Origin of the sequence: Proteus sp. CD3 (assembly GCF_008808075.1) — a bacterium.
In the GTDB taxonomy this organism is placed as follows: domain Bacteria; phylum Pseudomonadota; class Gammaproteobacteria; order Enterobacterales; family Enterobacteriaceae; genus Proteus; species Proteus appendicitidis.
In genome coordinates, this window is record NZ_CP019686.1 from 230,686 (window position 1) to 461,371 (window position 230,686).

194 protein-coding genes and 1 other RNA gene (2 of these 195 running past the window's edge) are annotated in these 230,686 nt (G+C 38.5%); 103 read left to right on the forward strand and 92 right to left on the reverse strand.

What is annotated here, in order from left to right; all coding sequences use genetic code 11:
* The 3 genes from ftsX to BTA34_RS01055 all read left to right on the forward strand — a co-directional run.
* A protein-coding gene (gene ftsX / locus BTA34_RS01045; protein ID WP_151434151.1) for a permease-like cell division protein FtsX crosses the window boundary here: on the forward strand, window positions 1-612 show its 3' portion. The gene continues 366 nt to the left of window position 1, outside the view; the window shows 612 of its 978 coding nt (coding positions 367-978); its start codon lies off the left edge, out of view; its stop codon occupies window positions 610-612.
* A 366-nt stretch (window positions 613-978) separates the two neighbouring features.
* On the forward strand, window positions 979-1,833 hold the full coding sequence (rpoH, locus tag BTA34_RS01050; RefSeq protein ID WP_023583733.1) for an RNA polymerase sigma factor RpoH: 855 nt from the start codon (window positions 979-981) through the stop codon (window positions 1,831-1,833).
* Window positions 1,834-1,927: 94 nt separating this feature from the next.
* The gene (locus BTA34_RS01055) at window positions 1,928-3,070 is read left to right on the forward strand and encodes a glycerate kinase (protein WP_151434152.1); all 1,143 of its coding nucleotides are present in this window, start codon (window positions 1,928-1,930) and stop codon (window positions 3,068-3,070) included.
* Between the two features lie 66 nt (window positions 3,071-3,136).
* On the opposite strand, the gene panM is transcribed toward BTA34_RS01055, so the two are convergent.
* Complete coding sequence (gene panM / locus BTA34_RS01060) at window positions 3,137-3,544, reverse strand: aspartate 1-decarboxylase autocleavage activator PanM (RefSeq protein WP_151434153.1); 408 nt, start codon at window positions 3,542-3,544, stop codon at window positions 3,137-3,139.
* A gap of 11 nt (window positions 3,545-3,555) precedes the next feature.
* A complete protein-coding gene (locus tag BTA34_RS01065) occupies window positions 3,556-4,743 on the reverse strand; it encodes an MFS transporter (protein WP_151434154.1) in 1,188 nt (395 codons plus the stop codon).
* Between the two features lie 117 nt (window positions 4,744-4,860).
* On the opposite strand from BTA34_RS01065, the gene BTA34_RS01070 reads away from it, so the two are divergent.
* Entirely contained in the window at window positions 4,861-5,328 is a 468-nt protein-coding gene (locus BTA34_RS01070) for a MarR family transcriptional regulator (RefSeq protein ID WP_151434155.1), read from the forward strand.
* A gap of 55 nt (window positions 5,329-5,383) precedes the next feature.
* On the opposite strand, the gene BTA34_RS01075 is transcribed toward BTA34_RS01070, so the two are convergent.
* The 5 genes from BTA34_RS01075 to ugpB form a co-directional block, all read right to left on the reverse strand.
* Window positions 5,384-6,136, reverse strand: a complete 753-nt coding sequence (locus tag BTA34_RS01075) for a M48 family metallopeptidase (protein WP_151434156.1) — start codon at window positions 6,134-6,136, stop codon at window positions 5,384-5,386.
* 488 nt (window positions 6,137-6,624) lie between these two features.
* Window positions 6,625-7,725, reverse strand: a complete 1,101-nt coding sequence (gene ugpC / locus BTA34_RS01080; protein ID WP_151434157.1) for a sn-glycerol-3-phosphate ABC transporter ATP-binding protein UgpC — start codon at window positions 7,723-7,725, stop codon at window positions 6,625-6,627.
* A 1-nt stretch (window position 7,726) separates the two neighbouring features.
* On the reverse strand, window positions 7,727-8,575 hold the full coding sequence (gene ugpE, locus BTA34_RS01085) for a sn-glycerol-3-phosphate ABC transporter permease UgpE (protein WP_151434158.1): 849 nt from the start codon (window positions 8,573-8,575) through the stop codon (window positions 7,727-7,729).
* Window positions 8,575-9,459, reverse strand: coding sequence for a sn-glycerol-3-phosphate ABC transporter permease UgpA (gene ugpA / locus BTA34_RS01090; protein ID WP_151434159.1), 885 nt, complete (start codon window positions 9,457-9,459; stop codon window positions 8,575-8,577). The genes ugpE and ugpA overlap by 1 nt, the downstream gene beginning before the upstream one ends.
* Before the next feature lie 62 nt (window positions 9,460-9,521).
* Window positions 9,522-10,829 (reverse strand): sn-glycerol-3-phosphate ABC transporter substrate-binding protein UgpB, encoded by a 1,308-nt coding sequence (gene ugpB, locus BTA34_RS01095; protein ID WP_151434160.1) that lies wholly within the window; start codon window positions 10,827-10,829, stop codon window positions 9,522-9,524.
* 174 nt (window positions 10,830-11,003) lie between these two features.
* On the opposite strand from ugpB, the gene BTA34_RS01100 reads away from it, so the two are divergent.
* Window positions 11,004-11,738 (forward strand): glycerophosphodiester phosphodiesterase family protein, encoded by a 735-nt coding sequence (locus BTA34_RS01100; RefSeq protein WP_151434161.1) that lies wholly within the window; start codon window positions 11,004-11,006, stop codon window positions 11,736-11,738.
* A gap of 322 nt (window positions 11,739-12,060) precedes the next feature.
* A complete protein-coding gene (locus tag BTA34_RS01105; RefSeq protein ID WP_151434162.1) occupies window positions 12,061-13,008 on the forward strand; it encodes a carbamate kinase family protein in 948 nt (315 codons plus the stop codon).
* 100 nt (window positions 13,009-13,108) lie between these two features.
* Here BTA34_RS01105 and BTA34_RS01110 read toward each other — a convergent pair whose 3' ends face one another.
* Window positions 13,109-14,299 (reverse strand): cyanate transporter, encoded by a 1,191-nt coding sequence (locus tag BTA34_RS01110; protein WP_151434163.1) that lies wholly within the window; start codon window positions 14,297-14,299, stop codon window positions 13,109-13,111.
* Window positions 14,300-14,418: 119 nt separating this feature from the next.
* On the reverse strand, window positions 14,419-15,165 hold the full coding sequence (locus BTA34_RS01115) for a hypothetical protein (protein WP_151434164.1): 747 nt from the start codon (window positions 15,163-15,165) through the stop codon (window positions 14,419-14,421).
* A 140-nt stretch (window positions 15,166-15,305) separates the two neighbouring features.
* Here BTA34_RS01115 and BTA34_RS01120 point away from each other — a divergent pair, with 140 nt between their 5' ends.
* Window positions 15,306-15,833 (forward strand): SMI1/KNR4 family protein, encoded by a 528-nt coding sequence (locus BTA34_RS01120; RefSeq protein ID WP_265576144.1) that lies wholly within the window; start codon window positions 15,306-15,308, stop codon window positions 15,831-15,833.
* A gap of 4 nt (window positions 15,834-15,837) precedes the next feature.
* On the opposite strand, the gene BTA34_RS01125 is transcribed toward BTA34_RS01120, so the two are convergent.
* From BTA34_RS01125 to BTA34_RS01175, 11 genes are all read right to left on the reverse strand, one after another.
* Window positions 15,838-16,590: a DUF3307 domain-containing protein gene (locus tag BTA34_RS01125; RefSeq protein WP_151434166.1), complete on the reverse strand. Its 753-nt coding sequence runs from the start codon at window positions 16,588-16,590 to the stop codon at window positions 15,838-15,840.
* Between the two features lies 1 nt (window position 16,591).
* On the reverse strand, window positions 16,592-17,224 hold the full coding sequence (locus BTA34_RS01130) for a hypothetical protein (protein WP_151434167.1): 633 nt from the start codon (window positions 17,222-17,224) through the stop codon (window positions 16,592-16,594).
* Window positions 17,225-17,462: 238 nt separating this feature from the next.
* Entirely contained in the window at window positions 17,463-17,759 is a 297-nt protein-coding gene (fis, locus tag BTA34_RS01135) for a DNA-binding transcriptional regulator Fis (RefSeq protein ID WP_004245342.1), read from the reverse strand.
* Between the two features lie 20 nt (window positions 17,760-17,779).
* Window positions 17,780-18,751 (reverse strand): tRNA dihydrouridine synthase DusB, encoded by a 972-nt coding sequence (gene dusB / locus BTA34_RS01140; RefSeq protein ID WP_072063792.1) that lies wholly within the window; start codon window positions 18,749-18,751, stop codon window positions 17,780-17,782.
* Between the two features lie 321 nt (window positions 18,752-19,072).
* Window positions 19,073-19,954, reverse strand: coding sequence for a 50S ribosomal protein L11 methyltransferase (prmA, locus tag BTA34_RS01145; RefSeq protein ID WP_151434168.1), 882 nt, complete (start codon window positions 19,952-19,954; stop codon window positions 19,073-19,075).
* 23 nt (window positions 19,955-19,977) lie between these two features.
* Window positions 19,978-21,423: a sodium/pantothenate symporter gene (gene panF / locus BTA34_RS01150; protein ID WP_151436712.1), complete on the reverse strand. Its 1,446-nt coding sequence runs from the start codon at window positions 21,421-21,423 to the stop codon at window positions 19,978-19,980.
* Entirely contained in the window at window positions 21,413-21,661 is a 249-nt protein-coding gene (locus tag BTA34_RS01155; RefSeq protein ID WP_151434169.1) for a YhdT family protein, read from the reverse strand. The genes panF and BTA34_RS01155 overlap by 11 nt, the downstream gene beginning before the upstream one ends.
* A 272-nt stretch (window positions 21,662-21,933) precedes the next feature.
* Window positions 21,934-23,283 carry an acetyl-CoA carboxylase biotin carboxylase subunit gene (gene accC, locus BTA34_RS01160; protein WP_109371980.1) on the reverse strand — a complete coding sequence of 450 codons (1,350 nt, stop codon included), beginning with the start codon at window positions 23,281-23,283 and terminating at the stop codon, window positions 21,934-21,936.
* A 12-nt stretch (window positions 23,284-23,295) separates the two neighbouring features.
* Entirely contained in the window at window positions 23,296-23,766 is a 471-nt protein-coding gene (gene accB, locus BTA34_RS01165; protein WP_023582895.1) for an acetyl-CoA carboxylase biotin carboxyl carrier protein, read from the reverse strand.
* 33 nt (window positions 23,767-23,799) lie between these two features.
* Window positions 23,800-24,243 carry a type II 3-dehydroquinate dehydratase gene (gene aroQ, locus BTA34_RS01170; RefSeq protein ID WP_006535378.1) on the reverse strand — a complete coding sequence of 148 codons (444 nt, stop codon included), beginning with the start codon at window positions 24,241-24,243 and terminating at the stop codon, window positions 23,800-23,802.
* 430 nt (window positions 24,244-24,673) lie between these two features.
* On the reverse strand, window positions 24,674-25,648 hold the full coding sequence (locus BTA34_RS01175; protein ID WP_151434170.1) for an MDR family oxidoreductase: 975 nt from the start codon (window positions 25,646-25,648) through the stop codon (window positions 24,674-24,676).
* 688 nt (window positions 25,649-26,336) lie between these two features.
* Here BTA34_RS01175 and mreB point away from each other — a divergent pair.
* The 10 genes from mreB (at window position 26,337) to BTA34_RS01225 (ending at window position 38,137) form a co-directional block, all read left to right on the forward strand.
* Window positions 26,337-27,380, forward strand: a complete 1,044-nt coding sequence (mreB, locus tag BTA34_RS01180; protein ID WP_023582893.1) for a rod shape-determining protein MreB — start codon at window positions 26,337-26,339, stop codon at window positions 27,378-27,380.
* A gap of 91 nt (window positions 27,381-27,471) precedes the next feature.
* Complete coding sequence (gene mreC, locus BTA34_RS01185; RefSeq protein ID WP_151434171.1) at window positions 27,472-28,524, forward strand: rod shape-determining protein MreC; 1,053 nt, start codon at window positions 27,472-27,474, stop codon at window positions 28,522-28,524.
* 5 nt (window positions 28,525-28,529) lie between these two features.
* A complete protein-coding gene (gene mreD / locus BTA34_RS01190; protein ID WP_151434172.1) occupies window positions 28,530-29,018 on the forward strand; it encodes a rod shape-determining protein MreD in 489 nt (162 codons plus the stop codon).
* A gap of 52 nt (window positions 29,019-29,070) precedes the next feature.
* Window positions 29,071-29,658: a Maf family protein gene (locus tag BTA34_RS01195; protein ID WP_151434173.1), complete on the forward strand. Its 588-nt coding sequence runs from the start codon at window positions 29,071-29,073 to the stop codon at window positions 29,656-29,658.
* On the forward strand, window positions 29,655-31,124 hold the full coding sequence (gene rng / locus BTA34_RS01200) for a ribonuclease G (protein ID WP_151434174.1): 1,470 nt from the start codon (window positions 29,655-29,657) through the stop codon (window positions 31,122-31,124). Before BTA34_RS01195 ends, rng begins: the two co-directional genes overlap by 4 nt.
* Window positions 31,125-31,169: 45 nt before the next feature.
* A complete protein-coding gene (gene yhdP / locus BTA34_RS01205; RefSeq protein WP_151434175.1) occupies window positions 31,170-34,970 on the forward strand; it encodes an AsmA2 domain-containing protein YhdP in 3,801 nt (1,266 codons plus the stop codon).
* On the forward strand, window positions 34,967-35,827 hold the full coding sequence (gene nit1, locus BTA34_RS01210) for a deaminated glutathione amidase (protein WP_151434176.1): 861 nt from the start codon (window positions 34,967-34,969) through the stop codon (window positions 35,825-35,827). Before yhdP ends, nit1 begins: the two co-directional genes overlap by 4 nt.
* Window positions 35,824-37,269: a metalloprotease TldD gene (gene tldD, locus BTA34_RS01215; RefSeq protein WP_151434177.1), complete on the forward strand. Its 1,446-nt coding sequence runs from the start codon at window positions 35,824-35,826 to the stop codon at window positions 37,267-37,269. Before nit1 ends, tldD begins: the two co-directional genes overlap by 4 nt.
* 86 nt (window positions 37,270-37,355) lie before the next feature.
* A complete protein-coding gene (locus BTA34_RS01220) occupies window positions 37,356-37,856 on the forward strand; it encodes a ribonuclease domain-containing protein (RefSeq protein WP_151434178.1) in 501 nt (166 codons plus the stop codon).
* A complete protein-coding gene (locus tag BTA34_RS01225; protein ID WP_151434179.1) occupies window positions 37,856-38,137 on the forward strand; it encodes a barstar family protein in 282 nt (93 codons plus the stop codon). Before BTA34_RS01220 ends, BTA34_RS01225 begins: the two co-directional genes overlap by 1 nt.
* A gap of 73 nt (window positions 38,138-38,210) precedes the next feature.
* On the opposite strand, the gene yjgA is transcribed toward BTA34_RS01225, so the two are convergent.
* Window positions 38,211-38,771, reverse strand: coding sequence for a ribosome biogenesis factor YjgA (gene yjgA, locus BTA34_RS01230; RefSeq protein ID WP_151436713.1), 561 nt, complete (start codon window positions 38,769-38,771; stop codon window positions 38,211-38,213).
* Between the two features lie 187 nt (window positions 38,772-38,958).
* Here yjgA and pmbA point away from each other — a divergent pair, with 187 nt between their 5' ends.
* On the forward strand, window positions 38,959-40,287 hold the full coding sequence (gene pmbA, locus BTA34_RS01235; RefSeq protein ID WP_151434180.1) for a metalloprotease PmbA: 1,329 nt from the start codon (window positions 38,959-38,961) through the stop codon (window positions 40,285-40,287).
* Window positions 40,288-40,403: 116 nt separating this feature from the next.
* Here pmbA and rnk read toward each other — a convergent pair whose 3' ends face one another.
* The 12 genes from rnk to BTA34_RS01295 all read right to left on the reverse strand — a co-directional run bounded on the left by rnk (window position 40,404) and on the right by BTA34_RS01295 (window position 49,061).
* A complete protein-coding gene (gene rnk, locus BTA34_RS01240) occupies window positions 40,404-40,814 on the reverse strand; it encodes a nucleoside diphosphate kinase regulator (RefSeq protein WP_075671465.1) in 411 nt (136 codons plus the stop codon).
* A gap of 175 nt (window positions 40,815-40,989) precedes the next feature.
* Window positions 40,990-41,262: a PTS phosphocarrier protein NPr gene (npr, locus tag BTA34_RS01245; RefSeq protein WP_006535359.1), complete on the reverse strand. Its 273-nt coding sequence runs from the start codon at window positions 41,260-41,262 to the stop codon at window positions 40,990-40,992.
* A complete protein-coding gene (gene rapZ / locus BTA34_RS01250; RefSeq protein WP_064718868.1) occupies window positions 41,259-42,113 on the reverse strand; it encodes an RNase adapter RapZ in 855 nt (284 codons plus the stop codon). Before rapZ ends, npr begins: the two co-directional genes overlap by 4 nt.
* Before the next feature lie 79 nt (window positions 42,114-42,192).
* Window positions 42,193-42,660 (reverse strand): PTS IIA-like nitrogen regulatory protein PtsN, encoded by a 468-nt coding sequence (gene ptsN / locus BTA34_RS01255; RefSeq protein ID WP_151434181.1) that lies wholly within the window; start codon window positions 42,658-42,660, stop codon window positions 42,193-42,195.
* 149 nt (window positions 42,661-42,809) lie between these two features.
* The gene (hpf, locus tag BTA34_RS01260; protein ID WP_036913954.1) at window positions 42,810-43,097 is read right to left on the reverse strand and encodes a ribosome hibernation promoting factor; all 288 of its coding nucleotides are present in this window, start codon (window positions 43,095-43,097) and stop codon (window positions 42,810-42,812) included.
* Between the two features lie 23 nt (window positions 43,098-43,120).
* Entirely contained in the window at window positions 43,121-44,602 is a 1,482-nt protein-coding gene (rpoN, locus tag BTA34_RS01265; protein WP_151434182.1) for an RNA polymerase factor sigma-54, read from the reverse strand.
* A gap of 59 nt (window positions 44,603-44,661) precedes the next feature.
* Window positions 44,662-45,387, reverse strand: coding sequence for an LPS export ABC transporter ATP-binding protein (gene lptB / locus BTA34_RS01270; protein WP_006535352.1), 726 nt, complete (start codon window positions 45,385-45,387; stop codon window positions 44,662-44,664).
* 6 nt (window positions 45,388-45,393) lie between these two features.
* The gene (gene lptA, locus BTA34_RS01275) at window positions 45,394-45,927 is read right to left on the reverse strand and encodes a lipopolysaccharide ABC transporter substrate-binding protein LptA (protein ID WP_151434183.1); all 534 of its coding nucleotides are present in this window, start codon (window positions 45,925-45,927) and stop codon (window positions 45,394-45,396) included.
* Window positions 45,908-46,486: an LPS export ABC transporter periplasmic protein LptC gene (gene lptC / locus BTA34_RS01280; protein ID WP_151434184.1), complete on the reverse strand. Its 579-nt coding sequence runs from the start codon at window positions 46,484-46,486 to the stop codon at window positions 45,908-45,910. The genes lptA and lptC overlap by 20 nt, the downstream gene beginning before the upstream one ends.
* Before the next feature lie 16 nt (window positions 46,487-46,502).
* On the reverse strand, window positions 46,503-47,060 hold the full coding sequence (gene kdsC / locus BTA34_RS01285) for a 3-deoxy-manno-octulosonate-8-phosphatase KdsC (protein WP_109371956.1): 558 nt from the start codon (window positions 47,058-47,060) through the stop codon (window positions 46,503-46,505).
* Window positions 47,061-47,087: 27 nt separating this feature from the next.
* Window positions 47,088-48,062, reverse strand: coding sequence for an arabinose-5-phosphate isomerase KdsD (kdsD, locus tag BTA34_RS01290; RefSeq protein ID WP_151434185.1), 975 nt, complete (start codon window positions 48,060-48,062; stop codon window positions 47,088-47,090).
* Between the two features lie 18 nt (window positions 48,063-48,080).
* Window positions 48,081-49,061 carry a calcium/sodium antiporter gene (locus BTA34_RS01295; protein ID WP_151434186.1) on the reverse strand — a complete coding sequence of 327 codons (981 nt, stop codon included), beginning with the start codon at window positions 49,059-49,061 and terminating at the stop codon, window positions 48,081-48,083.
* Between the two features lie 245 nt (window positions 49,062-49,306).
* Between BTA34_RS01295 and mlaF the strand changes: the two genes are divergently transcribed.
* From mlaF to BTA34_RS01340, 9 genes are all read left to right on the forward strand, one after another.
* Window positions 49,307-50,119 carry a phospholipid ABC transporter ATP-binding protein MlaF gene (gene mlaF, locus BTA34_RS01300; protein WP_151434187.1) on the forward strand — a complete coding sequence of 271 codons (813 nt, stop codon included), beginning with the start codon at window positions 49,307-49,309 and terminating at the stop codon, window positions 50,117-50,119.
* Between the two features lie 3 nt (window positions 50,120-50,122).
* Window positions 50,123-50,902: a lipid asymmetry maintenance ABC transporter permease subunit MlaE gene (gene mlaE / locus BTA34_RS01305; RefSeq protein WP_151434188.1), complete on the forward strand. Its 780-nt coding sequence runs from the start codon at window positions 50,123-50,125 to the stop codon at window positions 50,900-50,902.
* A gap of 3 nt (window positions 50,903-50,905) precedes the next feature.
* Window positions 50,906-51,442 carry an outer membrane lipid asymmetry maintenance protein MlaD gene (gene mlaD / locus BTA34_RS01310; RefSeq protein WP_151434189.1) on the forward strand — a complete coding sequence of 179 codons (537 nt, stop codon included), beginning with the start codon at window positions 50,906-50,908 and terminating at the stop codon, window positions 51,440-51,442.
* A 96-nt stretch (window positions 51,443-51,538) separates the two neighbouring features.
* Complete coding sequence (gene mlaC / locus BTA34_RS01315; RefSeq protein ID WP_109371945.1) at window positions 51,539-52,168, forward strand: phospholipid-binding protein MlaC; 630 nt, start codon at window positions 51,539-51,541, stop codon at window positions 52,166-52,168.
* Between the two features lies 1 nt (window position 52,169).
* The gene (gene mlaB, locus BTA34_RS01320; RefSeq protein ID WP_151434190.1) at window positions 52,170-52,463 is read left to right on the forward strand and encodes a lipid asymmetry maintenance protein MlaB; all 294 of its coding nucleotides are present in this window, start codon (window positions 52,170-52,172) and stop codon (window positions 52,461-52,463) included.
* Window positions 52,464-52,603: 140 nt separating this feature from the next.
* On the forward strand, window positions 52,604-52,858 hold the full coding sequence (ibaG, locus tag BTA34_RS01325) for a BolA family iron metabolism protein IbaG (RefSeq protein ID WP_006535338.1): 255 nt from the start codon (window positions 52,604-52,606) through the stop codon (window positions 52,856-52,858).
* Window positions 52,859-52,905: 47 nt separating this feature from the next.
* Complete coding sequence (murA, locus tag BTA34_RS01330; RefSeq protein WP_151434191.1) at window positions 52,906-54,168, forward strand: UDP-N-acetylglucosamine 1-carboxyvinyltransferase; 1,263 nt, start codon at window positions 52,906-52,908, stop codon at window positions 54,166-54,168.
* Between the two features lie 231 nt (window positions 54,169-54,399).
* Complete coding sequence (locus BTA34_RS01335) at window positions 54,400-55,017, forward strand: YagU family protein (protein ID WP_151434192.1); 618 nt, start codon at window positions 54,400-54,402, stop codon at window positions 55,015-55,017.
* Between the two features lie 192 nt (window positions 55,018-55,209).
* The gene (locus BTA34_RS01340) at window positions 55,210-56,271 is read left to right on the forward strand and encodes a DUF2157 domain-containing protein (RefSeq protein WP_151434193.1); all 1,062 of its coding nucleotides are present in this window, start codon (window positions 55,210-55,212) and stop codon (window positions 56,269-56,271) included.
* Window positions 56,272-56,345: 74 nt separating this feature from the next.
* Here BTA34_RS01340 and degS read toward each other — a convergent pair whose 3' ends face one another.
* The 3 genes from degS to zapG all read right to left on the reverse strand — a co-directional run bounded on the left by degS (window position 56,346) and on the right by zapG (window position 59,651).
* The gene (gene degS, locus BTA34_RS01345) at window positions 56,346-57,416 is read right to left on the reverse strand and encodes an outer membrane-stress sensor serine endopeptidase DegS (RefSeq protein ID WP_151434194.1); all 1,071 of its coding nucleotides are present in this window, start codon (window positions 57,414-57,416) and stop codon (window positions 56,346-56,348) included.
* A gap of 207 nt (window positions 57,417-57,623) precedes the next feature.
* Window positions 57,624-59,015 (reverse strand): serine endoprotease DegQ, encoded by a 1,392-nt coding sequence (gene degQ / locus BTA34_RS01350; protein WP_151434195.1) that lies wholly within the window; start codon window positions 59,013-59,015, stop codon window positions 57,624-57,626.
* 231 nt (window positions 59,016-59,246) lie between these two features.
* On the reverse strand, window positions 59,247-59,651 hold the full coding sequence (gene zapG, locus BTA34_RS01355) for a Z-ring associated protein ZapG (RefSeq protein ID WP_023582864.1): 405 nt from the start codon (window positions 59,649-59,651) through the stop codon (window positions 59,247-59,249).
* Window positions 59,652-59,854: 203 nt separating this feature from the next.
* Between zapG and zapE the strand changes: the two genes are divergently transcribed.
* From zapE to sspB, 5 genes are all read left to right on the forward strand, one after another.
* Window positions 59,855-60,970 carry a cell division protein ZapE gene (gene zapE / locus BTA34_RS01360; RefSeq protein ID WP_151434196.1) on the forward strand — a complete coding sequence of 372 codons (1,116 nt, stop codon included), beginning with the start codon at window positions 59,855-59,857 and terminating at the stop codon, window positions 60,968-60,970.
* A gap of 434 nt (window positions 60,971-61,404) precedes the next feature.
* Window positions 61,405-61,833 (forward strand): 50S ribosomal protein L13, encoded by a 429-nt coding sequence (rplM, locus tag BTA34_RS01365; RefSeq protein WP_006535327.1) that lies wholly within the window; start codon window positions 61,405-61,407, stop codon window positions 61,831-61,833.
* Window positions 61,834-61,848: 15 nt separating this feature from the next.
* Window positions 61,849-62,241, forward strand: a complete 393-nt coding sequence (gene rpsI / locus BTA34_RS01370) for a 30S ribosomal protein S9 (protein WP_004245284.1) — start codon at window positions 61,849-61,851, stop codon at window positions 62,239-62,241.
* A gap of 655 nt (window positions 62,242-62,896) precedes the next feature.
* Window positions 62,897-63,538: a stringent starvation protein SspA gene (gene sspA / locus BTA34_RS01375; RefSeq protein ID WP_023582862.1), complete on the forward strand. Its 642-nt coding sequence runs from the start codon at window positions 62,897-62,899 to the stop codon at window positions 63,536-63,538.
* 6 nt (window positions 63,539-63,544) lie between these two features.
* The gene (gene sspB, locus BTA34_RS01380; RefSeq protein WP_151434197.1) at window positions 63,545-64,054 is read left to right on the forward strand and encodes a ClpXP protease specificity-enhancing factor; all 510 of its coding nucleotides are present in this window, start codon (window positions 63,545-63,547) and stop codon (window positions 64,052-64,054) included.
* Between the two features lie 111 nt (window positions 64,055-64,165).
* On the opposite strand, the gene BTA34_RS18250 is transcribed toward sspB, so the two are convergent.
* From BTA34_RS18250 to gltB, 6 genes are all read right to left on the reverse strand, one after another.
* On the reverse strand, window positions 64,166-64,327 hold the full coding sequence (locus BTA34_RS18250; protein ID WP_265576145.1) for a hypothetical protein: 162 nt from the start codon (window positions 64,325-64,327) through the stop codon (window positions 64,166-64,168).
* 92 nt (window positions 64,328-64,419) lie between these two features.
* On the reverse strand, window positions 64,420-65,001 hold the full coding sequence (locus tag BTA34_RS01385) for a hypothetical protein (protein WP_151434198.1): 582 nt from the start codon (window positions 64,999-65,001) through the stop codon (window positions 64,420-64,422).
* A 394-nt stretch (window positions 65,002-65,395) separates the two neighbouring features.
* A complete protein-coding gene (locus BTA34_RS01390) occupies window positions 65,396-66,664 on the reverse strand; it encodes an amidohydrolase (protein ID WP_151434199.1) in 1,269 nt (422 codons plus the stop codon).
* A gap of 14 nt (window positions 66,665-66,678) precedes the next feature.
* Window positions 66,679-67,953: a C4-dicarboxylate transporter DcuC gene (dcuC, locus tag BTA34_RS01395; protein ID WP_151434200.1), complete on the reverse strand. Its 1,275-nt coding sequence runs from the start codon at window positions 67,951-67,953 to the stop codon at window positions 66,679-66,681.
* Window positions 67,954-68,462: 509 nt separating this feature from the next.
* Window positions 68,463-69,860: an FAD-dependent oxidoreductase gene (locus BTA34_RS01400; RefSeq protein WP_151434201.1), complete on the reverse strand. Its 1,398-nt coding sequence runs from the start codon at window positions 69,858-69,860 to the stop codon at window positions 68,463-68,465.
* A gap of 9 nt (window positions 69,861-69,869) precedes the next feature.
* Window positions 69,870-74,330: a glutamate synthase large subunit gene (gltB, locus tag BTA34_RS01405; protein WP_151434202.1), complete on the reverse strand. Its 4,461-nt coding sequence runs from the start codon at window positions 74,328-74,330 to the stop codon at window positions 69,870-69,872.
* A gap of 674 nt (window positions 74,331-75,004) precedes the next feature.
* On the opposite strand from gltB, the gene arcB reads away from it, so the two are divergent.
* The 3 genes from arcB to mtgA all read left to right on the forward strand — a co-directional run bounded on the left by arcB (window position 75,005) and on the right by mtgA (window position 78,947).
* Window positions 75,005-77,341: an aerobic respiration two-component sensor histidine kinase ArcB gene (arcB, locus tag BTA34_RS01410; RefSeq protein ID WP_151434203.1), complete on the forward strand. Its 2,337-nt coding sequence runs from the start codon at window positions 75,005-75,007 to the stop codon at window positions 77,339-77,341.
* Between the two features lie 236 nt (window positions 77,342-77,577).
* Entirely contained in the window at window positions 77,578-78,228 is a 651-nt protein-coding gene (gene elbB / locus BTA34_RS01415; protein ID WP_151434204.1) for an isoprenoid biosynthesis glyoxalase ElbB, read from the forward strand.
* Between the two features lie 20 nt (window positions 78,229-78,248).
* The gene (gene mtgA / locus BTA34_RS01420; protein WP_151434205.1) at window positions 78,249-78,947 is read left to right on the forward strand and encodes a monofunctional biosynthetic peptidoglycan transglycosylase; all 699 of its coding nucleotides are present in this window, start codon (window positions 78,249-78,251) and stop codon (window positions 78,945-78,947) included.
* A 5-nt stretch (window positions 78,948-78,952) separates the two neighbouring features.
* Here the strand turns inward: mtgA and BTA34_RS01425 are convergent, their stop codons facing one another.
* Entirely contained in the window at window positions 78,953-79,843 is an 891-nt protein-coding gene (locus BTA34_RS01425) for an AraC family transcriptional regulator (RefSeq protein ID WP_151434206.1), read from the reverse strand.
* 491 nt (window positions 79,844-80,334) lie between these two features.
* On the opposite strand from BTA34_RS01425, the gene BTA34_RS01430 reads away from it, so the two are divergent.
* Genes BTA34_RS01430 through ureG form a run of 7 tightly spaced genes read left to right on the forward strand, consistent with a single transcriptional unit; the run spans window position 80,335 to window position 85,373 of the window.
* On the forward strand, window positions 80,335-81,171 hold the full coding sequence (locus BTA34_RS01430; RefSeq protein WP_151434207.1) for an urease accessory protein UreD: 837 nt from the start codon (window positions 80,335-80,337) through the stop codon (window positions 81,169-81,171).
* Window positions 81,172-81,192: 21 nt separating this feature from the next.
* Window positions 81,193-81,495, forward strand: a complete 303-nt coding sequence (locus BTA34_RS01435; protein ID WP_023582851.1) for an urease subunit gamma — start codon at window positions 81,193-81,195, stop codon at window positions 81,493-81,495.
* Window positions 81,496-81,503: 8 nt separating this feature from the next.
* Window positions 81,504-81,830, forward strand: coding sequence for an urease subunit beta (locus tag BTA34_RS01440; protein WP_069368686.1), 327 nt, complete (start codon window positions 81,504-81,506; stop codon window positions 81,828-81,830).
* On the forward strand, window positions 81,827-83,530 hold the full coding sequence (gene ureC / locus BTA34_RS01445; protein WP_151434208.1) for an urease subunit alpha: 1,704 nt from the start codon (window positions 81,827-81,829) through the stop codon (window positions 83,528-83,530). Before BTA34_RS01440 ends, ureC begins: the two co-directional genes overlap by 4 nt.
* Window positions 83,531-83,556: 26 nt before the next feature.
* Complete coding sequence (gene ureE, locus BTA34_RS01450) at window positions 83,557-84,057, forward strand: urease accessory protein UreE (RefSeq protein WP_151434209.1); 501 nt, start codon at window positions 83,557-83,559, stop codon at window positions 84,055-84,057.
* A gap of 23 nt (window positions 84,058-84,080) precedes the next feature.
* Entirely contained in the window at window positions 84,081-84,746 is a 666-nt protein-coding gene (locus tag BTA34_RS01455; protein WP_265576146.1) for an urease accessory protein UreF, read from the forward strand.
* A gap of 9 nt (window positions 84,747-84,755) precedes the next feature.
* The gene (gene ureG, locus BTA34_RS01460; protein ID WP_023582846.1) at window positions 84,756-85,373 is read left to right on the forward strand and encodes an urease accessory protein UreG; all 618 of its coding nucleotides are present in this window, start codon (window positions 84,756-84,758) and stop codon (window positions 85,371-85,373) included.
* 113 nt (window positions 85,374-85,486) lie between these two features.
* Here ureG and dolP read toward each other — a convergent pair whose 3' ends face one another.
* From dolP to BTA34_RS01480, 4 genes are all read right to left on the reverse strand, one after another.
* Window positions 85,487-86,065 (reverse strand): division/outer membrane stress-associated lipid-binding lipoprotein, encoded by a 579-nt coding sequence (gene dolP, locus BTA34_RS01465; protein ID WP_023582845.1) that lies wholly within the window; start codon window positions 86,063-86,065, stop codon window positions 85,487-85,489.
* 9 nt (window positions 86,066-86,074) lie between these two features.
* The gene (gene diaA, locus BTA34_RS01470; protein ID WP_004245257.1) at window positions 86,075-86,665 is read right to left on the reverse strand and encodes a DnaA initiator-associating protein DiaA; all 591 of its coding nucleotides are present in this window, start codon (window positions 86,663-86,665) and stop codon (window positions 86,075-86,077) included.
* A 22-nt stretch (window positions 86,666-86,687) separates the two neighbouring features.
* Entirely contained in the window at window positions 86,688-87,065 is a 378-nt protein-coding gene (locus tag BTA34_RS01475) for a YraN family protein (protein WP_151434211.1), read from the reverse strand.
* 80 nt (window positions 87,066-87,145) lie between these two features.
* Entirely contained in the window at window positions 87,146-88,900 is a 1,755-nt protein-coding gene (locus tag BTA34_RS01480; protein ID WP_151434212.1) for a penicillin-binding protein activator, read from the reverse strand.
* A gap of 61 nt (window positions 88,901-88,961) precedes the next feature.
* Here BTA34_RS01480 and rsmI point away from each other — a divergent pair, with 61 nt between their 5' ends.
* Window positions 88,962-89,840: a 16S rRNA (cytidine(1402)-2'-O)-methyltransferase gene (rsmI, locus tag BTA34_RS01485; protein WP_151434213.1), complete on the forward strand. Its 879-nt coding sequence runs from the start codon at window positions 88,962-88,964 to the stop codon at window positions 89,838-89,840.
* A 60-nt stretch (window positions 89,841-89,900) separates the two neighbouring features.
* Window positions 89,901-90,276, forward strand: an RNA gene (rnpB, locus tag BTA34_RS01490) — RNase P RNA component class A.
* 67 nt (window positions 90,277-90,343) lie between these two features.
* On the opposite strand, the gene BTA34_RS01495 is transcribed toward rnpB, so the two are convergent.
* Window positions 90,344-91,048 (reverse strand): pirin family protein, encoded by a 705-nt coding sequence (locus tag BTA34_RS01495; RefSeq protein ID WP_151434214.1) that lies wholly within the window; start codon window positions 91,046-91,048, stop codon window positions 90,344-90,346.
* Window positions 91,049-91,161: 113 nt separating this feature from the next.
* Here BTA34_RS01495 and BTA34_RS01500 point away from each other — a divergent pair, with 113 nt between their 5' ends.
* Window positions 91,162-92,064, forward strand: coding sequence for a LysR family transcriptional regulator (locus tag BTA34_RS01500; RefSeq protein WP_023582840.1), 903 nt, complete (start codon window positions 91,162-91,164; stop codon window positions 92,062-92,064).
* An 87-nt stretch (window positions 92,065-92,151) separates the two neighbouring features.
* Here BTA34_RS01500 and BTA34_RS01505 read toward each other — a convergent pair whose 3' ends face one another.
* The 14 genes from BTA34_RS01505 to BTA34_RS01575 all read right to left on the reverse strand — a co-directional run bounded on the left by BTA34_RS01505 (window position 92,152) and on the right by BTA34_RS01575 (window position 104,675).
* Window positions 92,152-92,421 (reverse strand): PAAR domain-containing protein, encoded by a 270-nt coding sequence (locus BTA34_RS01505; protein WP_151434215.1) that lies wholly within the window; start codon window positions 92,419-92,421, stop codon window positions 92,152-92,154.
* Window positions 92,422-92,470: 49 nt separating this feature from the next.
* Complete coding sequence (locus BTA34_RS01510; protein WP_151434216.1) at window positions 92,471-93,424, reverse strand: hypothetical protein; 954 nt, start codon at window positions 93,422-93,424, stop codon at window positions 92,471-92,473.
* 105 nt (window positions 93,425-93,529) lie between these two features.
* Entirely contained in the window at window positions 93,530-94,456 is a 927-nt protein-coding gene (locus BTA34_RS01515; protein WP_151434217.1) for a hypothetical protein, read from the reverse strand.
* Window positions 94,457-94,590: 134 nt separating this feature from the next.
* Window positions 94,591-95,382, reverse strand: coding sequence for a hypothetical protein (locus tag BTA34_RS01520; RefSeq protein ID WP_151434218.1), 792 nt, complete (start codon window positions 95,380-95,382; stop codon window positions 94,591-94,593).
* A gap of 178 nt (window positions 95,383-95,560) precedes the next feature.
* Window positions 95,561-95,830, reverse strand: coding sequence for a PAAR domain-containing protein (locus BTA34_RS01530; RefSeq protein ID WP_151434219.1), 270 nt, complete (start codon window positions 95,828-95,830; stop codon window positions 95,561-95,563).
* An 8-nt stretch (window positions 95,831-95,838) separates the two neighbouring features.
* Window positions 95,839-96,801, reverse strand: coding sequence for a hypothetical protein (locus BTA34_RS01535; RefSeq protein WP_151434220.1), 963 nt, complete (start codon window positions 96,799-96,801; stop codon window positions 95,839-95,841).
* A gap of 62 nt (window positions 96,802-96,863) precedes the next feature.
* Window positions 96,864-98,471, reverse strand: a complete 1,608-nt coding sequence (locus tag BTA34_RS01540; protein ID WP_151434221.1) for a hypothetical protein — start codon at window positions 98,469-98,471, stop codon at window positions 96,864-96,866.
* 13 nt (window positions 98,472-98,484) lie between these two features.
* Window positions 98,485-99,408 (reverse strand): DUF4123 domain-containing protein, encoded by a 924-nt coding sequence (locus BTA34_RS01545; protein ID WP_151434222.1) that lies wholly within the window; start codon window positions 99,406-99,408, stop codon window positions 98,485-98,487.
* Window positions 99,408-101,504 carry a type VI secretion system Vgr family protein gene (locus BTA34_RS01550; protein ID WP_151434223.1) on the reverse strand — a complete coding sequence of 699 codons (2,097 nt, stop codon included), beginning with the start codon at window positions 101,502-101,504 and terminating at the stop codon, window positions 99,408-99,410. The genes BTA34_RS01545 and BTA34_RS01550 overlap by 1 nt, the downstream gene beginning before the upstream one ends.
* Window positions 101,505-102,163: 659 nt before the next feature.
* On the reverse strand, window positions 102,164-102,556 hold the full coding sequence (locus BTA34_RS01555; RefSeq protein ID WP_023580968.1) for a DoxX family protein: 393 nt from the start codon (window positions 102,554-102,556) through the stop codon (window positions 102,164-102,166).
* A 183-nt stretch (window positions 102,557-102,739) separates the two neighbouring features.
* Window positions 102,740-103,045: a YqjK-like family protein gene (locus tag BTA34_RS01560; RefSeq protein ID WP_265576147.1), complete on the reverse strand. Its 306-nt coding sequence runs from the start codon at window positions 103,043-103,045 to the stop codon at window positions 102,740-102,742.
* The gene (locus BTA34_RS01565; protein WP_151434224.1) at window positions 103,026-103,436 is read right to left on the reverse strand and encodes a phage holin family protein; all 411 of its coding nucleotides are present in this window, start codon (window positions 103,434-103,436) and stop codon (window positions 103,026-103,028) included. The genes BTA34_RS01560 and BTA34_RS01565 overlap by 20 nt, the downstream gene beginning before the upstream one ends.
* 8 nt (window positions 103,437-103,444) lie before the next feature.
* Window positions 103,445-103,750, reverse strand: coding sequence for a DUF883 family protein (locus BTA34_RS01570; RefSeq protein WP_151434225.1), 306 nt, complete (start codon window positions 103,748-103,750; stop codon window positions 103,445-103,447).
* A gap of 265 nt (window positions 103,751-104,015) precedes the next feature.
* Window positions 104,016-104,675: a DedA family protein gene (locus BTA34_RS01575; protein WP_151434226.1), complete on the reverse strand. Its 660-nt coding sequence runs from the start codon at window positions 104,673-104,675 to the stop codon at window positions 104,016-104,018.
* A 734-nt stretch (window positions 104,676-105,409) separates the two neighbouring features.
* Between BTA34_RS01575 and sstT the strand changes: the two genes are divergently transcribed.
* Complete coding sequence (gene sstT / locus BTA34_RS01580; protein ID WP_151434227.1) at window positions 105,410-106,663, forward strand: serine/threonine transporter SstT; 1,254 nt, start codon at window positions 105,410-105,412, stop codon at window positions 106,661-106,663.
* 106 nt (window positions 106,664-106,769) lie between these two features.
* On the opposite strand, the gene BTA34_RS01585 is transcribed toward sstT, so the two are convergent.
* A complete protein-coding gene (locus tag BTA34_RS01585; RefSeq protein WP_151434228.1) occupies window positions 106,770-108,788 on the reverse strand; it encodes an NADPH-dependent 2,4-dienoyl-CoA reductase in 2,019 nt (672 codons plus the stop codon).
* Window positions 108,789-109,058: 270 nt separating this feature from the next.
* Between BTA34_RS01585 and BTA34_RS01590 the strand changes: the two genes are divergently transcribed.
* Complete coding sequence (locus tag BTA34_RS01590) at window positions 109,059-109,475, forward strand: DoxX family protein (RefSeq protein ID WP_151434229.1); 417 nt, start codon at window positions 109,059-109,061, stop codon at window positions 109,473-109,475.
* Between the two features lie 139 nt (window positions 109,476-109,614).
* Here the strand turns inward: BTA34_RS01590 and BTA34_RS01595 are convergent, their stop codons facing one another.
* The 5 genes from BTA34_RS01595 to BTA34_RS01615 form a co-directional block, all read right to left on the reverse strand.
* Window positions 109,615-112,413 (reverse strand): M16 family metallopeptidase, encoded by a 2,799-nt coding sequence (locus BTA34_RS01595; RefSeq protein WP_151434230.1) that lies wholly within the window; start codon window positions 112,411-112,413, stop codon window positions 109,615-109,617.
* A complete protein-coding gene (locus tag BTA34_RS01600) occupies window positions 112,403-114,112 on the reverse strand; it encodes an ABC transporter ATP-binding protein/permease (protein WP_151434231.1) in 1,710 nt (569 codons plus the stop codon). Before BTA34_RS01600 ends, BTA34_RS01595 begins: the two co-directional genes overlap by 11 nt.
* Before the next feature lie 63 nt (window positions 114,113-114,175).
* Window positions 114,176-116,923, reverse strand: coding sequence for a TonB-dependent receptor (locus BTA34_RS01605; protein WP_151434232.1), 2,748 nt, complete (start codon window positions 116,921-116,923; stop codon window positions 114,176-114,178).
* Between the two features lie 103 nt (window positions 116,924-117,026).
* Complete coding sequence (locus BTA34_RS01610) at window positions 117,027-118,055, reverse strand: FecR family protein (RefSeq protein ID WP_265576148.1); 1,029 nt, start codon at window positions 118,053-118,055, stop codon at window positions 117,027-117,029.
* Window positions 118,045-118,593 (reverse strand): RNA polymerase sigma factor, encoded by a 549-nt coding sequence (locus BTA34_RS01615; RefSeq protein WP_151434233.1) that lies wholly within the window; start codon window positions 118,591-118,593, stop codon window positions 118,045-118,047. Before BTA34_RS01615 ends, BTA34_RS01610 begins: the two co-directional genes overlap by 11 nt.
* 171 nt (window positions 118,594-118,764) lie before the next feature.
* Here BTA34_RS01615 and BTA34_RS01620 point away from each other — a divergent pair, with 171 nt between their 5' ends.
* Window positions 118,765-119,562 carry an energy transducer TonB gene (locus BTA34_RS01620; RefSeq protein ID WP_151434234.1) on the forward strand — a complete coding sequence of 266 codons (798 nt, stop codon included), beginning with the start codon at window positions 118,765-118,767 and terminating at the stop codon, window positions 119,560-119,562.
* Between the two features lie 207 nt (window positions 119,563-119,769).
* Here BTA34_RS01620 and BTA34_RS01625 read toward each other — a convergent pair whose 3' ends face one another.
* Both BTA34_RS01625 and ettA read right to left on the reverse strand, forming a co-directional pair.
* On the reverse strand, window positions 119,770-120,723 hold the full coding sequence (locus BTA34_RS01625; protein WP_151434235.1) for a type II toxin-antitoxin system PemK/MazF family toxin: 954 nt from the start codon (window positions 120,721-120,723) through the stop codon (window positions 119,770-119,772).
* 182 nt (window positions 120,724-120,905) lie between these two features.
* Window positions 120,906-122,573: an energy-dependent translational throttle protein EttA gene (gene ettA / locus BTA34_RS01630; protein WP_151434236.1), complete on the reverse strand. Its 1,668-nt coding sequence runs from the start codon at window positions 122,571-122,573 to the stop codon at window positions 120,906-120,908.
* A gap of 342 nt (window positions 122,574-122,915) precedes the next feature.
* Between ettA and sltY the strand changes: the two genes are divergently transcribed.
* A complete protein-coding gene (sltY, locus tag BTA34_RS01635; RefSeq protein WP_151434237.1) occupies window positions 122,916-124,835 on the forward strand; it encodes a murein transglycosylase in 1,920 nt (639 codons plus the stop codon).
* A gap of 101 nt (window positions 124,836-124,936) precedes the next feature.
* A complete protein-coding gene (trpR, locus tag BTA34_RS01640; RefSeq protein WP_151434238.1) occupies window positions 124,937-125,248 on the forward strand; it encodes a trp operon repressor in 312 nt (103 codons plus the stop codon).
* Between the two features lie 137 nt (window positions 125,249-125,385).
* Here the strand turns inward: trpR and yjjX are convergent, their stop codons facing one another.
* A complete protein-coding gene (gene yjjX / locus BTA34_RS01645) occupies window positions 125,386-125,922 on the reverse strand; it encodes an inosine/xanthosine triphosphatase (RefSeq protein WP_023580954.1) in 537 nt (178 codons plus the stop codon).
* Window positions 125,923-125,974: 52 nt separating this feature from the next.
* On the opposite strand from yjjX, the gene gpmB reads away from it, so the two are divergent.
* Entirely contained in the window at window positions 125,975-126,622 is a 648-nt protein-coding gene (gene gpmB / locus BTA34_RS01650) for a 2,3-diphosphoglycerate-dependent phosphoglycerate mutase GpmB (protein ID WP_151434239.1), read from the forward strand.
* A 43-nt stretch (window positions 126,623-126,665) separates the two neighbouring features.
* Here gpmB and robA read toward each other — a convergent pair whose 3' ends face one another.
* Complete coding sequence (gene robA / locus BTA34_RS01655; protein ID WP_151434240.1) at window positions 126,666-127,580, reverse strand: MDR efflux pump AcrAB transcriptional activator RobA; 915 nt, start codon at window positions 127,578-127,580, stop codon at window positions 126,666-126,668.
* A gap of 221 nt (window positions 127,581-127,801) precedes the next feature.
* Here robA and creA point away from each other — a divergent pair, with 221 nt between their 5' ends.
* The gene (creA, locus tag BTA34_RS01660; protein WP_171455359.1) at window positions 127,802-128,260 is read left to right on the forward strand and encodes a protein CreA; all 459 of its coding nucleotides are present in this window, start codon (window positions 127,802-127,804) and stop codon (window positions 128,258-128,260) included.
* Window positions 128,261-128,476: 216 nt separating this feature from the next.
* On the opposite strand, the gene arcA is transcribed toward creA, so the two are convergent.
* A complete protein-coding gene (arcA, locus tag BTA34_RS01665) occupies window positions 128,477-129,193 on the reverse strand; it encodes a two-component system response regulator ArcA (protein ID WP_151434241.1) in 717 nt (238 codons plus the stop codon).
* 805 nt (window positions 129,194-129,998) lie between these two features.
* Between arcA and thrA the strand changes: the two genes are divergently transcribed.
* The 4 genes from thrA (at window position 129,999) to BTA34_RS01685 (ending at window position 143,027) form a co-directional block, all read left to right on the forward strand.
* Window positions 129,999-132,458 carry a bifunctional aspartate kinase/homoserine dehydrogenase I gene (thrA, locus tag BTA34_RS01670; RefSeq protein ID WP_151434242.1) on the forward strand — a complete coding sequence of 820 codons (2,460 nt, stop codon included), beginning with the start codon at window positions 129,999-130,001 and terminating at the stop codon, window positions 132,456-132,458.
* Complete coding sequence (gene thrB, locus BTA34_RS01675) at window positions 132,440-133,390, forward strand: homoserine kinase (protein WP_151434243.1); 951 nt, start codon at window positions 132,440-132,442, stop codon at window positions 133,388-133,390. The genes thrA and thrB overlap by 19 nt, the downstream gene beginning before the upstream one ends.
* Window positions 133,391-133,393: 3 nt before the next feature.
* Complete coding sequence (gene thrC, locus BTA34_RS01680) at window positions 133,394-134,686, forward strand: threonine synthase (RefSeq protein WP_151434244.1); 1,293 nt, start codon at window positions 133,394-133,396, stop codon at window positions 134,684-134,686.
* Window positions 134,687-134,846: 160 nt separating this feature from the next.
* Window positions 134,847-143,027: an RTX toxin gene (locus BTA34_RS01685; RefSeq protein ID WP_151434245.1), complete on the forward strand. Its 8,181-nt coding sequence runs from the start codon at window positions 134,847-134,849 to the stop codon at window positions 143,025-143,027.
* Between the two features lie 66 nt (window positions 143,028-143,093).
* Here BTA34_RS01685 and yaaA read toward each other — a convergent pair whose 3' ends face one another.
* Window positions 143,094-143,876 carry a peroxide stress protein YaaA gene (gene yaaA, locus BTA34_RS01690; RefSeq protein WP_151434246.1) on the reverse strand — a complete coding sequence of 261 codons (783 nt, stop codon included), beginning with the start codon at window positions 143,874-143,876 and terminating at the stop codon, window positions 143,094-143,096.
* A 304-nt stretch (window positions 143,877-144,180) separates the two neighbouring features.
* Here yaaA and tal point away from each other — a divergent pair, with 304 nt between their 5' ends.
* From tal to dnaJ, 5 genes are all read left to right on the forward strand, one after another.
* The gene (tal, locus tag BTA34_RS01695) at window positions 144,181-145,134 is read left to right on the forward strand and encodes a transaldolase (protein ID WP_098941163.1); all 954 of its coding nucleotides are present in this window, start codon (window positions 144,181-144,183) and stop codon (window positions 145,132-145,134) included.
* A 183-nt stretch (window positions 145,135-145,317) separates the two neighbouring features.
* Window positions 145,318-146,301: a tetratricopeptide repeat protein gene (locus BTA34_RS01700; RefSeq protein ID WP_151434247.1), complete on the forward strand. Its 984-nt coding sequence runs from the start codon at window positions 145,318-145,320 to the stop codon at window positions 146,299-146,301.
* A gap of 222 nt (window positions 146,302-146,523) precedes the next feature.
* Complete coding sequence (mog, locus tag BTA34_RS01705) at window positions 146,524-147,111, forward strand: molybdopterin adenylyltransferase (protein WP_151434248.1); 588 nt, start codon at window positions 146,524-146,526, stop codon at window positions 147,109-147,111.
* A gap of 484 nt (window positions 147,112-147,595) precedes the next feature.
* On the forward strand, window positions 147,596-149,521 hold the full coding sequence (dnaK, locus tag BTA34_RS01710) for a molecular chaperone DnaK (RefSeq protein ID WP_109371849.1): 1,926 nt from the start codon (window positions 147,596-147,598) through the stop codon (window positions 149,519-149,521).
* Window positions 149,522-149,626: 105 nt separating this feature from the next.
* The gene (gene dnaJ / locus BTA34_RS01715; protein WP_151434249.1) at window positions 149,627-150,766 is read left to right on the forward strand and encodes a molecular chaperone DnaJ; all 1,140 of its coding nucleotides are present in this window, start codon (window positions 149,627-149,629) and stop codon (window positions 150,764-150,766) included.
* Between the two features lie 75 nt (window positions 150,767-150,841).
* On the opposite strand, the gene BTA34_RS01720 is transcribed toward dnaJ, so the two are convergent.
* Entirely contained in the window at window positions 150,842-151,687 is an 846-nt protein-coding gene (locus BTA34_RS01720) for a DMT family transporter (protein ID WP_151434250.1), read from the reverse strand.
* A 462-nt stretch (window positions 151,688-152,149) separates the two neighbouring features.
* On the opposite strand from BTA34_RS01720, the gene nhaA reads away from it, so the two are divergent.
* Together nhaA and nhaR are read left to right on the forward strand one after the other, a co-directional pair.
* Window positions 152,150-153,328 carry a Na+/H+ antiporter NhaA gene (nhaA, locus tag BTA34_RS01725; protein WP_151434251.1) on the forward strand — a complete coding sequence of 393 codons (1,179 nt, stop codon included), beginning with the start codon at window positions 152,150-152,152 and terminating at the stop codon, window positions 153,326-153,328.
* 190 nt (window positions 153,329-153,518) lie between these two features.
* Complete coding sequence (gene nhaR / locus BTA34_RS01730) at window positions 153,519-154,439, forward strand: transcriptional activator NhaR (protein WP_151434252.1); 921 nt, start codon at window positions 153,519-153,521, stop codon at window positions 154,437-154,439.
* A 72-nt stretch (window positions 154,440-154,511) separates the two neighbouring features.
* Here nhaR and rpsT read toward each other — a convergent pair whose 3' ends face one another.
* Complete coding sequence (rpsT, locus tag BTA34_RS01735; RefSeq protein ID WP_004248964.1) at window positions 154,512-154,772, reverse strand: 30S ribosomal protein S20; 261 nt, start codon at window positions 154,770-154,772, stop codon at window positions 154,512-154,514.
* Between the two features lie 431 nt (window positions 154,773-155,203).
* Here rpsT and ribF point away from each other — a divergent pair, with 431 nt between their 5' ends.
* From ribF to BTA34_RS01820, 16 genes are all read left to right on the forward strand, one after another.
* Window positions 155,204-156,145 (forward strand): bifunctional riboflavin kinase/FAD synthetase, encoded by a 942-nt coding sequence (ribF, locus tag BTA34_RS01745; RefSeq protein WP_151434253.1) that lies wholly within the window; start codon window positions 155,204-155,206, stop codon window positions 156,143-156,145.
* A 29-nt stretch (window positions 156,146-156,174) separates the two neighbouring features.
* A complete protein-coding gene (gene ileS, locus BTA34_RS01750) occupies window positions 156,175-158,985 on the forward strand; it encodes an isoleucine--tRNA ligase (RefSeq protein WP_151434254.1) in 2,811 nt (936 codons plus the stop codon).
* 3 nt (window positions 158,986-158,988) lie between these two features.
* Complete coding sequence (gene lspA / locus BTA34_RS01755; RefSeq protein ID WP_151434255.1) at window positions 158,989-159,504, forward strand: signal peptidase II; 516 nt, start codon at window positions 158,989-158,991, stop codon at window positions 159,502-159,504.
* A gap of 69 nt (window positions 159,505-159,573) precedes the next feature.
* On the forward strand, window positions 159,574-160,044 hold the full coding sequence (gene fkpB / locus BTA34_RS01760) for an FKBP-type peptidyl-prolyl cis-trans isomerase (protein WP_151434256.1): 471 nt from the start codon (window positions 159,574-159,576) through the stop codon (window positions 160,042-160,044).
* On the forward strand, window positions 160,025-160,978 hold the full coding sequence (ispH, locus tag BTA34_RS01765; protein WP_098941153.1) for a 4-hydroxy-3-methylbut-2-enyl diphosphate reductase: 954 nt from the start codon (window positions 160,025-160,027) through the stop codon (window positions 160,976-160,978). The genes fkpB and ispH overlap by 20 nt, the downstream gene beginning before the upstream one ends.
* 233 nt (window positions 160,979-161,211) lie before the next feature.
* Window positions 161,212-162,033: a 4-hydroxy-tetrahydrodipicolinate reductase gene (gene dapB / locus BTA34_RS01770; RefSeq protein ID WP_151434257.1), complete on the forward strand. Its 822-nt coding sequence runs from the start codon at window positions 161,212-161,214 to the stop codon at window positions 162,031-162,033.
* A gap of 434 nt (window positions 162,034-162,467) precedes the next feature.
* Window positions 162,468-163,631, forward strand: coding sequence for a glutamine-hydrolyzing carbamoyl-phosphate synthase small subunit (gene carA / locus BTA34_RS01775; RefSeq protein ID WP_151434258.1), 1,164 nt, complete (start codon window positions 162,468-162,470; stop codon window positions 163,629-163,631).
* Between the two features lie 17 nt (window positions 163,632-163,648).
* Window positions 163,649-166,876, forward strand: a complete 3,228-nt coding sequence (carB, locus tag BTA34_RS01780) for a carbamoyl-phosphate synthase large subunit (RefSeq protein ID WP_151434259.1) — start codon at window positions 163,649-163,651, stop codon at window positions 166,874-166,876.
* Window positions 166,877-167,355: 479 nt separating this feature from the next.
* The gene (locus BTA34_RS01785; RefSeq protein WP_409283055.1) at window positions 167,356-167,505 is read left to right on the forward strand and encodes a Hok/Gef family protein; all 150 of its coding nucleotides are present in this window, start codon (window positions 167,356-167,358) and stop codon (window positions 167,503-167,505) included.
* Window positions 167,506-167,684: 179 nt separating this feature from the next.
* Window positions 167,685-168,578, forward strand: a complete 894-nt coding sequence (locus tag BTA34_RS01790) for an AraC family transcriptional regulator (RefSeq protein ID WP_151434260.1) — start codon at window positions 167,685-167,687, stop codon at window positions 168,576-168,578.
* A 212-nt stretch (window positions 168,579-168,790) separates the two neighbouring features.
* Entirely contained in the window at window positions 168,791-170,485 is a 1,695-nt protein-coding gene (locus BTA34_RS01795) for an ABC transporter ATP-binding protein (RefSeq protein ID WP_151434261.1), read from the forward strand.
* Window positions 170,475-172,115, forward strand: a complete 1,641-nt coding sequence (locus BTA34_RS01800; RefSeq protein WP_265576149.1) for an ATP-binding cassette domain-containing protein — start codon at window positions 170,475-170,477, stop codon at window positions 172,113-172,115. The genes BTA34_RS01795 and BTA34_RS01800 overlap by 11 nt, the downstream gene beginning before the upstream one ends.
* A gap of 132 nt (window positions 172,116-172,247) precedes the next feature.
* Window positions 172,248-174,440 carry a TonB-dependent siderophore receptor gene (locus BTA34_RS01805; protein ID WP_151434263.1) on the forward strand — a complete coding sequence of 731 codons (2,193 nt, stop codon included), beginning with the start codon at window positions 172,248-172,250 and terminating at the stop codon, window positions 174,438-174,440.
* A complete protein-coding gene (locus tag BTA34_RS01810) occupies window positions 174,440-174,694 on the forward strand; it encodes a hypothetical protein (protein ID WP_151434264.1) in 255 nt (84 codons plus the stop codon). The genes BTA34_RS01805 and BTA34_RS01810 overlap by 1 nt, the downstream gene beginning before the upstream one ends.
* Entirely contained in the window at window positions 174,691-176,097 is a 1,407-nt protein-coding gene (locus BTA34_RS01815; protein WP_265576150.1) for a PepSY-associated TM helix domain-containing protein, read from the forward strand. The genes BTA34_RS01810 and BTA34_RS01815 overlap by 4 nt, the downstream gene beginning before the upstream one ends.
* Before the next feature lie 12 nt (window positions 176,098-176,109).
* Window positions 176,110-177,336: a RhtX/FptX family siderophore transporter gene (locus BTA34_RS01820; RefSeq protein WP_151434266.1), complete on the forward strand. Its 1,227-nt coding sequence runs from the start codon at window positions 176,110-176,112 to the stop codon at window positions 177,334-177,336.
* Window positions 177,337-177,410: 74 nt separating this feature from the next.
* Here the strand turns inward: BTA34_RS01820 and BTA34_RS01825 are convergent, their stop codons facing one another.
* The 3 genes from BTA34_RS01825 to BTA34_RS01835 form a co-directional block, all read right to left on the reverse strand.
* The gene (locus BTA34_RS01825) at window positions 177,411-184,544 is read right to left on the reverse strand and encodes an Ig-like domain-containing protein (RefSeq protein ID WP_151434267.1); all 7,134 of its coding nucleotides are present in this window, start codon (window positions 184,542-184,544) and stop codon (window positions 177,411-177,413) included.
* A 213-nt stretch (window positions 184,545-184,757) separates the two neighbouring features.
* On the reverse strand, window positions 184,758-185,588 hold the full coding sequence (gene dkgA / locus BTA34_RS01830) for a 2,5-didehydrogluconate reductase DkgA (RefSeq protein WP_151434268.1): 831 nt from the start codon (window positions 185,586-185,588) through the stop codon (window positions 184,758-184,760).
* A gap of 28 nt (window positions 185,589-185,616) precedes the next feature.
* Complete coding sequence (locus tag BTA34_RS01835) at window positions 185,617-186,774, reverse strand: iron-containing alcohol dehydrogenase (protein WP_151434269.1); 1,158 nt, start codon at window positions 186,772-186,774, stop codon at window positions 185,617-185,619.
* A gap of 180 nt (window positions 186,775-186,954) precedes the next feature.
* Between BTA34_RS01835 and BTA34_RS01840 the strand changes: the two genes are divergently transcribed.
* A complete protein-coding gene (locus tag BTA34_RS01840) occupies window positions 186,955-187,737 on the forward strand; it encodes a class I SAM-dependent methyltransferase (protein WP_151434270.1) in 783 nt (260 codons plus the stop codon).
* 162 nt (window positions 187,738-187,899) lie between these two features.
* Here the strand turns inward: BTA34_RS01840 and BTA34_RS01845 are convergent, their stop codons facing one another.
* Both BTA34_RS01845 and metC read right to left on the reverse strand, forming a co-directional pair.
* A complete protein-coding gene (locus BTA34_RS01845) occupies window positions 187,900-188,568 on the reverse strand; it encodes a DedA family protein (RefSeq protein ID WP_151434271.1) in 669 nt (222 codons plus the stop codon).
* A 127-nt stretch (window positions 188,569-188,695) separates the two neighbouring features.
* Window positions 188,696-189,886 (reverse strand): cystathionine beta-lyase, encoded by a 1,191-nt coding sequence (gene metC / locus BTA34_RS01850; protein ID WP_151434272.1) that lies wholly within the window; start codon window positions 189,884-189,886, stop codon window positions 188,696-188,698.
* Window positions 189,887-190,215: 329 nt separating this feature from the next.
* Here metC and exbB point away from each other — a divergent pair, with 329 nt between their 5' ends.
* The 14 genes from exbB to yedF all read left to right on the forward strand — a co-directional run bounded on the left by exbB (window position 190,216) and on the right by yedF (window position 204,912).
* Window positions 190,216-191,241: a tonB-system energizer ExbB gene (gene exbB, locus BTA34_RS01855; protein ID WP_151434273.1), complete on the forward strand. Its 1,026-nt coding sequence runs from the start codon at window positions 190,216-190,218 to the stop codon at window positions 191,239-191,241.
* Between the two features lie 6 nt (window positions 191,242-191,247).
* Window positions 191,248-191,676, forward strand: a complete 429-nt coding sequence (gene exbD / locus BTA34_RS01860) for a TonB system transport protein ExbD (RefSeq protein WP_099074169.1) — start codon at window positions 191,248-191,250, stop codon at window positions 191,674-191,676.
* 1,886 nt (window positions 191,677-193,562) lie between these two features.
* The gene (gene hybO / locus BTA34_RS01865) at window positions 193,563-194,687 is read left to right on the forward strand and encodes a hydrogenase 2 small subunit (protein ID WP_075674248.1); all 1,125 of its coding nucleotides are present in this window, start codon (window positions 193,563-193,565) and stop codon (window positions 194,685-194,687) included.
* Window positions 194,684-195,697, forward strand: coding sequence for a hydrogenase 2 operon protein HybA (gene hybA, locus BTA34_RS01870; RefSeq protein WP_151434274.1), 1,014 nt, complete (start codon window positions 194,684-194,686; stop codon window positions 195,695-195,697). The genes hybO and hybA overlap by 4 nt, the downstream gene beginning before the upstream one ends.
* Window positions 195,684-196,865 carry a Ni/Fe-hydrogenase cytochrome b subunit gene (hybB, locus tag BTA34_RS01875; protein WP_151434275.1) on the forward strand — a complete coding sequence of 394 codons (1,182 nt, stop codon included), beginning with the start codon at window positions 195,684-195,686 and terminating at the stop codon, window positions 196,863-196,865. The genes hybA and hybB overlap by 14 nt, the downstream gene beginning before the upstream one ends.
* Window positions 196,862-198,565 (forward strand): hydrogenase 2 large subunit, encoded by a 1,704-nt coding sequence (hybC, locus tag BTA34_RS01880; RefSeq protein ID WP_064718974.1) that lies wholly within the window; start codon window positions 196,862-196,864, stop codon window positions 198,563-198,565. The genes hybB and hybC overlap by 4 nt, the downstream gene beginning before the upstream one ends.
* On the forward strand, window positions 198,565-199,053 hold the full coding sequence (locus BTA34_RS01885) for a HyaD/HybD family hydrogenase maturation endopeptidase (protein ID WP_023580916.1): 489 nt from the start codon (window positions 198,565-198,567) through the stop codon (window positions 199,051-199,053). The genes hybC and BTA34_RS01885 overlap by 1 nt, the downstream gene beginning before the upstream one ends.
* A complete protein-coding gene (hybE, locus tag BTA34_RS01890) occupies window positions 199,050-199,544 on the forward strand; it encodes a hydrogenase-2 assembly chaperone (RefSeq protein ID WP_151434276.1) in 495 nt (164 codons plus the stop codon). Before BTA34_RS01885 ends, hybE begins: the two co-directional genes overlap by 4 nt.
* Before the next feature lie 62 nt (window positions 199,545-199,606).
* Entirely contained in the window at window positions 199,607-200,842 is a 1,236-nt protein-coding gene (gene hypB, locus BTA34_RS01895) for a hydrogenase nickel incorporation protein HypB (protein WP_151434277.1), read from the forward strand.
* On the forward strand, window positions 200,833-201,099 hold the full coding sequence (gene hybG, locus BTA34_RS01900; RefSeq protein WP_006535180.1) for a hydrogenase maturation factor HybG: 267 nt from the start codon (window positions 200,833-200,835) through the stop codon (window positions 201,097-201,099). Before hypB ends, hybG begins: the two co-directional genes overlap by 10 nt.
* Entirely contained in the window at window positions 201,086-202,222 is a 1,137-nt protein-coding gene (gene hypD, locus BTA34_RS01905; protein WP_151436717.1) for a hydrogenase formation protein HypD, read from the forward strand. Before hybG ends, hypD begins: the two co-directional genes overlap by 14 nt.
* On the forward strand, window positions 202,219-203,238 hold the full coding sequence (gene hypE, locus BTA34_RS01910; protein ID WP_151434278.1) for a hydrogenase expression/formation protein HypE: 1,020 nt from the start codon (window positions 202,219-202,221) through the stop codon (window positions 203,236-203,238). The genes hypD and hypE overlap by 4 nt, the downstream gene beginning before the upstream one ends.
* Before the next feature lie 208 nt (window positions 203,239-203,446).
* Window positions 203,447-204,673 carry a selenium metabolism membrane protein YedE/FdhT gene (gene yedE / locus BTA34_RS01915; RefSeq protein WP_151434279.1) on the forward strand — a complete coding sequence of 409 codons (1,227 nt, stop codon included), beginning with the start codon at window positions 203,447-203,449 and terminating at the stop codon, window positions 204,671-204,673.
* Window positions 204,670-204,912 (forward strand): sulfurtransferase-like selenium metabolism protein YedF, encoded by a 243-nt coding sequence (gene yedF, locus BTA34_RS01920; RefSeq protein WP_006535172.1) that lies wholly within the window; start codon window positions 204,670-204,672, stop codon window positions 204,910-204,912. The genes yedE and yedF overlap by 4 nt, the downstream gene beginning before the upstream one ends.
* A gap of 70 nt (window positions 204,913-204,982) precedes the next feature.
* On the opposite strand, the gene rdgC is transcribed toward yedF, so the two are convergent.
* A complete protein-coding gene (gene rdgC, locus BTA34_RS01925) occupies window positions 204,983-205,891 on the reverse strand; it encodes a recombination-associated protein RdgC (RefSeq protein WP_151434280.1) in 909 nt (302 codons plus the stop codon).
* A 1,328-nt stretch (window positions 205,892-207,219) separates the two neighbouring features.
* Here rdgC and BTA34_RS01930 point away from each other — a divergent pair.
* The 6 genes from BTA34_RS01930 (at window position 207,220) to BTA34_RS01955 (ending at window position 213,810) form a co-directional block, all read left to right on the forward strand.
* The gene (locus BTA34_RS01930; RefSeq protein WP_265576151.1) at window positions 207,220-208,413 is read left to right on the forward strand and encodes a porin; all 1,194 of its coding nucleotides are present in this window, start codon (window positions 207,220-207,222) and stop codon (window positions 208,411-208,413) included.
* An 86-nt stretch (window positions 208,414-208,499) separates the two neighbouring features.
* Window positions 208,500-210,455, forward strand: coding sequence for a bifunctional 2',3'-cyclic-nucleotide 2'-phosphodiesterase/3'-nucleotidase (locus tag BTA34_RS01935; RefSeq protein ID WP_151434282.1), 1,956 nt, complete (start codon window positions 208,500-208,502; stop codon window positions 210,453-210,455).
* A gap of 85 nt (window positions 210,456-210,540) precedes the next feature.
* Entirely contained in the window at window positions 210,541-211,317 is a 777-nt protein-coding gene (locus tag BTA34_RS01940; protein WP_069368615.1) for a ribonuclease T2 family protein, read from the forward strand.
* Between the two features lie 19 nt (window positions 211,318-211,336).
* The gene (locus BTA34_RS01945; protein ID WP_151434283.1) at window positions 211,337-212,959 is read left to right on the forward strand and encodes a bifunctional metallophosphatase/5'-nucleotidase; all 1,623 of its coding nucleotides are present in this window, start codon (window positions 211,337-211,339) and stop codon (window positions 212,957-212,959) included.
* Window positions 212,960-213,281: 322 nt separating this feature from the next.
* Window positions 213,282-213,512 carry a ParD-like family protein gene (locus BTA34_RS01950; protein WP_004245167.1) on the forward strand — a complete coding sequence of 77 codons (231 nt, stop codon included), beginning with the start codon at window positions 213,282-213,284 and terminating at the stop codon, window positions 213,510-213,512.
* Complete coding sequence (locus BTA34_RS01955) at window positions 213,487-213,810, forward strand: type II toxin-antitoxin system RelE/ParE family toxin (protein WP_151434284.1); 324 nt, start codon at window positions 213,487-213,489, stop codon at window positions 213,808-213,810. Before BTA34_RS01950 ends, BTA34_RS01955 begins: the two co-directional genes overlap by 26 nt.
* Before the next feature lie 146 nt (window positions 213,811-213,956).
* Here the strand turns inward: BTA34_RS01955 and BTA34_RS01960 are convergent, their stop codons facing one another.
* The 3 genes from BTA34_RS01960 to sbcD form a co-directional block, all read right to left on the reverse strand.
* Window positions 213,957-214,556 carry a nitroreductase family protein gene (locus tag BTA34_RS01960; protein ID WP_151434285.1) on the reverse strand — a complete coding sequence of 200 codons (600 nt, stop codon included), beginning with the start codon at window positions 214,554-214,556 and terminating at the stop codon, window positions 213,957-213,959.
* A gap of 131 nt (window positions 214,557-214,687) precedes the next feature.
* Window positions 214,688-218,416 carry an AAA family ATPase gene (locus BTA34_RS01965; protein ID WP_151434286.1) on the reverse strand — a complete coding sequence of 1,243 codons (3,729 nt, stop codon included), beginning with the start codon at window positions 218,414-218,416 and terminating at the stop codon, window positions 214,688-214,690.
* Window positions 218,416-219,645 carry an exonuclease subunit SbcD gene (sbcD, locus tag BTA34_RS01970; protein ID WP_151434287.1) on the reverse strand — a complete coding sequence of 410 codons (1,230 nt, stop codon included), beginning with the start codon at window positions 219,643-219,645 and terminating at the stop codon, window positions 218,416-218,418. The genes BTA34_RS01965 and sbcD overlap by 1 nt, the downstream gene beginning before the upstream one ends.
* Before the next feature lie 221 nt (window positions 219,646-219,866).
* On the opposite strand from sbcD, the gene phoB reads away from it, so the two are divergent.
* The 3 genes from phoB (at window position 219,867) to brnQ (ending at window position 223,695) form a co-directional block, all read left to right on the forward strand.
* Window positions 219,867-220,556, forward strand: a complete 690-nt coding sequence (phoB, locus tag BTA34_RS01975; protein WP_023580900.1) for a phosphate regulon transcriptional regulator PhoB — start codon at window positions 219,867-219,869, stop codon at window positions 220,554-220,556.
* 23 nt (window positions 220,557-220,579) lie between these two features.
* Window positions 220,580-221,878, forward strand: a complete 1,299-nt coding sequence (phoR, locus tag BTA34_RS01980) for a phosphate regulon sensor histidine kinase PhoR (RefSeq protein ID WP_151434288.1) — start codon at window positions 220,580-220,582, stop codon at window positions 221,876-221,878.
* A gap of 479 nt (window positions 221,879-222,357) precedes the next feature.
* Complete coding sequence (brnQ, locus tag BTA34_RS01985; RefSeq protein WP_151434289.1) at window positions 222,358-223,695, forward strand: branched-chain amino acid transport system II carrier protein; 1,338 nt, start codon at window positions 222,358-222,360, stop codon at window positions 223,693-223,695.
* A gap of 61 nt (window positions 223,696-223,756) precedes the next feature.
* Here the strand turns inward: brnQ and BTA34_RS01990 are convergent, their stop codons facing one another.
* The 7 genes from BTA34_RS01990 to BTA34_RS02020 form a co-directional block, all read right to left on the reverse strand.
* Entirely contained in the window at window positions 223,757-225,043 is a 1,287-nt protein-coding gene (locus BTA34_RS01990) for a type II toxin-antitoxin system HipA family toxin (protein WP_151434290.1), read from the reverse strand.
* Window positions 225,033-225,326, reverse strand: coding sequence for a helix-turn-helix domain-containing protein (locus BTA34_RS01995; RefSeq protein WP_006535148.1), 294 nt, complete (start codon window positions 225,324-225,326; stop codon window positions 225,033-225,035). The genes BTA34_RS01990 and BTA34_RS01995 overlap by 11 nt, the downstream gene beginning before the upstream one ends.
* Window positions 225,327-225,441: 115 nt before the next feature.
* A complete protein-coding gene (ydhT, locus tag BTA34_RS02000) occupies window positions 225,442-226,410 on the reverse strand; it encodes a protein YdhT (protein WP_151434291.1) in 969 nt (322 codons plus the stop codon).
* Between the two features lie 25 nt (window positions 226,411-226,435).
* Window positions 226,436-227,233, reverse strand: a complete 798-nt coding sequence (phsC, locus tag BTA34_RS02005; RefSeq protein WP_151434292.1) for a thiosulfate reductase cytochrome B subunit — start codon at window positions 227,231-227,233, stop codon at window positions 226,436-226,438.
* Complete coding sequence (locus BTA34_RS02010; protein ID WP_100159217.1) at window positions 227,230-227,901, reverse strand: 4Fe-4S dicluster domain-containing protein; 672 nt, start codon at window positions 227,899-227,901, stop codon at window positions 227,230-227,232. The genes phsC and BTA34_RS02010 overlap by 4 nt, the downstream gene beginning before the upstream one ends.
* Before the next feature lie 66 nt (window positions 227,902-227,967).
* Window positions 227,968-228,681: a YdhW family putative oxidoreductase system protein gene (locus BTA34_RS02015; protein WP_265576152.1), complete on the reverse strand. Its 714-nt coding sequence runs from the start codon at window positions 228,679-228,681 to the stop codon at window positions 227,968-227,970.
* A gap of 22 nt (window positions 228,682-228,703) precedes the next feature.
* Window positions 228,704-230,686 carry the 3' portion of an aldehyde ferredoxin oxidoreductase gene (locus BTA34_RS02020; protein WP_151434294.1) on the reverse strand. 120 nt of this gene lie beyond the right edge of the window, so 1,983 of the gene's 2,103 nt are visible here — the last part of the coding sequence; its start codon lies off the right edge, out of view — the gene reads right to left on this strand; it ends in the stop codon at window positions 228,704-228,706.

Sequence of the window (230,686 nt, forward strand, 5' to 3'; positions counted from 1 at the left end):
GTGGAATTTCGTTCTTGGGCTGGCTTTAGCAGTGCATTAGATATGTTAGAAGAAAATCCATTACCTGCGGTTGCAATTGTGACACCCGTTATGGAGCCTAGCGATCAACAATTAATGGTGAATTTACGTGATACAGTGGCGAAAATACCCGGTGTTGACGAAGTAAGAATGGATGATAGCTGGTTTACTCGGCTTTCAACGTTAACTTCATTAGTCGGGCAAATTGCTTTGGTGATTGGCACATTGATGGTTGTTGCCCTGTTATTGGTCATTGGTAACAGTGTACGCCTCAATATATTCAGTCGTCGTGACACCATTAATGTGATGAAGCTAATTGGTGCAACCGATGGCTTTATTATGCGTCCTTTCCTTAATTGGGGATTGATCCTCGGTTTTATTGGCGCTGTATTTGCCCTGATTTTTTCAGCTTTACTGGTGTGGAAACTCTCTGATGTGGTGACTCAAGCCGCAACGGTGTTTGGAACTTCATTTTCCATTTCAGGGCTTGGCTTTGATGAATCTATCATTCTGATCCTCGTTGCTATGACCATTGGCTGGCTTGCTGCATGGTTGACGACAATGCAGCATTTGCGCCAATTCACACCAGAATAATGAATTAGAGCGTTTTTATCCTTACTCTCTAAATAATGAGAAGATATTCTTTTTATCAGGCTGGGTTACGTTAATATCGTTACCCAGCCATTTTATCGACGCCCTGTCTCTGGCATAATAATGCACACACTCTTTTCTACGATAAGGCAATAGTCATATTGGCTTCAGTGATAGAAAAGTACAAAGATATGTAAACATAGATGCGATATGAACCTTTAGTCTTTATGCTGGTCAAATAGTCGTTATGATAAAAACACATCGTAAAAAACCTTAACTGACTTCCTATTTAAGCTATATTTATAAGGCTCATCTACTTTCCCTTATCGCAATAATTTAATTATTTATTTGATTTTCATGAGGATTTGAATGACAAAAGAAATGCAATCCTTAGCATTGGTTCCGCAAGGCAGCATCGAAGCGTATATACGTGCAGCCAATTCCTATCCGATGTTAACCGCAGAGGAAGAAAAGGAACTCGCTGAACGGCTGCATTACGATGGTGACTTGGATGCAGCAAGAACGCTTATCCTTTCACATCTGCGCTTCGTTATTCATGTTGCTCGCAGCTATTCAGGTTATGGTTTACCGCAAGCTGATCTTATCCAAGAAGGTAATATTGGTTTGATGAAAGCGGTTCGTCGTTTTAACCCAGAAGTGGGTGTTCGACTTGTCTCTTTTGCTGTGCATTGGATCAAAGCTGAAATTCACGAATATGTGCTACGTAACTGGCGTATCGTGAAAGTCGCGACCACAAAATCACAACGTAAACTCTTTTTTAATCTGCGAAAAAATAAAAAGCGTTTAGGTTGGTTTAATCAAGATGAAGTGGAGCTTGTTGCAAGAGAATTAGGTGTATCAGAAAGTGATGTCCGAGAAATGGAATCACGAATGTCAGCACAAGATATGGCATTTGATATGACTGCTGATGATAGTGATGACTCACATCCTATTGCTCCTGTACTCTTCTTAGAAGATAAATCTTCTGACTTTGCCGACGGCATTGAAGAAGATAACTGGGATAATCATGCAACGGATAAACTGACGTCAGCAATTGAAACTCTTGATGAACGTAGCCAAGATATTATTCGCGCTCGTTGGTTAGATGATGATAACAAATCGACATTGCAAGACTTGGCGACAAAATACGGTGTTTCTGCCGAGCGTGTTCGTCAATTAGAAAAAAATGCGATGAAGAAATTGCGTTTAGCGATTGAAGATTAATCACATTTCAGACCAAGCACACGCACTCATAAAGTAGAGTATGTTATAAAAGCGATATGAAAATATCGCTTTTTTATTGCTTGGAGAAAAGAACGTGAAAATAGTTATCGCCCCTGATTCTTTTAAAGAAAGTTTAAGTGCGAAAGACGTTGCGATGGCAATAAAACAGGGCTTTTCACGTTATTTACCTAATGCGCAATATTGTTGTATTCCCATGGCAGATGGTGGCGAAGGAACGGTGACATCGCTGGTGGATGCAACGCAAGGTCGTTTTATCTCTACACAAGTGTGTTCGCCTTTAGGTAAAAAAGTGACTGCAACTTGGGGGCTTTTAGGTGATAACACCACTGCCGTGATTGAAATGGCACAAGCTTCTGGTCTTCATCTTATTCCTTTATCTCAACGTGATCCCAAATTAACGACCAGTTATGGTACGGGTGAATTAATTAATGCCGCACTTGAAATGGGCGTTAAAAAAATTATTTTAGGATTAGGTGGCAGTGCTACAAATGACGCTGGTGCGGGGATGATGCAAGCACTCGGTCTTGACCTTAAAGATAAGTTTGGGGCATCTTTGCCTTTTGGTGGACTATCATTAGCTCAACTTTACTCTGTCGATATCACGAAGCTTAATCCTAAACTAAAACAGGTTGAAATTGAGATTGCTTGCGATGTGACTAATCCATTGTGTGGCGAAAAAGGGGCATCCACTATTTTTGGCCCTCAAAAAGGCGCGACCAAAGACGATATTGCGCAACTTGATAACGCATTACACCATTTTGGTACTTATCTTGAAAAGATGACGCAACGCAGTCTTATCCATATTGCAGGAAGTGGCGCTGCGGGAGGATTGGCTTTGCCGTTACTGGCTTTTACGCAAGCAAGGCTTTCGCAAGGTGTCGAATTGGTTGCTAATACTGTTGAATTAGAAAAACAGTTAATTGATGCAGATTTAGTGATAACGGGTGAAGGGCGAATGGATAGCCAATCCGCACAAGGTAAGACACCGACAGGCGTTGCTAAATTGGCAAAAAAATACCACCTTCCTGTTATTGCGTTAGTCGGTGGCTATTTACCAGATTACGATGTGGTGCATCAGCAGGGTATTGATGCCGTTTTTTCAATTGTACCGGGCGTTTCTACACTTTCTGATGCGTTAAATAATGCGCAAAGGAATCTTAGTGAGACGGCTTATAATGTGGCGAGACTTTATTATTCGTCATATTTCAAGCCGTAGCGTTTACTCGTCATACTATATGTTGCATATATTCAAGTTGTAGAATTATTTAGAGTAAGAACATTGTCAAATATTGAGAACATAAAGATCAGATTGTGGTGATGGACTAAATTGATGATGTGCCAAAAAAGCATGTGCAACATCATATCCATGTTCTTCGGTGGATAAGCTTATTGCTTGCCAATGGGTAATCTCAGGATATGCAGATAAGCATTGTGTCAGTAAATAATGCCCAACACCGCGACGGCGTGTTACTTCTCTGACCATAAAATCGGTGATAACAGCTTTCTTATCCGATAATTTAACCCAGCAAGCGGCTAATAATCGTTCATTAAATCTTGCCACAAAGAGGACATTCTCGTTATTGATCTCGTTTTTTAAGGCTGATTGATAACGAATATCTTGCCAAATTTTGCCTAAATCAATACGGTCTTGTGCTGAAGGCTGTGTGAGCTTTTCAATGGTCAGTTTCATTAAATATCCTGTTAGTTTGCAGTTTGTTTTTTTTCTTTTAATGAAGACATTAAGGTCTTAATGCTGAAACACAATGCCAAACTCGTGAAGATCACACAAGAATAAAAGACATACTCATAGTGATTGTCTGTCACAAAATAGACCGAAATCATAGGACCTGCCGCCATGCCACAATAACGAATAAAATTATAAATCCCCATTGCAGTTGCTCTCATTGTACTGAAATAACTCGCTAATAATGTGGTATGTGTTGGCATGGTTAATCCTAAAGAAAGCCCATATAACACGGTTAAGCCAAGCATTACAGGTAATGAGATTTGCCAAAAGAGTGCAAATAGCGTCAACATGATCAGGTTAATACAAGAGGTAATAATCACACCGTATTCCACATTAAATAGATGGCAGATCCTACGGTAAAGATAACTACCTGAAATCAGAGCAATCGACATAGGGATATATAATCCACCGATTTCGGTACTGTTAAGCTGGTAGAGATGAAAGGCAATTAAAGGTAAGAAAACCAGTAAACAAAAATAGTTATAAAACACCATAAAACTGATGATAAATACGGATTTACCCGCAGGAGCCATAAGCACTTGTTGCATTGCAGACATGCTTTTAAAAGCTTCTTTCTGTTCTGGACGTGTTTCAGGTAAATAAAAGAGATGCGTAATAAGTAATAGGATACCGACAACGGCCAAGAAAATAAAAATGCCTTGATATTGATAATGTTGTGCTAAATATCCACCTAATAAAGGGCCACAGGCAGGAGCTAGCGCTAATAACATTTGATACGATCCCATCGCTTTAGCACGCTCGTTTCCTTGATAAAGATCGCCAAGAATAGTTGCTGCAACCACAGGAATAGCTGCAATACCAATAGCTTGGATCACCCGCCAAAAAATCAATACCCCAATAGAATCAGACCAAACACAACCCAAAGCACCCACAATTGAGATGGCTAACCCACTGAGTAAAATAGGTTTTCTTCCCCATTTATCAATCAAGGAGCCGTAAAACAGTTGCATAACAGCCATAGCAAAAGTAAATGCAGATACCGTTAAATTAACCAATGATAGCGTGGTATTAAATAGCTGTTGGATCAAGGGAAGTACAGGGGTATAGATATTTTGCGCCAAAGAGCCTAGTAGTGCGCTAAAACAAATGAGATAAAACAGACTGCGGATTGATAATTTCATTATATTGCCTCTTGTTGTTTTTGTTTCCATGGAAACAAAACAAATAATAGCGATATTTTGATTGTTGTAAATACTTTTGGTACTATTTTTTAAAAATATTCTTTCCAAGGAAACAAAATGGCAAAAGAGAATGTGACAACAGAAGACTTGTTAAAAGGGTTAAGTGATTTTTTGCATCTTAAAGATGAACAAGCCGATAGTGTTCATAAAAAAGTATTAAAAGAGAATGGGTTAGATAATTATTCGCTTACAGAACTGCATGTGATCCATTGTATTGGTGAAGAGAGCATGAGAAATCTCACAACCATCAGTGAATATATGTCTATGACCCGAGGTGCAGTGTCCAAAATTTGCAGTCGATTACAAAAGAAAGAGGCTATTGAAAAAATAAAATTGGCGGATAATCAAAAAGAAATATTTTTTATCTTAACCACTGAAGGTGAGCGTCTTTTTCATGCGCATGAGGTGTTGCATCAACAGTCTCAAGCAAAATGGTCTGCGTTATTTGAGCAATATGATCAGAGTGAAAAACAAGCGATCAGCCGTTTTTTTGTCGATGTGATAAACTGTTTTCGCCAGTCGTAAAAAGGATAAAACTGAAAAGAAAACCCCCATATTATGGAATATAGGGGCAAGATAATTATTTCTTATCTTCAGCAATGCGATTACGGATATTATCTGCACGCTCTTTTGATGGTGGGTGAGAATCAAACATACTTGAATCACCACCACCTAATTTAGCTAACTTATCAAAACCTGTGACCAAACCTGCGGTGCTTACCCCACGTTTTTTCAGCAGATCATAAGAGAAGTTATCCGCTTCTGATTCTTGGTGTTGAGAGAACTGAGCATTAACCAGTTTTTCTCCCATTTCAGCTAGCTGAGAGCTGCTTAATTGCGCTGCTACACCACCAGCGGATGCTGCCGCTGTACGAGCTGCAACCGTTGCGTGAGCAACTTGAATCGCTTTACGAGTATGACCTAAAGCTACGTGACCCATTTCATGACCTAAAACGCCTTCAACTTCGTTATCAGTCATCATGTCCATTAAGCCGCTATAAACACGTACACAGCCGTTAGCCATTGCCCACGCATTGACATCTTTGGTCATATAAACTTTGTAGTTTACTGGCGTACCATTAACTTCATTACCTAACGCTTTAGCGATATTATTTAAACGTTTAGTGTAGGTGCTATTTGCAGGTGCAACTTTATTTTGCGCATCCATCTCTTTACAAGCATCATTTGTTAGCGCTTTGATATCATCGTCGCTTAATGTCGCGGCTTGAAAAAGTTGGGTTCCTGATTTGGTCAGCATATCTGTATTGAGGTTTTGACAACCAGAGAGTAGTGCTGCTGATACCATCACTGTAGCAAGTAATTTAATTTTCATTTTTTATTAAGTCCTTTTCTGCTTAGCAGTTTATATAATTGCAGATCAAATTCGAGCAGAAGAATAACAGTGCTTATCTGCCTGTGCAATATAGGTATTTTATGTGAGAAATATTATCTCAATATATATTTTTCTCTTTTTTCAGCATGATTGTATTATTTTCTCTTTTCTTAATTGAGGATAATACAAATGGAAAGATAGATTTAACTTCTTTAAATTTAAGAGAATTAATTGATGGTTTGATCTTGAAGGGGTGAATTTTATTGCTATAAATCATTTAATTATACTTGCTTTAGGTGTGACTAAGGCGATTTTGTATTTATTTGGAATAATATCAAAGTAACGCTGTATTTAGATGTGTATTTTATTTGTTTAATTCTGACAAAATTTATATTTTTAATATATATTGCTTATGGTTAAATAAATAGCGACATTTAAAATATCGCTATTCAGATTAAACTGAAAGTGAATAAAATGATATCAAAGCCTTAGGAAACCATTAATTCACTGATGAGCATAAAAGGGCGATTAATACGTTTCCCTGATTGTTCATTAAAGAAATGGAGATTTTCTGGGTGAATGGTAAGACCTATTCTACTACCAATTTTCACACCATGATCATTTGGCGCACGAATAACGAGAGGTTGTTTTTGCTTATCGCAAGTCGTGGCATAAATTAAAACATCGGCACCGAGTGCTTCAATAAATTCAGCATCAACATGAAAAAGAGGATGTTGATGGCTAATGATTAAATGCTCAGGACGTAAGCCCAATTTAATAGCTTGATAAGGAAAATGCTGAGATGAAATGGCAATATGCCCATCAGCAATTTCAATCACACCATGATTAATTGGGACATCTAAGATATTCATTGCTGGCGAACCCATAAAAGTAGCTACAAACACAGAAGCCGGGCTTTGATAAATATCTAACGGTGTGCCTATTTGCTCTATATTTCCTTGATTTAACACCACTAGCTTATCGGCTAATGTCATCGCTTCTACCTGATCGTGCGTCACATAAATAGAGGTTGTGGAGAGCTTTCGCTGTAATTTTTTGATTTCCAGACGCATCTGAACCCGTAATTTAGCATCAAGGTTAGAAAGTGGCTCATCAAATAAAAAGACTTTAGGATCACGAACAATGGCTCTTCCCATTGCGACACGTTGACGTTGTCCACCTGAAAGTTCTTTGGGTTTTCTATCCAGTAAATGGCTGATTTCAAGTAGTTGGGCGGCATTTGTAACAAGTTCTTCAATCTTGGCTTTGGGGGTTTTTCGATTGCGTAAGCCGTATGCCATATTGTTATAAACGGACATATGAGGATAAAGGGCATAGTTTTGAAACACCATGGCAATATCACGTTCACTAGGTTCATGCTCATTAACTCGTAAATTATCAATAAATAAATCACCTTGTGTAATTGTTTCTAACCCCGCAATCATTCGTAGCAATGTTGATTTGCCACAACCGCTTGGACCAACTAATACCACCATTTCACCTTGCTCAATAGAAAGGTTCAATTTCGAAATAGCTTGGTGCCCATTAGGATAGCGTTTTTCTAAATCAGTGAGCGTTACGGTTGTCATATTATTTCTCCGTATCAATAAAGCCTTTAATAAAGGCTCTTTGCATCAAAATGACAATAAGGACGGGAGGCAACATTGCAATTAACGTGGTCGCCATGATCTTATTCCATTCAACGACACCATCAGAAACCGCAACCATCTGTTTAATACCCATTACAATGGTGTAGTAGTGAGTATCTGTTGTGATAAGCATTGGCCAAAGATATTGATTCCACCCATAAATAAAGGTGATAACAAATAGGGCGGCGATATTGGTGCGAGAAAGAGGAAGTAAGATAGTGAAAAAAAACTTAATCGGCCCTGCGCCATCAATTTTAGCGGCTTCAATTAATTCAGGGGTGATGGTCAGAAAAAATTGGCGAAATAAAAAAGTGGCTGTGGCGCTGGCAATTAATGGAATGGTTAAACCTGCATAAGAGTTCAACATATTGAGATTAGTGACCACCTCAAATGTAGGCATAATGCGGACTTCAACAGGTAACATTAACGTAAAAAAGATAGTCCAAAAGGCGAGCATTCTTCCTGGGAAGCGAAAGAAAACGACAGCGTAGGCTGATAAAATCGAGATTGTTAATTTCCCTAGGGTGATCACTAACGCCATAATCAATGAATTCAATAACATACTATTAATAGAGATGGCGCTATTTTGCGTGGTGCCTGCCTGTGAAAATATCGATTTAAAAATATTAATACCTTCAGTACCAAACCAAAGAGGAGAGCCGGTGGCAAATTCGGTGTTTTGATGTGTTGTTGCCACAAGTGCAATCCAGACAGGGAAAGCAACAGAAAGTATGCCGACAATAAGAATAAAGTGGCAGAAAGCATGAAATAAAGGTCTACGTTCAACCATCAGTAAGCCACCTTTTTCTCAACATAACGAAATTGAATAATGGTTAATATCGCGACAATAAACATCAAAATAACGGATTGTGCGGAGGAGGAGCCTAAATCTAATCCCACAAAACCATCGTTATAGACCTTATAAACCAGTGTGGATGTACTACTACCGGGGCCTCCTTGTGTCATCGCATGGATAATGGCAAATGTATCAAAAAAGGCATAAGCAAAATTCACCACGAGTAAGAAAAAAGTGGTAGGAGAAATCAAAGGGAAACTGATGGTGATAAAGCGTTTAATCGGGCCACTGCCGTCGATGGCCGCTGCCTCTAACAAGGATTTAGGTACAGATTGTAAAGCGGCAAGAAAAAATAAGAAGTTATAGCTCACTTGTTTCCATGTTGCCGTTAAAACCACCATCCACATGGCGTGATGTGTATTAAGTACAGGGTCCCAGTTAATACCTATTTTCTTTAATTGTTGGCTTAATACGCCAATCGTCGGATCAAGCATAAATAACCAAAGAAAACCCGCAATAACTGGTGCAATGGCATAGGGTGAAATTAAAATGGTGCGATAAAAAAGTTTACCTCGCAAAATTTGCTCGGCAATGCCTGCCAAAATAAGTGCTGAGAGCATCGATAAAAATACGACACTGGTACTGAAAATAAGCGTTGTGATCAAACTATCAAAGTAATAACTATTGCTAAAAAGGCGCTGAAAATTTTCAAAACCAACAAATTCTCGACTAAGCCCGAATGCATCTTCTAACTGAAATGACTGAAAGAACGCTTGCCCAGCAGGCCAAATGAAAAAGATAATCGTGATAGCTAATTGAGGAAAAATTAGCGCGAGAGGTAACCATTTTTGTTTAAAATAAATGGATTGAGAAGCCATACAATATCCAGTAAATCGATAAAAACAGAAGGCGAGCTACTTTGCTCGCCTAATCTAAGTGACTATTGTTGAGTACGTTCAAAACGGCGTAACTGCTCATTTCCACGCGCAACCGCATTATCTAACGCAACTTGAGCACTCTGTTTTCCTGACCACACTTTTTCTAACTCTTCATCAACGATTTCGCGAGTTTGCAGGAAATTACCAAAACGTAATCCTTTTGAATTAGCTGTTGGTTCAGAGGTTGTCATTTGCAATATTGCCGTATCTGCGCCGGGGTTTTGCTGATAAAAGCCTTGCTGCTGTGTTAACGCATAAGCCGCTTTAGTGACTGGCAAATAACCCGTTGCTTGGTGCCAATCGGCTTGAACTTCAGGGCTTGAAAGATAGGTGAAGAATTTAGCAACACCGTTATATTCTGCATCAGGACGTCCAGACATTACCCATAACGATGCACCACCAATAATGGTATTTGCTGGTTTTTGTACCAGAGTATCGTCGTAAGGCAATTGGCTAACACCAATATCAAGATCTTTCATGTTCTCTTTAATGCCGGCAAAACCCGCAGATGACTCCATCACCATGGCGCATTCTTGAGTGTAAAACAGTGGCATTGCATCAGATTGGCGTCCGCCATATTTGAAAATACCGGATTTCGACCAATCTGCCATTTGTTGGATATGAGCGACGAAAGGCGCTTTGTTAAATAGGAAGGTCGTATCAAAACCATCGAAACCGTTATTTTTTGTCGCAATAGGCAAATTATTACGCGCACCAAAGTTTTCGATTTGTGTCCATGATTGCCATGTGGTGGTAAACCCACATTTAACACCAGAATTGAGCAGTTTTTGAGATACAACTTCCATCTCTTTCCATGTCTTTGGTGGTTGGTCTATCCCTGCTTTTTTAAATAGTGTTTTATTGTAGTAAAGCACTGGTGTTGAACTATTAAATGGTAATGACATCATTTTGCCGTCGCTGGTGGTGTAATAGCCCGTGACGGTTGATAAATAACTATTAGGATCAAAAGGTTCGTGGGTTTTTTCCATTAATTGATAAACCGGAAAAACGGCTTTTTTAGCGCCCATCATACTGGCTGTACCCACTTCAAAGACTTGCACAATAGCAGGTTGGTTTTTAGCGCGAAATGAAGCCACTGCACTGGTCATTGTTTCAGCGTAAGTGCCTTTATAAACAGGCTTTATTTCATATTCAGATTGACTGGCGTTAAAATCAGAGGCGATTTGATTTACTTTCTGACCGAGCGCACCTCCCATTGCATGCCACCATTCAATTTGTGTTTTTGCGTGTGTAGGAGAGGTAAATAACGCCATAGCAACAGCAAGACCTGTTATTGATTTTATCGACATGCAGAATTTCCTTTTTAATCGAAAGTTAAAGGTGCAATCTAATCTGCGAATTACCCTAAATGTTGTTTATGACAAATGGGTGACAATTAAATGAAGATATATTGATGGTATGACTGTCAAATTGCTGTCATAAATGGTTGTCATGATGTCGGCACAAATGAAAAGGAGAGAGAAATGAAGATAGCTGCTCACCGAGGTTTTTCTGGAAAAGCCCCTGAAAATACACTGGCTGCGTTTAAAATGGCGATTGATTTTGGGTGCGAATGGATTGAAACGGATGTGCAATTAACCGCGGATCATGTTCCTGTGCTTATTCATGATAAAACAGTTAATCGTTGCACGAATGGGCAAGGTGCTGTGCGTTTTCATACCTTAGATGATTTACATCGCCTTGATGCGGGAAGTTGGTTTAGTTCGCTCTATCAAGGTGAGAAAATTCCTTCTTTAAGGCAAGGATTGCAGCTCATCAAACGTTCAGGAACAAAACTCAACATTGAACTGAAGACATGGCCTGATGATGATGTTGAGCGTTTATGTTTAGCGGTTTCTGACATGATAAAAAGTGCAGATATTCCGAATGAGCAAATTCTATTTTCTTCTTTTGATACGCATGCACTTATCGTTATGAAACGATACCTTCCTTTGATTCGCAGAGGGCAATTATGGGATGAGATCCCTGATAATGCGTTAGAAACACTAAAAGCGATTGATGGTTTTAGTGTGCATTGTAATTACCAATATCTTACGCAAGAACAAGCACAATTGTTAAAACAAGCCGGCTATGAAATTTATTGCTATACCCCGAATGATCCTGAAGAAGTGAAAGATTTTGAGCAATGGGGCGTTGATATGCTGATCACAGATATGCCTGATGTTTATCTGCCCAATGTTGATCAACTAGCAAAATGAAAAAGCACTAACAATCCTGCTTATTGGTATTGAATAAGGCGTTATTGAGATGTTTGATGACGCCTTTTATCCTTTTCTTTCCGTATCTTAATTGCAGAAATTAAATAAGAGAAACGTTGAGTAATAGATGCTTTCTTTACATTCTCTGCTATTATCCTGCGCAATTAATGAATAGATATTATTCAACACGATAATATTCATCTCATTAAAAATAAAAATGGGAAAATGGTTAGCGAATATGGCGACCTTATCAACCCAACCTCTAAGAGTAGAGGTGCATTATTTCTACTTTAATTGCCAATAATATTATTGAGAGTGAAATATGAAAGAACTCGTTGTTGTTGCCATTGGAGGCAACAGTATTATTAAAGACAATGCTAGCCAGTCTATCGCTCATCAAGAACAAGCAGTACAAGAGGTTGCAGCCCATATTAGTGATATGGTGGCTGAAGGGTATAATATTGTTTTAACTCATGGTAACGGGCCACAAGTAGGGCTTGATTTGCGTCGCGCTGAAGTGGCGCATGTGCAAGAAGGTTTGCCGTTAACACCTTTAGCCAACTGTGTGGCAGATACACAAGGTGGCATTGGTTATTTAATACAACAAGCATTAACGAATAAGCTTCGTGTTCAACAACATAAACAAGCCATTACCCTTATCACACAAGTTGAAGTCGATAAAAACGATCCCAATTTTGTTTCTCCCACAAAACCTATAGGTGCATTTTTCTCTGCACAAGAGATGGTGCAATTAAAGCAAGAAAATCCTCAATGGCATTTTGTTGAAGATTCTGGTCGTGGTTATCGTCGTGTTGTTGCCTCGCCAATTCCTCAACATGTTGTTGAATCTAAAGCAATTAAATCACTATCTGAATGTGGTTATGTCGTGATTGCAGTAGGTGGTGGTGGTATTCCAGTTATTAAAAATGAACAGGGTAATTACCAAAGTGTTGATGCGGTTATTGATAAAGATCTCTCATCAACATTGCTCGCAAAAGAATTACATGCCGATATTCTTATCATCACCACGGGTGTTGAAAAAGTCTGTATTCATTTCGGTCAACCAGAACAAAAAGCATTGGGTGAAACGTCGATTGAAGAAATGACACAATATATGCATGAAGGGCATTTTCCACCGGGCAGTATGCTTCCTAAAATTGAAGCCAGCCTCTCATTTTTAGCTGCGGGTGGAAAAAGAGTGATTATCACAACACCAGAAAAACTGGCTTCAGCGTTAAAAGGCGAAACAGGAACGCATATTATTGCTTAATTTTCGCAATCAAAAATACTCTGTTATTTAATTGATAAGCGCCTTATTTATAAAAGAGTAAGGCGCTTATTTTATGCAGAGCTTCTTAATATATTGATGATTAAATAGTGTGATTAGCCGGATAGGCTTTTGCGTAATGTCGCGGATTTAATCGTGCAAATAATCCTATCGTGATAATCACTAAAACGGCATGAAATGCCCATGCATAAGTAAAGCTTCCGTCTGGTTGACGTAATAGCACAGCAACTAACGGTCCAAACGCAGCAATAATAAAGCCACCACCTTGCATTAAGGCTGATAGAGCGCCCGCTTGTGCAGGATCAGGAATATGATCGAGCGCGACAATCATCATCATGGAAAAACATCCACCTAAGCCACAACCTAAGAAAATACTCCAAAGATAAGGGGCGCTCATTGGAATAGTCATGATTGTGCCAAAACCTATAAATTGGCTGATTAATGTTATCGTAAGCCAAAAACGCCTATCGTGATTTTTAGCCGCTAAGAAAGGAATAATTAAAGCGGCAGAGGCTTGAAAAAGAGAAAGGATAGCGACAAGAGAGCCACTTTGCGCACTTGGCATTCCTAACGATTGGTAAAAAGGTGCCAACCATGTCACAACAGAGGCGTAACCTGCATTAACGCAACCAAAACCTAAAATAAGCAAGCCCGTTCTGGGGCGCCAAATTAAGGTATTTAGTGACATTTTATTGGCAGATGCGGCATTGTTTTGAATTGAAAAAAGAATAGCGACAAATGCCAATCCTGCTGGAAGAGCAAACCACGCTAAAGCACTTTGCCAATGACCATAACTGGCAGTAAGAAGAGGGGATAATTGCGCTCCGAGTGCGCCTCCCCCCATTAGCATTGCGGAATATAACCCCATCATGATAGGTGTTCGATTGCCAAACCACCCTTTAATAATGCCAGGAAATACCGCTTGAATATAGGCAACGCTCAAACCGCAAAAGAGGGCGGTCAGTAATAGCTGATTGCCATCAGAAACATAAGCTCGAGAAAAGGAGCCTATAAGAAGCATCAACATTGCGACTAAAAGCCCTTTACGTACTTGAATATAAGACTGTAAGAAAGGAACGATTAGTGCGCCTATACCCATTAAAAGCATGGGTAATAGCGTGAGTAATGAGACTTGGCTATAGCTCATTCCTGTTGAGGCAATAATATTATCAATAACAGGGCCGGGGCCAGTTAAGAAGGGGCGTAAATTTATCCCGACTAAAATAATCGTCAGGACAATCTGCCATGTTTTTTTTCTTGGTAAGGCAGTCATTATAATTCCCTGATAAACAATAAATATTGCCTGCTTTATGGACAATGTTGATATAAACAGATGAGGGATTTTATATCAACATAAATAACATTAGGTATTTTAATTAATCATCATGCCATTTAAGCGATGTATTTCAATTTCCACTGTTTAATCTGGCTGTTAGGATTAATTAATACAAACTCATAATGTTCAAAATGAGAAAGTACCTTCTTAAATTCGAGGGCTGCTTTATCTAAATCCCACGATTTAGGGAAATAAAAACCATCAAAAGGGATGTTTTCAAGTTGTGCACTAAATTGATGAATAAACTCATCAAACCCTGCATAAAAGAGTGCGATTTTTCCAGACCAATTAATGTGATAAGTATTATCTTGTTGGCGTTGGAAGTAAATTTGATGATTTTTACATGCATCATGACCTAATAAGTAAATACTGAAAGCAGGGACTTCTGCTTTTTCTTCATATTCATCAGTATCACTATCGATTTGAGGGGCAATATCAACATTAAATTGATGAGTAATAAAGTTATCAAAATCGAACAGAGTATTTCCTGTGCTGAGCAAAATACCTTGGTCGTCAAACCAATAAGTTGAGGAGAGTGTACAACAGTGATAATTATCCCAAACAATGGGAGCTTGCCAGTGAGCTAAGCTGGTATATTCTTCTTCGTCATCTGATTCATCTTCGTCGATATCATCCAGATAATCCTCCCCTTCACTTAAATAGTAATCGGCACTTCTAAGATGAAGATCAAACCAAAGTTGACCATGTTTATCTAATCGACCTGACCAGACAATTTCGGTAATTTTATGGGATTTCGGATAGGCGCTATCAATAAAAGTAATGGTACGTACGGGTGTGGTCATGGTTTGTTTTCTTTTAAATATAGGTTTATTTACTAGGGTAATAGAGTGATAACTATCTGCATGATTATGATAAAAGTGATATTCACTCTAAAATACCATACATTACACGGCGTAATAGAACTCAAATAAGTGAGATAGTGATGTTAACGGCATTAAATCAGCAACTACCTATTCCTTCTGTAATATATGAAAATGGAAAAGAAGAGAGATGGCCATTAATTGATAACAAATATGCCTTTCCCAAAGATTATATTGCGTTTATCACACAATATGGTTCAGGTCAGGTAGCTGATTTTATAACGTTATTTAACCCCTTTAGCCAAAATGAGTACCTTAATTTTTTCCAGCAAAAAGAGCAGATCCTTGAAGATTTCAGCTCATTAATCAATGATGATCCTAATTACTATCGTTTTGTTCTATATCCAAAATGTAATGGGCTTTTACCCATTGGTGTTACGGATAATGGTGATACGCTTTTTTGGGTTGTTTTATCAGAAAATAGTGAGCTTTGGACAATGGCAATTATTCCATCTAGAGGATCAGAGGTAGAATTTATTGCAGAGAGTCTGACAGGGTTTTTAGAGGGAGTTTTATCAAAACGAATTCGTTGCCAATCATTCCCCGAGGAATTTCCATCAGAAAAAATGATATTTAGCCCAGAAGTTTGATGAGTTATTTTCCTATGGGGAGTTGAGTCACAAAATAGGAAGTAGCAAGTCCAATAAAGATAGAAATGCTAAAGCTAATCAGTGTGCCTAACATAACATATTCTGTTAGCTTTTTATCTTGATCATTTTGTAATTCACCAAATCTAAATATTGATTTAGCTGCTAATAAAAAGCCAATTGCTGCAAATTGATTTAAAAGAATAAAAGTTAAGATTAGTGTTCTTTCTAAATAACCAATCGATTGACCCGCAGAAACAAGTGTAGAGCCTTCTACTGCAACAGGTGTCCATTTCTTTAGTAACATATAAATAAGGCTAGAAATAGGCTTTAAAATAATGATGTAGGCAAGAATAACAATAAGATATTTGTAGTTAATATTTTTAAAACTAATATCGTGGAATATTTGAGTATTTTGATCAACAAGCATTATCCATAAAAAGGTAATCACGAATAAATGAAGAGCTTGATCAGTAATAAGCCATCTTAAAGAGTTGTCAGTATAAGATTTACCAAGATCAAAAAAATAATGTGTTATTAATATAATTACACTATAAATGAAAATAAGACTAAAACTTATCTCAGACATTAAAACTAGAATAATAAAGGTTATTCCAGCGTGCAGTAGTGAGTGTAAGTAAAGCTCTTTAGATTTGTAATGCAGAGTATTTCGCGCTTCTATCCATGCTTTAGGTTGTAAATAAAAATCAAAAGCAATATGAGCAATATAGAGAGAAATAAGAAGCGTAAAATTATACATATCAATAAGCCTTGTTAATTAAATAATTAAAGTATTGAATATATTCATCTATTAACTGGTAGTGGCTAGCGTTCAATAATCGAGTAATATTACTTCTCGATTTTTTTAATTCACTGGCAATAGCATAATGAGATTTATCTTCATTAACCATATATTTAAGTAAAACTTGCGCTTGTGCTCGAGTTATTTCTTTAAGTTGTATATCTACGTATTTAGTCACTAAAGTAATGTTTTTTTGAAATTCTTTATCTGATGTAGATATTGTTAATATTTCACTTTTCATCTTATCTAATCCTTCGCCCGATAAGATAAAGGCTTCACCCATTGATGTTCTAATATCATTACGCAATGAATTAATTTGGCCGATACCAATACTTTGACGAGCACTGATGTTTAATTCTGACGTTTTCAATGCTAATTGAATAACGATAGCAACTTTAATGGCATCACAAGCGTGTAAGCAAACAAGTTGGAAGGAGTCACCGCGATATCTGTCATATTTAAGTGGTAACTGTTCTGAGAGTAATTGAACCGTCTGCTCCAAGGTATAGAGCATAACATCATAGTTTTCGGGTGTGATGTTTCTAGAGTCTATGATATCACCTGTAATCACACTTACGATGTCTTTATTCATTAGCTTGCTCTTATTATTTTGTGAGAGAAATAGAATGAGTATAGTGATCTTTTACTCAGTTATTTAATTGAAAGACAAAAGAGAATGTTACCATATTTGGTAACTTACTAAAATGTTACCATATTTGGTAACTTAATGATTTATGTTATAGAGCAAGCGTGAAAAATAGGCAACAAAAAAGCCTTTTCTGGAAAAACCAGAAAAGGCTTTTTATAAAAATAGACCTAACTGACTAGGATCAGTTCATGCCGTATTTTTTCAGTTTCTTACGCAGTGTGCCGCGGTTAATGCCCATCATTTGTGCTGCACGCGTTTGGTTGCCACGGGTGTACTGCATTACCATGTCCAACAATGGCTGTTCAACTTCAGCCAATACTAGCTCATATAAGTCATTAACATCTTGACCATTTAATTGAGCAAAATAGTTCTTCAGTGCTTGTTTAACTGAGTCACGTAAAGGTTTTTGGGTCACCTGATCTTGTGAATTTACGGTGGCAACTGTTAGTACGTCTGAATTTACGCGTTGTTCGAACATAGTTCTGTCAGCTCTTTTATTTATTTACGCAAAAAATTTTCGAAATATGCTTCCAACGCCTCCAGCTGTTCGCTGGCATCCTCTATGGCGTTGAAGGAGCGCCGAAACTGGTCATCAGGGGCATGTTCCTTGAGATACCAAGAGACATGCTTGCGTGCAATGCGAGTTCCTTTGCCTTGACCGTAAAAGTCGTGCAACTCACGCACATGCTTTTGCATTATTTGTTGCACCTCTGCAATCGGCAGAGGGGGCAACAGTTCACCTGTGTCCAGATAGTGCTGGATTTCCCGAAAGATCCAGGGTCTTCCCTGAGCAGCGCGACCGATCATCAAAGCATCGGCTCCAGTGTAGTCTAATACTGCTCTGGCTTTTAGCGGGTCTGTTATGTCTCCATTCGCAATAATGGGAATAGAAACATTCTGCTTAACTGTCCGAATACTGTCGTATTCGGCTTCCCCTTTGAACAAACACTCGCGTGTGCGTCCATGAATAGTGAGAGCCTGAATACCACAACGTTCAGCCAATTTGGCAATCTCTACACAGTTACGTTCATCAGGTGACCAGCCAGTACGGATCTTGAGAGTAACAGGAACATCTACCGCGTTAACCACTGCAGAGAGGATCTCTGCGACAAGGTCGGGATGACGAAGTAGTGCTGAACCAGCTAGCTTTTTATTCACCTTTTTTGCAGGGCAACCCATGTTAATGTCGATAATTTGAGCGCCACTATCTGCGTTTATTTTCGCAGCGGCAGCCATATCAACGGGATCACTTCCTGCAATTTGTACGGAGCGGATCCCCAATTCATCACTATGTACCATTCGTAATCGAGACTTGTCTGTCTGCCAAACCTGAGGATTGGAAGAAAGCATTTCAGAAACTGTCATACCCGCACCCATATCATAGCAAAGCGACCGAAAAGGTCGGTCTGTAACGCCAGCCATGGGAGCCGCGATAAGGCAATTTTTTAACTGATACTGTCCGATTCGCATAGATGAAAAGAGGGCCAAACTGTGACTGCAAGGGCGCGTATATTACGCATTTTTTGCCAGATATGAAAGGACAAAGTTTAACCAAATTGCGAAAAAAAGTTACTTTTTTACACTTGATTTTTTGTAAATTGATTATTTAATCAATAAAAACATAATGTTATGTGTTTTTAAAAAATTAAAAATTGATGATAGAGAATTGATAAACAAGTGAAACTAAGTAAAGTTTATCAGGCAAAAATGTGATTAATGCCTGATAAACAATAATTAAGTGAAATTTTAACTCAATGAGACTATCTCATTTTGGTTAATATTTGTTCGGTGTTATTTTTTCACGCCGGTAATACGACACCACTCTTCTTTTTCAGCAACAGGATCTAAGTTAAATAGTCCTTCATAGGCGGCTGCTACACCTTCTGCTTGTGTCGCTAACACACCAGAAAGACCTAGGTGTCCACCTTGACGCGGCAGTGTACTGATAACAGGTGCAAGTTCACGCAATGGACCGGCTAAAATATTAGCGACAACAACATCGGCTTTGAGGTTATCTGGTTGGTCTTTTGCCAGATACAGTGTGAGTGCGTCAGAAACGCCATTACGCTGCGCATTATCACGGCTTGCTTGAATGGCTTGAGGATCGATATCAATACCAATTGCTTTTGCTGCACCCAGTTTTAATGCCGCAATAGCTAGAATGCCAGAACCACAACCGAAGTCGATAACCGTTTTACCCGCTAAATCTAAGCCATCAAGCCACTGAAGGCACAATGAAGTCGTAGGGTGGGTACCTGTACCAAATGCAAGTCCAGGGTCTAGCATGACGTTTACAGCGTTAGGATCGGGCACTTCACGCCAGCTTGGGCAAATCCATAAACGCTCACCGAAACGCATTGGGTGGAAGTTATCCATCCATTCACGTTCCCAATCTTTATCTTCGAGTTGTTCAACTTTGTGCAGGAAGCCTCGACCGAGTAATGGCGTATTTTCTAACATCGCCACAACGATTTTCATGTCAGTTTCTGCATCATATAAACCGATAACATCAGTATCACCCCAAAGACGAGTTTCACCCGGTAAAGGTTCAAAAATAGGGGTGTCGTGACTATCTTGGAAAGTCACTGAAACGGCACCGCTTTCAACCAATTCATCACCAATGGCTTCTGCATTAGCGGCGGTTGCATTAAGTCTTAATTGTATCCAAGGCATAATTAGTCTCTTTAAAAACGAATTCACTGTAATGATGCTGATTGAGGCAGAGTATGCTCTCCAAATCGATTAGCCACAAGAAACGCGATTAAGCTCAATAGCAGTGACGGAACAATGGGGTGGAATCCAGCTATCTGGATATTAAATGTCGCAAGGGTGGCATAGAGCGTGGCACCTATGATCATGCCCGCAATAGCACCATAACGGTTAGCTTTTTCCCAATAAAGACCCAGTACTAAAGGCCATAAGAAAACAGCTTGTAGGCCACCAAAAGCAAGTAAGTTAAGCCAAATAATCATTGAGGGTGGATTCCATGCTGCAAACAGCAGTAATACACCTAAAATCAAGGTTGAAAGGCTCGATAAACGAGAGATGCGTTTCTCATTAGTTATTGCATGCGGCGCGATATTGAGATAGAGATCTTTGACCAACGTTGCTGACGATTGTAACAGTTGCGCATTTATCGTTGACATAATGGCAGCCATAGGTGCTGCAAGGAAAATGCCTGCTGCAATAGGCGGTAATACTTCAACCATTAATGTTGGAATAACTTGATCAGGAACCGTTAGATCAGGAATGATAGCCCGACCTAATGCGCCAGCAAAGTGCATACCAAACATCAATAGTGACATGACAATTGTGCCAATGATGATCCCTTTATGCATGGCTTTGCTATCTTTGTAAGAAATGCAACGCACCGCAGTATGTGGCAAACCAATCACACCAAAACAGACAAGTACCCAAAATGATGCCATAAACGGACCACTTAAAATCCCATCAGCTCCTTGAGGAGAGGTTAATGCAGGATCGATGGTATTGAGTTTTTGTATCGCAACATCTAATCCGCCTGCTTTATAGATAATGGCAAACAGGAGAATAAATGTACCAAGTAGCATCACCAGACCTTGTAAGGCATCGTTTAATACGCTGGCTCTAAATCCACCAATCGCAGTATACAGCGCAATGGAGATCCCAAAGATCAACAAGCCGAATTCATAAGGAATGCCTGCTGCTGTTTCTAATAAGCGCGCTCCACCAATAAATTGCACCGTCATAGCGCCGACAAAAGCGACTAACAGGCTTAAACTGGCAAACCAGACGAGGAAGCGACTTTTGTAACGAGCATACAGCATGTCGTTTAAGGTAACCGCATTATAACGACGCGCTAAAATGGCAAATTTCTTCCCTAAAACACCCAAAGAGAGCCAAATAGCGGGGAGTTGGATCATCGAAAGTAATACCCAACCAATACCGTATTTATAGGCAGCCCCCGGTCCGCCAATAAAGGAACTTGCACTGACATAAGTTGCAGTGATAGTCATGGCTAGTACGAAGCCACCCATTGAGCGGTTACCAAGAAAATATTCGTTAAGAAATTCGCCTTTTTCACGCTTACGATAAGCATAAGCCGACAGCAGAAAGACCAGTAGAAGGTAGCCAATCAGTGGCACTATGACCTCAGTTTGCATCGTCATGCTCATCTCCTAACGGCAGATCTTTGAAAAAGTAGCGCACCATCAGATAGCACAACAGAAAAAACAAAACAGGTAAGAATAAGCATGAAAGCTCAAACCAAAGAGGTAAACCAGTAATGCCTAGTGTGTTATCAGGTAAATAGGCGGTAATTAACCAACCCAACAAATACATAAAAGTTAAAATTAGGGCCAAAAGGGCTTCTTTGTGGGCCTGAACAAAACGTTTGTCCATCTGTTCTCCCAATCTTAATAGGGTTAAAAATGAATGGGAGGATTGTACGGGAAAGTGAGTATTGATTCAGTGAAAATTAATCACAAAGTCATCAGGGAATATTGAAAATAGATTATCTTATTGTTTTTAAATATAAATATGAAAGAAAACAGTACGGGTTTTAATTAAGAAATGCGCTTAATTTGTCCTATATGGATCTGTTTATGGCGGGTTATTAGCAATAAAAAAGGCATAGTACGTAAACTATGCCTTTTCTTGTTAAGCGAGAAATATTATTTCTCAGCTAAACCTAAACGTTTTTCAAGGTAGTGAATGTTTGTACCACCTTTTTGGAAATTCTCATCATTCATAATGAACTGGTGCAGTTCAATATTGGTTTTAATACCATCAATGATAAGTTCCGCCAACGCATTTTTCATACGAGAGATCGCGATTTCGCGTGTTTCACCGTAAGTGATCAATTTACCAATCATTGAATCATAGTGAGGTGGAACAGTATAACCTGCGTAAATATGCGATTCCCAACGTACACCAAATCCACCTGGTGAGTGGAAGCGAGTAATTGTACCCGGGCTTGGCATGAAGGTTTTTGGATCTTCTGCGTTGATACGACATTCAATTGCATGACCATGAACGTTAACTTGATCTTGCGTTACTGATAAAGGTAAGCCAGATGCAATGCGTAACTGTTCTTTGATTAAGTCGATGCCAGTGATCATTTCTGTTACTGGATGTTCAACCTGAATACGGGTGTTCATCTCAATAAAGTAGAATTCACCATTTTCATACAGGAATTCGAATGTACCTGCACCACGATAGCCGATTTCAATACATGCGTTCGCACAGCGTTCGCCGATATTTTTACGGATCTCTGGGGTAATACCCGGTGCTGGTGCCTCTTCAACAACTTTTTGGTGACGACGTTGCATTGAGCAATCACGTTCAGCCAAATAGATTGCATTACCTTGACCATCAGCCATAACTTGAATTTCCACATGGCGCGGATTTTCAAGGTATTTTTCCATGTATACCATGTCGTTGCTAAATGCCGCTTTTGCTTCTGCACGCGTCATTGTAATGGATTGTTCAAGATCTTTTTCAGCACGAACAACACGCATACCGCGTCCACCGCCGCCACCAGAGGCTTTGATGATAACTGGGTAGCCAATACGTTTAGCAATTTCAATATTTTTCGCAGTGTCGTTACCTAAAGGACCGTCTGATCCTGGTACACAAGGAACACCGGCTTTTTTCATCGCTTCGATAGCAGAAACTTTATCACCCATTAGGCGGATGGTTTCAGCTTTAGGGCCGATAAAAATAAAGCCAGAGCGTTCAACTTGCTCTGCGAAATCAGCATTTTCAGACAGGAAACCGTATCCTGGATGAATGGCTTGTGCGCCACTGATCTCAGCCGCTGCAATAATTGCAGGGATATTTAGGTAACTTTTTGCTGAAGCAGCGGGACCAATACAGATAGTCTCGTCTGCCAGCAGAACGTGTTTTAAATCACGGTCTGCCGTGGAGTGAACAGCAACTGCTTTGATCCCAAGCTCTTTACATGCTCTTAGGATACGCAGTGCAATCTCACCACGGTTGGCAATGAGGATTTTTTCTAGCATGGACCTGCCTCGTTATTCGATAACAAAGAGTGGAGCGTCAAACTCAACGTTGTCGCCATCTTGGCAAAGGATAGATTTAACAACACCCGCTTTGTCAGACTCAATCTGGTTCATCATTTTCATTGCTTCAACGATGCACAGAGTATCGCCTACATTGACTTGCTGACCGACTTCAACAAATTTCTTAGCTTCAGGGCTTGGTGAGCGGTAGAACGTTCCGACCATTGGTGAACGAACAACGTGACCGCTAATTTCTTGCGTTGGTGTAGCCGCTGGTGTTTCTGGCGCTACAGGCGCAACTGCATTTGCTAATGCAGGTTGAGGTGCCACTGGTGCCGCAAAATATTGCTGAGGAGCCATTTGACCCTGAAGACCAGAGTTACGACTAATACGTACTGACTCTTCACCTTCAGAGATTTCCAGTTCAGAAATGCCAGACTCTTCGACTAGCTCGATCAGTTTTTTAATTTTACGAATATCCATGAGTTGATTCCGTACTCTTTTTGATGTTTTTTATTAAGACAAGCGGCTGACCGCTGCCTGTAAAGCAAATCGATAACCTTCTGCACCTAATCCACAGATTACGCCTGTTGCGATATCAGAAAGATATGAATGGTGGCGGAAAGGCTCCCGACTGTAGACATTGGACAGGTGAATTTCAATAAATGGAATATTCACCCCTAATAATGCATCACGCAGTGCAACACTGGTATGCGTGAAAGCCGCAGGGTTGATTAATATATAATCGACATTACCCCGAGCCGCATGAATTTTATTTATCAGCTCAAATTCAGCGTTAGACTGAAAATGGCTGAGTTTCACATTTAATGCCTGAGCATCTGCTGACAAACTTTGAACGATATCATCCAGAGTTAAGTGTCCGTAGGTTTCCGGCTCTCTTGTTCCAAGCAGGTTTAGATTCGGACCATTCAGGAGCAAAATATGAAAATTTTCCGACATTATGCTTCTATCTCCGTCAATTCGTCAACGAAATGACAAAATAACCTGTGCTTTTCGTTTTGTCATCTTTTATTGTATCCAATGCTACGATACATATCACAAAGTCCGACATTATAGACATTTCACAGAAGATAACAGCAAAATACTGGTCTAATCAGGGAATGAAGGGTTTATTTTGATGAAAAGTGAAAAGATTTTACAAGATTGTAAACGCGAGAAAGCAAAATAAACAAGTGTCTAAAAAACGATCATAACACCACGTTATTTATTGATGTCACTGGAAATCTGAACTTCTTTGAGATCAATCATCAATATATATCATAAATGTGATCTGTATCACAATTAAATGTCCATTTCACACACAAAGAAGCTTATTCTGGCACTAAATAAAGTGAATTAATGCCAGAAATAAGCAGATAAAAACCGCGAATTAGAGTTTTACTAAGGTTCTTCCTGTCACTTGGTTATCCATAATCATCTGAGCATAACGAGGGACTTCATCAAGTGTAATTTCTGTCATCGCTTGCTGATAGAACGTATCTGGTAGTAATTTTAATAAACGTTGCCAAACTTGAGCGCGTTTTTCTGCGGGGAAATAAACAGAATCGACGCCTTGTAAGCGAACATTACGTAAAATAAAAGGCATAACGGTTGTTGGCAAAGAGAAACCACCCGCTAATCCACAAGCCGCTACTGTGCCGTTATAGTTTGTCTGTGACAGAATATTGGCAAGGATTTGCCCACCTACGGTATCAATTGCACCCGCCCAGCGTTGTTTATCTAAAGCTCTGCCTACAGGCTCCAACTCTTCACGAGTGATAATATTTTTGGCACCGAGTTTGCGTAAATAGTCATGGTTACTCGCTCTGCCACTTAATGCGGTAACTTGATAGCCTAATGTTGTTAGTAAACTAATGGCAGTGCTTCCGACACCACCGCTGGCTCCAGTGACTAAAATATCACCACTTTCAGGTGTAATACCGCCTTGTTCTAATGCCATAACACACAACATGGCAGTAAAACCTGCAGTCCCAATTATCATGGCATTTTTTAAAGATAGCCCTTCTGGTACAACGGTTAACCAATCACCTTTTACACCTGCTTTTTGTGCAAGACCACCCCAGTGATTTTCACCTACTCCCCAGCCAGTTAATAAGACATGTTGACCAATGTGGAAACGAGGATCTTCGGTGTGATGAACAACACCCGAAAAATCGATACCTGGCACCATTGGAAATTGGCGCAGTATTTTTCCCTTGCCTGTGATTGCTAGCCCATCTTTATAGTTAAGCGTTGAGTAATGAATATCGACAATAACATCATGAATAGGCAGTGTTTTTTCATCAATGTTTTGTACGTTGGCACTGAGTTTATTGTCATTTTGTTCTACTAATAATGCTCTCATTTGGACCCCTCATCGATTTCTATTTGTGTCATGATAGGTGATTTTTTAGATCTCGTCGTGATTGTGCACAATATCTATTGTAATAATGAGACAAATAATTCTTTTTTAGTGTATAAACGGGGGTTCTACGTTTATTGGTGCAGAGATTATTCTGAGTTTTATCTCTTGGTAATTAGATAACACCGTTAATGGTTTACGATTGGATAAAAATTAGCATTTCTCTTTATTGCTTGAAATAAAGATAATGTGTTGCCTTATAAGTATTCGAGGTGGGTACTTGGGTTGTTATCTCAGTCAAACTTTGCCAGTGAAACACCATTTAATATCAATAGAGTCATGGTGCTTATTCAAATGAATAAATTTTATTTGAACTTGCAATGAGACTTTTGAGTCACAGTTTGGCAACGAAGTGAGATTTTTCTTTATTGATATGAGCGTTGTTTGTATTGTTACATAAGTCAAATATGAACAGCGTAAGATCGAAATTATGCGTTAATCGTTCTAATTAGCCCATTTTTATGCAGTTTTTTTCTGCTCCAATTGGGAAAAGTAACGTAGAATATTGTGCCTTTAAGATTATTTACGTGTCCACTTTAATCTAAGTAGTGAATCGCGCCTTGTCGCTGCTTATTGTGGTTGATAGAGTAGACGGATTTTTCCGTCCCGGCTTGCAGGATTATCCTTTCGTATGTTTAAAAAATTTCGTGGCATGTTTTCCAACGATTTGTCTATTGACTTGGGTACCGCCAATACCCTTATTTATGTCAAAGGGCAGGGTATTGTTCTCGATGAACCCTCCGTCGTCGCTATTCGTCAAGATCGCGCTGGCACATCAAAAAGTGTTGCCGCTGTAGGGCATGAAGCCAAACAGATGTTAGGGCGTACACCTGGGAATATCGCTGCTATCCGTCCAATGAAAGACGGTGTGATTGCTGATTTTTATGTAACCGAAAAAATGCTTCAGCACTTCATAAAACAGGTTCATAACAATAGCTTTATGCGTCCAAGTCCTCGTGTATTAGTTTGTGTACCAGTAGGAGCCACTCAAGTAGAACGCAGAGCTATTCGTGAATCCGCATTAAGTGCGGGCGCTCGCGAAGTGTTCTTAATTGAAGAGCCTATGTCTGCGGCAATCGGTGCTGGTTTACCTGTTTCTGAAGCAACAGGCTCTATGGTGGTCGATATTGGTGGTGGTACAACAGAAGTTGCCGTGATTTCATTAAACGGTGTCGTTTATTCTTCTTCTGTTCGTATCGGCGGTGACCGCTTTGATGAAGCTATCATTAACTATGTGCGTCGTAACTACGGTTCACTGATTGGTGAAGCAACCGCAGAACGTATCAAACACGATATCGGTTCAGCTTATCCTTCTGATGAAGTCAATGAGATTGAAGTTCGTGGTCGTAACCTTGCAGAAGGTGTACCTCGTAGCTTTACTTTAAACTCTAATGAAATTCTTGAAGCCTTACAGGAGCCATTAACCGGTATCGTTAGCGCTGTTATGGTTGCATTAGAACAATGCCCGCCAGAATTAGCTTCTGATATTTCAGAGCGCGGCATGGTATTAACCGGTGGTGGTGCATTATTACGTAACCTAGACCGTTTATTAATGGAAGAGACAGGTATTCCTGTGATTGTTGCTGAAGATCCACTGACGTGTGTTGCTCGTGGTGGTGGTAAAGCATTAGAAATGATCGATATGCACGGTGGCGATCTGTTTAGCGAAGATTGAGATTAATTCTAACAAGGGAGAATGGATTCCCCCTTGGTTAGAATATTAACACCTGTTCTTTTACTTCTCCGTGTGAGTGATCTTAGAGTTTATGAAGCCAATTTTTAGTCGGGGCCCTTCCCTGCAACTAAGATTAATAATCGCCGTGGTTGTTGCTATCTCTTTATTGATTGCTGATAACCGTATTGGTGCATTTTCTAAAGTCCGCCAGTATCTTGATACTGCTGTTAGTCCCTTCTATTTTCTTGCAAATGGCCCACGCCGTTTCCTTGATCAAATTTCAGAAACATTTGCCACGCGTGAGCGTTTACAATTTGAGAATCAAGCGTTAAGAAAAGAGTTGTTAGTTCGTAGCGGAGAAAGCCAATTACTGGAGCAATTTAAGCAAGAGAATGCCCGTTTACGAGAATTACTTGGTTCACCACTGCGCCAAAATGAACAAATGACAGTAACGCAAGTACTGTCTGGTAATAGTACGCCTTATCGAGATCAAGTTGTGATTGATAAAGGAACCAATGATGGCGTCTATGAAGGGCAACCTGTTATTAGTGATAAAGGTGTTGTAGGACAAGTTATTGCCGTAAGTGAGCTTACGAGTCGTGTGCTATTAATATGTGACACTTCTCATGCATTACCTGTACAAGTTTTACGTAACGATATTCGTGTTATCGCTTCTGGTGCAGGCTGTGCGGATGATTTATTGCTAGAAGCATTACCAGCCAATATTGATATTCGTGTAGGCGATGTTTTAGTGACATCTGGATTGGGCGGTCGTTTCCCAGAAGGGTATCCTGTTGGTGTGGTATCTTCAGTTAAAGTGGATAATCAACGGGCTTATTCCGTGATTAATGTTCGACCTTCAGCAGAGCTACAACGTTTACGCTATTTGCTTTTATTATGGAATTCATCAGATAAAATGGGAGAGCCTCCTCTGCCTTCAGAGGTTTATCACGCGGCTAATGAGCGCTTAATGCAACTGATGCCTCAAGTTTTACCTAATTATGAGCAAGCAGGGCCGCCGCTTCCTCGTTCTATGTCTCAAGAGCCGTTAGACAGTACGGCTGAAGAAACTAACAGAACAACGACACCAGCAACTCCTCCTGCTGCAACAAATACACCTGCTAATACAAATAGAAGTAGGTAGACACGATGAATCCATATCAAAGTCGTGGGCGTTGGGTTGTTTGGCTCTCTTTTCTTGTCGCATTAGTTTTACAAATTATGCCGTGGCCAGAACAGTTAGCCGTGTATCGACCTATTTGGCCGATGCTATTTCTTATTTATTGGATAACAGCAATCCCTCATCGAGTCAGTGTAGGAACCGCATTTGTTTTGGGTATGATTATGGACCTAGTCCAAGGAACTACCTTGGGTGTCAATGCATTGGCCTATACTTTAGTGAGTTATGTCATTGCCTTTAAATATCAGCTTTTTTGTAATTTAGCGTTATGGCAACAAGCCTTAGTGGTAATGTTAAGTGTTGTGGTTGTTGATCTTGCTGTATTTTGGGCAGAATTTTTACTTTCACCTGTGACTTTTCACCCTCAAGTATTCTGGAATAGTCCAGTCAGTGGTATTCTTTGGCCATGGCTTTATTTTTTACTTCGCAAAATCCGTCACCAGTTTTTAGTTCACTAAGTTATTGGATCATGGCGGTCATTTTTGCGTTACCGTCATGAGGACATTATTTGTGACCACACTTTACCTTGCTTCCAGCTCACCAAGAAGACGTGAACTTCTCGCGTTATTAGATGTTGAATTTAGTATTATCACACCAGCAATTGATGAAATTTGGCAACAAGGTGAAAAGCCAGAAGAGTATGTTCTTCGTTTAGCAAAAGAAAAATCACAAGAAGGTGTAAGACAAGCACCTCATGATTATCCCGTTTTGGGGTCTGATACTATTGTGGTTTATGATGGTCATATTCTTGAAAAACCTCGTGATAAAACCCATGCTGCGCAAATTCTACGTTCACTCTCCGGCGCAACACATCAAGTGATGACAGCAATTGCTATCTCTAATAGAACACATACATTGAGTCAATTAGTCGTCACACACGTCACTTTTAGAGAGATGACAGAGAGTGAGATTAGCGCGTATATTGAGTCAGGGGAGCCAATGGATAAAGCTGGCGCTTACGGTATTCAAGGAAAAGGAGGCCGTTTCGTTCAACGGATTGAGGGAAGTTATCATGCTGTTGTCGGATTGCCTCTTGTTGAAACCGAAGCATTGATAGCTCAATTTTCGTCTCTAGCTAATGAGAAGGAGATTTCATGACAGCAGAGTTATTAGTGAATGTGACGCCTTCTGAAACCCGTGTCGCCTATATTCGCGGCGGCATACTTCAAGAAATTCATGTCGAAAGAGAAGCAAAACGAGGTATCGTCGGAAACATCTACAAAGGTCGGGTAAGTCGCGTATTACCCGGGATGCAAGCTGCATTTATTGACATCGGGCTGGATAAAGCCGCTTTTCTACATGCTTCTGATATTATGCCTCACACTGAATGTATTGCAGGTGAAGAGCAGAAAAAATTTAATGTTCGTGATATTGCGCAACTGGTGCATCAAGGACAAGACTTAATTGTACAAGTGGTTAAAGATCCATTAGGAACAAAAGGCGCTCGCCTTACCACCGATATTACATTACCTTCTCGCTATTTAGTGTTTATGCCTGGTGCCTCTCATGTCGGCGTTTCTCAGCGAATTGACAGTGAAGAAGAGCGTGAACGTTTAAAACTACTCGTTGAAGAGTATTGCGATGAAAATGGCGGCTTTATTATTCGTACTGCCGCTGAAGGCGTTGGTGAACATGAAATTAAGCAAGATGCTGCTTTTCTTAAACGCCTGTGGAATAAAATCATTGAGCGTAAAAAAAGAAATAAAACCCGTATTCAAATTTATGGTGAATTAGCGTTAGCGCAGCGTATTTTACGTGATTTTGCAAGTTCTGAATTAGATAGCATACGGGTTGACTCTAAATTAACTTACAATCAACTACAGGAATTTATTGGTGAATACATTCCTGAATTAACCGCTAAACTTGAATTGCATCAAGGGAATCAGCCTATTTTTGATCTCTATGGTGTAGAAAGTGAAATTCAACGGGCTTTAGAGCGTAAAGTTGAATTGAAATCAGGCGGTTATCTGATTATCGATCAAACTGAAGCGATGACCACTATTGATATCAATACAGGGGCATTTGTTGGTCATCGAAATTTAGAAGAAACGATTTTCAATACTAATATAGAAGCAAGCCAAGCCATTGCTCGTCAATTACGGTTACGTAATTTAGGCGGTATCATCATTATTGACTTTATTGATATGAATAATGATGAACATAAACGCAGAGTATTAGCATCACTTGAACAAGCGCTAAGTAAAGATAGAGTGAAAACAACGATTAATGGCTTCTCTCAGCTTGGCTTAGTAGAAATGACACGTAAAAGAACGCGAGAAAGCCTTGAACATGTGCTTTGTGATGACTGCCCAACTTGCCAAGGGCGAGGTACGGTAAAATCAGTTGAAACAGTTTGTTATGAGATTTTACGTGAAATAGTGCGTGTGCATAAAACGATTGATGCAGATCGCTTCTTAGTTTACGCCTCTTCAGCAGTAGCCGAAGCATTAAAAGGCGATGAATCACACGCATTAGCAGAGGTTGAAATTTTTGTCGGTAAACAAGTGAAAGTGCAAACTGAGCTACTCTATAGTCAGGAGCAATTTGACGTGGTGATGATGTAATGGATTCGCCTTCCTAATGAATATGATGGCAGAAAGGAGACAAAAATGAAGCGGCTGCCTAAATACCTGTTAGTGATAACAGTTTTTTGCCTCATCGTTTTTGCCTTGGTATTAAGCGGATTTCGCTACTTTCTGCCACGCTTAGATAGTTATCGTCCTGAAATAGAATCGTATTTAACGAAGCAACTCAATAGCCCTGTCTCAATGACAAAGATCATGGGGGAGTGGCAAAATTTTGGCCCCGATATTCAAGTAGAAGGGCTGAATATTACCAATAAAGATGTGAACGTAACGGCAGAAAAAGTCACTTTTTCTTTTGACGTTTGGCGTTCATTATTCGCTTTCCGTCTTCATTTTCGTGAACTGACCTTTGAACAGTTATATGTTAATTACCATAGCCCTATTTTTACTGGGCAAAGCGGGGATATAACGTTAACTGAACCTGATGATATCTCTTCAATTTTCCTTGAGCAGTTTGACCGTTTTAAACTGATTGAAAGCCGTTTTGTTTTTTTAACCCCTTCAGGAGACACCAGTACATTACATGTGCCTGAATTGATGTGGTTAAATCAGAAAAATCGTCATCGTGCTCAAGGTGAAGTCACTCTCGATACCCCCATTAATCATTATGGGGGATTAAAAGTACGCCTTGATCTCTATACCACAGAGAAGGGGCTTATCGATAACGGTAAAGTATTTCTTACTGCAGATGATGTTGATATCTCACCTTGGCTTAGTCAGTGGGTGAAAAATAATAGTGGCGTAGGTGAAGCCAAAGCCAGTTTGTCTAACTGGATTGACATTACTCAAGGGCGTATTACTGGAAGTCAGTTACAAATTCATCAAGGTGAAATGGACTGGAGTAGTGATGGAACCTCGCACGTACTAAATGTCGAAGACTTAATATTACGTATGAGAAGGCAAGAAAATGGTTGGCTTGCGGATGTTCCTTATACGCGAAAAATTACCATGGATGGTGAAGAGTGGCCTGATGGTTATTTAGCCGTTCTTTATCAACCAAAAGAAAAACAGCATGATGAAGCATGGCGTATTCGTGCCAAAAATATTGAACTCGATAGGCTGTATGCCATATTGCCGTTGTTCTCTTTTTTAACGCCTGATTTTGTTCGTCAATGGCAGTATCGTCAATTTTCTGGTGTGGTTAATGATTTTGCATTAGATCTCACCCCAGAAAACTTCGAGCAGAGCGCCATTAATCTTTCTTGGAAAAATGTGAGTTGGAAGCGTTGGCAAGAGATCCCCTCGGTACAACATTTCAGCGGGCAATTAAAAGGAAGTATGCAAGGCGGTGAACTTAACTTTGCTTTAGCCGATAGTGAAATAGACACGGGCGAATTATTTAAAGCACCGCTGAATATTGAAAAAGGGAAAGGTACAGTTTATTGGACTCATTCTGGAGATGACTTATCTCTTTGGAGTGAAGGATTAGATATTCAAGCCACATCAGCATGGGTAGCCGGTGATTTTCGTTATGAGAAACAAGGTGAAGATCAACAACTTTCTATACTCTCAGGCGTAAGAGTCACAAATGCAGGAGATGCATGGCGTTACCTGCCTGAGGAGTATGTTGGTAAAGGGCTAACACAATATCTCTCAGATGCCATTATTGCCGGTAATATCGATAATGGGACCTTTATTTTCCATGGTAACCCCGCCGATTTTCCTTTTGATAATCACAAAGGGTGGTTCCAAGTTTATGCCCCTGTTAAACACGCAACCTTTAAATTTGATAGTGAATGGCCTGCATTATTCGATCTTGATATTAATCTAGATTTTAAAAATGATGGCTTATGGATGTCTTCTGCACAAGTGAAAGTGGGTAAAGCAACCGCCACGAATTTAAGTGCAGTGATTGAGAGCTATCGACAAGAAAAGATCTTAATTAATGCGGATATTCAAGCCACAGGCGATGAGCTGAAAGAGTATTTCTTAGACTCTCAAATGGCGAGTATTGGTCATACACTTGAAGAGCTTAATGTTGCAGGAAAAATTAACGGTACATTGAAATTAGATATTCCCTTTGGTGGTGAAGATGTGGTTGCTTCGGGGGATATTTATTTAAAAAACAATGATGTCACATTGAATTTTATGGATACCACCTTAAAGGGTGTTAGCGGGCAATTTCGTTATCACAATGACAAACTTGAGAGTGATACATTAACGGCTAATTGGTTTGGGCAGCCTCTCGCTTTCTCATTTACCAGTCATAATAGTACGGATAATTATCAGGTCGATGTTGGCTTAAAAGGTCAATGGGATATTCAAAAAATTCAAGGCTTGTCTAGCGATATTCAGCATAAATTTAGCGGCGCATTTCCTTGGAGTGGCAACGTTAATGTTAAGATCCCCGAAAAAGGGGATGTTGATTATCAAGTCGATTTAACCGGAAATATCAATGCATTAAGTAGTCAATTAACAGCTCCTGAAACAGATGATTTAAAAAACTCACCGCCTATTGTGATTTCTGCAAAGGGTAACAGTGAAACTTTAACGGTGAATGCCAGTGCTGAAAAACAGTGGAAATTTAATAGCCAGTGGGCATTAGGTAAGCAGTTGCGTTTATTGCAAGGTAATTTGGTGTCCTCTGGCGAGAAATTACCTGAATTGACAGCACAGCAACGCTTAACCATTTCTCTTAAAGGGCTAGAAGGTGATAAATGGTTGCCAACATTATTGGCTTTTTCGTCTTTAACACCGTCTGGAAATGATGTGAGCTTTCCTGATAATGTGCATATCAGCTTACCCGAATTAAATTTCGCAGGGCAAAATTGGAATAATCCGCAAACTGAAATCATGCGTATTAATGACGGTGTGAAGTTGGCATTTTCAGGTAGTGAGTTACGAGGGGATGTGTTTATTCCTACCACGTCAGCACCTTGGCAAGTCAATATTAACTATCTCTATTTTAATGGCGCAACGTTATCTCAAGAAGAAAAACCATTAAAAATGGCAAATACTTCTGATGCGAATGCCTTGAAGTTTTCAGTTAAAAATATTCCCTCTATCGATTTTGAATGCCGAGAATGTTGGGTAAATGGATTACTACTTGGCAAAATTCAAGGTTCATTAAAGCAAAGGCATGGCGCGCTATTTTTAACAGAAGGTAAGTTAGAAAATAGCAGTGGTAAGTTGTCTGTTAATGGTGAGTGGTCTGAAGATAATGCGGGCAATAATACGACAAAGTTAATCGGCAAATTAAAAGCCGAAGAAGTTGATGAAATGGCCGCTTATTTCGGTTATATCATTCCTATTGTTCAGTCCCCACTTTCTGCTGATTTCTCATTGCAATGGCGTGATACGCCGTGGAATTTTAATCTTGCGACCTTAAATGGTGATATTAAATCTACTTTAGGCAAAGGGCGTATCGAAAAAGTGGATGTTGGGCAGGCGGGTAAATTACTGCGTCTTGTGAGTTTTGATGCGCTTTTACGTAAATTACAATTTGATTTTAGGGATACTTTCAGCGAGCATTTTGAATATGATTCGATTAAAAGTGAAATTACGATTAATCAAGGTATTATGAATGCAGAGAGTGTTCGTGTTGATGGTGTTATTGCTGATATTGCGATAAGTGGGAAAGTGGATTTAGTTGAACGTAAAATGGATCTACAGGTTGTAGTAACACCTGAAATTTCAGCCACTGTTGGTGTTGCTACTGCATTCGCGATAAACCCAATTGCAGGCGCCGCAGTGTTTGCGGCATCAAAGGTTCTGGGGCCACTTTGGAGTAAGATTTCAGTTATCCGTTATCATGTGACCGGAACTATGGAACAACCCAAAATTGACGAAGTACTGCGTCAGCTTAAGGAGAATCAGGCGTTATGAAAAAAGTTAATGTCGCACTTTTGCAACTTTGTAGCGGTAAAAACACAAAAAATAATCTGGCGCAAATTGAGCAACAGATTAAGCAATTACCCGATTCAGTGAAGCTTGTATTAACACCTGAAAATGCGTTACTTTTTTCGAACTCTAAAGATTATCATAAACATGCTGAAGTTCAGGGTGATGGACCTTTACAAAATGCTATCGCTAAAATGGCTCAGCGCTATAAAGTATGGATCTTAGTCGGTTCTATGCCATTGATTAGCCGAGACTCCCCAGACCAAATTACGAGCAGTAGTTTGGTGTTTGATGATGAAGGTGTTATTCGTGCTCGTTATGACAAAATCCATATGTTTGATGTCAGTATTGATGATGAGCAAGGCGAATATAACGAATCTTCTATTTATCAACGCGGTGAGCGCCTAACAGTCGTTGATACTCCAGTTGGGAAATTAGGCTTAACAATCTGTTATGATTTACGCTTCCCAGGTATTTTCCAAGCATTAAGAGAAAAAGGAGCAGAGATAATCTCTGTACCAGCGGCTTTTACCCGTTTAACAGGGAAAGCACACTGGGAGCCTTTATTACGCGCTCGTGCCATTGAGAATCAGTGTATTATCTTAGCGCCAGCACAAGTGGGTACACATGATACGCGCCGGACTTGGGGTCATACCATGGCGATTGATGGCTGGGGGAAAGTTTTGAAAAAGAACCCTGATGCTGTTAGTGCGCTAACGTTGAACGTTGGCGTCGAAAGTTTACACGGTATGCGTGAACAGATACGGGTTGTAAAACATAACCGCTTTCGCCCGAAACTGACCCACTTAATCAAAAAAGTTAAGGATAAAGAAGAATTATGAGTTTAGCTGTTGTCAGCGAAAGTCTGTTGGAAGCAAACAAACTTAGTTTAGATGATTTAGCATCAACACTAGAGCAGCTTGCACAGCGTCAAATTGATTATGGTGATCTTTATTTTCAGTCAAGTTATCACGAGGCGTGGGTTCTCGACGATCAGATTATTAAAGATGGCTCTTACAATATTGATCAAGGTGTTGGTGTTAGAGCAATTTACGGTGAAAAAACCGGCTTTGCTTATGCCGACCAACTAACGCTTAATGCACTTAATCAAAGTGCTCATGCTGCACGAAGTATTGTTCAGGCTAAAGGTAATGGTCGTATCCATACTTTAGGTGCTATTCAACATTCTCCGCTATACAGCTTAAACGATCCTCTACAAAGCCTCTCTCGTGAAGAGAAAATTGCGCTATTGCATGAGGTAGATAAAGCTGCTCGCGCTGAAGATAAACGCGTTAAACAAGTTAATGCGTCATTAACTGGTGTTTATGAGCATGTGCTTGTTGCAGCAACCGATGGCACGTTAGCCGCCGATGTGCGCCCTTTAGTTCGCCTTTCAGTGAGTGTGCTGGTGGAAGAAGATGGCAAACGTGAGCGTGGCGCAAGTGGTGGCGGTGGTCGTTTTGGTTATGATTACTTCCTCATTAAAGTCGATGGTGAAAGCCACGCTATCACTTATGCGCGTGAAGCGGTGCGTATGGCGTTGGTGAATTTATCTGCAATTGCGGCACCTGCGGGAACAATGCCTGTGGTATTAGGTGCAGGCTGGCCGGGAGTGTTATTGCATGAAGCCGTGGGTCATGGTTTAGAAGGCGATTTTAACCGTCGTGAAACCTCTGTATTTTCAGGTCGTCTTGGTGAGAAAGTCACTTCGGAGCTTTGTACGATTGTTGATGATGGCACCATTGAAGGTCGCCGTGGCTCTGTGGCTATTGATGACGAAGGTGTCCCAGGTCAATACAATGTCTTAATCGAAAACGGCATCTTAAAAGGCTATATGCAAGATAAGATGAACGCACGTTTGATGGGGGTTGCGCCAACGGGAAATGGTCGTCGTGAGTCTTATGCGCATCTTCCTATGCCTCGTATGACAAACACTTACATGTTAGCCGGTAAGTCTTCACCAGAAGAGATTATTGCCAGTGTTGATCGCGGTATTTACGCGCCAAACTTTGGTGGTGGTCAGGTTGATATCACATCGGGTAAATTTGTTTTTTCAACCTCAGAAGCTTATTTAATCGAGAATGGAAAAATAACTAAACCAATTAAAGGGGCAACGCTGATTGGTTCAGGTATTGAGGCCATGCAACAGGTTTCTATGGTAGGTAATGATCTCGCTTTAGATAAAGGGGTTGGCGTTTGTGGTAAAGAAGGACAAAGCCTACCTGTTGGTGTAGGTCAACCAACGTTGAAGCTTGATAAGATCACCGTAGGCGGTACAGCTTAATTATCGCTATCGTTATTTGTAAGTATCTATTGAACTCCATCTTTTGATGGAGTTTTTTATCTCAGCGACAGTAAAGGTGCTAATTTATGGGTAAACGTTTATTACCAGTTATTATTGTTATTGCGGTTTTATTTGGTGTTCTTTATAAAGGTTTATTGCCTGAAACCAAAGCGCCAACGTCTTCATCCTTAGCGCCTATTCCGACATCACCAAGTAATAACACCAATAAACCCGCACAAACTCCACTATCCATTGATGAGAAAACGCAAACCAATGCAGTAGCTAGCTATTTGCAACGTTATCAACAGTTGCCAGATTTTTATCTCACTAAAAAACAGGCTAGAGAGCAAGGCTGGAATGCGAAAGAAGGTAACTTATGTGAAGTTTTACCGGGAAGAGCAATTGGTGGCGATCGCTTTATGGATCGTGAAAAGCAGTTACCAAAAGAAGCTGGACGTCAGTGGTATGAAGCGGATGTAAATTATCAGTGTGGTCGTCGTGGCAGTGACAGATTGCTCTATTCGAATGATGGGCTGATTTATGTTACCACTGATCATTATCGTACAATGACAAAGGTTGCACCTTAATGAAACAGGTTATCTTCAATTTTAAAACACTGGCAGATAGAGACGCCTTTTATCACGAATTTGCACAGCAATTTCAGTTAGATGATAAATTTGGCGATAACCTAGATGCACTATGGGATGCGTTATTGGGTGGAATAGAATTGCCGGTCAGTATTGTTTTCAAGCATTTACCGCACCATTCCCGTGATTTTCAACCTTTGGTGGAATTGATGCAAGAAGCACAAAGGGAGCTTGGTAAAGACGTTTTAAGCTTTCATTGTGAGCATAAAACACAAAAGTAATTTAGAGTAGAAAATACGCCCTGAAAATCGCAGTGAGGCTGAATTGACACTGCGTTTTCAGGATGATCAGGTTTTAGGCTGATTCTGATAAATCTTTTAGATATTGAAATAGTAAGCGGAATGATTTTGGTGGTTTATTCGCTTCTTTTTCTTTTTTCGTATTACGGATAAGTGTGCGTAATTGTTGGCGATCAGCCATTGGATAAAGCGCAACGACTTCTTCAATTACTTCATTGCCACCTTCAACAAGGCGAATCCGTAGATCTTCAAGTTTATGTAACACTAAGATCTGTTGGTTGTGGCGGTTTTTTAGTTTATCAAGCGCTTGGCGGATCGGATCTTCGTCCACATTGCGCAGTAGTTTCCCAATATATTGAATTTGGCGGCGGCGTGCTTCACGCTGTACTTTCTGTGCTAATTGAATAGAGGATAATAATTTCTCATCTAATGGTACACGTTCTAATTCTTGTGCACTTAATTCAACTAATTCAGTACCCAGTTTTTTGAGTGCTTCAGCATCACGTTTAATTTCGCTTTTGCTGACCCAGATAATTTCGTCCTCTTCTTCCTCTTCTGACGAGGTATCGTCAAATTCAGGATTGAGGTAATGCCACTCTTCAGGCTGCTTTGCCATAATAAAAATTCCTGTTGCAGAGTTAGCCGGGAGTGTGATTTGGTGAATGACCAAAAGCCCGACGGGTGATAACATTCATATATCTTCTATTGTAACTGGGAAAATCGCTTGTTGACCACCTGTCAATTGATTTACTTTGCTAAAAATAAGTAAAAAGTGGTGTTCTCCTTAGGAAAAATGGTTCTCAATGAATAATTCAGATCAGGTAAAACAGCTTGAAGACGCCGTCTCACTCGCATTAGAGCTGGCAGCAAAACAGTGTGATGGTGCTGAAGTCGCTATTAATAAATCGACGGGTATTAGTGTAAGTACGCGTTATGGTGAAGTTGAAAATGTTGAATTTAACAGTGATGGTGCTTTAGGTATCACTGTTTATCAACAACAACGTAAAGGTAGTGCATCTTCAACAGATTTAAGCCCTGATGCGATTAAGCGAGCAGTACAAGCTGCTGTGGATATTGCACGCTACACTTCAGTTGACCCATATGCAGGACCTGCCGATAAAGAGCTATTAGCGTTTGATGCACCTTTCCTTGATCTTTACCATCCTACCGAAGTCACGGCAGATAAAGCGATTGAATTAGCATCAAGAGCAGAAAAAGCCGCTTTAGATAGCGATAGCCGTATTATTAATACCGAAGGGGGGAGTTTTAATAGCCACAGTGGAACCCGTGTATTCGGTAATAGCCTTGGCTTATTAAAAAGCTATTCATCTTCACGCTATTCGATGTCGAGTTGTGTTATTGCTCGCGATGGTGAAGATATGGAGCGCGACTATGCTTACACTATTAGTCGTCGTTTCGATGATCTAGAATCACCTGAATGGGTGGGCCAAGAGTGCGCTCGTCGCACGTTATCTCGCCTTGCACCTCGTAAACTACCCACCATGAAAGCCCCTGTTATTTTTGCAGCAGATGTGGCGACGGGTATTTTTGGTCATTTGGTTGCAGCAATCAGTGGTAGCATGATTTATCGTGAATCTTCTTGTTTACTCGATAGCTTAGGTAAGCAAATTTTCCCACAGTGGTTAAACATTCAAGAGCGCCCTCATTTAATGAGAGGTTTGGCGTCAACACCGTTTGATAGTGAAGGTGTACGTACAACCAATGCTGAAATTATTAAAGATGGTGTATTACAAGAGTGGTTATTAACCACATATTCAGCAAGAAAACTGGGTTTAAAAAGCAACGGTCATGCTGGTGGTATTCATAACTGGTATATCCCAGGGCAAGGCTTATCGTTTGATGCTCTGTTAAAAGAGATGGGAACAGGTCTTGTTGTTACTGAATTAATGGGACAAGGCGTCAGTACAGTAACGGGTGATTACTCTCGTGGTGCGAGCGGTTTTTGGGTTGAGAATGGTGAAATTCAATATCCTGTAAGCGAAGTGACTATTGCAGGTAACTTAAAAGATATGTGGGCAAATATTGCCACTATGGGTGATGATATTGAGACACGCAGTAATGTTCAGTGTGGTTCGTTGTTATTACCAGAAATGAGTATTGCAGGTGAGTAAATTTTAGACACTTATCGCAATCTTTAATCTCAGCCCGCAATGGGCTGAGATATCGCGTTTATCAATGTGCTTTTCAATTTGAGAAGATAAAGTAAGACGCGAACCTTCAGCTATGCTTAACGGTGTAATTCACCCGCAGCTTCAGGTTGGTATAGAATTTCTAATACTTTAACCTTGGTTTCAAGGCCATTTGGCAACTTCCAACTGATCTCATCATCAATCGCTAAACCCAGTAGCGCAGCACCCATTGGTGCCATAACGGAAAGTTCAGTGGTGCTGTCTTTTAATGAAGCGGGATACACTAAAGTACGAGTACGCTCTTCATTGTTTTTTAAGTCCATAAAACGGACTTTGCTGTTCATTGTGACAATATTAGCAGGGATATCAGCTGGTGTAACAATGTCAGCACGATCTAATTCTTCATTCAATGCTTCAGCAATCGGGCTATCTGCAAATGCCGGTTGTTCAAGTAATGAATCTAAACGTTCTGCATCAAGTTCGTTGATGATAATTGTTGGCTTTGTCATACCACACTCCAATTTATTCCAATGCAAAACAACACCCCCACGGATGAGGTGGGGGTGTTGTTAAACTCATATAAGAGATAATAGGCGGTTCTGTATAAAAAAGAAAGAGACAGTGATCACAGTCTCTTTCGGGTTATTTAGTTAAGAAATGCTAATCTATTGTTTTCTATTACGATTATTCTTCATCAAACCCAGATTCAAATAATGCGATAATAGCATCAATAGCTTCATTTTCATCACTACCAGTGACTTCTATATCAATTTGACTGCCTTGCTCTGAATCTAACATCAGCATAGCAATCACACTATCCGCTTGTGCTTCAACCCCTTCGTTATTGCGTAAAATGACAGTTGATTGAAATGTTTTTACTAAATCAAACAGCTTCATTGCAGGTCTTGCATGCATACCGAGTCGATTTTTAATCGCAACTTGTCGATATTGGGTCATTTGCGTTTTTCTAGTGTTCTGTGGCGTGATTGTACGTTTTTCCCTCTAGAGCGGAAATAATCTGCGAGTTGCTCAGCAACATAAACAGAACGGTGTTTCCCCCCCGTACAACCAATTGCAACCGTTAAATAACTACGGTTATTGGTTTCTAACATCGGCAACCAAAGTTCGAGATAGCTTCTAGTTTGATAAATAAAGTTATGAACTTCGGTGTGTCTATCTAAAAATGCCGCGACAGGGCGATCAAGACCTGTCATTGGACGCAGTTTAGGATCCCAATGTGGATTCGGTAAGAAGCGCACATCAAAAACATAATCCGCATCAATAGGAATACCATGCTTAAAGCCAAAAGATTCAAAGACCATAGTCAGTTCACGTTCACGCTTACCTAATAAGCGAGTGCGTAACATTTCTGCGAGTTCATGGACTGACATCTCAGAGGTATCAATAATGAGATCAGCCCGTGATCGCAATGGCTCAAGCAGATCACTTTCGGTATCAATGGCCACTTCTAACGAAAGATTCTTGGTCGAAAGAGGGTGGAGACGTCGAGTATCACTATAACGACGAATTAAGGTATTTCTATCTGCGTCTAAAAATAAGAGTTGTGGAGAATATTCAGCGGGTAAACTTTCCAGCGCTTTTTCGAAGATCTCCGGCGACTCTGGCATATTTCGGACATCAATACTGACTGCGGCAGCAGAAGCATCACGTTCAGCCAGTGTTTTTGCTAGCTCAGGTAAAAGATCAACAGGTAAATTATCAACACAATAAAATCCCATGTCTTCAAGCGCACGCAAAGCGACTGACTTACCTGAACCAGAGCGTCCGCTGACTATCATCAGCACCATGAGGTAGCTCCCCTATAATTTCCCAGTGATGAATATCATTCCACTGTATGCTATTCGCGTCCTACTAAACCCGTAGGGGTTATTCTGTGATAATCTGATAAAGCTCTTCATCACTTTGTGCGGAGCGTAGTCGGCGACATAAATTTTTGTCTGCCAACTGTTTTGCAATCAAAGACAGTGTGTGTAAATGTTCCTTACATTGTGTCGCAGGAACGAGTAATGCGAACAACAAATCGACAGGTTGATTATCAATAGCGTCGAAGGAAATAGGTTCGCTTAGGTGAAGAAACACACCAACTACTTTTTCTGTTTCATCACTTTCAATACGTCCATGAGGGATAGCTAAACCACCCCCAATCCCTGTTGTACCGACTTTTTCACGCGTCAATAAAGCTTCAAATATCAGTGTTTCGGGTAAATTAAGTGCTTTTGCTGCATTTTCACTGATAATTTCTAACGCGCGCTTTTTACTCGTGCAATGTACATCATTATGCGTACATGCCAGAGAAAGTACGTCGCTAATATTCATCTTTGTATCGTTGTTCATTGTCTTATTCACTTAGACCAGCAAACCAGATGCCACAAAGTGACATCTGGTTTTTTGTTACTGATATTGATTAGGCGTTGGCTTAAACCAAGTCATAAACAACGCAGTAACTTCGCCGATTGTATCCCCATTTCACAATGGGAAATGAATTAATGTTGTCTCAGTTTATCTTTGTGTTTGGTTAATTGACGAGCCAGTTTATCCATTAATCCATCAATTGCTGCGTACATATCTTCTGCTTCAGCAGAGGCATGCAATTCACCGCCATTAACTTGAATGGTCGCTTCCGCGATTTTATTAACTTTCTCGACTTTCAGGATAACCTGAACGTTATTAATTTTGTCAAAGAACTGAGGTAATTTCGCGCTTTTTGCTTTGACGGTATCACGCAGAGCATCGGTTAATTCAATATTATGACCAGTGATTTGAAGTTCCATAGTGTCTTCCTTCTCAATTATGCTCAAACCAACTCTTTGCGTTGATTTGAAGGCGGGATGGATAATGACTCTCTATACTTCGCAACAGTGCGTCGAGCAACTTGTATTCCAAGTTCTGCGAGCATATCAGCCAGTTTACTATCACTAAGTGGTTTCGCTGGGTTTTCTGCTGCGATTAGTTTCTTCACTAAAGCCCTGATTGCTGTTGAAGAGGCTTCGCCCCCGCTATCAGTATTCACATGGCTAGAGAAAAAATACTTCAATTCGAAAATTCCTCTCGGGCAATGCAAAAATTTTTGCGTTGTCACTCGAGAAATGGTGGATTCGTGCATTTCAACCTGTTCAGCAATATCTGCTAACACTAAGGGTTTCATGTGCTCTTCACCTAATTCGAAAAATGCCTGCTGTGTATCAACAATGCAATGAGCGACTTTTAATAGTGTCTCATTACGGCTTTCTAAACTTTTTATCAGCCATTTGGCTTCTTGTAAATTGTCACGAATAAATTTTCCATCACTTTCATTTTGAGTCGATTGACCCAATGCTGCATAAGTCTCATTTATTCGTAGGCGAGGAATGCTATCTGTATTTAACTCAACTTGCCAGTGTTCACCTGATTTTTTTACCAGTATATCTGGAATAACATACTCTGACTCGCCTGTATCAATACTTAATCCGGGCTTAGGATCAAGAGACTGGATCATCTCAATAACAGATTTTAGTGTCTCTTCTCGTAATTTCGTTTGACGCATCAATTGACGAAAATCACGGTTACCTAGCAACTCTAAATATTGGCTAATGACTAACTGCGTTTCTTTAAGATAGGGTGTTTCTGTTGAAAAAGCGGATAGCTGAATCAAAAGACACTCTTTTAAATCACGAGCAGCAACACCAATAGGATCAAAGCGTTGAATACGTTTTAATACGGCTTCGACTTCATCAAGCTCTAATTCATCATCGCCCATTCCAGCAAGGATGTCATCTGTTGTGACAGTTAAATAGCCTGTTTCATCAATAGCATCGATAATACTTATCGCAATTGCTCTGTCTGTTTCTGAAAATGGGGTGAGATCAGCCTGCCATGTGAGGTAATCTTGCAATGAGGCAGTTGTTTCACCTTGATACAGTGGAAGCTCATCATCAGTATAGTCATTACTGGTGCCAGAAGGAGTGCCAGCGGTGTAGATCTCTTCCCATTGAGTATCTAAAGGAAGATCATCAGGCATCTCTTTTTGTTCTAAAGCATCCAGCGTGTCAAACTCTTCAACTTCGTTTTCAGTTGTTGTTTCTGTTGTAGAGGTTGGCTGATCTTCTGTATGAGACGCATCATCTGAAACGGGATCTTGTGGATCATCGTCTTGTTCTAGAAGTGGATTAGACTCAAGTGCTTGCTGAATTTCCTGTTGTAATTCAAGCGTCGAAAGTTGCAACAAACGAATAGCCTGTTGTAGCTGTGGCGTCATTGCCAGTTGCTGACTAAGACGAAGTTGCAGACTTTGTTTCATAATAATGCGATGAGTCCTTTGCTATTGTCATCCTTGACAGAGTAAAAGTGAATCAAAGATTACAGGCGGAAGCCTTCACCTAAGTAAACACGTTTAACTTGCTCATTTTCAAGAATTTCTTCTGGTGAACCATGAGCGATAAGGTGACCTTGGCTGACGATATAAGCACGTTCACACACATCTAATGTTTCACGCACGTTATGGTCAGTAATCAGTACACCTAATCCATAATCACGTAGATGCTGGATAATTTTTTTAATATCTAATACCGAAATAGGGTCAACACCTGCAAAAGGTTCATCTAATAAAATGAATTTAGGGTTGGCTGCCAATGCCCGCGCGATTTCAACACGGCGACGTTCACCCCCTGATAATGATTGCCCTAAGCTGTTACGTAAGTGGCTGACATTAAACTCTTCTAGCAGTTCTTCTGCTCGATCTTTTCGTTCTTCAGGCGTTAAATCATGGCGGATTTCTAAGATCCCCATAATGTTGTCATAAACGCTTAAGCGTCTAAAAATAGACGCCTCTTGAGGAAGATAGCCAATGCCTTTACGCGCTCGTTCATGTAACGGTAACAGCGTAATGTCTTCATCATCAATTGTAATACTACCTGCATCACGAGCGACAATGCCAACAACCATATAGAATGTGGTTGTTTTACCTGCACCATTTGGCCCAAGTAAGCCGACAATCTCACCGGAGTTAACGTTCAGGCTGACATCACCGACAACGGTGCGCCCTTTGTATGCTTTCGCTAAATTTTCAGCTTTTAACAGCGCCATAAAGTGTTACTTACCTTTGTTGTTAACACCAGGACCTTTCTCTTGCAACTGGGAAGGCAGTAAAACAGTAGTCACTTGTTTACCTTTACCGCTAAAAGCTTCCATTTGCTGAGTTGGGACGAGATAAGTGATCTTATCACCGGTGATATTACTGTCTAATTGTTCAAGATAGGCTTTACCCGTTAAGGTCATTAACTCTTTATCCATTTCATAGGTCATTTTTTCACCACGACCTTTGATAGGTTTACCATCATCTTGTAGCTGATAAAAAGTTACTGGATTACCAAATGCTTCTATTACGATCTTTTTGGAGTCACCGCCTGGACGTGTGACAACAACTTTATCAGCACGAATATCGATAGATCCTTGTTTGATCACAACATTTTGTGTGAAGGTTGTGACGTTTTTTTCTAGATCAAGCGATTGTTTCTCTGAGTTCACAACGATAGGTTGTTGTGTGTCATCTTTAAGCGCCATCGCAGGTACACTTATCGCTAAAAGTGTACCGATAATCAGTGTATTACGGATTTTTTGATTCATTAGGGATCTCATAATAGGTGTTTACCTTTTCAATCAGCTCTGCACGTTTCTCGCGCAGATTGCCTCGCATTTTTAAGCCGACTGATTTCAGTCCGACGCCGATAATAGTCACTTCATCATCAGAGGAAACATCCTGTGTATCCAAATTTGCGATAGCGTTGTCTGTGCTTATTCTCTGTAGTTGAGAGTCATCCGTTAGGCTATCAATTTGAACATCGCCATAAAGATAGAGCATTTTACTGTTTGTTAGCTTGGCTTTATTCGCGCGTACTGTCCATGTTGCATCCCCTGCCGGTGAATAGGTGGTTAAGACAGGGTTAGTAAACCATGTAAACTTCTGTTGAGCATAATTTTTGACATCATCAGCAACAAGTTTATATCCGAGTATACCCGTTGGCTCGTAAACAAAAGATATCGATGATTTGGATTGATAAGTTGGCTGACCATCATCAACAATCTCACCATCACCGAATTCAGTGTTATTAGTGTAGTTCCAGCCAATCAACGCAAGGGCGATAATGGCAAGAATTAAGGTAAACCAGGATTTTAATTTATTCATTCTGTATCGTTATACGTTAAATCGAAAGACCTTTAGCTTCTTCAAGCCGACCTTGCGCTAAAAGGATTAAATCACACAATTCTCGTACTGCACCACGCCCTCCCGCAATGCGGGTTACATAATTAGCATGAGGTGTAAGTAATGGATGAGCATCAGCCACGGCAACGGAAAGCCCTACTTTTTCCATTACAGGTAAATCAATCAGGTCGTCACCAATATAGGCTGTTTGTTCAGGTTTAAGGTTTAGTGTATCTAACAGTTGTTGATACGCCAAAAGCTTATTATGCTGACCTTGGTAAAGATATGTAATGCCAAGAGTCTTAGCACGATCTTCTAACAGTTTAGACTGACGACCTGTAATGATAGCAACCTCAATGCCAGATGTAAGCAAACAACGGATGCCATATCCATCACGGACATTAAAGGCTTTTAATTCTTCGCCATTATTGCCCATGTAAATGAGTCCATCTGACATCACACCATCAACATCACAAATCAGCAATTGGATTTTTTCTGCTTTTTTGATGATTTGTTCGCTTACTGCACCATAACAAGTTTCTATCATTGTATTCATTTTTATCCTTCGAACGTTATGACTATCTTATACAACACCAGCCTGTAATAAATCATGCATATGCAAAACACCTAACAGGATATCACTATCTTGTTCTGTCACTAATAGCGAGGTGATATGTTTTGCTTGCATTAAATTCAGAGCTTCAACCGCCAAACAATCAGGGCGAATACGAATACCGCCTCTTGTCATGACATCTGAGATTTTGGCATTGTTTAGATCTATCCCTAAATCAAATATTCTGCGTAAGTCGCCATCAGTAAATATACCGTTGATCAGCATACTATCATCACAAATGACGGTCATACCTAATTTTTTACGGGTTATCTCGACAAGCGCTTCACGTAAAGTGGCATCTTGGGTGACACGCGGAATATCTGCCTCTTTATTCATTAAATCACTGACATGAAGGAGTAATTTACGCCCTAATGCACCACCAGGATGAGAAAGTGCAAAATCTTCAGCGGTAAAACCACGAGCGCGTAAAAGTGCGATCGCTAGTGCATCCCCCATGACCAAGGTTGCCGTTGTACTGGTTGTTGGGGCAAGCCCTAAAGGACAGGCTTCTTTAGGTACTTTGATGCAAAGATGAATATCAGACGCTTTCCCCATTGTACTTTGAGGAGTGCGTGTCATACAAATCAGCGTTATCTGTTTACGTTTAAGCACCGGAATAAGCGCGAGGATCTCACTCGCTTCACCTGAGTTTGAAATCGCTAGAACGATATCTTTTTCGGTCACCATACCTAAGTCACCATGACTTGCTTCACCGGGATGAACAAAGAAAGAAGGCGTTCCTGTGCTGGCGAATGTCGCGGCAATCTTATGTCCAATATGGCCAGATTTACCCATCCCCATCACAATCACTCGACCTTGGCAGTGAAAAATTTTTTCACAGGCAAGCGTGAAGTCATCATTGATGTATTGTTCTAGTTCAGCTAATCCATCACGCTCAATATGAAGGACTTTTTTACCCGCTTGCTGAAAATCAAACTCGGTCATTTTTTTGTACCATTTATTTTAGGTTAAGAGAGAATGTGCGACGCACAACACCGTAATATAAACAATAAAGCAAACTAACAAGAATATTCCTTTTCCTCGATTAAGACGTTGCTTACGTCCTAATGAAAAGAGAGAAAACAGTAAACTGGCGACACCAAGTACAGCAAAGCTAAAATAAAATGTATTGATATTAAATGTGCTTGGTGAGAGTAATGCTGGCATTCCTAAGACAAACGTTAGATTGAAAATATTAGCACCTATAATATTTCCTAAGGCTAATTCATTCTCGCGTCTTAGTGCTGCCACAATGGTTGTTGCTAACTCCGGTAGGCTTGTTCCAATAGATAGCAAGGTTAAACCAACAAAAAATCCACTAAGATGATACTGTTGCATTAAAATAAAGACATTATCTAATATCATCTGGGTTGCAACTGGAATAATAAGTAACGCAACAACAACCCAAAAAAGGGCAACAGAATTACGAGGATTGGTCTGTAATTCAAAACGCGTTAAGGTTTCTAAAGGTAACACATGACGCTCTTGTGTGAGTGTTTTATGCATCGTTTTTATCATGAGAAATATGGATGCAAAACCAATAAAAAATAGCAGCGAGCCTTCTCTAAGCCCTAAGTTTCCGCTAGAAACGATAATGCCAACAAGCATGATGACTATAATCATCAAGGGAAGCTCTTTTTTTAGCACTGCGGATTGAATGTTCATGGGGTAAATCATCGCGCCAATACCCGCGATAAGGAGAAGGTTGGTGAGTGTAGAGCCAATGGCTGTCCCGATAGCGATATCAGGCAAATTATGAACTGCGGCATCAGTTGAAACAAAAAGCTCAGGCAGTGATGTACCCGTACCTACAATTAAGATACCGATGACAGCAGGTGGGATTTTTAACGATTGCGCAAAAACGCTCGCACCATAAACTAATCGGTCTGATGCATAAACGAGTAACATCAATCCAAAAATTAAAAGAGACAAAGTAATCAACATGCCATCAGTTTTCCAACAATGAGCGAATAGCGAATAAAGAAAAAACCAATAAGACAGGGCTGATAAAAAACATATTGTCAAAAGGTTTTACTAATTAACCATATTTTGACTAGCCAAGCACGAAAAGTAAAATTAACCGTGCAATAAATTGCTAAATAGTGGTGATTTCTTTGTAACATGGCGAATGACCTGCCAAAATAGCGTAAAAATTCGTTTATGCAGACAGGCTTGAGGATGTTTTATTCATGAACGCACAATCTGACAATCTAATTGAAGTGCGCAATATGAACTTCACTCGCGGTAGCAGAAAGATCTTCTCTGAGATCAATCTTGTTGTGCCAAGAGGAAAAGTGACTGCGATTATGGGCCCTTCAGGGATTGGTAAAACAACCTTGTTACGCCTAATGGGAGGACAAATCCTTCCAGATAGTGGTGAAATTTGGTTTGATGGCGACAATATTCCTGCGCTATCACGCTCTGCGTTGTATCAGGCAAGAAAGAAAATGAGTATGCTTTTTCAATCTGGCGCACTATTCACAGATATGAATGTGTTTGAAAATGTGTCATTTCCACTAAGAGAGCATACAAATTTACCTGAAGCATTGATCCGTACAACGGTGATGATGAAACTTGAAGCCGTGGGGTTACGTGGTGCGGCAAGTTTAATGCCTTCTGAATTATCAGGAGGAATGGCGAGAAGGGCGGCATTAGCAAGAGCGATTGCGCTTGATCCTGAGCTGATTATGTTTGATGAGCCTTTTGTTGGGCAAGATCCTATCACAATGGGTGTACTTGTTAAGTTAATTGATGAGTTAAATCATGCGCTTGGTGTAACTTGTGTTGTGGTTTCCCATGATGTACCTGAAGTGTTAAGTATCGCAGATTACGCCTATATTGTTGCGGAGCAGAAAGTGATTGCTCAAGGCAGCGCTCAAGAATTACAAGATAATCCAGATAGGCAAGTAAGACAGTTTTTAGATGGTATTGCTGATGGCCCTGTACCTTTCCGTTTTCCTGCGGGAGATTATCAGGACGACCTATTAGGACGAGGAAATTAGTACGTGGTAAATTTATTATCTCGCATTGGCACTAGAGCATTAGCGATTTTTGCAACCTTCGGGAGAGCGGGCATTATGCTCTTTCGTGCATTAGTCGGTAAGCCCGAATTTCGTAAACAGTGGCCTCTTTTACTGAAGCAATTGTATAACGTGGGTGTTCAATCCTTATTAATTATCATGGTGTCTGGTCTATTTATTGGCATGGTGTTGGGATTACAAGGCTATCTTGTTTTAACCACCTTTAGTGCTGAAGCTAGTCTTGGCATGATGGTCGCGCTCTCACTGTTGAGAGAATTAGGCCCAGTTGTTACAGCATTATTATTTGCCGGTCGCGCAGGCTCCGCCTTAACAGCTGAAATTGGCTTAATGAAAGCCACAGAACAAATTTCTAGTTTAGAAATGATGGCAGTCGATCCTTTAAGACGTGTCGTTGCACCCCGCTTTTGGGCTGGTCTTATTAGTATGCCATTGCTTTCACTTATTTTTGTCGCCATCGGTATTTGGGGCGGTGCAATTGTGGGGGTGGATTGGAAAGGGATCGATGAAGGCTTTTTCTGGGCATCTATGCAAGGTGCCGTTGAATGGCGACTCGATTTAGTGAATTGCTTTATTAAAAGTGTCGTTTTTGCCATTACCGTCACTTGGATAGCGCTCTTTAACGGGTATGACGCAATCCCAACATCAGAAGGGATTAGCAGAGCAACAACACGTACTGTTGTTCATTCATCGTTAGCCGTATTGGGTTTAGATTTTGTGCTAACAGCACTGATGTTTGGGAACTAAGTCATGCAAAGTAAAAAAATTGAAGTTTGGGTTGGTCTATTTGTTCTGATTGCGTTAGCTGCCGTGATTTTCTTATGCCTTAAAGTCGCTGATATTAAAGAAATGGGTAATCAACCAACTTATCGCGTTTATGCCAGCTTTGGTAATATTGGTGGGTTAAAAGAGCGCTCTCCAGTTAAGATTGGTGGTGTAGTGATTGGTCGTGTTTCTTCTATCACCTTAAAAGAAGAAGATGAAGGGAACTATCGCCCTGAAGTCGCGCTCGATATTCTGAGCATTTATGACCATATTCCAGAAAGTAGCTCACTGTCTATTCGCACATCTGGTTTATTAGGTGAGCAGTTCCTTGCATTGAATTTAGGTTTTTATGATGAATCATTAGATTCTACTCTGTTAAAAGACGGAGGACGGATCACAAATACCAATTCAGCAATGGTGCTAGAAGATCTTATTGGTCAATTCCTTTATAAAACGGGTGATGGTGATGATTCAGCTAAATCTGAAACTAAACCAACAGAAGAACACTCTGCATTACCTTAATCATTAATTCCTATACGATGCACTTATATATTTAGCTAGATTTAGCGTAATAAATGCATCGTATTATTGAAACCCTATTTGAGGAGAAGCGAACATATGTTTAAACGCTTATTGATGGTCGCACTATTAGTGATAACGCCTTTTGCCATGGCAGTAGATAAAACCAATCCTTACGCATTGATGGAAGATGCGGCGCAAAAGACCTTTAGTAAATTAAAAAATGAACAGCCTGAAATTCGTAAAAACCCTGAACTTTTACGTCAAATTGTTCAGCAAGAATTACTGCCTTATGTGCATATTAAATATGCAGGTGCATTAGTGTTAGGGCCACATTATCGTAATGCAACACCTGCGCAACGTGATGCTTATTTCACTGCATTTGAAGCATATCTTGCCCAAGTTTATGGTCAAGCATTAGCAATGTATGAAGGCCAAGAGTACCGTATAGAGCCTGCAAAACCTTTCGCAGATAAATCAACGCTAACTATTCGTGTCACCATTATCGATACAAATGGTCGTCCGCCAGTTCGTCTTGATTTCCAATGGCGTAAAAACAGTAAAACAGGCGAATGGCAAGCTTATGATATGATTGCTGAAGGTGTCAGCATGATCACAACCAAACAGAATGAGTGGTCAGATATTTTAAATTCTAAAGGTGTTGATGGTTTAACAAAACAGTTAGAAATCAGTGCAAAAACACCAATCACACTGGATGAGAAAAAATAACATGTCAGTTTCGTTAAATTGGGAAAAAAAGGATGGTGTCCTTTATTTCCAAGGAACGCTAGATCGTGAAACGTTATTGCCTGTTTGGCAGCAACGTAAAGCATTATTAGCTGACATTAATATCATTGATATTTCTGCCTTAGGACATATCGATTCAACAGGATTGGCACTTTTTGTTCACTTAAAAGCAGAAATGGAAGAGCAAAATCGTCAATTTATTATTCAAGGTGTCAGTGAGCGTTTTCAAACCTTAATTACACTCTATGATCTTGATGAAATTATGAATATTGCCTAATACAGATTTTGAGTAAAGGTATGAAAAAGCCCCCTTCATGATACTTTTATCATTAAGGGGGTTTTTGATGGTTTAAGAGTAGAGCGGATTCCATTAGGATAGACGACTGATTATTATTTTAACGTTGAGATTGAGCAATTATGGATACAAATGAAATCAAACAAGTATTAATGGACAGCCTGTCTTTAGATGAAGTCATCGTCAATGGTGATGGTAGTCATTTTCAAGTTGTTGTTGTTGGCGCAATGTTTGAGGGAATGAGCAGAGTAAAGCAACAACAAACCATTTATGCCCCTTTGATGGAATATATTGCAGATAACCGTATTCACGCTTTGTCTATTAAAGCCTACACACCTGAAGAGTGGAAGAGAGATCGAAAACTTAACGGGCTTTGATTCAGTAGGTATACAGCGTACAGCAAAATAAAAAGAGAGTTCTACAGATGGATAAATTTAGAGTACAAGGGCCAACCTGTTTATCAGGCGAGGTCTCTATTTCAGGCGCAAAAAATGCCGCACTACCAATCCTGTTCGCTGCGATCCTTGCCGAAGAGCCAGTAGAATTAACAAATGTTCCTAAATTAAAAGATATCGATACAACGATTAAGTTGCTTAATCGTTTAGGAACCAATGTTGAACGTAATGGCTCAGTTTTCGTTGATGCTCGTAATATTAATGAATTTTGCGCTCCTTACGAATTAGTAAAAACCATGCGTGCTTCTATTTGGGCTTTGGGTCCGCTGGTCGCTCGTTTTGGTCAAGGTCAGGTTTCTTTACCGGGTGGCTGTGCCATTGGCGCTCGTCCTGTTGATCTTCATATTACAGGTTTAGAGCAATTAGGCGCTGAGATCACACTGGATGAAGGCTATGTAAAAGCGCGCGTTGATGGGCGTTTAAAAGGCGCGCATATTGTCATGGATAAAGTGAGCGTGGGTGCCACTATCACCATTATGACTGCTGCGGTATTAGCTGAAGGCAAAACCATCATCGAGAATGCGGCAAGAGAGCCTGAAATTGAAGATACAGCAAACTTCCTCAATACATTAGGTGCCAAAATCAGCGGTGCGGGTACTGATAGCATTACTATTGAAGGCGTAGAGCGCCTTGGTGGTGGTACTTATCAAATTCTACCCGATCGTATTGAAACAGGGACTTTCTTAGTTGCTGCTGCAATTTCTCGTGGTCGTGTTGTTTGCCGTAATGCAAAGCCTGATACATTAGATGCTGTGTTGGCAAAATTACGTGAAGCTGGTGCAGATATTGAAGTAGGCGAAGATTGGATAAGCCTTGATATGCATGGTAAACGCCCTAAAGCGGTAACATTGCGTACTGCGCCACATCCAGGTTTTCCAACCGATATGCAAGCACAATTTAGCCTTTTAAACTTAGTGGCTGAAGGCGCGGGCATGATCACAGAAACGATTTTTGAAAATCGTTTTATGCACATTCCTGAGTTAATCCGTATGGGCGCTCACGCTGAAATCGAAAGTAATACTGTGTTATGCCACGGTGTTGAAAAACTGTCAGGCGCACAAGTGATGGCAACGGATTTACGTGCTTCTGCAAGTTTAGTACTTGCAGGCTGTATTGCTGAAGGCACAACCATTGTTGATCGTATTTACCATATCGATCGCGGTTATGAAAATATTGAAGCTAAATTACAAGGATTAGGGGCAAAAATAGAACGTTTGCGTTCTAATGACTAATTTATTTTAGTTATCCTTTTTTAGCTATTTAAAACCATTTTCAGCCATTTAAAACCATAGTGCATTGTTGTGCTATGGTTTTTTTTCATAATATAAATCACTAATAGCTAAATAAAATTTACAAATTTACTTGCTTTTTATGTGATCGACTTATCAGAAAATCGTGCATCTCATCAGAACCTATTTTATTATTGATTCTCATTTACACTTTTTAAATAGGCAAGGACAAAAATGAACCTCTTCGAGCAAACTCCTAAGTCACGGAGACGTTATGGTCTGGCAGCATTTATTGGTTTAATCGCAGGTATTGTTTCTTCATTTGTTAAATGGGGGGCTGAAGTTCCTTTACCTCCAAGAAGCCCAACGGATATGTTTAGTGGTGCTTGTGGCCCTGAATTTATGCTAAGAGCAACGGAATTGGTTGATTGTTCGCGTAATTTTTTAAATCCTCCTTATATTTTCTTACGTGATTGGCTAGGTATTGCTGATCCTAATGCGGTTGTTTATAGCTTTGCTGGTCATGTTTTTAACTGGGTAGGCGTGACTCATATTCTATTTTCGATCGTTTTCGCCGTAGGGTATTGTATTGTTGCTGAACGTTTCCCAAAAATTAAATTATGGCAAGGGTTATTGGCGGGAGCCTTAGCGCAATTATTTGTACATATGATTTCATTCCCATTAATGGGATTAACACCACCGTTGTTCGATCTTCCTTGGTATGAAAATGTTTCTGAAATATTTGGTCATTTAATTTGGTTCTGGTCTATTGAGATTATTCGTCGTGATCTACGTAACCGAATTACACATGAACCTGATCCTGAAGTACCATTAGATCAACCATTTAGATAAATAAAAAATAAATAAAAAATAAATAAAAAGCCAGCGGTAAGCTGGCTTTTTATGGTAATGAAGTACATTTGGTTAAATTTTATTCTCTGCATTATAATAAATTCACTAAAGCCTTTATTATTGCGCGTTTCTGTTGTTTAAAATGTAAGATATATCGATGATAAGCATATAATTGTAAAAGGAAAAGACGATATGCAGGTAACAAGGAAACAAGAGCGCCTCGTTCGCCAAGCATTGGATGAATGGCAACAATCTGGCGCAATCTCGACACAAGAATATCAACAATTAGGAAGTACGTTACATCGTATTCCTTTTGATTGGAAAAGATTAAGTCGCTATGCATTTTGGATAGCGATGGTCTGTTTGATTATTGCTGCTGGAAGTATTTTTAGTGACAGTGCATTAGTCTATTATTTAATTGAGATTTTTAGTGTTTCTGAAATTATGCGAGTTATCTCTCCTGCACTTATTGCTTCAGCGCTCTATTTTTGGGGATTTAAACGCCAGCGAAAAGAAACACAGTGGCATTACAGTACGGAGTTTATTCTCTTTTTAGGTGTGATGTTTACGGCTATTTTCCTTTGGCAACTGGGAGAATTACTGGATACAGGAAGTGGCCATATTGCTCCTCTCTTTTTAATTGGCTGTGTTATTTATGGTGCAATTGGATTTATCAGTCGCTCTTCGTTGGTGTGGTTATTCTTCTTATTGATGTTAGGAAATTGGTTTGGCGCTGAAACTGGCTATATGTCAGGATGGGGCGCTTATTGGTTAGGGATGAACTATCCTATCCGCTTTGTCTTCTTTGGCGCTGTATTATTAGCAGGCTGTTATTTCCTACAAAATATATTGGCACGTCGTCGTTTATTTACCATGACAAAAATAATGGGGCTGACTTATCTGTTTATTGCGCTATGGATAATGTCTATTTTCGGTAATTACGACCCAGATACGTGGTATCGCACTTCAAGTGTGAATCTGTTACCTTGGGCGCTATTATTTGGTGTTGTCGCTGTTATTTGTATTTATATTAGCCTTAAAACAGATGATGGTATGTTAAGAGGATTTGGTTTGACCTTCCTTGGCATTAACCTTTATACCCGATTCTTTGAATATTTCTGGGATAGTTTACACAGTGCGATTTTCTTCTTTATTTTGGCGATTTCACTGATTTTAATTGGACGAAAAGCCGAAAAAATTTGGCATGCTGTTGAAAATAACACCATCGCCAATAAAGAGAGTAAGCGCGAATAGTATAAAGAATAGTGAAATATATTTATTAGTAAAAAAATGCCATAAACCCTCGCCCAATGCGGGCGAGGAGGATGTTAAGATTCTGGTTGATATTCCGAAATGGTGACATCGACATTAATTTCATTGCCATCACGCAATAATGTCACGGGTAATACCGTACCGGGGCGCGTTTCGGCAATATAATCCATCATTTCCATTGCAGAAGTCGCGGGTGCATGATTAATGCTAAGAATGATATCACCCGTTTTTATTCCTGCTTTATCTGCTGGGCTATTTGGTGTGATACGGAAAATCCGCAACCCTTGAATTTGTTTGATATCGGTATTTGATGAACGAATTTTAGGTAATTCTTTTGCTGTAATACCAATAAAACCACGAATAACACGACCATCACGAATAAGCTTATTCATAATTTTTACCGCAAGTTCAGTCGGAATGGCAAAGCCTAATCCTTCTGCCGTAGGGCGATATCCATTATAAGTACCTGAATCAAACGTCATGGTATTAATACCCACAAGTTCACCTTCAGTATTAATTAATGCGCCACCCGAGTTGCCTTCATTAATTGATGCATCTGTTTGTAGGAAATTTTGGTAACGGGTAGGGCTTAATCCAACTCGACCCGTAGCACTGATGATCCCTTGTGTAATAGTCTGCCCAATATTAAATGGGTTACCAATAGCCAGTACAACATCACCAACATGAGAAATTCGTTTACTATTAATGGGGATCGTTGGGAGTTTATCGGCATCAATTTTTAATACCGCAAGATCGGTTAAAGGATCAGAGCCAATAAGCAAACCTTCATAAAGGTCACCATTTTGGAGAGCGATAAGGATCTGATCAGCATTGTTGATAACATGTTGATTTGTCAGAATATAACCACGACCATCCATAATAACACCTGCACCTAAAGATGTTAGCTCTCGGCCTTCTTGAGAAAAACTCCCCATTGTACTGCTATAAACATTAACAACGGCAGGGGCTGCTCGTCGTACCGCCGTGTTATAGCTAAAAGGTGCATTGAGAAAATCGCCATTCAATAGGCGTTCAATAAAAATAGGGCGAATTGAAGGAACTGCAATCAAAAGAATTGCTGCGGTGAGAAGACCAATTAGAGTTGATCGCAGTAACTTAGTTAACATAAAAATCCTGTATTTATGTCTGACTGTGAAATTATTCGCGTAGGAGCGATGAGAATAGCATAGTTTAACTTATGAAAGCATCGCTCAGCGCATAAAATCCCCATTTAAGTCAATGATGCTTATCCAAAATAGGTATAAAAAAAGCCCTATAATGGAAATTATAGGGCTAAAGAAATCAATAAATTAGATAGGTGAAAAGCTTACTTCTTAGCGCGGTGTATTACGTAACAACAGGTAAATTTCTTCATTACCACGTTGAATATTTAATGCAAGAACAGGCGGTTTAGCATCAATTGCTTTGCGTAAATCGCCTAGTGATGTAATTGGTGTATTATTAATACCAATAATAAGGTCGCCCTTCTGTAAACCGGATACCGCTGCTGCAGAATCTTTTTCTACAGAATCAACAGCAACCGCTTTAACTTGTTTGTTTAAGTAGTTACTTAATGTGGCACCTTGTAGTGCAGGAGAGAAGTTATCTGCGCGTGTTGCATCTGCTGATTGTTTCTCTAATGTCACTTTAACATCCATTGGTTTACCTTGACGGATTAAGCCAATCAGAATTTCTTTACCCGGTGGTGTCGTACCCACTTTAGCTCTTAATTCAGCAAAACTATTGATACGCTTACCATCAACTGAAATTAAAACGTCACCCGGTTTAATGCCTGCTTTTGCTGCGGATGAATCTGGCATTACTTCGCTAACAAAAGCACCGCGTTGTGCATCAATATTAAAGGATTTCGCCAGATCAGAATTCATTTCTGTACCACGAATACCTAAGATGCCACGTTTAACTTCACCATGAGAAATCAGTTGTTGGCTAAGATCACGCGCCATATTACTTGGAATGGCGAAGCCGATACCGATGTTGCCACCACCCGGAGCTAAAATAGCGGTGTTAATTCCGATTAACTCACCATTTAAGTTAACGAGCGCGCCACCAGAGTTACCGCGGTTGATTGAAGCATCTGTCTGGATAAAGTTCTCTAAACCTTCAAGATTTAAACCGCTACGACCTAATGCGGAAATAATACCGGAGGTTGCTGTTTGACCTAAACCGAACGGGTTACCGACTGCAACTGCAAAGTCACCAACGCGTAATTGGTCAGAGTCTGCCATTTTAATTGCGGTTAAATTAGTTGGTTTTTCGATTTGCAGTAATGCGATATCTGTTTGTGGATCACTACCAATTAATTTTGCACTAAATTCACGACCATCATTAATTTGCAGTTGAATTTTATCTGCACCATCAACAACGTGGTTGTTTGTTAATACGTAGCCTTTTTGTGCATCAATGATGACACCAGAGCCTAAGCCTTCAAAAGGGCGAATACTTTGTTGTTGTGATGGGAAGTTTGGACCAAAGAAGAATTTAAACTCTTCAGGTACTTGCTGGCTTTGTACTCGTGTTCCTGAAACGTGTACACTGACAACCGCAGGTAACACTTTTTCTAACATAGGTGCAAGGCTTGGTAGCTGTTCGCCTGATGGCATAACTGCAGGTAGTGCAGCCATACTGGTTGCTGGAATAGTTGAGAGTGAAAGCCCGACACTCATTGCTAATGCACTAAGTAATAATTTTCTTTTTTTAGTCAACATGAATTAGAGTCTCTTGATACAGTTATCAAAATAAAAGTTATTGCTCAAAATGAGCGGATATCACTAAGACCTGTACTGACAAAGGAAAGTTCATTAAGACATGATGCGCTTCGCTTCCTTTTACACGGATTTACAAGACAAAAGCTATCTTTAAAACCATAGCAAATAATTGTCATTTTATGATATTTATTAGAAAGAAAAACGCCACAAAAAAATGTGGCGTTTTTAATATTAACTGTCTTTTTTATCTGTGGGTCTGAACAATCCAGATGCTCCTTCGGAGTAATCACGAGGTGGCATTTTTATTGGCGATTGATCATTCGCTGCTTCTGATTCACTTAATCGGTAATTAAATGGATTTTCTTGAGCAGGCATATCAGGCATAAGCTCATTAGAGCTTTTTGCCATATGTTGATAAAGCTGACGGTAATCTCTCGCCATGTTATCTAATAGTTCAGCACTTCTAGCAAAGTGGCTGACAAGTTCATTGCGATAAGTATCCAGTTCTTCTTTTTTCGTGTCTAACTCTGCTTTGATAGCATCTTGTTGGCGAAGGGTGCTGTTACCGTAACGCATTGCAAGTGCGCCGATAATAAGACCAACAACTAATCCAATCAGTGCATAAACCCAAACCATGGCAACTCCTTTTCATCTAATAGTGAGGAAGATGGATCCTTCTAACATCATAACCGCTAAAAGGCATGGGTGGAATAATATCCTTAAGCTTAATATAAAATTCGTGTGTTACGTTGATGTTAAAACAATTCTTAATGCTTATAATAGAGCCATTCGACAGATACAAATCAGTATGTCAGAAAATTAAGAATAAGAGGGCATTCATGACTGTTAGTACGCCGTTATCACTTTATGAAGCCGCATTGAAGCAAGGTGATTATCAACCTGATGATGTTCAGCGAAAAACTGTTCTTCATCTTCAACAGATATACCATGCATTATTAAAAGAGACTCCACCAGAAAAAAATTCGCTCACTCAACGATTATTCGGGCGAATTCGCACAAAAAAACAGATTGTTGCACCTGAGCGTGGTTTATATATGTGGGGCGGTGTTGGACGGGGTAAAACATGGTTGATGGATATGTTTTATCAAAGCTTGCCGACAGAACGAAAGCTTCGCTTACACTTCCATCGTTTTATGTTACGCGTTCAAGAAGAGCTAAAAAACTTACAAGGCCATGAGGACCCGCTAGAAATTATTGCTGATGGCTTTAAAGCGCAAACGGATGTGCTCTGTTTTGATGAGTTTTTCGTTTCTGATATTACTGATGCAATGATTTTAGGTACCTTGCTTGAGGCGTTATTTGCTAGAGGCATCACGCTGGTGGCAACATCAAATATTCCACCTGACGAGCTTTATCGTAACGGATTACAACGCTCTCGTTTTTTACCTGCAATAGAACAGATCAAACACCATTGTGACATTTTAAATGTCGATGCAGGTATTGATTATCGTCTTAGAACATTAACGCAAGCGCATCTTTTTTTATCTCCACTGAACGATAAAAATCGTCAGGAGATGGATAGAATTTTCATGCACTTGGCAACCAACGAACCGCAAGTTGATTGTATTTTAACTATCAATCATCGTCCGATGAAAGTAATAAAGGCATCTAATGGAGTGCTGGCTATTAATTTTTCAACTTTGTGTATGGAACCACGTAGTCAGCTTGATTACATTGAGCTTTCTAAACATTACCATTCTGTTTTGTTGTATGACATGGAGCAAATGGGGACATTAAATGAAGACGCTGCGCGTCGGTTTCTCGCACTTGTTGATGAGTTTTATGAGCGTAAGGTGAAACTTGTTATTAATGCCAATGTAGAAATGAACGAAATTTACCAAGGTGATTTTTTACGTTTTGAATATCAACGCTGCTTATCTCGTTTACAAGAGATGCAAAGTGAAGAATATTTAGTACAACCTCATCTCGCTTAATTTTTAATTCTTGAAGAAAGTCATCTTTCATTATGGTAGGATGACGCAGGTTAAGTTGCTTGATGTTTTTTTCTATGAAAATAGAATGCATTAGGCAGCTTACAAGCGCTCTGGAAAGGAACAATTCTTCTCTTCAGGTAGCAAGAATTTATCAGTCAAATCAGAAAAAAGTGCCAGATTCGTTTTTTTCGCTGAAATATTGAAAAAGAATTCAATTGTTTTTCAATTATGACTCGATTTTTTTTTCTGACTTCTCTATAATCTTGCGACCCCACGTTGCAGCAAGTTTTTTATTTCCCAAAAAACTCGCATTTTAGAGTCAGCAGTGCTACTCGAAGGGGTAGGTTTGCTGGACACAAGAGTCGTGTGAACCTCAATAGTATTTGAACCGAGCGTTCACCAACGTGTAACTAAACATTGGGTAATTTTCAATAATGAAAACTTTTACAGCTAAACCAGAAACCGTAAAACGCGACTGGTACGTTGTTGATGCAGACGGCAAAACTTTAGGCCGTTTAGCAACTGAAATTGCTAGCCGTTTACGCGGTAAGCACAAAGCGGAATATACTCCGCACGTTGATACTGGTGATTACATCATCGTTTTAAACGCTGAGAAAGTAGCGGTAACTGGTCATAAACGTACTGACAAAGTTTACTACCGTCATACTGGTCACGTAGGTGGTATCAAACAAGCGACTTTCGAAGAGATGATCGCCCGTAGTCCTGAGCGTGTAATCGAAATCGCGGTAAAAGGCATGCTGCCAAAAGGGCCTCTGGGTCGTGCGATGTACCGTAAACTGAAAGTTTACGCAGGATCTGAGCACAACCACGCGGCACAACAACCGCAAGTTCTGGACATTTAATCGGGATAATAGGCAATGGCTGATAATCAATACTACGGCACAGGTCGCCGCAAAAGTTCTTCCGCACGTGTCTTCATTAAGCCAGGTAGCGGTAATATCGTAATCAACAAACGTAGCCTAGAAGTTTACTTCGGCCGCGAAACAGCACGTATGGTTGTTCGTCAACCGCTGGAATTAGTTGATATGCTGGGTAAATTAGATTTATACATCACTGTTAAAGGTGGTGGTATTTCTGGTCAAGCTGGCGCGATCCGTCACGGTATCACTCGTGCACTGATGGAATATGATGAGACTCTACGTTCTGATCTGCGTAAAGCTGGTTTCGTAACCCGTGATGCGCGTTCTGTTGAACGTAAGAAAGTGGGTCTGCGTAAAGCACGTCGTCGTCCACAGTTCTCTAAACGTTAATTTGTTATCTTTTAGATATCAATTTGATGTTGAAAACCCGTCTTCACAGGCGGGTTTTTTATTTTTGATTTATTTGTGTTTATTAATAATAAAAACATAATGTTGCTAATACATGATGCTGTTACTCATAAAACAGGCTTTATTTAAGATAACGGTAGTATTAAAAATCCTATTTTTTAGATTTTATCTCTAAATAATTTTATTTTTTGATATTATAATCTTACTTTTAAAGTAGTGTGGCATATTATGTTGAATTATTTGCATTAGCCCCCCTAAGCAACATGAATTCTGGTAGAATAGTGAGCTTTGATGTCTTTCTTTCTATGATTTCATCATGTGCCAATGGGTATATCGATCGTAATACCAGTGATGAGTTTGAAAGTCATACCAAAATTATTATGACAATAATGATTGTTGAATGATTGTTTTGGTATTACTTGATAATGATATGTGCCGCAAAGACAGGTGAGTTTTTAACCCTGTAAAATATGATTATCCCACGATAACGCTGTTATACAGGTAGTTACCCAATGCAGTTAATAACTTAAATGTTTATTTAGGTCTACTGCGTTTGTGTGCTTGTCTTTTAGGAATGGGGAAATGGAAAAAGCATTGTGCTAATTCATTTCTTTAATTGATTAACTTGGAGGTTTTCATGGCTGTCGCTGCCAACAAACGTTCGGTAATGACTTTGTTTTCCGGTCCGACTGATATTTTCAGCCATCAGGTCAGAATTGTCCTAGCGGAGAAAGGTGTCAGTGTTGAAATTGAACAGGTTGAAGCTGGTAATCTTCCACAGGATCTTATCGATCTAAACCCTTACCAAAGTGTACCGACTTTGGTTGATCGTGAGCTGACTCTGTATGATTCACGCATCATCATGGAATACCTTGATGAACGCTTCCCTCATCCTCCTTTAATGCCAGTTTATCCTGTTGCTCGTGGTAGCAGCCGTTTAATGATGCATCGCATCGAGCATGATTGGTATTCTTTAATGAACACCATCGAGAAAGGAACTGAACAGCAAGCCAATGCTGCTCGTAAACAGTTAGCAGAAGAGCTACTGGCTGTATCTCCTGTGTTTAAAGAATATCCTTACTTTATGAGTGAAGAGTTCAGCTTAGTAGATTGCTACCTTGCTCCTCTGTTATGGCGTTTACCGGTGCTCGGTGTAGATTTAAGTGGTGCTGGCGCTAAAGATGTACAAATTTATATGCAGCGTGTTTTTGAACGTGATTCTTTCCTCGCGTCATTAACCGAAGCAGAGCGTGAGATGCGCTTACCTTCAAGAGGGTAATAAAGTATGGAGATCATGGATATGTCTCCGCGTCGTCCGCATTTATTACGTGCGCATTATGACTGGATAATCGAAAACGATTTAACACCACACTTAGTTGTTGATGTGAATGTTGTCGGTGTTCAAGTCCCAATGGAATATGCGCACGATGGTCAAATTGTACTAAATATTTCATCTCGTGCAGTAGATGAGTTAGAGTTAACGCCGTATCAGGTTTTATTTAGTGCAAGCTTTGGTGGCATACCTCGTAAAGTACGAGTGCCTATGGCTGCTGTTATGGCTATTTATGCGAGAGAAAACGGTGCGGGAATGATGTTTGAGCCAGAGCCTGCTTATGAATCTGGTGCATCGTTACAGTTTGCTGAAGATGATAGTGAAGAGAACACTATCGCTGCGGCTAGCGAAGGTTTATCTCTTGTCACTGATGAAGCTGTTGAAGCAGATACCTCTTCACCAGATGATGATCCAGAGCCACCTCGCCCTACGGGTCGTCCATCATTGCGTGTAGTGAAATAAGAGATTATCTTATTTGTATTAATGAAAACCCCAGTTCAAATGAACTGGGGTTTTTTGTGTTTTATTGACTGATAGTTTTTTGTAAAAAACAATGAATACTTAACTTGAAGTTTAAAGTAAATTTGGGGTGTTAGATTGCTTAGTGACTTTTCTTTGACCGGTTATTTCAGGAGCCTTCGTTTTAAAGCTCTCTGACATCAACACTTTTGCATTAGTAAGTAAAAGTGTGCGCATTTCTTGAGGTGATAACCGTTTAATATTGTTGCTACTCATTGTTATTTCCCTCACCTTTACAATTTGGTTATATTATAAACAATACAGAGACAACTTCCAATAGTCAGATAAATGAGTTTATTGACTGAATATTATTCGTTATTTAGTAACTTTGACATTAATGACAACTGCATTTTTTGTAGAGTTTCAAATGTCGCATACATGGCTAAATGATCATCAAGTAATTGAAATCCGAATTTTTCATAATGGAAAATAAGTTCTTTATGAGGCTCTACAATATAAATACCTTTACTATCAGTATATTGAGATAAGAAAAATATACTAGCAATAATAACTAACGTTGTTAAGCGTTCAGATAGTGGGTGGCTTTTCTTATTTCTAATAAATGATTCAATAAGGAAAATATGTAAATCTCCGCTTGAAGTTGCATAAATGCCGAGCATTGCACCATCAATGCCTCTATTTGTGCATAATCTAAATCCCATATGAAAACTGTTTTCATTAAGGTAATGTGGAAATTTATCTATCCAATTCAATACAGAACGATTATCTTTAACTATTGATTCAAAATCACTTTCTGATAGAACGCTGACTTTTAATTCTAATTGAGCTTTATTAATAAACGTTTGTAAAAAGTGAATAGTTTCATCTAAGTTTAATTTGGGAGACAAAATAGATTTTCCTTTTATATAGGCATACAGAAAAGCTACCACAGTCAAAATTCCTCTCAAAAAATAAATTTTATTAATTTAAAAGAATTAGAGTTACATCAATATTTTTAATGATTTCTAATGAAAAAAAATCAATGCTATTTCCATTTCAAATGATTTGTCATTCATTGGTTTGAAATATAAATATATTTCTTTTTTTGGGTTTTGGCGGTTTTTTATAAATTATCATTTTACCCAATTAAATTTATCTATTTATCTGTTCTTAGCTAAGAAATTGTTCAATCTCTGTGTTCATCCATGTTTTTGAAAATAATTAAGGTTGGAAGTGGTTTTTCTGAATTGTAGACGTGTTATTTATGAAGTAATTAAAAATATCTAGTTATAAAAAAACGCCCTATATTTCTATAGAGCGTTTAGCTTACTGATTGCGTTGAAATTATTTCAACAGTTCTTCTAAACAACCTGTGTAAAGATTAACTGCAGTCATTAATTGTTTTTCGTCGAAGTCAAAACCTGCTTGGTGGTGACCCGCTGTTCTATCGGCACCCACAACGAAGTACAGTGATTTACCACCACAACGTTGTACTCGTTTTGCTAATACTGTTGCATCTTCACTTCCACCGAATGGACGAGTTGCAACCGCAGTTAGCTCCGAATGTTTACCAACAACTTTGGTCATAACATCAATCAGCTCTTGGTCATTAGTCAGGTCAACGGCTTCACCCATGATTTCGCTTTCCATTTCTAACTGGAAGCTATGTGCTGCACCTTCAGCCATACGCACGGCATTTGCAGCCATAAAGCTGTTGATCTCTTCGTTTTCACCACGAACTTCAATTTGCATTTCAGCATTAGCAGGGGTGACGTTACGACCTTCACCCGCTTTTAATACACCGATGTTGATACGTGACATCCCTTTACCATGACGAGAAATGCCCAGCATTTGTGTTGCTGCATGGCAAGCGCCAGCTAACGCATTACGACCTAATTCTGGCTCTGCGCCTGCGTGAGATGGTGCGCCTTTAAAACGGAAGTCATATTTAGTGGTACATAAGAAATGTGTTGGGTTAATAACAATTTCACCACTGTTTGCGATAAAGCCTAAGTGCGCACCTAAGAAGTAATCTGCATCATCCGCGATACCACTTTCAGCCATCGCACGAGCGCCACGAACACCTTCTTCTGCTGGTTGGAATAAGATTTTAACTTTACCAATGACTTTATCTTTATTCTCAACTAACCAGTGAGCAACACCTAAACCGATAGAAATATGTCCATCATGACCACAAGCGTGCATTTCGCCAGGGTGACAAGAAGCAAAGTTTTCGGCATGAGGACGGTGTTTAGTTTCGGTTGCTTCGTTAACACCAACACAGTCGATATCAAAACGCAGTGCGACTGTTGGACCAGCTTTACCACTATCAAAGATAGCCACACAGCCAGTTAGCTCTTTCATTTCATCAAGCAGAGCTTCATCAACTTTATGCTCTCTGGCAACGGCTAGACCTTTTTCAACGACTTGACGGCGGCGACCAAAAGCAAACTCTTGATTGATAACGTCTGGGCCAACTTTAACTTCTAAACCTAAGCTACGTAGTTCTTTGACGATTTTTGCTGTGGTTAAAAATTCTGACCAACCAATTTCTGGATATTGGTGAAACTCACGACGCCATTTAATTAATTTTTCTAGTGTAATTGCTGACATATTCATTTCTCCACTTATAACATGAATAACGCAACAGCGATGACGCCGATAATCATACCTGGTGCGGTACGTTTTGCGATTTCCATAGGGTTAACATTTGCAAGGCCAGCACAAACAATCGCTGCACCTGCCAGTGGTGACATAGTACGACCTAACGCGCCAGATAATGCCGCTGCCATACCCATATCAGGGATTTCATAACCGAATTGTGCAGCATGAGGTGTTACTGTTTCGTTGAATGCGAATGCTGCTGCGTCACCAGAACCTGTGATAATACCCATCAAGAATGGCCCTAAAGTACCACCCCAGCGAGCAAATTCAGGAGAATGAGTTAAGAAGTTGATGAACGCGTCGATTAAACCAGATGCTTTCAGACCGGCTGCGAATACTGCTGCTGCAATGATGATACCTAATACATCACCATAAGCATTACCCATACCTTTAAAGAACTCTTTCGTAATTTGGGCAGGGTTAGTTAATGTGATGAACAGAGCATAGATAGAACCGATTAACATTGCCGCTGGTACAGACAGTTTAAATGTACTGAAAGTCTCGAAGAATGGCAGAATTAACAGGATTAACGGAATGAACGGCGCTGTTGCATATAAATAGTTAGGACGAATAGCTTCTGGTGTTGCTTGTGCTGATGAAGATGATGCATCACCCGTAGCAGAAGCCATTTTGAACTCTTTTTTCACTAAAGCGACAACCGCCAGTGAAACTGCTGCGATACCACCAGCCATTAAGCTGTATGGGCTATGGCGAGCGATTAAATCAACCACTTCCATATTTGCCATGTTAGCAACGAAGGCGTTATGCGACATACCTGGGCTTAGCATGGAGCCGATAGTACCACATAATACTGCACCGCCAGCGATAGCTGGGTGAATACGTGCTGCGATTAATAATGGAATGAGTGTTGCACCCACCGCTGCTGCACAGCCTGCTGCTGATGGAATTGCGATATTAATAAAATACGTTACGACAACAGTGGCTGGAATAAGGAAGAAGCCCAGACGAGTCATTACTTTTGATAAAACATGAACCAGATGCATATCGCATTTGGTATATTTCATAACATAAGCAAAACCCATACTCGAACAGATAGCTTGAATTAATGATGAAGACACCATGCGCTCACTAAATGCGGCAAACGCATCTAATGGGCTTAGACTTAAAATACAGAGTAATAAGCCCGCACCAATTAGCACCATTCGGGTTTCATATTTTTTTATTAGCAAATAGACCGTTACGATAATAACGGCTACGGCTATAAGTTGCATCACCATAGTGATCCCCTAGTTAATTATGACAATACTATTAATTGTGAAAACGAACCTAACATCAATAAATTATATTTTTCTGTAAAGTTATTAGGTGACTCCATTATGAAGTTGGTTGATTGACAATATTTGATTGTTATCAAATTTAATAGCCGAAATAAAATCTATTTTTTTAGACTGTGATGTTATTAACAAATGCTGTAAAACAATTATCATTAAAAGATGACGGAAAGGTTAAATAAAAAGAGATAAAGTAAAAAATACGAAAATAAATTATATTTACTATAGATCAAGAGTGTTATTTTGATACAAAAAAGAATATCGCTTTTTATCAAAATATTATTCTATAAACTATATTAAATGGTAATGAGAATGATTATTCTGTCTAATATCTTGATGATCCTTAAATACTATTTATTAATTTCACCGATAATATTAAAAAATTATCCCACTTAAATTAAGTGGGATAATGAACAAAAGAAATTGTTATTTTAAATAACGAAAATAAAAAATATTTAACATGATAAATATCGTAATATTCCTTCAGCCGCCTCTCTTCCTTCTGCTATTGCTGTTACCACAAGATCAGAGCCTCGTACAATATCGCCACCAGCAAACACTTTAGGGTTTGTTGTTTGATTTGGTATTTCTTGATTATCTGAAATAATAATTCTGCCTGAAGATGTATATTCAATATTATTTTCATCTAGCCATGGATAATGTGCAGGTTTAAAACCAAATGCCAGAATAACCGCATCAGCAGATAACAAATGCTCACTTCCTTCAATCGGCGTTAATGTTTTATCACTTTCAGTTTTAATAACACGAATACCAACCACTTTATTTTGATTATCAACTTCTATATCTGTAGGTTGAAGATTAAATAAAAATTCGCCACCTTCTTCTTTGGCGTTTTTTACTTCGCGTTTTGAACCCGGCATATTGCTTTCATCACGGCGATAAACACAAGTGACTTTATTTGCACCTTGTCGAACTGCAGTACGAACACAGTCCATTGCGGTATCGCCACCTCCTAATACCACGACATTTTTATTTTTCAGGTCGATATAAGGTGTTTGGGGATCTTCCCCATAATTCATTAAATAACGTGTATTACCAATTAAATAAGGTAGGGCGCTATAAACACCATCAGCATTTTCATTAGGGAAATGACCGCTTAAACTGTGGTAAGTGCCCAATCCTAGAAAAACTGCGTCATATTGTGCTATTAGCGTATTTAGGGCGATATCTTTACCTATTTCCGTATTAAGGCAAAACTCAATACCCATTTCACTAAATAATTCGCGACGTCGGATCATCAGTGATTTTTCGAGTTTAAAAGAGGGTATCCCAAACGTAAGTAATCCCCCAATTTCTGGATGTTTATCATAAACAACCGGTTTCACACCTTGTCGAATAAGAACATCTGCACAGGCAAGACCCGCAGGGCCAGCACCAATAATTGCGACCTTTTTATCGGTCATTGTGACGTGAGAAAGATCGGGACGCCATCCTTGTGCTAAGGCGGTGTCATTAATGTAACGTTCAATATTGCCAATGGTAACGGCACCAAAATCATCATTAAGCGTACAGGCACCTTCACAAAGCCTATCTTGAGGGCAAACGCGACCACAAATTTCAGGCAAACTGTTTGTTTGATGAGAAAGTTCAGCCGCTTCAATAATACGCCCTTCGTTTGCCAGCTTTAACCAATTAGGAATGTAATTATGGACAGGGCATTTCCATTCACAATAAGGATTACCGCAACTTAAACAGCGATCAGCTTGTGCAGAGGCTTGCTGTGGCGAAAAGGCCTCATAGATTTCAACAAACTCAATTTTGCGAATGGCTAACGGTTTTTTAGTCGGCTCAACACGATTTAAGTCGATAAACTGATACACATTCTGACTCATAATATTCTCCTATTGTGCCTGAACGCGTAATTCAGCAGATGAACGACGAGGATGACCAAGCAACGCATTGACATCACTGGATTTTGGCTTAACTAACTTGAAGTGTTGTGACCAATATTCCCACTGTGAAAGTAATCTTTCTCCTTGCTGGGAGCCTGTGAGTCTGACATGTTCTGCAATCATGCCACGTAGATGTTCAGCGAGAATGGCAAAGGATGCAACTGGGAGCAACTCAATCGATGACGTGTTGATCCGTTGTGATAACGTGAGATCTTCATCTAATAGATAGGCAAATCCCCCCGTCATTCCCGCACCAAAGTTAATCCCTGTTTTACCCAGAACGCAGACAATACCGCCCGTCATATATTCACAGCCGTTATCACCAACGCCTTCAACGACAGCAATTGCGCCAGAGTTTCTGACGGCAAAACGTTCGCCAGCCAATCCAGAGGCATAGAGTTTTCCGCCTGTTGCGCCATAAAGGCAGGTATTACCCATAATGGTTGCATGATGACTTTTAAATGCAGAGCCAACGGGTGGCGAAATTACAATACGACCTCCTGCCATGCCTTTGCCTACATAATCATTAGCATCACCCACTAAGGTTAATTCAACACCTTGTGCATTCCATACACCAAAGCTTTGCCCCGCAGTTCCCGTAAAATTGAGTTTTATAGGTGTTGCAGATAACCCATTCTCGCCATATTTCTTAGCAATAATGCCAGATAACGTTGCTCCTACAGAGCGGTCTGTATTACGAATATCAAAATAGCATGTTTGGCTTTTTTGTTGTTCAACAGCATCACGAGTTTGAGCTACGATATGCTGATTTAATTCGCCTTTATCATAAGTATTATTATTTTCCTGACAATAAAGCACATTGCCTGATGGTGATGTCGCGGTTTCTAATAATCCACCCAAAGAGAGTTTTTGCTGTTTACTACTCACACCTTCTAGACATGAAAGCAGATCGGTTCGACCGATTAAATCTGTGATTTTTCTTACGCCAAGTAATGCCATTAACTCACGAGTTTCTTGCGCAATAAAACGGAAGTAGTTAATAACGCGTTCTGGTAATCCGTGATAATGGTGACGACGAAGCGTTTCATCTTGAGTTGCAACACCCATTGCACAATTATTTAAATGGCAAATGCGTAGATATTTGCAGCCTAATGCCACCATAGGACCAGTACCAAAACCAAAACTCTCTGCACCTAAAATTGCTGCTTTAATAATATCTAGACCGGTTTTTAATCCACCATCGACTTGCAAACGAATTTTATGACGTAAACTATTTGCCACTAATGCTTGTTGAGTTTCAACTAAGCCCAGCTCCCACGGGCTACCTGCATATTTTACAGAAGTTAAAGGGCTTGCACCTGTGCCGCCGTCATAACCTGCAATGGTTATCAAATCTGCGTAAGCTTTGGCAACACCAGTAGCAATAGTGCCCACACCTGGCTCTGACACGAGTTTTACAGAAATCAGTGCCGTTGGATTGATCTGTTTTAAATCGAAAATAAGCTGTGCTAAATCTTCAATAGAGTAGATATCGTGATGAGGTGGCGGTGATATTAGGGTAACACCGGGTACGGCATAACGCAGTTGCGCAATATAAGGCGTCACTTTATCGCCGGGAAGTTGTCCGCCTTCACCGGGTTTTGCCCCTTGTGCGACTTTGATTTGTAAAACATCGGCACTCATGAGATAAGAAGGTGTCACGCCAAAACGACCCGACGCAATTTGTTTAATGCGTGAGACTTTATTAGTCCCGTAACGAGCTGGATCTTCGCCACCTTCGCCTGAATTTGAAAATCCCCCCAATGTATTCATCGCTTGCGCAAGCGCTTCATGAGCTTCTCGGCTTAGCGCCCCAATTGACATTGCGGCAGTATCAAAGCGTTTAAATAATTCTGTTTCAGGTTCAACTTCTTCAATCGAGATAGGCGTTGTCTTGTTATTGAGAACTAGCATATCGCGTAAGGTTGTAATTGGACGCTGTTGTACAAGGTTTGCATAATGCTGATAGTCGGCATATTCCCCGCTATTTACGGCTTTTTGTAGTGCTTGCACGACATCAGGGTTATAGGCGTGGTATTCCCCTTTATGGGCGTATTTTAATAAACCACCCGCGTCTAAAGGATGGCGAGTTAACCAAGCCCGCTTAGACAAATTAAATAAATCGTGTTCAAAATCGCTAAAATCGGCACCATTAATCCGATTATCAACGCCCGCAAAACAGAGTTCGACAACGCTATCATTTAATCCAACAGCTTCAAAAAGTTGAGAGCAACGGTAAGAAGCAACAGTTGAAATGCCCATTTTGGACATGATCTTATACAAGCCTTTATTTATGCCGTTACGGTAATTGAGCATCACTTGGGCATAGCTTGCTTGCAGGATTTTTTTATCAACACGTTGCGCTAAAGATTCATAAGCAAGATAAGGATAAATAGCAGTAGCACCAAATCCGAGTAATACGGCGAAATGGTGAGGATCACGGGCGCTTGCCGTTTCGACAATGATATTGGCATCACAACGTAAGTTATTATCTACCAACGCTTTTTGTACGGCGCCAACTGCCATAGGAGCAGGAATAGGCAATCGCTCTTTAGTGATATTTCTATCTGATAATACCAATAATACTGCACCATGGTGAACTTCCTGTTGTGCTTTTGCGCATAATTGGTGTAATGCTGTTTCTAAATTGCATTCTGTTGGTTGATAAGTGATATCAAGATGAACAGATTGGTAATAAGGATTTTTTTGATTAATAAGCTGTTGGAAGTCGCTATAAAGCAAAATAGGCGATTTAAAACTCAGCCGATGTGCTTGTCCTTCCGCTTCACAAAACACATTCATCTCGCGTCCAATGCAAGTCGCTAAAGACATGACATGTGCTTCTCTTAATGGATCTATAGGAGGATTTGTTACTTGCGCAAATTTTTGCCTGAAATAATCATAAATAAGGCGAGGGCGTTGAGAAAGTACAGCAAATGGGGTGTCATCACCCATTGAACCTGTGGCTTCTTGCCCGTTTTCTGCAAGCACATGCAAAATACTTTCAAGCTCTTCTTGGCTATAGGCAAATTGTTTTTGATACGTGGCTAATAAAGCGTCATTAAAGGCGCGTTGTCCTGTGGCTTGTTGTTCTGGTAACTCTTCAAACGGTGTTAAGCGTTTAACATTGCGCTCTAGCCACAGTTTATAAGGATGGCGTCTTTTTAAATCTTCATCCGTTTCGGCAGAATGCAAAATACGTCCATGATGCGTATCGATAACCATTAACTCGCCGGGGCCGACGCGTCCTTTTTCTCGCACTTCATCAGGTTGATAATCCCAAATACCAATTTCAGAAGCACAAGTGATGATGTTATCTGTGGTGATAACGTAGCGAGCAGGGCGCAAACCATTTCTATCTAGCGTACATGCAGCATAACGACCATCTGATAACACAATGCCCGCAGGTCCATCCCAAGGCTCCATATGCATTGAGTTAAAATCAAAAAAGGCACGAAGATCTTCATCCATTTGTGGATTATTTTGCCATGCTGGTGGCACTAACAATCGCATTGCACGAACAATATCCATACCGCCATTGAGAAAAAGCTCTAGCATATTGTCGAGTGAACTTGAATCGGAGCCACTTTCATTGACAAAAGGAGCCGCACTTTGTAAATCAGGAATAAGTGGAGTATGGAATTTATAGGCACGCGCTTTGGCCCATTGGCGATTACCTGTAATAGTATTAATTTCACCGTTATGTGCTAAATAACGAAAAGGTTGTGCAAGTGGCCATCTAGGAGTGGTGTTAGTTGAAAAACGCTGGTGGAATAAACAAATTGAAGATTCCATACGGAGATCAGCAAGATCGGTAAAAAAACGCGGTAGATCGATGGCCATACAAAGACCTTTATAAACCGTCACCAAATTAGAAAGACTACAAATATAAAAATCATTGTCAGTAATGCGCTTTTCAATGCGTCTGCGGGCAACAAAGAGTCGTCTCTCAATATCACTTATCCGCCAGCCTGCGGGGGCATTAACAAAAACTTGTTCGATTAAAGGGAGAGAAGAAAGGGCAATACTGCCTAAAATATCCGTGTTAATAGGCACTTTACGCCAACCAACAATGGAAAGCGTTTCACGTTGTAGTTCTTCTTCGACAATGAGCCGACATTGTTTGGCGATATTGGGATCTTGGCTTAAAAATAGCATCCCGACGGCGTAATTTTTTGCTAGATGCCAGCCTTTTTCTTGTGCAACTAATTGGAAAAAACGCTCTGGTTTTTGTAAGAGTAATCCGCACCCATCGCCGGTTTTACCATCAGAAAGAATCGCACCACGATGTTGCATTCTGGCAAGACCATGTATGGCATTTCTGACAATCTTATGGCTGGCTTGCCCTTCAATATGCGCGATCAACCCAAACCCACAATTGTCTTTTTCCTGTGTCTTTTGATAGAGCATTTTTTTGCTTCCTACTTAGTTTACTGGGCGCCTCAAAAAAGAGCGCAAAAGGAACGTTTTGGCTCTAAGTATGTAGGTAAATTTATGGGTGCTCAGTCGGGTGATGTTGTGTTTGCCTAGCTTGGTGTGTTTTTTATATTGCTATGCAATGCCTTTTCAACTTATCGATAAATAAAAATCAGGTCAATGTGTAGGGATATTTGACTGAGATAAAATAGATAAGGAATTTTTTATTTTAATATATTGATTAATAACTAAATTATTCTATTTTAAAATAGTATAGGAGTGATTTTTTAATGTGAGCTATATCACTTTATTTGAGTGGTTTAGCTTTATCTCATCCTTTAATGATAAGAACAGCTAGTGAGTTATTCTGCTGAATATATTGATTTTGGAATTTTATTGTTTTTATACATTTTGTATAAAAAAAGACAAATTGAATTTTTTTTAATAAGGTCTATTTATTGTTGATATTGCTATCGTTTATGTTGCTTGGTTTTGTATTATTTTCATGAATGCATGTGTTGTGAATAGATTCGTTGAGAGAAAATAGAGGGTGAAATCAAACAAAGTAATGAGAAATAAACACTCTTAGCAAGATTTCTGAATGTTCGCCACTGCGCCAATTCATTTTTGGGTTATCATTCCATAGATTCAATATATTGGAGTTTTCAATGAAATTGCTCAAAGGGCTTGCCCAATACTACGTTGACTTAATGATGAGGCTGGGGCTAATTCGCTTCTCATTATTGTTAGCTTCTGCATTAGTTGTTTTAGCGATGGTTGTTCAAATGGCGGTGACATTCTTGCTTGCAGGTGATGTTACCAGTATTGACCTTGTTCGCTCTATTTTCTTTGGGCTGATTATTACGCCTTGGGCTGTCTATTTTCTCTCTGTTGTGGTTGAACAACTTGAAGAGTCACGACGCCGTTTATCTCGTATGGTGGATAAACTCGGTGTAATGCGCCAGCGCGACTTAGAGCTTAACTCTCAATTAAAAGAGAATATTGAGCAATTAAACTTGGAAATTCAAGAGCGTGAAAAAGTTGAAAAAGCGCACCTTGAACTACTAGAAAAACTAAAAAGTGAAATGAAGCGTCGTGAATTGACGCAAATCGAGCTTGAACAGCAATCCTCACTTCTACGTTCATTCCTAGATGCCTCTCCTGACTTAGTGTATTACCGCAATGAAGATAATGAATTTTCAGGATGTAACCGCGCGACGGAATTACTGACAGGTAAAAGTGAGAAGCAACTTATCGGCTTAACCCCACTTGATGTGTATGACGAAGATATTGCTGCAAAAGTGATGGAAACGGATGAAAAAGTCTTCCGTCATAATGTGTCACTCACTTATGAGCAGTGGTTAGTTTATCCTGATGGTCGCAAGGCTTGTTTTGAACTACGCAAAGTGCCGTTTTATGATCGTATTGGTAAACGCCATGGCTTAATGGGCTTTGGACGTGACATTACAGAGCGTAAGCGCTATCAAGACGCGTTAGAGAACGCGAGCCGTGATAAAACCACCTTTATCTCAACAATCAGCCATGAATTGCGTACACCGCTAAATGGTATTGTTGGATTAAGCCGTATTTTATTGGATACCGAACTTTCACCAGAACAACTCAATTACTTAAAAACGATCCATGTGAGTGCGATTACGTTGGGGAATATTTTCAATGACGTGATTGAGATGGACAAAATTGAGCGTAGAAAAATTCAGTTAGATAATCAGCCCATTGACTTCACGGAATTTATTTCTGATTTAGAAAACCTGTCTGGACTGTTAGTACAGCCAAAAGGATTGAAATTCACACTCGAAGCAGAAGAAACGCTACCGCACAAGATAACTTCTGATGGAACTCGATTACGCCAGATCTTATGGAACCTCATTGGTAATGCGGTGAAATTTACCCAAGAAGGTGAAATCAAAGTGCGTATTTGGCAAGAAGCGCCAGATAAGTTGTTCTTTGAAGTGAAAGATAGCGGAATTGGCATTCCAAAAAGTGAGCTTGAGAAGATCTTTGCCATGTACTATCAAGTCAATGATAGTCAAGGTGGTCGTTCTGCAACGGGAACGGGTATCGGGCTTGCGGTCTCAAAACGCCTAGCACAGCATATGGGCGGTGATATTCGTGTTGAGAGTGAGTTAGGTGAGGGTTCTACCTTTACGCTCTCTATCGTCGCTCCTGCGATTGAAGAGCGCCACGATATCGAAAGTGATGATGAACTATTATTACCCGCTTTAAATATTCTGCTTGTTGAAGATATTGAACTTAACGTGATTGTTGCCTGCTCTGTTTTAGAAAAACTGGGTAATACCGTTGATGTCGCAATGACAGGGCAAGAAGCGCTATCGATGTTTAAGCCGGATGAATATGATTTAGTGCTATTAGACATTCAACTACCGGATATGACCGGGTTCGATATTTCAAGAAAATTACGCAAAGAATTCGACAGTAATGAACTTCCCCCTCTTATCGCTTTAACAGCAAATGTTTTGAAAGATAAAAAAGAGTATTTAGATGCGGGAATGAATGATGTGCTAAGCAAACCACTTTCTGTGGATGCACTTACCGCGATTATCAATAAATTCTGGGGTGATGGTGCGGTTTCTGTGCCATGTAATGAGTCATCGGAATTGTTGAATAAAAATGAAGAATTATTAGATATAGACATGCTGAATCAATACATCGAACTTGTCGGACCTCAATTAATCACTGATGGTCTAGATGTTTTTGAAAAGATGATGCCTAGTTATATGTCAGTCCTTGAATCTAACTTAACAGCTCGTGATGAGAAGGGGATTTCAGAGGAAGGACATAAAATTAAAGGGGCTGCGGGTTCTATTGGTTTAAAACATTTACAGCAACTCGCTAAACAAATCCAATCATCGGAATTACCAGCTTGGTGGGACAATGTGCAAGAGTGGGTAGATGAGTTAGAAAGAGATTGGAGAAAGGATGTGGAAAGTTTAAGAAACTGGTTATCAGACGCTAGAAAAAAATAACCCCAACCGAAGGTTGGGGTGCGCGAATACTGCGCCAACACCAGGGAAACTTTTCTATCCGCTTTTTTGATTCTCATTACATAGGCGAATAGGATGAAACTATTCCATACATCATACAAGCAACAAAATAGCAAAGATAAGTTTTTTTGTTACAAGAAACATTTAAATATGTGATGCCGATTGGTGTTTACACCTATAAATGGGTAACTAGTAATCTACTACAAACGGAGAAAGATATGAAATCAATTGCGGTAATTTTAAGTGGCTGTGGTGTATTTGATGGGAGCGAAATCCATGAATCAGTGCTCACAATGCTTGCTTTAAGCCAAAATAATGCTGAAGTTCATTATTTTTCACCTAATGATTTACAACCAACTGTAATTAATCATATTACAGGTGAAGAAAAATCAGAAAAAAGGAATATGATGGAGGAATCTGCTCGTATTTCTCGTGGAAAAATCTCCCCTTTATCAGAAGCAAAGGCTGAAAACTTTGATGCTGTCATTATTCCTGGTGGCTTTGGTGCGGCGAAGAATTTATGCAATTTCGCCACAAAAGGAAGTGACTGTGAAATTAACAAAGATCTCTTAAGATTTGTACAAGCAATGCATCAGCAAAATAAGCCATTAGGGCTAATATGTATTGCACCTGTAATGTTACCAAAAATGTTAAATGCTCCAGTGAAATTAACAATTGGAAACGACGCAGAAACAGCGCGTGCAATTGAAAAAATGGGCGGTATGCATATAGATTGTCCGGTTGATGATATTGTTGTTGATGAAAAATACCGTGTTGTCACAACCCCTGCTTATATGCTTGCACAATCTATTGCACAAGCACAGGTCGGTATTGAGAAACTGGTTAAGAAAGTCCTTGAGATGGCATAAATAGTAGGTAAAAACAGCAGATGGTACTGGTGAGAAAGTTAAAGAAACTATTAATTATTTTAATTGCTTTATGGCTGTTAACAGTTGTGCTGTTTTCTTTTTTGCCCGTACCTTTTTCTGCTGTGATGGTTCAAAGACAAATTTCTGCTTGGAGTGAGTTTGATTTCTCTTATGTATCACATTCCACTTGGGTAAGTGAAGAAGAGATAGCTTCTGTGATGTATTTAGCCGTTATTGCCTCTGAAGATCAAAATTTCCCCAAACATTGGGGCTTTGATTTTGATGCTATTGAGAAAGTTTTCAAAAAAAATCATAACAACGGGAAAACATTACGTGGTGCATCGACTATTTCTCAGCAAACGGTCAAAAATCTCTTTTTATGGGATGGTCGTAGTTGGATAAGAAAAGGGCTTGAGACGGGAATGACGCCCGTTGTGGAGCTTATTTGGTCAAAAAAACGTATTTTAACGGTGTATCTGAATATTGTTGAATTTGGTGATGGGATCTTCGGTGTAGAGCAGGCTTCTCAACACTATTTTAGAAAGCCAGCGAAACAACTTACAAGTCATGAAGCTGCATTATTAGCTGCAGTATTACCTAATCCGCATATTTATCACGTAAATAAACCTTCTGCTTATACCCTAAAACGGCAACAGTGGATCTTAAATCAGATGCGGTTAATGGGTGGAATATCCTTTTTAAAGAAAAATAATTTGTAACACTTTTATAAGGTTGGAAACACTTTATTTTCTGGCTCTGCAATTTTTTCTGAAATTTTGTTTATTGTCGATGGATCATTAGCTTGACGAGATTGAATACGAAACTGTGACGGCGTCATGCCGTATTTACGTTTAAAGGCATCACAAAAATAAGCATTACTGCCAAATCCACAACGATGGCTGATTTGAAATACCGAGTAATTAGAGAATGTAAGGTAGTTTAAGGCGATCCCCATTCTGACATCTAATAGCAATTGGCAGAATGAAACCCCTTCTTTATTTAAATGCCGACGTAATGTCGATGGCGTCGTAAACAATGTTTTTGCGACATCGTCTAAATGCCATTTTCGCTGTGGATCTTGTGTTATCAGATGTGTAATCGCCTGATTTTTCGGTTCATCATAGTTAAAACGAAAGATATTTAGAATATCTACACCCGCCTGATACACCGCCATTAAAATAAAGAACAAACACTGCTGCATAAACATGGTTTCTTGTGATGGAGAGCCATGTGGTAGCGGTAAACACTGTTTTAAAATTCCAAAATTACTTTTTATTACTTCAGGAGTCGATAAATGGTAAGAAGGAAGATGGCTTGTTAGTGGTGAGCTAGATTTAATGAAAGGCTTTAATAAAGAGAAAACAGATTGAAGCTCTGTTTCACATAACACAAGCGTGTGTAGTTCAATAGATTTATGCGTAAATTGGCTGACAATATCGCAAGAAACTTGACTGTATTTCGGAATAATCAGCGTTAAATGGCTAGATACATCAATAGTTTGTCCATTGATGCAAATTGTACCTTTTGCGCCACTAACCATCGCTATCATCGGGTTTTCGATGTAAAACGTTTTTAAAGATATTTGGTTAGAGGACAGGATGTGTTTGTATTCCATGATCTCCGATATACCGTAGGCAAGTTAAGCATCAATCTTGCTTAAATGAACAATACTCAAAATAGCTCATTTGTTGTATAAATTAATAAGCCACGTCTAGAATAATAATAGAGAGTTTATTCTAATTTAAACAGGTGTTGTCATGCAAAGCAGAATCAGCATGCAGCAGAATATAATCTTGTTGATAAAACATGACAATATAGATATTTGCTCATTTTTTATATTTATTTTAAACAGTGTTATTTTTTCTAAATAAATTGTTATTTATTCAAAACGCATTTTTCGTAATAAGGTGTAGAATCGCGCGTCACAGACGAAGGAGATTATCCTGTTCTTAGGATATCACTGTTTGTCTTTTATCCACACCCTATCCAACATTCATTAGCTTATTTTCTATTTGATTTTGAATGATTCATCTTATGGATAGCGCTGTATGTATTCACGTATTTTCCTGATTTATTGATAATTTTGCCGAGTTGGCAGGAGTGAGTATGTCTGACTTTTCAGGAAAGGGTTGGCTTGCTGAAATCGTTTTACGCTATGAAGTAAAACGCGAAATAACACGTCTTACAGAAAAACGCCATATTGGCCCATTAATGGTTCAGCGTCCTTTTTATCCTGAGCAAGGTATTGCACACACCTATTTGCTTCATCCCCCAGGCGGCGTGGTTGGTGGCGATAAGCTATTGATCAATATTGATGTGCAGCCTCAAGCGCACGCGTTGCTCACAACACCCGGAGCCACTAAGTTTTACCGTAGTGCAGGCGGTGTTGCTCGGCAAATTCAAACCTTAAAAGTGGCAGCTAATGGCTTTTTAGAGTGGTTACCTCAAGAAAATATCTTTTTTCCTGAAGCGCAAGTTCTCCTAGAAACACATATTCATATTGCATCTACAGCCAGATTTATTGGCTGGGAAATCCAATGTTTTGGTCGCCCCGTTTTAAATGAATGGTTTGAAAATGGCAATGTAAAAGGGCGTTTAAATTTCTATATCGATGAAAAGCTAACATTAACTGAGTCGCTTTTTGTCGATGGTTTGCAAAAAAGATCGGCTGCCATGCGTGAGTTTCCGATGTTGGGATCACTTTATATTTATCCCGCAACAGACGAATTAAAAAGCCTTATTCAACAAAGTATCGAGGCTTTCTCAGCCGCTTACGATCATGTTATCGAATATGGCTTAACGGATGTAGACGGTATTTTAGTTTTACGGTTATTAGGCTCTCAAACAGAGCCAATGATGGCGTGTTTTGCTCAAGTTTGGCAAACCGTTAGACAACACTGGTTAGGGTATTGCCCTGAGCCGCCTCGTATATGGGCGACATAATCGTTAATTTTAGGAGCAGAAATGGAATTAACACCAAGAGAAAAAGATAAATTACTGCTTTTTACCGCGGGTCTTGTTGCTGAAAGACGTTTAGCAAAAGGGCTTAAGCTTAATTATCCTGAAGCGGTTGCACTGATCAGTTGTGCCATTATGGAAGGGGCGAGAGAGGGTAAAACGGTTGCCCAACTAATGAGCGAAGGTCGCACTGTTTTGACAGCAGAACAAGTCATGGAAGGGGTGCCAGAAATGATCAAAGACATTCAAGTCGAATGCACATTTCCTGATGGCACAAAGCTTGTTTCTATTCACGATCCTATTGTGTAGGTAACAACATGATACCCGGTGAAATTAGAGTTAACCAAGCATTAGGCGATATCGAACTTAATGCAGGTCGAGAAACAAAAACAATACAGGTTGCCAATCATGGCGATAGACCCGTGCAAGTCGGCTCTCATTATCATTTTTATGAAGTGAATGACGCATTAAAATTTGAACGAGAAGGCACTTTGGGTTTTCGTTTAAATATTCCAGCGGGCATGGCGGTTCGCTTTGAACCCGGTCAAAGTCGTACAGTCGAATTGGTGGCTTTCGCAGGAAAACGTGAAATTTACGGTTTTCATGGCAAAGTGATGGGTAAATTGGAGAGTGAGAAAAAATGAAAACTATCTCACGTCAAGCTTATGCAGATATGTTTGGCCCCACAACTGGCGACCGTCTGCGATTAGCCGACACGGAGCTTTTTCTTGAAATTGAAAAAGATTTCACCACTTATGGCGAAGAGGTCAAATTTGGTGGTGGTAAAGTTATCCGTGATGGTATGGGGCAGAGCCAAGTCATCAATGCTGAATGTGTCGATGTGCTTATTACAAACGCCATTATTTTAGATCATTGGGGGATCGTAAAAGCGGATATCGGTATTAAAGATGGTCGCATTGTGGGTATCGGTAAAGCCGGTAATCCTGATGTACAGCCTAACGTGGATATTGTTGTAGGACCTGCCACTGAAGTGGTTGCTGGCGAAGGTAAAATTATTACTGCTGGTGGCGTTGATACGCATATTCACTTTATCTGCCCGCAACAAGCACAAGAAGGTTTAGTTTCTGGTGTCACCACGTTTATTGGTGGTGGTACAGGGCCAGTAGCCGGAACAAATGCAACGACAGTAACGCCGGGTATTTGGAACATGCACCGCATGTTAGAAGCGGTTGATGAGCTTCCGATTAACGTTGGCTTATTCGGTAAAGGCTGTGTGAGTCAACCTGAAGCCGTTCGTGAGCAAATTGAAGCGGGGGCTATTGGTCTAAAAATTCATGAAGATTGGGGCGCAACACCAATGGCAATTCATAACTGCCTTAATGTTGCCGATGAAATGGATGTGCAAGTTGCTATTCACTCTGACACTTTAAATGAAGGCGGTTTTTATGAAGAAACCGTGAAAGCAATTGCGGGTCGTGTGATCCACGTTTTTCACACCGAAGGCGCGGGAGGTGGGCACGCACCCGATGTCATTAAATCAGTCGGAGAGCCAAATATTCTCCCTGCTTCAACCAATCCAACAATGCCTTATACCATTAACACGGTAGATGAGCATCTTGATATGTTGATGGTTTGCCATCACCTTGATCCGTCCATTCCTGAAGATGTGGCTTTTGCTGAATCTCGTATTCGCCGTGAAACTATCGCTGCGGAAGATATTTTGCATGATATGGGCGCTATTTCTGTTATGTCGTCAGACTCACAGGCAATGGGGCGTGTTGGTGAAGTTATTCTTCGCACTTGGCAATGTGCGCATAAAATGAAATTGCAACGTGGCACATTAGAAGGTGACACTCCTGAAAGCGATAATCATCGTATTAAACGTTATGTAGCGAAATACACGATTAACCCTGCATTAGCGCATGGCATTGCACATGAAGTGGGATCAATAGAGAAAGGAAAACTTGCTGATTTGGTGTTATGGGAGCCGGCTTTCTTTGGTGTGAAACCCGCATTGATCATGAAAGGTGGCATGGTGGCTTATGCACCTATGGGTGATATTAATGCGGCTATTCCAACACCTCAACCTGTGCATTATCGTCCAATGTATGCATGTTTAGGTAAAGCGAAATATCAAACGTCGATGATCTTTATGTCGAAGGCAGGGATTGACGCAGGTGTGCCTGAAAAACTGGGCTTAAAGAGCTTAATTGGGCGTGTTAAAGGTTGTCGTAATATTACTAAAGCATCGATGATCCACAATAGTTATGTGCCTCATATCGAGCTTGATCCTCAAACCTATATTGTGAAAGCGGATGGTGTGCCATTAGTGTGTGAGCCTGCAACACAATTACCGATGGCACAGCGCTATTTCCTCTTTTAATCAGCGTGTTACCGAGAATATAGAGAATGAAAAGATTTACTCAACTTATTGATAAACAAAAAGCACTTGAAACGGCAACGTCAGAAAAACAGGCGCTTACTTTGTGTTTGACGATGGATGAAAGAACCAAAAGCCGTTTAAAAGTGACATTAAGTGATGGGCAAGAAGCGGGGTTATTTTTGCCTCGTGGTACGGTGCTAAAAGAGGGCGATATCTTACTATCAGAAGATAATACGCTGGTAACGATTGAAGCGGCAAAAGAGCAAGTTTCAACCGTGTATAGTGACGATCCACTGTTATTGGCTCGTGTTTGTTACCACTTAGGTAATCGTCACGTTCCATTACAAATCGAAGCGGGTTGGTGTCGTTATTTTCATGATCATGTTTTAGATGATATGGCGAGAGGTTTAGGCGCTAATGTGGTGGTGGGTTTAGAGAAATACCAACCGGAGCCGGGCGCTTATGGCGGATCGTCAGGTGGTCATCATCATCACCATCACTCTCATGACGATCACCATCATCACTAATTATTTAAATAGAGAGCTTATTGATGCTTGCAGATCTGCGCTTATATCAATTAGTCAGTCCTTCTTTACCCGTGGGATCGTTTACTTATTCTCAAGGGTTAGAGTGGGCGATTGAAAAGGGGTGGGTTTGTTGTCCTCAAACATTAGCGGATTGGCTAAGTACCCAAATGGCCAGCACGTTAGCAATGTTAGAGCTTCCTATCTTACGGCGATTACAAGAAAATTTGGCACAAGCCAAAATGAGTGAAGTGAGATATTGGTGTGATTTTATTGTCGCAAGTCGTGAAACGAAAGAGTTAAGACAAGAAGAGCGCCAACGAGGTATCGCTTTTGCTCGTTTACTTCCTCAATTAGATATTGAGTTAGATGACACTTTACAAGCATGTGTAAAACAGACACAACTTATGGCGTTTGCGTTAGCTGCGGTGAAATGGAATATTTCCTCTGAAAAGTTATGTTGTGCTTATGCTTGGGGTTGGCTTGAAAATGCAGTGATGTCAGGCGTAAAGCTGATCCCATTAGGGCAAAGTGCGGGGCAGAAAATATTGTTTAGCTTAGCAGAGCAAATCCCTGCCATTGTTGAGCAATCCGCACATTGGCCAACGGAAGATATTGGGAGTTTTACACCCGCACAAATTATTGCCAGTAGTCGCCATGAAACACAATACACTCGACTTTTTCGTTCATGAGAAATCTATATGCAAGAATATAATCAACCACTACGTATTGGTGTGGGTGGCCCTGTTGGATCAGGAAAAACCGCACTGTTAGAAGTTCTTTGTAAAGCAATGCGCGACACTTATGAAATCGCGGTTGTGACTAACGATATTTATACCCAAGAAGATGCCAAGATCTTAACGCGTGCTGAAGCATTAGATGCGGATCGTATTATTGGTGTCGAAACGGGAGGTTGTCCTCATACTGCGATTCGTGAAGATGCATCCATGAATCTGGCAGCGGTTGAAGAATTAGCCATGCGCCACAAAAATCTTGATATCGTTTTTGTGGAAAGCGGTGGTGATAACTTAAGTGCGACATTTAGCCCTGAGCTTGCTGATTTAACCATTTACGTCATTGATGTTGCCGAAGGTGAAAAAATTCCACGTAAAGGTGGCCCCGGTATTACCCATTCTGATCTGCTCGTGATCAACAAGATCGATTTAGCCCCTTATGTTGGTGCATCATTAGAAGTCATGGAATCAGACACCGCAAGAATGCGTCCTGTGAAGCCTTATGTTTTCACAAATCTAAAAGAAAAAGTGGGCTTGGAAACGATTATCGATTTTATCATTGATAAAGGGATGCTAAGACGCTAACGGCTTGTTGAGTAAAGGCGAGTTTTAGTCGAGAAAGAAACTGCCAGTATCGGTCATTTTATTATAAAGACCGATACTGGCAGGATAATCTAAAAACGAGATTAGCAATGGGATCAGTTAAGGTAAGTAAATGCGGTGGTTACTTTTACTACCCCTTTGGTTTCGCTGGCAATTTTTGCAACAGCAGCCCCTTCTTGGCGAGTTAAAATACCAAATAAGAACACTTCACCATTTTCAGTGATCACTTTTACAGATGAGGATTTTACTGAATCACTGCCTAAAATTTGAGAGCGAACTTTGGTTGTTAGCCATGTATCTGAAGATGCTGTGCCTAATGTCACAGGCTCGCCTTGGCGCACTTCGTTGTAGACGTTATTTACCCCTTCAACCTGACTTGCGACTTGTTTTGCTGTATTCGCAACAGACATATCAGGGCTTTGACCCGTTAACAGTATATTGCCTTGATAAGCGGTAGCGACAATACGTGAATTGCTTTTCTTGATTTGTTCGTTTTTGTTTAGAGCACCAGAAACACGCGCTTCCAAGGTACCATCGTCAACTTGTTGCCCTAATGAGCGAGGATCGGTTGCAGTTTTACCCGCAACTGCGGCCGTGCCGACAACAGCTGCGCCGATACAACCTTGCAGTAAAAGTGCAGAACACAACACTGCAGTGATAGGAAGCAATTTCATAGTAACTCCTTAGTCATCCTGATGTGGGAATAATGTATTATCAATCAAATCACAGAGACAATTGACTGTTAGCATCTGAACTTCCTGTATTCTGACGGTGCGTTGAGATGGAATACGAATTTCAACATCTTGAGGACCTAATAATCCGGCAAGCTCTCCGCCATCATAACCTGTTAATGCAACAATGGTCATATCTCGTGTAACAGCAGCTTCAACGGCTTTAATAATACTTCTGCTGTTACCATGCGTTGAGATAGCAAGTAGCACATCTCCAGCTTGGCCTAATGCACGCACTTGTTTTGCATAGATTTCATCGTGCTGCTGATTCCCCATAATTGCAGTCATCACAACGCTATCTGTGTTTAACGATAATGCAGGCAAGCTTGGGCGCTCAGTTTCAAAACGATGGATCATGCTTGCGGCAAATCGCTGTGCTGTTGCTGCTGAGCTACCGTTTCCACAGCTTAATATTTTATGGCCGTTTAACAAAGATTGAACCATCATCATGGCGGCTCTGGAAATGGCATCTGGTAATGCTTCTGCTGCTGCAATTTGAGTTTGAATACTCTCTGTAAAGCAGACTTTGATTCTATCAAGCACGTTAAGACCTATATAATCTAATTTAACGAATGAATTCCGTATAATCGAGAATGTTTTTTAACCATATTAACTGGCGTTGATTAAATGCACAAATATCGAAACGACAGTCTGAAGTCTCGATACTTTCTTTGCGTTGTGCTAACCAACATTTTGCTGTCCGCCATAAACGACGCCGTTTTGCGGTCGTAATAGAGCTTATTGCATCACCAAATAAGATATTGCGTCTAAAACGAACCTCAACAAATACCCATGTCTTCTTTTCCTGCATAATAAGATCAATTTCTCCGCAGGGATATCGGACATTACGCTCAATCAATATTAATCCTTGTTGGCGTAAATATTTTAGCGCTTTTTGTTCATAGTATAGCCCCAAAAAATAAGGGCTTTTAGAAAAAATCATCCATGATTTCCTTCTTTATCTCACTCATAAAATAAACCGCCTTTATGGCGGTTTATTTTAATGATAACTAAATATATATATTACTGTACAACAGGTTCAATTTTACCTTGTTTAAACTGCATCCAAGGAAGTTCTCTATAAACAGTACAGTTGTTTTCAACGCGCAATGAACCTGAAATACCATTAAAACGTAATGTGCCTTTTGTCAGATCATTGTAATTGTTTGCTAATGACCATGCATCAATTCCCATGGCATAAAGACGCATTAATGAGTAATCGTTCGCAAATTTGCTTGATGCTTTTTGCATTAACGGCAAATTAGCGCCAGTCATCAATGGAATATCACTAAATTGAATACCCTCCATCTCCATACGGAAATCAGGACCTGTTCCACCTTGGTTACTACGAGAACTAACATAAATTGGTGGACGTTTTTGGGTACTGATTGCCATATCAATCATTGGCTTAATTAAGGTTAATTCATCGCTAGTTGCAATGATGTAAACTGAATCAATGGCACCACCTGCAGAGGGAATAGATTGCGTCTCTAATGGTAAAGGTGCATTAGCTGTTGGTAAAACAGGCGTACCTGTCATACGAATACCCACACCACGGTTAATAGAGGCTTTTAAGCTATCAACAGAACTAAACGTTTGTTGTAAAACGGTGCCACCACCCGTACTTTGCCATTCATCAGCAAATGTTTGAGCCATTCTTTGGCCAAATTTATTATCAGGAACAATAATTAATGGGTTTGATTTTTGTTGCTGACGTAAATGTTGTGCCGCATTACGTGTTTCATCTTCTGGTGAAAGCGAGAAGAAGCACACTGTGGTTGCAGAAGGGATATTATCTAACTCATTAAGTGCTAATACAGGCAAACCACTTTGAAGCTCTATCGTCTTCATGACTTCAGGTTTTAGCAGTGGACCAACAATTAAGTTAGCGCCGTCTTGCTGTACTTTTTTCAGTAAACTATCGATAGATTGGCTATTGGTATCATAAACAATCACTTGGCGAGAGTTTTGTGCAACAGGATCTAAGCGTAATGTCGTATCACCAGAAAATGTTGAGCTATCTTTTTCTTGATCTTGAGTCGCTTGCGTATTTTCGGTTGTTTCTTTTGCCGTATCTGTTGCCGGTGTTTCTGTATTATTGATGCCCAATTCTTCTAAAATTGACGCAAGGCTATCGTCATTTTTAGGCGCTTGTGGTGCAGGCATAGCTTGAGGTTGCGGTAAGCCACTTTGTGCATCAAGGAAACCTTGGCGAATAGCTTCACCAAAGACTTTCGCTTGCCCTGTTAAAGGTAATAATAATGCGATTTGGCTACTTGTACTCACAGAAGGTTGTGATAGACGTAATAGTGATGCAGGAAGGGTTAATGCAGCCGGATTACGAGGATAGCGAGTCTGCCATTCTCTAACTGCTGTTGATAACTTATCAGCATCATCTTTGTTGTATTCATAGGTATTCAGTAAATCTAACCAACCTTGCAGGGTATTTTCATCTGCTTTGATAACAACGCCACGGCGTTGCTCTGGTGTGAGTTTGGTTAGCGTGAGCCATGTATCATCAATATTTTTCTGATGTAGCTGAGGATCAGTAATTAATGTTTCTAACCCAATATAGGCTCTAATAACATCTAAAGATGCTAGCCCTTGAGCGTCATCAATCACTTTTTGAAATTGTTTCATCTCCATTTCTGCTTTTGCAGCTGGAGTGAGAGGTTGTTCTTGTTGCCCCGTCAGGGTACAACCTGACATAATCAGCGCAGAGAGTATCGCAGTATAGGATAAACCTGTTTTAAAACGCACAAAAATTGAGGAAAGCATACTGTACCCAGTGATGTTTTATAATTATGCTCAATTTTAAATCGGTCATTCGGAATAAACAATGAATCAACCTAATCGAGCAGCGGTAACGACATCCACACTGTACATAGTACCCACACCTATTGGTAATCTGGGCGATATCACCCAGCGGGCACTTGATGTGCTGTCTCATGTCGATTTAATTGCTGCAGAAGATACCCGTCATACAGGGCTTCTATTACAGCACTTTGCTATTAACGCACGTTTGTATGCGTTACATGATCATAATGAACAGCAAAAAGCGGATCAATTAATCAGCAAATTACAACAGGGGCTAAGTATCGCATTAGTCTCTGATGCAGGTACACCATTAATTAACGATCCTGGCTATCATTTAGTCAATCAATGTCGTAAGAATGGCATTAATGTTGTGCCATTACCCGGCGCTTGTGCTGCTATTACGGCACTTTCTGCGGCAGGGCTTCCTTCTGATCGTTTTTGTTATGAAGGCTTTTTACCAGCAAAAACAAAAAGTCGTCAAGATTGTTTACGCGCATTATCAGAAGAGCCTCGTACATTGATTTTTTATGAATCAACACATCGGCTGTTAGATAGTTTAGCTGATATGGTGACAGTTTGGGGTGAAGATCGCTACGTAGTATTAGCGAGAGAGTTAACAAAAACGTGGGAAACTATTCAAGGCATGCCTGTTGGTGAGTTACTTAAATGGGTACTTGAAGATGAAAACCGTCGTAAAGGTGAAATGGTATTAATTGTTGAAGGTTATGAAAAACCTGTTGATGATGATTTTTCTCCAGAAATATTACGGACACTTGCGATTTTACAAAAAGAGTTACCGCTAAAAAAAGCGGCTGCAGTCACCGCTGAGATTTATGGCGTGAAAAAAAATGCACTCTATAAACATGTCATTGAGCAAAATGGTGAAGCTTCAGGCGAGTAAAGTGATTTTTTAGCTTCTTTTGCTATACATTTTCTACCAAAATCCCTATAATCCGCACCCTGAGTTGACTAGACAACCGCTGCTTTATCGTTGTCCCTTCGGGGGAGACGGATAGAGGGGAGGAAAGTCCGGGCTCCACAGGGCAGGGTGCCAGATAACGTCTGGGAGGCGCGAGCCTACGACAAGTGCAGCAGAGAGTAAACCGCCAATGGCCTGTTTACAGGATCAGGTAAGGGTGAAAGGGTGCGGTAAGAGCGCACCGCGCAACTGGTAACAGTTTGTGGCATGGTAAACTCCACCCGGAGCAAGACCAAATAGGGGTTCTTATGGTGCGGCCCGCATTGAACCCGGGTAGGTTGCTGGAGCCAGCGCGCAAGTTCTGGCCTAGATGAATGGTTGTCCACGACAGAACCCGGCTTAACGGTCAACTCACCTCATAAAAAACCCTCGATTCACATTGTGTTTCGAGGGTTTTCTGTTTTTAAACCAATCTAAATCAACTGTCACGAAATAATATCAATAAACAAGCCACGAAACTCAGCCGAGCTTTTTAACGTGATACTGTGGCTATCTTGGATAAAAGCCCCATCACCACACTGAATTTGCCCATTTTCGTGTGTTGACGTTTGCAAACAGGTACCACCTTTTATGGATTGTAAAAAGCCTTTTTGACCTTTTATTGGCAGTGTAATTTCATCGCCTGCTTGCAAATGAATATGATAAAGCCAAATTGTTTGCCTTAACATTAATGAGCCATCATCACCGGTAGGTGAAGCTAACAATTGATATTTTAAGTTTTCATCTAAAGCCAATTTTTGTGAAGCTAAGCTTTCTTGTTGTGGACACGCATTTAGCCATAACTGAATACGGGTTAACGGTGTATCAGGGCTGCTGTTTCTCTCTATATATGTATCAGTATTATGCGGTGAAATAAGTAAGCACTCATTTTCTTTTGCCGTCACTGTACGTCCCATATTATCAAGGTATGTCGCTTCTCCTTGAAGGATCAAGTTAACCACATCAACATGAGGATAAGTCTTTGCTTTAAATTCAGAATTTGGGGCAAGTACTTCTTGGTTGAGAACTCTTAGCGTGCCATAGTCTAAAAAATGAGGGTCAAAGTAGTGGCCAAAGGAAAATGTGTAGCGAGCTTGTAGCCAACCATAATCCGCTTTACCACATTGTTGTGCTGTTCTGTATTTTATCATAGCGGTATTTTTCGAGTAGATTATCAATATATTTATCATAGAGGTATGGACTGTCTATTGTTAGCAAGTTAATCTGGTGCCTATAATCAAATTATTTGATAGAGATAAGTATAATGAGTAAAGACAAAGCAATTACGTTGGAATCTTTACGAGTCATGGATGCCATTGATCGTAGAGGGAGTTTTGCAGCTGCGGCTGATGAACTAAATCGAGTTCCATCGGCACTCAGTTATACCATGCAAAAATTAGAAGAAGATTTAGATGTTGTCCTTTTTGACCGCTCTGGCCATAGAACTAAATTTACCAATGTCGGCAGAATGCTGCTTGATAGAGGACGCATATTACTTGAGGCTGCTGACAAATTAACGTCAGATGCAGAAGCCTTAGCAAGAGGCTGGGAGCCTCATATCACCATTGTTTGTGAAGCGCTCACTCCTGCATCTAGACTCTTTCCTTTGGTTGATAAATTAGCTGAAAAATCCAATACCCAACTCTCTTTAGTGACAGAAGTCTTAGCCGGTGCTTGGGAAAGCTTAGAAAGCGGTAAGTGTGATATTGTGATTTCACCTGATATGCATTTTCGCACTTCATCAGAAATCAACTTTCGCCCTTTATACAATACCACTAGCGTTTATGTCGCCAGCCCAGATCACCCCATCCATAATGAACCTGAGCCATTAGCAGAAGAAACTCGCTTAAAATATCGAGGTATTGCCATTGCAGATACCGCAAGAGAACGCCCAGTTTTAACTGTACTGCTATTAGATAAACAGCGTCGTTTAACGGTCAGTTCTATTGAAGATAAACGTCGTGCTTTAATTGCCGGTTTAGGTGTGGCGACGATGCCAATTGATTTAATTGAAGATGATATTAAAGAAGGGCGTTTACGTGTTGTTGGCCCTGAATATCACCATGAAAATAATATTATTATGGCATGGCGAAGAGATAGTATGGGTGAAGCCAAATCATGGTGCTTACGTGAAATACCTAAACTTTTTGCGAACAATAAAAAATAGTTTTTGTAGATAATTTTTCTATTTTAGATATCGATAAAAATATAGATCCTAACATTAGGCGGAAGCTTCCGCCTAATTAAAAACAGATCACTCCATCGCCACTAATACACAGCCATTCAAACAACCGCATTGCACTTTATGCCCTTCTAATGCGACGGGGATATTGTTTATTTTCATCATGACATCGCCTTCAACAATTTTGCCTTTTTGCTGACAAGCGGGGCAATAGACTTCATCACCAAGGCAAGCTATTTCATAAAGTTGCTTCGCTAATAAAGAACCGCTTAATACGGTTCCTTTTGTATTGGTGGTGTCATTTTTTAAGATGATTTTTCGTCCTTGAATTGTGCTACGCATGTTTATATATCCTTTTATAAATTATTAACATCAAACTTAATTAAAAAATCTAAATGGAACGCTTAATTGCTTCCGATAATTTATTTTCGATTTCTTTACAGGGGGGTAATGCGTTATCAACCAGAAGAACTTGTTGTTCTATTTGTTTATCGAGATCTTTAGGAATAGGTGCTTCTCTAAAAATAGAATATTTTTTTCTTGTATACTTACCTTCAATCAAAGGTGCTAATCCATAAAATAAATATTTGGTAATATACCCTAATCCCCATGCTTTATCATTGCTGCTTCCGCCGCCTAAAAAACTAAACATCGTTAAGTTGGGATAATATTTATGTTCTATTAATTTTTGATTTTCATCAACGCGATATAAAATAAGTGCTAATGTCGGTTTAATATCTGAAAAATTGATTTGAGAATATTTAGCAACATAAACATTCATTTTCATATCCCAAGTATAAAATAATTGTTTTTCTCGGTCACATATTAGATAAGGTCGATTTCTTGCAATAAATCCAAAATAGATCATTGGTAATGAACATAATAGAGGGGCTAAAGATAAGAATAATTCAAGAGCAATACTTTTTTTGTATAGAAAGTCATTGTTATAGTAATTATAATGCCAAAAATCAAAAAAAGAGAGGTGGCCATTTTTTATATAAATATCTTCATAAGACTCTTTTATTTCTCTTTTTTTTGAAATAAAAAACTGCTCGCTTATTAAACTTTTTTTATATTCTAAACTATTTAGAAATCTTTTTTCAGTTTGCTTCCAAGGTTCAATATAAATTGTTTTAACGCCATAGCTGAAAGCCCAAAGTAAACCGATAACAAAAGGGATCGCTAACATAGTCCTGCCATTAGAAAAAGCATGGCGTATGACTAATCGTAAATTATCTATTTTTTCCACAAAATCAAGCGCACCAGCTTGATATTGAGTCATTTTTGATGTTTCTGTTTGTAATAGTGATTCACAATGATCACTGAGTTTGTGTTTTAGTTCCATCTAGGCTATCTCTTTATATTTATCATCAACAAAGAACCGCTTAATACGGTTCTTTTTGTATTGGTGGTGTAATTTTTTAAGATAATTTTTCGTCCTTGAATTGTGCTACATATTTTTAGCTTTTTCTTTATCGATTTCGACTAAAGTACGTTCTAATTGTTGCTCAAAATCAGTAGGGAGTGGGTTTTTATTAAACCAAAATAACGGTTTTCTTCGACTATAATTAGTCTGACTTATTGCATCTCGACCTTCTTTCATAAACGTATTAATAAAAGTCACAAAATGCTTATTTTCAGCCGTTCTACTAACTAAAAGACCTGTTGAGTATGAAATATTAGGTTTAAAATAGCCTTCTATTAATTTCCCTGTTTTTTTATCAAGACAATAAAGTTTTAAGAACATTAATGTGCCCGCATAACCAAATTCAGCATCACGATAACGCGTTACTAATAACTGTCTGGAATTCCAAACATAAAGAATTTGTCGTTTTCTATCCACTTTTAAAACTACCCAAGGCATATAAAAAATAATCAGCCCCATAAGTATCATTCCAATTAGTGGCATAGAAAATAATGCAACCTCTAGGTAGATGGCATTTTTCGTTCCTTGATAAAACTCACCAGAATAATACGCTGTTAGGTAATCCCAATAAGTAACCTCTCGATTAAAATAAGGATAAATTTTATCATAAGTTTTTTTCCATCCTTCACTAAGATTTGAATATTCTTTTTTGTAATCCTTTTCAAAAATAACCACCATTTGTTGAAAATCTTCTCTTCCGTAGTAAATACTTTCAGCTTTATTATAAATCAGATAAAAAAAACTAAAAAATAATACGATAAAGATAGGAATTGCGATATTTTTAATAAGGTTTCGATTAGGTGAGTCAATTTCACATTTATCGTCAGTTAACTCATTTAAAAAATCAAAATCTTTTAATTTGATATTTTTATTGTAAGTATCTTGATCTTCTTTAAAGAGATTCATTTTTATTTTATGAGGATTATTTGTACCACTAAATAAATTTGTCATTAGTTTCCATAAAGTTATTTCGCTAATAAAGAACCGCTTAATACGGTTCCTTTTGTATTGGTAGTGCCATTTTTTAAGATGAACCTTCGTCCTTGAATTGTGCTACATATTTTTTCTATTTTTAATTTTAAAAATTATTCTTTAATTAAGGAAAGTAATTTTTTATAGTCTGGCTTTCCATCTCTATTTGATGCTTTTGTACCGTCTGGGTAATAATATATTTTACTAACACCTTCAGTTTTACGCTCTGCTGGATACTCCGAGTAAACGACTATATCGGTATGAATGATGGGTTTCCAAGTGATTTTTTGAGCATTGCGAGATTTATAATAAAGATCAGGCTCTTCGCCATATAACCATAAGTTAACATTATTACTATTCTTAAATGAATTACTTACCCAAGGAAAATAATTTTTGACAATATCGAAATCTCCTTTTTTATCAATAGGTTTATGGCCAGTTTGTTGAGGCTGGTTATTATCAAATATAACAATTACTCCAGCTCCCACTATACCAGTAATATTTTTTGAAAAATATTCATGATTCTTTAAATTTAGATTTAAAGTAATGTTACTTAATTGCCAATCACATTTCCCACCTCCTCTATAAGGGATTTCTGCACTATATAATGAACTATTACCTTCTTTTTCTAACAAAACCATTTCACTATTAAAACCAGAAACAGTATATTTAGGCACTTCATTATTATTATATGTTTTTCGGCAAAGATTTGAACGATACATAACCTTCATTGGTGAAAGCTCAGCGACATCGGGTACATCGACGGTAATTTTTACTGTTCTACCATTTTCAGGAGGGGAGAATGATCTATCTATTTGGGACGTTAATATATTACAACCAGTTAAAAGTAAACCCATCGCCGCGATAGATAAAAGAAATAGCTTATCGATAACGTATTTATTCATTATTCTATTGCCACTAATACACAGCCATTTAAACAACCGCATTGCACTTTATGTCCTTCTAATGCGACGGGGATATTGTTTATCCAATGCACCTCATATTCCCTGTCTAATAATAGGGTTTGACGATGCATCGGATAATAAAAAACTATCTAGTTCTCTTTTTAATCAACAATGTATATTAACCAATATTAACTGATGATGTACCAATAAGAACACCTCCGCAATTTATATTATCTCCAACTCTTGCAGCAGGTTTACCATCAACAAAGACACTATTAGAACCACCAGTAATAATTCTTCTATGGTCATGATGAGGTTCTAAAAGATCACCTTTCCTTGCAATAGCTCTTCCTTCAACAAAAACCGTTGATGACCCCGTTAAGACTTTCGTCGAGCCATAATTTCCATGACCAGTCCCTAAATCACCGACAAGAATAACTGTAGGCATAAATTACCTTATATAACAGGAATAAATTTGCCATTTACAAAAGAAAATATTGGAGAATGATAAGCAACTCTGCTGGTTCCTCTCTCAGTTGTAAATCGATAAGATACTGGTGAGAAATCAAAATCTTCTTTATAAACAAGTTTAACCATTTTTCCATTATTCATAATTAATGGTTGAAAGTTATTCCAATTAATTGGGATCATTTGGAAATTCTGTTTAGAAAAACTTTCACTAATCTCTCTTGAAGTAAATTGCTCATCGACATTTCCTCCGGTTGAAGCAGCCCAGATTTCTAGTGAAGGAGTTAATAATTGTTTTATTTTGCTAACATCTTGTTGCTCAAATGCACTCCAAAGCTCTAAATATGCAGCTTGTAATAATTCCCGCTGTTTAGGTGTATCTTCATATTTATCTGCCTCTATCCAAGACCATTTAGGCAGATCACTTATATTTATTTTTTTATTAAATTGAAATACTGTCATATCCTTTGGATATTCTTTTGCATTGACATGTTCAAGGATCTTATCAGATTCTATTTTTTCAGTGTTACTGGCTAAGATAATTTTCTTTTCAATTGAAGGATCTATTTTGTTATTTTCATAAGCTTCAGGTTGTCCATCCTTATTAATTTTAACCATTAATTGAGTTAAAGGAATAATATTTCCTTGATCATCCATCTTATTTACAACAATTTCACAACGTGCATTAGGGTGAAAAATATTACGCTCTTTCTGTGGTATATCATCTTGAGAGAACCAATTAAGGGAAGCAAGCTCAATCGTAATTGTATTTTCCCCATTTTCCATTAAGATCATAGAGTTTGTACTGGTACTACCGAATCCGATCCCTCCTCGTGATACACTAGAACGATTGTTAGCGCCACTTACTCCATTCGTTTTCACATCACAAAATGCATACTTCATATCTACAGATGTTCGAATGATAAAATCATTATTATATGCGTATCCCATTGCGCTTATCCCAAATAATAAAAATAATAAAATTAATTTAAATTTATAAAAAAACATGATATTTACTCTATCCTCTTACTACCTAAAATTTCCGATTCTAACGGCTTTATTCTATCCGGCATATGCCGCTTTTCTCCAGTTAAGTTAAACCTAATATCAGAGTTTTCTAACATTAAGGGATCTGAAACTGGATATATTTCCCATTCGTTATCAATAGGTGTTGCATCATAAATGCTCTCTTTGGAACCATTAATAGATATATCCCCTTTAAACTGGCATTTAATAATAATTCCATCATGACAAAAAACTAAATCAATCCCATTTTCATGTGAGTCTAATACAAATGAACCTTTAGTTTCAAAGAGAGTATAAAAAGATAAGCATGCCTCCATAAATAATACATTTGCTTTAATATAAGCTCCAGCTTCACCTCTAATCCCCATATCAAATTTATTATCACCATCAAATGCAAATTCACGTATATTTTCAGGAGTCTGAGCCATACCAACAAAACAATGAATTTCAAAAAAAAATATAATATCAATATTTAAACCAAGACTAAATTTATCTTGAGATTCATTTTTTTCTTTTAATGCAGCGCGGATTTTTCGTACAAATTCATCACCTAATTTACCACAATATAATGCCATCACTTGTAATATATCTATTTTAAATGAACCACCCCATAATGGTTTACCTTCTATTGCACAAACAAGTTTCCTTTCTTCTTTATAAGGCATATTTTCTGTAAAAAAAGTAAGCCCTATTTCAACATCTGAAAAATCAAAAGAAAATATAGGAAAATTAGAATTTATCTCACTTCTCGCATTCCTTTTTCCATAAAAAAATTTATTTTCTATGTCATTAATTATTTGACCAACTTTCACGATCCCTGATAATTTATCAAAAACTCTATTTATTTTTTTTTCGTGGCTTATTGGCTTTAATGAATAAGATTTTCCTGCTAGTTCATAAAAAAAATCGACACCTATCCCAAATGTATCGGTTCTAACAAAAGCTGCAGGTATTAAATTCCAACCTGATCGATATCTATTTAGATCTCTTGGTAGAGTTCGATTTCCTGGTCCACCATTTAATCTTTCCTCTCTAAGTCTATTAATCTGTTTATCTCTTCTTTCTTTAATTGTTTCCGTCCTACTGCTAAATCCATATTTAAAAATAATAGAAAATCCAAACTTAATAGATGGCACAACATTAAAACTCCAATCTCTTATTGAATTTAAGCAGTTTTCCCCTTCTATTATATACTTTCTCGGTTCTTTAAAAGCGTCAATAGGTAGCATTGTATTAATAAAAGTATCTAAAAGTTTTTCGGCGTCAAATTCTTCGACATCGTTATAAGGATTGTAGGATACATTGATAGTATTATTTTTTCCTACTGTAAGTTCCTGCTCGAAATTTTTAGATGAAATGATAACTTTATGAGTATCAATAGGATGTGGATGTTTCTCATTTATAATAATATCTAATAATACATCATCACCATCATCAACTATAGTAACAGGTAACGTTGAACATTCACCTTTCCACGCTAAAAAAACATCTCCATTTTTATTGTTTTTTACAGTTAAATCTAAAAAACAAGGTTCTGGTATAAAGCAAGTTTGTGTCGCATTACCTACCATTGGAAATATAAATTTATTGCCCACTTTACTCTCCTTTTTAAAATACAGGCATCTCATCTAGTATATTCATACATAATTTGATAATGCGATAATCACAGGTTCCTTCTGGATGATTCAATTGGTCAATCCAATTAATTGGTAAATTTTCAAAATCATATATACGATAAAAACCTAAAATATAACAAAATAACATATATGAGTACTGATCACTAATACCTATATTCTTACAAAAAAGAACTAAACCCTCAGAAAAGCAAAAAGCATCATCTATATATTTTTTAGAGTAATAATTTTCTATTTTATCAAAATCTAAAATAGGTGTTTCAAATATTGTTACTATACATTTTGATAAATCAAAATCAGAAATACTATTTTCTTGAGAATATCTTATTTTTAAAAATAAAAACTGCATTTTTTTTATAAATAAGAATTCAAAATTTAAATTTATTTTCTCATACTCATCTTTTGTAAAAGACATTAGCTTACCATGCTTTTTTATATTATCAGGGTAATAACTTCGTTGAGATTTAAAATCAGATTCTTTATATCTTCCAAGAAGTTCAGTACCTATTTTATTAATAGGTCCTAAAAAAACATGTAATTTCCAATTATCAAGTATATTTAATACAAACCAAATATTACGAGGATCATAAAATCGCCAAAAAACAGGTTTTTCTTGTTCAGGGATCATTACCATCAAATATTTTCGTAAATGTTGTCTTAATTCACGCATTGTTATCTTTGTATATACATATATGCCCCATGGAGTCTTTTGCTCAGATAACCATTTTTGTACTTCATCTGTCACTTCGATTAAATAAGGTGCTAATTCAGCAACTTCTGGACTGATTGGCTCACTATATAAATTGCATGAAGGAGGATTAAATTTTTCAAGCATTGAAAATAATTTTGGTTCGGATGCAGAATCAACAATTGCATAGCAAGTATCAAGCTTAGCCATTATTCGCTATCCTTAATTTCATTAAGTGGACAATGCGCAACAAAAGCTGCACCACTACTAGCTGCAGCTTTTAATATTGCAGGGATCATTGTCTCTAATACGTCTCCAGGGCTTCCGCCTGAATTTAGATTAATTATAGGGCCTTTTATATCGACACCACCGCTATGAATAACAATAAAATTACTACCTACTTTAAATGATATTTTACTTTGGCTTTGCAATATAATGTCGCCTTGAGAATCAATACTAAGAATACCTTGCAATTTTTCTACTGTGTCACCGCCTATAGTGCGATAGTTATCACCATCAACCTTGGATTTATAACTTCCTGCTGTTTTTTGTGATTGATTGCCATCAACGGTAACAACACGATTATTAGCAATAACTAGCTCATCATTATGTCCAATACTTGTTGATCTATCGTAATCAATACGCATTCCCTGTGAATTAAGGACATTGATAGCTAAGTTCCGCTGCGCATGTAAATACACTTCTTCGCGTCCGCCGGCATCCTCAAATCGCAGTTCATTAAATCCTGTGCCTTTATGCGTTTTTGTACGAAAAGTGGTTCGGGTTTTATCTTTGGGTAAATCTAGTGGTGGGGCATTGCGACCGTTATAAGTACAGCCCGTAATAATCGGTCTATCAATATCACCATTTAAATAAGAAACAATCACTTCTTGCCCAATACGGGGGATCGCCATAAAGCCGTAGCCATCGCCATTCCAACCTTGTGCAACGCGCAACCAACACGAACCACTATGATCAGGCTTTCCGCGTCTATCCCAGTGAAAATAAACTTTTACCGCACCTTGTTCATCGGTATAAATCTCTTCGCCTTCAGGTCCTACTACGGTCGCTAACTCGTCACCATCTGCCAGCGGTTTATAATGAAAAGGTGGACGCCATTCTTGTGTGCCAGGAATAAATGTCACGTGATTGCTTAACTGGGTACCTTCACCGCCCCCGTTATCCGCAGAGGGCTGTACACCGTGATGCGAAACACTGATCACTTGCCAACGCGAATTCATTCTCGCACTCGGATGATTGGTTAAGGTAAACACTTTGCCCGGCATTAATGCAAAACAGTTGGTGCTTGCCGAGCCGGTTTGACGATGGTTTTGCGATTGTTCATAGCGCAGTTGATTCAATGGTTGAGCATGGGCATCTTCTTGAAAACGTCCATAGCTCTCAAAAACAGGATGTTGTTGATGAACGTCACCCGTTGTTTCTTGTGATAACGGGTAAGAAGGACGCATAGGGTTATAATCTTTATCGATGCGCACATCACTGCATAAACGTTCGGTATAGCGCCATGTGGTGGCTGTGGTGTCGGTAATATCGGTTTCTGCTTGTGGGTTATAGGTTAGCGTGATCCCCGCGGTCATCCCTAAATGGTTATCGCTATAAAACAGTTTTGGCCCTTCTTCAAACCAAAAGTTGATCCCCTCTTCAAAGGCTAGGCGACACCAAAATGCATAAGCAGACTCGCGCTTTTGAGTGATATAGCGACGGGTTTGATGCAGTTCAGGTTGATAAAACTGGTTGTCATATTTGATATGGGCTTCATCCAGCAATTGCTGAAGAATTTGTGGCACCGTTTTATTCTGGAAAATACGGCTATCTTGGTTCAACGTCATCACCCACATTTCTGGGCGAATAACAAATTGATACCACGTTTTAACGCCATCGGTATTGCCTTGTTCGGCACTTGCCAACAAACCTTGAACAGTGCGAAGTGTTTTACCATCACGACTGACGGTTAACGATGAAGCTACGCCTAATTGATTGGAAAAATCGATGTCGTTTTGCTCGCTCACCGCGTGTATCGACAGAGTGAAAAGTTCTGATAACCCTTCGTTTAAATCGAATTGGGTGACTTGAAAGGTGCTTGCGGGTAAGCCGCCAATTTGGCAAGTAAACACTAACCCCGTGTGAAGTAATCCTTTACCTAACGTTTCGAGTAATTCGCTGTATTTTTTAATGCGAGCTTGTTGTTCTGAGAATGTCATCCCCATTTTAAAGGAGGGTGATGATGTCGGATCATCTAATACCAAACGGGGTTTAGGGGTATTGTTAGCGTCATTCGTTGACATAAAAGCTCCCATTTAACTGTGACAAACACGCAATAAAAAAGACAAAAAATAAGCCTAAAAAAGTATCTATTGAATAATAGGCCCATAAAAGAGCCTTTAATTGATTAGAGTAGCTTAAGTACTTTTAATAAGAAGTAAAGGAAGGGGCGGGGCGAACAAGCATTATATCCTCGTAGGATAAGTGACTTAGCGTAAAATAATTGTTCATACGGTATTTACTACTTTCGTTTCTTAAAATAAGTGTATTTACTTATATTATTCTCTTTCGTAAATGTCCGAAATCTCGCTAAAGCCAGTCAGGTCTAATGTACATGAATTTTTAATATGTAACAAAATGTGTATTTTATTTCAAATTGTAACAGCCTTGATTTGTAAGGGAAAAATAACATACTTTTTAAAATAATAAGCAAGCTACGATTTTTATCATCAATGACGAAAAAAACCGCACCTAAAATTTCACACATCACAGAAGATTCATTTAAATAAAGACAAAAATATCACTGATAGAGTGAATTTGAGGATGGGGTGGGGGTAACAGAAAGAAAATTAATAAAATTTATATAAATACAGTTAAAAAAAAAGAACCCTATGTTTAAAACATGGGATTCTTATCGATTTAAAGATCCCCTAGAGGATCTTTTTTGTTTCTAAAGGGGTTATTACCAATTTTTATTGAAAATACGATCTAAGCTCCATTTACCTGGACCAGTGATAACCAGTAATAAATATCCACCAGCGATTGTCATATTTTTCATAAACATTAATTGGTTCATGCCTTCAGCAAAATTGCTGTGGAACAGCAGTGCGGTTAGAAGAGTAAATACCGCAGTAAAGATTGCTGTTGTGCGAGTTAAGAAACCAAATAAGATTGCTAATCCACCGCCTAATTCTAATAAAATAGTCAGTGGCAATAAGAAACCTGGAACACCCATTGCTTGCATATATTGCTGTGTTCCTTCGTAGCCACCAATTTTTCCGTAGCCTGCACTAATAAATAAAATAGGCATTAAAATACGGGCAATTAATAATGCAATGTCTTCAAATTTTTTCATGGTCTTTATTCCTAATTCAACTCTATTATTCGCAATGTATATCGATTTGTATTGTATTTTCGTCGGCTATTTTTCTATTTTTAGATTTAATAACCACGGCTACGTTGTGAGATATACAATAATGTGAATTGAGCAAAGAGGATATTAAGAAGAATTAACATTCTTAGACAAAAAAATTGATGTTCAATCTGAGGTTTTTTTGAAGGACTTTTGGATTGTACGAATTAAACCAATTGCACCGATGGCACGTTGCCCTAATTGTATGATTTTTCTAGGGTGTTTGATGCTATAAAGAGAAATAAAACTAGCGCCCACTAACAATGCGGGTTTTAAAGAAACTAAAATTCGCCACGCTTTATCATAAGGCTCTGTCACATCAAGCCAAGTTTGCGTGCTTTGCCCTAAATCAGAACGCTGTTGCTGAATTTTATTCAACAACAGCTTTTTACGTCTTGCGAGGATCGTCTGCTTATTTTGTTTGTTCATCATGATACTGCTCCAAAAGACGTTTATCTAATTCCAATTGCTGGCGAGTATCGCCTAATAAGGTGGAATTTCGCGCTTTTCTTAATGTCATGATGGCACCAATCAGTGCACAAAAAAGTAAAGTAGCGGTTGTGATGGCTAAAGCATAGACTCGATATTCAGGTGGAATAACCCAAAAAATCAGAACAAGTAAACTCATTAAGCCAAAAGCGGTGAGTAACAAAGTAACACCCGCCATTAAAATAAGCTGGATAAGCGTGGTTTTTTCTTCTTCCAGTTCAACGGCAATCAAGTTTAGGCGTGTTTCAACCATGCCTATGACAATAGCACCAATCTTACTGATAGAATTCAGAACCCCGGATGCGGGGCCCTGTGGTCTTTGCGTATCACTCATAGGTGTGATTAGCGTTTAGCTAGTAGAACACCAAGAACAACACCAACTGCGGCACCAATACCGATACCTGTCCATGGATTTTCACGAACATAGTTATCTGCTTTTCCAGCGATTTCCTTGGTGTTATCGACAATTTCTCGACCAGCATCACTGAGTTTTGCACGAGAACCTTTGATTGCTGATTCTGCTTTTGCGCGTAAGCTTTGGATTTCTTCTTTAGATTTATCTGCAGAGGAGTTCAGTACTTCTTCTAGAGTATCAGCAAGAGATTTCAATTCACTACGCAGATCTTCATTGGAACGTTGATGAGACATAGGTAACTCCTTTAATAATGACAGGTTAATTCTTATAACCATAGACCAATTTTGTCTCTTAATAAAATTAAATATTGATGTAATCAGGTAAAAAAGAGAAAAATCTTAATTAGACGGGAATATTTATTGTATTACTTACGATGAAAAAAGAAGAGATCATCCATAAAATAAAAGCCTGTTCAGTTCTCTGAAACAGGCTTTTATTATGTGTTTTATGACTTTATTTTGTATTCAGAATATCTTGATGTTATTAGAAAATGCAGCGTTAGCTCACTTTCTTTTTCTTTTTAATGACAACCCAGATGCTACCAATTAATCCTATAACTAATAGGCAAACAGGTAATAGCATAAGAATATTCATTAAATGGTGTTCGTATTGACGAAATAGGGGGCTATTACCTAATAAATAACCCAGCGTGGTCAGTATACCTACCCATAAAAGTCCACTTAACCAGTTGAAAATTTGAAAGCGGGTATTGTTCAATCCAGCAAGACCAGCAATTGTTGGCAACAATGTTCTAACGAATGCTAAAAAGCGACCAATAAGTAATGCGGCTAAGCCATGACGATGAAAAAGCCCATGCGCACGTTGGTGGTAATGTTCTGGTAGATGCGATAGCCAACTGCGTACTAATTTCGTATTTCCAAGCCATCGCCCTTGGAGATAGCCCAACCAACAGCCTAGGCTCGCGCCAGCGGTCAAAATAAGTAAGGTCAATGGAAAATCCATTGTATCTTTAGCAATTAACACGCCCACTAAAATTAATAAGCTATCTCCTGGTAAGAAAGCTGCGGGCAATACTCCGTTTTCTAGGAATAGTATGGTGAATAATAAAATGTAGATAATCCATATTAATGAAGGATTAGCTAAGGTTTCGTAATCTTGGTGCCATAGCGCCAAGAATAGCTCTCTTACGATTTCCATATAAAAGGCTTCCTAAAACTGAGTCATTTGGGGGTAAATATAAAATCAATAGGTGTTGTAATCTATTTACCCGTTTTCTACTTCATAGGGTCTATTTTTCATTGTTTAAAACAGCAACACTCTAACAAAATCATGAAAAACTAGACAGAAAATTTTTTAATTGGATGACGACACTACTTATACATGGATATTGGATCTCGAAAAATAGACATCTAATCTCTTTTTGAGTTCAGAATAGGTGCTTTTTAAAAAGAAAAACTTAATAAGATGAATAATACTGAGAGTCGCTCTCTATTTTATAGCATTCATAAAAGATAAATTTTTAATATTAATTGATAAAAATAAAACGTTATCTTGTTTATATCGCTCATCTTTTTTGTGTGTTTTTTATCCAAATTAAGGAAGGTTAGAAAGGATAATTGTTAGTGATAATGTTAATAAAAAAGACAGTCAGTTGATTAATAAAATGCAAAAGAAGAGAAACAAAATAAAAAATAAGTAAGATGGTTAAGTATAACTCACTGATAATAATAATTTCTTTCATTCTATATTGGTATATTAAAAAGAACAAAATCCTCTTATGATCACAGTTGTGTTATTTTATTGTTAACAAAAACGGTTAATGCTGTATATTTTGCATAATCAGCTTTTCAGCGCGATTCAATTCCTTATACTGGCATTGCAAACGCTCAAGAATGCCTTTTTTAAATATTATTTTAAGTAATGGAATAGCTATGGATAAACAACAATCCAGAGTCTTCGGCCTGTTCTTTAAGGGAAGCCTCGTCAAACAAATACTCGTTGGTTTAGTTGCAGGGATTTTACTTGCTTGGTTAGCGCCAGAAGCTGCCAAGATGATGAGTCTATTAGGCACCCTGTTTATTAGCGCACTGAAAGCTGTAGCACCTATCTTAGTATGGGTACTGGTTATGGCTTCGATTGCTAATCACCGTCAAGGGCAAAAATCGAACATTCGCCCTGTATTAATTCTATATCTGTTAGCAACGTTCTTTGCTGCATTAACCGCAGTTGTTGCCAGCTTTATGTTCCCATCAGTTTTAACACTGGTTGTTAATGAATCACAATTGTCACCACCTGAAAATATTGCTGAAGTTCTTAAAGGCGTATTAATTAATGTGGTCGCAAACCCTGTTGATGCGCTTATCAATGGTAACTATATGGGCATTCTAGCGTGGTCTATCGGGCTTGGCTTAGCATTACGTCATGCAAGTGATACCACTAAAGCCTTAACGCAAGATTTAGCTGACGCAGTAACAAATTTAGTACGTGTTGTTATTCGTTTAGCTCCTATCGGTATTTTTGGTTTAGTGTCATCAACTATTGCAACAACAGGCTTTGAGGTCTTAGCGGGCTACTTACAAGTTCTTGTTGTATTGATTGGCTGTATGTTGTTTGTTGCTTTAGTTGTGAACCCACTGATTGTATTTTGGAAAATTCGCAGTAATCCATATCCATTAGTATGGGCATGTCTGCGTGAAAGTGGTGTAACTGCCTTCTTTACACGTAGCTCCGCAGCAAATATTCCTGTGAATATGGCAATGTGTCGTCGTATGAATTTAGACGAAGATACTTATTCTGTTTCAATTCCATTAGGTGCGACCATCAATATGGGTGGTGCGGCAATTACTATCACTATTTTGACATTAGCCGCAGTAAATACATTGGGTATGCCAGTCGATATTCCAACTGCGTTATTGCTAAGCCTTGTTGCCGCAATTTGTGCGTGTGGTGCATCAGGTGTTGCGGGTGGTTCATTATTGTTAATTCCGCTGGCTTGTAGCATGTTTGGTATTAACAATGATATCGCTATGCAAGTGGTTGCTGTGGGCGTGATGATTGGTGTGTTACAAGATTCAGCAGAGACGGCTCTGAACTCATCAACGGATGTTCTCTTTACTGCAACCGTCTGTATTGCTGAAGATAATCGTATTTCAGATAATCCATTAACTGAAAAAAATAATGGGTAAAAAGGGTAAGTAGTAAAACAGGAAGAGCTGTAAAAATAATAATTAATAAAAAAATAGAACCCCACATTTATGTGGGGTTTCTTTTTGCCTTGCTAACCTTAATTGATTAAATTTCTAGGGCGAGTTCTGTGCCTTGCCTAATAGCGCGTTTTGCATCTAATGCACTGGCATCTTTTGCTCCACCAATAAGATGAACCGTTTTATTTTCTTTTTCTAAAGGCATAAGCAATGGGTGATAAGCGCGTTGCCCTGTACACAATATAATATTATCAGCAGGAATAAGTTGTTGTTTCCCATCCTGTTCAATAACGAGACCTTCAGGTGTGATCCTTTGGTAGTTGCAATGGGTTAAAAATTTAACGCCTTTTTTCTCTAGCGTTAAACGATGTATCCAACCCGTTGTTTTACCTAGGCTTAAGCCTATTTTCCCAGCTTTACGCTGTGTCATAACAATGTGTTTAGTATCGTCTCTAAGGTGATTCGCGGGCTTTATGCCACCACGATAAGAAAGTGTGGGATCAATACCCCATTCTTTATTAAAGGCGCAAGGGCTTAGGCTACTACATTGCCCTTTTTGCGTAAGATAAAGGCTTGCATCAAAGCCAATTCCGCCACTCCCCATGATGACAACATTTTTACCTACGGGTTGGTGGTGTTTAAGAACGTCGAGATAAGATTTTACAATGGGAGCATCAAGCCCTTCAATCTCAGGAATATGAGGTTTAACGCCACTCGCTAAAATGACTTCATCAAAGTTTTCAAGATGTTCAGGGGTGGCTTCGGTATTATTTTTAACAATCACACCAGTGAGTTGTAGCTGTCGTTTAAAGTAGCGTAATGTCTCTTGAAATTCTTCTTTCCCCGGAATTTGGCTGGCAATGTTCAGTTGTCCACCAATAACATCTTCTTTTTCAAACAACGTAACATGATGACCTCGTTTCGCTGCCATAACAGCAAAAGACAAACCCGCAGGACCCGCTCCGACAACCGCTAATTTTTTAGGCTGTAGAGTGGGAATAACTAGAAGTTCTGTTTCTCGACAAGCAAAAGGATTAACTAAACAAGAGGCAGTTTGCCCCGAAAATATTTCATCAAGGCATGCCTGATTGCAAGCGATGCAAGTATTTATTTCGTCTTCACGTCCCTGCTGTGCTTTAAGTACAAACTCAGGATCAGCAAGAAAAGGACGAGCCATTGAGACCATATCAGCACAGCCTTCAGCTAAAATAGCTTCTGCGGTTTGTGGTGTGTTAATTCGGTTGGATGTAATCAGTGGAATATTCACTTTTCCCATTAATTCGCGTGTTACATTTGAAAATTGACCTCTTGGTACCATGGTGGCTATCGTTGGAATTCGTGCTTCGTGCCAGCCGATCCCCGTGTTGATCATGGTAGCACCGGCTTTTTCAACGGCTTTGGCAAGGTAAAGTACCTCTGATGCATCTGAGCCATCTTTAATTAAATCCAACATAGAAAGACGGTAAATAATAATAAACTGCTCACCGACGGCTTTTTTTATGCCTTCAAGAATACGTAACGCAAAACGACAACGATTTTCAATATTTCCACCCCATTGATCGTCTCGTTGATTAGTATGGCTGACTAAAAACTGATTAATTAAATAGCCTTCAGATCCCATAATTTCTACACCATCATAGCCTGCTTTTTGTGCCAATTGAGCGCAATGAATGTAATCATTGATGGTTTGTTCGATTTGTTCATGGCTCATGGCTTTTGGCATAAACGGGGTGATTGGCGATTGAATGGCTGAAGGTGCAACTAAATTAGGTTGGTAGCTATAACGACCGGTATGCAATATCTGTAATGCAATTTTACCTCCTTGCTGATGAACCGCATCAATAACAAGTTGATGAGTGGCTAGTTGGCTTTCAGACATCAAGGTTGCGGCATGTGGCAATAACACTCCTTGTTTATTGGGAGAGATCCCGCCAGTCACTATTAATGCAACACCTGCCGCGGCTCTTTGGGCATAAAACTGTGCAAGTTTTGGGGCGTCATTTGGATTTTCTTCAAGCCCAGTATGCATCGATCCCATAAGAATACGGTTTTTAAGTGTGGTAAACCCTAAATCAAGAGGCGAAAATAGATGAGAATAATGTGCCATCGGATACCCTTTTTATACTGGTCAGATGAGATATCTATTAGCATAACGAGAAGTGAGTGATTAAGAGTTTATTATGTTAATAAGTTGTGATCTTAATCATGGAAAAGGTGAGTAGAGGGCGATAAAGCAATAATAATCTAAGTGATTAGTTAATGAGAACAAATAGTGATAATAAAAATCACACTCATTCATAATATTTCATCATATAATGTAGTGTACCTATTAATACGTATTAAAAACACACATCACTATTTTGAATTTGGAGACGTTATGATTAATAAATTTAATCAACTTGTTGACTGTTCTGACTTAGGTAAATTGGTATTACGTGTTTCTCTTGGGGTTTTAATGTTATTACATGGGCTTCATAAAATGGAACCGGGCGGATTAGCGGGTATTCAGGGGATGTTAGCTAATGTTAATCTACCTACCTTTATTGCCTACGGTACAGTGATTGGGGAAGTGGTTGCCCCTATTTTACTGATTATCGGTTTATTTACTCGTGCGTCAGCACTTGTTTTAGCGGGTACAATGTTTGTTGCTGTATTGATGGTTCATTCTGGTGATCTATTTGCATTAAACCCTAAAACAGGGGGATGGGCGCCAGAAAGTGCGGGCTTTTATCTATTTGCCGCGATTGCTGTTATGTTTTTAGGCAGTGGTCGTTTTGCTGTTAAAAAAGATTAATAAATTTAATAATCAATGAATTTGAATGTTGATGTTATAACTTGATTAAAATTGATGAATAAACGCCCAGTTTTATCTTAAACTGGGCGTTTTGTTTTCGATAACGTAGTTAATTATCGTTTATAAAATAAAGTCATGTTTATTTTTGATTCGGTGGCGTTAACTTAAAGACCTTTTCATTCTCACCTAACCATTGACGAGCTACTTGGTTTATATCGTTAACACTTAATGTTTTTATAATGGCAGGATCAGTAAGTAAACGCTGGTACTGTTGGTCATCAGTTGCAACTTGAGCCAGAGCATCCGTCCAATAGCTTGCACTGTCATTTACCTGTGAATTTTCAGTTAGCCAGATATTTTTAGCCTCTTGTAACTCTTTATCTGTAATGCCTGACTGTTTAACTTCATTCACGACTTTACGAGCAAGAGTAATTAATTCGTCTGCACGCTCAGGTGATGCCGTAAAGTTTAAACGGCCGGTATAGTAGCTTGTCGGGACTTTCGTTAACATTTCAGAAAAACCAAGAGAGTAAATGCCCCCGGCACGTTCACGCAGATTGAGCCTTAAGCGTTGACTGATCACCGTATCAAGTAAATTCAGCGCTAATACTTGCTGCTGTGACCATTGAGCCGGTGCCGCATATTGAATGCTAATCATGCTCTTATCGCTACTTGCAATAGGGTATGTTTTACTAAACGAGGTAAGTTTAGGATTAATAGCGGGATCTGCCCAAAATAAGCGTTGCTCTGAACGCGTTGGCAGACTCGCAATCCAACGTTCAACAAGAGGTTTAACTTGATTTAGATTGATAGGACCACTGATAACTAAGGTCATATCAGCCGGTTGCCCTAAGATCATTTGGTTGGTTTGTTGTAATTGTTGGGCAGTAAATTGTCTCCAAGCACCTTGAGGCGAAATCACTAAACGATCGCCATTTTGATAGCTTTCTTTATTGATATTATCTAAGAAGGTGCGTTCAACCGGTGTTTTTGAGATCCCTAATGCCATCGCTTGTTTTTGTTGCTCTAATTTCTCGCCATTAAATTGCGGTGACGTGATTTTTAAGTGCATTAACGTGAGTAAAGTTTCCAATTCATCAATCGGTGCTTCACCACGGAAACCGTGGAATAACAGTTCGCTATAAGGGCGTAAATTAATTTGGTGTTGCTTGGTAAATAACGCCAATTCACGCGCATTATAATGACCATATCCACTGGCTTCAGGTAATTTTAATGCCCATTGCACCATGCCTAAGCTTTGATTGGTTTCAAGGGATGAACCACCCGGAATACGCAGTGAAACTTGAATATTATCTTTGAGATAACTGTCATTTTTCACAATCACTTTTACGTTATTGCTCAGTGTCCACTGTTGTGTTTTTTCAATGGGAAGTGATTGTGTTGAAACAACTGAACCTGTGAGTTCAGGTTTGACATCTAATACAACAGCTTGCGTTTTTAACGTAAATGCGCCTGGGTTTGATTGTCTAATTTCTTGCCAGCGTTGTGTGGCTTTAGTGGCATTAAACAAATTAGCATCATTATCAGGGCCAATCACAGCAACGCGTGGTGATGCTTGTTTTAGGTATTGCGCAAAATAGTGTTCAAGCGTTTCAGGCGTCACTTTATTGATGAGTTGATAGCTTAAATTTAATGCCTGTTTTTTTGTTTGAATTGGCATATCCAATTCAATGGCTGTCGTGATTTGGTTGGCTAAATAATCGTGCTCGTAACGTTCTTCGCCCGCAGCTTGTTGACTTAAACGTTTTAACAAGGCGTTACGTGCATTATCTAGCTCTTCTTGAGTCACAGGAACAGACGCTAAACGCTGAACTTCAGTCAATAAGATATCTAATGCGCCTTGGTAGTCATTCCCTTTAGGGTGCGCAATCATCAATTGTTGTGAGCGACGAGAGTCTAACATTGCACCTTGCGCATTAGCGCTAATAGACGCAATCAAGCCATTATCGACGATAGTTGAGAAGCGTTGATTTAAAATCGATAGCCATAATGAATCCATTAGGTCTTCATATTGACCTTGGCGGCTATTTAAAGGGGCAGGCAAAGTCCGTTGCAAGGTAAATTGCAAAATACGCGAGCCTTGCTCTTTATCGAAAATCGTTTTAACGAGTAAATCTTTATGATCGATAAAATTGTGCCAAGATGGATCGTCAATCCCTTTGTTCTCGCTATTTTTAGCGTTAAATAGTTGTTTAATATCCGCGATAGCATCGCCTTGATTAAAGTTACCCACCAGCACTAAAGCCATTCTTTCTGGTTGATACCAAGTATCATAATAACGTTTCGCATCTTTCACATCGCCGTGTTTAACGATGTCGAGATCGCCAATAGGGTCACGATTAAGGTAACGACTACCGTAATAACGTAACTCTTCTAACTGGCGATTAATACGAAAACCAATACCTTGGCGCAAACGCCATTCTTCAACAATAACCGGGCGCTCTTTATCAAATTCAATAGGGTCAAATGTCATTTCAAATGCCCAGTCTGATAAGATTTTTAGCCCTGTTTTAATTTGGATGGGGTTTGCATTTGGGAGTGACAGTTTATACGTTGTCGCATTTAAACTTGTTGCGGCATTTACGTGACTACCTAATTTCATACCTAGGCTTTCAAGTTGTTTAAAGCCCGTTGTACCCGGAAAATGAGTTGTACCTTTAAACGCCATATGTTCTGTAAAGTGTGAAAAACCAAGTTGCTTTTCATCTTCTTGTACAGAACCGCTTTTCACTAATAGACGCATTTCAACGCCGGTTTGTTGACGTTGCAGTAAGTAGACGTCTAACCCATTATCTAGCGTAAAATGGCGAACATCAGGACGCAGTAGTAGCGTATTTTTGTCATTTTGATTAGGGGTGCTTGCAGCACATCCTAAAAGTGAAAGGCTGACTGAAACAATCAGTAAGTTACGATACATATTCGGTAGCTCCAACAGGTTGAGAGGAGGATACGGTAGGGGCTTTTAATGAAAGCACATTATCTGCAATCACATGTGTAAAGCGCTGGTGGCTGACTAAGGCAATCCCCGCGGTTGGCAGATGTTGTTTTAGCAACGTCAACATGTTTAACGCATTTTGCTCATCAAGGGCTGATGTGGTTTCATCTAATAAAATAAGTTCAGGTTTATTGAGTAATAAACGGGCAAAAATAAGACGTTGTTGCTCACCACCTGATAGGCGTGTTGTCCAATCAGTTTCGAGTGAAAGTTGATTTTTTATTTTGTCTAAGCCCACCAAATGAAGCGCTTCTTCGTACTCTTTAGTGGAGAATTGATTAGGCTGACAAGGATAAGCGAGCAAACTATCTAAACGCGCAAAAGGCAGATACATACGTTGTGGGATCCAACACACATTTGGCGAGCGTTGAATTTCACCTTTGAAATAAGGCCAATGTCCACTTAATGCTCTAAGCAATGTTGATTTACCTAAACCAGAACAGCCTTCGATAACGGTTAATTCACCCGCTTTTACCGAGAAGTTAATATCTTGGATTAACAGGCTATCATCTTGCATAAATAGAGAAAGATTAGCTTTTAATTTAGTCTGCTTATCATTTAAATCAGCGACTTCTGACTCATGATCATGCTCTAAAAGCACCACGAAATTATAGAGACGGGTTACTGTTGCTTGCCATGCGGCAATCTCTTTATAAGAGAAAATAAACCAGCTTAATGCGCCTGCAACACTAGAGAATGCTTGTCTTAATTGCATTAATCCCCCTAGCATTAACTCGCCAGCAAGGAATTTAGGTAGGGCAAAAATAATGGGTGCCATTGCAGTCGCTTGTTGATAACCCACAGTGAAGAAAGCCAAATTTCTTTCGTAGCGGATAAGATTATTCCAGTTACGAATAACCCCTAAAAAGCGCCCCATTAATTCATTACGATCACTCATTTCACCACGTTGACCTGCAATCGCATCGCCATGTTGTTTGCGAGTGATAAGCGCAGTACGGTAATCAGCTTCTTTGCGTTGTTTATCCATATTAATTTTACGCAATGGCGAACCAATAAACTGCGTAATGGTGATCCCAATAATGGTATAGATAATACAAGCCCAGAACATATAGCCGGGAATTGTCCACTCGCTACCACCTAAGGTGAAAGAGATAGCGCCAGACAGCGACCAAAGAATGGTGGCAAAAGAGATAAGTGTGAGTAACGAGTGTAAAAATGTCACCGTTAAACGCATGGTTGATTCGATCAGTAAACGAATATCTTCTGCAATACGCTGATCCGGGTTATCAGGCTCTTGAGAAGTCAGTCTTAGCATATAGTGTTTACTGTTTTTCGATAACCAGCGGTCGAGGACTTGCTCTGTCATGCCTTCTCGCCAGCGAATAACCATTTTTTGGCGTAAAAAATCGCCCATGACCACGACAGTGATTAACCCTGCAATAATAATGACAAATTGTTGAAGGAGTTTGTATAGCGCTTGTCCGTCAAGTTGTTGTAATGCGTTATAGAAACTGCCATTCCATTCATTCATTTTGACGTTAAACCAAACCGATGACAGGGTTAAGGTTAACGAAATAATCAATAGAAACCAGCAGTAAAGGGCGGCACGCCGCCCCCAAAAAGGTGAAACTAAATAGAAAAATTGTTTTATTGTTTTCATTGCTTATTGGTCATATTTTTATTGTGTATCGACTTGGTTGCTCACATTAACTTCGTCAATTTATTAATAGTCGTAGCTGACTTGTAACCAGAACTGACGACCTGGTTCATACGATTTGTAATCTTTATCTTGGTAAGTAAAGTAGTCAGACACATTTTTAGTGTTAAGGACGTTATTTACTTCAACAGAAATACCTACACCATAAGCAAATTCAGGTTTCCAACCCAGTTTGGTATCCCAAGTAAAACGGCTACTGTAATTACGTTTTTTGTATTCAAATAATGGACCATATTCACTTGGTTTTGGGGAACCATTATTGGCTTTTTCTGCTTGTGAACGAGCGCCATTCCATTGAAGGCGGTTATACCAAGTCAGATCTAAATCATCCCAAACACTAGTGAGTTCAGCCGTGACTTTTAATGGCGAGTTAAAGTTGCCAGAAGGTAAGTCTTTTGCATTGATGATTTTTCCGTCATACCACACTTTGTCGTAGTTCATCCCTTGTACACTAGGATCGAAGTTGGCATAGCCAGAATCTTTAGGTGTATTCGTTTTGCTTTGTTGCCAGCTAATAGAAGCATTAAAAACATGGTCAGCTTGCGCTAATTCCCACGGCTGACTATTTTTCACAGAAAGCGTTACGGTATCGTGAGTACTGCGTCCATTGTTATTAAATTGACGAATTCTTATTTTATCTTTGTCATTTGGATATTTGGTATCACTACGCACTTCGTCACGACCTTCACGATGAACATATTGTAAACGCCATGTCGTGGATGCGATTTCTTGTTGTAAACCTAAAGTAATTTCATCGTTATAAGGTGTTTTTAGCGAATCGACGCCTTCAAAGTCAGTACGATTTTCCCAATCATTCGGATTGTCGTTATCACAAGAGTAATAGCAGTGCTGTAAGCCCGCATTCTGTGCGCCATAAAGCGCATAAGTCAGCATGGAACGACCGTAGTAACGGTTTACACCACCAATAATTAAAGTATTACCAGTGCCCCAAATATCATAAGTTCCGCTTAAACGAGGAGCGATATTATTCTTTTGAACAAAATCATCACGATCTAATCGAATACCCGGGCGCAACGTTAAACGTTTATATTGGATATTATCATCAAGATAAATCGAATAGTTTGTATACGAAGCATCATGTGTACCGGCAAGGAAACGTGTTGTTTGCTCTAATGAACCCATCCACTGATCATCCCAAGTGGAGCCAGTATAGGTATAGTTGTAGTAGGTTTTATCGCGAATATAAGAGCCTTTAGTACGGCTGATCTCAAATCCTGTGGTTGGCTGATGGCTTACAGCACCCCATTCAACAGGATTAAATCGCATAATACTTTTGGCGTTATAGGTTTCTTGTTTGCTCTTCAAATCACCTTGACCACCACTACTTATCTGCTGTGGATTTTTCCAATCGGTGTAGTCCTTGATGGTCACAAATTCGTCTTGATCGTTAGAACGTTTATCTTCCAGATTTTGATAACCTGCCGTTAATTCTAATGAACCAAGATCAAGCTGATGTTTATAAAGTGCGGTAAAACTTAAACCATTATGTTCGTTGTCATAACCTGAGTTATAGACAGAGCCGGAGAATAAATAGCTTTTATATCTGGCAATATTACTTGATAAATCAAAAGTTTGCTTTTCTGAAATATCCCAAGAATATTTAATAAAATAGTTATCTGAGGTACGGGTTTGATCTTTATAATGAGGTGTTTGCTCAACTTGTTCCAGTTCACCATCAGGATGACGGATCACTCCGCCTTCAGAGCTAATCATCATTGGGATCGTTGATTCACGACGAGATGCAGAGAAAATAAGCCCAGTATTGTCTGTTAAGCTTGTTTCAAACCAACCACCAAAGTTTTGTTTATCGTATTTTTTCTGGAATCGGGCTGGATTACTGAAATCATTATTTGCAGTATCAAAATTTAGTTTTGGATCAGTGAAAATATTGTTCCAGCTTGAACGAGTTGTACGATAATAGGCGTTGGCGTGTGTTTCACCAGACCAACGACGGCTTTGTACTTCAACGGTGCCACCCGTAAATCCGCCAAATTCCACAGGAATATTGTTATCGTAAACGGCTACGCTATCAATTAGGCGACTATCAAGGTACATCCCTTGTTCGTCACTACTAATGCGTGTGTTGGTTTCACCTAAATCTGATTTTGCAGGGTCAAAGTCATTGTTAAAACTTACACCATCAAGCTTGTAAGAGTTTTGATAACTACTAGAGCCGTGAATAGAAATACGAGAAGGTTTAATTTCACCCTGATTCATTGAGGTGCTGTCGTTATTGGAAAATTGAACAGCAGGGTTACTTTTTAGTAAGTCAGTAACGTTTCCATCACCTGTATTACGCTGTTTTATCTCTTCTGCGGTGATGTATTGCGGTGCAGAAACGACATCGGTAGCTGGATGATAAGCATTACCGACACCTGTGACTCTAACTTCAGGAATAACAATCTTGTTAGCCGTTGCTAGAGGTCGAATAACAAATCCACTTCCTTGTGGAATAATTTCTAATCCACTGCCAATTAAGACTTTTTGTAATGCGGTTTGGGTTTCAAATTGACCTGAAAGTGCTGGAGCACGTAGGTTTTTAACCGAATTTGCATCAAATAAAATTTGTACTTGCCCTTGTTTTGCAATGGCACTTAATGAATCAGCTAAAGACTGTTCTGGTAACGCCACAGAAACTGTAGATGCATAAGCGCAAGGTGCGGCAATAGTGGTACTTATTAGCAACGCTAGCAGAGACCTCTTAAGAGCCTCTTTTTTGTTATTCATTTTCATTTCACCAATCCCATTCACTAACTTAATAATTGTTGTTACTAGGGAAGAGGGTGAAATGAGAATTATCCTCACCTGTAAAAAAGAATATTTTTCATATTTATTTTTACTTATTGATAATTAACGCATTATTTTTATCGGTAAAAACAACATTAACCGGCAATATAAGTGGAATTGCGGTAATAAAGTCTTTGGCATCGTTTATATTCGCGATCCCTGAGACTTTCATTTTGGCAATTTCAGGAGAGGAAATTTGAATATTGATATCAAGATAAGGTTTGAGTTTGGTTATCACCTCATTCAATGGGCGCTCAAAGAAATGCAGTTGACCAAAACGCCAACTTCCCACGGAATCAACATTGACCGAAGAGATAACAAAACTATCACTGGTTAACTTGCTGGTGGCTTGAGAGCCAGCATACAAATAGGCTGGAGAAGATTTTGGTGTGGCTTTTACTTCGACAATCCCTTGATGTACAGCAACGTTAATTTGATTGTTATCATAACGACTGACTTCAAATTCAGTACCAACCACTTTAATTAATCGGCTATCAGCATGAACATAAAAAGGGCGATACGGATTTGATTTTACTTTGAAGTAAGCTTGTCCTTTATCTAGCCATAATCGTCTTTCTTCTTGCACATAAGCCACTCTTACCTGTGTGTTTCTGTCTAAATAAACTTTAGAGCCATCAGCTAAGGTCATTTCTTTCGGTAAGTCGCTGGTTGCAAGCGTCATATTATCCATCAGTAATGCAGGTAAATGACTATAAGGAAGATATAAAACGGTGAGTAAACAAAGAGTTGCTGTGGTGTGGAGCACTGGTCGCCAAGGTGCGCGTTTTTTCTTTTCAATTGTGGCTATTGTTGGTCGTGGTAATGCATCGCATTGACGCCAGATACCCGCAATATCTTGATACGCTTGCCGGTTTACATCATTTTCTATCCATACTTTAAATGCTTGACGTTGTTTAGGACTCATCCTTTGGCTGTGTTGCCGGGTGAACCAAAGGGCGGCTTGCTCATCAGTCGAACCATGGAGTAATTCATCATCAGTCTCCAAAAAAAAGGAGTCTGCGTCCTCATCTATGTGAGGTCTCGTTTCCGGTATATTTTTTTCCGGCTTACTCATCATTCGTGCATTTCTCCTTTCCTGCATCGACATATCTTTTGCAATGTAATAGGGCAGCCGCAATATGCTTTTCCACCATGCTGATTGAGATTTCCATTTGCTCTGCAATTTCGCTTTGTGATAGTCCATCAAAACGATAAAGAATAAATGCTTCTCGACGGCGTGGAGGTAATGTTTCAATTGCTTCGCTAAGTAGATCTAAACGCTGTTGATGCTCAAGAACATATCCCGGATCAAGCTCCGTGGTATAACTTTGAGCAGCGTCATCTAATTCACAATCATCCTGATAGATATCTTTTTGCTTTTGATTTTTTCTCCAATGGTCAATCAAAACGTGGTTCGCTATTTTAAACAGAAAAGCACGCTGTTCTTGCACAGGTGTTTGTTCTTTTCTGTTTAGCCATAGTGTAAACACATCTTGAGACAAATCATCTGCATCATGGTAATTACCCGTACGTTTGTGGAAAAAACGCACAAGTTGTCCATAGGTTGATTGATAGGCACAACTAATTTTTTGTGCCAATGATTTATCGCTAGCCATAATCTCTGGTGTCTAAAAAAGAGTGAAATAATAAGCTCTTACTGCTTCTTATGCGAACAAGTTATGATAATTATCAAGCTAATTTTTTATTGTATTATTAATAATAAGCAATATCATTTGTGTTTATATTATGCCTATAATTCATCAGAAAGAAAATCAGAGGCAAGAATTATGAGTAGTATGTCGGCGACTTTTTCACGCCGTAGGTCATTTTCTATTGGTGGATTTGCCGCCAGTATTTTATTTCATGCAACATTAGTCGTTGTCGCTATTGGTTGGATAACATCTAAAGATGAGCGCTATGGCGTTTTACCACCCGCGATGACAATGGATATTGGTATTTATCAACTGGCTCAGGTAGAAACAAAAGATGTTCCTATCGGCCCTGAAAAAGTGATGTCTGTTCCTGAACCCGCAGAAACAGAACCAGAGCCAGTCAAAGAAGTATTAGATTTACCTAAAATGCCCGTTGTTGAACACGGTACTTATGAACGTATTCCCGAAAAGCCAAAAGTCAAACCCGTAGTGAAGCCGAAACCTGTGGCAGTAAAAGTGCCTGATGATCTTCCTGTCTCTGAAGCACCATCGGAAGTGACAAGTGCGCCAGTTTCTGGTGCTAATACGGCCAGCAGTGCGCAATTTAATAGCTTATCCTCTTCGTCGGTGAGTGGACAAATGGGCTGGGAAAGTTTAGTACATAGTCATATTGAAATGTATAAACGTTACCCACGTACAGCAATACGTTTTAAAGCGACAGGAGTGACACAAATTTCTATTGTGTTAAATGCTAAAGGGGAATTATTAGATGCGAAAGTGGAAACATCATCAGGTAATCGCATTCTTGATAGAGAAGCGTTAAATACAGTTAAACGTGCTTCGCCATTTCCAGCACCTGAAAGCTATCGCTTAGTTGATGGTCGTATTTCATTTACTGCGCCTTTAACATTTGATTATAGGCAAGAAAGTTAAGTTATTATTTATTACATATTAAACTAACTATTAAAATAAATAATTTAAAGAAACAGAAACTAAAAAACCACCGTAAGGTGGTTTTTTAGTTTTAATCTTTGTGTTCGTCGGCATCGCAATTTTTCAGCGTCGCGGGGAAGATTGCCGCCTCTTTTATCCCCACCAACGAAATAAGAGTATCATAGTGAAAATATGACAGCAATATAATTATCTAATAGAGTTTTTGTATGATGAAATCTCATCATCAACCTCATCAATATATAATGCATTGCTTTCATGAGTATACATATACATTTCTTTTAATATCAATAAGTCATTTTTTAAAGAATATAACTCTGATTCTAAATTTTTATTTGTTTTTCTTAATTCTTCAATTTCTGTATATAATTTATTTTTTGATATTGATGATAGTAGCCCTTTATCTAATAATTTTTTATCTCCACGACAAAGTGAACCTCGATAATCCTCATTTCTATAATATTGATTGTATCCTTTTAATTTAAATAAAGGAGGAAGTATTCGCGTAACACAAACAGTTTGGATCATATCACATAAAGCATAAGTTTCTTTTTTAGCAAGATCACCAATGTTTTTTATTGATTCATCTGATAATTTAAAAATAGAGGCATTAACGGCTAAGTCATGAGGCTTTTTTGATGTGAGTGGAATGACTTTAACCCCTCTGTCATCAGCTTTTACTACAATCGCAGGTCTTCTCTTATGCATTTCACCCTGTTGAATATTATCAGGATAGCGTTTATTTGTTTTTATACCCGCATCCAAAGTAACACATGAGAAGATATGCCCAAATTCAACAATAATAATTTTACCAAGATATAATATTGATTTAGCACTTTTATAATTTTTATTTTTTAATGTTTGAGATAAGTAAATATCATCTGAAACATTTCTTGGAGATAGCCAAATATTTATAAGAATATTATTCTCAGATAGAGTTTGAATTTTTGAACTTTTTATTTCCCATCGGTGTTCTTTTCTACCTATAAATGATTTTGTGATAAAAACAGGATAGAAATTTTCTTTATCAATATTATCTCTAAATAGTGGAGTGATGATTTCATTTATACCATTTAGAATAACATGACCTAATAATATTTCAGATTGATAATTATAAAATTCAAAATAATTAATTCTTATCATAATATAATCCGTTAAGTAATGGTGAAGTATATCTTTGTTTTCGGGATTATTTTAGATTAATGAGATTTTATTTTTTCTATTTTAAACTTTAAATATATTTATTAAATTTCAAGCTAATTAAATATAAAAAAGCAGAGAATAATCTCTGCTTTTATTTTTGGTCGTAAGAAAAATAATTTTAATTATTTGGCCATACGTTTGTACTTCATACGACGAGGCTGAATAGCGTCGTTGCCTAATGTACGTTTTTTGTATTCTTCGTATTCAGTAAAGTTACCTTCGAAGAATTCCACTTTACCTTCATCTTGATAATCAATGATATGAGTGGCAATACGGTCAAGGAACCAACGGTCATGCGAGATAACCATTGCACAACCAGGAAACTCTAACAGGGCATTTTCTAACGCACGTAAAGTTTCAACGTCGAGGTCGTTGGTTGGTTCATCGAGCAATAACATGTTACCGCCAACTTGTAGCAGTTTCGCCAAGTGCAAACGACCGCGCTCACCACCAGAAAGTTCGCCAACACGTTTACCTTGGTCAACGCCTTTAAAGTTAAAGCGACCAACATAAGCACGGCTTGGAATTTCAAAGTTACCAATACGCATAATGTCTTGGCCACCTGAAACTTCTTCCCAAACAGTTTTACTGTCGTCCATGCTGTCTCGGAACTGATCAACCGATGCTAGTTTAACAGTATCACCTAGTGTTAAGGTGCCTGAATCGGGTTGTTCTTGACCTGAGATCATACGAAATAGCGTTGATTTACCTGCACCGTTAGGACCGATAATACCGACAATCGCCCCTTTAGGAATAGAGAAGCTTAAATCATCAATCAGAACGCGATCACCATAAGATTTTGTTAGATTATTAATTTCTAACACTTTATCGCCTAAACGTGGTCCAGGTGGAATAAAGAGTTCACTGGTTTCATTACGCTTTTGATAATCAACGCTGTTAAGCTCTTCAAAACGAGCAAGACGTGCCTTGCCTTTTGCTTGACGACCTTTAGGATTTTGACGGATCCACTCAAGTTCTTTTTGAATAGATTTATGGCGAGCCGCTTCGGTTGCCGCTTCTTGCTCAAGACGTGCATCTTTTTGCTCTAACCATGAAGAGTAGTTACCTTCCCATGGAATACCTTCACCACGGTCAAGTTCTAAGATCCAACCCGCAACGTTATCAAGGAAGTAACGGTCGTGGGTGATCGCCACAACAGTACCTTCATAATCATGTAAGAAGCGCTCTAACCAAGCCACAGATTCTGCATCTAAGTGGTTAGTGGGTTCATCTAATAACAGCATATCTGGTTTTTCTAACAGAAGACGACAGATAGCAACACGGCGGCGTTCACCCCCTGAAAGTTTTTCAATTTTAGCGTCCCATTCAGGTAAACGCAGTGCTTCTGCTGCGCGCTCTAATTGATTTTCAAGGTTATGACCATCATGAGATTGAATAATCGCTTCTAACTGACCTTGTTCTTTTGCTAATTTATCGAAATCAGCATCAGGATCGGCATAAGCCGCATAAACTTCATCAAGGCGGTTTAATGCGTTTTTCAGTTCGCTAACGGCTTCTTCAACGGCTTCACGTACTGTATGTTCTGGGTTTAATTTTGGTTCTTGTGGTAAGTAACCAATTTTAATACCTGGTTGTGGACGTGCTTCACCTTCGATATCAGTATCAATACCTGCCATGATGCGTAGTAATGTTGATTTACCGGCACCATTAAGACCAAGCACACCAATTTTCGCGCCCGGGAAGAAGCTGAGTGAAATGTTTTTAAGGATATGTCGCTTAGGTGGGACAATTTTCCCGACACGCAACATACTATAAACGTATTGAGCCACTATAATTACCCTTTGATTATAAAAGAGATTTTATCTGAAGTGCCACTTTTTGCGCTAAAAACAAATTTTTTGTGATTAAGCCGCGTGTTTATGGCACCAAAATGAACAATAGCAAAGTCAATGCCAGTATTTTGCCAAAGACCCGAAAATGATGAAAGTCGCCAGTATACCCGATTTATAAAAGAAAACCTTAGTCAAAAGAGAGGTTTTTATCCACCTTTCGTACTTCCTCTGAAAGTAAAGAAAATTTCTCTTAAAGAGGGGAACTTACATTGTTAATGATTATCATATTAGCTAATGTATTCACTCTTTGGTGGTTCTATTTGAGGTGGGAGAAATAACGTGGTGAAGCAAACATGGTCATTAGCCGTAGCAATAGGGGCATTGTGTTTTTCTACATGGACACAAGCAGACTCACTCAGTGAGCAACGTGGTCGTTATCAAGAAATTAAAGCAGCGTGGGATCTTAAAAAAACAGATGAAGTAGAAAAATTACTCCCCACATTGCAAAGTTACCCACTTTATCCCTATTTGGAATACCGTCAAATTACGGACAATCTTGATGTCATTGCGCCTGCTGTAGTCACTGAGTTTGTTGCTAAATATCCAACATTACCGCCAGCAAAAGCACTTCCTTCATTGTTTGTGAATGAATTGGCAAAACGTCAAGAGTGGCAAAATTTACTGACTTTTAGTCCAAATCCACCGAATCCTAAAGCAGCAAGATGTAATTACTATTATGCAAAATGGGCAACCGGTGATATCCAGACAGCATGGGTAGGGGCTAAAGAAGCATGGTTAAATGGCACTTCGATGCCATCAAGTTGCGATCCTCTTTTTGATGAATGGCAAAAAGCGAATCAATTAACACCAGAATTAGTATTAGAGCGAATTAATTTAGCAATTAAAAACGGTAATACGGCGCTTGCTGCTTACTTGGCTCGACGTCTCCCTGAGAATTATCAAACCATTAGTGATGCCTTGGTTGAATTACAAGACTATCCAAACTTAGTTGGGCGCTATGCAACTACGCTTTCACCAACAGATTTTACTCGCGCCATCATACAATCTGCATTTTCACGTTGGGCAAGAAAAGACGCTGATGCAGCAAGAGCGCAGATTGATAATATCGCGCATGCGCAAAAAATGACGGCGAGTGAACGCCAGTTAATGCGTGATACAGTGGCATGGCAATATATGCCTTATGCCACACCTGAGCAGGTAAAATGGCGTGATAGCGTTATTCAAGATACAGCATCAGATACATTGCGTGAGCGTCGTGTACGCCTAGCATTAAGCCAAAATCAACCCGCTGAATTGGCATTGTGGTTAGAAAGACTCTCTCCTGAAAGCAAAAATAAGGAAGAGTGGCGTTATTGGCGAGCAATGGTATTGCAATCACAAGGTAAAAACAGTGAAGCACAAGCTATTTTAGAAGCGCTAACACAAAATCGTGGTTTTTACCCAATGGTTGCGGCTGCCAAATTAGGTAAGCCTTATGTGATGGTGATAGATAAAGCCCCTAGTGTTTCATCAAACATCCCTAATCAGCCAGAAATACAGCGTGTTCGTGAGTTAATGTATTGGCAGATGGATAACTTAGCGCGATCAGAGTGGGCAAACTATGTCGCTTCACAGCCAGCGCAAATACAGTCTGAATTAGCGCGTTATGCATACGAGCAAAAATGGGCTGATTTAGCAGTACAAGCCACGATCACTGGGAAAATGTGGGATCATCTAGAAGAACGCTTCCCTCTTGCTTGGAAAAATGAGTTTGAGCAATATACGAAAGATAAATCAATAGACCGCAATTATGCGATGGCGATTGCTCGTCAAGAAAGTGCGTGGAACCCCCAAGCTCGCTCTTCAGCGGGTGCAACAGGTTTAATGCAGGTTATGCCAAAAACAGCAGAGTTTACGGTAAAACAAGCAGGTATTACGGGATATACAAGTAGTGCACAATTGACAAATCCTGTGAAGAATATTGAGATTGGTACCGCTTATCTTGATTCTGTCTATCAACGTTTTAACCAAAACCGTATTTTGGCAAGTGCTGCGTATAATGCGGGACCTGCGCGTGTTGACCGTTGGTTATCTGATGCAAATGGTCAATTAGACGCGATTGCGTTTGTTGAAAGTATTCCTTTTGCTGAAACTCGTGGTTATGTCAAAAATGTACTCTCTTTTGCTGTTTTCTATAGCTATTTTGCGGGCGAACAGCAGCCAGTACTGACTGAAAATGAGTGGAATAGTCAGTATTAAGAGATAATAACGCGGATTTATTGTTGGAGCCTCTTTGTACATTAGTAAAGTATGTTATATTATGTACTAGTTAATGAGTGTGGCAAAAAGAGGTTCCCACGATGCAAGATCCTGCATTATCACCTGAAGAGAATGAGCACTGGCTAAGATTTGTTGAGTTATTACAACATGCTTTTGAGCAAAATGTGCAATTTCCTATTTTACAACTTTTAATGACACCTGATGAACGTAGTGCTTTGGCAACTCGAGTTCGCATTGTGCAAGAGCTAATGCGAGGGGATTTAAGTCAGCGTGAGTTAAAAGAAGAGTTAGGCGTTGGTATTGCCACCATCACTAGAGGCTCTAATAGTTTAAAAACAGCGCCACATGATGTGAAATTATGGCTTGAAAAAGAACTAATGACGAAAAAATAGTCGCGTTGTTACTCACTAAACTAGAATAATAAAAAGCCATTTAATTGTTTGATTAAATGGCTTTTTTTGTTTCTTTTTATCTAACAGCAGACTTATCTAGAAGCTGATTTATCTAAAAAAACGCATCAGATTAATTATTAATCTTCTTTTTGATTGAGTTCTTTATAGATATCATGAGTGACAGGTACTAATGCCAGCACTAATGCTTGTTGATACACAGAAGTACGACTGAGTAGACCATCAGTAAAATAACCAATCGCACCGCCGCGCTGTTTGATGTTGTCAATTTTTGTTAAGAAAGCCATTTCATCGCCAAGCTCCCGGCCTTCACGGATCCCTTTTAAGATCTGTTCTGGTAGCATAAGGCTTGCTGAGCGTGATTCTCCACGAATTTGACCATGTTCGACAACAATCCAAGCAAAGGTCATATCATCTTCGATACCGGCTTCGACGCCAACCCAAAAATCAGCTTCAGGGCGAACTTGGCGAGCTGCCATCACACGTTGACGTGCGCCAGTTCTCGTTTCTGTATTTCCGATAGGTTGCTGTGGAACACGGCTATCGACATTAATATCTTCAATATCAAAGGTATCTTTACCGAATACTTGCTCAAAGGCGAGTTTTATCGCGTTGATTTTTGCTGGATTCGTAGTGGCTGCAATGACATGATACATAATGAATTAATCATCCTTTGAAAAAATTAGAGCAGTATAACGGAAAAAATGTATGTTACAGGTCTATCTTGTTCGCCACGGTGAAACTGAATGGAACGTGGCGCGACGTATTCAAGGGCAATCTGATAGCCCACTAACAGCGAATGGTGTGCGTCAAGCACAGCAAGTTGCTGAAAAAGTAAAATCAGCAGGCATTACCCACATTATCTCAAGCGATCTTGGCCGTACTCGTCAAACGGCAGAAATCATTGCACAAGCTTGTGGCTGTGAAGTGATAACTGACCCACGTTTACGTGAACTTAATATGGGCGTTCTTGAACAGCGAGAGATCGCAACATTAAAGACACAAGAAGAGGCTTGGCGCAAGAGTTTGATTGATGGTACACCTGATGGACGAATTCCCCAAGGAGAATCAATGGCAGAATTAGCAAGTCGTATGCAGGCTGCGCTAAATCAATGCCTTGATTTACCCGAAAATAGCCGTCCACTATTAGTCAGTCATGGTATTGCTTTAGGGTGCTTACTGAGCACGGTATTAGGATTGCCTGCATATGCAGAACGCCGTTTAAGACTGCGCAATTGCTCTATTTCTCGCGTTGATTATCAAAATAGCCCTTGGCTTGCTAATGGCTGGGTGATTGAAACCGCGGGTGATGTGAGTCATCTTACTGATATTGCACTAGATGAAGTCCAGCGCTAAAAAATAAAAGCTCTCTTTTTCATACGACAAAGAGAGCTTTTTCTTATGCAGTTACACCTTCGTGTTCGCGTTTAATTGGAATGTAATATTCAAAACGTTCGATATGATCTTGTGGCTCCGTTACCATCTCATTACTGTAACGCACATTTTTAAGATAATATTTTTCAACGTCATAGCCTTTACGGCGCGTTAATCCCATATTAGGTAAGCAGACGCCATAAATTAGGAATAAAAACTCCTGCATTGCACCGCGTTTTGCCTCACCTTCAAAATCAAACCGAATGTAATCACCGCCAGCAAGAGAGACTTCATTTGCTGCATCATCATCGATAAACGTTGCATAATCTGGTTCAACAGCAGTGGTGTAAAGCACACGTTGTTCGTCTTCATGTTCATCGCTATGTTGTGCGTGGTGAAGCCCATAAACTTGATGAGGGACAGCGCTTATCTTGCTCATGTAGTAGCGCCAGAAGGTTTGGCGCATGTTAGAGCAGGCTTCGGCCCATTGCTCAAGGGTGTGGCTACAAGTTTGCTCAATACCAATTAATTTTTTCTCAGATAGTGTTACAAATTCCCATTTAGGTAAATTTTGAGGATCTAAGGTAATTGGTGGACAAATGCCTACCGCGCACCATTCATCAGTACGACGATAAAGTGCGGGTGTTCTATCAAATTGCTTTTTAAAAGCGCGGGTAAAAGTCTGTTGAGAATCAAAACGATATTGCAAAGCAATGTCTAAAATAGGGCGGCTCGTTAAACGTAATGCAACGGCTGCACGGGATAGACGCCTTGAACGAATATAAGAACCAATCGCTTGTCCTGTAACTTCTTTAAACATGCGTTGTAGATGCCACTTGGAGTAACCCGCTTTGGTTGCGACATTATCGAGGGATAATGGCTTGTCTAGGTTACTATCAAGCCAAGCGAGCAAATCACGTATGATGTTGGTTTGATCCATACATCTCCCTTAATCATATTCGTTTGTTTATTGCCGTAGATGGTAAAGAGCCTGAACATCTATAACAAGTTATATTGTTAAACAATCGTAGAATATAGTCTTTTTCATCAACTAATGTACACAAATTCTTCTATCAGTTAGTAATAGATTGTTTTATTCTAGACGCAATTACTTTCTCATCTTTTCAATGGAACAAGGTAAATATGTTAAATTTCAAAAAGATGCTAGCTGTCTCTATCTTACTCCCTTTTTCTTTGATGGCAAAAGCAGAAGAAATTGGCTACGTGGATACGGTATTTAAGTTTTTTGGCGCTAACCATAAAATTGTGATTGAAGCATTTGATGATCCTGAAGTTAAAAATGTCACATGTTATTTAAGCCGAGCAAAAACGGGGGGCATTTCAGGGAGCTTAGGTCTTGCTGAAGATACTGCTGATGCGGCAATTTCTTGCCAGCAAGTAGGACCTATTGAACTAAGTGAAAAGGTTATTAAAGGGAAAAATAATGGCGATGTTGTTTTCCAGAAAAGAACATCACTCGTCTTTAAAAAGCTTCAAGTTGTACGTTTTTACGATAAACAGCGCCACGCTTTAGTTTACCTGACGTACTCTGATAAAGTCATTGATGGTTCGCCAAAAAATGCGATTAGTGCAGTACCTATTATGCCGTGGAAAGAGTGATTTGCATTTGCTAGAGAAATTAATGGTTAATAAAATTAATACGAATAAGGTTTAAAATTTTTTTAAAAAAGAAGTTATATTTTTTTTCAAAATAGTCGCTGAGATCAATTTTCACTGTTTGTGATTTTATTAATCCTTCTCTAGATTTAGATAAAGAAAACCCCTGAATATCATTCAGGGGTTTTTTATTAGTAAAGTGTTTGAGATTAGATCAAATCACTCGTCTAAATCACCACAGAAGCGATAACCTTCACCATGAATTGTTGCAATGATTTCTGGTGTATCGGGTGTTGACTCAAAATGCTTACGAATACGACGGATAGTTACGTCAACAGTACGATCATGAGGTTTCAGTTCACGGCCTGTCATTTTCTTCAGTAATTCTGCACGAGTTTGGATTTTTCCTGGGTTCTCGCAGAAATGCAGCATCGCACGAAATTCACTGCGTGGTAATTTATATTGTTCACCAGCAGGGCTGATTAGTGAGCGGCTGTTAATATCCAGCTCCCAACCATTGAATTTATAGCTTTCCACTAAACGGCGTTCTTCTGTGCCATTAACTAAATTCATGGTACGTGACAGTAAGTTACGTGCACGAATCGTTAATTCACGAGGGTTAAATGGTTTAGTAATGTAATCATCGGCACCAATTTCTAGGCCTAAGATTTTATCAACTTCATTATCACGACCTGTTAGGAACATTAGTGCAACACTTACCTGTTCACGTAATTCACGAGCAAGTAACAGCCCATTTTTACCAGGAAGGTTAATGTCCATAATGACCAGATTAATATCATGATCAGATAGAACATTGTGCATTTCGTTGCCATCAGTGGCTTCGTGTACGATATACCCTTCAGCTTCGAATATGCTTTTCAGGGTATTACGAGTAACAACTTCGTCTTCAACAATCAGAATGTGCGGGGTTTGCATATTTGCTACCTAAAATTACCAAAATAGAAAAAGGAAATCTGTGTTTAACTTCTGTGTGCACTTGTGTGGTTATTCATTTTTGTTATTAGCACGTAAAAACTAGACCCAGATTGAAATTCGATAAATAACCATCACGTTATTACAAAACTTGCAATTTTAATCGATAATGGACGCTAAAATCAGAATGCAAAACGCCCATAGTCTATTAACAGCAATATAACACCAGTTGTATTAAATACCATCTAAAAAGCTAACTTTTGTTGACACATATCAAAATCAAGGTAACAGCTTAACCTTGATTTCAATAGTTAACTATATAATTTGATTTATGTAATGTAAAAGAAAAATATATGTTAAATATAGTGGGGTTTATTTTTTTTTCCAGTTTTGTTACACAATTTAAAGTAGCATAAAATACCTTATTCCTTATAAAAGTACAAATCCCCAAATAACTCTAAAACGGTAGCTTTATTTTCTTTGTTTATCCCTTTGTGATAGCAATATCTATACTACTATAGGGGTAATGAGCGAATAAATTTCACTTAATTTAAGTTTGTTTTTTGGTGAAAAAAAAGAAAAAATTTGACATCTCTCTCGCTTTGCTTTAACCAGTATATAGTCAAACTAAATTTGAGACAGACAGGATAGTTATGCGTATTTACAGCCCAGCTAAAATGACAATTATTACCACCACCACCGGAATCTTATATTGCGGGGCGGGCTGTCGCATATAAAAAACGAAAATCGAAAAAGCCCGCATTGAGAAATGCGGGTTTTTTTTTGGGTGAAAAATCAGGAGAGCTGTATGCGAGTGTTAAAATTTGGGGGAACTTCAGTTGCCAACGCAGAGCGTGTGCTGAATGTTGCTGATATCGCTGAGAAAAAAAGAGAGCAAGGACAAGTCGCTCTTGTATTATCAGCACCAGCCAAGATAACTAACTACTTGGTTGCAATGATTGAAAAAACGGCAGAAGGTGAAGATCCTCTCACTCAAGTACGAGAAGCCGAGCAAATTTTTGCCAACTTATTACAAGGTTTAAGAGAAAAACAACCTGGTTTTGACTATGAGCGCTTAAAAGATAAAGTGGAGCGTGAATTTGCAGAGATCAAACATATTCTTCATGGGATCTCTTTATTAGGTCAATGCCCTGATAGCATCAATGCAGCGATGATTTGCCGTGGTGAAAAACTGTCTATTGCCATTATGGAGTCTGTTTTACAGGCTCGTGGCTATAATGTCACCGTGATCGATCCTGTCAAAAACTTACTCGCACAAGGTCATTATTTAGAATCAACAGTTGATATTCCTGAGTCTACTCGCCGCATCTTAGAACTCAATATCGCAAAAGACGATATGATTTTAATGGCTGGTTTTACTGCGGGTAATGAAAAAAATGAACTCGTGGTATTAGGTCGCAATGGTTCCGACTACTCTGCTGCTGTATTGGCCGCTTGCTTACGTGCAGAGTGTTGTGAAATTTGGACTGATGTTGACGGTGTTTATACTTGTGATCCTCGTTTAGTTCCGGATGCACGTCTGTTAAAAGGCATGTCTTATCAAGAAGCGATGGAACTCTCTTACTTTGGTGCAAAAGTACTTCATCCTCGCACTATTGCGCCAATCGCCCAATTCCAAATTCCTTGTTTAATAAAAAACACAGGCAACCCAGATGCACCGGGTACATTAATTGGTGATGGTCAAAAAGATGATAGTACACCAGTTAAAGGGATCACCAACCTTAATAATATGGCGATGATCAATGTGTCAGGGCCTGGTATGAAAGGTATGGTAGGGATGGCGGCTCGTGTGTTCTCTGTTATGTCGAGAGCGGGTATTTCTGTTGTTCTGATCACACAGTCTTCTTCTGAATACAGCATTAGCTTTTGTGTACCACAAAAAGAACTTATTAGAGCGCAAAAAGCCTTATCAGATGAATTTTATTTAGAATTAAAAGATGGTGTACTTGATCCATTAGATATCATGGAAAACGTTGCTATCATCTCTGTTGTAGGTGATGGTATGCGTACTTTAAAAGGGATCTCAGCGCGATTCTTCTCTGCACTAACTCGTGGCAATATTAATATCGTTGCTATTGCTCAAGGTTCTTCAGAACGCTCAATTTCAGCGGTTATTGCGAATGATTCAGCAACCAATGCGGTGCGTTTATGCCATCAGATGCTTTTCAATACCAATCAAATTGTTGAAGTCTTTATTGTTGGTGTTGGTGGTGTTGGCAACGCATTAATCGAACAAATCCATCGCCAACAAGCATGGCTGAAAAATAAGCATATCGATCTGCGTGTATGTGGTATTGCAAATTCACGCGCCATGCTTACCAATATGCAAGGTATTGATTTAGACAATTGGCAACAAGAACTTAAAGAAGCAAAAGAGCCGTTTAGCTTCAGCCAGCTTATTCGTTTAGAAAAAGAGTACCACTTCTTAAATCCAGTGATCGTTGATTGCACATCAAACGAAGAAATTGCGCAACAATACGCAAATTTCTTACAAAATGGCTTTAACGTAGTTACACCAAACAAAAAAGCGAATACGCTGTCGATGGATTATTACTACCAAATTCGACAAGCAGCGGAAGCATCGCGTCGTAAGTTCTTGTATGACACTAACGTAGGTGCGGGTTTACCGGTTATTGAAAACTTACAAAACTTGCTAAACGCAGGCGATGAGTTAGTTCAATTTAATGGTATTCTTTCTGGGTCATTATCTTATATTTTTGGCCAATTAGATGAAGGTAAAAGCTTATCTGAAGCGACTCTTTCAGCAAAAGATAAAGGTTTTACAGAGCCTGATCCTCGTGATGATCTTTCTGGGATGGATGTTGCGCGTAAACTGCTTATTTTAGCGCGTGAAGCGGGTTATAAATTAGAACTCAGTGATATCGATGTAGAGCCTGTACTGCCTGTTTCATTTGATAGCTCAGGTGATGTAACAAGCTTCTTAAACCGTTTACCTCAAGTTGATGTTGAATTTGATGCTAAAGTCGAAGAAGCACAAAAAGCAGGTAAGGTATTACGTTATGTAGGCATCATCAATGAAGGAAAATGCCAAGTTAAGATAATGGCAGTTGATGCAAATGATCCTCTGTTTAAAGTGAAAAATGGTGAAAATGCTTTAGCCTTTTACACTCGCTACTATCAACCTATTCCATTGGTATTACGTGGATATGGCGCTGGTAATGATGTTACTGCTGCTGGGGTGTTTGCAGATGTATTACGTACCTTATCATGGAAATTGGGAGTTTAAGCGTGGTTAAAGTTTATGCACCGGCATCAATAGGCAACGTGAGTGTCGGATTCGATGTCCTCGGCGCGGCAGTTTCACCTATTGATGGGCAATTACTGGGTGATTGTGTCACCGTTGAAGCGGCTTCGGCATTTACACTTGAGAGTAAAGGGCGCTTTGTTAGCAAATTACCTTCAGATCCTAAGCAAAATATTGTGTATCAATGTTGGCAGCTATTTTGTGAAAAGTTAGGCAAAGAACTCCCTGTTGCAATGACACTTGAGAAAAATATGCCGATTGGTTCTGGTTTAGGATCAAGTGCTTGTTCTGTTGTAGCGGCATTGGTTGCGCTTAATGAATTTGCCCAAAAGCCTTTTGGTGAAAGACAATTGCTGCTGATGATGGGAGAGCTTGAAGGACGTATTTCAGGTAGTGTGCACTATGATAATGTTGCACCTTGCTACTTAGGTGGGTTGCAACTGATTCTGGAACAAAATGGCATTATTTGCCAGTCTGTACCAACCTTTGATGATTGGTATTGGGTTATGGCATATCCAGGCATTAAAGTTTCAACAGCAGAAGCAAGAGCGATTTTACCAAAACAATACTCTAAAGCAGACATCATTAACCACGGTCGTTATTTATCTGGTTTTATTCATGCTTGCCATACTCAGCAACCAGGATTAGCCGCTAATTTGATGCAAGATGTGATTGCTGAACCTTATCGCACCCAACTTCTTCCGGGATTTGAAAAAGCCAGAGAGGCTTCGCAGAAGAAAGGTGCATTAGCTTGTGGCATTTCTGGCTCAGGACCTACCATTTTTACGATTACTGATTCATTAGAAATCGCACAAGAGATGGCCGAATGGCTGAAACAAAACTACGTACAAAACAGTGAAGGCTTTGTACATATCTGCCGTATAGATACGCGTGGCGCAAGACAGATAGGATAAGTCATGAAATTATATAATTTGAAAGATAATCAAGAGCAAGTCAGTTTTGCTCAAGCAGTAAAACAAGGTTTGGGTAAACAACAAGGGCTATTTTTCCCACAAGACTTACCTTCGTTTTCTAAAGCTGAAATTGATGAATTATTAGCACTTGATTTTGCAACACGTAGTAGCCGTATCTTAACGGCCTTTATTGGTGATGAAATTCCTGCTGATGTATTAGCAAAACGTATTAGCACCGCATTTGCATTTCCTGCACCAGTAACTCAAGTTGAAGACGATGTGAGTTGTTTAGAGCTTTTCCACGGCCCTACACTGGCATTTAAAGACTTTGGTGGTCGCTTTATGGCGCAAATGTTGTCAGAAGTTGCTGGTAACCAGCCTGTTACTATTTTAACAGCAACATCCGGTGATACTGGTGCGGCTGTTGCTCATGCCTTCTACAAATTAGAAAATGTACAAGTTGTTATTCTTTATCCTGAAGGCAAAATTAGCCCGTTACAGGAAAAACTGTTCTGTACATTAGGTGAAAACATTCACACTGTTGCCATTAAAGATGATTTTGATGCTTGCCAATCATTAGTGAAACAAGCTTTTGATGATGAGTTCTTAAAGAAAACAATGTATTTGAACTCAGCGAACTCTATCAATATCAGCCGATTACTTGCTCAAATTTGTTATTATTTTGAAGCGGTGGCACAAATTCCTGCTGAAAAACATGATCAGTTAGTGATTTCAGTACCAAGTGGTAACTTTGGTGATCTAACCGCGGGTTTATTGGCGAAATCCATGGGATTACCTGTTAAGCGTTTTATTGCAGCCACCAATGCAAATGACACTGTTCCTCGCTATTTAGATAATGGTAAATGGGAGCCGCACCGTACGGTTGCAACACTTTCTAATGCAATGGATGTTAGCCAACCAAATAACTGGCCACGTATTGAAGAGCTGTATCGTCGCAAAGGTTGGGATCTTTCTGATCTTTCTCATGGCTCAGTTAGTGATGAAACAACAGAAGAAACGGTGCGTGAACTTGCGAAGAAAGGCTATATTTCAGAGCCTCATGCTGCAATTGCATATCGTTTATTGCGCGATGAACTTCAAACAGGTGAATATGGTTTATTCTTAGGGACAGCTCATCCAGCGAAATTTAAAGAAAGTGTTGAACGTATTTTAGGTGGTGAACTGCCATTACCGAAAGAACTCGCAGAGCGTGCAGATAAAGAATTACTTTCACATTTCTTACCAGCAGATTTTGCTCAACTACGTGCATTTTTGCTTGAAAGAGCGCCTAAATAGCAATTACTTTAAATAATTAGATATTTAATTGAATAGCTCAACAAAATGTTGGGCTATTTTTTTATCTAAAAATAGGAAAATCAGTATTTAAAAAAGATAAAAATCAATTTATATATTTTATTTTAAATAAGTAAATTAATTATAATTAAGGACGTTAAGAATGAATGGATTCAAAGAAATAACATTTAAAGATAATATTAACAGTATTGTATTGAAAATAGAAAATCATATAAAAGAAAATAATTCAGAACTTTTTTTTAAGATAAATTCTGTAAGAAGAATATTAACTGAAAATTATATTGCTATTTTTATTTCTAAAAATGAATATGCTGCAAATGAATTCTTAGAAAAAATAGATAATAATTTCTTGCTCTATCATAAGAGTGATTTTACAAAAAGTATTGATTTTATTAGAAAAGAAATTAATTCAAGTATAGAAGGCTTGTTTTTTAATAGCGCTAAATTAGCTGGAAGAGAACCCAGTAAAATACAAAAAGAACGATTAAAATTATTAATACAGAACAATTTATCTGGTGATTACTATCTAGAATTTGAAGATAATAAGATTTTTATACAAATAGATAATGAAAATAATAAATTTAAAATTATTAATTTTGATGGGTATGCCAGTTTTTTTTATAATAAGCAAGAGCTAATAAATAAAATTTATGATTTTATAAGTGATAAATGCAATGATAATTTATTATATTATCGTTTTTATAATAGAAAAGAATATGTTAGCTGCTTTAATAATACAGAAAATTGGAAGGTAAATAATAAAGATATTCTTAGAGAAATAATTAATGATATTAAGGCAAGAAAACAGCTAAAGATTAATGAACATACTTCTATTGAATTAAATGAAAGTTATTCCTATAAAAATATTTTTATTATTAGGGATAAAATAGAAAATACAGAAAAAGTACTGCATATTTATGTTGATGATATAGAAGAGGCATTTACAGTTGCAAAATCTAAATATGATCAGATAACAGAGAGTGGTGAACATTTACTTTATAAAGTTGGCGAAGGCTGGTTTAGAACGAAAATGAAACGTAATGTAGTAACCACTTTTTCACAATATTTAGAACTACTAAAGCCACTAGAAAGAGTAATGAGCCGAGTTAATCTTATTTCTTCCACAGAAACAAATTATTATTTTAGCCATGTACATTCACTTGCTGGATTATGTTATGGCTTGAGCCTAAATTATTTATTAGAAGTGAGAAATAGTGGTTTAGAAGCTGGGAATAAATATTTACTTTGGTTAAAAGAGAGTGCTTCTTATTTTCAAGATGAAATGGAAACCATAGACAATAAATTGGATTCAGTTTTATTTAATAGTATACAGGAATATCAAATATTAAATTTGATTAAAGAGGTGAAAAGTATTATTTTTGCTCAAAATTTTCAAATGGAAAGGTTATGTAAAAATAAAAAATATTTTATTTTAGATATATTAAAATCGACTGAATATAGTGAAATATTAAATAAAAAAGGTTTGATGGAATCAAATATTAGTCATCTTGATTTTAATAAAGAAGCCATTAGCTCTCATATAGATCGCATAGTACAAGGATATGATGATTATTATGCAATTGTTGTATTTAAAGATCACGCCATAGCCCTGTCATATAAAAAATATTCTGAAAATAATTATAAGTTTACATTATTTGATTCAAATAGTGAGTTACTCGAATTCTCTGATCATTCATCTATAAAAAAAGCACTGAATAATAATATGGAGCTATATGGTTCTCATAATATAGATAGTAATGAATATATTATTTTTGATGAATATAAAAAAACCAATTCAATAAATTATAAAAGTGTGTGGGATGAGAGTGATATTAATAAAAATAAAGGGATTGCTGAAACTATAAAAAAAATTGGATTTTCATTGTCGTTTAAAGAAAATGTTACAGGGCGAGTTATTCATTATAGTGAACAGCAAGATCTTATTTTAGAGCTTAAAAAAGATAATTTTCTAATTGAAGTTATTGTAAAAAACTCATATGTTGATGAAGGGATTTATTTAGTTAAACATTATATTGATGATATTATTGAAAATAATCAGGCAAGTAAGATTATTTTAAATAAGAATGATGATAATAGTATTGATATTGAAGAAGTAGAATTTAATAACTTCCAAGAAATCAAAAAAGCAAATGGATATATTGAGTTTAAGGATATTTATTATAGGGATTTAATTGAAATAAATAGTTATTTAGTTAAAGGAAGTATATCAAAGGAATTAAAGGAAATAGTTTCTTTAATAGATGTATTAAAGTGTAATATATATTTTGATAAGTTAACGGCCAGCTTCTCTATCATTAGTAAAATAAAATCATTTAATGAAAACAATAAAAATATATCACTTGTTGAAATTTTAAGTAAAGTAAAAATTAAGTTAGAAGATAAGTTATTTTATGATAGATTAAATTATGGAAAGGAAAAACTAATTCAATTAGCTGAAAAAAACAGTTTGGTTGCTGCAAAACTTTATCAGTTAATGGTAAGTGAAATTAATGATGGTGCTCATGGTGTAAGTAATTTTATTTATAATCAAATTATTGCAAGCCCTTATTTACCAGTAGATAAAAACAGGAATGTTGGCGTTGAAGGGTATGATTATACTATTGAGTTTAAAAATAACTACCAATATTTAATTGAAATAATTGAACGTATTAATATTCCAGAGTTAAAAAATCTATTTTTGATAGAAGATAATAATAAGCTACATTTAAAAGAGAGTTATAATTATATTTCAAAGTATAGAGATAATGAATATGTGAATAAATTAATTTATTTAATTGAAAGTGAAATTAATTTTAAAAAAGGCGATGATTTAAGTTCTTATCATGATTTATACTTTGATTATTTTAGGAATAATCAATTTTCAAATAGGATGATTGTACGTGAAATAAATCAATTGGAAAATTACTTTAATAAAAACTATCGTGAAGTGAATTATGCTTATCATCAAAATAATTTTTATATTAATGATGATAATCCCAATGTTATATTTGAATATTCACTTAATCAAAATAAAAATAAAATGGATTGTAGTTATTTGTTATTTAATGATAATAAAGAAAATTTTAAATTTTTATTTTTTGATAATAAATTTTTTAATAATGGAAATATTGATACTATTATTATAGATAGTATAGATTCATTTTATCAAGATGATATTGTTATTTACTTTTATAATGGTGTTAAAAGTGATGGTTTAAAGAATTACTTAAATGATAAAAAAGAAATAAGTCATTTTCTTGATTATTGTTTAAAAAATAAGATAAGAGTTATTGCAACTGGAAATGAAGACGATATTTTATTTTACCAAGATTTTATTAAACAAAAACATGATGTCGAAACATTACAAAATATTATTTTAGAGAATCAGTTTGTTAATGAAAAAACGATAGTTTTTGCTAAAAAAGAAAAATTATTGAGTTATCAATCAGGTGATTTTTTTATTGAGGGAATTGCTCAACGATTAAATATGCCAATTTATCAGATAAATGATAACAAAGTATCTCTTGTAAGAGACAATGTTTTTATTAAAGCACCCATTGAACGACAATATATCGATAAACCGCTAATTGCAAGCTCGGCGATATCTAATATCATTATGGCTGAAGCCGATTATGATGATGTCTTAGTTGTTTCAAATAAAGAAAAAATAACTGTAGAAAATAATCGAATTGTAAAAGAAATCTATCAATTCATTTCATCTCTGTATCCTAATTACCGAGAAAGTGAAGAGTTTAAATTAGGTTATAATCAAGATATTAAGACGGTTTTTCATAATTACTCAGAACAAATAACATTATCTGATATTTTTGAATATATTAAATTAAATCGCTATGATCTTAATATATCTAAACTTGGTTCTATTATTAATAAAGTAGATGCTATTAATGAGGAATGTCATAGAAAAGACTTAAAGCACATCAGTAATGAAATTATCAATAATAATATTTCAATAAGTACTGTATGTGAAAAATATTTATATGAGTTATCTTCTTTTTTTAAAACTTCAGACAAAATTAATATAGAAAATAAGTTAACACAAGTAATATATGATCCATTAGTTAATAAAAAATTCAATCAATATTTAATGGAGGAAATAACATATCAAAAATGGCTATCATTTAGTTCATTATCAGAAGAAAACCTGACATTAACTGAAAGAACAAATCAAGCCATTGAGGTTATTCATGCGGTTTATGATAATCCATCATTGATAAAAAAATTAAGTCTGTTTTCAGAAAATTTGCTTGCTTCATTTTTTGATGAAAATAAAAGAGGTATTTTATATCGGGTATTGCTAGACAATATCTCTATTTTTAAAAACTATAAAAAAATAATAAATTCATTTCAGAATATTATTACCATGATCCACCATAAAAAGATACCTGACTCCTTATCCCCCTTTAAGGCATTAGAGAAAGTAAATGAATTAAATCAATTAGATATTTTAAAAGTAAATAACCAACGATTACTTAATAAAGAAAATGTAACAATAAATAATCTTTCTATTGATAAACAACTATTAGTTAATATGGGTGCGAAAATTAATGGAAAAAATATCGATTCTGTTGATCTTAATACAGTAAATAAATTGGAATCGAAACTTACCTTTGATCCCTATCACCTTAATGATTATTTTCTATCAATATCCGGTAGTGAAAAGGATAAAGATGTCATCTCTTTGTTTCGTCATTTATTAAATAATAAAGAAGAGAAAATTAAATATCTCCTTTCTAACGATGTAAATAGAATCGACTATCTTGCTGCATCTGAACGGTTAACTAAAATGATCAAGCTAGGGAATAAAGACTACAGTGATAAAGATTGGGATTTATTAAGAAATGCATCGCTAACACTTCCTCGACATATGAAAATAATTAGTAAAATTGGTTACGCTAATATTTCTTATGGTATGTGGCAGTCAATTAACTCTACGTTTATGCTTGCTGAACAATTAAATAATCCACTATTATCGCCTAAAGAGAGAAAAGAGATCATTAATAGCCTAGCTATTATGTGGTCTGAAATGGCTTATAATGGTCTTTCTGAGTTGATTGAAATTACATTAGCTAAAGGATTACTAAAATATCGCCATAACCCGCTTGAATATGTGAGTAAGTTAAGTACAAGGGTAGGAATTGGGCTTAATGTTCTTTCTATTGGATTTGATATTTATAATTCCTATGATAATTTTAGTCGAATTTCTAGTGAAAATAATGAAAAAAGGCAAATCGATTATATTGTTAATGGCTCCTTAGCTGTCGTATCTGGATTGGTTACGCTAGGGGTTTCTATTGCAATGCTTGCTGGTTCAACGATTGCAGGTCCTATTGGTATTGTTGCGGGTGCTGTTATTACTTTAGCAACCTCAATTTATAATGCGGCAAGACTTATCGAAGAAGCAAAAGCAAAAATCCATTTTACACCACTAGAAGAATTTAATAATGGATTTTATGCATTTTTAATGGGTGATCTTATTCCTGATAAAAAAAATGAAATTATTTATTTAGAAACAGAAACACAATTAGAGGATATGATTGATAAAAATGCAGTCAATTATCTTGATGAGATAAAAAAACAAAATCATCAGAGCCGTTATTTTTATACAAATGAAAAACAGATTTATAAAGAATATTATTATTATAAAGTCATACCCCATTTAATGGGGAAAACATTAGATTCAATTTTAATTCCATTAGGTGAATATGTTTCTCAACGAATATCTCAAAATATCAGTCAAGAAATGGCTGAAAAAATAGCAGCACTTTCTTATCATCTTCGCTCAGAAAAAACGGAATATAAATACTATCTTCCTAAAGAAGCCATTGCTACGAATGAAACACTTATTTTTGATATTGATTTTTATGTCGATGAGTTAAACCGTTATACAATGGATATTATTTCCGATGATGATTCTCCTGTTTTTGATAATCTGGTCGATAGTGATTTTTTGAGGGATATAAAAACAAATAGAGAAAATATAATTAATGTATTAGGTGTGGAAAATTTATCGGAGAGTTTAATAAAAGCGAATCAGTATAAAAAATATTATGTATCAGATTGGAATGAGAATGAAAAACTCTATTTTAATACCTATCATGGTAATGATATTATTGCAGCACCTTTAATAACTCAAAATATCTTTGATATCTATAATGGCACTAAACGAATAAGTGGAGGAAAAAAGAATGATATGTTCAATTTATTCTCCTCTGAATCGCCACTTTACGCGAGTCGTTTTTATGGCAGAGAGGGAAATGACACACTTCGTATTATAAAAACACCAAACAAATATACAGGTTATGAAGTTAATTTATCTGATAACTATGTTAAATTCAGGCAGTCAGAAGAACAAACAAACAGTCAAAATTTTCATTCAAAACTGTTTCTTTATCAAGAAAATGGACGTTTATATTCAAAGCAATTAGTTGATTCTATGCCTAATATTGTCTTGCAAGATCAAAAAGTAATTGCTTATTTAGACAGTATTGAAAACGTAATAGGAAGTGAAACTGGTGATGATATTATTTATGGTAACCAAGAAAATAATTATTTAGATGGTGCTGGCGGTGCTGATTTATTATATGGATTAGGCGGAAATGACACGCTGGTTTTACAAGAAGGTTATGCTGAAGGTGGTGAGGGAAATGATAGCTATGTTATTTTAAGATCATCTTTAGAAAAAAATTATAATATTCAATTTGAAACGATTATTAATGAAGTAAGTCATGTTGAGTCTAGTATTGTGCGATTAAACTATCATTTTGATGAAATTGTCGCTATTTCCCGTCGAGGAAAAGATATTATTTTTGATGTAAAAGTAAATGATGGAAATAAAAATAATGCATTAGTTTATCACTCTATAACGTTAAAAAATGTTTATCATGAAAATGATATATTAGCACATAGATATACGTTAACCACGCTAGATGGTTTTCTATTAACCGCAAATGAAAATAAAACGACTGAAGATAATGTGCTATATAAATTTAGTTATTTAGATAAATATAATCAAAATAAAGAAACTATTCAGAAGCTTTGTATCAATGATAATAACCATTCTTTGTATATTTCATATTCTGATGACAATAAAATAATAACGTTATTACCTCAGTTACAATACAGTGGTTTTTCTTTGGGTGAGCAATTAAAATTGGATATCCATGGTAATGAAATGAATAATCATTATTTAGGTATTACGCATAATTCATTGATTAAATTAAGTTCTGGCTATGATAGTTATCAAATTAAAACTTATTTAGCAAAAAATAAGTGTGATGAAATTAAGGTTTTGCTTTCTAACAATATTAATGGAATACAATCAAACAGTATAAGTGATTTCTTTCTATCTGATATCAGTGGTTTTGATTTAGTATTTAATCATGGGGTTCTATCACATCGTTATCATCCCGATGCTCATATAAAACTGATTTTCGAACCATCTCATCTTGAGACGATTTATAATTCTGATATGACAATTCGTTTTATTGATAAAGACAATGTGGTTTTTACGCTTCCTACAAAAGACAGCCCTCAAGGCTTACTTATGCCAGTTTCAGATCTAAATATGATAATAAATCAAGAAGATAATGTGCTTATGATCCCTGAATCGCTTACCTTAGATAAAGAGACATTATCGACATATTCACTTGATTCACCTCGCTCTTTATTAAGATCTGTTTTAATGACTCAACAGAAACCACATAATCAATCAATTGACCACTTGCCTATTCTCGAATTAATGGAAGGTGATGATATCGTCGTTAATCATAATAAATGTAGCTCGGTGATTGATGGCGGAAAGGGTGATGATCATATTGTGGTTAATCATGGACATCATATCTTAATTGCGGGTGATGGAAATGATAATCTAAATGCAGGAAGCGGAAATGATCTGCTTATTTCACAATCTGGTCATGATTATCTGAATGGTGGCATTGGAAGTAATGTTTATATTGTGCAAAAAAGGCAAGGTAATGTGACGGTATATGATGAAGGTGAAAATAGTCATCTTTTTATTACTGGGCTATCCGAGCAAGATACTTTTACTTATTCTGAAATCGGTGATGATATACAGTATAAAAGCCAAGATAATCAATTTACCTTAACCGTTAAAACAAAAGAAAATAATCATTCATCGGTTATTTTGATTGAAAAACAAAGCTCGCTTTCAATGCAGTCCCTCGCTTCTATTATTCAAGAAATGGCGCAGTTTAATGAGCAACAATTGACAACAATGCAAGGTAGTGAATTTATCCCATCGCCAACATGGTCACCATTATCGCTAGTGACAAAACATTTATAAGGCTCAATATAATAAAACAGCACTGATTTTAGTGCTGTTTTTATTGGTAGCTAATAGTTAATAATTTTATTTCGCCAGTGATTCTGCACGTTTAAATACGAGAGTGTTACCCTCTGATTCTGCTGAGTTAAACTGATAACCTTCAAGATCAAACTCTTTCAGTTGTGCTTTATTGGTCAGTTTTTCTTGAATAATAAAGCGACTCATTAATCCACGGGCTTTTTTAGCGTAAAAGCTGATAACTTTATATTTGCCATTTTTTTCATCAAGGAAAATAGGCTTAATAATATCAGCATTGAGTTTTTTGGGGTTAACAGATTTAAAATATTCATCAGACGCTAAATTAATTAAAATATTATCACCTTGTTCTTCAAGTGCTTTGTTTAACGTTTCTGTAATGATATTTCCCCAAAATTGGTATAAATCGCTGCCTTTTTTATTTTTTAGCTTTATTCCCATTTCAAGACGATAAGGTTGCATTAAATCAAGAGGACGCAGTACGCCATATAAACCTGAAAGCATACGTAAATGTTGTTGTGCAAATTGAAAATCATCTTCAGAAAAAAGTTCTGCTTGCATGCCGGTATAAACATCACCTTTAAATGCCAAAATAGCTTGGCGTGCATTTTCTGGTGTGAAATTAGGTTGCCATTCACCAAAGCGAGCAGCATTTAATCCTGCGAGTTTATCACTTATTTTCATTAAGCTTGCGATATCACTCGATGATAATTTTCGACATTCTTCGATAAGTTGTTGGGAATATTTTAGCAATTCAGGTTGGGTGAAGTGCGTTGTTGCTAAAGGCGATTCGAAATCCAGTGTTTTAGCTGGTGAAATGGTGATTAGCATAATTCCCTCGATACGTTATTTTAATGTTGATTAAATATAGCAAATTCTTGCGATTAAAGACTAAATTATAGTAATAGGAAAAAACAATGGTTTCTCTTATTTGTCGTAAAACTCGATAATTTAAACGATTCAGCCCGTGATCTTCTTCTGTTTTTTTCCGCTTTTGTTTTGCGAAAACGTTTGGCATTCAAATAATTGCTTTGTATGAATCTAAGCGTCTTGTAGTGTGAGCAGTCCATGTTATTATCAATAGATATCCGCAGGTGACTGCAAACAGATTTACCTAGTAGATGAGATAAACAAAATGACCAACAAATTGACTTCTTTGCGTAAGCTGACAACTGTTGTTGCTGACACTGGTGACATCGCAGCAATGAAACTGTATCAGCCACAAGACGCAACTACCAACCCATCTTTAATTTTAAATGCAGCTCAAATTCCTGAATATCGTAAATTAATTGATGAAGCGATTGAATGGGCTCGTTCACAAAGCGATTCTCGTGAACAACAAATTGTTGATGCTTGCGACAAACTGGCAGTAAATATCGGTTTAGAAATTTTAAAACTGATCCCTGGTCGTATTTCAACAGAAGTTGATGCACGTCTTTCTTACGACACGCAAGCGTGTATCGAAAAAGCACGTCATTTAATGAAACTTTATAATGACGCAGGTATTAGTAACGACCGTATTCTTATTAAATTAGCTTCTACTTGGCAGGGTATCCGTGCCGCAGAGCAATTAGAAAAAGAAGGTATCAACTGTAACCTGACTTTACTGTTCTCTTTCGCTCAAGCGCGTGCATGTGCTGAAGCCGGTGTTTACCTGATTTCTCCATTTGTTGGTCGTATCATGGATTGGTATAAAGCCAATACAGATAAAAAAGAATTTGCTCCAGCTGAAGATCCAGGTGTGATTTCTGTTACTGAAATCTATAATTATTACAAACAACACGGTTATAACACGGTTGTTATGGGCGCAAGCTTCCGTAATATAGGTGAGATTTTAGAATTAGCAGGTTGTGACCGTTTAACGATTGCTCCAGCACTGTTAAAAGAATTATCAGAAGCTGAAGGTGAAGTTGAACATAAATTATCTTACAAAGGTGAAGTGAAAGCGCGTCCAGAAGCTATCACTGAAGCTCAATTCTATTGGGATCATAACGCTGACCCAATGGCAGTAGATAAATTATCTGACGGTATTCGTAAATTTGCTGTCGATCAGGAAAAATTAGAGAAAATGATTGCGGATTTATTATAATTCGTCGTTAAATTCTTATAAAAATCTTAAATACCCATCTTATATAGGTGGGTATTTTCATTTTTTGCCTCTCAAAATAACATTTAAGTAAATTTTAAGATTAAATTGATTGGAATATATTATTTATCCAGTAATAATTATAAAAATATATTATTAAAATACTCTATTTATTATTGGTGAATTATGAAAAAGATTGTCTTGGCAACGGTACTTGCATCGTTATTTTTTAGTGGCGCTGTAATGGCTGAAAGTAAAACCGCTTTCTCTTTACCTGCAATTGAAAAAAGTGCTGAAAGTGGAAACGCAGCATCTCAGTATCAATTGGGTGTAAAATATGAAAACGGCGAAGGTGTTGAGCAGGATGGACAAAAAGCGCTGGAATGGTATACCAAGGCTGCCGAGCAAGGTCATGCTGAAGCACAGCTAAATTTAGCACTTATGTATGATATGAGTGATGATATTGACCGTGATGCAGAAAAAGCGGTTTATTGGTATAACAAAGCGGCTGTTCAAGGTGTCTCTTTAGCCCAATACAATCTTGCTGTTTCTTACGATGATGGTGATGGCGTAGCACAAGATCACGAGAAAGCAGTGTATTGGTATACTAAAGCCGGTGAACAAGGCGATAGTGATGCACAATACAACCTTGGTATCTCTTATGATGAAGGTATCGGTGTAGCGCAAGACCATGAAAAAGCGGTAGTTTGGTATACAAAAGCAGCAGAACAAGGTCACTCTGATGCGCAATATAACCTTGCTGTTTCTTACGATGATGGTGAAGGTGTAGAACGTAACGGCACTAAAGCGGTTTTCTGGTATACCAAAGCAGCAAACCAAGGTAATCGTGATGCGCAAAATAACTTAGGCGTAATGTACGATGAAGGCGACGGCGTTGCTAAAGATGCACGTAAAGCGGTTGAATGGTATAGAAAATCAGCTATGCAAGGTAATGGTTTGGCTCAAAATAACTTAGCTTTAAACTATTATTACGGTAAAGGCGTTAAACGTGATCTGAAAGAAGCTTATGCATGGTTCTCTGTTGCTGTTGAAAATGGTGATGGTGATGAAGCTATGCTAAAACGTACTGCTCGCGCATTAAATGCAGCACAATTAACAGAAGCGAAAAAATTAGCGGCTTCTTATATTACTAAATATATTGATGAGTAATATTAATTAATATTATTCAAGATTAAAGATTGGGAGCGTATGCTCCCTTTTTTATTATTGGCTAAAGCCAAATAAAAATAGATTGTTATCATTTTTATTATCTATTCTCAATAATCAAATGATGATTATCAGTAATATATTGAGATTATTTTTAATTCTCTTGTGTTCTCATGGTAATATCTGCGCGCAAGTTAGATGGTGATTGATTAATTGAGGTTTGATATGAACGAATTACGCATAGGGTTAGTTTCTGTTTCTGATCGCGCATCAAGTGGTGTTTATGAAGATAAAGGCTTACCCGCTTTAGAGGCTTGGCTAAAAGCTGCATTAACAACGCCTTTTCATATCGAATCACGTTTAATTCCTGACGAACAACTGATGATTGAGCAAACACTGTGTGAACTAGTTGATGAAGCTGGCTGTCATTTAGTGTTAACAACAGGGGGGACAGGTCCTGCGCGTCGTGATGTTACTCCTGATGCTACGTTGGCTATTGCCGATAGAGAAATGCCGGGTTTTGGTGAACAGATGCGTCAAATTAGTCTGAAGTTTGTACCCACGGCTATTTTATCTCGCCAAGTTGGTGTTATTCGTAATCAAGCGTTAATTCTAAATTTACCGGGACAACCTAAGGCGATTGCAGAAACGTTGGAAGGATTAAAAGATAACGACGGTAATGTGATTGTTAGCGGTATTTTCGCGAGTGTACCGTACTGCATTCAACTACTTGATGGTCCTTATGTTGAAACTAATGAAGCGATTGTTGCTGCGTTTAGACCTAAATCAGCACGCCGTTCCACTTCAGCATAAATAATGTAAGAGGTTATTTTTGTCACTAAATGTCTGGCTAGGAAAAGCTTTGACTAAGTTTAGATAATGCAAAAATAGCCTTATATTTATTTGATATTTTTACTATCAGAGTTGAAAAACATTATTTTTCAACCAATTATGTTCTTATTCTAAGCATGGTCTTAAAAAAACACTTCAGATAAGTTATGATGTTATTTGCAAGCGATGTAAGCCTATGAAAAATAACAAGTTTTAATTCTCGCCTTATTCTCAAAAACAAAATTTTCGCATTTTTTGCATTTTTTTTCATTATTCCCCTTGATGAATGTATTTATGACCCCATCTTATTTTTCAACTGCAATTACCACTATTGAGTTGCGTTGATTTTGTATCCGCTTTGAGATGATGTTGTTTAGTCTATTAATTTGTGACTTGAAAAATGAATATTCATCCTCATATAGATTGGTAATCGAATTGATAAAGAATTCTCTTTGGAGGCGTTTAAATGGGTAAAATTATTGGTATTGACCTGGGTACAACTAACTCTTGTGTTGCTGTAATGGATGGCAAAACTGCCCGGGTTATTGAAAACGCAGAAGGCGATCGTACTACTCCTTCAATCGTTGCTTATGCACAAGATGGTGAAATCTTAGTTGGTCAACCTGCAAAACGTCAGGCTGTGACTAACCCACAAAATACTTTGTTTGCCATCAAACGTTTAATTGGTCGTCGTTTTGAAGATGCCGAAGTTCAGCGTGACGTTGCTATCATGCCTTACAAAATTGTAAAAGCAGATAACGGTGATGCTTGGATTGAAGCGCGTAACGAAAAAATGGCTCCACCACAAGTTTCTGCTGAAGTCCTGAAAAAAATGAAGAAAACAGCAGAAGACTATTTAGGTGAAGCAGTTACTGAAGCGGTTATTACTGTTCCTGCTTACTTTAACGATGCTCAACGTCAAGCAACTAAAGATGCGGGTCGTATCGCAGGTCTTGAAGTTAAACGTATTATTAACGAACCAACAGCGGCTGCTCTGGCTTACGGCTTAGATCGTGAAGTGGGCAACCGTACTATCGCAGTTTACGACTTAGGTGGTGGTACATTCGATATCTCTATCATCGAAATCGATGAAGTTGATGGCGAAAAAACCTATGAAGTTCTGTCAACCAATGGTGATACTCACTTAGGTGGTGAAGACTTCGATAGCCGTTTAATTAACTATTTAGTTGATGAATTTAAGAAAGAACAAGGCATTGATCTACGTAACGATCCATTAGCAATGCAACGTCTGAAAGAAGCAGCAGAAAAAGCGAAAATCGAATTATCTTCTGCACAACAAACAGATGTTAACTTGCCATACGTTACAGCAGATGCGACTGGCCCTAAACACTTAAATATCAAAGTAACTCGTGCAAAACTGGAATCTTTAGTTGAAGATTTAGTTAAACGTTCAATGGAACCAGTACGTGTTGCATTAGAAGACGCAGGTCTGAAAGTTAGCGAAGTTAACGACGTTATTCTGGTTGGTGGTCAAACTCGTATGCCAATGGTTCAAAAAACCGTTGCTGATTTCTTCGGTAAAGAGCCACGTAAAGACGTTAACCCAGATGAAGCTGTTGCAATGGGTGCGGCTGTTCAAGGTGGTGTGTTAGCGGGTGATGTTAAAGACGTTCTGTTACTTGACGTAACACCACTGTCTTTAGGTATCGAAACAATGGGTGGTGTAATGACTTCCCTGATTGCGAAAAATACCACAATCCCAACTAAACATAGCCAAGTGTTCTCTACCGCAGAAGATAACCAATCTGCTGTAACTATTCACGTATTACAAGGTGAACGTAAACGTGCAAGTGATAACAAATCACTGGGTCAATTTAACTTAGATGGTATTCAAGCAGCACCACGCGGTATGCCACAAATCGAAGTTACTTTTGATATCGATGCTGATGGTATCTTGCATGTATCAGCGAAAGATAAAAACAGTGGTCGTGAGCAAAACATCACAATCAAAGCGTCTTCTGGTTTAAATGAAGATGAAATCCAAAAAATGGTTCGTGATGCAGAAGCAAACGCAGAAGCTGACCGTAAGTTTGAAGAATTAGTACAAACTCGTAACCAAGCTGACCAATTAGTTCACGGTACACGTAAACAAATTGAAGAAGCGGGTGATAAATTACCAGCGAACGATAAAGAAGCTATCGAAAAAGCGGTAAGCGAGTTAGAAATTGCTTCTAAAGGTGAAGATAAAGACACTATTGAAGCAAAAATTAAAGCATTAGTTGAAGCTTCTGAAAAACTGCTAGAAATCGCACAACAACAAGCTCAAGCTGGCGCAGCAGGTAATGCTGCGGGTGCTGATGCAAGTGCGAAGAAAGATGACGACGTTGTCGATGCAGAATTTGAAGAAGTTGACGGCAAAGATAAGAAATAATGCCCTTAACGGGCCACGGTAACTTACCAGTGAATAGTTACTGATACCGAACACGGGCGTCGAGGAAACTCAACGCCCGTGTGCTTATGTCAAGGGTAATCCAGAATGGCGAAAAGAGATTTTTACGAAGTACTCGGTTTAAGTAAAAGTGCCGACGAAAAAGAAATTAAACGCGCATATAAGCGTTTAGCAATGAAATATCACCCAGACCGTAATCAAGGTGATAAAGAGTCAGAATCAAAATTCAAAGAAATTAAAGAAGCCTATGAGATCTTAAGTGATGCTCAAAAACGTGCTGCTTATGATCAATACGGTCATGCTGCATTTGAACAAGGTGGATTTGGTGGTCAAGGTGGCGGCGGCTTCGGCGGTGGTGCTGATTTTGGTGATATCTTTGGTGATGTATTTGGTGATATTTTTGGTGGTGGTCGCCGTCAACAACGCGCAGCGCGTGGTTCTGACTTACAATACAACATGGATCTGACGCTTGAAGAAGCGGTTCGTGGTATTACTAAAGAAATTCGTATACCTACATTAGAAACATGTGACAAATGCCATGGTAGCGGTGCTAAAGAAGGCACATCAGCAGAAACCTGTTCGACTTGTCATGGCGCTGGTCAGGTTCATTTACGTCAAGGTTTCTTCACTGTACAGCAAGCATGTCCAACTTGTCATGGTCGCGGTAAAGTGATTAAAGAGCCTTGCTCTAAATGTCATGGTGATGGTCGTGTTGAACGCGCGAAAACGCTGTCCGTCAAAATTCCAGCCGGTGTTGATACGGGCGACCGTATTCGCTTAAGTGGTGAAGGTGAAGCCGGTGAAAATGGCGCACCAGCAGGCGATTTATACGTGCAGGTTCATGTTCGCCAACATCATATTTTTGAACGTGATGGCAATAATCTTTACTGTGAAGTCCCTATTAACTTCGCTATTGCTGCGTTAGGTGGCGAGATTGAAGTCCCAACACTTGATGGTCGTGTGAAACTTAAAATTCCAGCAGAAACACAAACTGGCAAAATGTTCCGCATGAAAGGCAAAGGCGTTAAATCAGTACGCAGTAGTAGTATTGGTGACTTAATGTGCCGCGTTGTGGTTGAAACACCAGTTAAACTCAATGAAAAACAAAAAGAGTTAATGCAACAACTGGGTGAATCATTTGGTGGCAAGAGTGGTGAGAAAAATACCCCTCGTTCCAAAAGCTTTTTAGATGGTGTGAAAAAATTCTTTGATGATTTAACCAAATAATTTCTCTTATCACCTTCAAAAAGACCTGATGATAAATTTTGTCATCAGGTCTTTTTATTTGAATGATATTTAATATTATCCCATCTTGATAGCAACAATACCGGCTAAAATCACTAAACACGCCAATAGCTGTTTACGGTTAAATTGCTCTTTTAACAGATAAACAGATAAGATCATGGCAAATAATACGCTGGTTTCTCTTAGTGCAGCGACAAGCACAATAGAGGCATGACTCATCGCCCATATCACTATGCCATAGCTTACCAATTGCATCACACCACCAAAGAAAGCAGGCTTCCAATAACTCTTTATCTTGGTTTTTAAATGTTGGCGATAACGAAGCCAAGCAAGTAAATACATTGCGATGCCATTTAAAAAGAAGAGCCATAAAATATAAGCAAACGGTGTTTCACCTACACGAGAGCCATTACCATCAGATAAGGTATAACTTGCGGTAAATAATGCGGTAAGTAACGCAAAAAAGAGTGCATCTTTATGTAAATTAAATTCTGCTATTTTTCTACTACGTGAGATAAGGATAATACCCAGAATAATAAACAAAATACCGAGTAAGCCAGTTACGGGTAGTGTTTCATGAAAGAGAAAAAAACCAAGAAAAGCAGTCATTAATGGCGCACTACCACGAGAGATAGGGTAGACCTGATTAAAATCAGCCAATGTATAACAACGACTTAAAGAGAGTGTGTAACCAATATGAAATAAAACAGACAGGGCAAGCCATTTCCATGCACCGACATCAGGTAGCCCAACCCAAAATAGGGCGGGTAGAGTTACAACACCTGAAAAAAAAGTCAGTAATGAGATCCCTAAAAATCGATCACTACCTACTTTAACCAATGCATTCCAACAGGCATGAAAGATAGCAGCAAATAAAACGGCAATAAAAATAGTAATCGACATATTGATAGAAACCTTAATAAAACGAGAGTATTCACTATCTATAAGACAATAACATAATGGTTAAATAGTGAAATGCATGACAATTTCTTTTCTCTTATAATTTTGGAATGCTGTAAATAAAAAAGATAAAAATAATAATTTTTTTGATAATTAAAGATTGATGTGTTTGAACTATTTTATCAATTGGTATGATTTATCAAAAAAGATGCTTGTTTTCACTTAATTGTAGAAAATAATATTTATATTCAATGTGTTATTTTAATTGTTTTTAATTGTTCTTAATTTTTTTTGTTCTTTTGTTTTTGAAAAATTATGTTGATGAATTGATACTATTCATCTTGTTTTTCTTAATATTTCTTTTTTAATTCGAATAACCCGAGTTATTATCCATAAATAATCTGTTTTTTACGAATTCATAATTAGCATATTATTAACAAGATTAGTGATTTTGAGGTTAATATTATGACGGCAATTATTAGACAATTTTTGAGATTAGAGGCATCAGGCGGTATTCTTCTGATTATTGCTGCTATTATCGCATTGATCATGGCGAATACACCTCTAAGTGCTTTGTATAATGAGTTTTTATCAATTTCAATTATGATCAAATTCGGCGCGTTCGAGCTTGATAAGCCATTAATGCTTTGGGTTAATGATGCCTTAATGGCGATCTTTTTCTTAGTGGTCGGATTGGAAGTTAAACGTGAATTAAAAGAAGGCTCTTTAGCCCAGCGTGATAGAGCTATTTTCCCTGCGATAGCCGCAGTAGGTGGTATGTTAGCTCCAGCATTGGTTTATTTGATGTTTAATCATATGGACCCCGTTGGGCAGCAAGGTTGGGCAATTCCAGCTGCAACAGACATTGCTTTTGCGCTGGGTGTTATGGCGTTGCTGGGCAAGCGCGTTCCAGTTGAGTTAAAAGTCTTCTTATTAGCATTAGCCATCATTGATGACTTGGGTGTGATTGTCATTATTGCGCTCTTTTATTCAAAGAGTATTGCACTAATACCTCTTGCTTTGGCGGGGTTGATAGTGATTGCTTTGGGCATAATGAACTGGCGCAAAGTGGGTAATACGGCTGCTTATTTAATTCTTGGATTCATCTTGTGGGTGTGTATTTTAAAATCAGGTATTCATGCCACCATTGCAGGTGTGATTGTTGGATTCCTTATCCCATTGAGAAATAAAGAAGGTGATTCTCCTTCTGAAGAATTAGAGCACGTGCTACATCCTTGGGTTGCCTATTTTATTTTGCCGCTGTTTGCATTTAGTAATGCAGGGGTTTCTTTAAATGGTGTAACACTTGATGGCATGTTATCTGCTTTACCGTTAGGTATCGCGTTAGGTCTATTTTTAGGTAAGCCGATTGGAATTTTCCTCTTTAGTTGGATTTCGGTAAAACTAGGCATTGCAAAATTACCAGATGCGATTAATCTTAAGCAAATATTTGCAGTATCTGTGCTATGTGGTATCGGTTTTACTATGTCTATCTTTATTGCAGGGTTAGCATTTGATGGCGCGGATGAAGCTTATAATACCTATGCTAAGCTTGGTATTTTAGTCGGTTCAACAGTAGCCGCTGTTGTGGGATATTTGTTACTTCGTTCTGTTTTACCGAAGTTAAAAACGAAGTCAATATAGGGAAATTTATTACGGATTTGAGTTTCTCAACACAATAAATACCGAGTTATATATTTAAACCTACGGTGCAATACAGTGTATTGTGCCGTAGGTGTTTTTATGAGGATTGGATGCAAGGAAAGCCAATCGCACACTAATGCGTTATTACATAGTCTGTGTTTGAAGCACAGAAGTTGAAAGGAAGATAGCTATGCGGGTGTCACATCTCAATTTTAACCATCTTTATTATTTTTGGCATGTGTGCAAAGAAGGCTCTGTTGTGGGTGCAGCGCAAGCGCTGTATCTGACACCTCAGACAATTACAGGGCAAATTAAAGCATTAGAAGAAAGATTGGGTGGCAAGTTATTTAAACGCCAAGGAAGGGGATTAGTTCCTTCAGAATTGGGTCAGCTCATTTTTCGTTATGCCGATAAAATGTTTATGCTCAGCCAAGAAATGCTGGATATCGTTAATTACAGCCGTGAATCGAATTTACTGTTTGATGTCGGTGTTGCGGATGCGTTATCAAAACAATTAGTCAGTCGCGTATTAGAAACGGCTGTTATTGATAATGAGCAAATCCATCTGCGTTGTTTTGAATCTACTCATGAACTATTACTAGAGCAATTAAGTCAGCATAAGCTGGATATGATCCTATCAGATTGCCCAGTGGATTCGTCACAACAAGAAGGTTTGTTCTCTGTAAAACTTGGTGAATGTAATATGAGCTTTTTTTGCAGTCACCCTCTTCCTGAAAAACCGTTTCCTGAATGCTTAGAAGAGCGAAAACTCCTTATTCCGGGGCGTCGATATATGTTAGGTCGCCATTTATTAACATGGATACGTAATAAAAACCTGCAAGTAGAAATATTGGGTGAGTTTGATGATGCGGCATTAATGAAAGCATTCGGCTTAAATTATAATGCTATCTTTGTAGCGCCTTCACTGTATACCGATGAAACTTTTGCTCAGAGTAATATCGAAGAGATTGGGAAACTTGATACGGTAAAAGAAGAGTACTACGCGATTTTTGCAGAGCGAATGATCCAACATCCAGCAGTTCAACGTGTTTGTAATACTGATTTTTCTGAACTCTTTAATGGGGATAAAAAGAGCGTTGCAAACCCATAAGTAGATTGCGATTAAACCGTAGACAACAAAAAACCGGCATAAGCCGGTTTTTTATAACACAAGAAAGCAATATTACATTGCTTTGATTTGTGCTTGCAGATTAGCTTTATGACGTGCAGCTTTATTCTTGTGAATTAAGCCTTTAGTTGCCTGACGGTCAACAATCGGTTGCATGTCATTAAATGCTTTTTGTGCTGCTTCTTTATCACCTGAAGCAACTGCTGCGTATACTTTTTTGATGTAAGTACGCATCATAGAACGACGGCTTGCGTTGTGCTGACGACGCTTTTCAGACTGAACCGCACGTTTCTTAGCTGATTTGATATTAGCCAAGTTCCAACTCCCAAATATATTCTAGCGAGGACAAATACAAAGGTGAAGGAATATGCCTTTTCAACCTAAGTTTGTCAATGGATTTATACAAAATTAGCGTCGTTGTACGCGACACTTGTTTCGTTGTGATGGCGCAAGATTTTATCAGTTAAGACGGGTAGAATACAGTCTTTTGAGTGAAAAAATCATCAAAATCGTGTATATGAGTAATAAATAATAGATTCTAATAGGATCTACGCTTGATTTTATGCGATTTTATAACCAAGAAGTGAGTGATAGTCCATTTTTTGTTTGATGTGAGCAATCAAATTTAAGAATAACAGTGAATCGACTTGTCGAGATATTACTCATCAATAAACATTGATATATTGGGTTACTCTCAAGCCTTTGACAAGGTATAATCCAATAATTTCCACGGTATTGAGCCAGTTATGGAGCTAATTCGCGGTATACAAAATATTAGAGCGCTACACCACGGTTGCGTTCTGACGATTGGGAATTTTGATGGTGTCCATAGAGGCCATCAGGCATTATTGAAACATTTGAAGCAAGAGGCATCACAGCGAGGATTACCCACGGTTGTGATGACATTTGAGCCTCAGCCACTTGAGTTCTTTTTACCAGAAAAGGCACCAGCGCGTCTGACTCGTTTACGAGACAAGATTAAGTATTTAGCTGAATGTGGTATTGATTACCTTTTGTGTGTCAAATTTGATAAACAATTTGCGGCACAAACCCCAGAAGAATTTGTTTCATCACTCTTGGTGAATAAGTTAGGGGTAAAGTTTCTTGCTATTGGCGATGATTTTCGCTTTGGCAAAAACCGTGAAGGTGATTTCCATTTTTTACAACAAGCCGGTGTTAGATATGGATTTGAAGTCGCGAATACAGAAAGTTATTGCGATAAAGGATTGCGTATCAGTAGCACTGCGGTACGAGAAGCGTTACTCAATGATGATTTAGTTCTTGCTGAATCACTACTAGGACACCCTTACAGCGTTTGTGGGCGTGTTGTTCATGGTAATGAATTGGGTAGAACCATTGGTTTTCCGACAGCCAATATTCCTATGAAACGCTTAGTTGCACCAGTTAAAGGCGTTTATGCCGTTGATGTCTATTTATCAGATAATCAATCACCTTTACCCGGTGTGGCAAATATCGGAAGTCGTCCTACTGTACAAGGGAAGGGCGTACAATTAGAAGTTCATTTAATCGACGTTAATATGGATTTATATGGACGTCGTATTGATGTTGTGTTACGAAAGAAATTACGTAATGAACAGCGATTTGCATCATTGGATGCATTGAAGCAGCAAATCGCAGATGATGTGGCTACTGCTAGGGATTTTTTATCGCAGCGGTCGGAGTCATAAACTAGCGGAAAATTGGAACTGAGAATCGAATGAGTGACTATAAAAATACCCTGAACTTACCAGAAACAGGGTTCCCTATGCGCGGGGATTTAGCAAAGCGCGAGCCAGAGATGTTATCACGTTGGTACAAAGAAGGTTTGTATCAAGCAATTCGTCAGGCTAAAAGTGGTAAGAAAACATTTATTTTGCACGATGGCCCTCCATACGCCAACGGCAATATTCATATTGGTCACTCAGTAAACAAAATTCTCAAAGATATTATTATTAAATCCAAAGGGCTGTCAGGCTTTGATTCTCCGTACATTCCAGGATGGGATTGTCACGGATTACCTATCGAACTAAAAGTTGAACAAATCGTAGGTAAACCAGGAGAGAAAATATCTGCAGCGCAATTCCGCGAGGAATGCCGTAAATACGCTTACGAGCAAATTGAAGCACAGAAAAAAGATTTTATTCGTTTAGGTGTTCTAGGAGATTGGGAAAAACCTTATCTTACAATGGACTATAAAACTGAAGCGAATACTATCCGTGCATTAGCGCGCATTATCGCAAATGGTCACCTGTTAAAAGGGGCTAAACCTGTTCACTGGTGTACTGCATGTGGTTCATCGCTGGCAGAAGCTGAAGTTGAATATTACGATAAAACTTCACCTTCGATTGATGTGCGTTTCACCGCCGTTGATCCAAACGCAGTTGCCGCAAAATTCCATGCAACAACAGATAAGCCTATTTCTTTGGTTATCTGGACAACAACGCCTTGGACATTACCTGCTAACCGCGCTATCGCATTAAATGCTGAATTTAATTACGCGTTAGTCTCTTTTAACGATGAATGCGTGATTTTAGCCGCTGATCTTGTTGAAGGCGTAATGAAGCGTATTGGCGTAACAAGCTGGACTGTTTTAGGCGAATGCAAGGGTGCTGATTTAGAACTACTGCGCTTTAATCATCCATTTATGGGCTTTGATGTACCTGCAATTTTAGGTGATCACGTTACTTTAGAGGCGGGTACAGGTGCTGTTCATACTGCACCAGGCCACGGCCCTGATGACTTCGTTGTTGGTCAAAAATACGGTTTAGAAGTCGCAAACCCAGTTGGTCCAAATGGTTGTTACTTGGCTGGTACTTATCCAACATTAGATGGCGTGTTTGTTTTTAAAGCGAATGATGTGATTGTAGAGCTGTTAAAAGAAAAAGGCGCTCTATTACATCACGAAGCCATGCAACACAGTTATCCATGTTGCTGGAGACATAAAACTCCGGTTATTTTCCGTGCTACACCACAATGGTTTATTGGCATGGATAAAAACGGTTTACGTCAGCAATCATTAAAAGAGATCAAAGGTGTTAAATGGATCCCTGATTGGGGTCAAGCACGTATTGAATCAATGGTTGAAAATCGTCCTGACTGGTGTATTTCTCGTCAGCGTACTTGGGGAACGCCAATGTCTCTGTTTGTTCACAAAGAGACTCAAGAGCCACATCCACGTACTTTAGAGTTGATGGAAGAAGTGGCAAAACGTGTTGAAGTGAGTGGCATTCAAGCATGGTGGGATTTAGATATCCGTGAAGTGCTGGGTGATGAAGCTGACGATTACATGAAAACGCCAGATACACTGGATGTTTGGTTCGATTCAGGATCAACACACTCAACAGTTGTTGATGCGCGTCCTGAATTCCACGGCAATTCAGCAGATATGTACTTAGAAGGCTCTGACCAACATCGTGGTTGGTTTATGTCTTCACTGATGATCTCGACTGCAATCAAAGGCAAAGCGCCTTACCGTGAAGTGTTAACGCATGGTTTTACCGTAGATGGACAAGGCCGTAAAATGTCTAAATCTATCGGTAACACAGTAAGCCCACAAGATGTAATGGATAAACTGGGCGCTGATATCCTACGTTTATGGGTTGCATCAACAGATTACACAGGTGAAATTGCGGTATCTGATGAGATCTTAAAACGTTCAGCAGATACTTATCGCCGTATTCGTAATACTGCGCGTTTCTTCTTAGCTAACTTAAATGGATTTGATCCTGCAAAACACCAAGTTAAGCCAGAAGATATGGTCACGTTAGATCGCTGGGCAGTAGGTCGTGCGAAAGCAGCACAAGCGGATATCCTAAAACATTATGAAAATTACGATTTCCATAATGTTATTCAGCGCCTGATGCAGTTCTGTTCAGTGGAAATGGGGTCTTTCTACTTAGATATCATCAAAGACAGACAGTACACTGCGAAAAGCGATAGCATTGCTCGTCGTAGTTGCCAAACAGCGTTATTCCATATCTGTGAAGCATTAGTTCGTTGGATGGCGCCAGTTATGTCATTCACTGCAGATGAGATCTGGAATGAGTTACCAGGCGAACGTGCAAAATATGTCTTAACGGAAGAATGGTATACCGATTTATTCGGCTTAGATGCGTCAGAAACCTTAAATGATGACTACTGGGCTGAATTACTTGCCGTTCGTGGTGAAGTCAACAAAGTATTAGAGCAAGCGCGTACAGATAAACAACTGCGTGGCTCTTTAGAAGCATCAGTAACGCTGTATGCAGATAAAGCTTTAGCAGATAAGTTAAATGCGTTAGGTAACGAACTACGTTTTGTTTTATTAACTTCTCAAGCGAAAGTGGCAGATATTAATGAAGCACCAGAAACAGCATTAGCTTCTGATATGGCGGGTTTAAAAATCGCCTTTAACAAAGCAGATGGCGAAAAATGCCCTCGTTGTTGGCATTATGCGACAGATATCGGTCAAGTAGCGGAACACGCTGAATTATGCGGACGCTGTGTTACTAACGTAGCCGGTAACGGTGAAGAACGTAAGTTTGCTTAATTAATGAAGAAAACACTTTGCTCTACAGGTTTACGCTGGCTATGGCTAGCTGTCGCCGTAGTGGTGTTGGATTTAGGAACGAAACAGTATTTCATGCAGACATTTCGTCTGTATGAATCTGTTGCCGTGATGCCTTTTTTCAACTTCACTTACGCCCATAACTATGGTGCAGCCTTTAGCTTTTTAGCAGATAAAGGGGGATGGCAACGTTGGTTTTTTGCACTGATTGCATTGGCAATCTGCATTACTTTATTGGTAATGATGTATAAAAACAAAGCGAGTGCCAAACTAAGTAACATTGCTTATGCGCTCATTATTGGCGGAGCATTGGGTAATCTCTCTGATCGTCTGATCCACGGGTTTGTCATCGACTTTCTTGATGTTTATATCGGAGATTGGCATTGGCCGACCTTTAATATTGCTGATATGGGCATTTGTATTGGTGCAGGGCTTATTATTATTGAGAGCTTTTTTCCTGATAAAAATGCCAGCCCTCAAGATACAAAAAAGCAAAAGTAATCAGACAAGAAGTTAACTAAAATAACCCCTGCCTTATGGCGGGGGTTACGCTTAATAGAAGGTATTAGTATGGTTATGCAGGTACTCAACGACAGCGCTGTGTTGCTGAATTTCACTTTAAAGTTAGCCGATGGCTCTGTTGCTGAATCTACACAAGCGCATGGTAAACCCGCCCTTTTTCGTTTAGGTGATGAAAGTTTATCGCCAGCCTTAGAAGCTGAATTATTGGGATTATCAACGGGAGATAAAAAAACCTTTACGCTTGCGGGTGAACATCTTTTTGGTAAATACAATCCCGACTTGCTCCAATACTTTATGCCTTCTGACTTTGCAGAGTCTGGTGTGCCTGAGGCAGGCACTATCATGCTATTTACAGCAATGAATGGCAGTGAAATGCCGGGCATTGTAAGAGATGTCACTGAAGATTCTGTAACCGTTGATTTTAATCATCCGTTAGCATCAGAAGAAGTGACATTTGATATTGAAGTTGTCAGCATCAATCCTGAGGAGGAAACAACACATGCAAATACTGCTGGCTAACCCACGAGGCTTTTGTGCGGGTGTTGACCGAGCTATCAGCATTGTTGACCGCGCTCTGGAAATCTATGGCGCACCTATTTATGTTCGTCATGAGGTCGTTCATAACCGCTATGTCGTTAACGACTTACGTGAACGTGGCGCTATTTTTATTGAAGAAATTTCAGAAGTCCCCGATAACGCGATTTTAATTTTTTCTGCACATGGTGTTTCTCAAGCTATTCGTCAAGAAGCTCGCTCACGTAATTTAACGATGCTTTATGATGCGACTTGTCCGTTAGTAACGAAAGTTCATATGGAAGTGGCAAGAGCGAGCCGTAAAGGCAAAGAAGCGATTTTAATCGGTCATGCGGGACACCCAGAAGTTGAAGGCACAATGGGGCAATACAATAACCCTGAAGGGGGAATGTATTTAGTTGAGTCGCCAGCTGATGTGTGGAAATTAGAAGTGAAAGATGAAGATAATCTTTGCTTTATGACTCAAACAACGCTTTCTGTTGATGATACATCTGAAGTGATTGATGCTTTAAATGCACGCTTCCCCAAAATTATTGGGCCTCGTAAAGATGATATCTGTTACGCAACAACCAATCGCCAAGAAGCTGCGAGAGAGCTTGCTGAAAAAGCGGATGTTGTATTTGTCGTTGGCTCTAAAAACTCATCAAACTCTAATCGTCTAGCGGAGCTTGCACAGCGTGCGGGTAAGCCTTCTTATCTGATCGATAGCTTTGAAGATATTGATGAGTCATGGGTGGCTAATGCAAATATTGTTGGCGTTACAGCAGGGGCTTCAGCACCCGATATTTTGGTTCAACAAGTATTAGAACGTTTAAAGACCTTTGGTGCTGATGAGGTGATTGAATTATCAGGGCGTGAAGAAAATATTGTTTTTGAAGTACCTAAAGAGCTTCGCCTAGATTATAAAGTTATCGAATAATCTCACTTAAATGTGATAGTGAATTTAAAAAGCAGAGTGAATAACTCTGCTTTTTTTATATATAAAGTAAAGTTAAATGAATAATCATGCTGTTCATCTCTTTTACTGATAATGACCACGATTTTGTGTGTTTTTCTTATCTTGAACGTTAAATGCTGGCATCAAGTGGATGACATCGCTAATCTGTAAACAATAAATAGAGACAATAAGTATTGTTAAGGAGAAATTTAGTTATGTCTGCAAAAGAACTTCGTCTTGCCGTTGTTGGCGCGGGTGGTCGTATGGGACGCCAATTAATTCAGGCAATTTCTCAACAAGAAGGAACCGTTTTAGGTGCTGCTTTTGAGCGTACTAATTCTTCATTGATTGGCACTGATGCCGGAGAATTAGCGGGCATCGGACATATTGGTGTCACAATCACCGATAACTTGCTGGCTCAAGCGGGTGAATTTGATGTGTTAATTGATTTTACACGCCCTGAAGGAACGCTTTCTCATATTGCATTTTGCGTAGAACAGAAAAAAGGCATGATTATTGGTACGACAGGCTTTGATGATGAAGGTAAACAAACCATTGAAAATGCCGCCAAAATTATTCCAATTGTGTTTGCCGCTAACTTTAGTGTTGGTGTCAATCTAGTACTTAAGTTACTTGAAAAAGCAGCGAAAGTGATGGGATCTTACAGTGATATTGAAATTGTAGAAGCGCACCATCGTCATAAAGTTGATGCACCATCAGGCACTGCATTAGCAATGGGTGAATCTATTGCAGATGCGTTAGGTCGTGATCTTAAAGAGTGTGCTGTTTATGAACGAGTAGGGCATACAGGAGAGCGTGATCCTCAAAGCATTGGTTTTGCTACTATTCGTGCAGGTGATATTGTGGGTGAGCACACTGCCATTTTTGCTGATATTGGTGAGCGTGTAGAGATAAGCCACAAGGCTTCTAGTCGAATGACATTTGCAAATGGCGCGGTTAAGGCGGCTATTTGGTTAAGCTCTAAAAAATCAGGTTTATATAATATGAAAGATGTGCTTTCACTAGAAGATTTATAATTTATTAAATTTATAATATAATGAAAACTCACGATTATTTTTTTTATTGTGAGTTTTTGTTGATTTTGGTTTGTAATTATTTGCATATGTGTTTTTTATATCTATTTTCTCTGTATTCTTGCCTATATTTCCTTTCTTAATGTCAAAAATCCTCTATTTTTCCTATTTAAACGCCATTTTTAAATTAACTTGGTAAGCAAACGGTTAAATTTGTAAGATCGCTGATGTAAATTGTCACTTAGATGACTAATTTGCTAATAATTGATATTTTTTAAATTAAAAAGGTGTTTTTTCTAGACATCTGCTCGTTCGATCTTTAGAATGCGCCCAATTTGCCAAAAATTTGCCCAATTTTATGTTTTTGGCATTGATTTAGAGTCTTAAATCTGAATTAATATGCATGAAATGTGATTTATTATTCTCTGGAGGGCGTTTTGATTAGAAAAGCTATACTGGTTCTAGAAGATGGGACCGAATTCCACGGCAAGTCGATTGGCGCAGAAGGCGCCGCCATCGGTGAAGTCGTTTTTAATACTTCCATGACCGGTTATCAAGAAATATTAACCGACCCTTCTTACTCCCAACAAATTGTTACTCTCACTTATCCCCACATTGGCAATACCGGCGTTAATCGTTCAGACGAAGAATCAGAAACAATCCATGCTCAAGGTTTAATTATTCGCGACTTACCATTAGTGATGAGCAACTATCGTGCTGAAGAAACGTTATCTGATTATCTTAAACGCCATAACATTGTTGCGATAGCGGATATTGATACACGTAAATTAACCCGTTTGTTGAGAGAAAAAGGCGCGCAAAACGGCTGTATTATCGCTGGTAAACATCCCGATACCAAACTTGCCCTCGAAAAAGCTAAAGCCTTTCCCGGCTTAAAAGGCATGGATTTAGCCAAAACAGTCACCGTCAAACAGCCTTACTCGTGGACTCAAGGAAGTTGGACACTAGAAAATGAATTACCAGAAGCTAAATTAGCGACTGAATTGCCATTGCATATTGTGGCGTATGATTTCGGTGTGAAACGTAATATTTTACGTATGCTGGTGGATAGAGGATGCCAAGTTACTGTGGTACCCGCTCAAACGTCAGCTCAAGATGTGTTAGCCCTTTCTCCTGATGGTATTTTTCTTTCCAATGGTCCCGGGGATCCAGAGCCTTGTGATTATGCCATTAATGCCATTCAAACCTTTTTAACCACTGATATTCCGGTATTTGGTATTTGTTTAGGGCATCAGCTATTAGCATTAGCTAGCGGTGCAAAAACCATCAAAATGAAATTTGGTCACCACGGTGGTAATCATCCTGTTAAAGATTTAGATAAAAATACGGTGATGATCACAGCGCAAAATCATGGATTTGCCGTTGATGAAACCTCTCTTCCTGCCAATTTACGTGTGACACATAAATCGCTATTTGATGGTTCTTTACAAGGTATTCATCGCACAGATAAACCTGCATTCAGTTTCCAAGGTCACCCAGAAGCTAGCCCAGGGCCACATGATGCCGCACCGCTTTTTGATCACTTTATCGAGCTTATCGCGCAATATCGTCAAAACCTGCAATCAGTGACAACTAAATAAATCAGGAGCGAAAGAAAATGGCTAAAAGAACAGATATCAAAACAATCCTGATTTTAGGTGCTGGGCCGATTGTTATCGGACAAGCGTGTGAATTTGACTATTCAGGCGCGCAAGCATGTAAAGCCCTACGTGAAGAGGGATATCGAGTTGTTTTGGTAAATTCAAATCCTGCAACCATTATGACCGATCCTGAAATGGCCGATGCAACGTACATCGAGCCTATTCACTGGCAAGTTGTGAGAAAAATTATTGAAAAAGAGCGCCCTGATGCGGTATTGCCAACAATGGGTGGGCAAACTGCACTGAACTGTGCGCTAGAGCTAGAGCGCCAAGGTGTCTTGGCTGAATTTGGCGTCACCATGATTGGTGCAACAGCCGATGCAATTGATAAAGCAGAAGATAGACAACGCTTTGATAAAGCGATGAAAAAAATCGGTTTAGATACTGCGCGTTCAGGTATTGCACATAACCTTGATGAAGCCTTTGCTGTTGCTGAACAAGTGGGTTTTCCTTGTATTATTCGCCCTTCATTCACAATGGGCGGAACGGGGGGCGGGATCGCCTATAATCGTGAAGAATTTGAAGAAATTTGTACGCGAGGCTTAGATTTATCACCCACCAATGAACTGTTAATTGATGAATCTCTAATTGGTTGGAAAGAGTATGAAATGGAAGTTGTGCGTGATAAAAACGACAACTGCATTATCGTCTGCTCTATCGAAAACTTTGATGCAATGGGAATTCATACAGGCGATTCCATTACTGTTGCGCCAGCACAAACACTTACTGACAAAGAATATCAAATTATGCGTAATGCCTCGATGGCGGTATTACGTGAAATAGGTGTTGAAACGGGCGGTTCTAACGTTCAGTTTGCTGTTGATCCTAAAACAGGGCGCTTGATTGTTATCGAAATGAACCCTAGGGTTTCTCGTTCATCAGCACTGGCATCTAAAGCGACAGGCTTCCCAATTGCGAAAGTCGCTGCAAAATTAGCAGTAGGTTACACCCTTGATGAGTTGATGAATGATATCACTGGAGGGCGAACACCAGCCTCTTTCGAACCTTCTATTGATTATGTTGTGACAAAAATTCCTCGCTTTAACTTTGAAAAATTTGCAGGAACCAATGACAGATTAACAACGCAAATGAAATCTGTTGGCGAAGTGATGGCAATTGGTAGAACACAACAAGAATCTTTGCAAAAAGCATTACGGGGCCTCGAAGTGGGGGCGACAGGGTTTGATCCTAAAGTCGATTTAGACGACCCAGAAGCATTAACGAAAATTCGCCGGGAGCTAAAAGAAGCCGGCTCTGACCGAATTTGGTATATCGCAGATGCCTTCCGAGCAGGGTTATCCGTTGATGGTGTATTTAACCTCACCAATATTGATCGCTGGTTCTTAGTTCAAATAGAAGAAATCGTTCGCCTTGAAGAAAAAGTCAGCGAAGTCGGTATAAAAGGCTTAAATGCTGATTTCTTACGTCAGTTAAAACGTAAAGGTTTTGCTGATGCACGTTTAGCTAAAATACTTAACGTAAAAGAGCCTGTTATTCGCCAGTTACGGGAGCAATATCAACTCCATCCGGTCTATAAACGTGTTGATACTTGTGCAGCAGAATTTGCTACGGATACGGCTTATATGTACTCGACTTATGAAGAAGAGTGCGAGGCAAATCCACATCAAGATAAACCTAAAGTCATGATCTTAGGTGGTGGACCAAACCGTATAGGGCAAGGAATAGAATTTGATTATTGCTGTGTTCATGCCGCGCTTGCGTTGCGTGAAGACGGTTACGAAACCATTATGGTGAACTGTAACCCTGAAACGGTTTCAACAGATTACGATACTTCTGACAGACTCTATTTTGAACCTGTCACATTAGAAGATGTACTTGAAATTGTACGAATTGAAAAGCCGAAAGGGGTTATCGTGCAATATGGTGGACAAACACCATTAAAACTAGCCAGAGCGCTAGAAGCTGAAGGGGTGCCAGTTATTGGCACAACGCCAGATGCTATTGATAAAGCAGAAGATCGTGAACGTTTCCAAAAAGCGGTTGATAAATTAGGGCTTAAACAGCCTGAAAATGCCACTGTAACCGCTTTAGAAGAGGCTGTAGAAAAAGCACAATTGATTGGTTATCCGCTGGTGGTTCGTCCGTCTTATGTTCTTGGTGGACGCGCAATGGAGATTGTTTACGATGAAGTCGATTTACGTCGCTATTTCCAAACCGCAGTGAGTGTGTCAAATGATGCGCCAGTGTTGTTAGACCGTTTTCTTGATGATGCAATTGAAGTCGATATTGATGCGATTTGTGACGGTAAGCAAGTCGTGATTGGCGGCATTATGGAGCATATCGAACAAGCGGGTGTTCACTCTGGTGACTCTGCTTGCTCATTGCCTGCTTATACCCTAAGCCAAGAAATTCAAGATGTGATGCGTAAGCAAGTCCGTGAGCTTGCGTTTGAATTAGGTGTAAAAGGGTTGATGAATGCACAATTTGCGGTGAAAGGTAACGATGTTTACCTTATCGAAGTCAATCCTCGTGCTGCTCGTACCGTACCTTTTGTGTCAAAAGCCACAGGTGTGCCATTAGCCAAAGTCGCTGCGCGTGTCATGATTGGTCAAAGCCTTGAAGAGCAGGGAGTTACAAAAGAAGTTATTCCACCTTATTACTCTGTAAAAGAGGTGGTTTTACCTTTCAATAAGTTTGCAGGTGTTGATCCGATTTTAGGACCTGAAATGCGTTCAACTGGTGAAGTGATGGGCGTTGGTGCAACCTTTGCTCAAGCCTTTGCTAAAGCGATGTTAGGCAGCAGTTCTACCATGAAGAAAAAAGGCAGAGCGCTTCTTTCTGTGCGTACTGGTGATAAAAAGCGAGTTGTTGATTTAGCAACGAAATTACTAAAAAGTGGATTTGAATTAGATGCTACACATGGTACAGCCATTGTATTAGGTGAGGCGGGAATAAACCCACGCTTAGTTAATAAGGTTCATGAAGGTCGGCCGCATATTGAAGATAGAATCAAAAATGGTGAATATGACTATATTGTTAATACGACTTCTGGTCGTCAAGCCATTGAAGATTCTAAAATTATTCGTCGTAGTGCATTAAGATATAAAGTCCATTATGACACGACGTTAAATGGCGGGTTTGCGACAACGCTGTCATTAACAGCGGACCCTACGGAAAGTGTTATCTCAGTTCAAGAAATGCATAAAAAGATAAGTAAATCTTAAGATTTTTTTGTTGTTGTAATAATGATCCCGAATATGAGGAGACTTGTATTCGGGATTTTTTATTTTTCTATTTGATATAAAAAAGATAGCCCCAAATAAATTTATTTGGGGCTAGTGCAAAACAAAGAGGTGGGTGCGGATCTTTTTTTTCAAGTAAGGAGTCAAGAAAATAAAATAAGTTAATTTCTTTGTTTTAGCGGGTTCATTTTGTCTTTTTTCGTCGCTTGAGTCAAGAGGGAATTATTTTACGAGATTGAGTAACTTGTTGTTTTAATTGATTTAAATTTGTTATTTACTACGGATGAGGTATAGGGAATAGAGAAATTTCTGTTACTATATTGGCGGGTGCTTGGATCATTTTGGTTCAAGCATTTTGCAAGAGCCAAAAAGAGAAAAGCCCCGAATTCTATTTTCATAAAATCCGGGGACAGACTCAAACATCAACAACTTGATTCTGTCTCCTTTTCCGAAAGGAGTCAATGAAATTGACGAAAATAACCTTATTTGGCATTACGGTTATCTGTGTGACTGTTCTATGTTTTACAATAATTGTAGGCGAACGATTATGTTCACTTAACATTAGTAATGGAAACACAGTCGTTCAAGCTATTTTGATGTGTAATAAATAGCTTGGTTGGAGGGAGGTTTTCTCCCTCCCAATTTTTCTTCAAGTTGTCAGAGTTTTGGTACAAGCACCCTGTCTTTTAAATTATTCTTTGTGATAGTTGGATATAAATGATAATGATTGCTATTTCGTTGCGTGTTTGAGAATATAGCTGATTATTTACTCTGCTGATATCTTTCTATTATGTCTCAACACTCTTCATTCTATTCATATATTGGTTATCAACCTAAGCATCAGCAGGTTGAAGAATATCGCTTTCAAGACCAAATTCTATTACGACAAGGGGTATTAGAAACCACAGAAGATCTGCATATTGAAGAGACTTATCAAGCCGGCTTTAATTTAGTGGCGGTTCATAGTGGAAGTGTGATTAGTGAAAGTGTCAATGGACAGAAAATAGAGATAGCAACACCGAGTATTTTTATTGCTAATAGTGTTGAACGTTATTCTTTATTGAATCAATTTAAATCTGGCGATCCGCTAAGATATACATTATTGCAATTATCATCTCAGTGGCTTGAGCAACAACATATTTTATTACCTCCAATACTGCGACAAAACCAATCACTTATGTTGCATCATCTGACTTTGGATAATACGTTTTTAGCGTTAACCATGCAGTTATTCCAAAATCCGGTTCACGACTCCTTAAAACCACTTTACTACTCAGGTAAAGCCTGCGAATTTGCTTCATTAAGTTTGCAATATTTATGTCATGAACAAGAGCCAGCCAATCGGCCATTAAGTCAGCGTGAAAAAAACAGTTTAAAACAAGCCAAAGAAATTTTAATTGCTGAAATGGAAACGCCACCCAAGCTTGAAATATTAGCAACTCGTGTGGGACTAAATACTCGAAAACTGACTCAAGGTTTTCGTCAATTATTTGGTAATTCTGTTTATGGTTGGCTACAAGAATATCGTTTACAAACCGCATATAATATGTTGCTAAATGAAGGGGAATCTATCTCCAGTGTTGCCTATTATGTTGGGTATACACCCGCTCATTTTTCCGTCGCGTTTCGTAAACGTTTTGGTATATTACCGGGCGATGTACGCAAAGGGCATTTCACGCCTTAATTGATTTTATTAGGTTTATCGGTATATTAATTATCTTTATCGCTTGATTTGTCATCTATTAAACGCTTAATTAATTCTCCCGTTCCCATCTTGCTTAATAAATAAGCAAAATGCATCTAAATCGAAAGTAATAGTCACGCAATCTAAAGTCTTGTTGCTAGAGGGAAAATACGCTTTTCGCTATAGTGCCACAAGATGTTGTGGAGATTATTATGCATAATGAATTATGGGCGTTGTTGCGTCCTTATCGCCCTTTATTAATAGGTGCGCTGTTACTACAAGCTGTTGCAGGTTTTAGCTCTTTAGTACCTTGGTTAGCACTTTATCAACTTATTATTTCTTTCCCTTCTACTAATACGTTCTGGCTAACCATTGCGGTTATTGGTGGCATTGTATGGCTTATTTCGCAGACTATTGCCTTTCATTTAACGCATTTAATGGATGCTAAATTAACCTATCATTTACGGTTAGCACTATCAGAAAAAATGCAAAAATTACCATTGAATTGGTTCGTTAACCAAGGGAAAAATGGTATTAATCAATATGTTCAGCGAGATATTAAAGCATTACATCAATTAATTGCTCATGCACCTGCTGATATCGTGCAATTAATCGTTGTTCCTGTTATCGCTATTATTGTGCTATCAACATTAAATCCTTTTTTACTGGTTTTCTCTCTTATTCCTTTAATCATTGCTTATTTTTGTTTTAAACAAACACAATCATCACGTTATCAAACCTATTGTGAACAGCGTGATAGTGCGATGAAAATACTCTTTGGCGATTATCAACTTCTTGCCGAAAACCCACTTATCGCGCGTCAATTCCCGCATAAAGGCATTATCAGTAAAACAGAAAAAGCCTTATTTAATTTTGTTTTTCATTTTCAAAATTGGGTTAAACGAGTTGGATTATTAGGATCACTTACTCAGCTATTATTAAGTGCCACGCTATTAACGGGATGGCTATTACTGGGTGCAACTATTTTTGAACACGCGTTGCCATTAGCCGATTTATTACTGTTTATTTTATTATTAAGACGTATCGCAGAGCCTGTTATGGCAATGGGGCATGGTGGCGATGCTTTACGTGCTGCAAAACAATCAGCACAGCGAATTCAGCAATTATTAAATCAGCCTGAAATGCAATATGGTGATTTATCGACCGAGACGATATCTCATGCTGTCGCGTTAACAGCACACTCTGTTTGCCTCTCTTATGGGGATAAAAAGATCCTCGATAATATTAATTTTGAAATTAAGAAAGGCGAGTTTATTGCCATTGTTGGATCTTCTGGTGCAGGTAAAAGCTCTTTGCTACAACTGATTGCTCGATTTATGGATGCAACATCAGGTGAGATTTTTGTTGAGGATCAGAATTTACAGGCATATTCACGTAATGCACTAAACCAGATAACCACTGTGGTGATGCAAAATAGTGTGCCATTGCCTTATTCTATTCGCGATAATTTGTTGTTGTTTGATCCCGATTGTAGCGAGCAACAGTTGCAATCAGCCATCAATGAAACCAATTTAACTGAAGTCATAACGAATTTACCGCAAGGTTTATCAACCGTTATTAATGATGAAATTGCATTATCTGGTGGTGAAGCTCTACGCCTTGCCATTGCTCGCGCTTTTATTGCCAATAACCCTCTGTTGTTAGCCGATGAACCCTCCTCTGCACTTGATCCTGATAACGCACAAAAGATTTTTGTGGCGATAAAAAATAAAACCATGACACGAGTCGTCGTCACACATTCACTGGTTTTAGCACAACAAGCAGACAGAGTGATGTTTATGGCTGAAGGTAAATTAATCGCAATGGGGCATCATGATGAGTTATTAGTTAATTGCTCTGCTTATCATGACTTTGTACAAAAACAAGGAGAGCAAAATGAAGACTAATCCCTTTGTTTCATTACTCTTATCTTTAAAATATCCACTTAGTTTTATGGTGTTGAGTGCCATTTTAGAAGGGCTATGTGGTTTATTATTATTACCCATTATTATCTATTGGCATCAAGGACCAAGCCAATATTTATGGATGCTAGCGGGATTAACATTAATTACACTTATTTTTCAGTATATTGCGACATTAAAAGGTTTTCTTGCGGGTACGACGGTGATGAAGATCTTAGTCCAAGCCTTGATCCGTCATTTACCGCGTAGTTTAACGCCACCGCCTCAAGCACAAACGTTATGCTCAGGTGCAGCGATGAGCGCAATGAGTATTCCAGCCCATTTACTTGCACCTGTTATCAGTGTTGTGGTTACACCATTAACAGTGATTATGGGGCTTTTATTTTATAACGTCACTTTTGCGTTGATTTTTATAGTGGCTACATTATTACTTGTTGCAGTGATGCGAATAAGTGCCAAAGGGCTGTATAGACAAGAAGTAACACTGCAAACAGCAGAGGCTGTTGCGGCTAAAACATTGGCTAATTTTGCACAACATCAGGCATTACTGCGAAAAAGTGGGCGAAATTCACTGTTCTCACAGCAATTACAGCAAGATTTACTAGCGCAACATCACCAACAAGTACAGTTATTACAGCGAAGTTTACCTTACCATTTAATTTTTTCTCTCTGTATTCAGGTTATTTTTATCGCTGTGCTCGTGATTGGGGTGATAAATGTTGATGCTAATTATCTTACTTTAGCGCAGTGGTTAGCCGTTGTTGTATTAATTGCCCGCTTTATTGAGCCGTTATTTCAGCTTTCTCATATTGATCAGGCATTAAGACAAAGTAAACAGTCACTCACTTTAATTAAGAATGCGTTGAATACACCAATATTACATAGCCCAATAGAGAGTGATGTACCGAAAAATTATCAGATCCATTGTGAACATCTCCATGTTAATAACCATATAGGTAAAGCCATTCTTTCTGATATTTCAGTCTGTTGTCCCGATAAAAAAATGACTGTGGTTGTGGGGAGTTCTGGTGCGGGTAAAACAACACTACTCCATATTTTAGCTCGTCTTATTGATGCGGATAAAGGGCAAATTCTTTATGGTGATAAAAAAGTTAATGATTTATCTGAGAGTGTATTAGCGCAAACAAGACAAATCGTATTTCAGCATAATCAATTAATTAAAGGCACTTTACGCTGGTCATTATTGCAAGATGAGCAATCAACAGTCAGTGATAAGGATATTTTACAATTACTTAATGCATTAGGTTTATCGCTGACCCAAGCGGATTTAGATGACGATGTGGGAGAACAGGGAGACCGTTATTCTGGTGGGCAAAAACAAAGGCTATGCTTGGCGCGTTCATTATTAGCCGATCCTAAAATCCTATTTTTAGACGAGCCTACCGCGAGCCTTGATACAATTAGTCGTGAAAAAGTCGCGCTTTATCTTGAAAACTTAACATCCACACGAGTTGTGATCACACATGATCCTGATGTTGCCAAACGGGCAGATCACGTCATTGTGCTAGAGGATGGAAAAGTCATTGCAGAAGGTTCGCCTAATGCATTGTTATTATCTTCAACATGGTTCTCACGTTTTTGTGGATCATATTGAGTTTTTCGATCTTCATTCGTTGTGACGTAATATCGATTGGCAATCGAAAGAGATAATTTGGCAATCTAAAATACCCTAATCTCAAAATTGATAGAGTGATAACCATTATCATTTGAATATTTTGGGATGGGTATGGTTTACATTTCTGCTTTAGCTAACTTAGATAAAACACAGACATTATCACCAGTATTAAATCAACGTACACAAAATAAATTGGCATTAACACAATGCGCTATCTTGTGTTCTACCGCATTATTTTCACTTTCTGCCATCGCAAATACAGCAACAGAAAACAATAAAGCGGTCGATGTTTTGGTGGTGACTGAAAGCGCGACACAAAACCGCGATGATCTTGCTCCTGGCGTGAGTACATTAAGTAAAATGGCACTAAAGCCCAGAGAGATCCCACAAACTATCTCTGTGATAGACAGAGAGCAAATAGAAAATCAAAACCTAAACACTCTTGATGAAGTGATGACTCGTGCCAATGGTATTACCAGCGCTCCGTTTGTATTATTAACAACGGCTTATTACGCTCGTGGTTTTCAAATTAACTCTTTTGAGCTGGATGGTGTTCCTGCATTAATGGGAAATATGGCAAGTTCACCACAAGATATGGCGGTGTATGAACGAGTTGAGATCTTAAAAGGCTCTAACGGATTAATGCATGGAATGGGAAACCCTGCGGCAACCGTCAATATGGTACGTAAACATGCACCTTTAGAAGATCAATTAAAAGCAACATTCACGGCTGGAAGCTGGAACCGTTATCGCGGTGAAGTGGATGTGGGTGGACGTTTAAATCAAGCGGGTAGCGTTCGTGGTCGTGTTGTAATGGCATGGGAAGATAAAGATTTCTTCTACGATATTTCAGATCAAAAGACTCGCTTGATTTATGCCACTGTCGATGCGGATTTAACGCCTAACACCCTATTACGTACGGGTATTCAATATCAAACAATAGACTCCATCACCAATATGGCGGGTGTGCCAATGGGGAAAGAGGGGAGTGATTTACATCTTTCTCGTAAAACCTATTTAGATGCTGATTGGGATCGCTTTAAATGGGATACCACGCGTTTATTTACCGGAATTGAACATCAAATTAATGATGATTGGCTGTTTAAAATCAACGGTGATTATCAATATGCTAAAGCGCGTTTGTTGTATGCAGGAGCATGGGGAAATATCGATCCTGAAACCGGTGATGGTGCCATGTTAATGGGAGGAGCATACAAGTTCCATAACTATCAAACCAGTCTTGATACCAACGTCACAGGAAAACTCAAAGGTTGGGGCTTACAACATGACGTGATAGTGGGAATGAGCTACTCGAAGGCCAGTGAAGAACAGCACACTGGGCAATTTAAAGAGCCTCTCAATGTACCTGTCAATATTTATCGCTGGGATCCTCACAGTGTAGCAAAACCACAAATAACAGGTTATTCCTCTCAAGGTGCGACAAAAACGGAACAAACTGGCGTTTATGCAATGAGCCGGATCAAGCTTATAGAGCCTGTTACGCTGGTTACAGGCGCAAGAGCGAGCTGGTGGGAAGTGACAAAACCGCAAGCTAAGTTTACTGAAAATGGCAAAATTACTCCTTATGGTGGTTTGATTTGGGACTTTGCGCCTCAATGGTCATGGTACAGCAGTTATTCTACGGTTTATCAACCACAAACAGGAAAAACGTGGAGTGGTGAAATGTTGAAGCCCGTTGAAGGACAAACGGTTGAAACTGGGATCAAAGGCGCGTTGATGAACGGTGGGCTTAACGTCTCAGCCGCTATTTTCCGTATTGATATGAAAAATAATCCACAAGAAGATCCGGCACATCCTGGCGGTGGTTTTAATACCTATCTTATTAGTGGCGGAAAAGTGATTAGCCAAGGGTTTGATATTGAAGGGACAGGATATCTATCACCATTTTGGGATCTCTCTGTTGGCTACACCTACACTGATACGGAATATAAAGAAGATACTCTTAATAAAGGCAATAGTTTTAATTCATTGGTGCCTCGCCATATGGTAAGAGCGTGGACAAACTATCAGTTACCTTGGGATGCACGTAAGTGGAGTGTGGGTGGTGGTATTCAAGCTCAAAGTGAATATAGCAAAACAAACGGTGAAGTTACGTTACGCCAAGGTGGCTATGCGATATTTAATACGCGTTTAGGTTACCAAATTCATGAAAACTGGTCTGTAGCATTAAATATTAATAACGTTTTTGATAAACGTTATTACTCAAGTCTTTTCTCCCCTCAATGGAATAATCGTTACGGTGAACCTCGTAATGTTATGTTGAATATAAAGGCTGATTTCTAATGCAAAAAGCATTGCTGATCAGTTGTGCTATTTTAGGCAGCGTAATAGGAAGTATTACGCTGTCATTACTGATAGCAACTTTTTATCCCAGCGTAGATCCGCTTAATCGTCTATATGCAGCCGTCTTTTTACCTGTTTTATTTTTATGTGGCATGCTCTGTTTTAGTTTGCTTTCAGTGACTGGAAAGCAGGTATTTTGGCGAGCATGGAGCTGGTGGCCGTTACTTTTAATATTGCTGGAGTTTACTTTATGAAAGCAATATTAAAACGCCAATTTTCACAGCTTCATCGCCAAACAGGCACTTTATTTGGCATCCTATTATTTATTATTTTATTTACAGGCACATGGTCATTAGCTCATGAAAATTTAAATCTATGGGTTCAATTTAAGCCGTTAAATAAAGAACTATTACCGTTAGATAAGCTATTAATAAAAGGCGAATACCTCTTAGGTGAAAACGGTTTTAATAGTGTGAAATTAGCTTCTATTGATCATCCTATTATTACTTTCTGCCAAGGAATGGGAAATTGTTCACTGCAGTTAAATGCACAAACAGGAGAAGAAATTAGATTAACAGAGGTTATCTCTCCTATGGTTAATTTACATAAAAATCTATTTATGGGTTTTTCTGGACGATTATTTATTAGCTTATTTGGTTTTGTTTTTGCGCTATTGCTAATAACAGGCATTGTTATTCATCACCGTAAAATCTATCAATTATTTCGGCTCCGTTTTAATCAAGGACGTAGGTTATTTTTCTTTGATTTGCATAATGTCATTGGATTATTGAGCTATCCGTGGCTGGTTGTATTTGCTTTAACCGGGGCATTATCAGGATTAGGTGCATTTGGTACATTAATGCTGGCAAAATATGTGGAGCCAAATGCTCCAGCGCAAGTGATGATGAAACTTATGGGGCAATCAACCCCTACCTCATTTGAATGGAGTGCATCTTCGCCAAATGAACTGTTAATTCAACTTTCGAAAGAAAAGCCAGAATTTATTCCTGAAACAATTAATTGGAAAAATAAAAGTACTGCTGAACAGCAAATAACAATAAGTGGGAGCAATTTATATTTACCCAGTACTACGAATTTTGAACAGTTCTCTTTTGCTGGTTTAGATAATTATCGGGTTACAGAAAAAACTTCTGTGTCTCAGCAATTTTGGACGCGTACTTTTATTGCGGTTCAACCGCTGCATTATGGGCAATATTTATGGACAGGCTCTGCTAACTTTAGTTTATCTGCGCTTCACTGCTTAATGGGAATGATGGCCTGTGTATTAACTTTTAGCGGATTAGTGATTTGGCTATTAAAAAAGCCCATCAATATCAGTTCCCGTTTAGTGTTAGGAAGTTGTATTGGCTTAATTTTTGCCAGCACATGTTTAATTCCTATCGCTATTTTCTCCGCGTTATCACCGATACTGTCTTTTTTTAGCATCTGGTTAATAACGCTTCTTTTTTATTCTTTTTATTTGCAAGTGATCCAACTTACTTTCCTTATTTTAACCCTAAGTAGTGCGATTTTATTAATAAGTGTTTTTAGCCACTTATTTATTACTCATGCTTCTTTATGGTGGATAAGTTGTGCCTTGCTGATAAGTGCCATTTTTTATTTTTTGATAGGTCTTTTTCTACTGAAAAGAGCGTAATTGGAGTCCGTTATGCAAGAATTATTAAAATCTCGTCAATTGGTCATTACGTTAGGTTTACTTTATCTAGCACAAGGTATTCCGATGGGAATTGCAATGGATGCTTTACCCACATTATTACGTCAAGAAGGTTCGGCTTTAAGTGCCATCGCATTTATTCCATTAGTGGGATTGCCGTGGGTGTTAAAATTTTTATGGGCGTCAGTCGTTGATAATTATTGGTTTACATCATTAGGTCGTCGCCGTAGTTGGATTATTCCCATGCAGATTATCGTGACGCTTTGCTTATTACTCTTAGCATTGATAGGGATTTCCGTTGAAATGGCAAAATGGGGTGTCACTTTATTAGCTATCGCTTCATTAGCCAGTGCAACACAAGATATCGCGACAGATGGAATGGCGGCTGAGCATGCAAGTGGCACTCTATTATCTAAAATCAATGCGATCCAAATTGCGGGGGTAATGGGGGGATTTTTCTTAGGAGGTGCAGGAATGATGATATTAAGCGAGACATTAGGGCAGCAAAATACATTGTTATTTTTTGCATTGATCCCCGCTATTAGCTTGATATCGATTACGTTATTTCAACAAAAAGCCCAATATGAAGCAGGAGAAAATAGTGATCATCCTAATGCAAGTTTATTAAAAACGGTACGAAGAAAAGGTGCAGTAAGACTATTAACACTGACATTACTCTCAGCAGTAACGGCAGTTTCAGGCTTTGGTTTGGCTAAACTATTTTTAACTGATAATGGCTGGTCTTTAGCTGATGTTGGAAAAATGGGCATGATGGGGGGAATGGTCACTCTGTTCTTTGGTTGTGGTGGAGGGGCTTGGTTAATTAATAAAATCGGTGTTTGGCGTGCTTTTTCTGCAGGATTATTGTGTGCTTTAGGCTCTTCATTATTATGGTTTTCACAATCAACAGGAACGGTTAGCCTTCCAATGGTTGCTGTATGTATCGTTTTAGGCTCTTTATCTTCGGGGATCACTTCTGTGGCTATTATGACCGCAGGTATGCGATTCGCTTCAACAGATAATCAAGCAGGTACAGATATGACTGCCGTGCAAAGTATGCGTGATATTGGTGAAATGGCGTGTGCAATGATGTTAGTGAGTTTAACTGCCATTATTGGATATCGTGGTGGTTTTGGATTGGCTGCAATGATTGCACTCTTTGCTTTATTGGTAACGTTGGTAAACGTAAAATATCAAAAGAGATATCAATCAACGGAATAAACTGATTTAGAAAAATAGCTTTAAATTAATAAAGAGCCTCGAGAGGCTCTTTATAGTTAATCGAATGATTTTAACTAAAGTTGGCTAATTTTCGTTATATTATTTTGTGATGGAGAACCATCTCCATCCCAATTAACATGCTGTTTAAACTCATATGTTTCACCTGCGATAGTGACAGAGGTAATTAACGTTGCATTACCATGATGGGCAGAAGCACCGGCACCACTCCCCCAACAGTCTTCTTTTATTGCCAGCGAATGACTATTAGGTTGGAAACGTTGGTTCTCAATTCTAGAGGTATAAGTACCTTCATCGTTGTAATCGACTGAATCACGAGTAGAAGCGCCTTGTATATCAATAAGTTTGTGAGATACCGTGACTGGCTCAAAGAAATCACTTGCGTGGTTTCCTAATGTAAACATCGGCCTTGCAATAACATGAACCATACTATCCAAGCCACTCATTCTACATGAATGTCTCGGCACACTAGCACTAGTAGTAGTAATAAATGAAATAGAGCCGTTTAATTCTAAATCCATATACATAGGATGAATCGGTTTTACATCTAGTGGATAATAAACTGCATATTGTCTACCTGTATTTGTACTTGGATCATGATCGTAAATGTCAAACACAATGACTTTGATTTTAAGTTGAGTACTTTTAAATAAATTTTTATCAAGCTTAAAGGAGCTAGTGATTTTTGGTCTACCAAGAAGCTGATTGTGGTCATAAGCAAGGATTTGACTGGTTTTTTGATTTCCATCCCATAATTCAAGATTAACTGCATAATCACTTGCTGTTGTATCTGGCGGTAACCAAGAAAAAGTTAACGAATCATCTTCATAAACAGGAGTCCAATTTATCGATATATTTGCATGAGGTGTGACTTGTGCATTTTTATTGTTATCAACCCTTCGTGTTACGGAATTAATGGTGATATGAGGTACTTTTCTAACATCGACAGAATAAGAACCTTGAGATTGATAAAAGTAGTCATTTTCTTTTGATGTCAAAATGATATTTGTTTTACCTGGATTGACTTTAACAATAACCCCACTTTCTTTTATTGCCACAATATTAGGATCTTTTGCTGACCAGATACCTAGAGCTTCTTTAGGCAATGGAATTGTTGGTTGTTGTACATCAATATTAGTATCTGTTTCAGATAAAATAATGTCATTTTTTGCAAAAGTGATTTGGAGTGTTCCTTTATCTTGCTCGTAATCCACTACCACCGCATCTGCTAGAAATTGATCAGTTGCATCACTTTTGATGTGTATTTTCGTTTTACCTGGTTTTACTTCTGTAATAGCGCCTTGTGAATCAATAATGGCTATACGTTGGTCATCACTGACATAATACAAAGGAATATTTTTTACGTCTGTATTGCCAAAAGTGGCGTTAACGTTATGCGTTACTCCATCATTCCATACCGATTTAATCGTACCCGATGACGCTAATTGTAAAATAGGTTTCGCTTTTTCAATGACTAAAGGATAACTACTTTGCGCTGGTTGATATTGATCATTACCTGATGTTTGTAATGTGATAACTGCAGTACCCGCTTTTTTCATCGAAATACGACCGCTAGTTGTATCAATAGAGGCAATAGTCGGATCGGAACTAGACCACATCATATTAATATTATTAGGTAATCCTGTATAACCTAGTGCGCTGATTGGTGCTGAAGCGTAGGTTTCTTGTTGGATTTGTTTGTCAAAAATAATATCAGGTTTCGGAATAGTGACTTTAATAGTTAATGGTTTCGCAATGGCTAATCCTTCCGCTTCAGCCGTTAAAATAATATCTGTTTTAACATTTGAAGTAAGATGAGTTTGATATTTCCCCTTTCCTAATGAATTGAGTGGGTTATCACTAAAATTAGGTTTACCACTGGTTGTTTTTATCGAAACAGTTTTACCATCAATGGTATTGTCGTATTTATCCATTAAATTTACAGTGAGTAGGGCGCTATCTTTATTATTTCCCCCAATTGATTGACGGTTACTACTAAAGGTTGATTGATTGGCATCAATATCAGCTGGATTTACGGTTACATCTTGAATTGGCTTATAATTATTTGAATCAAGAGCAGCGTTCATTTTCAATATACCGGCAACAGTACTGGTGACTTTTGTTCTTGCGATACCATTGGTATCGGTATAGGTAATATGGTTATATTTATCAGCTACACCTTGTAACTCCCATACTACAATAACGTTAGACAATATATTGTCATTGGCATCCACAATGGTTGCTTGATAATTAACACCATTATCTCCGGCGATTATGCTTGTTCTATCGACATCGACAGATTTTACTTGCCTGGTTTTTGCATCTGCACGCAGTTGTAAGGTTTTTTGTTTTTTGAAATCGACACCATTCACTTTAACACTTAATTGTGCCATGCCTGATTTCGTGCCCGTTGCTTCAATTTCATAATGACCCGGAGAGACTTGTTGGGCTTGGCTAAACCGAATAGTTGGGTTATTAGAAATTCCTTCAACTTGCTGATTTGGCAGAATATTACCGCCTTTATCTTTAATCGTTAACGAGAGTAAGGCTTTATCTGTGCCATTGGCGATGATTGTTGCTGGTATTAAGTCGATTTCTGAACGGTTTTCATCAACATCATCAGCGATAAAATTGACATCTTTTGCAGGATAAACCCCTGATTTTAAGTTCACATTAACTTTTGCTAACCCCGCAGGGCCACGCGTTAATTTTGTTTGCGCCACGCCTTTATCATCTGTAAACGTCAGTGCTGAGGTTAAAACACTGACATTGTCGGATGTCCAAGTGACAGGCGTATCATTACTAACAGGATTATCATATTTATCAATTAAATAAGCAGTATAAGTGATAGTGTCTCCGGCTTTAGGTGCCATATCACTGATAATAATATCGCGCACTTTGGCACTGATATTATCAGCAACAACAGTCAGTGAAACTGATTGAGTTAAGGTGATACTGTTAATCGTGGCATGAATTTCTGTTGTACCCGTTTTTTGGGCGCTGATTGTAGCTTTATAAACACCCGTGCTACTCTCGGTAAATTTACTCTCTTTAATATTAAGATTAGTGGAATATTGAAGTTTAATATCGTCTTTTAATCCAGTGAGTAAATTCCCCTGATTATCTTTTACAATGACCGTAATATTTGATTGATCATAAGAGCGAGTTCCATCACCCGCCGTAATGATGGATGGTGAAAGAGCAAGTGTAGAGCGAGTTGCTGAGATAACATCAGTTGTAAATATAATGTCATGATCAGCTTCAAGAAACTCTTGAGCATCTAGCATTGCAGTAACTTTTGCTGTGCCTGCTTGTGTGCTTATCAGCGCAATCTCTGCAACCCCATTCTTATCTGTTTTACTAATTGGTAATGGTGAAAGTTGACCTAATGAGGTTTGCCAACCCACCGTAATGCCTTCCATGCTTGGGTTGCCTTGCTTATCTACAATATGGGCTTTAATAACGACACTATCTTTCCCATTTGCGGTGACAGTATAAGGCGCAATGACGTTTACAGATTGAATCATGGCATTTTGCGTGTCGGCAACAAAACCAAGAGGCTGTGTTAGGGCAAATGGATTTGTTACGCCATATTTTGCTGTTATCTCACTAATACCTTCTTTTTTCCCTTTAATTTCAAACTGATAAATTCCGTTGTTTTTATCAATAACATTACTGAATGTAATAGTGGGGTTATTACCACTAAGGCTGATATATTTTTCTTGTTTAGGAACTGGGTTATCAAATTGGTCTTTTAATTCGATAGTACCAATAGAGACATTTTTACCATTAGCCACGATGGTTTGCGGATCTAATTTAAAGTGGCTATGGGCTTTATCTACTTTCCCAGGTTTAAATAAAAGATCAATTGATGCACTTTGATTATTATTTAGACGGCCAGTTAATGTTATTGCCTGTGCTATTTTTCCTTTTATTTCGACTTGTGCATTACCATGAATATCTGTTTTTACCATCTCTTTATTAGGATGATTAGGTGATGCATTCCAAAAAACAGATTGTTGTATCAATGGGTTATTATTCGCATCAACAACATGTGCTGTGACTGTGATGGTATCATTATCATCAGCAATGGCTTCTGTTTTATTATTAGCCGATAAAGAAATTGTTGCACTGTTCGGATCAGAAATGGCTTTTATTGTCGTCTGGGCTTTATTTCCATTTTTGAGTGAAGCAATGGCGGTAATCGTTCCCGCTTGAGCGGTATTAATCGAAATAGCCGTTTCACCTTGTTGGTTGGTTTTTGTCTCTTTTTGATTTGCTGTTCCGCCGTTAATATCCCAATTGACGATAACATCAGGTAATTTATTGCCGAACTTATCTTTTACAACCGCGCTTAATATGGCCTGTTCTTTATTATCTGCAATAATTTGAGTTTTATTGCTGGTTAAGGTAATTAAACCTTTTTTGTTATCGGCAATAAAAGTAATAGGTGATTGATCCATTGACCCATTACTGAGGCTAGCAGTAACAATAACATCAAAGGCTTGAGTACTGGTCACTGTCGTTTGAGCGATACCTTGGTCATTTGTTGTTGAAACTTCATTAATAGAAACAATCTGTTGGTCACGATTAGTAGACCAAATGACTTTTGCATTTGGCAAGATGTTGTGATTGTTATCTTCAACGACCGCGGTAAAGGTTACTGCTGTTTTACCATCAGCAATATAAGGTTTTGCCGATGGCGTTAATGAAATAATTTTACCGTTGGATAGATCGGCAATAAATTGCGTTGTCTTTTTCGTGACTATTTTATTAACTAATGCACTTACAGTGGTTGTACCTGATATTTGGCTGGTCATCGTTGTTGATGCATTACCTTGATTATCAGTCAATAATTCAGTTTCTTTAAGCAGGGCTTGGTTATCAGCAGATAATTGTATTTTTACATTTGGGACGGGATTATTATTTTTATCAATCACATTGAAAGCAATATGCTTTTCATCTTTTCCATTAGCAAATGAACTATTTGGATTAATTGTGAAAGTATTTATTTTGGCTGAACTACTATCGGCAATAAAATCAACATTAGTTGAATAGATAATATTTTTAACACTAACATTAATTATACTTTTGCCAATATGTGTATTAGTAATGGGAACAATGATTTTGCCTTCAGCATCTGTATTTGCTTGCCCAATAATCGTTGCTTCATTATCTGCAGTAAAAGAGACAGGATAGTTAGGAATTTTATTGGCATTAATATCAGTTACGATAACTTGAATTTTATTTTGGCTTTTACCATCAGCAGGTGCATAGTTTTTAATTACGGTTAATCCGCCTTTAGCAATAATGGCGGAATGTGTATCAGCAACAAAAGTCACTTGTGCCTGATTAAAGGTGTTATCTCTAAATTTGGGTATTAATGTCACCATTTCAGGAGTACTCCCTGCGGTGATTGTGACTTGATATTTCCCTGCATCTATTCGGCTGAAATTGGAAACTTTGCTATTACCGATAGGATTATCAGATTGAACCTGTAGTGAGAGTTCGTTGATATTGATATCAACGGGAAGTTTATCATTATCGAGGATGGATAAAGTCAGATTTTGTGCAGAATGACTGTCGGCAGGCAGTTGTGTGGCTTTAGGTGTAAATTGGCTATTTTGTGTATTAATCGCGGATTGATCAACTGTAATGTGACTTTGTACAGGATCAGAACGATTACCTTGATCATCAATAGCAACAGCACTTATTGTGTAGCTGTTTTTTTCAGTTGAACCTGAGATATGACGAGGAAAAATTATCGAATAGTTAAGATTATTATTATGATTAATTTTACCTCCATTAGCGATTAAGCGACTTGCTGACCACTCAATCTGTTTAACAGGATATTTTGAACGAACTTGCACGCCTAAATCTTTTTCTTCTTTCGCATAACCGTTAAGGGTTGGATTTATAGAAAGGAAGACTAAAGTTTTCTTTTTATATTCCAAAACAATGTCATTATTTCTATCAACAAAATCATAGCGATTTCCTGACATTAAACGAGTTGCTCGCACATTATCGGGATTAAGTTGTGAAGAGAGTGATTCTCCAAGTCGATATTGGATATTCACATCAAATTTATTATCACTGTTGTCATTTAAACCAAAGCGACGTTCAGCACCAAAGGTAATTAAAGGCACTGGCGTATAAGTAAGCCCCGCAGTATAAGCGTGAGGATTTTCTTGGCGATTATCTTTGCCAAATAAGCCGACTTCTTTACCGTAATATTGTTCAAAAATAAGTTTTGCGCCTAATTGTGGGTAAGCGGGTAGGTAGCTTTCTGTCCGAATATCCCACCCATTAGCAGGACGCTCGTTATAATCTATAACGTCGTCAGAGGTACGCCAGTTAGAGAGACGGTGATAGTGATTTACACTTAATTTAAAATAGTCTCGCCATACTTCAGCACCCACACCAAAGCGGCTGTGATAACGACTTAAATCGTAGTCATAAAAAGCATTCAGACCCACCATAAATTTATCAGTAAAATGCCGGTAGCCAATTCCTTGGTTTAATTGGCTACGAGAGTCTTTACGGTGATAACTGGTTTGAGAGAAAACTAGGTTTTTTTCTTGATCGTACAATGGGATCAAGAGATCGGCTGAGCTACTTTCTAATGTGAAATTTTTATCAGTAGAAAGTGATACACGAGCATGGCCAAATTGATTAAGCCATTGTTCTATTTGTTGATTGGCCTTATTTGATATTTGGCTTATTGCGAATTGTGTCGCGTCCGTATCTCTATTTAATAAAGATGAATTATCGACAATAATTTGGGCCAGTTCTTGCCCGTTAGTTGAAGGGATCGGAATATCTTGATTATTATTATTTAGCCATTTTTTTGTTAATAAAGGCTCATCGGGGATATTAAGTGTTATGCCCGCCTTTATTTTTAATTTACCCACTAAAGAGACATAATCAGGGTTAGATTCTATAAGTTTAAATAATTTTATATTAAATTGCTTAGCGATAGATTCAGGTGTATCGCCCGCTTTAACCTGATACGTTTTCTGTTTTTTTAATAAATTAATAGCCTGTTTTTCTTGGTTATTTCCGTTAGCAAACACATTGGCTGGAAGGGTTGCTGAGATAGGAAATGCCAGTTGAATAAAAATATTAAACCAAGCAACTTTCTTTGTAATAGAAGATAGTTGAGGCGTTAGTCCACTTTTAAATTTTGTCATTTTTAAACTCACCGTAACAAATAATGATGAGATTCTCGTATTTATAGATGTTTTTGATATCAGAAAGTGAACTTGAATTAATTAATTATTCAATATATAAAAATAAATGATCAAAAAAATAAAATAAGTTTAGAAATAAAAATTGAAAAGGGAATTTAAGTATAAAAAAGCCAATAGAAATAATACTATTGGCTTTTTATTCAACATCAAAAATTAGATATCAACAAAAATATCAGGATCAGGGCCTAAACGTTTTTTCTGATCAAGTGTTGTTATTTCCGCAACTTCCTCTTTCTCCAATTTAAAATCAAAAATATGGAAGTTTTCTTCTATACGAGAAGGCGTAACAGATTTAGGGATCACCACAAGTCCACTATCTAGATGCCAGCGTAAAACAATTTGTGCTGGGGTTTTATGATATTTTTCGGCAAGTTTTTGAATAATAGGCTGGTTGAAAACACCTTCACCACCTTGTGCTAAAGGGCTCCAAGATTCGGTCACAATATTATGCGTTGTGTTCCATGCTCTTAATGGCGCTTGTTGCATTAAAGGGTGAATTTCAATCTGATTAATAACAGGGGCTACACCTGTTTCAGTAATGATACGTTCAAGATGTTCTTCTTTAAAATTACAAACACCAATACTTTTTACTAACCCTTCTTTTTGCAAAATAATCATCTGTTTCCACGCTTCAACATAAAGTTCGCGTGAGGGAGCAGGCCAATGCATTAAATAGAGATCAATATAATCAAGTTGCAAACGCTGGAGACTTTCTAAGACAGCACCGCGAGCATGCGTTTGATCGTTGTTCCATAATTTTGTTGTGATAAAAAGCTCCTCACGAGGAACAGTGACCTGTTTTAACGCTTTACCCACACCTTCTTCATTATGATAAATCGCTGCCGTATCAAAAAGGCGATAGCCTGTATCAAGTGCGTGATGAATAGCGTTAACAACTTGATGATTATCTGCTTTCCAAACACCAAGACCAAGTTGTGGAATGGTATTTCCATCAGATAGCTTGATCAGTTTAGGTTTATCCATTTCTGTCTCCAAAGTCGCATTAAAGTACTTAGAGTGCCGCTGTATAAATACGTTGACTGACTTCTAATGTGATATCTTGATGCTCGCCTAGTGCGGTTTGTCCGTGCTCTTCCAATTTTCGCACTAAAGCTGGAATATCTTCTTCAGTGATTTTGAAATCAGTTAGTCGAGTTCTAAGTCCCATTAATTCAAAGAATTTTCGAGTTTCATTAATCGCAGTTTCAATTTTAAAAGCGTCAGAACCTTGGTTTATACCCCAAACTTTTTGTGCATATTGGATTAACTTCTCATATTTAGTCTGCCGTTTTTCATTTAATAGGGCAGGTAAAACGATAGCGAGAGTTTGTGCATGATCAAGCCCGTGTAATGCCGTGAGTTCGTGGCCTAATGCATGTGTAGCCCAATCTTGAGGAACACCAACACCAAGGATGCCATTAAGCGCTTGTGATGCTGTCCACATTATATTAGCACGGATATCATAGTCTGTAGGTGATGTCAGCGCTTTTGGTCCTTGATCAATTAAAATCCGTAAAAGACCTTCTGCATACTCATCTTGTACACGAGCATTCACCGGATAAGTGAGATATTGCTCTAATATATGAATAAAAGCGTCAACAACACCGTTTGCGGTTTGTCTTGGTGGCAGGGAATAAGTGGTTGTTGGATCTAAAATAGCGCAATGAGGGTAAACATGAGGGCTAGCAAAGCTTTGTTTATCCATGGTCTGTTTTCTGCTGATAACAGAAAAACTGTTGGTTTCTGTTCCCGTTGCTGGAAGTGTTAATACACAGCTTAAAGGTATTGCATTTTCGATGACTTTACCGTGACTGGTAACGATTTCCCAAGGTTCACCTTTATAAGGTATCGCGGCTGCAATAAATTTTGTGCCATCAATAACTGACCCACCTCCTACTGCTAATAAATGCGTAATACCATGATATCTGGCATAAGAAACGGCTTTCATTAATGTTTCATAAGAAGGATTGGGTTCAATACCACTAAATTCATGAATTTGATAACCAGGGAGTGCCGTATAGATTTGATCTAAAACGCCGTTGCGTTTAATACTGCCACCACCATAAGTCAGCAAAATTCTTTCATTTTTTCCGATTTCAGAACGTAGTTTTTCTATTTGCCCTTGACCAAAATGAAGGCGAGTGGGGGAGTAATAAGTAAAGTTTTGCATTTTGTATCCACCTTAATTTGATGTTCTGCGATATGACAATTAATCAGGAAAAAGTTTTTCACTGTGTCTAGACGAAATAGCATGACATAACTATAACTGTAAGGTTGTAGAAATAAGAGATGAATTATCTTTCTTAATGACTACAGCAATTCAAATTGTAGCTAATTTATAAGGAGTAATATGGAAAATCATTATTTAACATTAAACCAAGAACATTGGGATAAACAAGCCGCAATGGAAAATCAGTGGTCTAAACCTGTAAGTGATGAAGACATTATCGCGGCAAAACAAGGAAACTGGAAAGTCCATTTAACACCTAATCCGGTTAAAAAAGAGTGGTTAGCAGATATTAAAGGTAAAAAAATACTCTGTTTAGCTTCTGCCGGTGGGCAACAAGCGCCTATTTTAGCTGCTGCTGGTGGTATTGTGACGGTATTTGATTTATCAGAAGGTCAATTAAGCAAAGACCATCAATTGGCACAAAAGCATCAGTTAGATTTGGTTACAGTACAAGGTGATATGGCGGATTTAACTGCATTTGCTGATGAAAGTTTTGATATTATTTTTCATCCTATCTCAAACTTATATGTACCGGATGTGAATTCTGTTTGGCAAGAGTGTTACCGTGTTTTGAAAACAGGCGGTGTACTTATGGCGAGCTTTTATAATCCCGTTGTTTTTGTCGATGATAGAGATCCGCAATTGCGCTCACAGGGATTAATGAGACCAACTTACCGTTTACCTTATAGTGATCAAGGTTCACTACCTTCGGAGATCCTGCAAGAAAAAATCGCCAGAGGTGATGGGCTGGTATTTGGTCATTCTTTAACTGACCTTATTGGTGGGCAGCTAAAAGCGGGTTTCTTATTACAAGATTTTGTTGAGGATTTTGCTCCTCATGCTCGTTTCTTAGTTGATAGTTACATTCCAACGTTTCTTGCATCAAAAGCCATTAAGCTTTAGCAACAAATAGATTAAGGTAAAAAGATGACGGTGATAAATATCAACGGATTTTTACTAAGATATTAATAAGATAGGAGATAAGAAAATGAACAACTGAACTTTTGATGTGTTAGATGATTAAAAAACGCCATTATGATGATTAAAATAATGGCGTTTTTTTAATTACTTATTACTGGTGCTATTTTTACGATGGCGAATATACATCACAATCGAACCAATTAAACCCGCACTTAAGAGTAATATAGGCAATGTCATCAAAATATTCATGACCAGAGTTTCATGTTTTTGTATAAATGGAATAAGGTTTAGTACATAGCCTAAAGAAACAATAATCCCTACCCATAAGAAACCACTTAACCAGTTAAATATTTGAAAGCGACGTTGTTGTAATTCTGATAAGCCAGCCAGCGTCGGTAATAATGTACGCACGAATCCAATAAAACGACCCAGTAATAGCGCATATAAGCCTTGGCGATGGAAGAGATCATTTGCCTTATGATGATATTGCTCTGGTAATTGAGCCATCCACCGTTTAACTATTTTTGTATCACTTAGCCAGCGGCCCTGTAAAAATCCGAGCCAACTCCCAATACTCGCGGCAGCGCCTAATATAATGATAGTCGGGAAAAAGTGTAAAACACCTTTTGCAATTAAGGCACCGCAAAGAATAAGCAGTGTATCTCCTGGTAAAAATGCGGCGGGTAATACCCCGTTTTCCAGCATAATAATAACAAAAAGAACAATATAGATAACCCACAGCACATTGGGATTAGCTAACACCATATAATCGTGTTGCATTAGCGCGTGAATGATCTCTTTTAATGTACCCATTAGCGAACTCGCATTAAAAAAAAGACTTTATGTTCGCTATTCTAACGCAAAATAACGAGAACAGTTTGATTTAATCCCTGTGGAACCACAGGGATAGATTTTTTTAATAAAAAATTCATTATTTTTATTAAGAAATACGTAAAAAGCCCTGCTCTAGATCTTCAATAAGATCATCTACATTTTCTAATCCAATATGAATGCGAAATAGAGTGCCTGTAAATGTCGGCTGCGTTTCATATTGGCGCATTGCTTTAATATCATTAGGCTGATACCCCAAAATTAAAGATTCAAACCCTCCCCATGAAAATGCCATCTTAAATAATGAGAAGTTATCTAAGAAAAGAGCAAACTCTTCAGTGGTTAGGATTTTCTTTAAACTAAAAGAGAATAATCCATTGCTACCAGAGAAATCACGTTGGAAATATTCATGTCCTGGGCAAGAGGCTAAGGCAGGGTGATAAACATTATCAACTAAAGGATGTTGTTTTAACCAGCGAGCGACTTCTAATGCACTTTGTTCGTGTTGTTTCATCCTGACAGGTAATGTTCTTAATCCTCTTGCTGTCATATAAGCAGTATCAGGATCAACACATTGACCTAATAAATAGGCATTTTCTCGTAACTGCACCCAACAACGCTCATTAGCGACAGCAAAACCTAACATGCCATCAGAATGACCATTAATATATTTTGTGGCCGATTGAATTGAAATATCGACACCCAATGTCAGTGGTTTTAGTAGTAATCCTGCCGCCCAAGTATTATCAATCATAATAATGATTTCAGGGTTATATTGGCGAACTGAATTGACTATTCCTTGCAGATCTTGAATTTCCATCGTGATTGAACCCGGAGATTCAAGAAAAACGATTTTTGTTTCAGGACGTAGTAATTGGCTGATCTCTTTACCGATTAAAGGATCAAAATAAGTCGTTGTGACTGAGAATTTACGTAAGATCTGATCACAAAAATTTTGGGTTGGATCGTAAGCAGAGCCTGTAACAAGAATATGCGCACCTTGCTCAATAAATGCGAGTATAGATTGCGTAATTGCTGCCGCACCTGAAGGAAATAGTGCGCAGCCTGCGCCTTGCTCTAATTCAGTTAAAGCTTCTTGTAAAGCAAAATGTGTGATTGTGCCTCGACGACCATAAAAGAGCGTACCTTCCGCTCGTTTTTTCGTTGCTTCACGCTTTTGTGCAACGGAATCAAAAATAACGGATGATGTTCGTTGTATAATTGGGTTTACTGCGCCTTGAGAATATTTTTTAGCTCGACCAGAAAGGAGGAGTGAGGTTTCTTGTTTTTTTAGCGTCATCCTTAATACCTTCTTTTAATTGATGGTGTGTTTACCTCAAGTTAATGCATTTTTTGGATAAGTACAAAAGGCTTGCAGGGTAGTTGATAAAATTTCACGTTACGTGAAAGGACGATAATTTGTCTTAAAAATCGACAAATGGAAAAAAAATAGCCAAATAGTAATGATAATTACTATCAAAATGCTTCATGTTTGATATCATTTGAGCGTTTTCTCTTTCCTGATGGCAAACAGGATGATTGTAAGCGAACGATTTTGGGTAAGTAGTGACGTAAAGATGTCATTACTGAATAAATAAATAGATAAAAAAGAGAGTAATAGGCCAACTGATGCGTAATTTGACAGCTTCTATTCTATTGGCAATCGGTCTGACAGGCTCTGCTTTTGCGGATACGACTCCTGCCACACCAACTGAACAGCCAACTACTGCTGCCGTTTCTTCAACAGCTGCTACACCGGGAACTGCTACACCGACAACCGCGACACCAACAACTGCGACTTCTTCTACGACCACGACAACGGGTAATGAAGTGAAAGCAGTGGGTACTGAAACCACAAAGCCTGAAGGTGAAAACACACCTGTAACAACGGCTGAGAATTCAGAAAATGTACCTTCAGCGACAGAAAATACCGCCTCAGAAGTACAACCTGAAATGGTTGCTGGTGGCGGATTCGCTGAAGATTTATCGGTAATGGGTATGTACCGTAATGCGGACTTAGTCGTTAAAAGTGTCATGATTGGCTTACTGTTAGCCTCTATTGTTACTTGGGCGCTATTTTTCGCGAAAGGAAGTTACTTGATTTCACTGCGTCGTCGCTTAAGAAAAGAGACGGCTCAGTTAGTTGAAGCTAAATCACTTAACGATGCGTTAGCGATTAGCAAAAAATTTGGTAATAAGAGCGCAACCGCTGATTTCTTTAATGATGCAGAATTAGAGCGTACTTACTCTCAAGAAAGTAAAGTCGCATCAGGTATTAAAGAGCGTGTTGAAATGCGTATGGAACGTCGCGTTGCCGCAATTATTCGTGAATTAGGCCGCGGTAATGGTTATTTAGCCACAATCGGTGCAATTTCTCCTTTTATCGGTCTTTTCGGTACGGTTTGGGGGATCATGAATAGCTTTATCGGTATTGCACATTCTCAAACGACAAACCTTGCTGTTGTTGCGCCGGGTATTGCAGAAGCGTTATTAGCAACCGCGATTGGTCTGATTGCGGCAATTCCAGCGGTTATTATCTATAACATTTTTGCTCGTATGATCGCAGGTTATCGTGGTGAAATTGGTGATATCGCAACAGGTGTGGTGACATTAGTCAGCCGTGATTTAGATATCGAAAACAGCAAAGCAAGGTAATGAATTATGGCAATGCGTCTTGGTGATGATTCAGGTGATGATAATGAATTGCATGATATCAATGTGACGCCTTTTATTGATGTCATGTTGGTTCTACTCATTATCTTTATGGTGGCGGCACCTTTAGCTACTGTTGATATAAAAGTAAATTTACCCGCTTCAAGTGCTAAACCACAGCCTCGCCCTGAAAAGCCTGTTTATTTAACGATTAAGTCGGATAAACAAATTTTCATTGGTGAAGAGATGGTCACACATGAAACGATGGCGAGTGTGTTAGATACCATGACACAAGCAAACAAAGAGACAACAATCTTTTTCCAAGCTGATAAAACGGTTGATTATGAAACGTTAATGTCGGCAATGGATTCGCTAAGAAAAGCGGGTTATCTCAAAGTGGGGCTGGTGGGAATGGAAACCGTCTCTACGGGTGGTTAAAATTTAGTAAATACGCTATTTATCTAAGTATTACTACGCTATTTTAAAAGCACTTTATTTGTCGTTGTGAAATGATGAATAAAGTGCTTTTTTATTGTGTAGAAGAAATAGAGTTTATATTTTTACCGTTTTTAATGGTTATCGATATTATTAATAAAATTGAGTTAGAATAAAATTTAACTTTAGTCTTAAATAAGATTAATAATAAGTAGATTAAGTTTATGAATAAACGATTAATTAATTTTATTGAGTAATGACGGGCTGAATCAATTAATGCTAAGTAGATGTCATTACTTGAACTCCTGTAACATTAATATTCATTAACTCTTCATTTTTTTTCATTTTTAGATTTGTTTAGAACGGCTTTTTAAAGTTAAATTTCTCTATAACCTTGTGATTTATAATGTCTTTATGCAAATTTGATTTAAGTGTAAAAAAACTTGCGCAAAAAATCTTATTGGATATAATGCACTCACGTTACAAATTGAAATATTTTGTAACGTGTTATAACGCCTAATTTATTTATTATCTAAGTTATCCGTATTTGGATACTTATTTTTTTATTGCACCAGGTAGACCGTTGTTTTCAGTCATTCCAATTTCGGGTAAGTAGATTTTATTTACTTACTCAAACCACTTCTTATCTTTGATAAGCGGTGAGTAAAATAAAACGTGAAAGGCAGAGAACTACACATAGCATTTTATTATTTTAATAAATTTAGAAGCCATAACATTTCGGTGTTATGGCTTTTTTATTTGGCTTGCTATATCTGCCGTTACTGCCTCTTTTAAGTCGATAGGGTCGGAGTGGGTGTTTTGTTGTGTACCCTTTTGATGCTTATTCCCAGTTTATCTCCCATTATCAACCAAACCTTGCCAGATTAAAAAACACAAACAGTTAACAACGTATTTTTCAATTTTTTAGATTTATGACCACTTCTTTTATCTATTCTTACAAAAAAAAGAAATCGGCTCTATTTGGGCATTATTTATCGATAAATTGTATTTTTTTTATCCACAAAAACAACATGGATTTAACATTAAATTTTATTTACGTTAATTTTGTTATGAATTCGATATGTTATAAAATAACTTAATGAAATTATTGCAACCATTTACTAATTAGTAATTATTAATGATCTTATCTTTTTGATGGCGTCTTATATCAATATGTATTTAATTTTATAACGATTTTATACTAAAGGAACTTCTTATTCCAAAAACGAATATGGTTATAACTTCATGAAAAATGATAAGAAAAAGAGGTTATTATTTGGCTAAAAAATAAACATCTTCATGGTGATAAAAAATGAATAACAAAAGAAGAGTCACTAAATTGGTAATGAAAATAAGCTGAAATTAAATATATTAATGTAATCATTTCTTGTTTATGAAATGCAATTTTTAACATTATTCATGATGTAATATAAAGGTTGATAATATGAAAAAAAGAGTCACTATTATAATTAAAAAATATATTAGAATTTATTTTTAATAATTTTTATTAGAAAATAGAAATAATGAATTATTAATTTTGTATTATTTTAAATATATTGTCTTATAATTTGGTTGTTTTTGTGTTTTTGTAAGTAGTTAATTAATAAGGGTTTAAATTTACCTCTCTCTTGAATTTTTGAGATAATGATAATTGTTTCTATTTACTTTATCATTATTAAATAGAATTTTAATAAATTTAAAATGACGAAATATATAAAAAATAGACATTAAACCTTATATTGCTGAAACGTTTTTACTCACATAAAAGAGTAATTTATTTTTTAATGAATTATCGCTTGATAATGATCAAGTCATTATTGTGTCGGAGTGTTAAAAAGGCGGTGTTTTAAAATTATTCCAATTAAAAATCATCATATCAGGAGAGATATATGGCCTTGGGGAATAATGTTTTTTCCCATCATGGTATTAACCGACGCGATTTTATGAAATTGTGTGCTGCGTTGTCAGCTACCATGGGATTAAGCGGCAAAGCTGCCGCGGAAATGTCAGAAGCAATGGCATCACCTGAACGCCCACCTGTTATCTGGATTGGCGCTCAGGAATGTACTGGGTGTACGGAGTCTTTATTACGAGCAACTCACCCGACTCTAGAAAACCTCGTTCTTGATGTTATCGCACTCGAATATCACGAAGTGCTTTCTGCAGCTTTTGGTGATCAAGCTGAAGAAAATAAACACAATGCGATGGAGAAATACAAAGGTAAGTACGTCCTCGTTGTTGACGGTTCAATCCCAGACAAAGACGGTGGTGTTTACTGTATGGTTGCAGGAAAACCAATTCTTGAGCATATCAAAGAAGCCGCTGAAGGGGCTGCTGCGATTATTGCTATTGGTTCATGTTCTGCATGGGGTGGTGTACCTGCTACTGGGGGCAACCCAACAGGCGCTAAATCACTGGAAGCTATTTTACCGGGTAAAACCGTTATCAATATTCCAGGATGTCCACCAAACCCACATAACTTTTTAGCTACTGTTGCACATATTATTACTTTCAATAAATTGCCTAAGTTAGATAGCAAAAACAGACCGCTTTTTGCTTATGAGCGTTTAATTCACGAAAACTGTGAACGTCGCCCTCATTTTGATGCGGGTCGTTTTGCTAAAGAATTTGGTGATGAAGGTCATCGTCAAGGCTGGTGTTTATACCATTTAGGCTGTAAAGGCCCTGAAACTTACGGTAACTGCCCTACATTAGAATTCTGTGATGTCGGTGGTGGGATCTGGCCTGTCGGTATCGGTCACCCTTGCTATGGTTGTAACGAAGAAGGTATCGGCTTTACTAAAGGTATTTTCCAATTAGCGAACGTTTATCAGCCAACACCAAAAGCACAAGTACCTGATGTTAATGCAAAAGAAGGTGGTGGTGTCTCTTATGGTGCTGCTGGCTTACTGGGTGCTGTCGTGGGTGCAGTTGCGGGTGTCAGTGTGATGGCTGTGCGTCAATTAGGCCGTGACAAGAATGCCACAGGAGCCTCACAGGAGGATAAACGGTGAATAGGCGTCATTTCTTTAAGCTGGCATCAGGTGGGGTTCTCCTTGCGGGAATGGCACCCACTGCGAGTCATGCTGCGGTGCAGAACCGTCCCCCAATTCCTGGGTCTCTCGGTATGCTCTACGACTCTACACTGTGTGTAGGCTGTCAAGCATGTGTCACAAAATGTCAGGAAATTAATCACCCGGAGCCAATGGAGCGTGGTGATACTTACGCTAATGGTGATCCGACTTGGTCAAACAATGACAAATTAAGTCCTTACACAAATAACATTATTCAAATTTGGCGTGATGGTACTGGTGAAAATAAAGACCAACTGGAAAACGGTTACGCCTTTATTAAGAAACAATGTATGCATTGTGTTGATGCAAACTGCGTTTCTGTTTGTCCTGTTTCTGCGTTAACCAAAGATCCAAAAACCGGTATTGTCCATTATCACGCGGATATCTGTACAGGTTGTCGTTACTGTATGGTGGGATGCCCTTATAACATTCCAAAATACGATTATGATGATCCATTTGGTAAGCTCTATAAATGCGAGCTTTGTAACCAAAAAGGGGTTGAGCGTTTAGATAAAGGCTTATTACCAGGCTGTGTTGAAGTTTGTCCTACTGGTGCGGTTATTTTCGGGACACGCGAAGAGTTGCTGGAAGAAGCAAAACGTCGTTTAGCGAAAAAAGCGGGTGAAGAATATCATTACCCACGTCAAACCATTAGTGGTGGCGACACTTATCTGCATAAAATTCCTGAATATCAAGATCATATCTATGGTGAGTTTGAAGGTGGCGGTACGCAAGTCATGGTACTTTCTGCTGTTCCTTTCAGCAATTTAGGTATGCCAGAAGTGGCACCATTATCAACGGGCGCACGCTCTGAACATATTCAACATACGCTGTACAAAGGCATGGTATTACCAATAGCAGCCCTTGCAGGGATCACCTATTTGGTTAACCGTAATAGTAAAAAACAAGAGCAGGAACACCACAAGGAGGATAACGATGTCGAGTCATGATCCTCGTCCACTTGGCGGTAAGTTATTTACTCTCGCAGTAAGAGTATTTTTGCCGCTTGCTGTGCTCGGTTTTATTCTTATTGGTAAGCGTTTGGTATTGGGTCTGGGCGATGTCTCTGATTTGAATGGGGGATATCCTTGGGGGATTTGGATTGCCTTTGACTTATTGATAGGAACAGGCTTTGCATGTGGCGGTTGGGCGCTTGCATGGGCTGTTTATGTCTTTAATAAAGGGGAGTTTCACCCGTTAGTACGCCCTGCATTGTTAGCGAGCTTGTTCGGCTATTCATTAGGTGGTTTATCTATCGCCATTGATATCGGTCGTTATTGGAACATGCCTCACTTCTTTATGCCGCAATACTTTAACGTTAACTCAGTGTTGTTTGAAACAGCGACCTGTATGACCATCTATATTATGGTGATGGCATTAGAATTCTTACCGGCGTTATTAGAACGTTTAGGTTGGAAAGTGTCGTTGAAGCGTCTTAATAAAGCGATGTTCTTTATTATTGGTCTTGGGGCTTTACTGCCAACCATGCACCAATCTTCAATGGGATCGTTAATGATTTCAGCAGGTTGGAAAGTACATCCACTGTGGCAATCTTATGAGATGTTACCGCTGTTTTCTCTGTTAACGGCCTTTCTCCTTGGTTTCACTATCGTCATTTTTGAAGGTTCGCTGTTAAAGGCAAGCCGCACCATGAACGATGATGAAACACCGCTATTTACCAAATTAACCAAAGTGATTGAAGTGTTACTGATTGCTTTCTTGGTATGTCGCTGGGGCGAAGTTATTTGGAACGGTAAACTGAGTTATATCGGAAATGGGGATATGTTCTCGTGGTTATTCATTGCTGAAAGTGCATTATTGTTACTTCCTCTTATTTTGATGCATTTAAATAATAACCGCCGTAGTCCAAAAATGTTGTTTGTCTGTGCTGTATTTATCCTAATTGGCGCAGCAATGTGGCGTATGAACTACTCTTTAGTTGCTTACAATCCAGGCAATGGTTACCACTATTTCCCAACAGCAAGTGAATTGCTGATTTCTGTTGGTTTCGTTGCATTTGAAGTAACAGCTTACATTCTTATTATCCGTTTACTGCCGGTTTTACCAGCACAAACAGACTCAAATATACAATTAAAAAAGGCTGAGGTTAAATCATGAGCCAACGCATTACTATTGATCCTATTACCCGTATTGAAGGGCATTTACGCGTCGATTGTGAAATTGATAACGGAAAAGTTGTTAAGGCTTGGTCTTCCGGTACCATGTGGCGCGGAATGGAGGAGATCCTAAAAGGAAGCGATCCTCGTGATGCATGGATTATCGTACAACGTATTTGTGGTGTTTGTACGACAGTTCACGCCATTGCCTCAGTACGTGCAGTTGAAGATGCCTTAGGGATGGATATTCCTGTCAATGCGCAATATATCCGTAACATTATTCTGGCTTCTCACATTCTTCATGACCATATCGTTCACTTCTATCAGCTTTCTGCGATGGACTGGGTTGATATTACTTCAGCATTACAAGCTGATCCTGAAAAAGCGTCAGCAATGCTGAAAGGTGTTTCTCAGTGGCAATTAAACTCTGCTGAAGAGTTCAGAAAAGTTCAGAAGAAAATTCAAGGTCTAGTGGACAGCGGTCAGTTAGGTATTTTCGCTAACGGCTACTGGGGTCACTCAGCAATGAAATTACCGCCAGAAGTTAACCTGATTGCGGTTGCTCACTATCTGCAAGCACTTGAATGTCAGCGTGATGCAAACCGTATCGTAGCGGTTCTGGGTGGTAAAACTCCGCACATTCAAAACTTGGCAGTGGGTGGGGTTGCTAACCCAATTAACCTTGATGCACCAAGTGTTCTTAACTTAGAACGTCTAATGTATGTGAAGCACTTTATCGATAATCTTGGCGATTTTATTGAACAAGTTTATAAAGTCGATACTGCAATTTTTGCTGCTTATTACCCAGAGTGGCTAAAAATTGGTAAAGGTGCGAACTACTATTTATCTGTACCTGAATTACCTATTAACGGTAATAACACTGAGTTTTTATTATCTGGTGGTTATATGGAAGGCGTTGATTTCTCAACGTATCGTCCAATTAAAGACTGGAAAGATGAAAACCTGAAAGACGGTATCGAAGAAAGTGGTAAGCATGCTTGGTATGAAGATGATGAACCATTAAAACCGTGGGAAGGTTTGACTCGTCCTAAATATACCGGTTGGGATGAGAACGAAAAATACTCATGGGTTAAATCACCGACATTCTATGGCAAACCTGTCGAAGTGGGTACATTAGCATGGTTAGTATGCGGTTTAGCAGGTAAGCATGAAGGGACTGTTAAACACTACAACGAAATCAATGGTATCTATACTAAATTAACAGGTGAAACACTGGTTAATGAGCAGTTAGAGTCAACTTGGGGACGTATTATTGGACGTACTGTTCATGCGTGCGTGTTACAAGATTCTCTAAACTTCTTGTGGCAATCATTGGTTGATAATATTGGTCGTGGCGATACTGCTGCCTTTATTAAACCAGAGTTTGAACCCGGTAAAGAGTATCGTGGTGTAGGTTTTGAAGAAGCCTCTCGCGGTATGTTATCTCACTGGATCGTATTTAAAGACGGTAAAATCACTAACTATCAAGCGGTTGTTCCATCAACATGGAATGCGGGTCCTCGTAACTTTAATGATGAACCGGGTCCTTATGAGTTATCACTTGTTGGTACACCTGTTGCTGATCCGAAAAAACCATTAGAAGTGGTAAGAACAATCCACTCCTTTGACCCATGTATGGCGTGTGCTGTGCATATGGTTGATTTAACAGGTAAAGAACTAAGTAAGGTGAAGGTATTATAATGCGAACTCTCGTCTTAGGTATTGGTAATTTATTACTAAGCGATGAAGGCATTGGTGTTCGTATAGTAGAAGCGCTCGAAGAGCGCTTCTCTTTACCAGAGAACGTCGATGTTATTGATGGTGGCACATCTGGCATGGAAATTTTGCAAGATATCGCCGCCAGAGATCTCCTGATTGTTGCCGATGCGGTAAGAAGTAATCATGAACCGGGCAGTATTTTTGTCTTACATGATGATGATGTTCCCGCGCTTTTTACACAGAAAATCTCGCCTCATCAATTAGGCTTATCTGATGTGCTTATGGCATTGCGTATGACAGATGAATTTCCACGTAAGCTTATTTTAGTGGGTATTGAACCTGCTTCATTAGAGCCAAGCATGTCACTGTCTGACATTGGTCAAAAATCAATGGAAATTGCGTTAGAACATGTCGTCAATATTTTGCGTGAATATGGTATTCCTGTCACACCCAAAGAGGTAACAGCATGAGTGAAATAAGCTGGGATATCGAAGGATACGATGAACCGCCTGTTGAGCAACTTGAAGCGCGTTTTAGTGAAATTGCTGAAAAAGAGATGAAAGGGCTTCCTTTTTATCGAGAAGGTATTCCTGTAAAAGCAGGGGGCTTTACCTTATTTGAAAATCAGTGGATTGGCGCTGTTCTTACTCCGTGGATGCTAGAGCTAGTCGTTTTTCCGGGACCTTCACAAGAATGGCCACATCGAAAAGTCGGTGAGCGCATTGGATTAGAATTACCTTGTGGTCAGATTAAATTCGTTGTGGGGGAGCTTGCTGGTGATATGCAATATCTCGCGTGTTCATTAATGTCGCCACTTGATAGACACCTTTCAGGGGAACATGCTGTTGAGTTGGTGGAAAATAGTGTAAAAATGGCACTTTCTCTTCCTGTTCAGACACAATCCGTAGCAGAAGTTGATTTAAGTCGTCGTTCTCTCTTCCGTGGTCAGTTAAGATCATAGTGTAGAAATTTTACGCGACACAGAGTCACATTCTTCTTATTGAATAGTACAGGAGTCAGAATATGTGTAGCACTTGCGGTTGTGGCGAAGGCAATGTCAGAATTGAAGGCGTAGAGCCTCATTCACATGATCACCACCATCATCACTCTCATGACCATGATCATCACGACCACGGTCATCATCATGATCACGGCCATCATGGGCATGATCACCATCATGAACACAATGCTACTCCAGCGAATACTGTTCATAAATATATTGATAAGTCTGAGCAAAAGCATAAGCATAACTACGAAACACATGGTCAGCCTATCATCGTTCATCATCACTATTACCATAACAGTGGCGATGTTCATCTCCATTTTCATAACGATGCACAGCTAAACGAAACACCTGTTTTCCATGAACACCATCATGGGCATGACGATCATCATGAACATTCACACAATCATGACCATGCTCACAGTCACGATCATGCTGATGATCATAGCCATGAACATTCACATCATCATTCTCACAGCCACGATCATGATCACGCACATGATCATGAACATGATCACGAAGAGCAATTTAGCCCTGTAATTGAAAATCAGAATATGCATTATGGTCAAGGTGAAGCAGGTACACATGCTCCCGGTATTAGCCAAAAGCGTATGCTGAAAATTGAAATGGATGTGTTGGATAAAAATAACCGTATTGCTGTTCATAACCGTGAACATTTTGAACAACAAAATGTGTTGGCATTGAATTTAGTTTCAAGCCCCGGCTCTGGTAAAACGACACTATTAACTCAAACATTAAAACAGTTAGCACAACGTGTGTCTTGCGCTGTGATCGAAGGCGATCAGCAAACCACTAATGACGCGGATCGTATCCGTGAAACAGGCGTGCCAGCTATCCAAGTGAATACAGGTAAAGGTTGTCACCTTGATGCACAAATGGTGCATGATGCGACACATCAATTAGGCTTACAAGATAACAGCATTCTCTTTATTGAAAACGTGGGTAACTTAGTTTGCCCTGCCAGTTTTGATCTGGGTGAGAAACATAAAGTTGCTATTCTTTCTGTCACTGAAGGTGAAGATAAACCGCTGAAATATCCGCATATGTTTGCTGCGGCTGATTTAATGATTATCAACAAAATTGATTTAGTGCCACATCTGAATATTGACGTTCAAGCCTGTATTGAATCGGCTCGCCGTGTTAACCCAAATATCGAAATCATTGCGTTATCAGCAACAACGGGTGAAGGCATGGAAGAGTGGTTAGCTTGGTTGGAGAGCCGTTTATGTGCTTAGGTGTGCCAGCTAAGATTGTTGAGGTGGGCGAAGACGTCCACCAACTCGCTTATGCCGAAGTCAGTGGCGTCAAACGTGCTGTTAATATTTCGATGGTATGTGAAGGCGAACCTAGTGAATTATTAGGCAAATGGGTACTTATTCATGTGGGATTTGCCATGAGTATTCTTGATGAGCAAGAAGCACAAGATACCCTTGATGCATTACAGCATGTGTATGGTGTAACCCTCGAAGAGGCTGATGATGCAGTACGTTGATGAATTTCGTGATCCCGAACTTGCGAAAGCCTTACTAGTTCAAATCCGTGAAACAATTTCACAATGGCCTCATCCAATTAAACGTCCATTACAAATTATGGAAGTGTGTGGTGGGCATACACATGCCATTTTTAAATTTGGTCTAGACCGCTTACTACCAGAAGAAATTGAATTTGTTCATGGACCCGGTTGTCCTGTTTGTGTATTGCCGATGGGGCGAATTGATGCATGTTTAGAAATCGCAGCCCGTCCAGATGTGATTTTCTGTACTTTTGGTGATGCAATGCGAGTACCGGGTCGTAATGGCTCCATGCTTGATGCGCGTCGTCGTGGCAGTGATATTCGTATTGTCTATTCCCCGCTCGACTCACTCAAAATTGCCCAAGATAACCCAGATAAACAAGTTGTCTTCTTTGGTTTAGGTTTTGAAACAACGATGCCAAGTACGGCAATGACGCTACAACAAGCGAAATTGCGCGGGCTTAAAAACTTCTCTCTGTTTTGTCAGCATATTACTATCGTGCCGACGTTGCGTTGTTTACTAGAACAAGAGGATGTTCGCATTGACGGCTTTATTGCTCCGGGGCATGTGAGTATGGTGATTGGCTGTACGCCATATCAACCGCTATGTGATGAATTTGAAAAGCCTTTTGTGGTGACAGGATTTGAACCATTAGACTTATTGCAAGCTATACTGATGGTCATTAAACAACTTAAAGCAAAAGCAGAAAATGCAGATTATGTTTTAAGTATTGAAAATCAATATAGTCGCATTGTACCGAATGAAGGTAATAAGTTGGCTCAAAAAGCACTTAGCGAAGTGTTTATGTTAAAAGAAACCAGCGAATGGCGTGGATTGGGTGAAATCCCAATGTCAGGTATTCAATTAACACCTGCTTATTCTGAGTTTGATGCTGAACGACGTTTTACTCCCGCACCGCAGAAAGTGGCAGATAATCCGCAATCTCGCTGTGGCGATGTATTAACAGGACGATGCAAACCTTCCGATTGCCCACTTTTTGGTAAAAGTTGTACACCAGAAACGGCATTGGGTGCCTTGATGGTATCATCTGAAGGTGCATGTGCGGCTTATTATCAGTATCGCCGTGAAGGTAATATATGAAACAACCTGATGAAATCACCTTAGCCCAAGGAAATGGTGGGCAAGGTATGCAACAACTTATCGAAGGACTGTTTTTAAAAGCGTTCGATAATCCATTATTAAATGAAAAAGAAGACCAAGCGCGGATCGCGTTAAATGAATTAACCACGCTTGGTGATCGTCTTGCATTTAGTACAGATAGCTATGTTATCGATCCGATAATCTTTCCTGGTGGAAATATTGGTAAATTATCGGTCTGCGGTACGGCTAACGATCTTTCTGTTGGTGGTGCGGTTCCTCGTTACCTTTCATGTGGTTTTATTCTTGAAGAAGGGCTTCCCTTTGAAACCCTCGAAACCCTTGTTATGGCGATGGCGAAAGCAGCAGCACAAGCAGGAATACAAATTGTTACGGGGGATACAAAAGTGGTTCCTCGTGGTGCTGCGGATAAGATCTTTATCAATACTGCGGGTATTGGGGTTATTCCAACGACAATTAATTGGGCGGCAAGTAATATCAAAGCTGGCGATAAGATCTTAGTGAGCGGCACGATTGGCGATCACGGTGCAACAATCCTGAATCTGCGTGAAAATTTAGGATTAGAAGCCGATCTGCAAAGTGATTGTGCTGTTCTGGAGCCAATGATTGCGCCTTTACGTCAACTTAAAGGTATTCGAGCATTACGTGATGCAACACGAGGCGGAGTGACAGCAATTTTACATGAATTTGCTCAAGCCAGTGGTTGCGGTATGAATGTGCATGAAAGTAAATTACCTATGAAACAATCTGTTCGTGGCGTTTGTGAATTATTAGGGCTTGAAGCGCTGAATTTCGCTAACGAAGGAAAAATTGTTTTAGTGGTATCACCAGAAGCAGAAGCCCAAGTGCTTGAAGCTCTACATCAACATGATTTAGGGAAAGACGCTTGTACGATTGGTGAAGTCACAACCGATAACTATATTCGTTTAACGGGTATTTTTGGTACTAGCCGTATTCTTGACCTACCTTATAACGAGCCATTACCTCGTATCTGCTAAGTTTTTATCTTCCACTTACTAATCAAAAAATAAAGCGATTGATAAGTGGAAGACGTTACCCAGTTGTTACAAAAAAATTGTTATAACGCAAATTTCTCTCATTTATCTGAATACTGACTCTTTGATAAAAAAATTATCGGAGTAACATGTTCGCCTCATCCTACTGCGTGGAGAGTGTCTCTCGTAGAGGTAAGCTCTAGGAAAAAACATGTCTTGGTCAGAATTTAAATCTCAATACCTGATCCGTTTTTGGAAGCCTCTTCCAGCAGTCATTGCGGCAGGTATTTTATCAACTTACTATTTTGGTTTAACGGGTACTTTTTGGGCTGTCACTGGTGAGTTTACTCGCTGGGGTGGTCACGTTATGCAATGGTTTGGCGCTCACCCTGAAGAATGGGGTTACTTTAAAATTATCGGTCTTGAAGGTACGCCATTAACGCGTATTGATGGTGTGATGATTATCGGGATGTTTGGCGGTTGTATTATGGCAGCTCTTTGGGCCAACAACGTCAAACTTCGTCATCCTCAACATAAAATTCGTATTCTTCAAGCTGTTCTAGGTGGGATCATCGCAGGTTTTGGTGCTCGTCTAGCAATGGGTTGTAACCTTGCTGCCTTCTTTACGGGTATTCCTCAGTTCTCTTTACATGCATGGTTCTTTGCCGTTGCAACGGCAATCGGTTCTTACTTTGGTGCCAAGTTATCATTGATGCCTCTGTTCCGTATTCCAGTAAAACTGCAAAAAGTCAGCCAAGCTTCACCTATTACTCAAGATAAACAACGTGCGAAACGTCGCTTTAGATTGGGAATGGTTATCTTTTTTGCCATGATTGCGTGGTCTTTAATTATTCTGTTTGATTCACCAAAACTGGGCTTCGCCATGCTAGGCGGTATTGGTTTTGGTATTTTAATTGAACGTGCGCAAATCTGTTTTACTTCTGCTTTCCGTGACTTATGGATAACAGGCAGAACCCATATGGCAAAAGCGATTATCATCGGTATGGCGGTGAGTGCCATTGGGATCTTTAGCTATGTCCAATTAGGTGCATCACCTAAAATTATGTGGGCGGGACCTAATGCGGTTGTGGGTGGTTTATTGTTTGGTTTTGGTATTGTGCTTGCGGGCGGTTGTGAAACCGGCTGGATGTATCGCGCTGTTGAAGGGCAAATTCATTTTTGGTGGGTAGGATTAGGTAATGTCATTGGTTCGACGTTACTCGCTTATTACTGGGATGATTTTTCAGCCATCTTAGCGACCGATTATGACAAAATTAATTTACTTGATACTTTTGGACCAGTAGGTGGATTAGGTGTGACATATCTGATGTTGGGTCTGTCATTTGTGTTGCTGCTTTGGTGGGAGAAACATTTCTTTCGTAAAAAAGCACAACAAGCACACTCTATTTCAACCCAGATTAATAAGGAAATCGCATGAGCCAGAAAGACACCATTATTCCTGATTATCGTCTAGATATGGTCGGTGAACCTTGTCCTTACCCTGCGGTGGCAACGCTTGAAGCTATGCCATCACTGAAAAAAGGCGAGATTTTAGAAGTGGTCAGTGATTGCCCTCAATCAATCAACAATATTCCACTTGATGCTAAAAACTACGGTTATACCGTGTTAGATATTCAACAAGATGGTCCGACTATTCGTTATTTAATTCAAAAATAATCTTTATTTTTCATTAAATAAAAAACAGCCTATACATGAGAATGATAGGCTGTTTTCTTGAATAACATTATTACTCTGCTTCGCCACCTAAGACTTCGGTGACGCGTTCAATTAAAGCGCTGAGTTCACCGGTCATTAAAATAAAGTCGGCATCAAAACGTTGGGCAAAATCGGCTTTATCGATATCATCATTTTGCTCACGTAAAGTTTCACTAAATTTAATGCGTTTGATAGAACCGTCATCACAAAGCATAAATTGCAGGCGATCTTCCCAATCTACAGAGAGTTTGGTAACAAATTTACCCGCTTCTATATGTGTCGCAATTTCATCAGAAACTAATTCTTGTTTCTTACAACGAATCACGCCACCTTCATCTAGTACCGCTTTTAGTTCTGCTTCATCCATCAAGGTAAAACCAGCAGGGAGTTCTCCAGAGCGTACCCACTCCGTCATTTTTAATTCAACGGATTCATTAAAGTTCAAAGGAACAACCGGTAACGAACCTAAGGTTTTACGTAATAATGCTAGATTGTCTTCGGCACGTTTTGCGCTGCCTGAATCAACAATAACGAGTTGTTTTTCTAAATCGAGCCAAATAAACGTTTGTGAAAATTTACTAAAAGCCCGAGGAAGCAAAGTATGCACAACTTCATCTTTTAGAGTCGCTTTCTCTGTTTTTTTCAGTTTGCGCCCTTGTTCACCTTCAAGCTTTTCAACTTTATCTTGTAAGGCATTTTTAATTACAGTGGCAGGTAGGATTTTGTCTTCTTTTCGGGCGCAGATCATCACTTGCTTGCCAGCAACATGGATAAGCGCTTCACCGCGATCACCCATTGGCGAAACCCAACCTGTTTTGGTCATATCTTGGCTGCTACAAGGTGTGAATGCCAATGAAGCAAGCTGTTGTTCTAACTCATCCATTGACAGCGCTATCTCTTTATTTAAGCGATAGACCAAAATATTTTTAAACCACAGCATCTGACATTCCCCTTAATCATTATTTACCGCAATATGATACTGAATGTTTAGGGTATCTAAAAGGTAATATCCCTTAAAAGAAAATCTATATGGTGTTATTGAATAAAAAGATAAAAAAAGCTGAAACGAATAATTAGTAAATCTACTCTATGATAATGCGTGTTATTCTTATTTAAATTAAATTGATTAAGAATATTGATAATGAAATAACATGATTTTTAGCACAAGTCATTATGTGACAATAATCACAAGATTTTATTTTCACACTGTTTTTTGTTTACAAACTGAAATCACTTTCAGATTTATCCCTGCATTAATTTACAAAACAAAAATATTCTTGACGCTCTATTGTGATTATTATCACAAAATAAGGAAAATGTAGGGGTGGGTTTTTCACACTTAACGAAGTGATTAAGATCACAAATATTGATCTTTTTTTTTCAAATATTGTTAAAAGAGCACAATTGGGCTTTTTATATTAACCATTGTAATAGTTTAGATTTTATAATGTTTCATTGGGTTTTGTTGTTACTTGTACGTATTGATTAGATATTGTGATTGAATAGCATTCTTGTGCTCCTCTTTTTAATATTTACAGATAATTATTCTTTTTATGATGGCGTGTTACTCGTTACCACTAGTTAAATTGTATTTAAATTCGACTTTGCCTTTATTTAAATAAGAAATAAATATAAAGATAAAAAATTATTAATTAGGAATAACAATATTTAAATCTTTAGTGTTATTTATTTAGTGGTTAAAATTAATACTTCCTTTTAAATATATTAAATAGGGGGATAAATTTTTTATTAGCAAAAAAAAGAGTCTTATAAAGAAATGAAATATAAAAGAAAAATCTAAAAATGCTATTTTTTAAAAGTTGATTAAGTTCAAAAAACACGTATCTTTACCTTTAATTGTGATACCTATCACTTGGGCATGTAACCATGAAAATGCACATTGGTGTAATTGTGGGCTACATCACGAAAGCAGGGCTTTTTTTTGAGTAACATGCCTTCGAAAACTCAACAACCTATTTCTTTTCCTAACAGAAATAAAAGCAATGCCCTTATTTAAATATAATGAGGATATTATTTTTGTGTCTTATTGGTGATTACGTCTGTGTCAAGGAAATTAAAACCTTTAAGAAGATTTTGTAGAGTCATAATTAGTAGCTATAAAAATTATCAATTGTGAGAGCGATTTTCTTTTTCGAAATTCGTGGCAGAGATCTTTTGTCTGAATCTCAGGTCAACTATATACGGCGGTATTATTTTTGACCTTAAAGAAAGTCATAAAACTATAGAAAATAGATGGGTATTTTAATCATGAAAAGCTTGAAGCCTCTAGCAGCACTGGTTGGTTTGTTGGTTCTTTCTGGATCGGCAAACGCGGTAAACGTGTATAACGATAAAGGTACACGTTTTGATGTAAATGGTCAGTTCCGTTTAAAAACACAAGTGACTAGCCAAAATCACGAAATGAAAATGACGGATGATGGTAGCCGTATCGGTTTCTTTGGCTCGCATGAACTGACTAACGATATCAAAGTATTTGGTAAATTAGAGTGGGGTTCAGACACTCAAAAAACAAACAGTGACAACCCTAAATCAAACTTTGAAATGTACAACCGTGTGGGTTATGTCGGTTTCTCTCACCGTGATTATGGTCAAATCCAGTTTGGTCGTACTTATATTCCAATCGACTGGGTGAAAAAATCAAGCTACGGCTATGGTAACACTGGTGTGTTCTACTTTAGCGATGTATTAGGTCGCTCAGTAGGTTATTCTGGTGGTGAAACTAGTGTTAATGGTAAATATGTAAATACCAACGGTGTCGGTAAAAATAACTTTATGACCCGTTTACCACAAACTATTTTCTTAGAAACTAACCGTTACGAAGGCTTTAAATTAGCTGGTACTGTAACCGGTAAAACAGGTGATGATGGTCGTCGTGTTGCTGGTGATATCACTCGTGCTTACTCATTAGTTGGTTTCTATAAATCAACTTTCGGCTTAGAGTTTGATGCGGGTTATTCAGCAGCTAAAGGTGAAGCAAACAATACTGGACCAAATAAAGATAAAACACCTGAAAACAGTATTTTAGCTTTTGGTGCTGAATACTTCTTCCCAGGTCGTGAATTCTCTATCGGTTTAGACTATGGTCAATCTCGTGGTAAAAACCCAGGTTTAGCGCTGTATTCAGACCAAGCTCCTCGTGGCTGGAACTCTGTTAAAGGCGACTGGAAAGCAGATTTATATGGTGTTGGTGTGAAATGGCACTGGGATCGTATCGAAAGTGGTATGTATGCGGGTTACTACCTGCGTGATGGCGATGCCAATACATTCAACTACAAAAAAGAAACCTATACTATGGGTGTAGATAAACGTTTTGCTGTATCTAAATACAACAACTTACGTTTATTCGCTGAAGTTGCATATGATGATGCACGTAGCGAAAACCCGAAATATGAAGATAAAAAACAATATATCTTCGAAACTGGTATGCGTCTGTACTTCTAGTCCTGACAAAAGCATTACCGTTTGATAGAAGTAACCAAAGGAGAGCGATTTCGCTCTCCTGTTAACCAATATATAAGGGGTGTGTAATGGTTAAGAATGTGTTGAAAATTTCAACATTAGCAATGTTTGTCGCATTCAACGTGAATGCTGCGACAGTCGATCTTCGTATTATGGAGACGTCTGATGTTCACAGTAACTTAATCGACTTTGACTACTTCAAAGACAAACCAACAGAACAGTTTGGTTATGTCCGTACTGCTAATTTAATTAAAGCAGCAAAAGCTGAAGCAACCAATGCGATTTTAGTTGATAACGGCGACTTGATCCAAGGTAGCCCGCTGGCTGACTATCAAGCAGCTAAAGGCTTAGAAAAAGGCGAATCTCATCCAGCTCACCAGCTGATGAACACCATGGGCTACACAGTAGGTAACTTTGGTAACCATGAATTTAACTATGGTTTAGATTACCTGAAAAAAGCCATTGCCGGTGCTAAATTCCCTTACATCAACGCCAACGTGATGGATGCGAAAACAGGCAAAAACTATTTCACACCTTATATCATTGTTGATACACCAGTAAAAGATCGTGATGGTAAAGAACACACTATCAAGATTGGTTATATCGGCTTCGTTCCACCACAGATCTTAATCTGGGATAAAGCCAATCTGGATGGTAAGGTCGTTGTAAACGATATTACAGAAACAGCGAAAAAATTCGTCCCTCAAATGAAAAAAGAGGGTGCTGACCTAATTGTGGCTATTCCTCACTCTGGTTTTGCGTCAGAGCCGTACAAAGCAATGGCTGAAAACTCTGTTTATTATTTAAGTGAAGTTGAAGGCATCAATGCAATTATGTTTGGTCACGCTCATGGCGTATTCCCAAGCAAAGAATTTGAAGGCATTAAAGGTGTTGATGTTGCTAAAGGTACTGTAAATGGCGTTCCTGCTGTTATGCCTGGCCAATGGGGTGATCACTTAGGTGTCGTTGATATGGTTATCAACAACGACAGCGGTAAATGGGTGATGACACAAGCAACAGGTGAAGCGCGTCCTATCTTTGATAAAGCAAACAAAAAAGCATTAGTTGAACGTGATGCTGAGTTAGCGCAAATCATCGAAAAAGCACACCAAGGTACTCGTGATTTCGTGGGTAAACACATTGGTAAAGCTTCTGCCAACATGTACAGCTTCTTAGCATTAGTACAAAGCGATCCAACTGTACAAATCGTGAATGATGCACAAGTTGATTACACCAAACACTTTATTCAAGGTGATCCGAACTTAGACGGTTTGCCAGTATTAGGTGCAGCTGCGCCATTTAAAGCGGGTGGTCGTAAAAATGCACCAGCAGACTTCGTCGAAGTTGAAAAAGGTGACTTAACATTCCGTAACGCGGCAGACTTATATCTGTATCCAAACACATTAGTGGTTGTTAAAGCGACCGGTGCTGATGTTGTTGAGTGGTTAGAATGTTCAGCAGGTATGTGGAACCAAGTTGATCCTAACTCAACTAAACCACAAGAACTGATCAACTGGGATGGTTTCCGTACTTATAACTTCGACACTATTAGTGGTGTGAACTATAAAGTTGACTTAACTCAACCAGCTAAATATGACGTTGATTGCCAAGTCGTTAATAAAGATGCGAACCGTATCAAAGAAGTGACTTATGAAGGCAAACCAATCGATCCTAAAGCAACATTCCTGATCGCAACCAATAACTATCGTGGATACGGCGGTAAGTTTGCAGGTACTGGTGAAGCCAATATTGCGTTTGCATCTCCAGATGAAAACCGTGCAATCTTAGCTTCTTACATTGCTAAACAAACGAAAGAAAAAGGCGAAGTTGCAACTAAAGCTGCTAACAACTGGTCATTCTTACCTATTAAGACTGACAAAGCATTAGATGTACGTTTTGAAACTTCTCCAAGTGAAAAAGCGGCTGCATTTATTAAAGATTTCTCTCAATATCCAATGACCTTTGTGGAAAATGATGAAATCGGTTTTGCAATTTACAAAATTGATTTAACTGAGAAGAAATAAGCTATTAAGCCTGCCCATTCAGGGCAGGTTTTTCTTACCTTTTTGAACCAAGAGAGTAAAACTTATTGCTCTTTAAGGGGATTTTATGCGCTTTATGAAGCTATTACCTGCAGCTTTTGCTTTAGTGCTAGCAGGATGTGCAACGCAAGCACCTGAAATTACAGAACCATTAAAACCTCAAGCTAAATTAGTTGAAGGCGTATCTTGTATTTTGCCTGATGCGCCAACAGCACCTTACGACTACATTGCTTCTAATGATCGCTATGGTCAAAATAGCACAGCATCGACAGATTACTTTAAGTTAGCGATTAACTACTCACCGGCTTTTTGTGATTATAAAAGTAATAACATTAAACGTTTAAATAACGATAATGAAAAAGATCGTGCAAAACGTGAGTACGATAAATTTGAAATCCAGTGTTTCTCTGATAACAAATTTGGCTGGATAGTTCATGGGCTGTGGGCTGAAACCTGTGATGGTAAATCATGGGAAGAGTGCCGTGATTGGAAAGACATACGCAAGCATCCTCGTCTATGTAAAGGCGATTTACCACCTTTAGAATACTCTGCTATCAAACCTTATCTGTGTGATTCTCCGGGTATCGACTTACTGCAAGGTGAGTGGGAAAAACATGGTGTGTGTGCTTTTGATACACCAGATGCATTCTTTGGTAAACAAAAAGAGTTGTATGAAGCGTTAGTATTACCAGAAGGCCGTCCTTCAAACAGTGCATTGATTAAGTTCTTAAAAGAACACAATCCATCACTGAAGGATAAAGAAATTCAAATTAATCGAGATGAATTCTATATCTGTTATAGCAAAGATTTCGAAGTAATTGATTGTCCGAAACGTGAATTTTGATCTTAGGGATAAATTTTAAATGAACCATAAATATAAACTCGTTGCACTAGCGGTAAGCTCTGTCTTATTAGCGGGTTGTGCAAAGAACTACGACGAAGCTAATGTTGTTGATGTGCGTGTTATCGCAATGAACGACTTCCACGGTGCGCTAAAAGCGCCAGGTCCAAACAAACCTGGTGGCATCGAGCATATGGCAACATTAATCAAAGAAATGAAGAAAGATAACCCGAACAACATCGTTGTTGCCGCGGGTGACATGGTCGGTGCAAGCCCTCTGTTATCTTCAATGTTCCATGATGAGCCTTCTATCGAAGCATTATCATTAGCAGGCTTAGAAGCAACTTCTGTGGGTAACCACGAATTTGATAAAGGCATGGGCGAGTTACTGCGTAAGCAAAACGGTGGCTGCCACCCAGTGACAGGTTGCCAAGGTCCAACTGAATTTAAAGGGGCTGATTTCCAATACTTATCAGCAAACGTAACTGTTAATGAAACAGGCAAAACGTTATTCCCTGAATATGTTATCAAAGAATTTAACGGTATCCCTGTTGCCTTTATTGGTGTCACTTTAGAAGGTACTGCTGCAATCGTAACGCCTAAAGGTACTGAAGGTTTAAGCTTCCATAACGAAGCAAAAACCATCAATGCATTAGTGCCTCAGTTAAAAGCACAAGGTGTTCAAGCGATTGGTGTATTAATTCACGAAGGTGCTGCACAACGTCGTGACGGTGGTCCTGTGAATATCAACGCATGTAATGGTATTACGGGTAAAGTTCTGGGTGTTGTTGAGCAATTAGATCCAGCGATTGATTTCGTTGTAACAGGTCACACTCACCAAGCTTACAACTGTACAATTAACGGACGTTCAGTGACATCAGCACAATCAAATGGTGCAATGTTAACGCGTATCGACCTGAAATTAGACAAAACAACAAAAGATGTTGTTGATGTTGAAGCACGTAATATTTGGGTTGATAACCGCAAATATGAAAAAGATCCAGCCGTTACCAAACTGTTAGAAGCTTACGAAAAAATCGCAACTCCATTAGCTAACCGCATTATCGGTAAGTTAGAAGGTAATTTAACTAAGCAAACTAACGACGCGGGTGAGTCTGCACTGGGTCAAGTGATTGCTGATGCGCATTTATACACTGCAAAACCAAAAGATATGGGTGGCGCACAAATCGCATTTATGAACAGCGGTGGTATTCGTGCTGATATGACAGGTGGCGACGTTTCTTATAACGCAATCTACACTGTACAGCCATTCTCTAACGTACTGTTAACTCAAACATTAACCGGTGAGCAAATCAAACGCCTGTTAGAGCAACAATGGGATCGTTCACGTCCACAAGTGTTAGCGATTTCAGGTAACTTCCAGTACACATGGGATAGCAAAGCATCTAATGGTAACCGTGTTATCGTTGAATCAATGAAAATTGATGGCAAACCAGTAGATATGAAAGCGAATTACCGTGTTGTGGCTAACGAATACTTAGCAACGGGTGGTAGTAACTTCTCTGTACTGAAAGAAGGTAAAGATCCAGTTTACAGCGTGCCAGATGTTGATGCAGTCGTGAAATACTTTGCTGAGCAATCTCCTGTTGCTCAACCAAAAGCGAATAACATCACACGTAAATAACGTATTTTCATACGCCTTGTGAAAATCGCACCTCTTACGGGAGGTGCGTAAATAAATAAAGAGAGCAAAGTGTTGAACACAAAGGGTCCATCCCTACCTTTGTATTCATTACGCACTTTGCTCTTTTTTTATATTTTTTATTCGCCAATGTGCGGGAATAAACATAAGAGTCAACGCCTTTACAAGGAGTAATTTGTGGTGTATTGTGTATTTTTGCGACAAAAGATTGCATTTTGTCGTCATTATAAAGATCTAAACTTATAACATTTTAATGTTATCAAGTTCTAAAGTTATAACTGCCGTGAGGCTTGGAGTGTAAGTAATGGCTATTTCCGTAAGATTAGATGAAGACTTTGTGTCTGATGCTAAAATTCATGCGGAAGCGAAAAGCAGAAGTGTTCCTAAACAAATTGAACACTGGGCTAAAATAGGGCGTATAGCTGAAGATAACCCTGATCTGCCATATAGCTTTATCGAAGAATTGTTACTGGCACAGGCGGAAGTCGAAAACAAAAAGGTTTCTCGATATGTCCGAACCACAAAAAGAGATTGATGTTTATCAGTCAGCTCGATTTGAAAAGGCAATGAAAAAGTTGCCTGAATCAGATGTGAAAATTATTGAAGATGAAATTGATCAAATAATTGATAATCCATTGATTGGTGAACAGAAAAAAGGCGATCTTGCTTATCTCAGAGTACACAAATTTAGGCTTAATGAGCTGACTGTACTACTCGGCTATTCATGGGTCGCCAACAAAGTTGAACTGTATTTACTGCATATCAGTTCCCATGAAAATTTCTATGATGCTCAGAAAAAACAGCGAAAGGCTGATCTGAAACTGATTAAGTAATAAAAGAGTGGTGGCATAAGGTCACCACTCTTTTTTATGGATATGTAATAAAAAAAAGCCCACAGTGGCTGTGGGCAAGGAATGAAAGTAAAGAAAGAGGGTATTACTTATTGCTAGGGTCTTTTGTCAGATGTCTGTTCTAACTCTTATTTGAAGATTTTAAAGCGTGCATCATCTTCCATATAATTCTTTTCGCCAGCCTCTTGTTCAATTGAACCAAAGACCATTTGCGCTCTTAATTTCCATGTTTTTGGCAGATCCCAAGTTGCATGAACTTCGTCATCAATAATTGGGTTGTAGTGTTGTAATGAAGCACCTACGTTCTCTGCTGCTAATGCAGTCCAAACAGAAAGTTGTGCCATACCACTTGCTTGCTCTGACCATACAGGGAAGTTATCCGCATACAGTGGGAATTGCTCTTGAAGACCTTTTACGATATCGGTGTCTTCAAAATACAGAATTGAACCTGCGCCTGCTGCAAAGCTATCAATTTTAGCTTCAGTTGCACTAAACGCTTCTGCGGGGACTAATTTTTTCAGGGTATTTTTCACGATACCCCATAGTTTTTGGTGTTGTTCACCAAACAGAACCACAACGCGAGATGTTTGTGAGTTAAATGCTGTAGGGCTTTCTTTAACCGCTTCTTTGATAACTGCAGTGACTCTGTCTTCGCTAATTGGAAGTTGATTACCTAAATGATAAATTGTTCTACGTTTTTTCATTAAATCAGTAAATGCGTTAGACATGATTGTCTCCTTGATAAATTTAAGCGCTTAAAGCGTGTCTTAGCTTGGGCTAATCTATGGATATACTATAGGGCTTAGTCGTGATTTATTGATATATAAAAAATTTAATCAGCTACGTCAAAATATTCGACCTAGTTTTTAACTACTTGATTTAAATTCTGTTTATCTACATATCTAAACTCAGGAGCAAGCTGGCTAATGCCAACGCCTCCGGCTTTCTTCACTTTAATTTGCACTGGAATGCGCTCTTTCATGGCTTCTACGTGACTAATTACACCAATAATTTTTCCAGATGCATTAAGGCTATCGAGAGCATCTAATGCAATATCTAAGGTATCAGGATCTAATGTGCCAAAGCCTTCATCTAGAAAGAGTGATTCGATTTGTGTTTTGTTACTGACCAAATCCGACAGCGCTAAAGCGAGCGATAAACTGACTAAGAAACTTTCACCACCAGAGAGCGTGCGAGTATCCCGCAAAGCATCAGCTTGCCATGTGTCGGCAATTTGTAGTTCAAGGCTTGCTGGTGTTTTGCGTTGCAAGAAATAACGTCCATGAAGCTTTTCTAAACGACGGTTGGCTAAATAAATTAGATGATCAAGCGTTAAACCTTGGGCAAAACGGCTGAATTTATCTCCTGATGCAGATCCCACCAATTCATTTAAATAGCTCCAATCATCAAACTGAGATTGCTGTTTCGTTATTTTGTCGAGCAAGGTTTGTTGTTCTTTACGTTTTTCTTCATCTGTACGCAGTTGCTCTTGAAGACGAAACTTGGTTTCTTGTGTATGCACTAGCTGTGTTTCTAGTGCCAATAAATGTGCCGTGATTTGTTCAATATTTTGCTTCGTTGATAACAAAGGTTGTTGTAGCAAGTGTTGTTGATATGCCTTTTCTTGTGTATCTAGACGCGTTTTCTCTTGCAACAACTTATCAAGCCGTTGTTTTTGTTGCTCTTGTAAGCGATTTCTTTCCTCGACGGATAACAGAGAGGCTAAAAATGCATTTTCGTCAGTAAACGGGCTATTTTTTAACGCATATTGATATTGTTCAATAATGTCTTGTGAGCGTGTTTGCAACCGTTGTCGCGATTTTTCATTTTCCTGATATTGACCAATAAGCTGATTTAAACGGACTTCGAGTCGGTTTTTCTCTTCGCTATATTGCTCAATTTGTTTTTGTAACAACTGGCTCTGTTTATCTAACTCATTACGTGCATCTTCGGTGGTTTGTATCCCGAATAAAGCTTGGCGCTGTGCTTTTAGTTGTTCTTGTTGCTGATACAGTTGTTGTAACTGGATCAAAACAGTATCAAGTTCTTTTTGAGTTTCAGATAAATAGCGTTTTCTCTCTTCTTGCGTTAATAACAATTCGCGGATTGTTTGTTGTAATTCGTGATGTGTTTTTAAGGTTGATTGATATTGTTGGCTCTCTTTTTTACGTGCAGTAAGCCATTGAATTTTGTCTTCAAATTCTTGTAATTCATAACCTTGTTGTTTAACAAGAGATTGCAGATCCTGCGTTAATAGGGCTTGTTGTTGAAGATATTGCGCTGTTTGTTGTTGTTTATTGGAAACTTCTTTCTGTTGTTGCGCAAATTCATTTTGTTGATGAAGGATCGCTTGCTGTTGTTGATTAAATTGCTCTTTGGCATCAGATAGCAACTTGTATTCTTGCTGAATTTTGACTTCTAATTGTTGATAACTAATTCGTTTTTGTGTCAGTAAATTATCTTCTTTCTCAAGGGTTGAATCTAATTGAGTTAAAGCCGTTTCTTCACAGTCAACATCTGGTAATGCGTAAGTTTGAGCTAAAATCTGCCATTGCTGTTTTAATGACGCAATATCTTGTGTTAACTGCTCAAGATCGCGACTTAATTTTTCGTTTTGAACTTGAAAACTAGCACACTGTGTTTTTTGTTCCACTAACGTTATTGTTAATGCATGCACTTGCTGTGTTAAGTTATCTAAACGTGATTTTGTTTCATCAGTTTGAATTTCTTTATATTTTTCAACATAAGGATGCTCAGTTGAACCACAAACAGGACATGGGTTGTCTTTAACTAAACGTTGTCTCTCTTCTTCATATTCCGCTAACTTTCTTATTAGCAGATAATTATCGTTTAAGTCTTTAAGGTGTTGTTCTTTCTCTTTTAAAACGGTGTCATTTTTGTGAATATTTTCAGTCAGCATGGCTATTTTTTGCTGATTATCTGACTGCGTTTGTTGGTACTGATGTTCAGTTTTTATAGCGCGCTGTAATTGAGCCTGTACTCCCATTAGTTTTGTGAGAGCATTTCTTTGTTGTGAAATTTGTTGTGAACGATGAGGAATATCTGCAATAGCATCCGCTTTATTTTGCTGCTCAAGTTGCGTTTGTAATTCGCTTAATTGTTGTTGCTGTAAATTAAGCGTGTGCTGTTGAGCTTCTAGCGTTTTCGTTGCTTTTTCTAATTCGAGTTTAAGTAAGCATTCTTTTTCTTGTTCTGCTTTTTCACTTTTCTGACTAATTCGATATTTCTCTGTAATTTCATCATATTGCTCAAAATAACGCTGCCATAATGGTAAATTTTCAGCAAGTTGAGCATGAGCAGTATGCTGATTTAAATATTCATTTAATTCATTAAATTGCTTTTGTGATCCCGCTAATTTGGCTTCTGTTAACTGTATTTTTTCCAGATATTCTGATTGCGTTTTTTCTAGCGTATTTTTTTGCTGTGTTTTTACTGAAATATCTTGTTGTAGCAAGATTAACTGATTATCCAATGGCGCGACTTTTTCACGTATAAGCTGCAAGGTTTGCTGTTTTTTCTCATCGTGTTGTTTAAATGTATTTCGAGCCTCGACTAAATGCTGATTAATAGGTTGGCTCTGTTGTTCAATAAGCTGTTTTTCCGCTGTTAGTGTTGAGAGTTGTGACTCAATATAGGTTTGTTCTTTTAATAGACGATTTTTTTCATCGTAAATTGGGCGAATTTTTTCTGCTGGTTCACTATTTTCAAGACGTTGAATATCAGGTTTAGCAGAAACTAATGCTTCCTGTGCTAAATTAACCTCATTTTGTGCTAATGCTTTATTTTTATTGAGTTCTATTTCTTTTTCTTGCCACTGTTTTGCTGCTTGATATTCCTGTTGTTCTTTTTGTAATAAACTCTCTTTGGCAAAAAGATCCGTTTGTTCAGTTAATAGAGCTTGGCGAGCATTTTCATCTAATAACGCCATCGTTTCGGCTTGCTGTTTTAGTGTTTTTAATGCTTGTTCTTCTTCTCGCCAATGTTTAAAGATAGACTGAGAAATATGACGATAAATATCTGTGCCAGTGAGTTCTTCGAGTAATTCAGCGCGAGATTTATCATCTGCATTTAAAAAAGCCGCAAATTGCCCTTGGGAAAGCAACATAGATTTAGTGAAACGATCAAAATCAAGACCAGTGATATTAATGATCATCTCTTTCACTTGGCTTATCTTGCTTGCTAATATTTTGTCTTCGCCTCCTGTGGTATTGATTTTAACCAGTTCTGCCTGCGGTGCTTGAAGGTTGCCATCTTCTTTATAATTAGCTCGACGTTGTTCCCAAAATGCTCGATAAGCCACACCTTTAACTTCAAATTCAACTTCAGCCAAACACTCCGCGGTGTGGCGTGTCATTAACTCATTTTGTGATTGTGTGACTTTATCTAATCGTGGAGTTCGGTGATAAAGCGCTAAACTAATCGCATCTAACAGCGTGGTTTTTCCCGCGCCCGTAGGACCTGTAATCGCAAATAATCCATTGCTGATAAAAGGCTCTTGGTTAAAGTTAATCTTCCACTCGCCTTTTAAGGAGTTAATATTTTTAAATCGCAGACTTAAGATTTTCATTATGCTTCGTTATCCTCTTTTTCTGCCATTTCAACTGCTTGTTTAAATAATGTTGTTAAACGAGTTTTAGTTTCTTCTGAATCAAACTCATGTTGTTCTAAGCGTCTTTCAAAAACATCATAAACGGTTAATTCGGCCAGTGTTTCGTTCTCATTTTGAGTGAATGCTTGGCGCTGTTTTCTCGCTCTTCTTAATAAGATCACATCAAAAAGCGGATCGTTAGTTAGCTCTTGAATACGGGTTTGTATATCACTGAGATAATCTTGTGTTGAAACTTCGATATCCAACCAAATAGTGGTATCTATTTCGCCGTATTGTTTTTTTAAATCCTCAAGTTGTATAGCTATCTCTTTTAATGAACCACTAATCGTGCGTAGTAATTGAAACTCAGGGATAGGTAATAATGTGAGGTTAGTTAATTTGTCTTGCTCAAAATCGATAAGGCAGACACTTTTCTGTTGCCCACTCTCATCAAAACTTAAAGGAATAGGAGAGCCACTATAACGAATATGACCGGACTTATTCACCACTTGAGGACGATGAATATGACCAAGGGCAATATAGTCAAATTCAGGAAATAGGGTTGCTGAAAAGGCTTCTAAGGTGCCGATATAAATTTCACGGACAGAATCTGTCACACTCGCGCCAATTGTGGTGAGGTGACCTGTTGCAATAATAGGAATATCGACATTTAATTGCTGACGTAATTCGAGAGCTGTTTGATATTGAGCTTGATAATATTCAGCAATCGCTTCTTTTAAGGCGGTTTGTTTTTCAGCACCTGATTGCCCACTTTTACTGCTGATCATATCTCTAGGACGTAGATAAGGGATTGCACACAGCAATGCTCCCGGAGTGCTATCTTTTTGAGGAAGAATTAGCGGTGCTTGTGGTGTTTCAGTATGAACATTGGCAATAACCGTCGTATTTAAACACGCCAAGAGTGATTTTGATTCATTTAGTGTCGCCACAGAGTCGTGATTACCACCTAGAATAACAAGCTGACATTGTGTATCTCGAATAGCGACGATAAAACGGTTATAAAGCTCTCGGGCATAGCTTGGAGGGGAGCCAGTATCAAAAATATCACCTGCAACAATCAGTGCATCGACTTGGTAATGTTTTATTTGTGCTAATAACCAATCAAGAAACTGTTGATGTTCTTTAGCTCGAGTCTTAGTAAAAAAATATTGCCCTAAATGCCAGTCTGATGTGTGAATAATCCGCATTGCTATCCCTCTTTTTTATCTGATGAAGAGTATAGCGCACCTTACTTTTTTAGTGAAAACTCAACAATAAGCCTTTTTTTTGAGTGATACTTCACCAAAAAGTGATTTATTTACCTTAACAACGGGGATCTATTTCAGTAATGTTAAGGTTAGTCATAAATCTGTCATAAAACTGCATCATAATCATTTTGACCCTCTATATACATTACACAGGATAGAGTATGGCAAGGCGTATTCTTGTTGTTGAAGATGAAACCGCAATTCGAGAGATGATCTGTTTTGTTTTAGAACAAAATGGTTTTCAACCCATTGAAGCAGAAGACTATGATTCTGCATTGAGCTTTCTTATTGATCCTTACCCTGATTTAGTTTTATTAGATTGGATGATCCCCGGAGGATCAGGCTTGCAAGTAATAAAACAGATGAAGCGGGAAAGTAATACCCGTGATATTCCCATTATTATGCTAACGGCAAAAGGGGAAGAGGAAGATAAAGTCCAAGGGTTAGAAACGGGTGCTGATGATTATGTTATCAAACCGTTTTCACCTAAAGAGCTTGTTGCCCGAGTGAAAGCGATTTTACGGCGTTTATCACCGATGTCAGCGGAAGATATTATTGAATTCAATGGACTCGGTCTTGATCCTGTTTCTCACCGTGTCACAAGTCAAGATAAGCCGATTGATATGGGACCCACCGAATTTAAACTCCTGCACTTTTTTATGACTCATCCTGAACGCGTATACAGCAGAGAACAACTGCTAAACTACGTTTGGGGAACCAATGTTTATGTCGAAGACCGTACTGTTGATGTGCATATTCGTCGTTTACGTAAGGCTATTGAAGAAGATGGCCATGACAGAATGATACAGACTGTACGTGGAACGGGATATCGTTTCTCTGCCCGTTTCTAAGTCAATATGGGAGTAATCGTCAGGTGTTAGAACGACTATCGTGGAAAGCCCTCGTTTGGGGGCTATGTCTATTTTGCTTACCTGCCTTTATATTATCGCTTTTTATTGGGCATCTTCCTTGGCTGCTGGTGGTATCGCTTCTCAGTGCTCTTGTGTGGCATGCCTATAATTTGCTGAAATTATCTAAATGGTTATGGTTAGATCGCTCTGTATTGCCTCCAGAAGGAAGAGGGGGATGGGAGCCTATTTTTTATGGTATTCGACAGACCCAACAACGTAATCGTAAACGACGCAGAGAATTAGGCGATTTAATTAAACGTTTTAGAAGTGGCGCCGAAAGCTTACCCGATGCTGTTGTGATGATGACAAATGAAGGGAATATTTTTTGGTGTAATAGCCTAGCTCAACATTTATTAGGCTTTCGCTGGCCTGAAGATAACGGGCAAAATATTTTTAACTTATTACGTTATCCTGATTTTTTGCACTATTTTACCGCAGGCGATTTTAGTCGCCCTTTAACCATTTCACTAAATAATGGCTCTATTGTTGAATTCCGTGTAATGCCATATAGCGAAGATCAGCGCTTGATGGTGGCGCGTGACGTGACAGAAAAAAATAAACTAGAAAACTCACGACGTGACTTTTTTGCTAATGTCAGTCACGAGTTAAGAACACCGTTAACCGTTATTCAAGGTTATCTTGAAATGATGGAAGAAAATAGCGTAACAAAACCCGCAGAGCATAAGGCGATAGTCACAATGCAAGAGCAAGCTAAACGAATGGATACGCTTGTTCAGCAACTCTTACAACTTTCTCGTATTGAATCTGCTCCCCATATTGATTTAAACAAGATTGTTGATATTCCTGCTATTTTGGCTTTATTACAACAAGAAGCGAACTCACTTAGCCAAGGTCAACATCAGATTGTTTTTGATATTGATGAACAGTGGGCAGTTCGTGGTAATGAAGAGCAATTGCGTAGTGCAGTTTCTAATTTAGTGTATAACGCCATTAATCACACTGAAGAAGGCACAACAATCAACGTGAGTTGGAAGAAAATCCCCCAAGGCATGTTATTTAGTGTTTCAGATAATGGGGCGGGGATCAGCGCTGAACATTTAACTCGTCTAACAGAGCGTTTTTATCGCGTTGATAAAGCTCGCTCTCGTCATTCTGGTGGTACTGGGTTAGGTTTGGCGATTGTGAAAAAATCGTTGCTCCATCATCACTCTCAATTGAATATTGAAAGTAAAGTCGGTGTTGGGAGCACGTTCTCTTTTATCCTTCCTCAAACATTGCTTACTGCTAAAAAAACACACTAACAGTATGTCTTTTTTAAAGCCTTTATCACTTGTATTTAATTGGTGATAGAGGCTTTTTTATCCCTTTCTTAATCTTTTTAATATCAATGAAAACTAATATCGTAGCGTTAAATTTTAATATTATTAATTAATGCTAACTTTAAATGATACCGATATTCAATATTATTGGTGGAAAAATGCACAAATCATATCATGTATATTCGATGATATATGACAGTTATAACTAGTGCTGAAAAATAGTTTAGATGATTATTCTGGTTTTTGGATTAGCTATTGCCTTTTTTCATTATAAAAGTTTTACTTGTGACCAGTTATCGGCGATTTTTTCTATTTAGCACTTAATTGCTCTATATGAAATGATTATATATGGATATTATCCTAAATAATGATGACATGAGTCTAAATAGATATTGTTGATTTTATGTTGCGCTATATTGGCGCAATTTCACCATTATTGTAACTATATATTAACAAAACTTATGGCACATAGATTAACTTCCAGAGATATTCTGGCATTAGGGTTTATGACATTCGCCCTATTTGTTGGCGCTGGCAATATTATTTTTCCTCCAATGGTGGGTTTACAATCAGGCGAATTTGTTTGGACTGCTGCAATTGGCTTTTTGATCACCGGGGTTGGTTTACCTGTTTTAACGGTTGTCGCATTGGCAAAAGTCGGTGGGGGTATTGAGGCATTAAGCACCCCTATTGGTAAATCAATGGGATTATTATTAGCTATTGTTGCCTATCTTGCTGTGGGACCTCTTTTCGCCACGCCTCGTACTGCAACGGTTTCTTTTAAAGTAGGTATTGCTCCTTTAGTGGGTGATACAGAAATGTCATTACTGATTTATAGCATTGTCTATTTCTTAATTGTGATTGGTATTTCACTTTATCCGGGAAAATTGCTAGACAGTGTTGGTCATATTCTCGCACCGATTAAAATTCTGGCATTAGCAATATTAGGTATTGCTGCAATATTTTGGCCTGCTGGTGGTGCTATTCCGGCTACTGATGCTTATCGTGATATGGCATTGACTCAGGGCTTTATTAACGGTTACCTCACCATGGATACATTGGGCGCTATGGTTTTTGGTATTGTTATTGTTAATGCGGCTCGCTCTCGAGGTATTGATAATTCCTCACTGTTAACACGTTATACTATGTGGGCGGGAATTATTGCTGGCGTATTATTAACTCTGATCTATTTGAGTTTATTTAAATTAGGCTCTAGCAGTGGCAGTATTATTCCGGGTGCTCAAGATGGCGCTGATATTTTACATGCTTATGTTCAGTACACTTTCGGCAATTTTGGTAGCTTCTTCTTAGCCGTACTGATTTTCTTAGCCTGTATGGTGACTGCTGTTGGCTTAACGTGTGCATGTGCAGAGTTTTTTAGCCGTTATTTGCCTATCTCTTATCGTGTATTAGTGTTGATCTTGGCGGTATTCTCAGCCGTTGTATCAAACTTAGGATTAAGCAAACTTATTGAGTTTTCTATTCCTGTATTGATTATGATTTATCCGCCTTGCATTGTGATTATTTTAATGAGTTTCACATTACGTTTGTGGAATAATCCAAGTCGTATTATCGCACCGGCAATGGCGGTTAGCTTATTTTTCGGTATTTTTGATGCAATAAAAGCCTCTGACTATCTGAAACATTTATTACCAGAGTGGGCAACTAAATTGCCATTAAGTGAGCAGGGATTAGCATGGCTTATTCCCGTATTGGTGACGATTGTTGTGTGCGGTATTTACGATAAAGTTGCAGGCTCTCAGAGTAAAAAAGCACTCCAGACGAAAGTGACTAAATAAGCGATAAAGCACATTGATTTAAACGTGAAAAGGGAAACGAAAGTTTCCCTTTTTGTTGGAATTAAAGTAAGTGCTGGTTCTCTTTTAAACGGTCAGCCAGTGTTTTTTCTATATCTGTTTGTACTAATTTTGATACATCATATTCTTTGGCAAGTGATGAGAATCGAGCAATAACATCAACTGTATGATGAATATACGCTTGTGCTTGTTGCCAATTTTCAAAACCTGCTATTTCAGCAAGCTGCTTTATTGTCTTTAATGGTGGTTTTTTACCATACCCGCCAAATGAAGTGATATGCTCATTTCTTGGATTGGGATTATAGGTCACATCATAAAAAGGTGCCGGCTCCCAGTGCCCATCATCATATTGTAAAAATGACCAGTTTTTACTGTGATCATCTTGATTAGAGACGAATAGATTAAAAATAGCTCGTCTAAACTGGAGTTGTCCGGCTGAAACTGATTTGCATAGTACGCGGTTTACTTTAATTAAATCTTCGTAATCCAAAGAAGGTAGCCTAAAATCAGCATCTAATAATCCGCATGCACTGTGCATGATTAAACGCCCTGATTTACCAGAACTATTTGTGACACGATCAAAACATTTTAGCGCTAACCAAGATTTTCCGTCATTGTTTTTAGGAACATTAATAAGTTGCCATTGTGGAGGATTTAGCTCTAACTCTTTTGCTAGAATGAGATAGATCGCTTCACATAGCCCTTCATCATGGCCAAGAGGTAAGTTTTTAGACGTAAATTTGATCAGCCATGATTCATCACCTTCTTCTTCATACGTTTTACATTGATTAAAATTTCCTTGTTTAAAATAAAGCAACGCTTTAGGTCTAGCGCCACCAGAACTACCAACAATAGCAAGTTCAGATAAAACAATTTCCGTTTGACCATCAAATACAGCTTGTGCTTCTAAACCTAAATTAATCAAATCAACTTCAAACTGTTCATCTATTTGATAGTCAGAGGCTGGTAAATAAGATAATCCTCCCATACCTTTATTACCAACAAATGCTAACCTGTCCATCGTCGTAATTTCATGCGGTTGTATACCATGTTGGCGGAATATTCTATCTTGCAATAAGCGCCCCCATCCATCAGGCAAACTATCCGAGAAAAGCCCTTGCAAATTACCATGAGGTTTTTTAGGGGCTATTTGTAAATCCGTATTATTCTGTAGATTAAAAGGTGAACTATTACCAAATTGTGTTAAGTAATGCGCATCATATTGAAAAAATACACCACTATGGTTTTGTACCAATGTTCCCATTAAAACGGAATCACCTGTAGATAACGTCCGTGTTACATTTAGCTTTTGTATTGGTTTAAAACTCATCTTGTAACACCTCTTCAATAGTCCTTGGCATACGTGGCTTATTCACTTTCTTAGGATCAACAACCGCATAAAGATTATTTAAATCATCAAGGCATTGCCAAAGTAACAGTAACTGGCGTAGTGAAATTTTACCTTGTAACTCAAACTTTTTGATAGTTGAAGCAGGAACTGTACTACGCTCGGCAAGTTGCTCGCGTGACCATTTTTCTTTTTCACGCAACTTTCGTAAATGAGAGGCAAAGGCTCGACTAACATCGAGATCAGTAAGTAATGAGAGTTTCATTTATTAGCCTAAAATAGACACTATAATGTCCAATTATAGCAAAAAATAGCTGTTTTGGACATTATAGTGTCTATTTTATTTAAGAGGTGAGTAAGCAGTTTAGCTTAGATTGTCATTAATTTTGATCTGTAGAATACTGTTTTTCTGCCACGGGCTGTTGGTTTTCATCTAAGTAATAATGAACTCCTGCAACAATATCATCTTCACCTTCATAGAAGATTTTAAAGCGAGTACGATTGCCGTCATGATAAGCAATTACTGCACTGCCGCCTTTTCCTAGGCAGAACTGATGGAGGCTACCTGTTGATATACAAATACTGTTATCGCCAGATACTGTGACTTTACAGTTATCGCCTGTGTTGATTGCTACAGCATTTTTTCCAGTAACATTGATTTGTGCTAAATCACCAGTGTTGGTGATTTTTGCTCGATCTTGAGAGGCAGTAATGAAATTACGCATACCACTGTTTGCGATATGAACGCCATTGCCTGAGGCATAAATTTTGACATCATTGCCACTATTACAAATGCGGGATCGTCCTCCTAAGCTGCCAATACGGCATTGATTACCCGTATTACATACCTTTCCTGCAAAACCAGTATTTATCAATTGATTGCTATAACCTGTGTTGGCAATGCTGTTTTCATCGCCAGAAAAAGCCACCATATTATTACTTCCACATAAAGCCAGATCAGTGCTTAATTGCTGACTTTTTAAGACTAATTGGTGCCATTCGGTCGCAAATTGAATGTTTTCAGATGTTGGCAACGTGTTGTGATATGGCTGGCGTTGTAATGTCACACCTTGTTGTTGTTCATTGCCGAGCAGGAACAAGATGTTTTCCATGACTTCTTGTTCCTGTTTGGCAAAGGATGCTTCACTAAAATGACGTAAATAAATATATTGAATAAAGCTTTCTATCCACTGTGTACGGTGCTGTTTTATTAACTCACTATGGATAGCACTGTAAGTACCTCCATCAGGAAAATAACGCAAAAACCAACGATAAAGCGAAGTTGAGACATGCAGTTGCCGTAAGTCTTCTTTTGTTAATCTAATATTTTCCTTTGAAGGGACTGACATATAAGCTCCTTAATCCATGTATTAATTAGTGTCTATGGTAACCGTCAACCATACTGCGAAAAGTTTGGAATGGTGTTTTTCCTGTTGTACACAGATAAAGGTGACCAATGATAAAAAAGACACTACATATAGCTAATATTTGGTGTGCGATTAATAACCATGCTTTAAACATCACGGCATCAGTAGGAATAAATGCTGGGTTTTGTAGTAAAACACCTGTTATTAAAAGTAATGGAACTAATGCATACATCACCCCTAAATAAGCCATTTGTTGCAGTGGATTAAACTTAACATTGGGTGTTGCTGGGAAGGGGTGATCTTCTCCTTTGATAATACCGTAGAGATAAAAACGCGTTTGCATAAAGGCGCGGTGAAACCAGTTTTTGCCATCAATACGGTAAAACTTACCATTGCCACCAACGAGATTAATAAGGACAAAGGACAACCAGCACACTAAGAGCAGATAACCACAGATTTCATGCACGTTAACTAATAACGCAGTATCGTGAGCAGAAAGTAGGGCGAAATGGTTAATGCCACCACTAAGCAGCAACAGAATAAATAAAGAGGCATTACTCCAGTGCCACAAACGCACGGCTTTAGAGTAAAGATAGAGCTTCTCTTCTTTATGCGACTCACCGTGTGGTGTGGCAAAGCGATAACGTAAAAAACCATGAAGTGCGAGCACCAGTAGCATGCCAATAAATAATACACCTGCGACAATTAGCCAGAGGGGCAAATAGTCAGGCGTATAGATTAAAACATACTCTTTTAGTGCGGCTTGGAATTGAGCACTGTCTGGCATTGTATTGACGATACTCATACTTTACCCTCCTCTTGAACATGAGGCCCTACACGGCGATAGAGATGTGGTTTTCCTACACCGTCAAGTTGATAAATATAGTAATCGTGTGTTTTGAGCCATTCTTGAATTTGAGGGCTGTCTTCTCGGCCAAATAACAAGGCATTTTGTGGACAAGCGCTCACACAAATTGGTGGGAAACCTTTTTGTAATCGAGACTCAAGACAAAAATCACATTTATCAGCGACATGTGTCACAGGGTTAAGATAACGAACTTGGTATGGGCATGCCGATATACAATAGCTACAACCAATGCATTTCTCTTTATTAACACGAACAATGCCATTGGTTTCATCACGCCAAGAAGCACCTGTAGGACAAACCGAGATACAAGGGGCATCTTCACATTGTTGGCAAGAGTGTCTAAAGAAATGGTATTTATCGTTATCTTCTTTGAGGCTTAATGGAATATGAGCAATATCCATTCGAGCCATTCCATTGGGTACTTTATTTAATCGACGACATGCAGTGGCACAGATATTACAGCCATTACAAAGCGTCTCATCGTGGATCATGGCATAGCGGATAGGTTTTTTTTCTGCAGTTGCTGCAAGCGCACTTCCTAGTGGCGCACTGAAAAAAATGACCGATCCCATACCAGCTACAAATTTACGGCGAGAAACACGCATTATTTTTGCTCCTCAGTCTGATGATGTTGTAATACCCACATCGAATTTTGTTGATAAGACAGAACGTTAAGGATTTTCATGTTGTTCTACCTCAATCCATTCAGTTAAGCCTCGTGCTTTGCCGTAACTCATTAACGTATTACTAAAGAGATAAGGGGCATCGTTGGATGCTAAAATTTGCTGAATATCCTGAAAATTAGGGTGGGTTTTCATCAGTGTCAGTGCATCTTCAATCTCTGAAGCCGTGTAATTAAAAGGTTCAGACATCAACATGCTTTGTTTCAATGGTCGAGGATAGGTTTCACATTCAAAACGAACTACACCTGCAATTGCTGTACAAATATCCGCGTGGCGGTTTAATAATTGCAGTTGTGCGAAGTTATCTGACATAAATTCATCAGAGTAGAAATAATCCTCACCATTGAGACTTAAATGTGCAATATCAATAAACTCGTCGCTCTTTAACGCAGTTTCTAACTGCACTATATCCTCTTCAGTCAGTGAATAGGGCGCATCATACAGCGTTGAAATTGCTAATAGTTCACCTTCTTTTGAGCATTGACGTATCGCATTCGCGAGATGTTGTTCGGCAGATAATTCGGCTATCTCTGCAACAGGTTCTTCTGCAATATCCGTTGAGGTGTTAGAAGCGTGTCCAACACCTTTTTCTGATAGTGGCAATAACCAACGGCGACGAGAAATATCAGGTTGCTCTAAAGCAATATCTGCATCATCAGCGATATCTTGTGGTATAGAAGCCGATGCACTTTGTTCTATCATCATGATCTCCTTCTTTTACCCATTAACTTGGTAATAAACCACGAGACGCTAAATCGTCCGCAACATCTTGTAATCCAAGGCGAACCAAAGTTTCTTTTGTTGGGCAACCTAATTGTGGGTCCCAGCCCATTTCTTCATAAAACAGAGTGAGAGAAAGTTGCATATCTTCTCTGTCCATTTTGTCTGTACCTTCAGTAAAGACTGGAATATCAGGATCTTTATCAAATACCCATGAACAGATTTGGTCATGCTCATTGCGCATATCCATGGTGTTCATTAATTTAACGGTATAAGCGCGGTGTAAGGTGAAAATACGCTCTGAGGCTAAATCTAAATCTTTAGATGTGGTTGGTTCGCCGGTAATAGCCGTAAAGAATTTGGCTTCCATTTCTAAGTCACCACGATAATTACGGCTCTTATGAGGAGAAACCGTCATTGGCCATACCCAGTTACACAAGGTGACGGCATCGTGTAAGCAACTACGTAAAATTGTCCACTTGGTATAAGCAATTTTGGCTTTATTGATTGGTGTATAGTTTTTGGTTTCATCAAACGCATCACCAGAGCCAAACAGTTCACCGGCAATCTCTTTTTGCAGTTTCAGTGGTAAACCACTGCCGATATAGTTGATATGGGTATGTGTCATCGCATCGCGGTTAAACATACAGTTAACGATGGAACCAACTTGAGCCGATGCTTCATTTGCGTGGTGAATTGGGAAGCCCATTGGTGACCAAAGTTTATTTTTTTTGTTACCCCAATACTCTTCACCTAAATTCCAGCGCTGTGCAATGAGATAAGAGCCATCAGCAAGGTGGCTAAACTCACCTTTACGATGCGCTAAACGGTAATAGAAGTCTTTGATAAATTCTGGGTTACCTTCTTCAAGCTTATCCCAAGGAATATCGTTATATTCTTCTTCTGAAAGCACACGTTTAAAGACGCCGTGGGTGTAGCAATAAGTGAAGTCACGATGAAGTTGACCGTAGTTACACCATAATCCCATATCATCAAAAATATTTAGACCAACAAGGTTACCAACAACGTTACCATCTCCTTTTTTCTCAATATCTTTAGGGCCATTAGGGAAAATAGTTGTGTGAACGAAGTTAGCGACACAAGTGTTACCACCTGTTTGTGGTACACCAAATTTTTTCGCTTGTGGAACATTGAGTTGAGACATACAACGGATAGGGCAAGAGTGGCATCCCCCCATTTTCACGGTGTATTCTTCTGCTGCTGGACCTAAGTCAAAGGTGGATTTCATGGTTCTGAAGCCGACAGTATTGATATCACCAGGAGGAATTTCACCTGTTTCAATTGGTCCACCCTCAGCCGCTCCCCAATACAGCCCTTTACGTGCAGTCCAACGAGAACCTGGATCTGAATATTCAGCCCAAGATTGTGGTGTACTTGGTACAACGTGGTTGTTATTAGAGCCAATGAGTTGCGTCATCATGTAGTCGTTAAGCTCTTTTAACGCTTTACGATCAGCAACATTAACGCCATGGCTACCTTCGACAACAATCGCTTTTAATTTTTTAGCACCTAAGACGGCACCAACACCTGCGCCACCACTGTGATTGCGGCTATTAATAATGCCAGATAAAGGTACGAGGTTTTCACCCGCAGGACCAATGGTAGCGACACAAGCTTCAGGGCTAGTTTGCGCACACAGTTCTTCTGTGGTTTGACGCACACCTTTACCCCATAAGAAAGAGGCATCTTCAATAGAAACTTGGTCATCATCAATATGAACCCAAACAGGTTTATCTGATTTACCTTCAATAATCAGAGCGTCATAGCCTGCAAACTTCATCCATGCTGCGAAAAATCCACCCATATGAGCATCAACAACGAGATTGCCACGAGTGAATGTGGAAAGAGAGGTGATATTGACGCGAGAGCTACAAGGTGCGCCAGATCCAGTTAAAGGACCTACCGCAAAGACAACTTTGTTTTCTTCATCAAAAGGTTTAACGCCAGGGGCAACTTCTTCGTACAT

Bases quoted from the DNA above. Each gene is read 5' to 3' on its own strand.
- rpoH (WP_023583733.1), top strand. From the start codon at position 979: ATGACAAAAGAAATGCAATCCTTAGCATTGGTTCCGCAAGGCAGCATC.
- panM (WP_151434153.1), bottom strand. From the start codon at position 3,544: ATGAAACTGACCATTGAAAAGCTCACACAGCCTTCAGCACAAGACCGT.
- BTA34_RS01065 (WP_151434154.1), bottom strand. From the start codon at position 4,743: ATGAAATTATCAATCCGCAGTCTGTTTTATCTCATTTGTTTTAGCGCA.
- BTA34_RS01070 (WP_151434155.1), top strand. From the start codon at position 4,861: ATGGCAAAAGAGAATGTGACAACAGAAGACTTGTTAAAAGGGTTAAGT.
- BTA34_RS01075 (WP_151434156.1), bottom strand. From the start codon at position 6,136: ATGAAAATTAAATTACTTGCTACAGTGATGGTATCAGCAGCACTACTC.
- ugpC (WP_151434157.1), bottom strand. From the start codon at position 7,725: ATGACAACCGTAACGCTCACTGATTTAGAAAAACGCTATCCTAATGGG.
- ugpE (WP_151434158.1), bottom strand. From the start codon at position 8,575: ATGGTTGAACGTAGACCTTTATTTCATGCTTTCTGCCACTTTATTCTT.
- ugpA (WP_151434159.1), bottom strand. From the start codon at position 9,459: ATGGCTTCTCAATCCATTTATTTTAAACAAAAATGGTTACCTCTCGCG.
- ugpB (WP_151434160.1), bottom strand. From the start codon at position 10,829: ATGTCGATAAAATCAATAACAGGTCTTGCTGTTGCTATGGCGTTATTT.
- BTA34_RS01100 (WP_151434161.1), top strand. From the start codon at position 11,004: ATGAAGATAGCTGCTCACCGAGGTTTTTCTGGAAAAGCCCCTGAAAAT.
- BTA34_RS01105 (WP_151434162.1), top strand. From the start codon at position 12,061: ATGAAAGAACTCGTTGTTGTTGCCATTGGAGGCAACAGTATTATTAAA.
- BTA34_RS01110 (WP_151434163.1), bottom strand. From the start codon at position 14,299: ATGACTGCCTTACCAAGAAAAAAAACATGGCAGATTGTCCTGACGATT.
- BTA34_RS01115 (WP_151434164.1), bottom strand. From the start codon at position 15,165: ATGACCACACCCGTACGTACCATTACTTTTATTGATAGCGCCTATCCG.
- BTA34_RS01120 (WP_265576144.1), top strand. From the start codon at position 15,306: ATGTTAACGGCATTAAATCAGCAACTACCTATTCCTTCTGTAATATAT.
- BTA34_RS01125 (WP_151434166.1), bottom strand. From the start codon at position 16,590: ATGTATAATTTTACGCTTCTTATTTCTCTCTATATTGCTCATATTGCT.
- BTA34_RS01130 (WP_151434167.1), bottom strand. From the start codon at position 17,224: ATGAATAAAGACATCGTAAGTGTGATTACAGGTGATATCATAGACTCT.
- fis (WP_004245342.1), bottom strand. From the start codon at position 17,759: ATGTTCGAACAACGCGTAAATTCAGACGTACTAACAGTTGCCACCGTA.
- dusB (WP_072063792.1), bottom strand. From the start codon at position 18,751: ATGCGAATCGGACAGTATCAGTTAAAAAATTGCCTTATCGCGGCTCCC.
- prmA (WP_151434168.1), bottom strand. From the start codon at position 19,954: ATGCCTTGGATACAATTAAGACTTAATGCAACCGCCGCTAATGCAGAA.
- panF (WP_151436712.1), bottom strand. From the start codon at position 21,423: ATGCAAACTGAGGTCATAGTGCCACTGATTGGCTACCTTCTACTGGTC.
- BTA34_RS01155 (WP_151434169.1), bottom strand. From the start codon at position 21,661: ATGGACAAACGTTTTGTTCAGGCCCACAAAGAAGCCCTTTTGGCCCTA.
- accC (WP_109371980.1), bottom strand. From the start codon at position 23,283: ATGCTAGAAAAAATCCTCATTGCCAACCGTGGTGAGATTGCACTGCGT.
- accB (WP_023582895.1), bottom strand. From the start codon at position 23,766: ATGGATATTCGTAAAATTAAAAAACTGATCGAGCTAGTCGAAGAGTCT.
- aroQ (WP_006535378.1), bottom strand. From the start codon at position 24,243: ATGTCGGAAAATTTTCATATTTTGCTCCTGAATGGTCCGAATCTAAAC.
- BTA34_RS01175 (WP_151434170.1), bottom strand. From the start codon at position 25,648: ATGAGAGCATTATTAGTAGAACAAAATGACAATAAACTCAGTGCCAAC.
- mreB (WP_023582893.1), top strand. From the start codon at position 26,337: ATGTTTAAAAAATTTCGTGGCATGTTTTCCAACGATTTGTCTATTGAC.
- mreC (WP_151434171.1), top strand. From the start codon at position 27,472: ATGAAGCCAATTTTTAGTCGGGGCCCTTCCCTGCAACTAAGATTAATA.
- mreD (WP_151434172.1), top strand. From the start codon at position 28,530: ATGAATCCATATCAAAGTCGTGGGCGTTGGGTTGTTTGGCTCTCTTTT.
- rng (WP_151434174.1), top strand. From the start codon at position 29,655: ATGACAGCAGAGTTATTAGTGAATGTGACGCCTTCTGAAACCCGTGTC.
- yhdP (WP_151434175.1), top strand. From the start codon at position 31,170: ATGAAGCGGCTGCCTAAATACCTGTTAGTGATAACAGTTTTTTGCCTC.
- nit1 (WP_151434176.1), top strand. From the start codon at position 34,967: ATGAAAAAAGTTAATGTCGCACTTTTGCAACTTTGTAGCGGTAAAAAC.
- tldD (WP_151434177.1), top strand. From the start codon at position 35,824: ATGAGTTTAGCTGTTGTCAGCGAAAGTCTGTTGGAAGCAAACAAACTT.
- BTA34_RS01220 (WP_151434178.1), top strand. From the start codon at position 37,356: ATGGGTAAACGTTTATTACCAGTTATTATTGTTATTGCGGTTTTATTT.
- BTA34_RS01225 (WP_151434179.1), top strand. From the start codon at position 37,856: ATGAAACAGGTTATCTTCAATTTTAAAACACTGGCAGATAGAGACGCC.
- yjgA (WP_151436713.1), bottom strand. From the start codon at position 38,771: ATGGCAAAGCAGCCTGAAGAGTGGCATTACCTCAATCCTGAATTTGAC.
- pmbA (WP_151434180.1), top strand. From the start codon at position 38,959: ATGAATAATTCAGATCAGGTAAAACAGCTTGAAGACGCCGTCTCACTC.
- rnk (WP_075671465.1), bottom strand. From the start codon at position 40,814: ATGACAAAGCCAACAATTATCATCAACGAACTTGATGCAGAACGTTTA.
- npr (WP_006535359.1), bottom strand. From the start codon at position 41,262: ATGACCCAATATCGACAAGTTGCGATTAAAAATCGACTCGGTATGCAT.
- rapZ (WP_064718868.1), bottom strand. From the start codon at position 42,113: ATGGTGCTGATGATAGTCAGCGGACGCTCTGGTTCAGGTAAGTCAGTC.
- ptsN (WP_151434181.1), bottom strand. From the start codon at position 42,660: ATGAACAACGATACAAAGATGAATATTAGCGACGTACTTTCTCTGGCA.
- hpf (WP_036913954.1), bottom strand. From the start codon at position 43,097: ATGGAACTTCAAATCACTGGTCATAATATTGAATTAACCGATGCTCTG.
- rpoN (WP_151434182.1), bottom strand. From the start codon at position 44,602: ATGAAACAAAGTCTGCAACTTCGTCTTAGTCAGCAACTGGCAATGACG.
- lptB (WP_006535352.1), bottom strand. From the start codon at position 45,387: ATGGCGCTGTTAAAAGCTGAAAATTTAGCGAAAGCATACAAAGGGCGC.
- lptA (WP_151434183.1), bottom strand. From the start codon at position 45,927: ATGAATCAAAAAATCCGTAATACACTGATTATCGGTACACTTTTAGCG.
- lptC (WP_151434184.1), bottom strand. From the start codon at position 46,486: ATGAATAAATTAAAATCCTGGTTTACCTTAATTCTTGCCATTATCGCC.
- kdsC (WP_109371956.1), bottom strand. From the start codon at position 47,060: ATGAATACAATGATAGAAACTTGTTATGGTGCAGTAAGCGAACAAATC.
- kdsD (WP_151434185.1), bottom strand. From the start codon at position 48,062: ATGACCGAGTTTGATTTTCAGCAAGCGGGTAAAAAAGTCCTTCATATT.
- BTA34_RS01295 (WP_151434186.1), bottom strand. From the start codon at position 49,061: ATGTTGATTACTTTGTCTCTTTTAATTTTTGGATTGATGTTACTCGTT.
- mlaF (WP_151434187.1), top strand. From the start codon at position 49,307: ATGAACGCACAATCTGACAATCTAATTGAAGTGCGCAATATGAACTTC.
- mlaD (WP_151434189.1), top strand. From the start codon at position 50,906: ATGCAAAGTAAAAAAATTGAAGTTTGGGTTGGTCTATTTGTTCTGATT.
- mlaC (WP_109371945.1), top strand. From the start codon at position 51,539: ATGTTTAAACGCTTATTGATGGTCGCACTATTAGTGATAACGCCTTTT.
- mlaB (WP_151434190.1), top strand. From the start codon at position 52,170: ATGTCAGTTTCGTTAAATTGGGAAAAAAAGGATGGTGTCCTTTATTTC.
- ibaG (WP_006535338.1), top strand. From the start codon at position 52,604: ATGGATACAAATGAAATCAAACAAGTATTAATGGACAGCCTGTCTTTA.
- murA (WP_151434191.1), top strand. From the start codon at position 52,906: ATGGATAAATTTAGAGTACAAGGGCCAACCTGTTTATCAGGCGAGGTC.
- BTA34_RS01335 (WP_151434192.1), top strand. From the start codon at position 54,400: ATGAACCTCTTCGAGCAAACTCCTAAGTCACGGAGACGTTATGGTCTG.
- BTA34_RS01340 (WP_151434193.1), top strand. From the start codon at position 55,210: ATGCAGGTAACAAGGAAACAAGAGCGCCTCGTTCGCCAAGCATTGGAT.
- degS (WP_151434194.1), bottom strand. From the start codon at position 57,416: ATGTTAACTAAGTTACTGCGATCAACTCTAATTGGTCTTCTCACCGCA.
- degQ (WP_151434195.1), bottom strand. From the start codon at position 59,015: ATGTTGACTAAAAAAAGAAAATTATTACTTAGTGCATTAGCAATGAGT.
- zapG (WP_023582864.1), bottom strand. From the start codon at position 59,651: ATGGTTTGGGTTTATGCACTGATTGGATTAGTTGTTGGTCTTATTATC.
- zapE (WP_151434196.1), top strand. From the start codon at position 59,855: ATGACTGTTAGTACGCCGTTATCACTTTATGAAGCCGCATTGAAGCAA.
- rplM (WP_006535327.1), top strand. From the start codon at position 61,405: ATGAAAACTTTTACAGCTAAACCAGAAACCGTAAAACGCGACTGGTAC.
- rpsI (WP_004245284.1), top strand. From the start codon at position 61,849: ATGGCTGATAATCAATACTACGGCACAGGTCGCCGCAAAAGTTCTTCC.
- sspA (WP_023582862.1), top strand. From the start codon at position 62,897: ATGGCTGTCGCTGCCAACAAACGTTCGGTAATGACTTTGTTTTCCGGT.
- sspB (WP_151434197.1), top strand. From the start codon at position 63,545: ATGGAGATCATGGATATGTCTCCGCGTCGTCCGCATTTATTACGTGCG.
- BTA34_RS18250 (WP_265576145.1), bottom strand. From the start codon at position 64,327: ATGAGTAGCAACAATATTAAACGGTTATCACCTCAAGAAATGCGCACA.
- BTA34_RS01390 (WP_151434199.1), bottom strand. From the start codon at position 66,664: ATGTCAGCAATTACACTAGAAAAATTAATTAAATGGCGTCGTGAGTTT.
- dcuC (WP_151434200.1), bottom strand. From the start codon at position 67,953: ATGGTGATGCAACTTATAGCCGTAGCCGTTATTATCGTAACGGTCTAT.
- BTA34_RS01400 (WP_151434201.1), bottom strand. From the start codon at position 69,860: ATGAGTCAGAATGTGTATCAGTTTATCGACTTAAATCGTGTTGAGCCG.
- gltB (WP_151434202.1), bottom strand. From the start codon at position 74,330: ATGCTCTATCAAAAGACACAGGAAAAAGACAATTGTGGGTTTGGGTTG.
- arcB (WP_151434203.1), top strand. From the start codon at position 75,005: ATGAAATTGCTCAAAGGGCTTGCCCAATACTACGTTGACTTAATGATG.
- elbB (WP_151434204.1), top strand. From the start codon at position 77,578: ATGAAATCAATTGCGGTAATTTTAAGTGGCTGTGGTGTATTTGATGGG.
- mtgA (WP_151434205.1), top strand. From the start codon at position 78,249: ATGGTACTGGTGAGAAAGTTAAAGAAACTATTAATTATTTTAATTGCT.
- BTA34_RS01425 (WP_151434206.1), bottom strand. From the start codon at position 79,843: ATGGAATACAAACACATCCTGTCCTCTAACCAAATATCTTTAAAAACG.
- BTA34_RS01430 (WP_151434207.1), top strand. From the start codon at position 80,335: ATGTCTGACTTTTCAGGAAAGGGTTGGCTTGCTGAAATCGTTTTACGC.
- BTA34_RS01435 (WP_023582851.1), top strand. From the start codon at position 81,193: ATGGAATTAACACCAAGAGAAAAAGATAAATTACTGCTTTTTACCGCG.
- BTA34_RS01440 (WP_069368686.1), top strand. From the start codon at position 81,504: ATGATACCCGGTGAAATTAGAGTTAACCAAGCATTAGGCGATATCGAA.
- ureC (WP_151434208.1), top strand. From the start codon at position 81,827: ATGAAAACTATCTCACGTCAAGCTTATGCAGATATGTTTGGCCCCACA.
- ureE (WP_151434209.1), top strand. From the start codon at position 83,557: ATGAAAAGATTTACTCAACTTATTGATAAACAAAAAGCACTTGAAACG.
- BTA34_RS01455 (WP_265576146.1), top strand. From the start codon at position 84,081: ATGCTTGCAGATCTGCGCTTATATCAATTAGTCAGTCCTTCTTTACCC.
- ureG (WP_023582846.1), top strand. From the start codon at position 84,756: ATGCAAGAATATAATCAACCACTACGTATTGGTGTGGGTGGCCCTGTT.
- dolP (WP_023582845.1), bottom strand. From the start codon at position 86,065: ATGAAATTGCTTCCTATCACTGCAGTGTTGTGTTCTGCACTTTTACTG.
- BTA34_RS01475 (WP_151434211.1), bottom strand. From the start codon at position 87,065: ATGATTTTTTCTAAAAGCCCTTATTTTTTGGGGCTATACTATGAACAA.
- BTA34_RS01480 (WP_151434212.1), bottom strand. From the start codon at position 88,900: ATGCTTTCCTCAATTTTTGTGCGTTTTAAAACAGGTTTATCCTATACT.
- rsmI (WP_151434213.1), top strand. From the start codon at position 88,962: ATGAATCAACCTAATCGAGCAGCGGTAACGACATCCACACTGTACATA.
- BTA34_RS01495 (WP_151434214.1), bottom strand. From the start codon at position 91,048: ATGATAAAATACAGAACAGCACAACAATGTGGTAAAGCGGATTATGGT.
- BTA34_RS01500 (WP_023582840.1), top strand. From the start codon at position 91,162: ATGAGTAAAGACAAAGCAATTACGTTGGAATCTTTACGAGTCATGGAT.
- BTA34_RS01505 (WP_151434215.1), bottom strand. From the start codon at position 92,421: ATGCGTAGCACAATTCAAGGACGAAAAATCATCTTAAAAAATGACACC.
- BTA34_RS01510 (WP_151434216.1), bottom strand. From the start codon at position 93,424: ATGGAACTAAAACACAAACTCAGTGATCATTGTGAATCACTATTACAA.
- BTA34_RS01515 (WP_151434217.1), bottom strand. From the start codon at position 94,456: ATGACAAATTTATTTAGTGGTACAAATAATCCTCATAAAATAAAAATG.
- BTA34_RS01520 (WP_151434218.1), bottom strand. From the start codon at position 95,382: ATGAATAAATACGTTATCGATAAGCTATTTCTTTTATCTATCGCGGCG.
- BTA34_RS01530 (WP_151434219.1), bottom strand. From the start codon at position 95,830: ATGCCTACAGTTATTCTTGTCGGTGATTTAGGGACTGGTCATGGAAAT.
- BTA34_RS01535 (WP_151434220.1), bottom strand. From the start codon at position 96,801: ATGGGATACGCATATAATAATGATTTTATCATTCGAACATCTGTAGAT.
- BTA34_RS01545 (WP_151434222.1), bottom strand. From the start codon at position 99,408: ATGGCTAAGCTTGATACTTGCTATGCAATTGTTGATTCTGCATCCGAA.
- BTA34_RS01550 (WP_151434223.1), bottom strand. From the start codon at position 101,504: ATGTCAACGAATGACGCTAACAATACCCCTAAACCCCGTTTGGTATTA.
- BTA34_RS01555 (WP_023580968.1), bottom strand. From the start codon at position 102,556: ATGAAAAAATTTGAAGACATTGCATTATTAATTGCCCGTATTTTAATG.
- BTA34_RS01560 (WP_265576147.1), bottom strand. From the start codon at position 103,045: ATGATGAACAAACAAAATAAGCAGACGATCCTCGCAAGACGTAAAAAG.
- BTA34_RS01565 (WP_151434224.1), bottom strand. From the start codon at position 103,436: ATGAGTGATACGCAAAGACCACAGGGCCCCGCATCCGGGGTTCTGAAT.
- BTA34_RS01570 (WP_151434225.1), bottom strand. From the start codon at position 103,750: ATGTCTCATCAACGTTCCAATGAAGATCTGCGTAGTGAATTGAAATCT.
- BTA34_RS01575 (WP_151434226.1), bottom strand. From the start codon at position 104,675: ATGGAAATCGTAAGAGAGCTATTCTTGGCGCTATGGCACCAAGATTAC.
- sstT (WP_151434227.1), top strand. From the start codon at position 105,410: ATGGATAAACAACAATCCAGAGTCTTCGGCCTGTTCTTTAAGGGAAGC.
- BTA34_RS01585 (WP_151434228.1), bottom strand. From the start codon at position 108,788: ATGGCACATTATTCTCATCTATTTTCGCCTCTTGATTTAGGGTTTACC.
- BTA34_RS01590 (WP_151434229.1), top strand. From the start codon at position 109,059: ATGATTAATAAATTTAATCAACTTGTTGACTGTTCTGACTTAGGTAAA.
- BTA34_RS01595 (WP_151434230.1), bottom strand. From the start codon at position 112,413: ATGTATCGTAACTTACTGATTGTTTCAGTCAGCCTTTCACTTTTAGGA.
- BTA34_RS01600 (WP_151434231.1), bottom strand. From the start codon at position 114,112: ATGAAAACAATAAAACAATTTTTCTATTTAGTTTCACCTTTTTGGGGG.
- BTA34_RS01605 (WP_151434232.1), bottom strand. From the start codon at position 116,923: ATGAAAATGAATAACAAAAAAGAGGCTCTTAAGAGGTCTCTGCTAGCG.
- BTA34_RS01610 (WP_265576148.1), bottom strand. From the start codon at position 118,055: ATGATGAGTAAGCCGGAAAAAAATATACCGGAAACGAGACCTCACATA.
- BTA34_RS01615 (WP_151434233.1), bottom strand. From the start codon at position 118,593: ATGGCTAGCGATAAATCATTGGCACAAAAAATTAGTTGTGCCTATCAA.
- BTA34_RS01620 (WP_151434234.1), top strand. From the start codon at position 118,765: ATGAGTAGTATGTCGGCGACTTTTTCACGCCGTAGGTCATTTTCTATT.
- BTA34_RS01625 (WP_151434235.1), bottom strand. From the start codon at position 120,723: ATGATAAGAATTAATTATTTTGAATTTTATAATTATCAATCTGAAATA.
- trpR (WP_151434238.1), top strand. From the start codon at position 124,937: ATGCAAGATCCTGCATTATCACCTGAAGAGAATGAGCACTGGCTAAGA.
- yjjX (WP_023580954.1), bottom strand. From the start codon at position 125,922: ATGTATCATGTCATTGCAGCCACTACGAATCCAGCAAAAATCAACGCG.
- gpmB (WP_151434239.1), top strand. From the start codon at position 125,975: ATGTTACAGGTCTATCTTGTTCGCCACGGTGAAACTGAATGGAACGTG.
- robA (WP_151434240.1), bottom strand. From the start codon at position 127,580: ATGGATCAAACCAACATCATACGTGATTTGCTCGCTTGGCTTGATAGT.
- creA (WP_171455359.1), top strand. From the start codon at position 127,802: ATGCTAGCTGTCTCTATCTTACTCCCTTTTTCTTTGATGGCAAAAGCA.
- arcA (WP_151434241.1), bottom strand. From the start codon at position 129,193: ATGCAAACCCCGCACATTCTGATTGTTGAAGACGAAGTTGTTACTCGT.
- thrA (WP_151434242.1), top strand. From the start codon at position 129,999: ATGCGAGTGTTAAAATTTGGGGGAACTTCAGTTGCCAACGCAGAGCGT.
- thrB (WP_151434243.1), top strand. From the start codon at position 132,440: ATGGAAATTGGGAGTTTAAGCGTGGTTAAAGTTTATGCACCGGCATCA.
- thrC (WP_151434244.1), top strand. From the start codon at position 133,394: ATGAAATTATATAATTTGAAAGATAATCAAGAGCAAGTCAGTTTTGCT.
- BTA34_RS01685 (WP_151434245.1), top strand. From the start codon at position 134,847: ATGAATGGATTCAAAGAAATAACATTTAAAGATAATATTAACAGTATT.
- yaaA (WP_151434246.1), bottom strand. From the start codon at position 143,876: ATGCTAATCACCATTTCACCAGCTAAAACACTGGATTTCGAATCGCCT.
- tal (WP_098941163.1), top strand. From the start codon at position 144,181: ATGACCAACAAATTGACTTCTTTGCGTAAGCTGACAACTGTTGTTGCT.
- BTA34_RS01700 (WP_151434247.1), top strand. From the start codon at position 145,318: ATGAAAAAGATTGTCTTGGCAACGGTACTTGCATCGTTATTTTTTAGT.
- mog (WP_151434248.1), top strand. From the start codon at position 146,524: ATGAACGAATTACGCATAGGGTTAGTTTCTGTTTCTGATCGCGCATCA.
- dnaK (WP_109371849.1), top strand. From the start codon at position 147,596: ATGGGTAAAATTATTGGTATTGACCTGGGTACAACTAACTCTTGTGTT.
- dnaJ (WP_151434249.1), top strand. From the start codon at position 149,627: ATGGCGAAAAGAGATTTTTACGAAGTACTCGGTTTAAGTAAAAGTGCC.
- BTA34_RS01720 (WP_151434250.1), bottom strand. From the start codon at position 151,687: ATGTCGATTACTATTTTTATTGCCGTTTTATTTGCTGCTATCTTTCAT.
- nhaA (WP_151434251.1), top strand. From the start codon at position 152,150: ATGACGGCAATTATTAGACAATTTTTGAGATTAGAGGCATCAGGCGGT.
- nhaR (WP_151434252.1), top strand. From the start codon at position 153,519: ATGCGGGTGTCACATCTCAATTTTAACCATCTTTATTATTTTTGGCAT.
- ribF (WP_151434253.1), top strand. From the start codon at position 155,204: ATGGAGCTAATTCGCGGTATACAAAATATTAGAGCGCTACACCACGGT.
- ileS (WP_151434254.1), top strand. From the start codon at position 156,175: ATGAGTGACTATAAAAATACCCTGAACTTACCAGAAACAGGGTTCCCT.
- lspA (WP_151434255.1), top strand. From the start codon at position 158,989: ATGAAGAAAACACTTTGCTCTACAGGTTTACGCTGGCTATGGCTAGCT.
- fkpB (WP_151434256.1), top strand. From the start codon at position 159,574: ATGGTTATGCAGGTACTCAACGACAGCGCTGTGTTGCTGAATTTCACT.
- ispH (WP_098941153.1), top strand. From the start codon at position 160,025: ATGCAAATACTGCTGGCTAACCCACGAGGCTTTTGTGCGGGTGTTGAC.
- dapB (WP_151434257.1), top strand. From the start codon at position 161,212: ATGTCTGCAAAAGAACTTCGTCTTGCCGTTGTTGGCGCGGGTGGTCGT.
- carB (WP_151434259.1), top strand. From the start codon at position 163,649: ATGGCTAAAAGAACAGATATCAAAACAATCCTGATTTTAGGTGCTGGG.
- BTA34_RS01785 (WP_409283055.1), top strand. From the start codon at position 167,356: ATGAAATTGACGAAAATAACCTTATTTGGCATTACGGTTATCTGTGTG.
- BTA34_RS01790 (WP_151434260.1), top strand. From the start codon at position 167,685: ATGTCTCAACACTCTTCATTCTATTCATATATTGGTTATCAACCTAAG.
- BTA34_RS01795 (WP_151434261.1), top strand. From the start codon at position 168,791: ATGCATAATGAATTATGGGCGTTGTTGCGTCCTTATCGCCCTTTATTA.
- BTA34_RS01800 (WP_265576149.1), top strand. From the start codon at position 170,475: ATGAAGACTAATCCCTTTGTTTCATTACTCTTATCTTTAAAATATCCA.
- BTA34_RS01805 (WP_151434263.1), top strand. From the start codon at position 172,248: ATGGTTTACATTTCTGCTTTAGCTAACTTAGATAAAACACAGACATTA.
- BTA34_RS01810 (WP_151434264.1), top strand. From the start codon at position 174,440: ATGCAAAAAGCATTGCTGATCAGTTGTGCTATTTTAGGCAGCGTAATA.
- BTA34_RS01815 (WP_265576150.1), top strand. From the start codon at position 174,691: ATGAAAGCAATATTAAAACGCCAATTTTCACAGCTTCATCGCCAAACA.
- BTA34_RS01820 (WP_151434266.1), top strand. From the start codon at position 176,110: ATGCAAGAATTATTAAAATCTCGTCAATTGGTCATTACGTTAGGTTTA.
- BTA34_RS01825 (WP_151434267.1), bottom strand. From the start codon at position 184,544: ATGACAAAATTTAAAAGTGGACTAACGCCTCAACTATCTTCTATTACA.
- dkgA (WP_151434268.1), bottom strand. From the start codon at position 185,588: ATGGATAAACCTAAACTGATCAAGCTATCTGATGGAAATACCATTCCA.
- BTA34_RS01835 (WP_151434269.1), bottom strand. From the start codon at position 186,774: ATGCAAAACTTTACTTATTACTCCCCCACTCGCCTTCATTTTGGTCAA.
- BTA34_RS01840 (WP_151434270.1), top strand. From the start codon at position 186,955: ATGGAAAATCATTATTTAACATTAAACCAAGAACATTGGGATAAACAA.
- BTA34_RS01845 (WP_151434271.1), bottom strand. From the start codon at position 188,568: ATGGGTACATTAAAAGAGATCATTCACGCGCTAATGCAACACGATTAT.
- metC (WP_151434272.1), bottom strand. From the start codon at position 189,886: ATGACGCTAAAAAAACAAGAAACCTCACTCCTCCTTTCTGGTCGAGCT.
- exbB (WP_151434273.1), top strand. From the start codon at position 190,216: ATGCGTAATTTGACAGCTTCTATTCTATTGGCAATCGGTCTGACAGGC.
- exbD (WP_099074169.1), top strand. From the start codon at position 191,248: ATGGCAATGCGTCTTGGTGATGATTCAGGTGATGATAATGAATTGCAT.
- hybO (WP_075674248.1), top strand. From the start codon at position 193,563: ATGGCCTTGGGGAATAATGTTTTTTCCCATCATGGTATTAACCGACGC.
- hybB (WP_151434275.1), top strand. From the start codon at position 195,684: ATGTCGAGTCATGATCCTCGTCCACTTGGCGGTAAGTTATTTACTCTC.
- hybC (WP_064718974.1), top strand. From the start codon at position 196,862: ATGAGCCAACGCATTACTATTGATCCTATTACCCGTATTGAAGGGCAT.
- BTA34_RS01885 (WP_023580916.1), top strand. From the start codon at position 198,565: ATGCGAACTCTCGTCTTAGGTATTGGTAATTTATTACTAAGCGATGAA.
- hybE (WP_151434276.1), top strand. From the start codon at position 199,050: ATGAGTGAAATAAGCTGGGATATCGAAGGATACGATGAACCGCCTGTT.
- hypB (WP_151434277.1), top strand. From the start codon at position 199,607: ATGTGTAGCACTTGCGGTTGTGGCGAAGGCAATGTCAGAATTGAAGGC.
- hybG (WP_006535180.1), top strand. From the start codon at position 200,833: ATGTGCTTAGGTGTGCCAGCTAAGATTGTTGAGGTGGGCGAAGACGTC.
- hypD (WP_151436717.1), top strand. From the start codon at position 201,086: ATGCAGTACGTTGATGAATTTCGTGATCCCGAACTTGCGAAAGCCTTA.
- hypE (WP_151434278.1), top strand. From the start codon at position 202,219: ATGAAACAACCTGATGAAATCACCTTAGCCCAAGGAAATGGTGGGCAA.
- yedE (WP_151434279.1), top strand. From the start codon at position 203,447: ATGTCTTGGTCAGAATTTAAATCTCAATACCTGATCCGTTTTTGGAAG.
- yedF (WP_006535172.1), top strand. From the start codon at position 204,670: ATGAGCCAGAAAGACACCATTATTCCTGATTATCGTCTAGATATGGTC.
- rdgC (WP_151434280.1), bottom strand. From the start codon at position 205,891: ATGCTGTGGTTTAAAAATATTTTGGTCTATCGCTTAAATAAAGAGATA.
- BTA34_RS01930 (WP_265576151.1), top strand. From the start codon at position 207,220: ATGAAAAGCTTGAAGCCTCTAGCAGCACTGGTTGGTTTGTTGGTTCTT.
- BTA34_RS01935 (WP_151434282.1), top strand. From the start codon at position 208,500: ATGGTTAAGAATGTGTTGAAAATTTCAACATTAGCAATGTTTGTCGCA.
- BTA34_RS01940 (WP_069368615.1), top strand. From the start codon at position 210,541: ATGCGCTTTATGAAGCTATTACCTGCAGCTTTTGCTTTAGTGCTAGCA.
- BTA34_RS01945 (WP_151434283.1), top strand. From the start codon at position 211,337: ATGAACCATAAATATAAACTCGTTGCACTAGCGGTAAGCTCTGTCTTA.
- BTA34_RS01950 (WP_004245167.1), top strand. From the start codon at position 213,282: ATGGCTATTTCCGTAAGATTAGATGAAGACTTTGTGTCTGATGCTAAA.
- BTA34_RS01955 (WP_151434284.1), top strand. From the start codon at position 213,487: ATGTCCGAACCACAAAAAGAGATTGATGTTTATCAGTCAGCTCGATTT.
- BTA34_RS01960 (WP_151434285.1), bottom strand. From the start codon at position 214,556: ATGTCTAACGCATTTACTGATTTAATGAAAAAACGTAGAACAATTTAT.
- BTA34_RS01965 (WP_151434286.1), bottom strand. From the start codon at position 218,416: ATGAAAATCTTAAGTCTGCGATTTAAAAATATTAACTCCTTAAAAGGC.
- sbcD (WP_151434287.1), bottom strand. From the start codon at position 219,645: ATGCGGATTATTCACACATCAGACTGGCATTTAGGGCAATATTTTTTT.
- phoB (WP_023580900.1), top strand. From the start codon at position 219,867: ATGGCAAGGCGTATTCTTGTTGTTGAAGATGAAACCGCAATTCGAGAG.
- brnQ (WP_151434289.1), top strand. From the start codon at position 222,358: ATGGCACATAGATTAACTTCCAGAGATATTCTGGCATTAGGGTTTATG.
- BTA34_RS01990 (WP_151434290.1), bottom strand. From the start codon at position 225,043: ATGAGTTTTAAACCAATACAAAAGCTAAATGTAACACGGACGTTATCT.
- BTA34_RS01995 (WP_006535148.1), bottom strand. From the start codon at position 225,326: ATGAAACTCTCATTACTTACTGATCTCGATGTTAGTCGAGCCTTTGCC.
- ydhT (WP_151434291.1), bottom strand. From the start codon at position 226,410: ATGTCAGTCCCTTCAAAGGAAAATATTAGATTAACAAAAGAAGACTTA.
- phsC (WP_151434292.1), bottom strand. From the start codon at position 227,233: ATGAGTATCGTCAATACAATGCCAGACAGTGCTCAATTCCAAGCCGCA.
- BTA34_RS02010 (WP_100159217.1), bottom strand. From the start codon at position 227,901: ATGCGTGTTTCTCGCCGTAAATTTGTAGCTGGTATGGGATCGGTCATT.
- BTA34_RS02015 (WP_265576152.1), bottom strand. From the start codon at position 228,681: ATGATAGAACAAAGTGCATCGGCTTCTATACCACAAGATATCGCTGAT.